Origin of the sequence: Dyadobacter sp. 676 (assembly GCF_040448675.1) — a bacterium.
In the GTDB taxonomy this organism is placed as follows: domain Bacteria; phylum Bacteroidota; class Bacteroidia; order Cytophagales; family Spirosomataceae; genus Dyadobacter.
In genome coordinates this window covers 2,648,252-2,878,937 of sequence record NZ_CP159289.1, presented here as the reverse complement: position 1 = coordinate 2,878,937, position 230,686 = coordinate 2,648,252, and the positions used below count along the sequence as shown (strand labels likewise).

At 50.0% G+C, this 230,686-nt stretch carries 206 protein-coding genes, 3 tRNA genes, 8 pseudogenes and 1 riboswitch (1 of these 218 only partly in view); of the genes and pseudogenes, 108 read left to right on the top strand and 109 right to left on the bottom strand.

Features of this window, described 5'->3' with window-relative positions; all coding sequences use genetic code 11:
• The 5 genes from ABV298_RS12900 to ABV298_RS12880 all read left to right on the top strand — a co-directional run.
• Positions 1 to 550 carry the final stretch of a gliding motility-associated C-terminal domain-containing protein gene (locus ABV298_RS12900; RefSeq protein ID WP_353722500.1) on the top strand. 1,424 nt of this gene lie to the left of the window's left edge, so 550 of the gene's 1,974 nt are visible here — the last part of the coding sequence; the start codon falls outside the window, past its left edge; its stop codon occupies positions 548 to 550.
• A gap of 189 nt (positions 551 to 739) precedes the next feature.
• Positions 740 to 2,029, top strand: coding sequence for a hypothetical protein (locus tag ABV298_RS12895; protein ID WP_353722499.1), 1,290 nt, complete (start codon positions 740 to 742; stop codon positions 2,027 to 2,029).
• Positions 2,030 to 2,078: 49 nt separating this feature from the next.
• A complete protein-coding gene (locus tag ABV298_RS12890; protein ID WP_353722498.1) occupies positions 2,079 to 2,660 on the top strand; it encodes a gliding motility-associated C-terminal domain-containing protein in 582 nt (193 codons plus the stop codon).
• Between the two features lie 55 nt (positions 2,661 to 2,715).
• Entirely contained in the window at positions 2,716 to 3,063 is a 348-nt protein-coding gene (locus ABV298_RS12885) for a YbaB/EbfC family nucleoid-associated protein (RefSeq protein WP_353722497.1), read from the top strand.
• Positions 3,064 to 3,075: 12 nt separating this feature from the next.
• Positions 3,076 to 4,104 (top strand): glycosyltransferase family 2 protein, encoded by a 1,029-nt coding sequence (locus tag ABV298_RS12880; RefSeq protein ID WP_353722496.1) that lies wholly within the window; start codon positions 3,076 to 3,078, stop codon positions 4,102 to 4,104.
• On the opposite strand, the gene ABV298_RS12875 is transcribed toward ABV298_RS12880, so the two are convergent.
• Positions 4,085 to 4,306 (bottom strand): PspC domain-containing protein, encoded by a 222-nt coding sequence (locus tag ABV298_RS12875; protein ID WP_015813454.1) that lies wholly within the window; start codon positions 4,304 to 4,306, stop codon positions 4,085 to 4,087. The genes ABV298_RS12880 and ABV298_RS12875 overlap by 20 nt on opposite strands.
• A gap of 351 nt (positions 4,307 to 4,657) precedes the next feature.
• Here ABV298_RS12875 and ABV298_RS12870 point away from each other — a divergent pair, with 351 nt between their 5' ends.
• The gene (locus ABV298_RS12870; RefSeq protein WP_015813455.1) at positions 4,658 to 4,852 is read left to right on the top strand and encodes a cold shock domain-containing protein; all 195 of its coding nucleotides are present in this window, start codon (positions 4,658 to 4,660) and stop codon (positions 4,850 to 4,852) included.
• Positions 4,853 to 4,916: 64 nt separating this feature from the next.
• Here ABV298_RS12870 and lysS read toward each other — a convergent pair whose 3' ends face one another.
• Entirely contained in the window at positions 4,917 to 6,632 is a 1,716-nt protein-coding gene (lysS, locus tag ABV298_RS12865) for a lysine--tRNA ligase (RefSeq protein ID WP_353722495.1), read from the bottom strand.
• Between the two features lie 212 nt (positions 6,633 to 6,844).
• On the opposite strand from lysS, the gene ABV298_RS12860 reads away from it, so the two are divergent.
• Entirely contained in the window at positions 6,845 to 9,337 is a 2,493-nt protein-coding gene (locus ABV298_RS12860) for an AsmA-like C-terminal region-containing protein (protein ID WP_353722494.1), read from the top strand.
• 3 nt (positions 9,338 to 9,340) lie between these two features.
• On the opposite strand, the gene ABV298_RS12855 is transcribed toward ABV298_RS12860, so the two are convergent.
• Entirely contained in the window at positions 9,341 to 10,051 is a 711-nt protein-coding gene (locus tag ABV298_RS12855; RefSeq protein ID WP_353722493.1) for a response regulator transcription factor, read from the bottom strand.
• Positions 10,052 to 10,138: 87 nt separating this feature from the next.
• On the bottom strand, positions 10,139 to 10,951 hold the full coding sequence (locus ABV298_RS12850; protein WP_353722492.1) for a hypothetical protein: 813 nt from the start codon (positions 10,949 to 10,951) through the stop codon (positions 10,139 to 10,141).
• Between ABV298_RS12850 and ABV298_RS12845 the strand changes: the two genes are divergently transcribed.
• Positions 10,950 to 12,158: an AI-2E family transporter gene (locus tag ABV298_RS12845; protein WP_353722491.1), complete on the top strand. Its 1,209-nt coding sequence runs from the start codon at positions 10,950 to 10,952 to the stop codon at positions 12,156 to 12,158. The genes ABV298_RS12850 and ABV298_RS12845 overlap by 2 nt on opposite strands.
• A 9-nt stretch (positions 12,159 to 12,167) precedes the next feature.
• On the opposite strand, the gene ABV298_RS12840 is transcribed toward ABV298_RS12845, so the two are convergent.
• The 4 genes and pseudogenes from ABV298_RS12840 to ABV298_RS12825 all read right to left on the bottom strand — a co-directional run bounded on the left by ABV298_RS12840 (position 12,168) and on the right by ABV298_RS12825 (position 15,441).
• Entirely contained in the window at positions 12,168 to 12,650 is a 483-nt protein-coding gene (locus tag ABV298_RS12840; protein WP_353722490.1) for a gliding motility lipoprotein GldH, read from the bottom strand.
• A gap of 47 nt (positions 12,651 to 12,697) precedes the next feature.
• Complete coding sequence (locus tag ABV298_RS12835) at positions 12,698 to 13,198, bottom strand: hypothetical protein (protein WP_353722489.1); 501 nt, start codon at positions 13,196 to 13,198, stop codon at positions 12,698 to 12,700.
• 88 nt (positions 13,199 to 13,286) lie between these two features.
• A pseudogene (locus ABV298_RS12830) lies at positions 13,287 to 14,085 on the bottom strand ((Fe-S)-binding protein).
• 12 nt (positions 14,086 to 14,097) lie between these two features.
• Positions 14,098 to 15,441: a (Fe-S)-binding protein gene (locus tag ABV298_RS12825; RefSeq protein WP_353722488.1), complete on the bottom strand. Its 1,344-nt coding sequence runs from the start codon at positions 15,439 to 15,441 to the stop codon at positions 14,098 to 14,100.
• Between the two features lie 225 nt (positions 15,442 to 15,666).
• Here ABV298_RS12825 and ABV298_RS12820 point away from each other — a divergent pair.
• Positions 15,667 to 15,739: transfer RNA gene (locus ABV298_RS12820), tRNA-Phe, on the top strand.
• Positions 15,740 to 16,414: 675 nt separating this feature from the next.
• Here ABV298_RS12820 and ABV298_RS12815 read toward each other — a convergent pair.
• From ABV298_RS12815 to ABV298_RS12805, 3 genes are read right to left on the bottom strand one after another with little or no spacing between them, the layout of a single operon-like run.
• A complete protein-coding gene (locus ABV298_RS12815) occupies positions 16,415 to 18,796 on the bottom strand; it encodes a TonB-dependent receptor (protein WP_353722487.1) in 2,382 nt (793 codons plus the stop codon).
• Positions 18,797 to 18,821: 25 nt separating this feature from the next.
• Positions 18,822 to 19,727 (bottom strand): DUF4249 domain-containing protein, encoded by a 906-nt coding sequence (locus tag ABV298_RS12810; protein ID WP_353722486.1) that lies wholly within the window; start codon positions 19,725 to 19,727, stop codon positions 18,822 to 18,824.
• Positions 19,728 to 19,739: 12 nt separating this feature from the next.
• On the bottom strand, positions 19,740 to 20,039 hold the full coding sequence (locus ABV298_RS12805) for a thioredoxin domain-containing protein (RefSeq protein ID WP_353723179.1): 300 nt from the start codon (positions 20,037 to 20,039) through the stop codon (positions 19,740 to 19,742).
• A 1,369-nt stretch (positions 20,040 to 21,408) separates the two neighbouring features.
• On the opposite strand from ABV298_RS12805, the gene ABV298_RS12800 reads away from it, so the two are divergent.
• Genes ABV298_RS12800 through ABV298_RS12790 form a run of 3 tightly spaced genes read left to right on the top strand, consistent with a single transcriptional unit; the run spans position 21,409 to position 23,511 of the window.
• Positions 21,409 to 22,059 carry a hypothetical protein gene (locus ABV298_RS12800; protein ID WP_353722485.1) on the top strand — a complete coding sequence of 217 codons (651 nt, stop codon included), beginning with the start codon at positions 21,409 to 21,411 and terminating at the stop codon, positions 22,057 to 22,059.
• On the top strand, positions 22,038 to 22,823 hold the full coding sequence (locus tag ABV298_RS12795) for a sensor histidine kinase (RefSeq protein ID WP_353722484.1): 786 nt from the start codon (positions 22,038 to 22,040) through the stop codon (positions 22,821 to 22,823). Before ABV298_RS12800 ends, ABV298_RS12795 begins: the two co-directional genes overlap by 22 nt.
• Positions 22,824 to 22,842: 19 nt before the next feature.
• Positions 22,843 to 23,511, top strand: a complete 669-nt coding sequence (locus ABV298_RS12790) for a response regulator transcription factor (protein ID WP_353722483.1) — start codon at positions 22,843 to 22,845, stop codon at positions 23,509 to 23,511.
• 15 nt (positions 23,512 to 23,526) lie between these two features.
• On the opposite strand, the gene ABV298_RS12785 is transcribed toward ABV298_RS12790, so the two are convergent.
• Both ABV298_RS12785 and ABV298_RS12780 read right to left on the bottom strand, forming a co-directional pair.
• Entirely contained in the window at positions 23,527 to 24,111 is a 585-nt protein-coding gene (locus tag ABV298_RS12785; protein WP_353722482.1) for a hypothetical protein, read from the bottom strand.
• Positions 24,112 to 24,134: 23 nt separating this feature from the next.
• Entirely contained in the window at positions 24,135 to 24,917 is a 783-nt protein-coding gene (locus ABV298_RS12780; protein ID WP_353722481.1) for a hypothetical protein, read from the bottom strand.
• A 154-nt stretch (positions 24,918 to 25,071) separates the two neighbouring features.
• Here ABV298_RS12780 and ubiE point away from each other — a divergent pair, with 154 nt between their 5' ends.
• The 6 genes from ubiE to ABV298_RS12750 all read left to right on the top strand — a co-directional run bounded on the left by ubiE (position 25,072) and on the right by ABV298_RS12750 (position 29,196).
• The gene (gene ubiE / locus ABV298_RS12775; protein ID WP_353722480.1) at positions 25,072 to 25,794 is read left to right on the top strand and encodes a bifunctional demethylmenaquinone methyltransferase/2-methoxy-6-polyprenyl-1,4-benzoquinol methylase UbiE; all 723 of its coding nucleotides are present in this window, start codon (positions 25,072 to 25,074) and stop codon (positions 25,792 to 25,794) included.
• Between the two features lie 23 nt (positions 25,795 to 25,817).
• On the top strand, positions 25,818 to 26,045 hold the full coding sequence (locus ABV298_RS12770; protein WP_353722479.1) for a hypothetical protein: 228 nt from the start codon (positions 25,818 to 25,820) through the stop codon (positions 26,043 to 26,045).
• Entirely contained in the window at positions 26,014 to 26,478 is a 465-nt protein-coding gene (locus ABV298_RS12765) for an outer membrane beta-barrel protein (RefSeq protein WP_353722478.1), read from the top strand. The genes ABV298_RS12770 and ABV298_RS12765 overlap by 32 nt, the downstream gene beginning before the upstream one ends.
• A gap of 123 nt (positions 26,479 to 26,601) precedes the next feature.
• Positions 26,602 to 26,677: transfer RNA gene (locus tag ABV298_RS12760), tRNA-Val, on the top strand.
• A 628-nt stretch (positions 26,678 to 27,305) separates the two neighbouring features.
• Positions 27,306 to 28,130, top strand: a complete 825-nt coding sequence (locus ABV298_RS12755) for a transposase (RefSeq protein ID WP_353722477.1) — start codon at positions 27,306 to 27,308, stop codon at positions 28,128 to 28,130.
• Between the two features lie 313 nt (positions 28,131 to 28,443).
• On the top strand, positions 28,444 to 29,196 hold the full coding sequence (locus ABV298_RS12750; RefSeq protein WP_353722476.1) for a TylF/MycF/NovP-related O-methyltransferase: 753 nt from the start codon (positions 28,444 to 28,446) through the stop codon (positions 29,194 to 29,196).
• 110 nt (positions 29,197 to 29,306) lie between these two features.
• On the opposite strand, the gene ABV298_RS12745 is transcribed toward ABV298_RS12750, so the two are convergent.
• Positions 29,307 to 30,464, bottom strand: a complete 1,158-nt coding sequence (locus ABV298_RS12745) for a Gfo/Idh/MocA family oxidoreductase (protein WP_353722475.1) — start codon at positions 30,462 to 30,464, stop codon at positions 29,307 to 29,309.
• A 124-nt stretch (positions 30,465 to 30,588) separates the two neighbouring features.
• Between ABV298_RS12745 and ABV298_RS12740 the strand changes: the two genes are divergently transcribed.
• The 10 genes and pseudogenes from ABV298_RS12740 (at position 30,589) to ABV298_RS12695 (ending at position 39,553) form a co-directional block, all read left to right on the top strand.
• On the top strand, positions 30,589 to 32,685 hold the full coding sequence (locus ABV298_RS12740) for a bi-domain-containing oxidoreductase (RefSeq protein WP_353722474.1): 2,097 nt from the start codon (positions 30,589 to 30,591) through the stop codon (positions 32,683 to 32,685).
• Positions 32,682 to 34,577 carry an alginate lyase family protein gene (locus ABV298_RS12735; protein ID WP_353722473.1) on the top strand — a complete coding sequence of 632 codons (1,896 nt, stop codon included), beginning with the start codon at positions 32,682 to 32,684 and terminating at the stop codon, positions 34,575 to 34,577. Before ABV298_RS12740 ends, ABV298_RS12735 begins: the two co-directional genes overlap by 4 nt.
• 49 nt (positions 34,578 to 34,626) lie before the next feature.
• Positions 34,627 to 34,827, top strand: a complete 201-nt coding sequence (locus ABV298_RS12730; protein ID WP_353722472.1) for a hypothetical protein — start codon at positions 34,627 to 34,629, stop codon at positions 34,825 to 34,827.
• 36 nt (positions 34,828 to 34,863) lie between these two features.
• On the top strand, positions 34,864 to 36,153 hold the full coding sequence (locus tag ABV298_RS12725) for a glycosyltransferase family 4 protein (RefSeq protein ID WP_353722471.1): 1,290 nt from the start codon (positions 34,864 to 34,866) through the stop codon (positions 36,151 to 36,153).
• A 38-nt stretch (positions 36,154 to 36,191) separates the two neighbouring features.
• Positions 36,192 to 36,812 carry a thioredoxin family protein gene (locus ABV298_RS12720; protein WP_353722470.1) on the top strand — a complete coding sequence of 207 codons (621 nt, stop codon included), beginning with the start codon at positions 36,192 to 36,194 and terminating at the stop codon, positions 36,810 to 36,812.
• Between the two features lie 61 nt (positions 36,813 to 36,873).
• Positions 36,874 to 37,608: a 4Fe-4S binding protein gene (locus ABV298_RS12715; protein WP_353722469.1), complete on the top strand. Its 735-nt coding sequence runs from the start codon at positions 36,874 to 36,876 to the stop codon at positions 37,606 to 37,608.
• 7 nt (positions 37,609 to 37,615) lie between these two features.
• A complete protein-coding gene (locus ABV298_RS12710; RefSeq protein ID WP_353722468.1) occupies positions 37,616 to 38,218 on the top strand; it encodes a hypothetical protein in 603 nt (200 codons plus the stop codon).
• 6 nt (positions 38,219 to 38,224) lie between these two features.
• Entirely contained in the window at positions 38,225 to 38,746 is a 522-nt protein-coding gene (locus tag ABV298_RS12705; protein WP_353722467.1) for an NADH-quinone oxidoreductase subunit J, read from the top strand.
• Positions 38,743 to 39,055: pseudogene (nuoK, locus tag ABV298_RS12700) on the top strand (NADH-quinone oxidoreductase subunit NuoK). The gene ABV298_RS12705 and the pseudogene nuoK overlap by 4 nt, the downstream one beginning before the upstream one ends.
• Positions 39,056 to 39,106: 51 nt before the next feature.
• Positions 39,107 to 39,553, top strand: coding sequence for a DMT family transporter (locus ABV298_RS12695; protein WP_353722466.1), 447 nt, complete (start codon positions 39,107 to 39,109; stop codon positions 39,551 to 39,553).
• 50 nt (positions 39,554 to 39,603) lie between these two features.
• On the opposite strand, the gene ABV298_RS12690 is transcribed toward ABV298_RS12695, so the two are convergent.
• The 3 genes from ABV298_RS12690 to ABV298_RS12680 form a co-directional block, all read right to left on the bottom strand.
• The gene (locus ABV298_RS12690) at positions 39,604 to 40,110 is read right to left on the bottom strand and encodes a DUF6265 family protein (protein ID WP_353722465.1); all 507 of its coding nucleotides are present in this window, start codon (positions 40,108 to 40,110) and stop codon (positions 39,604 to 39,606) included.
• 45 nt (positions 40,111 to 40,155) lie between these two features.
• Positions 40,156 to 41,286 carry an AAA family ATPase gene (locus tag ABV298_RS12685; protein ID WP_353722464.1) on the bottom strand — a complete coding sequence of 377 codons (1,131 nt, stop codon included), beginning with the start codon at positions 41,284 to 41,286 and terminating at the stop codon, positions 40,156 to 40,158.
• 128 nt (positions 41,287 to 41,414) lie between these two features.
• Positions 41,415 to 43,307: an amidophosphoribosyltransferase gene (locus tag ABV298_RS12680; RefSeq protein ID WP_353722463.1), complete on the bottom strand. Its 1,893-nt coding sequence runs from the start codon at positions 43,305 to 43,307 to the stop codon at positions 41,415 to 41,417.
• Positions 43,308 to 43,631: 324 nt separating this feature from the next.
• Between ABV298_RS12680 and recO the strand changes: the two genes are divergently transcribed.
• Together recO and ABV298_RS12670 are read left to right on the top strand one after the other, a co-directional pair.
• Positions 43,632 to 44,327, top strand: coding sequence for a DNA repair protein RecO (gene recO / locus ABV298_RS12675; RefSeq protein WP_353722462.1), 696 nt, complete (start codon positions 43,632 to 43,634; stop codon positions 44,325 to 44,327).
• Positions 44,328 to 44,396: 69 nt separating this feature from the next.
• Complete coding sequence (locus tag ABV298_RS12670; protein WP_353722461.1) at positions 44,397 to 45,113, top strand: hypothetical protein; 717 nt, start codon at positions 44,397 to 44,399, stop codon at positions 45,111 to 45,113.
• 3 nt (positions 45,114 to 45,116) lie between these two features.
• Here the strand turns inward: ABV298_RS12670 and ABV298_RS12665 are convergent, their stop codons facing one another.
• Both ABV298_RS12665 and ABV298_RS12660 read right to left on the bottom strand, forming a co-directional pair.
• The gene (locus ABV298_RS12665) at positions 45,117 to 45,545 is read right to left on the bottom strand and encodes a DUF3299 domain-containing protein (RefSeq protein WP_353722460.1); all 429 of its coding nucleotides are present in this window, start codon (positions 45,543 to 45,545) and stop codon (positions 45,117 to 45,119) included.
• The gene (locus tag ABV298_RS12660) at positions 45,542 to 45,952 is read right to left on the bottom strand and encodes a hypothetical protein (protein WP_353722459.1); all 411 of its coding nucleotides are present in this window, start codon (positions 45,950 to 45,952) and stop codon (positions 45,542 to 45,544) included. Before ABV298_RS12660 ends, ABV298_RS12665 begins: the two co-directional genes overlap by 4 nt.
• Positions 45,953 to 46,040: 88 nt before the next feature.
• On the opposite strand from ABV298_RS12660, the gene ABV298_RS12655 reads away from it, so the two are divergent.
• A complete protein-coding gene (locus ABV298_RS12655) occupies positions 46,041 to 46,580 on the top strand; it encodes a copper chaperone (RefSeq protein ID WP_353722458.1) in 540 nt (179 codons plus the stop codon).
• 364 nt (positions 46,581 to 46,944) lie between these two features.
• On the opposite strand, the gene lptB is transcribed toward ABV298_RS12655, so the two are convergent.
• A complete protein-coding gene (gene lptB, locus ABV298_RS12650; RefSeq protein ID WP_353722457.1) occupies positions 46,945 to 47,676 on the bottom strand; it encodes an LPS export ABC transporter ATP-binding protein in 732 nt (243 codons plus the stop codon).
• A gap of 19 nt (positions 47,677 to 47,695) precedes the next feature.
• Positions 47,696 to 49,408 (bottom strand): single-stranded-DNA-specific exonuclease RecJ, encoded by a 1,713-nt coding sequence (gene recJ / locus ABV298_RS12645; protein ID WP_353722456.1) that lies wholly within the window; start codon positions 49,406 to 49,408, stop codon positions 47,696 to 47,698.
• A 118-nt stretch (positions 49,409 to 49,526) separates the two neighbouring features.
• Here recJ and ruvX point away from each other — a divergent pair, with 118 nt between their 5' ends.
• Genes ruvX through ABV298_RS12630 form a run of 3 tightly spaced genes read left to right on the top strand, consistent with a single transcriptional unit; the run spans position 49,527 to position 51,390 of the window.
• A complete protein-coding gene (gene ruvX, locus ABV298_RS12640; RefSeq protein ID WP_353722455.1) occupies positions 49,527 to 49,940 on the top strand; it encodes a Holliday junction resolvase RuvX in 414 nt (137 codons plus the stop codon).
• Positions 49,941 to 49,988: 48 nt separating this feature from the next.
• Positions 49,989 to 50,573: a peptide deformylase gene (gene def / locus ABV298_RS12635; protein ID WP_353722454.1), complete on the top strand. Its 585-nt coding sequence runs from the start codon at positions 49,989 to 49,991 to the stop codon at positions 50,571 to 50,573.
• 25 nt (positions 50,574 to 50,598) lie between these two features.
• A complete protein-coding gene (locus ABV298_RS12630) occupies positions 50,599 to 51,390 on the top strand; it encodes an amidohydrolase (protein ID WP_353722453.1) in 792 nt (263 codons plus the stop codon).
• Positions 51,391 to 51,414: 24 nt separating this feature from the next.
• Here the strand turns inward: ABV298_RS12630 and gatC are convergent, their stop codons facing one another.
• The gene (gene gatC / locus ABV298_RS12625) at positions 51,415 to 51,702 is read right to left on the bottom strand and encodes an Asp-tRNA(Asn)/Glu-tRNA(Gln) amidotransferase subunit GatC (RefSeq protein ID WP_353722452.1); all 288 of its coding nucleotides are present in this window, start codon (positions 51,700 to 51,702) and stop codon (positions 51,415 to 51,417) included.
• A gap of 633 nt (positions 51,703 to 52,335) precedes the next feature.
• Between gatC and ABV298_RS12620 the strand changes: the two are divergent.
• The 6 genes and pseudogenes from ABV298_RS12620 to ABV298_RS12595 all read left to right on the top strand — a co-directional run bounded on the left by ABV298_RS12620 (position 52,336) and on the right by ABV298_RS12595 (position 58,316).
• Positions 52,336 to 53,176, top strand: a pseudogene (locus ABV298_RS12620) (MotA/TolQ/ExbB proton channel family protein).
• Positions 53,177 to 53,237: 61 nt separating this feature from the next.
• A complete protein-coding gene (locus ABV298_RS12615) occupies positions 53,238 to 53,852 on the top strand; it encodes a biopolymer transporter ExbD (RefSeq protein WP_353722451.1) in 615 nt (204 codons plus the stop codon).
• A 25-nt stretch (positions 53,853 to 53,877) separates the two neighbouring features.
• Entirely contained in the window at positions 53,878 to 54,459 is a 582-nt protein-coding gene (locus ABV298_RS12610; protein ID WP_353722450.1) for a biopolymer transporter ExbD, read from the top strand.
• Positions 54,460 to 54,486: 27 nt separating this feature from the next.
• On the top strand, positions 54,487 to 55,311 hold the full coding sequence (locus tag ABV298_RS12605; protein ID WP_353722449.1) for a TonB family protein: 825 nt from the start codon (positions 54,487 to 54,489) through the stop codon (positions 55,309 to 55,311).
• A gap of 218 nt (positions 55,312 to 55,529) precedes the next feature.
• Positions 55,530 to 56,477, top strand: a complete 948-nt coding sequence (locus ABV298_RS12600) for a substrate-binding domain-containing protein (protein WP_353722448.1) — start codon at positions 55,530 to 55,532, stop codon at positions 56,475 to 56,477.
• Between the two features lie 90 nt (positions 56,478 to 56,567).
• Positions 56,568 to 58,316: a tetratricopeptide repeat protein gene (locus ABV298_RS12595; RefSeq protein WP_353722447.1), complete on the top strand. Its 1,749-nt coding sequence runs from the start codon at positions 56,568 to 56,570 to the stop codon at positions 58,314 to 58,316.
• Between the two features lie 92 nt (positions 58,317 to 58,408).
• On the opposite strand, the gene ABV298_RS12590 is transcribed toward ABV298_RS12595, so the two are convergent.
• The gene (locus ABV298_RS12590; RefSeq protein ID WP_353722446.1) at positions 58,409 to 58,615 is read right to left on the bottom strand and encodes a hypothetical protein; all 207 of its coding nucleotides are present in this window, start codon (positions 58,613 to 58,615) and stop codon (positions 58,409 to 58,411) included.
• A gap of 154 nt (positions 58,616 to 58,769) precedes the next feature.
• Here ABV298_RS12590 and ABV298_RS12585 point away from each other — a divergent pair, with 154 nt between their 5' ends.
• Both ABV298_RS12585 and aroC read left to right on the top strand, forming a co-directional pair.
• Entirely contained in the window at positions 58,770 to 60,119 is a 1,350-nt protein-coding gene (locus ABV298_RS12585; RefSeq protein WP_353722445.1) for a BatD family protein, read from the top strand.
• Between the two features lie 6 nt (positions 60,120 to 60,125).
• Positions 60,126 to 61,205: a chorismate synthase gene (gene aroC, locus ABV298_RS12580; protein WP_353722444.1), complete on the top strand. Its 1,080-nt coding sequence runs from the start codon at positions 60,126 to 60,128 to the stop codon at positions 61,203 to 61,205.
• Here aroC and ABV298_RS12575 read toward each other — a convergent pair whose 3' ends face one another.
• The 3 genes from ABV298_RS12575 to ABV298_RS12565 all read right to left on the bottom strand — a co-directional run bounded on the left by ABV298_RS12575 (position 61,206) and on the right by ABV298_RS12565 (position 63,908).
• A complete protein-coding gene (locus ABV298_RS12575; protein WP_353722443.1) occupies positions 61,206 to 61,400 on the bottom strand; it encodes a hypothetical protein in 195 nt (64 codons plus the stop codon).
• Positions 61,401 to 61,529: 129 nt separating this feature from the next.
• Complete coding sequence (locus ABV298_RS12570) at positions 61,530 to 62,873, bottom strand: Gfo/Idh/MocA family oxidoreductase (RefSeq protein ID WP_353722442.1); 1,344 nt, start codon at positions 62,871 to 62,873, stop codon at positions 61,530 to 61,532.
• Between the two features lie 24 nt (positions 62,874 to 62,897).
• Entirely contained in the window at positions 62,898 to 63,908 is a 1,011-nt protein-coding gene (locus tag ABV298_RS12565; protein WP_353722441.1) for a formylglycine-generating enzyme family protein, read from the bottom strand.
• A 112-nt stretch (positions 63,909 to 64,020) separates the two neighbouring features.
• On the opposite strand from ABV298_RS12565, the gene abc-f reads away from it, so the two are divergent.
• Both abc-f and ABV298_RS12555 read left to right on the top strand, forming a co-directional pair.
• Positions 64,021 to 65,913, top strand: coding sequence for a ribosomal protection-like ABC-F family protein (abc-f, locus tag ABV298_RS12560; RefSeq protein ID WP_353722440.1), 1,893 nt, complete (start codon positions 64,021 to 64,023; stop codon positions 65,911 to 65,913).
• Between the two features lie 71 nt (positions 65,914 to 65,984).
• A pseudogene (locus ABV298_RS12555) lies at positions 65,985 to 66,618 on the top strand (VTT domain-containing protein).
• 242 nt (positions 66,619 to 66,860) lie between these two features.
• Here ABV298_RS12555 and ABV298_RS12550 read toward each other — a convergent pair.
• Entirely contained in the window at positions 66,861 to 67,400 is a 540-nt protein-coding gene (locus tag ABV298_RS12550) for a gamma carbonic anhydrase family protein (RefSeq protein ID WP_353722439.1), read from the bottom strand.
• 90 nt (positions 67,401 to 67,490) lie between these two features.
• On the opposite strand from ABV298_RS12550, the gene ABV298_RS12545 reads away from it, so the two are divergent.
• Entirely contained in the window at positions 67,491 to 68,051 is a 561-nt protein-coding gene (locus tag ABV298_RS12545) for a YqgE/AlgH family protein (protein ID WP_353722438.1), read from the top strand.
• 3 nt (positions 68,052 to 68,054) lie between these two features.
• On the opposite strand, the gene ABV298_RS12540 is transcribed toward ABV298_RS12545, so the two are convergent.
• Entirely contained in the window at positions 68,055 to 68,276 is a 222-nt protein-coding gene (locus ABV298_RS12540) for a hypothetical protein (RefSeq protein WP_353722437.1), read from the bottom strand.
• A gap of 171 nt (positions 68,277 to 68,447) precedes the next feature.
• Here ABV298_RS12540 and ABV298_RS12535 point away from each other — a divergent pair, with 171 nt between their 5' ends.
• The 3 genes from ABV298_RS12535 (at position 68,448) to gcvP (ending at position 73,048) form a co-directional block, all read left to right on the top strand.
• Positions 68,448 to 69,704, top strand: coding sequence for a metallophosphoesterase (locus tag ABV298_RS12535; RefSeq protein WP_353722436.1), 1,257 nt, complete (start codon positions 68,448 to 68,450; stop codon positions 69,702 to 69,704).
• Between the two features lie 96 nt (positions 69,705 to 69,800).
• A complete protein-coding gene (locus ABV298_RS12530; protein ID WP_353722435.1) occupies positions 69,801 to 70,022 on the top strand; it encodes a hypothetical protein in 222 nt (73 codons plus the stop codon).
• A gap of 131 nt (positions 70,023 to 70,153) precedes the next feature.
• Positions 70,154 to 73,048: an aminomethyl-transferring glycine dehydrogenase gene (gcvP, locus tag ABV298_RS12525; protein ID WP_353722434.1), complete on the top strand. Its 2,895-nt coding sequence runs from the start codon at positions 70,154 to 70,156 to the stop codon at positions 73,046 to 73,048.
• Between the two features lie 133 nt (positions 73,049 to 73,181).
• On the opposite strand, the gene ABV298_RS12520 is transcribed toward gcvP, so the two are convergent.
• From ABV298_RS12520 to ABV298_RS12440, 17 genes are all read right to left on the bottom strand, one after another.
• Positions 73,182 to 73,700, bottom strand: coding sequence for an NADH-quinone oxidoreductase subunit J (locus ABV298_RS12520; RefSeq protein ID WP_353722433.1), 519 nt, complete (start codon positions 73,698 to 73,700; stop codon positions 73,182 to 73,184).
• A 36-nt stretch (positions 73,701 to 73,736) separates the two neighbouring features.
• Complete coding sequence (locus tag ABV298_RS12515; RefSeq protein WP_353722432.1) at positions 73,737 to 74,330, bottom strand: NADH-quinone oxidoreductase subunit I; 594 nt, start codon at positions 74,328 to 74,330, stop codon at positions 73,737 to 73,739.
• An 18-nt stretch (positions 74,331 to 74,348) separates the two neighbouring features.
• Positions 74,349 to 75,428: an NADH-quinone oxidoreductase subunit NuoH gene (gene nuoH / locus ABV298_RS12510; RefSeq protein ID WP_353722431.1), complete on the bottom strand. Its 1,080-nt coding sequence runs from the start codon at positions 75,426 to 75,428 to the stop codon at positions 74,349 to 74,351.
• 38 nt (positions 75,429 to 75,466) lie between these two features.
• Positions 75,467 to 76,582, bottom strand: coding sequence for a 2Fe-2S iron-sulfur cluster-binding protein (locus ABV298_RS12505; protein ID WP_353722430.1), 1,116 nt, complete (start codon positions 76,580 to 76,582; stop codon positions 75,467 to 75,469).
• 30 nt (positions 76,583 to 76,612) lie between these two features.
• A complete protein-coding gene (gene nuoF / locus ABV298_RS12500; protein WP_353722429.1) occupies positions 76,613 to 77,953 on the bottom strand; it encodes an NADH-quinone oxidoreductase subunit NuoF in 1,341 nt (446 codons plus the stop codon).
• A 28-nt stretch (positions 77,954 to 77,981) separates the two neighbouring features.
• Positions 77,982 to 78,479, bottom strand: a complete 498-nt coding sequence (gene nuoE / locus ABV298_RS12495; protein WP_353722428.1) for an NADH-quinone oxidoreductase subunit NuoE — start codon at positions 78,477 to 78,479, stop codon at positions 77,982 to 77,984.
• Positions 78,480 to 78,502: 23 nt separating this feature from the next.
• Entirely contained in the window at positions 78,503 to 79,729 is a 1,227-nt protein-coding gene (gene nuoD / locus ABV298_RS12490) for an NADH dehydrogenase (quinone) subunit D (RefSeq protein WP_353722427.1), read from the bottom strand.
• A gap of 17 nt (positions 79,730 to 79,746) precedes the next feature.
• Positions 79,747 to 80,247, bottom strand: a complete 501-nt coding sequence (locus tag ABV298_RS12485; RefSeq protein ID WP_353722426.1) for an NADH-quinone oxidoreductase subunit C — start codon at positions 80,245 to 80,247, stop codon at positions 79,747 to 79,749.
• Between the two features lie 6 nt (positions 80,248 to 80,253).
• Positions 80,254 to 80,796, bottom strand: coding sequence for an NADH-quinone oxidoreductase subunit B (locus ABV298_RS12480; RefSeq protein WP_353722425.1), 543 nt, complete (start codon positions 80,794 to 80,796; stop codon positions 80,254 to 80,256).
• 27 nt (positions 80,797 to 80,823) lie between these two features.
• Positions 80,824 to 81,198, bottom strand: coding sequence for an NADH-quinone oxidoreductase subunit A (locus tag ABV298_RS12475; protein WP_353722424.1), 375 nt, complete (start codon positions 81,196 to 81,198; stop codon positions 80,824 to 80,826).
• Between the two features lie 185 nt (positions 81,199 to 81,383).
• Positions 81,384 to 82,787: a T9SS type A sorting domain-containing protein gene (locus ABV298_RS12470; protein WP_353722423.1), complete on the bottom strand. Its 1,404-nt coding sequence runs from the start codon at positions 82,785 to 82,787 to the stop codon at positions 81,384 to 81,386.
• A gap of 13 nt (positions 82,788 to 82,800) precedes the next feature.
• Positions 82,801 to 83,538: a hypothetical protein gene (locus ABV298_RS12465; protein ID WP_353722422.1), complete on the bottom strand. Its 738-nt coding sequence runs from the start codon at positions 83,536 to 83,538 to the stop codon at positions 82,801 to 82,803.
• 305 nt (positions 83,539 to 83,843) lie between these two features.
• Complete coding sequence (locus ABV298_RS12460; RefSeq protein WP_353722421.1) at positions 83,844 to 86,126, bottom strand: T9SS type A sorting domain-containing protein; 2,283 nt, start codon at positions 86,124 to 86,126, stop codon at positions 83,844 to 83,846.
• 97 nt (positions 86,127 to 86,223) lie between these two features.
• Entirely contained in the window at positions 86,224 to 87,081 is an 858-nt protein-coding gene (locus ABV298_RS12455; RefSeq protein WP_353722420.1) for a hypothetical protein, read from the bottom strand.
• A 75-nt stretch (positions 87,082 to 87,156) separates the two neighbouring features.
• Positions 87,157 to 88,164, bottom strand: a complete 1,008-nt coding sequence (gene obgE, locus ABV298_RS12450; RefSeq protein ID WP_353722419.1) for a GTPase ObgE — start codon at positions 88,162 to 88,164, stop codon at positions 87,157 to 87,159.
• A 23-nt stretch (positions 88,165 to 88,187) separates the two neighbouring features.
• Entirely contained in the window at positions 88,188 to 88,760 is a 573-nt protein-coding gene (locus ABV298_RS12445) for an adenylate kinase (protein ID WP_353722418.1), read from the bottom strand.
• A gap of 158 nt (positions 88,761 to 88,918) precedes the next feature.
• Positions 88,919 to 89,749, bottom strand: coding sequence for a T9SS type A sorting domain-containing protein (locus ABV298_RS12440; RefSeq protein ID WP_353722417.1), 831 nt, complete (start codon positions 89,747 to 89,749; stop codon positions 88,919 to 88,921).
• 169 nt (positions 89,750 to 89,918) lie between these two features.
• Between ABV298_RS12440 and ABV298_RS12435 the strand changes: the two genes are divergently transcribed.
• The 5 genes and pseudogenes from ABV298_RS12435 to ABV298_RS12415 all read left to right on the top strand — a co-directional run bounded on the left by ABV298_RS12435 (position 89,919) and on the right by ABV298_RS12415 (position 97,921).
• Positions 89,919 to 91,748 carry a HAMP domain-containing sensor histidine kinase gene (locus tag ABV298_RS12435; protein WP_353722416.1) on the top strand — a complete coding sequence of 610 codons (1,830 nt, stop codon included), beginning with the start codon at positions 89,919 to 89,921 and terminating at the stop codon, positions 91,746 to 91,748.
• Between the two features lie 80 nt (positions 91,749 to 91,828).
• On the top strand, positions 91,829 to 94,471 hold the full coding sequence (locus ABV298_RS12430) for a valine--tRNA ligase (RefSeq protein ID WP_353722415.1): 2,643 nt from the start codon (positions 91,829 to 91,831) through the stop codon (positions 94,469 to 94,471).
• A 266-nt stretch (positions 94,472 to 94,737) separates the two neighbouring features.
• A pseudogene (fbp, locus tag ABV298_RS12425) lies at positions 94,738 to 95,734 on the top strand (class 1 fructose-bisphosphatase).
• A gap of 37 nt (positions 95,735 to 95,771) precedes the next feature.
• The gene (locus ABV298_RS12420; protein ID WP_353722414.1) at positions 95,772 to 97,112 is read left to right on the top strand and encodes a DEAD/DEAH box helicase; all 1,341 of its coding nucleotides are present in this window, start codon (positions 95,772 to 95,774) and stop codon (positions 97,110 to 97,112) included.
• A 68-nt stretch (positions 97,113 to 97,180) separates the two neighbouring features.
• Positions 97,181 to 97,921 carry a tetratricopeptide repeat protein gene (locus ABV298_RS12415; RefSeq protein WP_353722413.1) on the top strand — a complete coding sequence of 247 codons (741 nt, stop codon included), beginning with the start codon at positions 97,181 to 97,183 and terminating at the stop codon, positions 97,919 to 97,921.
• 142 nt (positions 97,922 to 98,063) lie between these two features.
• Here the strand turns inward: ABV298_RS12415 and ABV298_RS12410 are convergent, their stop codons facing one another.
• Both ABV298_RS12410 and ABV298_RS12405 read right to left on the bottom strand, forming a co-directional pair.
• Positions 98,064 to 99,143 (bottom strand): DUF5074 domain-containing protein, encoded by a 1,080-nt coding sequence (locus tag ABV298_RS12410; RefSeq protein WP_353722412.1) that lies wholly within the window; start codon positions 99,141 to 99,143, stop codon positions 98,064 to 98,066.
• A 10-nt stretch (positions 99,144 to 99,153) separates the two neighbouring features.
• Positions 99,154 to 101,028, bottom strand: a complete 1,875-nt coding sequence (locus tag ABV298_RS12405; RefSeq protein WP_353722411.1) for a TonB-dependent receptor — start codon at positions 101,026 to 101,028, stop codon at positions 99,154 to 99,156.
• Between the two features lie 96 nt (positions 101,029 to 101,124).
• Positions 101,125 to 101,326, bottom strand: a riboswitch (cobalamin riboswitch).
• Between the two features lie 58 nt (positions 101,327 to 101,384).
• Here ABV298_RS12405 and ABV298_RS12400 point away from each other — a divergent pair.
• The gene (locus tag ABV298_RS12400; protein ID WP_353722410.1) at positions 101,385 to 102,311 is read left to right on the top strand and encodes a DMT family transporter; all 927 of its coding nucleotides are present in this window, start codon (positions 101,385 to 101,387) and stop codon (positions 102,309 to 102,311) included.
• Here the strand turns inward: ABV298_RS12400 and ABV298_RS12395 are convergent.
• The gene (locus tag ABV298_RS12395) at positions 102,308 to 102,670 is read right to left on the bottom strand and encodes a glyoxalase superfamily protein (RefSeq protein WP_353722409.1); all 363 of its coding nucleotides are present in this window, start codon (positions 102,668 to 102,670) and stop codon (positions 102,308 to 102,310) included. The genes ABV298_RS12400 and ABV298_RS12395 overlap by 4 nt on opposite strands.
• 82 nt (positions 102,671 to 102,752) lie before the next feature.
• Here ABV298_RS12395 and ABV298_RS12390 point away from each other — a divergent pair, with 82 nt between their 5' ends.
• Positions 102,753 to 103,313, top strand: coding sequence for a DUF255 domain-containing protein (locus ABV298_RS12390; RefSeq protein ID WP_353722408.1), 561 nt, complete (start codon positions 102,753 to 102,755; stop codon positions 103,311 to 103,313).
• A gap of 38 nt (positions 103,314 to 103,351) precedes the next feature.
• Here ABV298_RS12390 and prfA read toward each other — a convergent pair whose 3' ends face one another.
• Positions 103,352 to 104,425 carry a peptide chain release factor 1 gene (prfA, locus tag ABV298_RS12385; protein WP_353722407.1) on the bottom strand — a complete coding sequence of 358 codons (1,074 nt, stop codon included), beginning with the start codon at positions 104,423 to 104,425 and terminating at the stop codon, positions 103,352 to 103,354.
• Positions 104,426 to 104,556: 131 nt separating this feature from the next.
• Between prfA and ABV298_RS12380 the strand changes: the two genes are divergently transcribed.
• Positions 104,557 to 104,754 (top strand): hypothetical protein, encoded by a 198-nt coding sequence (locus ABV298_RS12380; RefSeq protein ID WP_353722406.1) that lies wholly within the window; start codon positions 104,557 to 104,559, stop codon positions 104,752 to 104,754.
• A gap of 9 nt (positions 104,755 to 104,763) precedes the next feature.
• The gene (locus ABV298_RS12375; protein ID WP_353722405.1) at positions 104,764 to 105,141 is read left to right on the top strand and encodes a hypothetical protein; all 378 of its coding nucleotides are present in this window, start codon (positions 104,764 to 104,766) and stop codon (positions 105,139 to 105,141) included.
• A gap of 163 nt (positions 105,142 to 105,304) precedes the next feature.
• On the opposite strand, the gene ABV298_RS12370 is transcribed toward ABV298_RS12375, so the two are convergent.
• Both ABV298_RS12370 and ABV298_RS12365 read right to left on the bottom strand, forming a co-directional pair.
• Positions 105,305 to 106,180: an aldo/keto reductase gene (locus tag ABV298_RS12370; RefSeq protein WP_353722404.1), complete on the bottom strand. Its 876-nt coding sequence runs from the start codon at positions 106,178 to 106,180 to the stop codon at positions 105,305 to 105,307.
• 30 nt (positions 106,181 to 106,210) lie between these two features.
• Positions 106,211 to 106,567 (bottom strand): hypothetical protein, encoded by a 357-nt coding sequence (locus ABV298_RS12365; RefSeq protein WP_353722403.1) that lies wholly within the window; start codon positions 106,565 to 106,567, stop codon positions 106,211 to 106,213.
• Between the two features lie 245 nt (positions 106,568 to 106,812).
• On the opposite strand from ABV298_RS12365, the gene ssb reads away from it, so the two are divergent.
• Positions 106,813 to 107,148 (top strand): single-stranded DNA-binding protein, encoded by a 336-nt coding sequence (ssb, locus tag ABV298_RS12360; protein ID WP_353722402.1) that lies wholly within the window; start codon positions 106,813 to 106,815, stop codon positions 107,146 to 107,148.
• Positions 107,149 to 107,198: 50 nt separating this feature from the next.
• On the opposite strand, the pseudogene ABV298_RS12355 reads toward ssb, so the two are convergent.
• Positions 107,199 to 108,687 (bottom strand): annotated as a pseudogene (locus ABV298_RS12355) (FGGY family carbohydrate kinase).
• Between the two features lie 308 nt (positions 108,688 to 108,995).
• Here ABV298_RS12355 and ABV298_RS12350 point away from each other — a divergent pair.
• From ABV298_RS12350 to ABV298_RS12325, 6 genes are all read left to right on the top strand, one after another.
• Complete coding sequence (locus ABV298_RS12350) at positions 108,996 to 110,459, top strand: M20/M25/M40 family metallo-hydrolase (protein WP_353722401.1); 1,464 nt, start codon at positions 108,996 to 108,998, stop codon at positions 110,457 to 110,459.
• A gap of 26 nt (positions 110,460 to 110,485) precedes the next feature.
• Positions 110,486 to 111,295 carry a 4-(cytidine 5'-diphospho)-2-C-methyl-D-erythritol kinase gene (ispE, locus tag ABV298_RS12345; protein WP_353722400.1) on the top strand — a complete coding sequence of 270 codons (810 nt, stop codon included), beginning with the start codon at positions 110,486 to 110,488 and terminating at the stop codon, positions 111,293 to 111,295.
• A gap of 88 nt (positions 111,296 to 111,383) precedes the next feature.
• A complete protein-coding gene (locus ABV298_RS12340) occupies positions 111,384 to 111,995 on the top strand; it encodes a heme-copper oxidase subunit III (protein WP_353722399.1) in 612 nt (203 codons plus the stop codon).
• 230 nt (positions 111,996 to 112,225) lie between these two features.
• Positions 112,226 to 113,248, top strand: a complete 1,023-nt coding sequence (locus ABV298_RS12335; protein WP_353722398.1) for a helix-turn-helix domain-containing protein — start codon at positions 112,226 to 112,228, stop codon at positions 113,246 to 113,248.
• An 88-nt stretch (positions 113,249 to 113,336) separates the two neighbouring features.
• The gene (locus tag ABV298_RS12330) at positions 113,337 to 113,747 is read left to right on the top strand and encodes an acyltransferase family protein (protein WP_353722397.1); all 411 of its coding nucleotides are present in this window, start codon (positions 113,337 to 113,339) and stop codon (positions 113,745 to 113,747) included.
• Positions 113,740 to 114,537, top strand: coding sequence for an acyltransferase family protein (locus ABV298_RS12325; RefSeq protein WP_353722396.1), 798 nt, complete (start codon positions 113,740 to 113,742; stop codon positions 114,535 to 114,537). Before ABV298_RS12330 ends, ABV298_RS12325 begins: the two co-directional genes overlap by 8 nt.
• Here ABV298_RS12325 and ABV298_RS12320 read toward each other — a convergent pair.
• From ABV298_RS12320 to ettA, 5 genes and pseudogenes are all read right to left on the bottom strand, one after another.
• Positions 114,518 to 116,101, bottom strand: coding sequence for an OmpA family protein (locus ABV298_RS12320; RefSeq protein ID WP_353722395.1), 1,584 nt, complete (start codon positions 116,099 to 116,101; stop codon positions 114,518 to 114,520). The genes ABV298_RS12325 and ABV298_RS12320 overlap by 20 nt on opposite strands.
• Positions 116,102 to 116,118: 17 nt before the next feature.
• A complete protein-coding gene (locus ABV298_RS12315; protein WP_353722394.1) occupies positions 116,119 to 116,715 on the bottom strand; it encodes a TIGR00730 family Rossman fold protein in 597 nt (198 codons plus the stop codon).
• A gap of 37 nt (positions 116,716 to 116,752) precedes the next feature.
• On the bottom strand, positions 116,753 to 118,135 hold the full coding sequence (locus ABV298_RS12310) for a Mur ligase family protein (RefSeq protein ID WP_353722393.1): 1,383 nt from the start codon (positions 118,133 to 118,135) through the stop codon (positions 116,753 to 116,755).
• Positions 118,136 to 118,206: 71 nt separating this feature from the next.
• The gene (locus ABV298_RS12305) at positions 118,207 to 120,474 is read right to left on the bottom strand and encodes a T9SS type A sorting domain-containing protein (RefSeq protein ID WP_353722392.1); all 2,268 of its coding nucleotides are present in this window, start codon (positions 120,472 to 120,474) and stop codon (positions 118,207 to 118,209) included.
• Positions 120,475 to 120,835: 361 nt separating this feature from the next.
• A pseudogene (ettA, locus tag ABV298_RS12300) lies at positions 120,836 to 122,504 on the bottom strand (energy-dependent translational throttle protein EttA).
• Between the two features lie 72 nt (positions 122,505 to 122,576).
• On the opposite strand from ettA, the gene ABV298_RS12295 reads away from it, so the two are divergent.
• A complete protein-coding gene (locus ABV298_RS12295; RefSeq protein ID WP_353722391.1) occupies positions 122,577 to 123,857 on the top strand; it encodes a DUF349 domain-containing protein in 1,281 nt (426 codons plus the stop codon).
• A gap of 3 nt (positions 123,858 to 123,860) precedes the next feature.
• Here ABV298_RS12295 and ABV298_RS12290 read toward each other — a convergent pair whose 3' ends face one another.
• Positions 123,861 to 124,880, bottom strand: a complete 1,020-nt coding sequence (locus ABV298_RS12290) for a LacI family DNA-binding transcriptional regulator (protein ID WP_353722390.1) — start codon at positions 124,878 to 124,880, stop codon at positions 123,861 to 123,863.
• Between the two features lie 279 nt (positions 124,881 to 125,159).
• On the opposite strand from ABV298_RS12290, the gene ABV298_RS12285 reads away from it, so the two are divergent.
• From ABV298_RS12285 to ABV298_RS12265, 5 genes are all read left to right on the top strand, one after another.
• Complete coding sequence (locus tag ABV298_RS12285) at positions 125,160 to 125,771, top strand: RNA polymerase sigma-70 factor (RefSeq protein WP_353722389.1); 612 nt, start codon at positions 125,160 to 125,162, stop codon at positions 125,769 to 125,771.
• 125 nt (positions 125,772 to 125,896) lie between these two features.
• Positions 125,897 to 127,084 (top strand): mannonate dehydratase, encoded by a 1,188-nt coding sequence (gene uxuA, locus ABV298_RS12280; protein WP_353722388.1) that lies wholly within the window; start codon positions 125,897 to 125,899, stop codon positions 127,082 to 127,084.
• A gap of 18 nt (positions 127,085 to 127,102) precedes the next feature.
• Complete coding sequence (gene uxaC / locus ABV298_RS12275) at positions 127,103 to 128,530, top strand: glucuronate isomerase (protein WP_353722387.1); 1,428 nt, start codon at positions 127,103 to 127,105, stop codon at positions 128,528 to 128,530.
• Positions 128,531 to 128,678: 148 nt separating this feature from the next.
• On the top strand, positions 128,679 to 129,674 hold the full coding sequence (locus ABV298_RS12270; RefSeq protein WP_353722386.1) for a sugar kinase: 996 nt from the start codon (positions 128,679 to 128,681) through the stop codon (positions 129,672 to 129,674).
• A 12-nt stretch (positions 129,675 to 129,686) separates the two neighbouring features.
• Positions 129,687 to 130,352 (top strand): bifunctional 4-hydroxy-2-oxoglutarate aldolase/2-dehydro-3-deoxy-phosphogluconate aldolase, encoded by a 666-nt coding sequence (locus ABV298_RS12265; RefSeq protein WP_353722385.1) that lies wholly within the window; start codon positions 129,687 to 129,689, stop codon positions 130,350 to 130,352.
• Here the strand turns inward: ABV298_RS12265 and ABV298_RS12260 are convergent, their stop codons facing one another.
• Both ABV298_RS12260 and ABV298_RS12255 read right to left on the bottom strand, forming a co-directional pair.
• Positions 130,353 to 130,679, bottom strand: a complete 327-nt coding sequence (locus tag ABV298_RS12260) for a Uma2 family endonuclease (protein WP_353722384.1) — start codon at positions 130,677 to 130,679, stop codon at positions 130,353 to 130,355.
• A 10-nt stretch (positions 130,680 to 130,689) separates the two neighbouring features.
• The gene (locus ABV298_RS12255) at positions 130,690 to 130,998 is read right to left on the bottom strand and encodes a Uma2 family endonuclease (protein WP_353722383.1); all 309 of its coding nucleotides are present in this window, start codon (positions 130,996 to 130,998) and stop codon (positions 130,690 to 130,692) included.
• Positions 130,999 to 131,036: 38 nt separating this feature from the next.
• Here ABV298_RS12255 and ABV298_RS12250 point away from each other — a divergent pair, with 38 nt between their 5' ends.
• Positions 131,037 to 131,669, top strand: a complete 633-nt coding sequence (locus ABV298_RS12250) for a DUF3784 domain-containing protein (RefSeq protein WP_353722382.1) — start codon at positions 131,037 to 131,039, stop codon at positions 131,667 to 131,669.
• Positions 131,670 to 131,734: 65 nt separating this feature from the next.
• On the opposite strand, the gene ABV298_RS12245 is transcribed toward ABV298_RS12250, so the two are convergent.
• The 7 genes from ABV298_RS12245 to ABV298_RS12215 all read right to left on the bottom strand — a co-directional run bounded on the left by ABV298_RS12245 (position 131,735) and on the right by ABV298_RS12215 (position 142,870).
• Entirely contained in the window at positions 131,735 to 133,237 is a 1,503-nt protein-coding gene (locus ABV298_RS12245) for a tagaturonate reductase (protein ID WP_353722381.1), read from the bottom strand.
• A gap of 96 nt (positions 133,238 to 133,333) precedes the next feature.
• The gene (lon, locus tag ABV298_RS12240; protein WP_353722380.1) at positions 133,334 to 135,850 is read right to left on the bottom strand and encodes an endopeptidase La; all 2,517 of its coding nucleotides are present in this window, start codon (positions 135,848 to 135,850) and stop codon (positions 133,334 to 133,336) included.
• Positions 135,851 to 135,985: 135 nt separating this feature from the next.
• The gene (locus ABV298_RS12235) at positions 135,986 to 136,561 is read right to left on the bottom strand and encodes a DUF6702 family protein (RefSeq protein WP_353722379.1); all 576 of its coding nucleotides are present in this window, start codon (positions 136,559 to 136,561) and stop codon (positions 135,986 to 135,988) included.
• Entirely contained in the window at positions 136,543 to 137,859 is a 1,317-nt protein-coding gene (gene rseP, locus ABV298_RS12230; protein WP_353723178.1) for an RIP metalloprotease RseP, read from the bottom strand. Before rseP ends, ABV298_RS12235 begins: the two co-directional genes overlap by 19 nt.
• Before the next feature lie 150 nt (positions 137,860 to 138,009).
• Positions 138,010 to 139,833, bottom strand: a complete 1,824-nt coding sequence (locus ABV298_RS12225; RefSeq protein ID WP_353722378.1) for a DNA mismatch repair protein MutS — start codon at positions 139,831 to 139,833, stop codon at positions 138,010 to 138,012.
• A complete protein-coding gene (locus ABV298_RS12220; RefSeq protein ID WP_353723177.1) occupies positions 139,830 to 141,659 on the bottom strand; it encodes an ABC transporter transmembrane domain-containing protein in 1,830 nt (609 codons plus the stop codon). The genes ABV298_RS12225 and ABV298_RS12220 overlap by 4 nt, the downstream gene beginning before the upstream one ends.
• Before the next feature lie 152 nt (positions 141,660 to 141,811).
• Positions 141,812 to 142,870: an acyltransferase gene (locus tag ABV298_RS12215; RefSeq protein WP_353722377.1), complete on the bottom strand. Its 1,059-nt coding sequence runs from the start codon at positions 142,868 to 142,870 to the stop codon at positions 141,812 to 141,814.
• 246 nt (positions 142,871 to 143,116) lie between these two features.
• On the opposite strand from ABV298_RS12215, the gene ABV298_RS12210 reads away from it, so the two are divergent.
• The 5 genes from ABV298_RS12210 to ABV298_RS12190 are packed head-to-tail and all read left to right on the top strand — an operon-like array spanning position 143,117 to position 147,207.
• Positions 143,117 to 143,686, top strand: coding sequence for an RNA polymerase sigma factor (locus ABV298_RS12210; protein ID WP_353722376.1), 570 nt, complete (start codon positions 143,117 to 143,119; stop codon positions 143,684 to 143,686).
• The gene (locus ABV298_RS12205) at positions 143,667 to 145,172 is read left to right on the top strand and encodes a hypothetical protein (protein WP_353722375.1); all 1,506 of its coding nucleotides are present in this window, start codon (positions 143,667 to 143,669) and stop codon (positions 145,170 to 145,172) included. The genes ABV298_RS12210 and ABV298_RS12205 overlap by 20 nt, the downstream gene beginning before the upstream one ends.
• A 53-nt stretch (positions 145,173 to 145,225) precedes the next feature.
• A complete protein-coding gene (locus ABV298_RS12200; RefSeq protein WP_353722374.1) occupies positions 145,226 to 145,735 on the top strand; it encodes a Rieske (2Fe-2S) protein in 510 nt (169 codons plus the stop codon).
• Between the two features lie 12 nt (positions 145,736 to 145,747).
• A complete protein-coding gene (locus ABV298_RS12195; RefSeq protein ID WP_353722373.1) occupies positions 145,748 to 146,635 on the top strand; it encodes a DUF5777 family beta-barrel protein in 888 nt (295 codons plus the stop codon).
• An 8-nt stretch (positions 146,636 to 146,643) separates the two neighbouring features.
• A complete protein-coding gene (locus tag ABV298_RS12190; protein ID WP_353722372.1) occupies positions 146,644 to 147,207 on the top strand; it encodes a YceI family protein in 564 nt (187 codons plus the stop codon).
• A gap of 425 nt (positions 147,208 to 147,632) precedes the next feature.
• Here the strand turns inward: ABV298_RS12190 and ABV298_RS12185 are convergent, their stop codons facing one another.
• Entirely contained in the window at positions 147,633 to 150,647 is a 3,015-nt protein-coding gene (locus tag ABV298_RS12185; RefSeq protein ID WP_353722371.1) for a glycoside hydrolase family 2 TIM barrel-domain containing protein, read from the bottom strand.
• A gap of 230 nt (positions 150,648 to 150,877) precedes the next feature.
• Between ABV298_RS12185 and ABV298_RS12180 the strand changes: the two genes are divergently transcribed.
• Positions 150,878 to 151,645: a type III pantothenate kinase gene (locus ABV298_RS12180; RefSeq protein WP_353722370.1), complete on the top strand. Its 768-nt coding sequence runs from the start codon at positions 150,878 to 150,880 to the stop codon at positions 151,643 to 151,645.
• On the opposite strand, the gene ABV298_RS12175 is transcribed toward ABV298_RS12180, so the two are convergent.
• Positions 151,635 to 152,033 carry a gamma-glutamylcyclotransferase family protein gene (locus ABV298_RS12175; protein WP_353722369.1) on the bottom strand — a complete coding sequence of 133 codons (399 nt, stop codon included), beginning with the start codon at positions 152,031 to 152,033 and terminating at the stop codon, positions 151,635 to 151,637. The two genes, ABV298_RS12180 and ABV298_RS12175, sit on opposite strands and share 11 nt — an antisense overlap.
• 93 nt (positions 152,034 to 152,126) lie before the next feature.
• Here ABV298_RS12175 and ABV298_RS12170 point away from each other — a divergent pair, with 93 nt between their 5' ends.
• From ABV298_RS12170 to ABV298_RS12145, 6 genes are all read left to right on the top strand, one after another.
• Positions 152,127 to 153,587, top strand: a complete 1,461-nt coding sequence (locus tag ABV298_RS12170; RefSeq protein WP_353722368.1) for a TonB-dependent receptor — start codon at positions 152,127 to 152,129, stop codon at positions 153,585 to 153,587.
• Between the two features lie 135 nt (positions 153,588 to 153,722).
• On the top strand, positions 153,723 to 155,045 hold the full coding sequence (locus ABV298_RS12165) for an Nramp family divalent metal transporter (RefSeq protein WP_353722367.1): 1,323 nt from the start codon (positions 153,723 to 153,725) through the stop codon (positions 155,043 to 155,045).
• A 134-nt stretch (positions 155,046 to 155,179) separates the two neighbouring features.
• The gene (locus ABV298_RS12160; protein WP_353722366.1) at positions 155,180 to 156,487 is read left to right on the top strand and encodes a Gfo/Idh/MocA family oxidoreductase; all 1,308 of its coding nucleotides are present in this window, start codon (positions 155,180 to 155,182) and stop codon (positions 156,485 to 156,487) included.
• A gap of 79 nt (positions 156,488 to 156,566) precedes the next feature.
• A complete protein-coding gene (locus ABV298_RS12155; RefSeq protein ID WP_353722365.1) occupies positions 156,567 to 156,779 on the top strand; it encodes a type II toxin-antitoxin system HigB family toxin in 213 nt (70 codons plus the stop codon).
• Positions 156,780 to 156,899: 120 nt separating this feature from the next.
• Positions 156,900 to 157,340 carry a helix-turn-helix domain-containing protein gene (locus ABV298_RS12150; RefSeq protein WP_353722364.1) on the top strand — a complete coding sequence of 147 codons (441 nt, stop codon included), beginning with the start codon at positions 156,900 to 156,902 and terminating at the stop codon, positions 157,338 to 157,340.
• A gap of 36 nt (positions 157,341 to 157,376) precedes the next feature.
• Complete coding sequence (locus ABV298_RS12145) at positions 157,377 to 157,748, top strand: DUF5618 family protein (RefSeq protein WP_353722363.1); 372 nt, start codon at positions 157,377 to 157,379, stop codon at positions 157,746 to 157,748.
• Positions 157,749 to 157,838: 90 nt separating this feature from the next.
• On the opposite strand, the gene accC is transcribed toward ABV298_RS12145, so the two are convergent.
• The 10 genes and pseudogenes from accC to ABV298_RS12095 form a co-directional block, all read right to left on the bottom strand.
• Positions 157,839 to 159,182, bottom strand: a complete 1,344-nt coding sequence (gene accC / locus ABV298_RS12140; RefSeq protein ID WP_353722362.1) for an acetyl-CoA carboxylase biotin carboxylase subunit — start codon at positions 159,180 to 159,182, stop codon at positions 157,839 to 157,841.
• Between the two features lie 30 nt (positions 159,183 to 159,212).
• Entirely contained in the window at positions 159,213 to 159,695 is a 483-nt protein-coding gene (gene accB / locus ABV298_RS12135) for an acetyl-CoA carboxylase biotin carboxyl carrier protein (RefSeq protein ID WP_353722361.1), read from the bottom strand.
• A 4-nt stretch (positions 159,696 to 159,699) separates the two neighbouring features.
• Positions 159,700 to 160,266 (bottom strand): elongation factor P, encoded by a 567-nt coding sequence (gene efp, locus ABV298_RS12130; RefSeq protein ID WP_353722360.1) that lies wholly within the window; start codon positions 160,264 to 160,266, stop codon positions 159,700 to 159,702.
• A gap of 48 nt (positions 160,267 to 160,314) precedes the next feature.
• Positions 160,315 to 161,310 carry a beta-ketoacyl-ACP synthase III gene (locus ABV298_RS12125; protein ID WP_353722359.1) on the bottom strand — a complete coding sequence of 332 codons (996 nt, stop codon included), beginning with the start codon at positions 161,308 to 161,310 and terminating at the stop codon, positions 160,315 to 160,317.
• Between the two features lie 89 nt (positions 161,311 to 161,399).
• Positions 161,400 to 162,339 (bottom strand): annotated as a pseudogene (gene plsX / locus ABV298_RS12120) (phosphate acyltransferase PlsX).
• Between the two features lie 131 nt (positions 162,340 to 162,470).
• Positions 162,471 to 162,665, bottom strand: a complete 195-nt coding sequence (gene rpmF / locus ABV298_RS12115) for a 50S ribosomal protein L32 (RefSeq protein ID WP_015813599.1) — start codon at positions 162,663 to 162,665, stop codon at positions 162,471 to 162,473.
• 261 nt (positions 162,666 to 162,926) lie between these two features.
• Positions 162,927 to 163,538: a DUF177 domain-containing protein gene (locus tag ABV298_RS12110; protein ID WP_353722358.1), complete on the bottom strand. Its 612-nt coding sequence runs from the start codon at positions 163,536 to 163,538 to the stop codon at positions 162,927 to 162,929.
• Between the two features lie 45 nt (positions 163,539 to 163,583).
• Entirely contained in the window at positions 163,584 to 164,216 is a 633-nt protein-coding gene (locus tag ABV298_RS12105) for an acetyltransferase (protein ID WP_353722357.1), read from the bottom strand.
• An 83-nt stretch (positions 164,217 to 164,299) separates the two neighbouring features.
• On the bottom strand, positions 164,300 to 164,716 hold the full coding sequence (locus ABV298_RS12100) for a hypothetical protein (RefSeq protein WP_353722356.1): 417 nt from the start codon (positions 164,714 to 164,716) through the stop codon (positions 164,300 to 164,302).
• 40 nt (positions 164,717 to 164,756) lie between these two features.
• On the bottom strand, positions 164,757 to 164,966 hold the full coding sequence (locus tag ABV298_RS12095) for a hypothetical protein (RefSeq protein WP_353722355.1): 210 nt from the start codon (positions 164,964 to 164,966) through the stop codon (positions 164,757 to 164,759).
• 107 nt (positions 164,967 to 165,073) lie between these two features.
• Between ABV298_RS12095 and ABV298_RS12090 the strand changes: the two genes are divergently transcribed.
• On the top strand, positions 165,074 to 166,570 hold the full coding sequence (locus ABV298_RS12090; protein WP_353722354.1) for a M61 family peptidase: 1,497 nt from the start codon (positions 165,074 to 165,076) through the stop codon (positions 166,568 to 166,570).
• Between the two features lie 109 nt (positions 166,571 to 166,679).
• Here the strand turns inward: ABV298_RS12090 and ABV298_RS12085 are convergent, their stop codons facing one another.
• The gene (locus tag ABV298_RS12085; RefSeq protein ID WP_353722353.1) at positions 166,680 to 167,591 is read right to left on the bottom strand and encodes a TIGR01777 family oxidoreductase; all 912 of its coding nucleotides are present in this window, start codon (positions 167,589 to 167,591) and stop codon (positions 166,680 to 166,682) included.
• 30 nt (positions 167,592 to 167,621) lie between these two features.
• Complete coding sequence (locus ABV298_RS12080) at positions 167,622 to 168,437, bottom strand: lysophospholipid acyltransferase family protein (RefSeq protein ID WP_353722352.1); 816 nt, start codon at positions 168,435 to 168,437, stop codon at positions 167,622 to 167,624.
• 263 nt (positions 168,438 to 168,700) lie between these two features.
• On the opposite strand from ABV298_RS12080, the gene ABV298_RS12075 reads away from it, so the two are divergent.
• From ABV298_RS12075 to ABV298_RS12055, 5 genes are all read left to right on the top strand, one after another.
• Complete coding sequence (locus ABV298_RS12075; RefSeq protein WP_353722351.1) at positions 168,701 to 170,170, top strand: M48 family metalloprotease; 1,470 nt, start codon at positions 168,701 to 168,703, stop codon at positions 170,168 to 170,170.
• Positions 170,171 to 170,328: 158 nt separating this feature from the next.
• Positions 170,329 to 170,796, top strand: coding sequence for a MarR family transcriptional regulator (locus ABV298_RS12070; protein WP_353722350.1), 468 nt, complete (start codon positions 170,329 to 170,331; stop codon positions 170,794 to 170,796).
• Positions 170,797 to 170,877: 81 nt separating this feature from the next.
• Positions 170,878 to 172,209 (top strand): TolC family protein, encoded by a 1,332-nt coding sequence (locus ABV298_RS12065; protein WP_353722349.1) that lies wholly within the window; start codon positions 170,878 to 170,880, stop codon positions 172,207 to 172,209.
• A gap of 67 nt (positions 172,210 to 172,276) precedes the next feature.
• Entirely contained in the window at positions 172,277 to 173,329 is a 1,053-nt protein-coding gene (locus tag ABV298_RS12060) for an efflux RND transporter periplasmic adaptor subunit (protein ID WP_353722348.1), read from the top strand.
• A 25-nt stretch (positions 173,330 to 173,354) separates the two neighbouring features.
• Positions 173,355 to 176,477 (top strand): efflux RND transporter permease subunit, encoded by a 3,123-nt coding sequence (locus ABV298_RS12055; protein WP_353722347.1) that lies wholly within the window; start codon positions 173,355 to 173,357, stop codon positions 176,475 to 176,477.
• 178 nt (positions 176,478 to 176,655) lie between these two features.
• Here the strand turns inward: ABV298_RS12055 and ABV298_RS12050 are convergent, their stop codons facing one another.
• Positions 176,656 to 176,895 (bottom strand): hypothetical protein, encoded by a 240-nt coding sequence (locus tag ABV298_RS12050; RefSeq protein WP_353722346.1) that lies wholly within the window; start codon positions 176,893 to 176,895, stop codon positions 176,656 to 176,658.
• 302 nt (positions 176,896 to 177,197) lie between these two features.
• Between ABV298_RS12050 and ABV298_RS12045 the strand changes: the two genes are divergently transcribed.
• Both ABV298_RS12045 and ABV298_RS12040 read left to right on the top strand, forming a co-directional pair.
• Complete coding sequence (locus ABV298_RS12045; protein ID WP_353722345.1) at positions 177,198 to 177,584, top strand: hypothetical protein; 387 nt, start codon at positions 177,198 to 177,200, stop codon at positions 177,582 to 177,584.
• Positions 177,585 to 177,595: 11 nt separating this feature from the next.
• Complete coding sequence (locus ABV298_RS12040) at positions 177,596 to 178,030, top strand: hypothetical protein (RefSeq protein WP_353722344.1); 435 nt, start codon at positions 177,596 to 177,598, stop codon at positions 178,028 to 178,030.
• 58 nt (positions 178,031 to 178,088) lie between these two features.
• On the opposite strand, the gene ABV298_RS12035 is transcribed toward ABV298_RS12040, so the two are convergent.
• From ABV298_RS12035 to ABV298_RS12000, 8 genes are all read right to left on the bottom strand, one after another.
• Entirely contained in the window at positions 178,089 to 178,454 is a 366-nt protein-coding gene (locus ABV298_RS12035; RefSeq protein WP_353722343.1) for a hypothetical protein, read from the bottom strand.
• Between the two features lie 40 nt (positions 178,455 to 178,494).
• Positions 178,495 to 179,673, bottom strand: a complete 1,179-nt coding sequence (locus ABV298_RS12030; RefSeq protein WP_353722342.1) for an ATP-binding protein — start codon at positions 179,671 to 179,673, stop codon at positions 178,495 to 178,497.
• 41 nt (positions 179,674 to 179,714) lie between these two features.
• Complete coding sequence (locus tag ABV298_RS12025) at positions 179,715 to 180,068, bottom strand: helix-turn-helix transcriptional regulator (RefSeq protein ID WP_353722341.1); 354 nt, start codon at positions 180,066 to 180,068, stop codon at positions 179,715 to 179,717.
• A 1-nt stretch (position 180,069) separates the two neighbouring features.
• Positions 180,070 to 180,273 (bottom strand): hypothetical protein, encoded by a 204-nt coding sequence (locus ABV298_RS12020; RefSeq protein WP_353722340.1) that lies wholly within the window; start codon positions 180,271 to 180,273, stop codon positions 180,070 to 180,072.
• Between the two features lie 406 nt (positions 180,274 to 180,679).
• On the bottom strand, positions 180,680 to 183,163 hold the full coding sequence (locus tag ABV298_RS12015; protein ID WP_353722339.1) for a DUF4965 domain-containing protein: 2,484 nt from the start codon (positions 183,161 to 183,163) through the stop codon (positions 180,680 to 180,682).
• A 103-nt stretch (positions 183,164 to 183,266) separates the two neighbouring features.
• Positions 183,267 to 183,611: a DUF86 domain-containing protein gene (locus ABV298_RS12010; protein ID WP_353722338.1), complete on the bottom strand. Its 345-nt coding sequence runs from the start codon at positions 183,609 to 183,611 to the stop codon at positions 183,267 to 183,269.
• Complete coding sequence (locus ABV298_RS12005; protein WP_353723176.1) at positions 183,598 to 183,933, bottom strand: nucleotidyltransferase family protein; 336 nt, start codon at positions 183,931 to 183,933, stop codon at positions 183,598 to 183,600. Before ABV298_RS12005 ends, ABV298_RS12010 begins: the two co-directional genes overlap by 14 nt.
• Before the next feature lie 34 nt (positions 183,934 to 183,967).
• The gene (locus ABV298_RS12000; protein WP_353722337.1) at positions 183,968 to 186,076 is read right to left on the bottom strand and encodes a cytochrome c biogenesis protein CcdA; all 2,109 of its coding nucleotides are present in this window, start codon (positions 186,074 to 186,076) and stop codon (positions 183,968 to 183,970) included.
• Between the two features lie 201 nt (positions 186,077 to 186,277).
• On the opposite strand from ABV298_RS12000, the gene argB reads away from it, so the two are divergent.
• The 7 genes from argB to ABV298_RS11965 all read left to right on the top strand — a co-directional run bounded on the left by argB (position 186,278) and on the right by ABV298_RS11965 (position 198,511).
• A complete protein-coding gene (argB, locus tag ABV298_RS11995; protein ID WP_353722336.1) occupies positions 186,278 to 187,066 on the top strand; it encodes an acetylglutamate kinase in 789 nt (262 codons plus the stop codon).
• Between the two features lie 160 nt (positions 187,067 to 187,226).
• Positions 187,227 to 188,558 (top strand): cytochrome c, encoded by a 1,332-nt coding sequence (locus tag ABV298_RS11990; protein WP_353722335.1) that lies wholly within the window; start codon positions 187,227 to 187,229, stop codon positions 188,556 to 188,558.
• A gap of 27 nt (positions 188,559 to 188,585) precedes the next feature.
• A complete protein-coding gene (locus ABV298_RS11985; protein WP_353722334.1) occupies positions 188,586 to 191,918 on the top strand; it encodes a VCBS repeat-containing protein in 3,333 nt (1,110 codons plus the stop codon).
• Positions 191,906 to 192,838: a hypothetical protein gene (locus ABV298_RS11980; protein WP_353722333.1), complete on the top strand. Its 933-nt coding sequence runs from the start codon at positions 191,906 to 191,908 to the stop codon at positions 192,836 to 192,838. The genes ABV298_RS11985 and ABV298_RS11980 overlap by 13 nt, the downstream gene beginning before the upstream one ends.
• Positions 192,813 to 193,238 (top strand): vanadium-dependent haloperoxidase, encoded by a 426-nt coding sequence (locus tag ABV298_RS11975; protein WP_353722332.1) that lies wholly within the window; start codon positions 192,813 to 192,815, stop codon positions 193,236 to 193,238. Before ABV298_RS11980 ends, ABV298_RS11975 begins: the two co-directional genes overlap by 26 nt.
• Positions 193,239 to 193,435: 197 nt before the next feature.
• Positions 193,436 to 196,774, top strand: a complete 3,339-nt coding sequence (locus ABV298_RS11970) for a SusC/RagA family TonB-linked outer membrane protein (protein WP_353722331.1) — start codon at positions 193,436 to 193,438, stop codon at positions 196,772 to 196,774.
• Between the two features lie 114 nt (positions 196,775 to 196,888).
• Complete coding sequence (locus ABV298_RS11965) at positions 196,889 to 198,511, top strand: SusD/RagB family nutrient-binding outer membrane lipoprotein (RefSeq protein ID WP_353722330.1); 1,623 nt, start codon at positions 196,889 to 196,891, stop codon at positions 198,509 to 198,511.
• Positions 198,512 to 198,590: 79 nt separating this feature from the next.
• Here ABV298_RS11965 and ABV298_RS11960 read toward each other — a convergent pair whose 3' ends face one another.
• Complete coding sequence (locus ABV298_RS11960; RefSeq protein WP_353723175.1) at positions 198,591 to 199,115, bottom strand: redoxin domain-containing protein; 525 nt, start codon at positions 199,113 to 199,115, stop codon at positions 198,591 to 198,593.
• Between the two features lie 5 nt (positions 199,116 to 199,120).
• A complete protein-coding gene (argH, locus tag ABV298_RS11955; RefSeq protein WP_353722329.1) occupies positions 199,121 to 200,455 on the bottom strand; it encodes an argininosuccinate lyase in 1,335 nt (444 codons plus the stop codon).
• A 206-nt stretch (positions 200,456 to 200,661) separates the two neighbouring features.
• On the opposite strand from argH, the gene tnpA reads away from it, so the two are divergent.
• Complete coding sequence (gene tnpA / locus ABV298_RS11950) at positions 200,662 to 201,099, top strand: IS200/IS605 family transposase (protein ID WP_353722328.1); 438 nt, start codon at positions 200,662 to 200,664, stop codon at positions 201,097 to 201,099.
• 181 nt (positions 201,100 to 201,280) lie between these two features.
• Here the strand turns inward: tnpA and ABV298_RS11945 are convergent, their stop codons facing one another.
• Positions 201,281 to 201,787, bottom strand: a complete 507-nt coding sequence (locus ABV298_RS11945; protein ID WP_353722327.1) for a C40 family peptidase — start codon at positions 201,785 to 201,787, stop codon at positions 201,281 to 201,283.
• A 257-nt stretch (positions 201,788 to 202,044) separates the two neighbouring features.
• Here ABV298_RS11945 and ABV298_RS11940 point away from each other — a divergent pair, with 257 nt between their 5' ends.
• The 3 genes from ABV298_RS11940 (at position 202,045) to ABV298_RS11930 (ending at position 207,634) form a co-directional block, all read left to right on the top strand.
• Complete coding sequence (locus ABV298_RS11940; protein ID WP_353722326.1) at positions 202,045 to 203,211, top strand: AIR synthase-related protein; 1,167 nt, start codon at positions 202,045 to 202,047, stop codon at positions 203,209 to 203,211.
• Positions 203,212 to 203,367: 156 nt separating this feature from the next.
• Positions 203,368 to 205,080, top strand: coding sequence for a PQQ-dependent sugar dehydrogenase (locus ABV298_RS11935; protein WP_353722325.1), 1,713 nt, complete (start codon positions 203,368 to 203,370; stop codon positions 205,078 to 205,080).
• Between the two features lie 166 nt (positions 205,081 to 205,246).
• Positions 205,247 to 207,634 (top strand): ABC transporter permease, encoded by a 2,388-nt coding sequence (locus tag ABV298_RS11930; protein WP_353722324.1) that lies wholly within the window; start codon positions 205,247 to 205,249, stop codon positions 207,632 to 207,634.
• 18 nt (positions 207,635 to 207,652) lie between these two features.
• Here the strand turns inward: ABV298_RS11930 and ABV298_RS11925 are convergent, their stop codons facing one another.
• Positions 207,653 to 207,853, bottom strand: a complete 201-nt coding sequence (locus ABV298_RS11925; RefSeq protein WP_353722323.1) for a hypothetical protein — start codon at positions 207,851 to 207,853, stop codon at positions 207,653 to 207,655.
• 466 nt (positions 207,854 to 208,319) lie between these two features.
• Between ABV298_RS11925 and ABV298_RS11920 the strand changes: the two genes are divergently transcribed.
• Entirely contained in the window at positions 208,320 to 209,288 is a 969-nt protein-coding gene (locus tag ABV298_RS11920; RefSeq protein ID WP_353722322.1) for an SGNH/GDSL hydrolase family protein, read from the top strand.
• 11 nt (positions 209,289 to 209,299) lie between these two features.
• Here ABV298_RS11920 and ABV298_RS11915 read toward each other — a convergent pair whose 3' ends face one another.
• From ABV298_RS11915 to ABV298_RS11905, 3 genes are read right to left on the bottom strand one after another with little or no spacing between them, the layout of a single operon-like run.
• Entirely contained in the window at positions 209,300 to 211,705 is a 2,406-nt protein-coding gene (locus ABV298_RS11915) for an ABC transporter permease (protein WP_353722321.1), read from the bottom strand.
• The gene (locus tag ABV298_RS11910) at positions 211,638 to 211,958 is read right to left on the bottom strand and encodes a permease prefix domain 2-containing transporter (protein ID WP_353722320.1); all 321 of its coding nucleotides are present in this window, start codon (positions 211,956 to 211,958) and stop codon (positions 211,638 to 211,640) included. The genes ABV298_RS11915 and ABV298_RS11910 overlap by 68 nt, the downstream gene beginning before the upstream one ends.
• The gene (locus ABV298_RS11905; protein WP_353722319.1) at positions 211,955 to 212,293 is read right to left on the bottom strand and encodes a helix-turn-helix transcriptional regulator; all 339 of its coding nucleotides are present in this window, start codon (positions 212,291 to 212,293) and stop codon (positions 211,955 to 211,957) included. Before ABV298_RS11905 ends, ABV298_RS11910 begins: the two co-directional genes overlap by 4 nt.
• Before the next feature lie 187 nt (positions 212,294 to 212,480).
• Here ABV298_RS11905 and ABV298_RS11900 point away from each other — a divergent pair, with 187 nt between their 5' ends.
• Both ABV298_RS11900 and ABV298_RS11895 read left to right on the top strand, forming a co-directional pair.
• A complete protein-coding gene (locus ABV298_RS11900; protein ID WP_353722318.1) occupies positions 212,481 to 213,872 on the top strand; it encodes a hypothetical protein in 1,392 nt (463 codons plus the stop codon).
• Entirely contained in the window at positions 213,835 to 214,227 is a 393-nt protein-coding gene (locus ABV298_RS11895; RefSeq protein WP_353722317.1) for a hypothetical protein, read from the top strand. Before ABV298_RS11900 ends, ABV298_RS11895 begins: the two co-directional genes overlap by 38 nt.
• A 60-nt stretch (positions 214,228 to 214,287) precedes the next feature.
• On the opposite strand, the gene ABV298_RS11890 is transcribed toward ABV298_RS11895, so the two are convergent.
• The 5 genes from ABV298_RS11890 to ABV298_RS11870 all read right to left on the bottom strand — a co-directional run bounded on the left by ABV298_RS11890 (position 214,288) and on the right by ABV298_RS11870 (position 217,485).
• Positions 214,288 to 214,974 carry a porin family protein gene (locus ABV298_RS11890; protein ID WP_353722316.1) on the bottom strand — a complete coding sequence of 229 codons (687 nt, stop codon included), beginning with the start codon at positions 214,972 to 214,974 and terminating at the stop codon, positions 214,288 to 214,290.
• Positions 214,975 to 215,140: 166 nt separating this feature from the next.
• On the bottom strand, positions 215,141 to 215,977 hold the full coding sequence (locus ABV298_RS11885; protein ID WP_353723174.1) for an IS3 family transposase: 837 nt from the start codon (positions 215,975 to 215,977) through the stop codon (positions 215,141 to 215,143).
• 5 nt (positions 215,978 to 215,982) lie between these two features.
• A complete protein-coding gene (locus ABV298_RS11880; protein WP_353718731.1) occupies positions 215,983 to 216,270 on the bottom strand; it encodes a transposase in 288 nt (95 codons plus the stop codon).
• A gap of 22 nt (positions 216,271 to 216,292) precedes the next feature.
• A complete protein-coding gene (locus tag ABV298_RS11875; RefSeq protein ID WP_353722315.1) occupies positions 216,293 to 216,889 on the bottom strand; it encodes a class I SAM-dependent methyltransferase in 597 nt (198 codons plus the stop codon).
• 59 nt (positions 216,890 to 216,948) lie between these two features.
• On the bottom strand, positions 216,949 to 217,485 hold the full coding sequence (locus ABV298_RS11870) for an antibiotic biosynthesis monooxygenase (protein WP_353722314.1): 537 nt from the start codon (positions 217,483 to 217,485) through the stop codon (positions 216,949 to 216,951).
• A gap of 403 nt (positions 217,486 to 217,888) precedes the next feature.
• On the opposite strand from ABV298_RS11870, the gene ABV298_RS11865 reads away from it, so the two are divergent.
• Complete coding sequence (locus ABV298_RS11865) at positions 217,889 to 218,176, top strand: DEAD/DEAH box helicase family protein (RefSeq protein WP_353722312.1); 288 nt, start codon at positions 217,889 to 217,891, stop codon at positions 218,174 to 218,176.
• 841 nt (positions 218,177 to 219,017) lie between these two features.
• Here ABV298_RS11865 and ABV298_RS11860 read toward each other — a convergent pair.
• Positions 219,018 to 219,305 carry a hypothetical protein gene (locus ABV298_RS11860; RefSeq protein ID WP_353722311.1) on the bottom strand — a complete coding sequence of 96 codons (288 nt, stop codon included), beginning with the start codon at positions 219,303 to 219,305 and terminating at the stop codon, positions 219,018 to 219,020.
• Positions 219,306 to 219,511: 206 nt separating this feature from the next.
• Here ABV298_RS11860 and ABV298_RS11855 point away from each other — a divergent pair, with 206 nt between their 5' ends.
• Positions 219,512 to 219,778, top strand: coding sequence for a transposase (locus ABV298_RS11855; RefSeq protein WP_353718688.1), 267 nt, complete (start codon positions 219,512 to 219,514; stop codon positions 219,776 to 219,778).
• Positions 219,706 to 220,599: an IS3 family transposase gene (locus ABV298_RS11850; RefSeq protein WP_353723163.1), complete on the top strand. Its 894-nt coding sequence runs from the start codon at positions 219,706 to 219,708 to the stop codon at positions 220,597 to 220,599. The genes ABV298_RS11855 and ABV298_RS11850 overlap by 73 nt, the downstream gene beginning before the upstream one ends.
• A 397-nt stretch (positions 220,600 to 220,996) precedes the next feature.
• Here the strand turns inward: ABV298_RS11850 and ABV298_RS11845 are convergent.
• The 6 genes from ABV298_RS11845 to ABV298_RS11820 form a co-directional block, all read right to left on the bottom strand.
• Positions 220,997 to 221,072, bottom strand: a tRNA-His gene (locus ABV298_RS11845).
• 97 nt (positions 221,073 to 221,169) lie between these two features.
• Positions 221,170 to 221,778, bottom strand: coding sequence for a superoxide dismutase (locus ABV298_RS11840; protein ID WP_353722310.1), 609 nt, complete (start codon positions 221,776 to 221,778; stop codon positions 221,170 to 221,172).
• Positions 221,779 to 221,842: 64 nt separating this feature from the next.
• Entirely contained in the window at positions 221,843 to 222,295 is a 453-nt protein-coding gene (locus tag ABV298_RS11835) for a nucleoside deaminase (protein ID WP_353722309.1), read from the bottom strand.
• A gap of 70 nt (positions 222,296 to 222,365) precedes the next feature.
• Complete coding sequence (locus tag ABV298_RS11830) at positions 222,366 to 226,502, bottom strand: T9SS type A sorting domain-containing protein (protein WP_353722308.1); 4,137 nt, start codon at positions 226,500 to 226,502, stop codon at positions 222,366 to 222,368.
• 77 nt (positions 226,503 to 226,579) lie between these two features.
• Positions 226,580 to 229,639 carry a glycoside hydrolase family 3 N-terminal domain-containing protein gene (locus ABV298_RS11825; RefSeq protein WP_353722307.1) on the bottom strand — a complete coding sequence of 1,020 codons (3,060 nt, stop codon included), beginning with the start codon at positions 229,637 to 229,639 and terminating at the stop codon, positions 226,580 to 226,582.
• Between the two features lie 183 nt (positions 229,640 to 229,822).
• Positions 229,823 to 230,536 carry an ATP-binding cassette domain-containing protein gene (locus ABV298_RS11820; RefSeq protein WP_353722306.1) on the bottom strand — a complete coding sequence of 238 codons (714 nt, stop codon included), beginning with the start codon at positions 230,534 to 230,536 and terminating at the stop codon, positions 229,823 to 229,825.
• Positions 230,537 to 230,686 lie beyond the last annotated feature (150 nt).

Genomic DNA, 230,686 nt, shown 5'->3' with positions numbered 1-230,686 from the left:
GCCCAATTTCAGTACGCCTGTGTGCTCTATATTGCTCACAACAAATTCGCCCGATATCGTCTGGAATCCCGACGCGCCGTTTATCAGCACGATCGAATCCTACAATTTGCAGCAGGTCGACGCAAGCGGAAACGTAATCGACGTCATATTGAAAGGCCTTTCCACCAGCCATACGCTCGACCTGGCGTCGCAATCGGATTTCTCCTACCGGGTTGAAGCGAAATCTTCCGACGGCAACTTTACAAGTTTATCCAATTTATTGAATTTTAGGAGTGAAGCCATCATTCTGGTCCCCGACGCATTTACGCCCAACGGTGACGCATACAATGAACGCTTCGAGGTGAAAGCTTACTTTATCAAAACTTTCAGCATGTCGATTTTCAGTCGCTGGGGCGAGGTTATCTTCCATTCCGACAATATCGCCGAAGGATGGGATGGAAACGTAAAAACGGGAAAAGCGTCGGGTGGGTATTACCTGTACAAGATCGAAGCTACCGATGCTTCCGGACAAGCGGTTGTCAGGAATGGGAGCTTTTTGTTGATAAGATAGGATATTTCCAATACCGCTTCTTGCAGGATAATACTTTTTTAATAATCCCGTTTAATAGGTACGCATTATTGCCACCCCTAAATAGCTTATTTTTGCTATCGCATTTTTTGAATTCGTTATGATTCCCCAAACTTGTTGTTTTATCTATCGTCTTTGAAAAAGGATCAGGGTTAAAATATTGCCACACTTATGAGAATAACGCTACTTTCCTTCTCTTTTTTCTTCATTTTATTTTCTGCGGTTACCGGTTACGGTCAGGGAAAATGTAGTATCGGGGGTGGGGGCTTCACTATCAACACCACCGAAGGCTGTGCTCCTTTGTATGTCGAATGGAAAAGCACAGTCCCGAATGTTACTTACGTAGGCTACGATTTGAACTACCTGGGCGGCGAGCCCGGACTATTGTCGAGAACCAGCTATACTTACCCGGTTGCAGCGACGGGGATACTTTTACAATATGGTGTAAAGAGGAACGGAGAGGAATTTTCGCATTGCGAGCGGATCAGAATCTACGAATCGAGACCTGTTACTGCACAATATTCCTCCTGTGGCGGCGGTAAAGTTATCATGATCCTCACCGACGACGCCATATTAAAAGCTTACGACGAGATCGAGATAAAATGGGGCGATGGAGAAGTCATAAAGTGGCAAAAGGGCAATCCCCTTAGGTTCGAACATAACTATGCAAGCGTGGCGACCAGTCCTACCGTTTCAATCACTGGCCTGTATGCCGGAGGTAAGGCCTGTGCCAAAGGGATTACCAATAACCTGGCCATCAAATTCGAACGCCCGCAGCTCAATGAAATCCAGATGAGCGCGGTCGAAATGCGGAGCGACGGCACGATCCGGCTGACTTACAAGGGTATAGCCGGGATTCCAACCAACATTCAGTACAGTACGGACGGTAACACATATGTAACTTCCGGAAAGCGTTCCACCGGCGGCACCCAGCCGTACGATATCAAAGGAATGAACACGGGGCAGATCTATAAGCTGCGGCTTTCTTCCGAAGACCTGTGTGCGGGCAGTACCGAAACGCAGCCTATCAGCACAATGACGTTGTCCGCCAGCACTGCCAACGGTACGAACACGCTGAAATGGAACCAGTATGCCGATGCTTCCCAGTTTGATGGATATGATTTGCTTCGTGACGGGACCGTTATCAAAAGCTTCACAGGGATAGGCGAGACAACTTATACGGATCAGGACGTAGAGTGCGGTACTTTTGCCGAATATCAGGTAGTAGCCAGGTTGAAAACGGCAACTTCCACCTCCGCCGCCGTCGGGATCAAGGTTGAAACAGGTTCGGCCAGGCCGCTGAATGGCGGTTCTGTTTCCGTATTGGATGCGAGTAGCGTCGTAATCAAGGCCGATGTTCCCGGAGCGGGGGCCCAATACATCCTACGAGCTGTCAGTCGAACGCGCGGAAGCAGGCAGTACATTATTCAAAAAAATCATCACGCTTTACAACCAAAGTGAATACATTGACAATGACGCCAAAACCAGCGAGGTTTCGTATTGCTACCGAATGAGTTACGAAAACTCATGCGGGCAGAAAGTGCCTGTATCGGAGCCGATTTGTACGATACTTTTAAATAAAAATCTGACAACCCTTAACTGGACGGGCGAAGCGCCTATTCTAGGGGGATTCGACGGCTACACGGTACTGCAAACCGGATCGAGCGGAAGTTCGGAGGAAATTCCGGTACAAAAGAACACGAGCTACACGGTGAAACTCAATTCGCAGAGCGATTTGGAATACAACTTCCAAATCAAGGCTGCTTCTCAAAACGGAGATTTCGAGAGCTTGTCCAATATTATCAATTACCGGAGAAACGCGGGCGTGTTCGTGCCGGATGCATTTACGCCGAATGGCGACGGATATAATGATATACTTGAGGCGAAATCCACTCAGCTGCAATCGTTTAGTTTCTCCGTCATGAACCGTTGGGGCGTAGTGGTGTTCCATTCGGATGACATTGCCAAAGGCTGGGACGGCACGGTGGACGGGACGAATGCGCCGGTGGGCTACTATTACTACAAGATGACTTTCGTCGACGACATCGATCAAACTGTTGAAAAAAGCGGTACTTTTATGCTTTTACGGTGAGGAACTATTTCCGTAAAATAAGTTTTTTCAAGTTTTAAACTTAATAAGTACAGCTATGTTTGGAAATATGGCGGACATGATGGGCCTCATGGGTAAAATGAAGGACCTTCAGTCGCGTATGAAAGAGGCACAGGAGCAGCTCGTTAATATCACCGAAACCGCCGAATCGGGTGGGGGAATGGTGAAGGCGACAGTTAATGGACAGAAGACGTTGATCAGCCTGGACGTGGACCGCGATCTGGTGAATCCCGACGACAAGGAAATGTTGCAAGACCTGATCGTGGCGGCTGTCAATAAGGCGTTTGACAATATCGAACCCAAAATCAAACAACATCTGCAAAAGGCAACGGATGGAGTGCTTCCCAACATTCCAGGGCTGGATTTGGGCGGCTTCATGAAATAACCGAATACCTGAATGACTCCCTCTGTTGCGATTGTAATCCTGAATTATAACGGTCAGCATTATCTCGAAAAATTTCTTCCCAAAGTCATCGAACACTCCGAAGGCCATGCCATCTGGATTGCCGATAATGCCTCCACCGACCATTCGCTCGAATGGCTCGATACGCATTATCCGCAGCTGAATACCCTCATTATCAGCGAAAACAAGGGGTATGCCGGAGGTTATAATGACGCTTTGCGCCGCATTCAGGCCGATTATTACATTCTGCTCAACTCCGACATCGAGGTTACCGAGAACTGGATCGCCCCGGTGATCGCATTTATGGAGTCGGACCCGCTTATCGCTGCCTGCCAGCCGAAAATACGTGCGTACGACCTGCCTACCCACTTCGAGTACGCAGGTGCGGCAGGTGGCTACATGGATTACCTCGGCTACCCGTTCTGCCGGGGGCGCATTTTCGACACGCGTGAGGAGGACCTGGGCCAATACGACGATGAAAAAGACGTCTTTTGGGCAACAGGCGCTTGTCTGTTCGTTCGTTCGTCCGCGTTCCATGCCGCGTCGGGGTTCGATGAATCATTTTTCGCCCACATGGAAGAGATCGACCTTTGCTGGCGCTTGCTTAATATGCGCTACCGGATCACGTATTGTGGCAAATCGACGGTTTTTCATGTTGGCGGGGGCACATTGCATAAATCGAATCCGAGGAAAACTTTCCTGAATTACCGCAACAACCTGATCATGCTCTATAAAAACCTGCCGAAAGGGCGCAGGTGGAAAACGGTGCTGATCCGGCTGGTACTCGATGGTCTTTCGAGCGTCCGCTTTATGGCTACCGGCGCATGGCCCGACGTTTTAGCCATTGTCAGGGCACATTTCGCCTTTTACCGGATGATCCCGGAATTGACGCGTAAAACGCAGCGAACGCGTTACAGGGCGCCGCTTTATTACAGAAGTGTAGTTTGGGAATATTTTGTGTTAGGAAAACACAAATTCGGCAAGCTGACCGGCATCGAACCCGTTAAAGTTCCCAGATCGTAGGACTGTTGTGCCGGCGCCAGTGCTGGTGCAATTCCATCCAGAACGCCAGAACCAAGTACAGGATGATGGGCGAGCCAAAGGTCATGAATGTAGCATAGATAAAGTATTTGCGGATGCTGCTGGCCGGGAAGTTCAGCTTTTCTCCCAATTCTGCACAAACCCCAAATATTTGGTTCTCAACGAAATACCTAAACTTGTTCATACCTGTTTTGTGATAATTGCCTCATAATTAGCGATTTTCGCCGTGATATGCAATTCTGCGGTGTGAATTTTGCTTTAAATATGCCAAAATGCCAAAATACCGCTTGCTCGTAAATTTTCAAATTCTTTAATCAAATAAATTGTTTTACAAACAATTTTTGTTTCTTTGTGATTGAAGATTTTGTAAGTTGTTCATTATAATCAAGATGTCTTCGGGAGAATTTCCAAAATTTCTTTTGCTAATGCGTTGAGCCTCCCTCAATTATTTGGTAGAGCCATTTCGACTTTTAACTGAAACGCGGACAGATCTTCTGTATTTTCACCTTATTTCAATTTTTTTATTTCAACTATTATGCCAACAGGTACTGTAAAATTTTTCAATGAAGCTAAGGGATACGGCTTCATCGTGGAAGACGACACAAAAAAGGACATTTTTGTCCATGTTACAGGATTGGGAGGACTTACTATCCGTGAAAACGACCAAGTAGAATACGAGGTCGTTGAAGGTAAAAAAGGACTTAACGCTGTGCAGGTAAAAAAGATATAATTGTATTTTTTTTGCAAAAGGAATTAAAAATGCCGCTGGTCCAGCGGCATTTTTAATTGATAATCTATTCTACCCAAGACTTCACGTCGTCCAGCAGGGGCATTTTTTCCTCAATTTTCAGTTTTTTACGCATTCCTCCGAGATCATTGAAAATCTTGTTCGGATTTGCACTTTTCAATTGCTCGATCGTCAGGATGTTCATTTTTTGCAACGCCGGAATCCAGACCGCGGGTACTCCTGCATTCACATAATCGGATTCCTTCGCGATCTCCGCTTTTTTCTCCGGACGCATCTGCGGGAAGAAAATGACCTCCTGGATGCTCGCGTTGTTCGTCAGCAGCATTGTAAGGCGGTCGATGCCGATCCCGATACCGGCGGTTGGCGGCATGCCGTATTCCAGCGAGCGGATGAAGTCGTCGTCCATTTCCATCGCTTCGTCGTCTCCGCGTTCTTTCAGTCGGAGCTGATCCTCGAAGCGCTCTTTCTGATCGATCGGATCGTTTAGCTCCGAGTAGGCATTGGCGATTTCTTTTCCGTTCACGAACAGCTCGAAACGCTCTACCATGCCTTTCTTCGTGCGGTGTTTCTTGGTCAGCGGCGACATCTCGACAGGGTGGTCGATAATGAATGTAGGCTGGATGATATTCGATTCCACTTTCTCGCCGAAAATCTCGTCGATCAGCTTGCCTTTGCCCATGCTGTCGTTCACTTCCATTCCCCAGGCGCGGCATTGCTCGCGGATCGCGGCCTCGTCGAGCGTTTCTACGTCCAGGCCGGTATATTGTCTAATCGCATCGGTGATACTCAGTCTTGGATAAGGGCCCGCAAAATCGAGTTCGACATCCCCGAATTTTACTTTCGTTGTCCCATTCACAGCCAGGGCAACTTTTTCGAACACCTCCTCGGTCATTTTCATCATCCAGAGGTAGTCCTTATAGGCCACATAGAGCTCCACGGTGGTAAACTCCGGGTTATGGGTGCGGTCCATGCCCTCGTTGCGGAACAGCTTCCCGAATTCGTATACCCCTTCGAAGCCACCCACTATAAGCCGTTTCAAATGTAACTCCGTCGCGATACGCAGGTACAAATCCATATCGAGCGCATTGTGGTGCGTGGTAAAAGGGCGTGCGGCGGCTCCGCCATGAATAGACTGTAACACCGGTGTTTCCACTTCCAGCCAGCCATTGGCATCGAAGAAAGAGCGCATGGTAGTGATAATCCGCGCACGTTTGACGAAGATGTCGCGTACTTCGGGATTCACGATCAGGTCCACATAACGCTGGCGATAACGCAGTTCGGGGTCCGTAAACCCGTCGTGTACATTGCCGTCTTCGTCGCGTTTCACGACCGGCAACGGGCGCAGCGACTTGTTCAATATCCTGAATTCCTGCACATGGACCGAAATTTCACCGGTTTGAGTTGTAAAAACAAACCCTGTCACACCGATAATGTCGCCGATATCGAGCAGTTTTTTGAAAACCGTGTTGTACAATGTCTTGTCCTCGCCGGGGCAGAGGTCGTCACGGCGGAAGTACAGCTGAATACGCCCGGTGCTGTCCTGGAATTCGGCGAATGCGGCGCTTCCCATGATACGGAAGCCCATCAGCCGGCCGGCCATCGTGACGTGTTTATAGTCGATCTTGTTGTTCTCGTAGTTTTTAAGGATGTCGGCCGCGTAGGCATTCACGACAAATTCTTCCGCGGGATAGGGCTCGATACCCATTCGCATGAGTTCTTCGCGCTTCTGACGGCGCAGTATTTCCTGTTCGCTAAGTAGCATTTTACAGTAATGGATAGGTAAATGGAACTAGGTATTCCAAAACGGTGCGCAAAACTACTACATTTTGTGCTCAATAGCGAGTAAAACCGCCGGTAAGATACGGTGGTTGCCGGTAGGACATTATTTCTGGCACGCTATTAATGTCTTGCTTATATTGTAATCGGAGCGACCTGTTCCCCACTGACATCAACAGCGCTAAACCTCTTCGTTTCATGTTTTCGAAAGTTTTTAAAATCCTTGGAATCGTCGCACTGATTGGCTTTATACTTTTCGGAGCGGTAGAGCTCTGGGTTTACCGCAACAGGGAGAAGCTTTTCAGGCGTGCGCAGGAGGCGATCAACGAAAATCTGAACGGGAACCTAGCCATAGGCGACTTCAAATTCAGGCCTTTTTATGGCGGACTGGGGCTGAACTTTACATTATATGACGTAAAACTGACAGACACGCTCTACAACGTTCACCATAAACCGTTTCTGGAAGCGGAGAAAATTCACATCGCACTGGATTTCAAACGGATATTTTCAGGAGATGTCCGCGTTAAGAACCTGGTACTGGAAGACGGCGGCCTGAAATTGTTCGTGCAACGGGACGGATACTCCAATCTGTCTATTTTCAAATCCAAACCTGAAAAGGACTCCAAAAAGGGTGATAACGACGGGGTCGTAAAAAAGCTGGGTAATGTACGGTTCGTGAACTTTGCTGTCAGTTATTCCGATTCGGTGAAACGAAAATACTTCGGCGCTCTTTTTCATGACGCCACCAACATCATCGAACGTACCGATTCCAGTACCAATGCGAGTTTTACCGGAGCAGTATTTTTCAATAGTCTCACGTTCAATGCCGACAAAGGTGGTTTCTTGACAAAGCAGGAGACGACGCTGGCGCTCGCGCTGGGCTATGACGAGGATGAGAAGAAGTTGAAAATCTATCCGTCGATCGTCGAGAGCGCCACACATAACAAGATCGGGGTCAACGGTGTTTTCGATTTTTCGGATACCATTAAAATATTCAACCTTAATTTCGAGGCAAAAGGGATCGCTGTGAAAGACGCATTGCCGCTGCTGAATCAGCGATTGCAAAAGCAGATCGATTCCATCGGCATCCGGGCCAATGTGGATACGCAGGTGAAAGTGGCGGGGATACTGGGGCGGCCGGGCCTGAAACCGCAGGTAGATGTGCATTTTCAAACGGACACTTTCAGATATAACCTTCCGGTAGGCGTGCTGCGTAAAGTGAGGGCTTCGGGGACATTCACCAATCGTGCGGATACAACCAGACTGGCCGACGTCTACAACTCCCGCCTGATCGCACCGAAGATTACGGGCTTTTTCGAGACTATTCCGTTCGCTTTCAAGCTCGTTGTCAATAATTTCCGTAATCCGCGCGCCGAAATCGATGGCCGCATTGAGGCGGACTCCACAAATATGGGCGCATTGCTCGATCCCGCCCGTTACCGTTTCAGGCACGGTTCCGCGAGGATCGATTTCCATTTCAGCGGGAATTTGAAGCGGTTTTACAATGCCGAGAAAGATAGTTTCGACGGGAAGGTCGCTGGGAAAGTTGCGCTCAAAAACATCGCGATGGATTACCTGCCGCAGAAGGTAAGGATCAGCAAGGTCAACGGGGACCTTACATTTAACGAGAAGGTTATGGTGCTGCCCAACCTCCGGTTTTACGATGGCCAGAATATGCTTTATGTGCGCGGGACGCTGCTCGACCTCATTCCTTATCTTTTCGGCTCTCCCAAGCCGTTGCGTGCAAATGTCGATATCAACATTCCCGAATGGCAACTCAACTGGCTCGAAACATTACTGGCCGCCCCAGGTACCAGCAAGCCGAGATCCGGAAAATCGCTGCGACTGTCGAACCTGCTCGATAATGCGATCGATAAAATGGAGATCGTCGCGAAGCTCGATGCGAGAAAGGTACGATACCGGCATTTTACAGGCCGGGACGTGAAAGGAAAGCTCACGATCAGCAACAACGCGGTGAGCATCGAATATTTTCAGTTAAGGGCTTTCGGGGAGGGCAAAGTGCGGCTATCGGGCGAAATGGACAACTCTGGTGCGGGAAAGTTGCCGCATATGGCCGTCAGGGCCAGGATCGAGAATGCGGACGTTCATTCTGTTTTTTACTCTTTCGACAATTTCGGACAGAAAACCCTTACCCACCAAAACCTGAAAGGTATTCTGAATACGGAATTCAGCTTCGAATCGAATTTGAACAACAACGTGAAACTGGTGCCGTCGAGCATGAAAGGGTTGTTGAGGATCGATCTGACGAACGCTTATATTATTAATTTCGAGCCGTTTATGAAAATGAAAAAGCTGATTTTCAAAAGGCGGAATTTCGAACGCGTCAGGTTCGCGCCGATCCGTAACGATTTCAGGCTGCACGGGCAGGAGATCGAAATAGCACCCATGGAAATCGAATCCAATGTGTTCACACTTTTTATCGACGGGACTTACAGTTTCGGGAACAAAACGGATATCAACATCCAGATTCCACTCAGCAATCTCAAAAAACGCGACTCGACTTACGTGCTGGACCCCAATAACCCGGAAAAACGCGAGGGCTCGAAGATATTTCTCCGCGCCGTGGACGAAAACGGCGAAGTTAATTTCAAATTGGCCTTCCGGCGAAAGAAGAAGGACAAATCCAAAGACGAGGCGGATGTCAGAAAATTCGACGACATCGAGCGGTGATGGCTATTCCCGCTCGCTGCTGAACATGTAACCCACGCCCTTCAAAGTCTTGATATAATTGTCGCCCAGCTTCTCACGGAGTTTCCGGATATGCACGTCGACGGTACGTTCGAGAACATAAATATCGGCCCCCCAGATCTTTTGAAGCAGTTCGTCGCGACTGAAAACTTTGTTTGGTGTCTGCGCGAGGAAAAACAGGAGCTCAAATTCCTTTTTGGGCAAAACCGTCGATTTTTCTCCGCCTTGTGTCACGGTGTAGTTCTTGCGGTTGATCGACAAATCCAGGATTTCGATCGTGTCGCCCGACTCGGCCTTTTGCGCTTCGCGACGGAACAATGCGTTAATACGGCTCATCAATGCTCGTGGCTTGATGGGCTTGGTAATGTAATCGTCGGCCCCGACTTCAAAAGCCGCCACTTCCGAGTATTCCTCGGAGCGGGCCGTCAGGAACAGAATATAGGTGTTTTTGATATCCGGGTTCTGGCGGAGGATCCGACCGGTTTCGATACCGTCGAGTTGCGGCATCATAATATCGAGGAGGATGAGGTCGGGTACGAATGCTTTGGCGATGTCGATGGCTTTTTTGCCGTTGGACGCCGTTAATACCGAATAGCCCTCCTTGGTTAAATTATATTCGAGAAGTTCAACTATGTCGGAATCGTCGTCAACTACCAGTACTTTCGGAGCCGAGTTTGCAGATTTAGCAGTGCTCATTGTTTTGTAGATTAAAACACGATTCGAAATTAGCAGATGTGATGTTCTGATTATATCGGGAAATCTATTGTTAACATAAACATAACATCAGCGAAAAGTAGTTCGATAGATACCGCCCTGCTCGTTGGTGACCAGCATATCGGTATTGTTCAAAAATTCGATGGCTTCGGTTTGCTTTCTCGAAAGACGAAAACAGCCTTTCGGCCTGCTAAAATCCACTTTGTCGCCATTTGTTTCAAACAGCAGCACTTTCCCGTAAGTCAGCAATGCGAAGGTTTTACCGTCCGGCGCGATGGCCGCGGACGTTACCTGGGCATCTATACGGATGCTATCGGTTGCCGCCAGCGTATAATCGCCTTTGACAGCGGGCAGGTTGTACATTTTCACCCACTTGTTTTTGCCCCAGTTCTTCGAAAAAAGATACAAATTTCCCCGATGGTAAAAAAAGGCTTCGCAGTCGGAAGGCTGGCCCGGCCCGTAGCGGAACGTAATAAGTTCGGTACGGTTGCCTGCCGGATCGAACCGGTAGACTTCCAGCGTATTGCGGTGCAAGCCGTTATTACCGAAGTCGCCAATGTAGAAATTGCCGAGGGAATCACGAGTCAGGTCTTCCCAATCCGTATTTTTAGCGCCGGGAACGGCTTTTGTATCCAGTAACTGGCCACCCGGACCGAACAGATAAAGCTCCGGTTTACTGCCGCTGTCGTTATGCGTCCAGAACGTACCGGGCTGCGTTCCCCTGGCAAGTCCCGAACTTTCGGAAACTACTGCGGGAAGCTTTCCTATTTTGCTAATTTTGTAATGCGCTTTAACTTTCTTAAAATCATTGGTTCTGTGATCGGGCTGACAGGTACAGAACACCGTTTTGACAGCTAACCACAGATATATAAACTTATTCATGAATTCAACTTTGCGTCCTCTTCCAAACAAAGATAGAGAAACCCCCGTGTACCTGAAACTGGCCAGTACGCTGGTAGCGATCATTGCAACGGTATACATTCTCTATACGCTTCGTGAGACATTGATCCCGCTCGCATTCTCGATATTGCTGGCCATTTTGCTGCACCCTGTCTGTGCTTGGCTCGAACTGCGGAAAATACCGAGGATAGGGGCCATTTTACTGAGCATTCTTACGCTGTTTACGGCGATCGTCATACTCGTTTATGTGGTTTCGGTGCAAATAGGCAGCTTCGCCGAAGAGCTGCCCCGCATTACCGAAAAGGCGGAGGCGATCCTCGACCAGACGCTGACCATGGGCGAACGTTACCTGAACATCAGCCGGACGCAACAGGTCAACGAGGCGCAAAAGTATCTGATCAATGCATTGAGCGAAGGAAGGGCCTTTTTGCTGAATACATTGGTAACCACTACCGGGGCAATTTCCACTTTTGTACTGATCCCTCTTTACATTTTCTTTTTCCTGCTCTACCGCGATTTTTTCAGGATGTTTGTCCATAAGGCCATCCACAGCGTGCCGAATGAACAGCTTAATGCTTTGTTGAAAAAAATATATGAAGTCATTCAAAGTTACCTATCCGGGCTGTTTCTGGTTATCCTGATTGTGGGCGTCCTGAACAGCATCGGGTTGCTCCTGCTGGGCATTCCGCATGCCATATTTTTCGGTTTTTTGGCCGGTTTCCTGATCCTCATTCCCTATATCGGTATTCTGATCGGCTCGTTGCTTCCGGCGCTGCTGGCTATCGTAACGATGGATTCGCCCTGGTATGCGGTGGGTGTGATCGGCGTAATGAGCTTTGTGCAGTTTCTGGAAGGAAACCTCATTACCCCTAATATAGTAGGTTCGAAAGTGAGCGTCAACCCATTGGCAGCTATTGTGGCGTTGTTCCTCGGAGGGCAGCTGTGGGGCCTTTCCGGTTTGATCCTCGCATTGCCTGTTACGGCCATTCTGAAAGTGATCCTCGACGCGATCCCCAGTCTTGAACCGTATGGGTTCCTGCTGGGAGAGCCTGTGCATGAGGTGGCAGAAGAAAAGGCCGAGCTGGTGAAAGAACAGGAGGCCAGGGAGTTTAAGAAAAAACCGCACCGGCGCTACCGCAAGCCCAAAAAACGCCCGGAAGGCGACGCTCCGGCTGCGCCAACCGCCTGACGGTCGTCCCTATTCTTTTGCGGGAACTTTCTCCACGCTGATACCGACGCTGATGATGAAGGGCAGCGGGTTCTGGCGCATGGATTGCGAAATAGTAAATGTGTAAGTGCCGGAGCGTGGAAAGCGGTAGTTTTTAAGGAAAGGGATTTTGTGGTCAAACAAATCGCCCAAACCATGGCCGTAAGGCTTGCCGGTCACCTCATTGGAAATAAATACTTCTTCCAGCGTATTGGAAATAACCCTTCCGTCGGGCCCAACGAAATTGCGGGTAATGTAGAGGTTGTAATAAGGATATTGCAGCGCGTTCCGGAGCACGTAATACAGGTTGTACGCCTGCGTAGTGTCCGTTATCTCCACCTTGAAAGAGGGTTTGTTTTTTATATACCAGAGCCCGTCATCGATATCCTCGTGTGCTTTGTAGACGACATTTTTATCACAGCCTGATAAAAGGAATATAAAAAATACGACAACAGCCGGCCGGATGAATTTCATGAAGGACTCTGATAAGTTGAGTTGCAAATCTACCCTTTTGTCGCTTTTTACAAACTGGTTTGCTCTGTAAAATAACGGTTCAGCCACGAATTCGATGCCGGCACTCTCCAACGCGTCATCCATTGCGCCTTTGTGCTTACCTGGTTGTCGAAGATCATCGTACCGGGGAGGATCTTTTCGTTCAGGATCGCCTGTTTGATTTTCGGGACAGGGATTGTCTGGATCTGATCGTTCTCGTCGATGTACGCCAGAGAGCGGTCAAAAAAATCGATATTCATTCTCTGGCCGATTTCCTGCAACCAATGCACCGATTTGTCGATCGAGCAGCCGCTGGGCAGCTCGTCGCGTTCGTCGACGGCGATCACTACGAAGCGATGTTCAAATACTTTACCGGAAGCCGTCAATGGCTTTCCGTGTGCTTCCCACGTGTCCAGCGAGGCTTTCAGAGTTTCGGTGATAATCCCCGTTTCTTCGGGAGTCAGCTCCCTGTTGGCCTGATAAACCCACACGCGGGATTGAAAATCGATATCACTAAAAGGAATGTACATGATTAAAGGGGTTAAATGCCGGTTTAAACGGTTAGCTATATGGGTACTTTAAAACAACCATGCTAGCGGCATAGTTCTTACTGTCTGTTCACAGGCCCTTGGCCTGCGCTATAAGCTCCGCCAGGTCGTACACTTTTACGGATTGCTCTTTTTCTTTGTTTTTGATACCGTCGGTCATCATGACCATACAAAACGGGCAAGCTACGGCGATTGTTTCGGCACCTGTCTGTAATGCTTCTTCGATACGCTCGATATTCACATCTTTTTTGCCCGGTTCTGGTTCCTTGAACATCTGGCCGCCACCCGCGCCGCAACATAAGCCTTTGGAACGGCACCGCTTCATTTCCACCAGGTCGGCGTCCAGCGCTTCCAGCACATGGCGGGGTGCTTCATATATGTTATTTGCCCGGCCAAGGTAGCAGGAATCGTGGAAAGTGATTTTTTTGCCCTGGAACGCCCCGCCTCCCTGCAAGCGAACACGGCCGTCGTCTATCAATTGTTGAAGGTATTCCGAATGGTGCAAAACCTCGTAATTGCCACCCAGGGCCGGATATTCATTTTTAAGGGTATTGAAACAATGCGGGCAAGCGGTCACGATTTTCTTCACGTTGTACATATCCAGCACCTGGATGTTGGACATCGCCAGCATCTGGAAAGTAAATTCATTCCCGGCCCGACGCGCGGGGTCTCCTGTACAGCTTTCCTCGGTTCCCAGCACCGCAAACTTCACGCCCGCGCTGTTGAGGATTTTCACAAATGCGATAGTCACTTTTTTATAGCGGTCATCGAATGACCCGGCGCAGCCGACCCAAAACAATACCTCGGGGGGTTTCGTTGTTTGCAGCCATTTCGGCCATCGTAGGTACCCGGTATGCGAGTTCGCTCATATTTTCCGACGCTTATGATTCTGTTGATTTGCCTTCCAGCCCTGCCGCCCAATTGAAGCGGTCGCCGGGCGAAAATTTCCACGGGGCCTGGTTGGTGTCCAGGTTCTGGAACATCATATTCCATGAACCCGGCACGTGTGCTTCGTCCATTACCTTATGCCTGCGCAGTTGCAGGATGATGTCCAGCGGGTTGATTAGCACCGGGCACTCCTGCACGCACGCGTTGCATGTGGTACAGGCGAGGATTTCTTCTTCCAGAATGTAATCGCCCAGCAGGCTTTTATTATCGTTTATGAATTCCCCTTTGTTGGCCAGCATATTGCGACCTACTTCTTCGAGGCGGTCGCGCGTGTCCATCATGATCTTGCGTGGCGACAGCTTTTTGCCTGTAATATTGGCTGGGCAGGCAGCTGTACACCGCCCGCATTCTGTGCAGGAATAGGCATCCATCAGACTTTTCCAGCTCAAATCCGTCACATCTTTAGCGCCAAACCGCTCCGGTACCGCCGCATCTCCCGCCTGCGCCTCCAGGCCCAGCATGATCTTCACTTCCTGCGTAATTTCGGGCATATTTTTCATCTGGCCTTTGGGTTCGAGACGCGAGAAATAGGTATTCGGGAATGCCAGCGCGATGTGCAAATGCTTGGAATAGGTGAGATATACCGCGAAACCAAAAATGCCGAGAATGTGGACCCACCATGCCGCGCGCTCGTAAGCGATCAAAGCGTCCTCGTCCCAGCCTGCAAAAAGTGGTTTAAGCCATTGGCTGATCAAAAAATCGCCCGTTTGGGGATAATGCTCACTCCCGAGATCCTGTAAAGCACTATCGGCCGCATTCATCGTCAGAATGGCGATCATCAGTACGATCTCGAAAACCAGGATTAGTTTGCCATCCGTTTGCGGCCAGCCGCTCATTTCGCGGTGCCTCGACGGCTGGAACCGTTCCACTTTCAGAATGCTACGCCGGATCAGGAAAATTGTACAGGCGACGAGTACACCCAACGCGAGCAGCTCGAAAAAGCCGATCAGGAAACTATAAAACCCGCCCAGCGCGGCCGCGAAAAGGCGGTGCGTGCCTAATATCCCGTCGAGGATTATTTCCAGAATTTCGATATTGATCAGAACAAACCCGGCGTAGACTGCGAAGTGCAGGAAGCCGATCAACGGGCGGTCGAACATCTTTTGCTGCCCAAATGCGACACGCATCATCACCGATAGCCGTTTGCGGGGTTGGTCGGCACGGTCCTCCGCCTTCCCGAGCCGGATCGTCCTGCTGATAATACCGACACGCCGGTAAATGAGCCAGACAACGGCTGCGAGCGCGGCAATAAAGATGATTTGCTGAATGATCGCCATGGCGGAACAGGGTGGTGTTTAGTATGCTTGCATACTAACAAAGTAGGATAAAAATGTATTTCGGCGCAAATAGTTTGGAAGAAAATAATGTAGGGTTGAGCTAAGTGTTGGATAATCAGCCATATGTATAATTGTAAAAAACTATTTAAGAAATATTTGTCTAAAATGTTTGCAAAGCAAAAACAGACATCTATTTTTGCAGTCCCAAAAGGTACCAATTGACATGGTGATGTAGCTCAGTTGGTAGAGCAAAGGACTGAAAATCCTTGTGTCGGCGGTTCGATTCCGTCCATCACCACTTTAAAATGACACAACGCCTTGATAATCAATGATTTATCAAGGCGTTTTTGTTTGTGGTTTACAAAATGGTTTACAAAGCAAATTACGGATCAATCCGAAAAGTTGGGGGCAGTAAAAAAAGTTAGTTGTTTTGCAATGAATCAATACTAAATACATTGCACTATGGCAGCCGACCGCGCGCCCTATTTAGCCCTAGTTCGCTTCCTGTTACCGGAGGGTATCACAATGAAAACAGACAATGCCGATAACTTCCTGGCTTTCCCCAAAACTCGACAGGTCTTATATGCGCAAAACCTATTCCTCATCGCTTAACCAAGTCGAGATTTTCTTTATATGCTCACCAAAGACGTGCTTAAAGGTGGAGTATGGAAATCCGTCGAATAATTATTTTCGCAGTTGGTCGAATACATTTAAACGTATAATTAAACAAGAGCCAAGCCATTCGCTTAGACTTATAGCGACAACGCCCTGTCAATTAGTTAAGCTACTTAATAGTCGTCACACCAGTGCGATTTATTACGCTCGTGCTGGTCAGCGAAGAACCAACCGTCATACCATGCATTACCAAGTGCGTTAATGATATCGCACAGCATATGCATCCGACCATTGAAAAATGTCAATTATTATCGGCCGGCATTCTATTTTTGCGAAAGCGATGCTTACAGGCACCGATTCAAAACGAAAAACTGTAGGATATCGATGGTACGATTCCGTATAGCGATACAGCAGAAATGTTAGACTTTTGAAACCAGTTATAGTCGGCGGGCACGACATCTACTGAAAACAAGTTATGTCGATTATAAGCGTTGTATAGCCCTACAATCCACTTCCTTTCGCCCCATCTTTTCTTCTTTGAAAAGCTTGCCTGCACGTCCATTCTGTGGAACGCCGGAAGTCGGAAGCCGTTCCTATCGGGGTAATAGTTAAAGGTTGAGCCCTGGAATTGGTAAACGGCCGTTGGGAGAGAGGCTGCGCCTCCGGAGTTGTATTGAAAATCCAAGGATAATATAATGTGCTTTTTCAGTTGATAGGCGGATACAAGGGAAAAGCTATGCCGACGGTCAAACCGGGTTGAGTAGCGCCGGTTATGGTTAATGCCTTCAATGGTCCGATCGGTCTTCGCTAAGGTGTAGGTGATCCAGCCCGTAAGCTTGCCGTTCTTTTTGGTAACGGAGGTTTCGGCGCCCATCGCCCTACCTTTGCCTGCACGCACTTGTGATTCGACATATTGGTTAACAAACAGATTCGCATTATCAACGAAGTCAATCACACGATTGAAGGCTTTGTAATAGACTTCAATTTCAAATGAAAGGCTAGAGAGATTTTGGGAATAACCCATTGAAGCGATCCGGGCTGCCTGGGGCTTTACATTGGGACTCGACGGCAACCAGACATCGGTGGGAAGGCCGACTGAAGTATTGCCTAAAAGATGCACATATTGAACAGTCCTGGAAAAGGCAATTGAAATGCTTTTAGTGCTGTCGATTTGGTACTTGGCTGACAGTCTTGGTTCGAAGGCTGCGAAACTTTTGACCACTTTATTACTTGCATACCGTGTCGAGTCAACCGGCTTGGACCGGTCAGGACCATATGTATAAAATAGACCGGGACCAAGCAGCCCAAAAGTGGATATTCGTCCACCCAAATATACCGAGACTTTTCGCCCAACCTGCGAGGTGGCGCCCAGGAAGACGGATGCCTGAACTGTTTTCTTAGAAGCCAGCGCGAACGGTATTGTAAGGGACGTTTCGGATTTGGGCAAGATAGATCCGGGTTCGTAAGTTGTATAGGTTAGGTTGATCCCTCCCTTGACAAAAGACCGGTCTGTAACAAAATAATCGAGCTCATTTTTAAATCCAACCTCAGTGAGTCCAGCGTTCCAATCAAAATCGCGCCGATCATTTAAGAGGTTATAATTGTAATGGTACCGACTGTAATAGAGTGTGGTTTGAGAAAAGAGCTTATCAGAAAAAATGTGGTTCCATCTTAGCGACCCGGTCGCATTTCGCCACTTTGTAAATGTTCCCTTTTGAAACAGATAGTATTCAAACCAATCGCCGCCTAGGTAGCCAGAAAGAAAGAACTGGTCCTTACTGTTCGCCGATTTCCAATTTAGTTTTGCATTGACGTCATAAAATCTGATGTCATTTCCTCCTTGAAATCCACCCAAACCACCTAAGTGTAATGATTTGCCCAGGTTGCCAGCCGTGTTGGCAACCGCTCCTGCATAGCTGTAACGACTGGAAACGATAAAAGATGAACGGTCCTTCTGAATGGGGCCTTCCGCAACGATCCTGCTCGCAATCAGCCCAACGGCACCGGAGACTGTAAACTTTTGGTTATTCCCTTCCCGCATTTTAAGGTCTAACACCGACGACAACCTCCCCCCAAATTGCGCTGGCATAAGACCTCTGTAAATATCAATCGACTTGATAGCGTCCGGATTGAAGGCGGAATAGAAGCCGAGCGCATGAGACGGATTATAAACCGGAGCTTCGTCAAGCAAAACCAATGTTTGATCAAACGACCCTCCTCGCACCGACAGGCCGGTAGTGCCTTCAACCGCCGTTCTGACGCCAGGCAAATATTGGAGCGCCTGCATAATATCCGCTTCGCCGCCCAAGGTAGGCATATTTTTTACCTGGCCGACAGATAAACTCGCCTTGCCCGTTAACGCATCGTAACTGATTGACTCGCTTTTGGATGATACATTGACCGCATCTAAATCCGTCGCCCATGGCGTGAGACGAAAATCGACCGCTGTGTTTCCAACAACTTTCACTGTGGACTTTAACGTTTTATATCCGAGGTAGGAAATCTCAAAGCTATTGGTTCCTTTCGGAACGGTGATTGAATAATAACCATAGGCATTTGTTTGGGTAACAACTCCCCGTGCTTGTAAGCGTATTTGTGCGAACGGCAGAACTTCCCCGGATGTTGAATCCGCAACCGTACCCGACACTTGAAACTTCTGCGCAAAAGAATGAATTGAAATAATATTTAGTAGGAATACTAAAAAGCGGAATAGCCGATTAGAAGCTAACTTAATCACCATATTTGAAAAATAGTCCGTTACGATACTACGGTTTCACAACAAATTGATAAGACGAAACGCTTGACGCATTAAAGAATCCCGCAACCGGTGCGGTACCTCGCAAATTAGAAGGGGCGTTTGCCGGCGTCGGAGCATAAACGCCTCCGTCGCTATTCAGAGACTTGATCAACGCTTCGTAATACTTGTAAGCGTCGGCGGTAAAGGAGTACAGATATGCAGTGTAGTTATCGGCAGAAAGCCACTGATGAAAGTTGGGGGAAGGCGTCGCACCAACATTAATGTTAAGCCCATTCACATACTCGGGCAAATGCTCATCGTCCAATATCGCCACATTCCAGATCCTGTCGCTGAATTGGCAAGGATATCTTCTTGTAATCAGCCCGCCAGTCGATGTAAAGTCGGAACAAAATTGGGTCATATAATAATTACGCTCCGGTTTGGGGTCTCGGAAGTAAAGTAACGGCAGATAGCTATGACCATTAACCGGATAGCCTTCTACGTATTGCAAGCCTACCGAATCAATAGGCGAAACCGCCGGCAAATAAGCATCCGCCTGGTAAGTCTCACCGTTCTTCTTTACGGTAAGGTGGTAAGTATCCCCTACCTTGCATCGAAGTCTCGTAGCGTAATAATATCCTTCAAATAAAGGATCGTCATACTGGGTTTCGATCTCGCGCTCGTTGACAAGGGTATCAACTAGCCCTTTCTGGTTAGAAATAATGACCAGCGCACTGTCCACAGTCTGGATCAACTCATCGTTTGTATTTCGTGCCCATGTTAGTCGCACATAATTATTATGATTCAGATCTGTCAACTGGCCATCAACCACAAGAATTTTGCCCATGTTTTGATTTAGATCCAGATCGACACTTTTTGTACATGCAAACAGAAGGAAAAGGCTGCTCGCTACAAGTTGAATTCGTCTAGTCACTTAAATAATAGTTTATTGCTTCGCAATTTGGTCAATATGTTGGCTAAGTGCATCTAACGTTAGCTCGCCAAAATATATTCGGTTGTTGATTAAAATAGTTGGAGTGCCATTTAGTTTCAGGTCATTTAAGCGCCTGAAATTTTCCAACATTTTTGAATCGTCAAATGAACTGATGCAGCGATTACATTTCTCTATGTCTAACCCCACGTTCTTGGCGATAGCTCCCACATCTGCTGTTTCGCTACCGTTACTTTTGAAAAGTTCCCGATACGTCTCCCAAAATTTCCCCTGCTCACCGGTACATTCGGCGATTTTTATTGATTTGTTGACCTTGTCGGCTATTAGCGAACCCTCATATCGTTATATCGGCTATCAGTTGTGCCATTCCCCAGCATAACGCCTTACCAAGGATGCTGCTAAAGTCAACCCCGCTCCTTCTGACGTAATTGGCATTGTCATTATTCTCGTCATCGATATGCATGTATCCGTTTGCGATTACCGGGTAGTTAGTTTCAGTCCCAAATACACCTAATTGAAACCAAGATTAGGGAATTCATACATGTAAGTGGAAATATCATTAATGTTATTGTTGCCGTAGAAAATCCAGAAATTTAATGTGATTCCATTCACGTCTCTCGCAATATACGTATTGCTACCGGACTGCCCAGACATGCTGATATTTTTGTTGTTGTGATCCTCGCTATCATGGTGCAATATAAGGATCAGTGTAGTATGTCAAAGTTGGTTTCAGGTTACCAAGCCGGATAACCGCATAATAATTTGTTCGATTGTATGGGCCTCCATTCGCACTACTCGGCGTTAAAGTAACATTTTAAATAATTGGCTGTCCACACGGCAAACGGTATGCCATGTGTTTGTCTCATCCATCGTCCAGGCACCTGTCCAGCCAGACGCAGTCGATCCGCCTCCGTCCTTATTATCCATAAAATACCGTATACGTTCTTCGGTTCCACAGTTGTCTATTGCCGGGGCTACTCCAACCGAATAGCCGCCATAGTCAGCAGCTAAGCGGTAACGCGGATCAAAGTTTTGATAATATTTGTCGATTTTTTTCTTGCAAATTCCTCATGAAATCTGGTGAGGCTTTAGTTACAGTATAGGCGGCGGCTATATCTCATCCGCTTCGTGTTCCCATTTCTTCAGATTGTTTATTAACTTCCAGAGCGTTTTGGGTGTTTCGCTTAGGCCGCTGTGTCTTTGCATCCCTCCTTGGGATCGACATAGCAGTTGGTGGACTACAACTTGCTGCGTGCTACGATAGCGTAGGTAGAGTGAAATGATCGATACGCCAGATGCATTGGGGGATTTCAGATAGTATTTGACCTTCATTTTGTGTCTGGTTGTGCACTTATGACAATTTACCAAAAACTGGTCGCACTGGTTTAAAAAATGGTTTACAATTTTGACTTTATTCGCCTTGATCTGATCTATCTAAAGTCATATAGGTTTATCTTTTAAATAGTTGTATTTCAGGTAGATGACTTGCTAAGCCTGATCTATACCTAAGTAAAATTTCATTCCGTCCATCACCATCGGAAGTCATCGTGATTTATCACGATGGCTTTTTTCTTCTTTGCCGATCTTGTAATTTGGCGCTGGCTCAAAAACCTCCTCGTTTGGCCCTGTCCGCATTTGAACTCTTCTGTAAATCAGAAAACCAATGCAGTATTCCCGGGAACAACTCATTGTACTCTTTACCTACTTGCCGGTGCTCGTGGCAGCGTTGATGGCTTCGCTGCATTACCGTAGCGCCGAAAGCGCTGTGAAGCTGCTGTGCGGACTGATTTTCTTTGCCCTTTTTATCGAGAGTATTTCCCGCATTTTCTGGTTTTTCAGGGTTTCGAATTTATTTCTCTGGCCGATTTATATCACGGTCGAATTCGGATTGCTGACCTGGATGTACAGCCTGGTGCTCGGTCAAAAATGGTTGAATGCCGCAAGAGGCTGGATGATCGGCGGTTTTACGGCAATAGTTCTGGTGCGCGAGTTGGGGCAGCACGGCCAGTCGGTTTGGATCGATAATGCGGGACGGTCCATTGAAAGTGTGATTGTCATTTTCCTGGCGCTTGCGTATTTCTATAAAGTTTTTCAGGAATTGAAAGTGCAAAACCTGCTGCTTGAGCCTTTCTTTTGGGTGTCGGCGGGCCTGCTGCTTTTCTTTTCGGGCAATTTTCTGATTTTCATATTCATGAATTTCATTTTGCTGTATTCTAAAAACCTGAATGATCAGATCTGGGTGATCCACGCGCTGATGAACTATATGCTGTACATCACTTACGCTATCGCATTATGGGTAGGCCGGGGGAAATAGAATTTGCACAGTTGTTATTCGGGGGGATCGGCATTATGCTGATGATGGCGCTGGCAATCGTCATTTTTGTGCTGCTCTATCAACGGAAGCTGCATTTTCAGCAAAGCCGCCTGCATCAGATGGAGATGGTCCACCAGAAAAAGATCCTCGAATCGATCGTGGCATCGCAGGAGAACGAGCGCGAGCGTATCGCGCGCGACCTGCACGACGAGATAGGCGCGTCGTTGTCGGCAGTCCGTTTGTTCATCGGACAAATACAGTACGAAAAATCGCCGGACGAGATGAAAAGCCTGGCTGCACGTTCGGGACAGATTATCGGCGACGTGGTGAAGGATGTAAGGCAGATTGCCCATAATTTATCGCCGGTTATTATCGAGAACTTCGGTTTTGCCGGTGCCGTGAAAATTTTGCTGAACCGCCTGGAAGACACAGGAATGAGTATCCGGTGTACCATCGATGACCCGGCGGAGGTACTTTCGTCATACCAGCAGTTGGTCCTGTACCGCATTATCCAGGAGGTGATCGGCAATGTGGTCAAGCATGCCGGGGCCAGCGAGATAACTTTCGATCTTCGCCATAACGGTTCATGGCTGAGCTTGCTCATGAGCGACAATGGCAGGGGGTTCGATATGCATTCGGGTCAGAAGGCAGTCGGAATGGGAATGAGCACGATCCGCACCCGGACCGACTTGTTAGGGGCCAGGCTCGAACTGAGTTCGGTCCCTGGTGAAGGCACCCGTTTTAAAATTGAAATGCCCGTTTAACATTTTCTCAACGATCAAATTGAAACCGGTAAAAATAGCGATAGCGGACGATCACAAGCTGTTCCGCCAGGGATTGGGCCAGATTCTGGCCCGTAATGAAAATTATCAGGTAGTGCAGGAAGCCGCTTCCGGCGAGGAGCTGTTGGAGAAAATAGCGGATACCGCGCCCGACGTGGTCCTGCTGGACCTTTTTATGAAGGGAATGGACGGAAAAGAGGTTGCGGGATTGCTGTTGAAACAGTATCCCGATGTGAAAATCATTATCCTGTCGATGGATTATTCCCCGGAACACATATTGCAGCTCATGCGTGTAGGTGTGCACGGCTACCTGCCCAAGGATATCGATCAGGGCATTCTGGGTGAGGCTATCGAGCAAGTTGTCACGAAGGGATATTACATCAACGACGACATTGCGCAGGTAATGCGGCAGGGATTGCAGGCGGGAAATATCAAGCCGGCCCGCAGCAAGGTTGCCATTCCTTCATTGAATATCGGCCTTACCGACCGTGAAATGGAAGTGCTTGCGCTCATTTGCAAGGGCTACAATACGGCCAGAATCGCGGAGGAACTGTTTATCAGCTACCGCACCGTGGAAGGCCATCGTAAAAATCTATTGGAAAAAACCGGGGCGGGCAATTCGGTGAGCTTGGCGATATTTGCCGTGAAGCATCAATTACTGGACTTCTAAGGGGCTTAACACCTGTCAAATCCGTGCGAATACCCGTAAATCCGTAATGCGGTCGCGATAGGTTTCGAGAAATGCGCAGAAGCGGGCAATCTGTTGCTCTTGGTAAGTCAGGTCGGCCATCTGATCATATTCTTCAAGATATACGTCCTTGAAATCGGTGATCACATAACGCAGGCTTCTAATCCCTTTTGTGCGCAGCGCGGGGAGATAAAAATTCTGATGGCTTTTCATAAAACAGCCCGGCCGGTAATTGCCGGTGGTTTTGATATCCACGGCCAGCATCTTGCCGATTACGTCAACATATCCGTAAATGAGGCTGTCGTTCAGTTGGTATTCACAATATACCTGCGTTTTCAGCATCGGGCGTGGCAGGAACGACCGCACTTTCGACAGGATCGCCGGATCAAATGCTTCTTCGCCAATGCCCTTGATCACCGCATCCTCGAATGATACGCCACGGAATTGTGCTTCCGTTTGAGGTACCGGCACACGGTTAATGCGGTCGAGGAGCTCCTGTTCGTCCATGTAGCCGCGCTCGAACCGGTCGAAACAGCTTAACAGGGATGGGTAAAGTTTGTATTTAACAGTGGTAGAAATCATTATTTAACAATGTTAGCAGGCATTTACTTTTTCTTTTTGCCAAAATGATATTGTAATGATACTGCAATGAAACTGAATGTATCGTTCGGCGTATCGCTGTACGAGTCGCTTTCTTCCGGATTGATCAGCCTTCGGCCCGAGGTTGCGTCCAGCTTGTCGGTCCGCACGAAACAGAAGCGGTATTCAAATGCGATTTTCAGTTTTTCTAACAAAGCATAATCCACAGAAGTGCCGAGCGGTAAAATTCCTTCCCTCGTTTTTCTGATGCCCTTCGGCCCCCGGGGAGGTCCCCAGCGCAGGAAAAGCGGGTTCCGTGCGCTGTGCTCGCTGTTCGTAAAGCGTAGCAGTCGGTTATCGTCGAGATCGAAGGCGTTGGCGCTGAACCATATTTGTCCGAATCCCACATATACGTTGAAGTGTGCCGGTCCGGGCTCCCGATTGCAAAATTGCTCCGAGAGGTCCCATTTCACGAGGCATTCCACGCTGTTGTATTCGTTTACAAACCAGGAATTGAAGAAAGCCCTTTTCTCGCCGCCGATATTTCCCGCATTGTAATCGAGCTGAATGGCGAATTGTTTGTTGAGATACTTTCCAATTCCGGTGCCGGCCATTCCGTGCATGGCCTGGGCATTCAGTTCGCCATAAAATTGGGTAAGGCCGCCGCGGAGGCTCAGAAACCAGGGTTGTGAGGCGTGGCGATCGTAGTTTTTCTTATTGCTGATGCCGTTCGGCGAGCGGTAACGGACAGGCTGAGCGCAGGTTATGCCAACCAAAGCGCAGGTGGCAATGAGCATAGTGTAACGCATGGCTGGTAATGATCGGGACGAAATGTTTGTTCAGCCATTGATACGTTCGCTTTTCATTTTGGTCACTTTTGTAGAAGCCAATAAGATGCCGGCCCGCCGTGTGATAACCGTAAATATCTGTTAGTTTTGCTTGTAGTTGAAAATCCGATAAAAAATGAGTGTAGTACCCTATAAAGATAAGGAAGGGACCAAACGGGAGCAGGTAGCCGAAATGTTCGATAATATTTCGCCCAAATACGACCTGCTTAACCACGTCCTGAGCGGAGGCGTAGATATATATTGGCGTAAAAGGGCCATCAAATTGCTCAAAAAGCAGCAACCAAAGGTTATTCTCGACATTGCGACGGGTACCGGCGACTTCGCGATTGAGGCGCTGGCACTGAAACCCGAAAAAATCATCGGTGTCGATATTTCGGAAGGAATGCTGGCGGTTGGCCGTGAGAAAATCGCCAAACTGGGCAAACAGGATGTGATTACACTTCAAAGCGGTGACTCGGAAAGTTTGGCTTTTGCAGACAATTATTTTGACGCGATTATCGTTTCGTTTGGAGTACGCAATTTTCAGAATCTGCTGGCCGGACTGACCGAGATGAACCGCGTGATGAAGCCGGGCGGAACTTGTGTGGTGGTCGAGTTTTCGAAACCGAGAAGCTTTCCGTTCAAGCAGATTTACAATTTTTATTTCAAATACATATTACCAGTAATAGGGAAAACGGTCTCCAAAGACAGCTCGGCATATACCTATTTGCCAGAGTCGGTGCAGGCCTTTCCGGATGGGGAAGCTTTTCTTGATATTTATAAAAAAGCAGGTTTCATAAATACCAAATGCATATCACTTACCTTCGGGATCTGTTCAATTTACGTCGGGCACAAGTAATTATCGGCCTCCTGGTGTTGCTCATGGCAGCACAGGAAGCCCGGTCTCAGGGCATCGGGTACCGCCGCAAGCACCTCGAATATTACGACGACAAGCCGATCCATTACGGGATCCTGTTCGCGGTGCCTTTTACGCGTTTCAATATTAAGCACAGCAACGACTTCATTTCTAAAAGATTCGGCGTTTGTTATCCAGTCGCCCACAAATGCGGCATTCCGGATGGGTTTCACGATCAATGCGTTTCTAAATGAGCATTTTGATCTGCGGACGACACCGTCCGTTTCGCTGTATGAGCGGCATGTCAAATTCAGTTACCCCAATGGCACCGACCGGACTGAAAAGCGCGAATCGACTTGGATCGAAGTACCGCTCTTGCTAAAATACAAATCTCTTCGGAGGGTCAACTCACGGATGTACATGGTAGCAGGCGTAACATTAGGCATCGAAACGAACGTAAAGCGGGCCCGTAGCGGCGGCGCGGGGACTTTGGACACCAAGTCGAGCGATTTCTCGATCGACTACGGCATTGGCTTCGAGCAATTTTTCGAGTTCTTCAAATTCGCGCCCGAGCTGCGTTTTTCGCATGGAATGACCAATATGCTCGTGCCCGGAAAAAATTCGATAGGAAACGGCATCAGTCGAATGCGAACGCACACAGTGACGCTCTATCTGAACTTCGAATAGCGTATACTGGTTATCAGAAGGTTAAAAAATATTTTGAAATTTTTTTCTAGAATATTTGCAGAGTTCAATTTAGTCGCACATATTTGCACTCCCAAACGACGGGGAAAACAAAAGAAAAAGAAAGGGAGTTTAGCTCAGTTGGTTCAGAGCATCTGCCTTACAAGCAGAGGGTCGGGGGGTTCGAATCCCTCAACTCCCACAAAAAGCATCGAGCAATCGATGCTTTTTCCGTTTTTCAGCCAACTGGTTCAGAGCATCTGCCGGATCAGTCCGAAAACGGATCAGTCCGAAAACTTGGGGAGCGGTGAAAAAAGTAGTTGTTTTGCAATGAATCAACATTGAATACATTGCAAGAGTCCTATTTAGCCCTAGTCCGCTTCCTGTTACCAGAGGGTATCCTCGATTATTTCGAGCTTTCCAAAATCGTCGAAGGCCTCACTGGTCTGCATATTTACTTGGAAGAGAAAAATCTTCCTCCTTCCAATACAAGGATCAAAAATTAGAATCCAAAGGTTATTTACCTGAGATTTACATTCAGGACTTTCCTATTCGTAATCAAAAAGTTACGCTCTGTATCAAGCGTCGACGCTGGGAAGTCAAGGACACTGGCGAAATTATCAGCAGGGATTGGAATGTGGTGCAAGAGGGAACTCGGATGACTAAAGAGTTCGCTGATTTTTTAAAAACAATGTATTGATAATAATCCTGTTAGCTGCTCACAATTAGGGAAATACTTTCATCTGGACGGCAAACAGCTTCAACAACAGTATAAAGACCATATAAGCGACTACAAAGATTGGGATCAACGCGAGCATGCTGCTGACTGGTTGTTGTACCCTGAGAACACCGGCCCGTATTTAAGCATTGACGAAACCTCTCTTTCCAACGGTGAGCTCTATACAATTGTGACTAACAAAGCAGCCAGAGGCAGAAAAGGCACGCAAGCTAGCTTGGTCATCGAGGTTTTGAGAAAGATTCCGAAAGGTATTCGAGGTAAAGTACGGGAAGTAACGCTGGATATGGCCGCTAACATGGGGTTGATTGTCAGTCGATGTTTTCCAAAAGCTCTGAAGGTCATCGACCGCTTTCATGTGCAAAAACTTGCCTTTGATGCAGTTCAGGAAATCAGGATACAACATCGTTGGCAAGCCCTGGATCAAGAAAATCAGGCTATTGAAGCTGGCAGGCAATCTGGTTTGGTTTACCAGCCGGAAATTCTTGCCAACGGAGATACCTTAAAACAGCTGCTTGTCAGGAGTAGATATTTGCTTTTCAAGCACCATGACAAGTGGACACCTTCACAGGTTCATCGTTCCAGGCTGCTTTTCGAGCGTTACCCACTAATCGCCCAGGCTTACACGCTCGCAACAGGCTTAGGAACCGTTTTTCGGGTTTGCAAGTCCAAAGAGCAGGCGTTTAAAAGACTGGCATTGTGGTACAATGCAGTTGAAAATTGCGGCTTAGATTCCTTTAAAACCGTTGCCCGATCTATTCAAACGCATTATCTGGACATCCTTAATTTCTTCAATAACAGGAGTACCAACGCTTCGGCAGAGTCATTCAATGCGAAGATCAAGGCTTTTAGATCCTCATCCAGAGGTGTGAGGGATATTCCATTCTTCCTATTCAGGCTTACCAAACTTTATGCTTAATCTCCCCCCCAGATTTTCTGCTTGATCCCAGAGGGACGGGGACGGTCCGCCGCGCGGTTCGAATCCCTCAACTCCCACAAAAAGCATCGATTGTTCGATGCTTTTTGTGTTTTGCATTCATGTAAAATTCCCCGGTCGCCCGCGACTTCTGCGCTTACATATCTTCTCTTCCCGGTAAATCGGACAGCGTCGGTCCGCATCTTAGCTGGTTTCGCCGGAGAATAACTCATCCCAACCGCATGGATATCAGATATCCGTGACCGCCAGTCACGAGGTCTATCTTGGAGGATTGTTGAACCATAACATTGCGGATATGCTGATAAATGCTGTGCTCAAGTATTTTGACCTTCGGGCGTCACGGATCGTGAAGGATGTGAAATTTATCGATGACGACCTCTTTCTCGGGATTTATGAAACATGCAAACCTTTCACAATGACGTCGGTCGAAAGGATGTATGCATTATATAATGCCGTAAAGTATGTGGTGCAAAATAAGATTCACGGAAGCTTTGTTGAATGTGGCGTCTGGCGGGGAGGAAGCTCGATGCTCACAGCCCTGACATTGTTACATCTGGGCGAAAGCCAGCGGAAGCTTTTCCTTTATGATACTTACGAAGGCATGCCCGCACCAACCCGGAACGACGTAACGTTCAGGGGAGAAAAAGCTGACCAGCTTTTAGAGAAAAGCAGGGATAATAAAGAGACATCAGTCTGGTGCCTGGCCGATATCGCGGATGTTCGGCGGAATATGGGACTCACCGAATATCCTTCCGAGAATATTTATTGTATTAAAGGAAAAGTTGAAGATACCATTCCGGCGAATTTACCGACGGATGGTATCGCATTGCTTCGGTTGGATACGGACTGGTATGAATCGACACATCACGAATTGATACATCTTTATCCGATCTTGGCAGACTCGGGTGTGTTGATAATAGACGATTACGGGCATTGGGCCGGATGTAAAAAGGCGGTTGACGAGTACTTTGTCAACAAGCCCATCCTGCTTAATCGCATAGACTACACAGGCAGGATTGGGATAAAGCACAGCGGAACGGCATGGTAAACAATATGCCCGGGTTTGGTGGTCCGAACGGTCGCGACGGATTTTAATTGACTCCATCCATTCAAAGATCCGGCCTGATTGCATGAAAATCAGGCCGGATTCGTCGTAGTTTACAGCTGTACTTCGGCTTTACTTGCCGCCGATTGCAGCCCCGCTTCCAATACCTGAATGATCTTCAAACCATCCGCAAAGTCCGGTTTGATTTCGGTATTGTTTTCAATCGCATTCAAAAAGTCAACCACCGCGTGTACGAAAGCGTGTTCGTAACCGATAATATGTCCGGCGGGCCACCAGTGGCCGGCGTATGGATGAACGGCCTCAGTAGCAAGAATGGTACGGAAGCCGTGTTCTCCTTTTGCGTCTTCGTTGGAATAGTATTGCAGCTCGTTCATACGTTCGAGGTCGAAAACGAGGCTGCCTTTGCTGCCATAAATCTCGAACGTAAGGCGGTTTTTGCGGCCGGTTGCGAACCTGGTCGCTTCAAATGAGCCCACGGCGCCATTCCGGAACCTGACCATCATCAATGCGGCGTCTTCTACCGTTACTTCTCCCATTTCATCGCCTTTGGATGCACCCGTGAGGCTTCCGGTGGCGGTTTCGTCTGCGATAGGCCGTTCCTTAATGAAGTTCGTTGTCAGCGAGGAAACGGAAACAATGTCACCCACGAGGAAATGCGCCAGGTCCACGGCGTGAGAGTTGAGGTCCCATTGCGGACCTGCCTTGGCCGTTTCCTTTTTAAGCTGCCAGGTAAGCGGGAACGACGGGTCGACGATCCAGTCCTGCTGGTAGGCGCAGCGCCAGTGGAAAATACGCCCAATCTTGCCTTCTTCAATCATCCTTTTGGCAAGTGCCACAGCGGGTGTTCGGCGGTAATTATGATTGAGATAATGCTTTACGCCATTTTCCTGGCAAACTTTCAGCATTTCGACCGCCTGCGCGCTGTCCATCGAAAGCGGTTTTTCGCAGAAAATATGCTTGCCTGCCTTTGCAGCAGCCAGCGCGACTTCGTAATGGAGATACTGGGGCAATGCAATGTCGACAATATCGATATCCGGCCGGGTTATGAGCTTCCGCCAGTCGGTTTCGGTTTGTTCCCATCCCCAGTTTTTAGCGAATTCGGACAGTGATTCCTGGTGGCGGCCGCATGCGGCTTTCAGGACGGGCGTCGATGGCGTATCGAAAAACAACGGGGCTTTGATCCACGCATTGCTATGCGCACGGCCCATAAACTTGTAACCTACTATGCCGATATTGATTTGCTTTTTCATTGAAGGATTTGTGTGATTAAGGATTGTATGTTGAACAGGTTTCACCAAAAGTATTAAATCTTGACGATTGGATTTAATTCGTAAATTTCAACTCTTCATATTTACCTGAACAACACACTATATCATGAAACAGCTTGTCCAGAACCTCCGGACCGGGGAGACAATATTGTTGGAAGTGCCCGTTCCGCTCGCCCGAAAGGGTTGTGTGCTCGTCAAAAGCCGCAAAAGCCTTGTTTCCGCCGGCACCGAACGAATGCTGATCGAGTTCAGCAAAGCCAATTTTCTTTTCAAAGCACGGCAGCAGCCTGATAAACTCCGCCTCGTTTTCGACAAAATCCGAACAGATGGTTTCTGGAAAACCACCCGCTCGGTTCTCCGCAGGCTGGATCAGTTCTTGCCGTTGGGGTATTGCAATGTGGGGGAAATTGTAGCGATTGGAGAAGGTGTAGAAGGTTTCACGATCGGCGATCGCGTGGTAAGCAATGGGCCGCATGCCGAAATGATTTGCGTGCCGGTGAATCTGCTTGCGAAAATACCCGGCAATGTACCGGACGAAGAGGCGGTTTTTGCGGTTTTAGGCGCGGTAGGCCTGCACGGTGTGCGATTGCTGGCCCCGGCGTTGGGCGAGCGCGTAGCAGTGGCAGGGTTAGGGCTGATCGGCCTGATGGTCGTCGACATCCTGCGCACGAACGGATGCGAGGTTGTTGGTATCGAACCGGACGAACACCGGCGACGAATCGCGGAAGAAAAGGGTATCAAAACGGTTGATCCGGCGAATCCCGCCAGACCAATTTCGGAGCAATTCGGTGAAATGGATGGCGTGATTATAACAGCTTCGTCCAGGTCCGGTCATGTTATTTCGATGGCCTCTGCGATTTGCAGGAAAAGAGGGAAAATAGTATTGATCGGAGATATTCCCCTGCATTTAAGCCGCTCCGATTTTTATCAGAAAGAACTGACATTCCAGGTTTGCTGCGCATACGGGCCGGGGCGCTATGACCATGCGTATGAGGAAAAAGGTACGGATTATCCCCTGCCGTATGTGCGCTGGACTGTAAACCGCAATTTTCAAGAGGTTTTGAAGCTGTTGAGTAATGGCTCATTAAATGTAAAGCCATTGATTTCCAGTGTAATTCGGTTGGAGAGCTATTCGGCTATTTACCAGAAAGGTAACCGATCACTGGGAACGCTGATCAGTTACGGCGGCGGGTGCAATGCCGGCGAAACGGTCGTTCGGAACCCGGGCAAATCGTTTTCGGTACAAAAGGTAGTTGCGGCGGTCATAGGCGCCGGGAATTTTGTGTCCATGACCTTGTTGCCTCGCCTTCGTGGGAAATGCATTAAGTACATAGCCAGTTCGAGCGGGTTAAGGGCGGCGGAACTGGCTGCGAAGTATGGCATCCCATTCGTTATCACCGACTACCGGGAGGCTTTGTCCGACGAGCAGGTAAACCTGGTCATAATCGCTACCCGGCACGACCAGCATGTTGCCATTGCGGCGGAAGCGATTCGCGCGGGTAAGCATGTTTTCGTGGAAAAGCCGCTTAGTATCGATGCCAGAGGTGTTGAAAAGATAAAAACATCACTTAAAAATGTACAGCTTCCCGTTTCCCTCACGGTCGGTTTCAATCGAAGGTATGCCCCGCATATTACCAGGTTGCGGGAGTTGCTGAAAGGAGGTCCGATGAATGTCGTGATCACCGTGAATGCCGGGTATATTCCGGGGAATACCTGGATTCACGACAGTGCGCGTGGAGGCGGGAGACTGGTTGGAGAGGCCTGCCATTTTATAGATCTGGTCGCCTGGATCGCGCGGAGCCGCATTACCGAAGTATGCACCAACGCATTGACGGTCCGGGGCTGCGTGAGTTCCGACAATGCGACCGTGCTGTTACGATTGGCGAATGGCTCCACCGGCACGGTGTATTATTTCTCAAATGGTCATGGCAGTTATCCAAAGGAGCGGATCGAAGTACATTCGCTTGGGCGGACAATGGTTCTGGACGACTACAAAAACCTGCGCGGATACGGATTCGAAGGATTCCGGGAGATGAAAACGGACGCGGGAAAAGGCCATCGGGAGCAGTTCAATCGGTTATTCGAATGCATTTCGATGGGAGAAGAACCGCTAATGCCCCCGGACGACGTCTGGAATTCGAGCTTTGCGACACTGGCGGCGCGGGATAGTATGTGGACAGGCAGCTGGATGAAAGTGCCATGAAAGCGCTGCGATATTTGATGTTGCTCGGGCATATCAGCCGCCAGATGGGCTGGCGCTATGTGGCGTTCAGGGCAGGATATTGGTTGCAGGGAAAAACCGGCATGCTTAAACTGCGTTTTCCGAGGAACGCTATCAGCCGTTGTTTCATTAACATTGAGGAGTGGCGCGATCGGAAACCCGCTTTTCTTTTCGAACGTGAACTGCTGAAAATCGAAAAGAATGCCGGTAATGACGATTTGAAATGGCGTGTGGCTCAAATCAAGGCCGGGAAGTTCCGTTATTTCAGCCATCAATGGTATGAAGTGCACGACTGGCATACCAACGCACTAACCGGCTTTGTTTATCCGAAATCTCGGCATTGGTCGGATGTTGACGACCTTTCTCCAAAGACGGGCGATATTAAATATGTATGGGAGAAATCACGGTTCGCCTTTTTGTACGACCTTATTCGCTATGACTACCATTTTTCGGAAGATCAGTCGGAGACCGTTTTTAAACTGATTTCGGACTGGATTGACAGCAACCCGGTTAACTGCGGTCCGAACTGGAAATGCGGCCAGGAAATTGCGCTAAGGGTGCTGAACTGGACATTTGCATTGCATTACTACCGGTTTTCGACGACATTGAACCAGGTACTTTTGAATAAAATCGTAGGCAGCATTTACGACCAGACGCGTCATGTGGCCGATAACATTCGGTTCTCGAAAATCGCTGTGCGAAATAATCACGTTCTAACGGAGGCACTGGGGCTTTTTACGGTGGGGTCGATGTTCCCGTTTTTTTCGAAAAGCCTGAAATGGAAGCGGGGAGGGAAAAATTTGTTTGAAAAAGAAATCATTTCACAGATCGCGCCGGACGGAAGTTATCTGCAATATTCTATGAATTACCATAGGGTTGTTGTGCAGTTACTGACGTGGGGAATCCGGTTATCCGAATTACATGGGGATTATATGTGTGAAATGGTTTACGCGCGGGCGAAAGCTTCATTGAATTTTTTGCGGGCATGCCAAAGCAATGCGAATGGGCAACTTCCCAACTATGGGCACAACGACGGCGCTTTATTCTTCCTCCTGACGGAATGTAAGTTCAGGGATTTCCGCCCGCAGATGGCTGCGCTCGCCAATGTGCTGGGAATCGATTTGGGTTATCAAACGGGCAAATGGTCGGAGGAGGGCCAATGGCTGGCCGGATGTTGCCGGCAATTTTTGATCAAAATAAGTCCCCGGCGTATCTCCACTTTCTCCGGAGACGGTTATTATGTAATCCGCAACGCCGGTACGCTTACATTTTTACGTTGCGGCGGTTATCGTAGCCGCCCTTTCCAGGCCGACCATAATCACCTCGATATTTGGGTAAATGGCCGCAATATTCTCCATGATGCAGGGACCTGGCTTTACAATGCGGATAGCGAATCCGTGAGCTATTTCTCCGGCACACGCTCACATAACACCATTATGATCGAAAATTTCGATCAAATGCAAAAACATTACCGTTTTATCTGGACGCATTGGATTATAAACGCAAAAGGAACGGCTGGATTTGCCGGTAATGCGTATTGGATCGAAGCCGGATTTGAAGGGTTCCTGCATGTGGGCAAAGGCATTGTCCATCGGAGACGGGTTGTTAAAAAGGCCGGTCAGTTGCATTGGCTGGTGGAGGATCGCGTTTCGAACGTACCGGCGGGAATGCGTATTCGCCAGCTTTGGCATCCGGACGAAACATTTAAGGATGATTTTCGTATCCGCGCGACCGACGACAAGGGCTGCGAAATCCCTAGGATCGTTGGAAGCGGCTGGTATTCGGAGGTTTACGGCCAAAAGATCGAATGTGCCGTTGTGATGTTCGAAAGCGAAGGGAGTTTTATCAGGACTGTTATTGAATGCTGTAAGTAACTGTCAAGGTTGACCCTGGCATGGACATTAAATCATATTAAACGGAAACATGCATAAAATCTGGCTCGATATCAACGTCCTTCTTGATTATCTCCTGCGAAGAGCGGGGTTCGAAACGCCAGCCATAGCGCTTTTTAAAGAAATTGAACGGAAAGAGGTAAAGGCTTTCACCTCGACAATCAATCTGATACCCACACATTATCAGCTTCGCAAGTTGGCTACCAAGCCAGCGGCAAGGACTATTTTTTGAAAACTTCACAAAGCTTGTCCGCTTACAGGGCATCTCATGAAATCCTTTATGTATATCCTCCTCATTCACCAACACTTTCTCGAAGACAACGCTGCCGGGGGCTCGCGTTGGAATGAGATGGCGCGGATTTGGGTGGAGAACGGACATTCGGTAACGGTGATTGCGGGGGATGTACATTATATGAACGGGCGTGAAGGCAGTAAAGCACGAAAAGATTTTGAGATAAAAGTGAATGAGGATAACGTGCAGGTAATCCGTTGCAAATTATCCCGGCGTTATCATCGAGGCTTTTCCGGCAGGCTCCTGGCCTATTTTTCCTTCGCATTCAAGGCGGTATATGCGGGATTGCGTTTTGCGCATTCCAGATATGACTGGATCATTGTGACCTCGCCGCCGCTGTTCGTAGGGCTTCCGGGCGTGCTGCTTTCCAAATGGAGGCACGTTCCGCTGGTGCTGGAAATACGGGACCTTTGGCCCGAATCGGCGATTGAAACGGGCGTTTTAAAAAACAAGTGGCTGATAGGCTTGTCTTACAGATTCGAAAAATACCTTTATCGTCAGGCCCGGTGGATCAGTGTGCTGACGCCGGCGTTCCGGGAACGGCTCATTGGCCGGAACGGCGTCGATCCGTGCAAGATTGCCATCATTCCCAACGCGGCGGATTTCCGTTGGAGCAAAGCTGCGTTGCGTCGCGCATCTGAGAGCGGGTTGCGGGAAGAACTGGGCCTGAAAGGCAAATTTGTGGTTATCTACGTCGGTGCGCATGGTTTGGCGAATGATCTGATGCAACTCGTGGAAGCCGCCGCATTGCTTCGCGCTACCAATGCCCATTTCCTCCTGATCGGTGACGGGATGCAGAAGCGGATGTTAATTCAGGAAGCCGCTTCCAGGCAGTTGACTAATATTTCATTCCTCGATCCAGTGCCCAAGGAGCGCATATTCGACTACATTGTAATGGCCGATGCCGGTGTGGCGGTTTTGAAAAGAGCGGACATTTTCAAGACCATCTACAGCAATAAAACTTTTGACTACTTCTCCTGCAAAAAGCCGGTTTTAATGGTTATCGACGGTGTTTCGCGAGATTTGGTTGAACAGGCCCGGGCCGGCATGTTCGCGGAACCGGAAAATCCCGCCGACCTGGCACGAAAGGTCCTGATTTACATGAGCGACGAGGCACTTTTGCGCAGGCATGGAGAAAATGGCTACCGTTTCGTCCACGCTCGTTTTGATCGTGACAAGTTGGCGAGAGAATTTTTGAAATGTATTGAGAGTCAACTGGAAGTGACTGATAAAAGTGCAATTTTCGAAAGCAAAAAAGTGAACTGAAAGCGTCGCCGGCGGGTTTTCTAATAAATAGGAATCCAATGAGAAACGTAGCACATTTATTCCCTGAGTCGGTCAGGAACAGGGCTTATACATATTCTGAATACATGCATTTAATGGAAACGGTAGTCCTTGAAAACAGAACGACCGGTCCCAAACAATCCGAATCGCTGAGCCATTACACGAAGCTGAACCTCGCCCGGATGCAGCGCCTGAACAAGAAGGCGGAGATCCACGATTCGCTGAGGGAGGCCGCCGACCAGATCGATATCCCCCAGACCTGGTACATTCTCACGGAAGCGTGGTGTGGGGATGCTGCCCAGAATATTCCTACCATCGTTGCGGCATCGCTTTCGAACCCTTTGATTACCGCCAGACTACTGCTTCGCGACGAGAACCCGGAGCTAATGGATGCCTACCTGACCAATGGAGGCAGGTCTATACCGAAGCTGGTAGCTGTGGATAACGATTTTAACGAACTTTTTACCTGGGGACCGCGCCCGGCCGGTGCACAGGCCCTTTTGAAAGAGTACAAGGCTAACCCGGTGAAGTCTTACAGCGAGTTTTCGGAAGATATCCAACGCTGGTACATCGCCGATAAGACCGAGTCGATCCAGCGGGAATTGCAGGCGCTTTTAGAAGCAGTACCTATGGAGAAGTGAGTTTTTAAACCGTTTACTCTATATTTGTCATAGGGTAAACGTCATACCAACGAACAGGATTTTGTCAGAATACTTTAAAAATATATCCGACGGCATCAGCACCACTCTAACGGGTATGAAGCTGACGCTCCGACACCTCTGGAATGCGCGTAAAAGCCGTAAACCTGCCGATATCCGTTCGTCCGATTTCTACGATCGGCAGGATGGCATCGTAACGATCCAGTATCCGCTGGAAACCATCCCTATTCCGGATAATGGCAGGTATCGTCTGCACAACGAGATGGACGACTGCATCGTTTGCGACAAATGCGCGAAGGTGTGCCCGGTCGATTGCATCGATATCGAGCCGATCAAGGCGGTTGAGGACATTGGACGAGCTTCCGACGGCTCGCCGATCCGCTTGTATGCGGCGAAATTCGATATCGACATGGCCAAATGCTGTTATTGCGGCCTTTGCACGACGGTTTGCCCGACGGAATGTCTGACGATGACGAAGACATTCGATTACAGCGAACTGGATGTGCGGGATATGGTTTACAATTATTCCAACCTCACAGCCGAACAAGCCGACGAAAAACGTGCTTTGCTCGAACAATTCCAGAAAGAGAAGGAAGCGTTGAAAGCTGCCAAAGCCGCGGCACCAACGGCTGCCGCACCGGCAGGGGGCGCACCCGATACAGCCGCTCCGGCACGTCCGGTATTTAAGCCGACTATTAAACCAAAGCCGGCTGAAGAACCTGTTGTGGAAAATACGAATACGGAGTCGGGGGGAACCAGTTCGCAAACCGGTATTTAAACCGGTTATGAGGCCTAAGACGGCCGACGAAAAAGAAACGACGCCGGATACTGCGGAAAAACCGGCTGCCACGAAGCCGGCATTCAGGCCGACGTTAAAGCCGAAGGCTGCTACGGAGAATAATGTCGAAAAGCCTGCGGCGGACGTTCCCGCGGAGTCCGTTGATAAATCGGCCGCGAAACCAGCCTTCCACCCGACGATGAAACCGAAAGCCGTACCGGCGGGTAGCGCGGAGAAACCAGTTTCAGAAGTGCCCACCGAGGCGGGTGGAGGAGTTACTGAACCCGCGGAGAAGCCAGCGGCCGCCAAACCTACGTTCCGTCCGACGATGAAACCGAAAGCCGTTCCGGCGGAAAGCGCTGAGAAACCGGTTCCGGAAGTGCCCACCGAGGCGGGTGGAGGAGTTACTGAACCCGCGGAGAAGCCAGCGGCCGCCAAACCTGCATTCCGTCCGACGATGAAACCGAAATCCGTTCCGGCGGAAAACACGGAGAAACCGGTTTCGGAAGCGCCAACGGATTCAGCAGAAAAGATCGATGAGCCGGCGGAGAAGCCGACTGCCGTCAAACCTGCATTCCGGCCGACAATGAAACCTAAACCCAGGGAATAGGCGATTATGGAAGCAATTATATTTTACATATTTTCCGCATTGACGCTCGCAGCCGGCCTTTTTATCCTTTTTTCCAGAAACCTGATCTACGGGGCATTTGCATTGTTCGTTGCTTTCCTGGGCGTGGCTGCATTATATGTACTCGCGGGCGCAGATTTCCTGGCCGTTTCGCAGATCATGATTTACGTCGGCGGTATTCTCGTACTGCTGATATTCGGGATCATGCTGACTCAAAAGAAGGAAAAAAATGATGACCCGACCCGTCACAATCGTGTGGAAGTGCCGATAACGAGGCAGATTTGGGGCTTTTTGGTCGGTGCCGGCTTTTTTGGCTTGCTGGCTAACGTGATTCTTTCCTCCAATTTCAAAATGTCGGGCGAGCAGATGAGCACTAAATCGACCATCAGGACGATAGGGGTAGAATTGATGACCTCCCATTTGTTGCCTTTTGAAATAGCCGCTATTCTGTTGCTGGTTGCATTAGTCGGCGCTGCATACCTCGCATTAAACCGGAACCCGACGCCATGACAACTATTCCCATACAATATTACCTACTGGTTGCAGCCGCATTGTTTTGTATCGGCCTGGCGATTTCGGTCACCAAGCGGCATTTTATCGGTATGCTGCTTGGTATAGAGTTAATGCTCAATGCGGTTAATGTCAACCTGGTAGCATTCGGCCGGCATGATCCGGAACGCCTGAGCGGTCAGCTTTTTTGCGCTTTTTGTGATAGTCGTAGCGGCGGCGGAAGTAACTGTGGCGCTGGCGATTATCCTCAGGGTTTATGGCCGTTTCAAAACCGTCGATCCCGATAAGGTTAGCGAGTTGAAACAGTAGCACAACCGGAAGGAATCGTATAAATTCGCTTAAAAATCACCATCCTTCCGCATGAACTGGATTTTCCTGCTCTTTGCTTTTCTTATTGGCATCAGTAACGCCGTGCAATCCGGTGTGAATACGCAGCTGCGCGAGTCGATCAACAACCCCATTCTGGCGGCGATGACGTCGTTTTTTGTAGGGTTGGTGGTACTGAGTATTGCGTTCGCCTGTTTCAATCAGAACCCGGTCCCTTCCCTGGCGGACCTCAAACAGGTTTCGTGGACACGCTTTATGGGCGGTGTTTTAGGTGCATTTTACGTTATCACCGTCATCTTCATCGTTCGTAATATTGGCCCGGCCAATATGATGTGCCTGGTGATCGCGGGCCAGATGGTAACCGTGATGACGATAGATCATTTTGGTTTACAGGGTTTTGCAATACATCATATGAACCTTCCGCGCATTTTGGGAACGATCCTGCTGATCGGCGGTGTATACCTTATTCTCAAAAATTAGAATATAAAAAAAACAGCAACCCGTAAGTTGCTGTCCGGTCTGCGGCAGGGTCAGGGAATTTTGTTGAAAATAAACAGATCTACAAAGCTCCATTTATCATTTTCTTTCTTTCCGCGCTGAATGACAAGTTGGGTAGGGGAGCGCCTTTCGTAAATGATCCGCACCGACGCGTCGTCCTTTTCGAACAAAGCCTGATTCTTTTTGGCCTCTATGAACTTGTAGCGGTCGGCCACTTCTTTTTCTTCAAGCGAGATCATTCCAGGTTTGAAATGCTTCACCATCGCCACAGGGCCTTTTTCGGTCTGTTCGAATGCAAATAGTTCATACAGAGCGGGCTTGTCGTCCTTGATCATGCGGATAAAACCGACGATATTATTGCCTTTGGGGGCTGTCCAGGAGGCTTCGATAGGGCCGCCATTGTAGGTTCCGAGCCAGCGACCATCGAGGAACGCGATGTCGTCGAGTGTGCCCTGCGCCTGCGCAAAAGTAGCCGTCAGTACCAGCGCAAATGCCAGACAAGCCTTTTTAACTAACCGGAATGTGTTGAATTGGGTCATTGAGATTTAGGTTTGTGAATTTGAGGTGGCAAATTAATATAAATGCTATGAAATAAAATCAAGGTAATTGTCCTGGTTGATCAATTGAAAGCGGGCATCAGGGTAAGCGTTGGCAAATGCTACCGGTACTTTGACACGTTCGTCCTTCCATTTGAACTCAAACCCCGACAGGCTTCCATTCTCCATTTCGACCCAATCTATCTCTTGCTGGTCGTAAGTGCGCCAGAAGTAAAAATCTGCATGACGTTTGGCATAAGTGAGCATTTTGATCCTTTCGCTGACCAGGTAATTTTCCCAGAGTTCGCCGATGTCCGTCCGTAACGCGAGTGGACGGAGGTCGTTAATAATGGTGTTCCGGATGCCGTTATCGTGAAAATACCACCGGCTACTTTTTGTAATTTCTTTTCGAAGATTTTTACTGAAACCTCCGATTCTCCTCAAAATGAACACCTTTGAAAGCAGGTCAAGGTATTTTTCAACTGTATTTTTACTAATGTTCAATGCGGTGCCTAGTTCCTGCAATGATACTTCCTTTCCTACCTGGTAAGCTATAAGTCGGAGCAGGTCTTTTACTTTTTCGGCGTTGCGAACACCTTCGAATGAGAGAATATCCTTTAAAAGATAAGCATTGACAAGATCTTTGAGGTAAGCCTCTTTTTCTTTTAATGTACTGAGCTGGAATAGCTCGGGGTAACTTCCATAAATAATCCGCTCTTCCAGCCGTTGGCGGGTTTCCAGTGAATTTTCGAGTGGGGACAGTTCTTGTTGGGCGATCGGATACAGGTGATGAAAATAGGCCCTGCCCGTGAGAGGTTCTCCTGCCTGCTGTGCCAGATCGAACGTTGATGACCCGGTTGCAATAATCCTGAGCCCTTTGACATGATCGACGATCAGTTTCAGCTTTTTCCCGATATCCGGAATAGCTTGTGCTTCGTCGATGACAAGAAGCTCGTAATCAGAAAAAAGGCGTTGGTAGTTTGCGATGCTGGTTTGAGACAGCAAATTCCGGGCATCGATATCCTCTCCTTCTAATGTGAAAACCTTATAGGAGGTAGTTGCGATTATTTTTTGAACAAGAAACGTTTTTCCGACGCGCCTGGTGCCGGTTACGATGTTGACCTTGTTTGGCTTTAAATGATCAACAATTTGCTTATTTAAGGAACGCTCTATCTCCATTTAGCTAAATTTCGTCAATGTACTGACGCAATTTAGCTAAATTCAGTCAATATACTGACGCAATTTGTATATAGCTAAACAAAAAAGCCGGCTTGTTTTCAAACCGGCTTTCACTTTAATTTCTAAGATCAGTAAGCCCTTTCCAACTTACCTTCGTAAGAGTTGGTAAAGGCTTTGTTTACAACTTTATTGCCGCCCTGCGTAGGATAGTTACCGGTGAAATACCAGTCTCCCAGGTGGCCGGGGCATGCTTTATGCAGGTTTTCAACGGTCTGGAAAACTACCGCGAGCTCCGCATTCAACCCTTTCGGACGAATGATTTCGGCGATTTTTTGTGAAATTTCTTCGTCGCTGAAAGGCTCGTACAATGCTTTTACATAGTTGGTATGATACGGGTTCTTCGTCGCGAGCGCTGTAACGCTTTGCGTGTAAACGTCTTCCAGCATGTACTCCATATCGCGTTCTTCCAGCAATTTCAACACCGCACGATAAGCGACAAAATCCTTCATTCGGGACATATCGATACCATAGCAATCAGGGAAACGTATTTGCGGGGCTGAGGAAGCTACGACAATTTTCTTCGGTTTCAGACGATCGAGCATAGTAAGAATGCTCTTTTCAAGGGTGGTTCCGCGCACAATCGAGTCGTCGATAATCACAACGGTATCCACATTTTTGCGGACAACCTCGAAGGTAGTGTCGTACACGCTGGAAACCATGTCGTCGCGCAGGGCGTCGGCGGTGATGAAAGTGCGCGATTTCACATCTTTGGTAACCAACTTCTCGATCCGCGGACGGAATGAGAGTACTTTTTCAAGGTCGGCTTCAAAAAGAATGCCTTCCATAATGGCCTGCTTGCGCTTTTTGGCCAGATATTCTTCCAGACCTTCGATCATCCCGAGGAATGCCGTTTCGGCGGTATTCGGGATGTACGAGAAAATCGTATTTTCGAGATCGTAATTTACTTCTTTGAGGATTTGCGGAATCAGCAGTTTGCCGAGTTGCTTTCGCTCGTTATAAATGTCCGGATCAGTGCCGCGTGAGAAATAAATGCGTTCGAAACTGCATGAGCGTTTTTCGAGGCGCGGAAGGATCGGAAACTCGTTGTATTCGCCGTTCTTGTCGACAATAAGCGCTGAACCGGGCGTGATTTCGATGATTTGATCGTAATCCACATTGAACGCAGCCTTGATCGCCTGCTTTTCAGATGCGACCACAACCACCTCGTCGTCAGCATAGTAAAATGCCGGCCGGATACCAGCCGGGTCGCGGATTACGAACGACGCACCGTAGCCGGTGAGGCCGCACATCGCATAGCCGCCGTCGAAATCCCGGCATGAGCGGTACAATAAACGGGGCAGATCGATATTGTCTTCGATAACATCGGACAACGTTGGATTTTCGTAAATTCCCTTGAATCGTTCGAATACCCGCTGGTTTTCTTCATCCAGGAAATGTCCAATTTTTTCCATCACGGTTACGGTGTCGACTTTCTCTTTCGGATGCTGGCCCAGCGAAACCAGTTTGCCGAAGAGCTCATCCACATTGGTCATATTGAAGTTTCCGGCCATTACCAGGTTACGGCTCCGCCAGTTGCTTTGACGCAGCATCGGGTGGCAGTTTTCGACTTCATTGGAACCATGCGTGCCGTAGCGGAGATGTCCCAGCCATACCTCGCCCGTAAATGCCAGATTTTCCTGCAACCATTTTGCGTCGTTGGCGTGGTCTCTGTTGTTTTTAAGACCCTTCCGGAATTTTTTGTGGATTTTGGAGAAAATATCCGTAAGTGGCTGAGGTTCTACGGATCTGTATCGGCTGATATATCGTTTCCCGGGCGGGACGTCGATCTTGATATTGGCTACCCCGGCTCCGTCCTGGCCCCGGTTGACCTGTTTTTCCATCATGACCGAAAGCTTGTGGACAGCATACAGCGGCGTTTCGTACTTGTCGATGTAGTATTGATAAGGCTTTCGAAGACGGATAAGTGCTATACCGCACTCGTGCTTAATGGCGTCGCTCATAAGAAGAGTAATGCTTTTAGAGATATTGGTGTTTGCTGCAATGCAAAGCGTATTCCCTGGATATTAGCCTAACGAATTTCTATTCCCGTTTAGTTCGTTATTTCTTACAAAGGTACAAATCCTCCGGCTTAAAAAACTTCAAAAATGTTCAAATTTTAGTGTGCTTTCTGCCGGTTTAAACCGGCGGTATCGGATTGGCCGTTGTTACCGGCATAGGCATACCGCCTATCACCTTGCCGGCTGTCTAACAGCCGGATCAACAGTTAGAGATTCACTATAAAAGGAAGATAACTATTTTTGATCAAATCGATATTAAAATTTTTCATGCTTTATAAAACCCGCGGCATTGCGCTGAGCTACATCCGGTACAAGGAGTCTTCGATCATCGCGAAGATTTACACGGAAGCCTTTGGTATACAGACCTATATCGTTAACGGCGTCCGAAGCAGCAAGTCGAAAACCAACCGGATCGCGTTTTTCCAGCCACTTACATTGCTGGATATGGTGGTATACCATAAAAGCAAGGAGGATACGATCCACCGCATTTCCGAGATCAAGTGCTATGCCCCGTTCTTCTCGATTCCCTATGATGTAATAAAATCGGGCCTGGCGCTTTTTATGACCGAAATGCTCGGTAAAACTTTGCGAGAGGAAGAGAACAACGAGCCGCTGTTCCATTTTATAGAGCAATCGGTGCTGTATCTCGATGAGGCGGAGACCGGTTTCGAAAACTTCCATATCCAGTTTCTGATGCAGTTGGCGCATTTCCTGGGCTTTGGCGTAGAAACGGTCGAAGACCTTGAAGGTGAGCTGAAAGATAACCACTATCCGCATCAGCCCGACGCGCAGGAGCACACGGCCACAGCCAAAATGCTGGAAAACGGCTACGGATTGTCCATTCCGCTGGACAGGACGCGGCGGATAAGCATTTTGGAAAAGATGATTTTCTTTTACAAAATCCACATGGACGCCCTGGGGGAGATCAGGTCGCTCGACGTTTTGCGGGAAGTTTTGCGCTGAAAATTGATTTGCGTCGAAATTGGCATAATTTTGATAACGTATATGGTAGTCCCATTTAAACAGAATGCAATGAAACATATACTGACAACCGCCTTTTTACTCATTTCTTTTCTGACATTCGCCCAGGAGCGCCTGCCGCAGGTACCCAAAGGTGCATGGAAATCGCAGGAGCCCACCGGCAGCACTTCTACGCTTATTGTGGCTGATAATTACCTGGTGATCGCCTCTTATAGTGTCGGTAACAAGTATTTCGAACGAACCGAAGGCGGCCCATTCATGATGAACGGCGACAAGATGACTTACACGCCCGAATTCAATTCGGCCGACACGGCGAAAATCGGCATTCCCATTGAATTTACGGTGACAGTGAAAGACGATGTCCTCACATTGCGTTACGACGAAGCGATGGTCTGGATGCGTATCGACGACGCGATGAATGAGCCTATGGCCGGCGCATGGCACATTACCGAGCGCGACAACGGGCAGGGTGAATTAGTGAAAATACACCAGACAGGCACCCGCAAAACGCTTAAACTGCTTTCAAAAACCCGGTTTCAGTGGTTCGCGATCGATCCGGCCGTGAAGGGATTCTACGCGACCGGGGGCGGGACCTACACGGCCAAAGACGGCAAATACACGGAAAATATTCAGTTTTTTTCCAAAGACAATAACCGTGTCGGTGCCTCTCTAACGTTCAATTTCAAGCTCGACAACGGTCGCTGGGATCATAGCGGCAAGAGTAGCGACGGCAAGCCTATCCATGAGATCTGGGAAAAAATTCCGTGATAATCAGTCGGTCACCTCGGCGTCTTTCAGAATGTAGTTAAGGTGATCGACGTCGCTCGCATTGAGCAACAGTTTTCCCCGGACTGTTCTTACCTCGTCCGTGCGGAAGTGTTGTTTCCTCTTCCGGAATTGCAACTCGATAATCGATTCGGGGCCCGCACCGCCGCAAAAGAAGCAGGCGGCCATCGGTTTTGCGGAAATCACATAAATATTGTCGTTTTCATCTACCGGAATCATATAGCCGCGGATGCTGATCTCTTTCCCCTGCAACGCATTCACCGACGGCCCGAAAGTGGGGTAGAGAAAATACATGCTCAATTCTTTGTTCAGTTTCCGCGTGAATTGCACGTCGGCTAACCGCTTCCAGTTGACTTGTATAGGCGCGGTCGTGAATGCACAGAGGGAAACCAGCAGGATTACAAACGCCCTCATTTTTGATCCCGGTCCAGTTTGGTAATTACGTCCCTCAATTCGATAATGGCTTCCTTCGACTGCCGTTGATAATCCAGCATCGATTCGTCGGTCATGGACGGGGCCGCTTTGTGCGTATGCGCGCCGTGTGTGTGATCGTGCGCATGCGCGAAGCCCGGCACTTCGATCAGATTTTCTTCCCAAACTTCGATCAGATTTTTCAAACTGTCGATTCGTGTTTTTTGCGCGGCGCTTTTTGCTTGTGAGGACAAGTTTTCCAGCTTTTGTTCGAGCTGGACAGAAATTTTCATGGCTTCAAGATGCAGACGGTTGGCCTCGATCAGCTCGGGACTTTTTTCATTTCCTTTTGAGCACGACAGAACTGCCGCGGCGAGGATTAGTATCGAAAATAGGTAGGCTGGACTCATATTGATGGAACTTCATTAAATGCAACAATGTTGCAAAAATGAACCTAATATTTTTAACAAGCAATAGTGCTGTCTATTTCTTCGGGTTATGCGAAGTTTTTACTCCCTCTCTTTGAGCATGGTGATCACCTTTCTGCACGTCGCCTGCTGCCTTGTGCCATTGCTTTCCCTGGCGTCCCTGCCGGTGTTTGACACGTTTCTGACAGGGCATCAGCGAATATTTACCATTCTGCAATGGACCATATTTTTTGGTTTAACCGGCAGGTTGTTCGCTTTTTACTATTGGAATAAAAGCTTTCACGGCAGGATGGAAGCATTGTCTTATCTGGCAGGCTGGATGATTACCTTGTCGGGGCTGGTTATCAACCGGTGGGAGCCATTTAAGACGGAACGCCAGGTTTTAGCGGAGCAGCAGTTCGAGAGACTCAGGTCCCAGCGTCAACTTCGCATTGATCTGACCGGCGGGTATAACGAGGAAACGTTGATAGCCGATCTGCATCGGATCGACGGCGTTCGCAAAGAAAGCATCAGCCTGGAAGCAAACGAATTAACGCTCTCGTATCATAAGGATAAGGTGTCCGCAGGTGAAATTCTCGAGTTATTGAAGCGGAAAGGATATGTGAAGTGACCGTTTAAGTATATGGGAGCTATTTAGATTTATTCAAAATAATTTTCACAAACATTTGAATCATTCTAAATAGGTAATATATTTGCCTCAGTTTTAACGGCAATGTGAATGAGCGCTTTTACTGTTAGTGATTACAATGTGGGGCCGGAACAAGGGTGTTTTTGGCTGAAAAGCTTCGAGGACAGCACGGAATGTGTATTCAAGAAGTGCTGCGAGAAATACAAGAAGAAGGGCAAGCATTGTAAAAAGTGTCCCAAGAAGTAACATTGCTGCTACTCAACTTGACTAGTAATACAGTTCATGGTGAATAATTGTAAGAGAGGGAGTGCCACCTGAGCGTTCCCTTTTCTATGCTGGAGACATTTCAGATCTTCCTTTTCAGTTCGAAGTTTTGTCCCAGATAAACGCGCCGCACCACTTCATCTTCCGCCAGTTCCTCTGCCGTTCCCTGTTTCAGTATTTTTCCTTCGAACAGCAGATAGGCGCGGTCGGTGATGGAGAGCGTTTCGTTTACGTTGTGGTCGGTAATAAGGATGCCGATATTCTTGTGTTTGAGCTTCGCGACAATGCTCTGGATATCCTCCACGGCGATGGGGTCTACCCCCGCGAAAGGCTCGTCGAGCAAAATAAACTTCGGATCGACGGCCAGTGACCTCGCTATTTCGGTCCGGCGGCGCTCGCCGCCCGAGAGTACCATTCCTTTGCTTTTACGGACGTGTCCAAGGTGAAATTCCTCGATCAGCTCTTCCACCTTTCGTTTCTGGTCGGCGTGGGAGAGATCGGTCATTTCGAGGACAGCCTTGATGTTCTCTTCCACCGTTAATGTCCTGAAAACCGAAGCTTCCTGCGCAAGATAGCCCAGCCCGAGACGCGCACGCTTGTACATGGGCAAGTTGGTAATGTCCTTGTCGTCGAGGTATACTTTGCCGCTATTCGGTTTTACCAGGCCTACCGCCATATAAAATGAAGTCGTCTTTCCCGCGCCGTTCGGCCCGAGCAGCCCTACGATCTCACCCTGCTCGACCTGGTAGCTCACATTATTATTAACAAGACGAACCCCGTATTTCTTAACAAGGTTTTCAGTTCTTAGTATCATTGTTCGTTTAAGTTCTTCCTCAATGCAGTTTGATGTCTTTCAACGACAGCTGCAAGGTTTTCTTGTCACGGAAGTTGTTCTCTTCAAGGCAATAGCAGATCGAAAACGGCCTTCCATTGACAATGTCGGGATAAAAATGCCCCATTCCGAAGCCAACAGCCGTGAAGATCGCCGAATTGTTTTGCCTTACTTCAAATTTGATATGCTTTTCCTTCATCAGGGTAGGGCGGCCTACCAGTGTTATATTTCTCGACTCGAATACCGGCATCATGTTTCCCGGCCCGAACGGGCCCATCTGACGAAGGATATTGTAAAATTTCGGTGTAATTGTTTCCAGGTCGAGCAGCATATCGACGTTGATCATCGGTACGAGCTGGTCAGGCTGGATTCGGCTGCTCACAATTTCGTTGAACCGGTTCCGGAACGCTTCTACATTATCCAGGGGCAGTGTCAGCCCTGCTGCGAAGGTATGCCCGCCATATTGTTCCAGGAGGTCGGCGCATTCTTCGATGGCTTCGTACACGTCGAAACCCGGCACCGATCGCGCCGACCCGGCAGCTTTTCCGTGCGATTGCGTCAGAATGATCGTCGGACGGTGGTATTTTTCGATACAACGGCTCGCCACGATGCCGATTACGCCTTTATGCCAGTCTTCCTTATATAATACGGTACTTTTTGCATTGGAAAACCATTCGTCGTTTTCAATCATGAAAAGCGCCTGTTCGGTGATGCTCGAATCGAAATTGCGACGTTCGCTATTGTGCCTGTTGATCTCTTCGGCAAATTCCATTGCCTCTTCCTCGATTTCCGAAAGTAGCAGTCTTACGGCTTCCTTTGCATGTTTGACGCGTCCGGCCGCATTGATTCTGGGCCCGAGCCCGAAAACAACATTGGTAATATCCAGTGCACCGTTAATGCCTGAGATTTGTATCAATGCTTTAATGCCGGTCCTTGGTTGGGTATTGAGCCTTTGCAAGCCGTAGAATGCTAAAACACGGTTTTCGCCCGTAATGGGGACGATGTCGGAAGCAATGCTGACAACCAGCAAATCCAGGTAATCGTAAAGCGTTCCGGGATCGAGCCCTCGCCGGACACAAAATGCCTGCAAAAGCTTGAAGCCCACGCCGCAGCCGGTGAGCTCCTTGTAAGGGTATAAGCAGTCGTCCCGCTTGGGGTCGAGTACCGCTACTGCCGGCGGAAGCTCGTCGCCGGGGCGGTGGTGGTCGCAGATAATGAAGTCGATCCCTTTTTCGGCGGCGGCGGTAACCTTGTCCACCGATTTTACGCCACAGTCGAGGGTTACTATTAATGTAAAGCCATTGGCCGCCGCCCATTCGATACCTTGCCAGGAAACACCGTAGCCCTCTTCATAGCGATCGGGAATGTAATAGTCCAGATTTGGGTAAATCCTCTTCAGAAAACCATAGAACAATGCCACGGAAGTGGTACCGTCTACGTCATAATCCCCGTAAACCAGTATTTTCTCATTGGAATCGATAGCCTCGATCAAGCGCTCAACGGCTTTCTCCATATCCGCCATTAGGAACGGGTCATGTAAATGCCTGATCTCCGGGCGGAAAAAATCGCGTGACTGATCAAAATCGAGAATGCCGCGCTGCACCAAAAGCGTGGCCAGGGAGGGGCTTACTTTCAGGGCCTCGGCAAGTCTCTGTGCAACCTGTTCTTGTTCAGAGGTGAAGGGAGGGTGGTGTATCCAGCGCTTTTCAATCATAAAGCAAAGATAATCGGATTCGGGAATGCTTGCAGCCAAAATGTGCAATCGGGTGATCGATCGGGAAAAGCTAACCGAAAGGTCTTATCTTTGCAAACTATTAACATCTTTTAAGCCCATGCCACGTCTTCTGGCGATCGATTACGGTGCCAAACGCAGCGGAATAGCCGTTACGGACCCGTTGAAAATTATTGCGACCGCGCTCGATACGGTCCCCACTCATCAACTGACCGATTTTCTCAAAAAGTATATGTCGGGCGAGCAGGTGGAAGCATTCGTGGTTGGAATGCCAAAAAAACTGGACAATACCGACAGCGAGAATGCCGCAAGGGTTTCTGCATTCGTAAAAACGCTGCAAAAGACATTCCCCGAAATCCCGGTGCATTTGCACGATGAGCGCTTTACATCGTCCATGGCGCTGCAATCGATGATCGCTGCCGGGTCAAAAAAAAGCGACCGGCGTGATAAAGGCAACATCGATAAGGTAAGCGCCACAATCATTCTGCAGTCCTTTATGGAAAGCGGAAGGTAGAACTTGTAAGTAGTACATATTATATAGGAAGTAAAAGTTGTAATAAGCATGATTTATCCAATAGTTGCATACGGTGACCCGATCCTGAGAAAGCCCACCCGTTTTATCGAAAAAGATGAACTGGACCTGAAGAAACTTTCGGAGGATATGTTCGAAACCATGCACGGTGCTAACGGCGTGGGCCTCGCCGCTCCGCAGATCGGTCTGAACATCCGTATTTTCGTAGTGGACGCTACGCCGTTCGCCGAAAAGGATGAAGACGATGACGACGAGCCGGATTTGTCATTGGCGGATTTCAAAAAGACATTCATTAACCCCGAAATACTGGAAGAAACCGGCGAGGAATGGGCGTTCGAAGAAGGTTGCCTGAGTATTCCGGGCATCCGGGGCGACGTGTACCGCCCCGAGACGCTGCGTATCCGTTACCGCGACCTCGACTGGAACGAGCATGAAGAAACCTATTCAGGTATGGCCGCCCGCATCATCCAGCACGAATACGACCATTTGCTGGGAAAGCTCTTCGTGGATTATTTGCCGACGCTCAAAAAACAGTTCATTAAGAAGAAACTGACTGATATTTCCAGGGGAAATGTGGATGCCGATTACCGCATGCGTTTTCCGAACCGCCGATAGGCTTTAAACAACATAGTATTTGGTCATGCAGGAAAATAAGGAAATCCTTTCCATTGCATTGGTCCAGGCCGACCTCCATTGGGAAAATGTAACGGCTAACCTCGCGTCGTTCGAGGAAAAGCTTGCCGCATTGTCCGAGCCCGTGGACGTGATCGTGCTCCCGGAAATGTTCAACACCGGTTTCACGATGAATACCGCGTTGGCCGAGCCGGTGAACCTGACCACCACCCGCTGGATGAAGCAAATCGCAAAGCAGACGAACGCATTGGTGGTGGGAAGTTTCGCAGTAAATGACAAGGGCAGTTTTTTCAACCGCCTTTTTTGCGTACGCCCCGATGGCACCTATGCGCAAAGCGACAAGCGGCATCTCTTCCGGATGGGGGAGGAGAACAAATATTACACCGCGGGGAACAGCCGGTTGACGATCGAATGGAAGGGCTGGAAAATTTGCCCGCTGGTGTGCTATGATCTGCGGTTTCCGGTATGGAGCCGCAACATCCAAAATGATGCTTACGACATCCTGTTATATGTAGCGAACTGGCCCGCACGCCGCGCGCACGCGTGGAGCACGCTCTTGCAGGCGAGGGCAATCGAAAACCAGTGCTACGTGGTGGGAGTTAACCGCGTCGGGACCGACGGGAACGGTTTGCAATACCGCGGTGACTCCGTAGCGCTCGATTACCTGGGTGAGCCGCTTGTAATGCTCACGAACCAGGAGACCGAAAAGATTGTCCATATTTCAAGGACGGAGCTTGCCGCTTACCGGCAGGGCTTCCCCGCATTGTCGGACGCCGACGATTTTGAAATCCGTTGTTGAGGTATAGGACACATTGTCCTATACTTACTCAATCACTTTGGGTACCATTATATAGGTACTGTTTTTCGACGGTGCATTGAACAGGGCCTGCTCGCGGGAGAGCGTATTGGCGCCCTTATCTTCCCGCCAGTTATTTTCTTCGTCGAGCACGTGCGTCAAAGGTTCCACTCCCTGCGTATTGATTTCATTGAGCTGGTCCATCCAAGTAAGAACCGAGTCCATACTCTGCAAGAGCGCCGTTTCTTCCCCCGGCCTGATTTCAAGGCGTGCGAGGTGTGCAATCTTGTTAAGCGACTCCTGATCGATCTTCATGTATTTTAAGAATTTGTTAAGTTAACAGTCGCGCTATCTGCGGAAAGCCAAAATTACCGGAATTTTGTCATTCCGCTAGTGGTAGGCTCCCGGAAAATGAAGGACGGATCGCCTGACGGGCGGAAAAAATTTCGGGCGAAGGGAGGATTGATATAGTCAAATTTTAAGGGAGGGCGGAAACTCGCGGCCTCTGAAATTTAAAATTGTTGTCAAGACACATAGTAGGAGAAAAATAATATTTGCTTTTGTAGGGTAATCTTGAAATATTTTGAAACGCAAAGCTCCTCACTAAAAAACATGTTGTTACATATGAAAGCAAAGAGTGCAATTATATAGAGGTCCGGGGGGGGGGGGGGCGGTATATCCTTATAGATCAGTATTAAAACCAGAATTTTTACTAAAAATAGAAGGGAGGGGATTCTTTAAAATATGCAATTCAGAGGCGTTTGGAAGAAAAATCTGAGAAAAAATCTGCCGAAACGCTTGCTTTTTTTTAAAAGGAAAACTCATACTTTTGTAGATGTCGTTTATCTGAAAAGCATTCAAAATTTTATTTTACGAAAACCAGTTTAAACCAAAAGTTTTATTTAATTCACAACCAAAATCTCAATTTAACCTTTAAAAGTAAGTCTGATGGAAAAGAAAGCTACAAGTCCGGCACCAGCTCCAAAGCCTGCTGCGGCAGCATCTAAAGGCAAAGGCGGTTTGAACCCGGCATTGGTAATCCCTCTACTTTTTGCGATTGCACTTTGTGTTTACATTTTCGTGTTGGGGGCTCCTGAACACTTTAAAGATGGCGATCACGAAAAAGGACCTATCGATGGTGATTACTACGGAATCGTTTACAAGGGAGGTCCTATCGTACCTATCCTGATGACGTGTTTCCTTGTTGTATTAACCTTTACAATCGAGCGTCTGATCACTTTGAGCAAAGCCAGCGGAACGGGAAGCATCGATTCATTCGTTCGTAAAGTGAGAAGCCTGCTCGACAAAAACCAAATCGAAGAGGCTATCAAAGAGTGCGACAAACAAAAAGGATCTGTTGGTAATGTAATCAAAGCAGGTCTGCTGAAATACAAGCAGTTAACTACTGAAACTGCGCTCGATAAAGAGCAAAAACTGGCAGCTCTTCAGAAAGAGATCGAAGAAGCTACTACACTTGAACTTCCGATGCTTCCAGAAAAACCTTACCATTATCGCTACACTGGCGGGTGCGTCTACGCTCCTGGCACTTCTTGGAACGGTAATCGGTATGATCAAGGCGTTCGCGGCTTTGGGTACATCAGGTTCACCTGACTCCGCTGCTCTTGCGACCGGTATCTCCGAAGCGCTTATCAATACCGCTCTTGGTATCGGTACTTCCGCTATCGCGACAATCTCTTACGCTTACCTGAACAGCCGTGTTGACGATCTTACTTACAGCATCGACGAAATTGGCATGAGCCTCCAGTCGAACTTTGCTGCACATTATTAATAGTTCCCGGAACTATTTTATAATGAAGTTTCGTTAATATAAAAAAAACTTATATATTTGTATGGGAAAGGTAAGGCCTAAGAAACATGCGCCGCATACTGATATGACGGCCATGACGGATGTTGCCTTCTTGCTCTTGACGTTCTTCATTATGACGGCGACTTTTAAGTCGAACGATGCGGAGATTACAACACCTACATCGATTTCGCAGATCAAAGTCCCTGATGATGATATCATGGTCATCAGCATCGACAAAACCGGCAAAGTATTCTTCGGGGTTGATGCTCAACCCACAAGGGTAGCGATGCTGGACAACATCGGACAGGCAAAAGGTATCACGTTTACGGATACTGAAAAAGCCAAGTTCGCCCTTCAATCGAGTTTCGGGTTCCCATTGAACCAATTGAAGCCATGGTTGAACATGCCGAAGGAGCAAATGAGTCAGGTTAAACAGCCTGGTATTCCGGTTGACTCCACAGGCGCAAGCGAACTTGCTGACTGGGTGTATGCAGCTCGTAAGGCTAACAACGGCTTGCGGATCGCATTGAAAGGAGACAACCTCGCGAAGTTTCCTGCGTTCAAAGACGTATTGGCTAACCTTCAGTCGCAGAACATCAACAAGTTCAACCTGATTACGGGTAGTGAACAAGCACCGGCCGGTTATACAAACGAATAATGTTATCATTTAATAATTAGAAGAAATGGCAGCAATTGAAGAATCCGGTGGTGGTGGGCACGGTAAAGGTGATGGTAAGGTAAGGGCCAAGAAAATGTCCACCCGTGTGGATATGACCCCAATGGTGGACCTAGGATTTTTGCTTATTACTTTTTTCATGCTGGCGACAACCATGTCCAAGCCGACATCCATGTCGCTCGCTGTGCCTGATAAAACCGAAGATCAGGAAAAACCGACGGAACCTTTGAAAGCATCGAAAGTGCTTACCCTTTTTATGGGGGCTAACGACGATGTGTATTATCTGGATGGTATCGCTGCGGATGATGACAAAGCAGCCACTGAGTTGAAAACGACCCGTTACGGTCATGATCTCAGAAGCGTGATTTTCGCATCCCAGAAGCGTATCAACGCAGCTAATCCAAAGGATAAAGACGGTAATGAAGCGTTTGTGGTAGTAATCAAACCAACGGCGGTATCAACCTATAAGAATATGGTGGACGTACTGGACGAAATGGCGATTACAAAAACCAAACGTTATGCACTCGTGGACAATCTAACCGATTCGGAAAAGAAACTCCTGGGCGACAAGGTAATACCCAAAAACTAGTTTTAAATCAAAATTAATCACAGCGCCATGGCAGAGATAAGCCCGAATGCAACACTGGATGATATAGTGTTTGCGGATCGTAATAAGGCGTACGGAGCTTTTGAACTTCGTCAGGGATATCGCAGAGATGTGACGAAGGCCACGATAATCGGAGCTGCTCTTTTTGTTCTTGCTATGTTTACACCGTCGATCATCAACAGCTTGACGGCAGGCAAGGAGGAAGAGGCACCAATGGTTGAAGTGGATTTGATGAAGATCCCGCCGCCGCCAATTGACCCGGCAGAGCCGCCGCCACCACCGCCACCACCAGTGGAGGCACCCAAGGTGAATACAGTGAAGTTCTTGCCTCCTGAGGTTAAGAAAGATGAAGAGGTTCCCGAAGAGGTTCCACCACCAACAGTAGAAGAAATCAAAGAAGCTGTTGTTGCTGACAAAACCGTGGAGGGTGACCCTAATGCGAATGAAATCATCGTTGCGCCCGAAGCTGTTGCTGCGCCTAGCAAAGGAACAGTAGTAGAAGCAGCCCCTGAACCTGAAAAGGTATTTACAGTGGTTGAGCAACAACCGGAATTTCCAGGAGGTACCGCAGAAATGTACAAGTACCTTGGAAAAAATATCAAATACCCAAGTGCGGCATCCCGTGCTAACGTTTCAGGAAGGGTGTTCTTGTCCTTCGTGGTTAACACAGATGGAAGTATCCAGGATGTGCAGGTTTTGAAAGGATTGGGTTTTGGTTGCGATGAAGAGGCGATCCGCGTAGTGAAAGCTATGCCGAAATGGAAGCCTGGAAAGCAGTCAGGACGTGCAGTTCGTGTAAAATATAACTTGCCGATCAACTTCCAATTGGAGTAAAGCATGAGGCAGAAACCATTGCATGAAAAGCTCGGTGATCTGACCTCTTCGGTAATGGCTCTGGCATACGTAGGAGGAGGGGTCTTTTTGATCCTCTCCTCCTTCTCATTTAGATTGTTGCCGATCGGCAGCGTCTGGCGGTATGCTTTCGCTGGCACGCTTATTGTGTACGGCCTATACCGGGGATACAGAGTGTTGAGAAGAAATCAGGACGAGTCATGAACAAGAGACTGGCGGGATCACTGCTGCTGCTATCCCTCGGAGTAGCGGGACTATTAAGATGTACCTCATCCACCAGCGATTTGGACAATCCAAGGCAAGGAACGATTACAATTGCCGCGGATGAATCTTTTAAACCACTGGTGAACTCGCTGACGAGTGCCTATGAGGGAATTTACCCCAATGCACATTTCAATGTCGACTACAAGCCGGAACAGGAGGCGATCCGACAGTTACTGAATGATAGCGCGAGGATCGTTTTTGCAACGCGCCAGTTGAATGAAAAGGAGCTGGAAATCATCAAGAAGCAAAAAGGAAGCCATAAGTTCCAACATATTGCGACGGACGGACTTGCCCTGGTGATTGGAAAGAGCAACACGGATAGTCTCATCACAATTCCGGAGTTGAAAGCAATTATGGAAGGTAAAATCACCGATTGGGCGCAGATCAAGGGGCCACAGGAGGGATTGATCACATTGGTTTTCGACAATGCCAACGCAAGTAATCTGAACTTTGTGTTGAACAAGTTTGGCATCAAGGATATCCAAAAGCTGAGGATTATTTCAGCAGGGTCTAATGAGAATGTTATCAAGGATGTCAGGGAAAACCCGACACATCTCGGTTTCATCGGGGTGAACTGGATCAGTGACGGACATTCGCTAGCTTCGGAAGAGCTTTCGAAGGGGATCAGGGTGATGGGGGTTGCCAAAGACGCCCAACCCGATTCACTTTCGGACTATATTCAGCCGTTCCAGGCGGGATTGGAGTTCAAACGGTACCCGTTGTACAGAGATTTGTACATAATCAGCCGGGAAGGTTACCCCGGACTCGGCGGCGGGCTGATGACCTACATCGCCCGCGACGTGGGCGGGCTGATTATCCAGAAAATGGGTTTATTGCCGACGGTGGTTTATCCCAGGGAACTGGAAGTCAAGAAAGAGTTATAGTGAAAGTAAACAATTAGTAGATTTGGGGCTTGTTATTGAAAAACCAAGTTTTTTATCATTATTTTAACCGGGTAAAAAATGAACAGAAACATGAGATTGAAATTAGTAGCATTGGTATTTGGTTTATTGGCGTTTGTAAACTTGCACGCACAAACGGTACAGGATGGCTTGGCATTAATTCACGGAGAACGTTATAACGAAGCAGGTGATTTGTTCAAAAAGCTTGCCGAAGGAAGCCCTTCTGCTGATAACCAATATTACCTTGGTTATTACTATATTAAAACCAACCAATTGGACGAGGCGCAGAAAGCATTCGATAAGGGCCTTACGCTGGACGATAAATCTTACCTGAACAAAGTAGGGCAAGGAACCGTTGCGCTGGCAAAGGGTGATCGTGCGAAAGCGAAGGAATTGTTTGACGAAGCTGAAAAGAAGAAAAAGAAAGACGCAGAAGTTCTTTTCAGAATTGGCGAAGCTTATACATTGTTCGAGAAAAATAATGACCCCGCTGAGGCGATCCGCCTGCTTGACCTCGCCATAGCACGTGACAAGAATCTGGCAGATGCGTACCTTGCAAAGGGAGATGCCCTGATGTTGCGCAACGAGGGCGGTAACGCGGTAACTGCTTACGAATATGCATTAACCGCAAAACCAAACTACGCAGTGGCACACAATGCGATCGGTTCTGTTTACCTCCGTGGTAAAAACTACAACCTCGCGTTGGAAAACTACAAAAAGGCGATTGAGGCGGATCCAAACTTCGCTCCTGCATATAAAGACCTGGCCGAGCTTTACTTCCTCGCTCAGAAATACAAGCAAGCAGCTGAGAACTTCGATCTTTACCTGCAGAAAAGCGGTAGCACCGATCCTGAAATGAAACTTCGTGGCGCGCAGTTCGCATTTACTGCCGACGATTACGCGAAATCGCTCCAGTTCCTGGAAGAAGCAAAGGGCAAGATTAACAACCCGATCACAAAGCGTATGTACGGATGGGCTTATTTTAAAACCAATAAGCCTGATTCGGCAATCCAGAACCTGGAAGAATTCATCAAAATCGCCCCTGACAAAGTAATCGGTGACGACTATAAATACCTCGGACGTGCGCTCAATGCGAAGTCAACGGATGGCAAAGGCTACGACTCGTTGGGTATGGAATATATTAAGAAAGGTGCCGAAATGGATACCAGCAAAACGGAGGCTGCCGCTGCATACAAGGAAGTCGCAAGCTTGTACTATGCTGCGAAAGATTTTCCGAAGGCCGCCGCTGCTTACGAAAAAGGTAACAGCCTGGATACCGCCAAGGCCTCTGCCAATGACTATTATTACGAGGGGCTTGCCAACTTCCAGACCGCTCAGGGAATTGTCGTGCCGAAATCAGGTGACCCCAACTTCGCTGACAGTTTGAAAATCGCGACCGACAAACGTAATCTTTACTTGAAAGCAGATTCTATCTTCGCCACCGTAACCCGTAAATTGCCGGATTGGCCATACGGATACTACTGGCGTGCAAGTGCGCTTTACAACGCGTATGACAGACAGGAGAACATCGACAAAGGTATCTCACAGCCTTACTACCTGAAACTGGCGGAACTGGCCGAGAAGGATCCTGATCCGAGTAAGTTCAAGTCTTATCTGAGATTGGCTTATGGTTATCTTGCATTCCACGCTCAGTCGACCTTGAAGGACGAAGCGAAAGCGAAGGAGTATTGGGAGAAATTGCTCAAAGTAGATCCCGATAATGCTGCTGCGAAGGAAGCGTTAGGACTTGCGGTTGCCCAACCGGCACAGCAGCCCGCCGCTGCCGGTACCGCAGCGAAACCTGCTCCGAAGAAGAAATAATTCTGAAAGGCTCTTAATAAGAAAGCCGCCCGATTCGGGCGGCTTTCTTGCTTTATGAGCTCTCGATTTTTTCTGACAAATAGGTTTTAGTGCTAATTCAAAGAGGAAAGTCTCGCAAAACACGTGTTCAGCACAGGTAAGTGAACAGTTGCATAATGGTCGTAACACCATTGCCTAAGCCTTTTGATCTCAGCGGGCATTAACATGCGGATCGCTTTTCTGAGTTCTTTTTCAAATAATTTCCGGTCGAAGCTGACTTTTTGAAGAATAATTTTAATGTATTCAAGCATCGAGGCCATAGTATTATGTAGTTTTGTGGTTTAGGGACAACGATAAAACAAAAGAAACCCTTTAAAACGCTTCGTTTTCAGCAATTCCTAATAAAGATAACGAAAAACTGAAATGAAATTATATGCGTTATTAAATATTTTTTTGTGTTTTTCTGGTATCACGTTGGCGCAGAGCACTGAAAACCTCGCGACGATCGAATATGGTTCGAAAAACCTGACATTGGATCAACCATTTTTGATATCGGTCGTTTTGAGGGATGTCGAAACCAGGCCGTCGGTTATCTTCCCTGAAATCAAGGACTTGGAGAAGAGAAGCAAGTCGGCTACAAGTTCCGTGAGCACGGTGGACGGGCGAAAGGTGGTTATACAGACGATTACACAGGAGTATTACGCGAAAAAGGCGGGCAATTATTTGATCCCCGAGTTTACATTAGCTGTGAACAGCCTCAGATTACGCTCCGAAGAAACCATGGTTGTTTTCGCGAAGGCGGGGGATAACAGCGGGAATGCCCCGGCCGAAGAAAATGTGGATGTAACGGAGGTCGAGGATAACGGGCAGCTAGTCTTTTTGTCCGTGCAAACCGATAAAAAGCAGGTTTATATCCGCCAGGGTTTTGCGGTGAGAATATCACTCTACATCGCCGAAAATGCGCCGGTGGAAATGGAGTTTTACCGGTTTAACGAACAGTTGCAGGCGATACTGAAGGCTATCAGGCCTGTGAACTGCTGGGAAGAAAATATCGGGGTCGAGGAAATCATAAAACGAAAGGTAACGATTCGCGGGCGGAAGTACGCCGAGTACAATATGTATCAGGCCAGGCTCTTTCCGATCACAACGGAAGACATCGTGCTGCCATCGGTGAAGCTGGATATGCTCGTGACCGAAACAGGACGCGCCGTAAACGTAGAAAACAAACTGGTGAAGGCCTTCCGGTCAAGGCCGGTGAGGGTCGAGGTGCGCCAGTTGCCCGACCATCCGCTACGCGATCAGGTTGCCGTGGGCCAGTATAGCTTAAAAGAGCGTTTGTCAAGCGATCTCGTGTATCCGGGCGAGAGCGTCAGATACATGTTTAAAATCGAAGGAGTAGGGAACATTGCCGCCATTCCGGCGCCTATGATACAGGCCAATTCGTCCTTTGACATTTATCCGCCGGAAGTCAGCCAGGTCGTCAAACGGAGCTACCAAAGCGTAATAGGAGAAAAGACATTCGACTATTTCGTAGTTCCCCGGAAAGACGGTGAATTTCCGCTAAGCCGGTATTTCCATTGGATTTACTTCGATGTGGAGAAACAGAAATACGATACATTGACCTCGGCATCCTCATTGGAAGTCAGGGGAGACGATTATAAACTCGCTAATCTGTCGCTCAGCGGCTCCTCGGGTTTGTACGATAACCTGGAAAACCTTGACAGCAGCAGAGAGACGATCGATTATAAAAAGATATTGAAAGATTTAACCAACACCGTCATCGTATTGTTGTTGGTAACAATGATTTGGGTATTTAGAAAGTAAGTTTTAATGGGCAGTACATACGGAAAAATATTTAAGATAGCGACTTTCGGCGAGTCGCACGGAGCAGGAATCGGTGTCGTGATCGAAGGATGCCCCGCCGGCGTCACATTTGACTCCGATTTTATACAAAGCGAACTTACCCGCAGAAAGCCGGGACAGTCCCGGATTACCACGCAGCGAAAGGAAGCCGACGAGTTTGAAGTTTTGTCCGGCGTATTTGAAGGAAAAACGACCGGTACGCCCATTGCAATGGTGATCCGGAACGAGGACCAGCGGAGCAAGGATTACTCGCATATAGCGGCGCAATTCAGGCCTTCGCACGCTGATTATACTTATCAGGTTAAATACGGGATACGGGATTATCGCGGCGGCGGGCGCAGTTCCGCGCGCGAGACAGCCGCCCGCGTGGCCGCAGGTGCGCTTGCGAAGCTGATGCTGGCCGGGTTGGGCATAAATATTCAGGCGTACGTTTCCCAGGTTGGTACTATGAAGCTCACGAAGGGCTATCAGGAACTGGACCTTTCGGAAACCGAGAATAACGCTGTACGCTGCCCGGACCCTGAAATGGCGCAGCAAATGTTCGATTACATCGATAGCATTCGTAAGCAGGGCGATTCTATCGGCGGCGTGGTGAATTGTGTTGTGAAGGGCACTCCCGCGGGTTGGGGAGAACCTGTTTTTGATAAACTTCATGCAGAGCTCGGCAAAGCGATGCTTAGCATTAATGCGGTGAAAGGTTTCGAATACGGCAGCGGATTCGACGGCGTGCTGCTTACGGGCTCACAGCACAACGACGCATTCTACACCGATGAAAATGGCGACGTGCATACGCGAACCAATCATTCGGGCGGTATTCAAGGTGGTATTTCTAACGGCGAGGATATTTATTTCCGTGTTGCATTCAAGCCTGTGGCTACGATTATGCAGGATCAGGAAAGCGTGGATCAGTTTGGTAGTGTAGCCATTGTGCAGGGAAAGGGCCGGCACGACCCGTGCGTGGTGCCACGCGCAGTACCTATCGTGGAAGCTATGGCTGCCCTGGTTCTGGCGGATTTTTACCTGAGGAACAGATCCGCGAAACTGTAATCAGGCCCTGTGACGCCTGCGACGCTGGTTGAGGCATAGCACCAGCCAGATGGTCCCGATGAATTCGATCGCAAGCCCGCTCAGAATGACCGGGTCGCTGAATTGGGTTTTGGCCGAGTTTAAAAACGAACCGGTCGCCAATACGATCATACCGGCAAGCAGAATAAGTACAGCGTTTCTCAGGTTAAGTTTCACTGACTACATATTTCGTTCCACAATAAGTATCGTCGATATTCCCTTACCGAATATAGGCATTCGCTTTGAGAAATGCTATTAAAACACAAAATGGCCCTCAGTGGGCCATTTTGTGTTATTTTTTTGTAGTTATATTACCTGCGTTTTACCGGGGATTGCGACAGGGTAAAGCCCGTCCGGACCTGGCAGGACCTTCGGAGACGCGTCCCATGCAAGTTTATCAGGGAACAGGTTGATATCCGAGTTCAACGCTTCTTCCCATTTGATCATTTTGCCGGAATAAGTCGCCATACGGCCCATGATTGCGGTCATTGTGCTTTTCGCGCCGTTTTCAGCGTCGGCGAATTTATATTCACCTTTTGCGATAGCAGCAAAAAGCTCATCGTGTTCTACCTGATACGGGTTTTTATCACCCTTGTCGTCGTGCTGGTAAATCACACCACCTTTGTAATCTTTCAGGATGGTTTTCTTGCCATCGAAGCTATCGATACGGCCTTTGGTACCAACGAATGCCTCGTCAACGCGGTTCCAGGTTCCTTCGAACTGGCGGCATTGGCTGGAAATCACGGTTCCGTCGGCGTAGATTAGGTCGAGGGTATGGTGGTCAAAAATCTCGCCATAGGCTTTGCCGGTGCGCACCTGGCGGCCGCCGGTTCCCTGGATCGACACCGGATAGCCTTTCTTCACCCAGTTGGCCACGTCGATATTATGCACGTGCTGCTCCGAAATGTGGTCGCCGCAAAGCCAGTTGAAGTAATACCAGTTTCTCATCTGGTATTCCATTTCAGTCTGGTTAGGCTGGCGCTCCTTCATCCAGGGGCTGCTTCCCACCCAGTACACCTGACCGCCCACGATATCCCCCAGCGCGCCGTCGTGAATGCGTTTGATCGCCTCGCGGTAATTGGCCTGGTAATGACGTTGCAAACCTACTACCACATTCAGTTTTTTCTTTTTGGCCTCTTCCGCAACTTCAAGCACTTTGCGGATACCCGGTGCGTCGGTAGCAACCGGTTTTTCCATGAAAATGTGCTTGTTGTTTTTCACAGCCTCTTCGAAATGCGAAGGACGGAAGCCGGGAGGCGTTGCGAGGATAACCACATCCACATCTTTCAATGCGATGGCCTTTTTGAATGCATCGAATCCCACAAACTTCCGGTCTTCGGGAACATCTACTTTCGTTTTGATGTCAACCGGCTGTCCGGCAGCATTTTTGTATTTTTTAGCTGTCAGGTTTTTGTAAGAATCTTCAAGACGGTCCTTGAAAGCATCGGCCATGGCCACAATCTGCACATTTTGCGAAGTACTCAATGCCTGTGCGGCCGCACCGGTTCCACGCCCGCCGCAGCCGATAAGCGCTACCTTGATCGTCTCGTCCACCGAGCTGTTGAAGCCATAGCCCGTAAACGGGTTCAGGATGGCACCGCCGGCGATCAGACCCGATGCTTTCAAAAAATTACGTCTGTTCTGTTCCATTTCGAATTAAGAGTTTAAATATGATCAGTAGTCTTCAATCAACTTGGGGCTGTAATAAGCTTTGATTTCCTCCGGTGAAGGCGTTTTAAGCGGTCGTACGATGCGGAAACCTACAAACGACGCGCTGGTCATCCACCACTCCGATTTCGGCAACTGCGGGTCGAGGATTTTCCATTCGGGTTTCGACGCCACGCGTGCCGCGCTGCGAAGATCGGCCGCTTCGTCGTCCCACGAACCGCCGCGAACGGAGGTAGGGTAAAGTTCTGTCACCGGCGCGTAAGCCTCTCCAGCAGGCTTTTTGGCATAATAATCAGGAATGTACTGGTCGAGGGTCCATTCCATCACGTTTCCATGCATGTCGTACAGGCCCCATGCATTGGGCTTTTTTTGTCCTACCTTTTTGTAAGCGGCGTCGCTGTTCTTGCGGTACCAGGCATATTCATCGATTTTGGACTCGTCGCCGAACGAATAAGGAGTTTTAGAACCCGCACGGCAGGCATATTCCCATTCGGCTTCGGTAGGCAGACGGTAAAAAACGCCGGTTTTTTCATATAGCCACTTGCAGAAGTAGATCGCCGCATATTGTGTCATATTGATCGCAGGATAGCCCGAACGGCCCATTCCGAAAGACATATCTACGTAAGGAGGGGAGGGGCGGGTGCTGGCGTCGGTTTTCTGAACGCTCTTGTCCGGATCGGGATGGCGTGCCGCCATTTCCTTTTCCATATTTTTGAAAGCGTACAAATCGTAAATGTCCCAGATCACCTCGTATTTGCCCATCCAGAAAGGCTCGATTTTGACCTTGTGCTGTGGGCCTTCGTCAGTCCTGCGGCCTTTTTCATTGGCCGGGCTTCCCATCAGGAACTCACCGCCGGGAATCGCGACCATGTCGTAACTCAGGGGGCTTCCTCCGATTTTTTGGGTATAATTTTTAAAATTACTGTCCTGCGCTACTGCTTTAAAACAAAGAAAAACGGTTAAGATTAGGTAAAATGATTGTTTGGACATGATAATGAATGTGTTCAATGGAACCATCTAACTGAATATAAGTGGCAATATTAGCCTATTTACCCTATGAAAGCGAATTTTTTCTTTGTTGTTTGATATCTGTCCTAACTTTGCATACACAGAATTTCACAGTCTAATCATGAATTATCTTTCGGCGGAAAATATCGCAAAGTCGTTCGGCGACCGGTGGCTTTTCAGGAATATCAGTTTCGGAATCAGTAAAGGAGATAAAGTGGCGTTGATCGGGACCAACGGAACGGGAAAGACGACGTTTCTGAATATTCTGACAGGTAAAATCCCTGCCGACGAAGGTGAAGTAAGCGTCCGTAAAGACATTCGCGTAGGTTACCTCGACCAAAGCCCCGCTTTCGACGAAGCCCTGCCGGTGCTCGAAGTGATATTCTCCTCGAATAACCCGGTAGCGCAAGTTGTGAAACGCTACGAGCACGCCATCGAAAGCGACAATCATGAAGAGCTTGCCCAGGTAATGGAGGATATGGACAAGCTCAATGCGTGGGATTTTGAATACAGGACTAAGGAAATTCTCGGAAGACTGGGGATTCATCATACCGACAATGCTTACGGAACGCTCTCCGGAGGTCAGCGGAAGCGTGTCGCACTGGCCAAGGTCCTGCTGGAAGATCCCGATTTGCTGATTCTCGACGAACCTACCAACCACCTCGACCTCGATACGGTCGAATGGCTTGAAGAATACCTCAATACTTCGAATACGACCTTGCTGGTGGTCACGCACGACCGTTACTTTCTCGATACGGTTTGCAACCAGATGCTCGAACTCGACCATGGCTCGGCATATACTTATAAAGGGAACTACTCCTATTTCCTCGAAAAAAAGGCGGAGCGCGAAGAACTCGAAGCCGCGACGATCGACAAGGCGCGTAACCTCATGCGCAAGGAGCTGGAATGGATCAGAAGACAGCCGAAGGCACGGGGTACGAAAGCCAAATACCGCATCGACGCATTCGAGGATTTGAAGGAAAAAGCCAGCCAGAAGAAGTTCGATGTACAAATGGAGCTGAATGTACGAACGTCGCGATTAGGCAGCAAAATCATCGAGCTCGAAAATGTCAGTAAAGGTTTCGGCGGGCGCGAGTTGATCAAAAACTTCGAGTACACATTCCGCCGCGGCGACCGCATTGGCGTGGTCGGGAAAAACGGAATGGGGAAATCGACGTTGCTGAACATGATTACCGGCGAATTGCAACCCGATGCCGGCAGGATCACAACCGGCGAGACGGTCCGTTTCGGCTATTACAAACAAACGGACCTGGTTTTCAACGAGAACCAGCGCGTGATCGACATCGTGAAGGATGTAGCCGAAGTAGTTCAGCTCGGTACCGGCGAAACCGTGACCGTCAGCCACCTATTGCAGGCGTTCCTGTTTTCGCCTTCGAAACAATATGATTTTATTTCCAAACTCAGCGGAGGAGAAAGGCGTCGTTTGCAGCTTCTGTTAATCCTGATCAAACAGCCGAACTTCCTGATCCTCGATGAGCCTACGAACGACCTGGATATCGATAGCCTGAATGTGCTCGAAGAATTTTTGCTCAACTTTCCGGGTTGCCTGATGATCGTTTCCCACGACCGCTACTTCCTGGACAGGCTGGTTCAGCACATTTTTGTGTTTGAAGGAGATGGCAGGATCAGTGATTTTCCGGGCAATTACACTGAGCTGCGTGATTACCAGGATGAGCGGGAGGCCGAAAAGAAACTGGCGGCCGGCAATACGCCTCCCCGTCCCGCGGCTCCCGTCCCTGCGGCTCCGAAAGAGTCGGCTGCCGCGCCTGCGACCGCCTCGAAGCGGAAGCTGAGTTACAAGGAACAAAAGGAAATGGAACAGCTCGAAGCCGATATTGCTCAAATGGAGGTGACCAAAGCACAACTTGTCGAAAACCTGAACAGAGGCGGTTCGCACGAGGATTTAGCCAAATGGTCGCGGCAGATCGAGGAAATCAATGAAAGTCAGGCGGATAAGGAAATGCGCTGGCTGGAACTTTCCGAAAATGCTTAATTTTAAACAGTCAACAAACCGGCAATAGCGCGCCACTGTCAGCACGCGGGCCCTCTTATAGATTACGAGATATGAATTCAATCGTCGAGTTTTTTCAGTATATTCTTAATTCGGAGGAGATTATCCGCACGGGCGGGCTCCTGGTGATTACTTTTATCGTATTTGCTGAAAACGGCCTGTTCTTCGCATTTTTCCTGCCGGGGGGATTATCTCGTGTTCCTGGCCGGCGTTTTTTGTGGAACCGGCATCCTCGACGTTCCGATTCTCATCCTGCTGATCAGCATGCTGACGGCGGCTATATTAGGTTCGCTGGTAGGCTATATTTTCGGGAAGTATTTCGGGGATATGTTTGAAAACAGGCCGGATTCCTTCTTTTTCAAGAAAAAGCACATCGAAACTACCCGGAATTATTTTGAAAAATATGGAAGCCGGACTCTGATTATCAGTCGGTTCCTTCCTATCGTGCGTACATTCGCCCCCATTCTCGCTGGACTTGTGAAAATGTCGTTTCCCGCGTTCCTGATCAATAATGTAGTCGGAGGAGCGATCTGGATTTTTACATTGACGGGCGGAGGTTATCTTTTCGGGGAGAAGTTTCCTTGGATCGTCGACTATGTTCAGTACATAATCCTCTTTTTCCTGGCCATCACCACATTTACGGTTATCAAAGGGTATTTGAATGCCCGGAAAGGAATGGCCGAATAAGCTAAACCGGTGCTGGCAAAGCCTTCTCTTTTTTGGACATGCTGTGTTTCGGCAATGCCGACTTACCTTTGAACAGCACCGTGACTACAAGCGAGATGTCGAGCTGCAAGGTTATTGCCAGCTTTTGGAGTATCTGTATATCCAGTTTTCGGTAATGTACCGTTCCGTAAAACGCAAAAGAAAGTGCCTCTTCGGAACCGGGTACCTGAGGCAGTTATTGTAATTCCACCAGGTGTCGGTAATCAGGAAGACCATTCTTTTAAACCGTCCTCTTCCTTGAACCACCCCGAATAGATCAGATAGTTATTCGCCGTCCGGTCAATAACAGCATTCAATTCAGGCGAAACGTCTTTCAGATATTTGGCGGGATTGCCCGCGTAAATCGTGCCGGGAGGGACTTTGGTGCCCTGGGTAACGATAGCGCCAGCGGCGATGATTGAGCCTTCTCCCACAACCGCGCCGTCCATGACGATGGCCCCCATCCCGATCAGCACATGGTCTTCGATGGTACAGCCGTGTACAATAGCGTTATGTGCGATAGAAACATAATTCCCGATCGTCGTTGCGAAACGCTGATAGGTACAATGTATCACAGCACCGTCCTGAACGTTGGAATGGTGCCCGATACGGATGCTGTTTACATCGCCGCGGACCACCGCATTGAACCACACAGTACAATTTTTACCCATCACCACATCGCCTACAATCGTAGCGTTTTCTGCAAACCAGCAACTCTCGTCGAACGTTGGGTGATGCCCGCGGACGGATTTTATCAGTGCCATGATCTTATTTTTATTATATTTTGGGCAATATCCGTTTTTCAGTGCGAAAAATAAATATATTTCGTTGTTGAATTAACAATTTGCCAGGTTATGCCGTCAGCCGCCAAAGTTTCAAAAGGAAGCTTGCTTATCGCCAAGCCATTTCTGGGCGATCCCAACTTTGAAAGGGGAGTGATCCTCATGTGCGAGCATAATGAGCAGGGAAGTTTCGGGTTCGTGTTGAACCAGACCACCGATCTTTTCCTCGGGGACGTGTTGGAAGAAACCATCTACCAGGATGTTATCCTTCACCTTGGAGGTCCTGTTGAAAAAAATACACTGCATTTTATTCACCGCCGCCCCGACCTTGTAACAGGAGGAACGGAGATCATGAAAGACGTCTATTGGGGAGGCGATTTTAACAATGTAAAAACGCTTCTGAACCTGAACACTTTGAAACCGGAAGACGTGATGTTCTTTATCGGCTACTCGGGATGGAGTGGCGGGCAGCTCGACGAGGAGATCAAACAGGACTCGTGGATTATTTCCAGCACTACGTCCGACTTTCTGTTTTCAACACCTCCGGGCAATTTCTGGCGTGAAATTCTCCGGAATATGGGCGGCGAGTATCGCTCCATCGCCCATTACCCGATCGATCCACGCCTGAACTAGTCGTCAGTTTGGCTGATCCAGCCCTCTAACGGATTCGTAATCCGATTTAATGCGGGCTACTTCCCGGGTCAGGAAATGCTGTAATTCTTCGTTGAAAGCCTTTTTCTCGTCTGCCGGAAGCGAAGCGTACAAATCTTTCAATTCCTGATTAATTTCCGCTCTTTCCTGGTTCGTTGCCGCATTCATCGAACGAATGTGGAACCGTTTGAAATCATATTTCGACATAACCGATGTGGGATAAGGGTACAAAACTACGGAAAACCGTTTAGCAACTGAAATTAACCTTCGGCCCGGGTTTGAAGCCACTGCTGTACATTCACCAGAAATGCCAGAAGGATATTGAACGTGAAAGACGCCGCTTACGTTTATCGTTGATATGACAACGATTATCTAAAAATGAATAGAACCTTCTTTTTTATCATACTTACATTCGTTCTTTTTGCCATCGACTGGTACGTCTGGCAAGGTTTGAAACTGGCTATTCGTGGCCTGGCGCCTTTAACACAACGCTGGATCAGCGGAGCTTATTGGGCGCTTACCCTTGCAACCCTCGGAGCTTACATCGGGATGCAATTGCTTCCGCCGGATTATTTCAAAAGCACCACGCGCACGTTCGTGGTCGCGTTTATCGCGATTCCTTATCTCTCGAAATTGCTGGCGGTTGCGATTCTCCTCCTGGACGATGTACGCCGCTTTTTTCAATGGATTGTCAGCCTTTTTGTCCCATCGGCTGCAACGCCCTCTCCGGAAACCGGCGAACCGGTGATTCCACGTTCCCAGTTTCTGGCGACAACTGCGGTGGTTGCGGGAGCCGGATTAATGGGTACGTTTGCTTACGGGATTCTGTCCGGTGCGCATGATTACCGCATCCGCCGGGTGAAAGTGCCCCTGAAAAATCTTCCCCGACAGTTTCACGGCATAAAAATCGCGCAGCTTTCGGACATTCACTCAGGCAGTTTTTTCAATAAAACGGCGGTAAAGGGCGGTGTTGAAATGTTGATGAAAGAAAAACCCGACATCGCATTCTTTACGGGCGATCTTGTGAACGACCGGGCCGTAGAAGTGAAGGATTACATCAATATTTTCGATAAGGTGAAAGCGCCTTTGGGTGTACATTCCGTGCTGGGCAATCATGACTATGGCGATTATTTTCAATGGCCCGACATGCAGGCCAAAGCCAACAACCTGGCCAATCTGAAGAAAGCCCATGAACTGTTAGGCTGGAAACTGATGCTGGATGAAAACAGGGCCATTACGGTCGACGGAGAGTCGATCGGTTTGATTGGAATACAAAACTGGGGTGCGGGAAATTTTGCCAAATACGGAAACCTGGAAAAGGCGTACGGGCACGCCGAGGAATATCCTGTCAAGATATTGCTTTCACATGATCCCAGCCATTGGGAAGCGCAGGTGTTGCCCAAATACAAGGATATCGATCTTGCGCTCGCCGGGCACACGCACGGGATGCAGTTTGGCGTAGAGATCGGCAAACTGAAATGGAGCCCCGTTCAATACCGTTACAAGCAGTGGGCGGGGCTGTACGAGCAGAATAATCAGTATTTGTACGTCAATCGCGGATTTGGTTATCTGGGTTATCCCGGCCGTGTGGGCATCCTGCCCGAAATCACGATCCTGGAATTGGTAAAGGCATAAAATTTTTGGAAAATTGTGAACGGCTTTGCGCAATGCATACCGAAACAGGCATGCATTGCGTTGCATTAGTAACCTTTGACGATCCATCGCATGAAAATGATGAAGAAAATTACTCCCTGGTTTCTGGTACTGGCATTGATTTGCAGTATTTCAGGTGTACAAACAGTTTCGGCGGCAACCGTTTCAGCTGCTCCGGATGCGGCCAAAGTGGAGCTGTTTGGTAAAAAGAAAAAATACAAGGGTTATAAGAAGCCCAGATCCAAGAAATTCCTTGGAATATTCAAACGAAAAACAGATTGCGGCTGCCCTAACCACTAGGAACTTCCGTTTAATACATTTTGTACATAATCAAGAGTAAGCATAGCCATCGATCTCTGAAAGATTTGGTTGGATTTGCTTACTTTTGTATTTTAAAATCACCTAATAGCGGCGTTCTCAGCCTAACTTGAATGAAAGTTAATCTTCGAAACCAGGACAAGTTTGAAAACCGTCACCACGGTAAAGATGAACAGGAATTGCAGGAAATGTTGAAGACTATCGGAGCGGGATCAGTGGACGAGCTGATCGACCAGACTCTGCCTTCTGCGATCCGTCTACAAAAACCACTGAATTTGCCGAGGCCCAAATCGGAGCAGGAATTTTTACAATACATTAAAAGAATTGCTTCCAAAAACGCGGTGCTGAAATCGTACATCGGCACGGGTTACTACGATACCATCACACCGAACGTCATTCTGAGGAATATCCTCGAAAACCCGGCCTGGTATACTGCTTACACTCCGTATCAGGCGGAGATCGCCCAGGGACGGCTCGAAATGCTCCTGAATTTCCAGACGGTGGTAACCGACCTGACGGGAATGGAAATCGCGAATGCCTCACTGCTCGACGAAGCGACCGCCGCCGCTGAGGCGATGACCATGCTGAATGCTGTAAAGGCTGGTGCAAGAAAGAAAGCCAACACATTCTTCGTGTCGGAACTGTGCCACCCGCAAACGATCGACCTGATATATACCCGCGCAAAGCCAATCGGCATTGAAGTGGTGGTAGGCAACCACGCGACCGTGGATCTTACCAACGAAGATATTTACGCCGCGCTCGTTCAGTACCCGGCTACCGACGGCGAGGTGATCGATTATACGGATTTTATCGCTTCGGCGCATGAGTTGGGGATTACCGTGGCTGTTGCAGCAGACCTGCTCGCATTGACGCTCCTGAAATCACCGGGCGAAATGGGCGCCGACGTGGTAATCGGTTCGTCTCAGCGTTTTGGCGTGCCAATGGGTTACGGCGGTCCGCACGCTGCGTATTTCGCGACCAAAGATGCTTATAAACGCCAGATTCCGGGCCGTATTATCGGTGTTTCGGTAGACGGCGAAGGTAATCGCGCATTGCGTATGGCGTTGCAGACGCGTGAGCAGCATATCCGTCGGGAAAAAGCCACGTCCAACATTTGCACCGCGCAGGTATTGCTGGCCGTTATTGCCGGTGCTTATTCGGTTTACCACGGGCCCGAGGGTATCAAAAATATTGCAGGCCGCGTTCACGGCCTTACCCGCCTGTTTGTGGATACGGTAAGGAAATTTAATTACGAGGTTGTTACTGAAAATTATTTCGATACCGTAACGCTCAGGACGCCACTGACCCGCAAATTGCGTGAGCAGGCATTGAAATGGGGCATTAACCTGAGATATCACGGTGACGAAAGCCTCTCGGTATCATTTGACGAGGCGAAGACATTCGACGACGTGATCGCATTGCTGAATGTATTTGCGGAAGTTTCCGGTTTCCAGGGCGAAATGGTGATCGACGAGGAACTGGAATTCTCGCTGCCCGAAAACCTGGTGAGAACTTCGGAATACCTCACACATCCGGTTTTCAATACGCACCATACCGAGCACGAAATGCTCCGTTATCTGAAATCTCTGGAAAACAAGGACCTTTCGCTGGTACATTCCATGATTTCGCTCGGTAGCTGTACGATGAAACTGAACGCTACTGCCGAAATGATCCCGCTTACGTGGCCGGAGTTTGGAGGGTTGCACCCGTTTGCACCTACCAATCAGGTTGGTGGGTATGCGCAGCTGGTGAGCGAGCTGAATACCTGGCTTTGCGAGATCACCGGTTTCGCGGCGATGTCGTTCCAGCCAAACTCGGGCGCGCAAGGCGAATATGCCGGTTTGATGGCCATTCGCGCATACCATGAAAGCCGCGGCGAGGCACATCGCAATGTGGCACTGATCCCTTCGTCGGCGCACGGAACCAATCCGGCTTCCGCTGTGATGGCAGGAATGAAGGTGGTAGTTACCAAATGCGACGAGCGTGGTAATATAGATGTGGAAGATTTGCGCGAGAAAGCGGAGCAACATGCCGCCGATCTGTCGTGCCTGATGGTAACCTATCCCTCGACGCACGGTGTTTATGAAGAAAGCATTATTGAAATCTGTTCGATGATCCACTCGTTCGGCGGACAGGTTTATATGGACGGTGCAAATATGAACGCGCAGGTGGGTCTTACAAGCCCCGCCAGCATTGGTGCCGATGTTTGCCACCTTAATCTGCACAAGACATTCTGCATCCCGCATGGCGGCGGCGGTCCTGGCGTAGGGCCGATCGGCGTGGCCGAGCACCTGATGCCGTTCCTGCCGGGACACGTGAATTTCAGCACGCAACCGGAACATTTGCCTGCCGGACAAGCAGGGGCGGTTTCTGCCGCACCTTATGGCAGCGCAAGCATTCTGACGATCTCTTATGCATACATCGCCATGATGGGCGGAGAAGGGCTTACTAATGCAACCAAATACGCTATCCTGAACGCAAACTACATTAAGGAACGCCTGAGTGGCCATTATGAGGTGCTTTATACGGGTGCAAACGGCCGTTGCGCACATGAAATGATCGTTGATTGCCGCAGCTTCAAAGCGGTCGGCGTGGAAGCCGAGGATCTGGCGAAACGTTTGATGGACTACGGTTTCCATGCACCAACCCTTTCATTCCCGGTTGCCGGCACATTGATGATCGAGCCTACCGAATCCGAATCGAAAGCGGAGCTGGACCGTTTCTGCGACGCAATGATCGCGATCCGTAATGAGATCCGGGAAGTGGAAGAAGGAATTGCCGACCGGACAGACAATGTATTGAAGAATGCACCGCATACTTCGCGCGTATTACTGAACGAAAGCTGGAATCGTTCGTACAGCCGCGAAAAAGCCGCATTCCCGCTGCCATACCTGCGCTTTAACAAGTTCTGGCCAAGCGTAAGCCGTGTAGACAGCGCTTACGGCGACCGGAACCTGATCTGCTCTTGCATCCCGGTTGAGGCTTATTCAGAGGTAGAAGAGGCGTAACCGGCAAGCCGGCAAAACAAAAATGGAGATGTTCTTACAAACATCTCCATTTTTGTTTTAGGGTAATAATTGGATCCAGATTGATTAACCAGACTTTAAACTCTTAGACTCTAAACTCGCAAACTTCTAACTCCTAAAAATGCCGTTCGCCGATTTCGCGTTTGCCGAGTAGCACGGCGCCGACCATCGCTACGAGCAAAAGAATCGAGGCCAGTTCGAATGGCAGCAGGTAATCGCGGAAAAGCATATGTCCGAGGCTTTCGATCATACCGACCTGCGAATCGTAGGTTTGCGGGTCGAATGGTGCGATCGCGGTTTTACGGTAAGCGCCGAAGAGGATTACAAATACGGTCCCGCCGACGATGGTCGCGGCTATTTTTGTCAGATTGGTTTTAGCCTCCTCCTGATCCTGCTTCATATTGAGGAACATGATTACGAAGAGGAAAAGCACCATAATCGCGCCCGCATACACGATAATGTTAACAGCAGCCAAAAACTGTGCATTCAGCAGGATATAATGCCCTGAGAGCGTAAAAAACGTCAGGATCAGGTAAAGAACGCTGTGAATGGGGTTGCGCGACACGACGACCATCACCGCGCTCAGGATGGTCAGAAAGGATAGAAAATAAAAAAACGATACTGCTGAATTCATGATGTTTGTAACTGCTGACAGTTCTTGGTTTACCGATCAAGGAATAGCTCTTGGAACAACATTGGTAGCTTCACCACGGGCTCTTTTGGCATCCAGGGCACGTGCTTCTTCCTTGGTCCAGGCTTCCCGGGTATAGCGGTTGTTCATATCTTCCACGAGGAGGTCTTTGCCCCAGATCACCTGGTCGCGTTCCGTAAACACGGGTACGAACTCGTCGTGGCGCAGGTAAACGGCCTGTTTCGGACACGCCTCTTCGCACAGGCCGCAGAAAATGCAGCGCAGCATATTAACCTCGTAAACGGCCGCGTATTTTTCTTCACGGTAGAGATGCTCTTCTCCCTTCACACGCTCGGCGGCAACCATCGAAATCGCTTCCGCAGGGCAGGCTACCGCACACAACCCGCAGGCTGTACAGCGTTCGCGACCTTCGGCATCTCTTTTCAGAATATGTCGCCCGCGGAAAACCGGGCCAAGGTACCGTTTCACTTCGGGGTATTGGATCGTAACTTTCTTTGAGAAGAAGTGCTTGATCGTAATCGCCAGACCTGTTGCAATAGCAGGCAGATAGGCGCGTTCGGCCAGCGTCATTTGTTTATTGCTTACTTGCTTTGAGCGATTTGTCAATTGCATGGCAATACGATTTTGAAATTAATTCAACCACGAAGTGATTACAGGCTTAAGAAAAAGCACCGCAGCACCAGTGATGAGGATGTTAAAAATGGCAAGCGGGATCAGCTTTTTCCAACCGAGGTTCATCAGCTGATCGTAGCGGAAACGGGGGATCGTCCAACGTACCCACATGTAGAAGAACACGAAGAACAATGCCTTTCCAAAGAAAACTGCCGTTCCGATCAACGTTGCTATGTTGTGCCCTGTTTCAGTTCCGAAAGCCTTAACCAGCTGCCCGTAGACAAAATCCATTCCCGGATAGTTATAACCACCAAAATACAACACGGAAATGATGGCCGAGGAAATGAACATGTTGATATACTCCGCAAACAGATAGAAGCCCAGTTTCATACTACCATACTCGGTATGATAACCACCCACAAGCTCAGTTTCGCATTCGGGGAGGTCGAATGGGACACGGTTACATTCAGCGAACGAGCAGGTAATGAAAATAATGAAGCCCAACGGCTGGTAGAAGATATTCCAGTTCATACCATGCTGCTGCGCAACGATCTCGCCCAATGACAGCGAACTGCTCATCATCAGGATCGCGATCAGTGACAGGCCCATGGCTACTTCGTAACTGATGTTTTGCGAGGCGGCGCGGATCGCTCCGAGAAGAGAGAATTTGTTGTTCGAAGCCCAGCCTCCGACCATGATCCCGTATACACCCAATGCCACAACGCCGAAAACGTACAGAATACCGATATTGGATTCGACACCCTGCAATGCCACTTCATGGCCGGCAATACGGAATGTGCTGCCGAATGGGATAACCGCGCTCGCGAGCAAGGCAGTTAACATCGCCAGGCTGGGACCCGCGATGAAAAGCCATTTATTGGCCAGTGCGGGGATAAAATCCTCTTTGAAGAACATTTTACCGGCATCCGCGAGCGGCTGCAAAAGTCCGCCCCAACCCGCACGGTTCGGGCCGCTGCGATCCTGGATGAAACCTGCTACCTTCCGTTCAGCCCATGTGGAATACATGGCAATCAGAAGGGTGAGTCCGAAGACGACGACGATGGTTACGGTTTTAACAAGAAATTCTACTAAATCCATTTGAAAGCAATTTTATCCGGCTGCTTTGACTGATTTCCTTAATTATTCCTGGCTGCCAGCGAACGATGGTTAGCCTTTTCATTATTCTCGATGCTCAGGTGACGAATCGTTTCCGGATCGGTTATATAGGGCCTCGAGTCGTCGATTTTTTTGAACTGCGATGCAGCCAGTTTCAATGCGAAATTGGGTTTCGCGATCAGATCCTTCCGGTATTTGTTCGCCGATATTACCGAACTGCGTTTTACTTTGGTAGGTCCTTCCAATACCCAGTCGCTGGTTTGTTTTTTCTCAAAGCGGCAGGTATTACAAATGAAATCGTTTACCTCGCCCCAGGTATTCTTACGGGCCGTAACGCGGATCACTTCCTCCCCGCGATACCATAATGTCACTTTGCCGCAGCATTTGTCACATTCGCGGTGAGCATCCTCGGGTTTGGAGAACCATACGCGGTTCTTGAAACGGAATGTCTTGTCGGTCAGCGCGCCTACCGGACAAACGTCGATCACGTTTCCGGAGAAATCGTTATCGATCGCTTTTTCGATGTAGGTGCTGATTTCCGAAGCGTCCCCACGGTTCATCACCCCATGAACGCGCTTGTCGGTAATCTGGTCGGCGGTATACACGCAGCGGTAGCAAAGAATGCATCGCGTCATGTGGAGCTGCACGTAAGGACCGATATCGATTTTGTCGAAAGTCCTTCTTTCCTCCTCGTAGCGTGTTTTTACCGAACCATGCTCAAATGCGAAATCCTGCAAATGGCATTCACCGGCCTGATCGCAAATAGGGCAGTCGAGCGGGTGATTGATCAGCAGAAATTCTACGATGCCCCTGCGGGTATCGAGCACCGCCTGGTTGGTCGTATTTTCAACCACCATTCCATCCTGAACCTGCGTAATGCAGGACGGCACCAGCTTCGGCATCGGACGGGGATCCTTGGCGGAACCCGCAGTCACTTTCACCAGGCAGGCCCGGCATTTACCTCCTGAAACAGGCAGCGGTTTATAGTAGCACATCGCCGGCGGAACAAGGTGGCCCTGGCTTTCATCCGCTTCGGCGATCTTGCGAGCCGCCTGCATGATGGTAGTCCCGGGTTCCACTTCGACCTCGATGCCGTCGAATGTAATTTTCAACAATTGGGGTTTAACTTCTTCCATGTCCAATCCTGTACAATGTTCTGAGATTTGTTACACCAGGGCCATTTCACCCATATAAACCGCGCCCGGTTGTGTCGCTTCCTGCGGATGGGTAATATGCCACACAAATTCGTCTCGGAAATGGCGAATTGCGCTGGCTACGGGCCAGGCGGCCGCATCGCCGAGCGGACAAATGGTGTTACCTTCTATTTTCTTTGAAATATCTACGAGCAAATCGATGTCGTGCATGCTGCCATGGCCGTGCTCGATGCGGTGGAGGACCTTTTCCATCCAGCCCGTTCCCTCGCGGCATGGGCTGCACTGTCCGCACGATTCGTGATGATAAAAGCGCGAGAAATTCCAGGTATTGCGAACGATGCAGGCTGTTTCGTCAAAAACAATAAAACCGCCCGAACCGAGCATCGTACCTGTTGCAAAACCGCCGTCTGAAAGCGATTCATACGTCATCAGGCGATCTTCGCCGTTCGCGGTTTTCATAATCAGGTTAGCCGGAAGAATGGGTACTGAGGAGCCGCCGGCTACCAATGCTTTCAGATGGTGGCCTTTACGGATACCCCCGCAATATTCGTCCGAATTGATAAACTCTTCAACGCTTACACCCAGCTCGATTTCATAAACGCCGGGTTTTTGAATGTGCCCTGATGCAGAAATCAACTTGGTACCGGTACTCCTGCCAATCCCGATTGCCGCATAGGCATCGCCGCCATTGTTGATGATCCACGGCATATTGGAAATCGACTCCACGTTGTTCACTACGGTAGGGCTCTGGTAAAGACCTTTTACCGCAGGGAATGGCGGTTTGTTTCTCGGATTGCCTCTTTTCCCTTCGAGGGATTCGAGCAATGCGGTTTCTTCACCGCAAATGTAAGCGCCACCTCCCGGCTGCACGACCAGCTCAAGGTCGTAGCCGGAGCCCAGAATGTTTTTACCTAAAAAACCCTGCGCTTTTGCCTCCGCAATGGCTTTTTCGAGAATGCGGATCACGTACATGAGCTCGCCGCGCACGTAGATGAACGACTTGTTAGCCCCCAGCGCGTAACTCGAAATAATCATCCCCTCGATCAGCAGGTGAGGGATGGATTTCATTAAATGATGGTCCTTGAATGTGCCCGGTTCCGATTCGTCGGCGTTACAAACCAGGTAACGGGGAACGCCCTCGGGCTTGGCCAGGAAGCCCCATTTCATGCCCATCGGGAAACCCGCACCACCACGGCCGCGTACACCTGATTTTTTCGCTTCTTCCACCACCTCTTCCGGGGTCATGGTTTTGATAGCCTTTTCAACGGCGGTATAACCTCCCTGTCTGCGATAAACATCGAAGGTCTCGATACCGGGGACATTGATATGCTCCGTTAAAATTTTTCTAGCCATTTGAGGAATATTTTCAGCTTCTGAAAGCTTATTTGCTTAACTCTTCTATGATTTGGTCGACCTTCTCATTGGTCAGGTTCATGTAGAACTGCTCGCGGATCTGGAAAACCGGCCCCCAGCCGCATGCTGCGAGGCATTCAACTTCTTTCAATGTAAACAGGCCGTCGGGAGTGGTTTCACCCGCCTCAATGCCCAGTTTTTTCTTCAAATGACCATACACGTCTTCACCGCCCATCAGGCAGCACGGCCCTGTACGGCAGTATTCGATCACATGCTTGCCAACCGGGTCGAGGTGGTACATCGTGTAGAATGTGGCTACCTCGTACACTTCAACGGGCAGTATATTCAAAAGACCGGCAACGTAATCCATTACCTCGCTGCTCACCCAGCCCCATTGTTCCTGGGCGAGGTGCAAAACGGGCAAAAGAGCCGACTTCTGGCGGCCCTCGGGATAACGAGCGATAATTTCTTTTACTTTTTCGAGTCGTTCGGGAGTGAACGCAACCAGATTAGGTGATTCGGTCATTTCTAAAAGGGTCTTTTCAAACTTTAAGCATCCAGTTCACCTGCAATGACATTGAGGCTGCTCATCGTCAGGATCGCGTCCGAGAGCGTTGCGCCTTTGCACATTTCAGGATATGCCTGATAATAGATGAAGCACGGTCTGCGGAAATGCAAGCGATAAGGCGCCCGTCCCCCGTCGCTGATCAGGTAGAAGCCCAATTCCCCGTTGCCACCTTCTACGGCGTGGTAAACTTCGCCAGCAGGTGCGTCGATCTCGCCCATTACAATCTTGAAATGGTAGATCAGCGCTTCCATGTTTTTGTAAACTTCCTCTTTGGGGGGAAGGTAAAACTCCGGCGCATCGGCATAATATGGGCCTTCGGGCAAGTTGTTGATGGCCTGCTCCACAATCCGCAGGCTTTGCCACATTTCTTCGTTACGGACCATGTAGCGGTCGTAAGTATCGCCGTTCTGACCGATAGGCACGTCGAATTCAAAGTCCTGATACGAAGAATACGGGTTCATCACACGGACGTCGTAATCCAGGCCTGCGGCACGGAGATTAGGGCCTGTAAATCCATACGACAACGCACGTTCCAGGGAAATGCCACCTACATTGATGGTACGGTCCATAAATATCCGGTTGCGGTTGAGCAGTTTTTCAAGCTCGCGCAACACGGGTGGGAACGATTTGATGAATTCTTTGATCTTACGGATGGCGGTGCTGGAAAGATCTCGCTCCATTCCGCCGACACGGCCCATATTGGTTGTCAACCGGGCACCGCAGACTTCCTCGTAAATCTCGTAAACCTCCTCGCGCTTCTGCATTACATACAAAAAGCCGGTGAATGCACCCGTGTCCACACCAAGGATACTGTTGCAGATGATGTGGTCGGTAAGGCGCGCGAGCTCCATCATAATTACGCGGATGTATTGCGCGCGTTTCGGAACTTCGATGCCCAGCAGCTTCTCGACCGTCATGTGCCAGCCGAAGTTATTGATCGGCGACGAGCAATAATTCATCCGGTCGGTGAGGGTCGTGATCTGGTAAAACGGCCGTCTTTCGGCGATTTTCTCGAATGCGCGGTGGATATAACCGACGGTCTGCTCACCCGAAACGATTTTTTCACCATCCATTTTCAGGACGTTCTGGAAAATACCGTGCGTTGCGGGGTGGGTAGGACCGAGGTTAAGGGTGGTCAGTTCTTCAACCAGCTCGGGGAGCTCGCTTTGAGAAGGGACGTTATGCGGTAATAATTCAATATCTGCCATGTCTTGCTCAAAAAAGGTCAGCGACCGAATAGGGCATCGATTTTGTCTTCGCGGGTGGCGTCTTCGAGCGGGTATTCCTTGCGCATCGGGAAGTAATCCATTTCCTCGATATTGAGGATACGGCGCAAGTTCGGATGCCCGTCAAACAAGATCCCAAAAAAATCATAAGTCTCCCGTTCCATCCAGTTGGCCGATGCGAACAGGCCGGTGGCGGTCGGGATATGCAAATCAGCCTCCGAGAGGGCTACTTTAATGCGGATACGAAAATTATGCACGAAGCTGTGCATGTGGTACACGACCACGAACTCTTGTCCTTTATTGTCAGGATATTGCACACCAGTAATATCGGTGAGGAAAATAACCTGCCAGGTTTTGTGATCTCTCAGGAACTCCATCAGCGGAATGATCTCTTCGCGCGTGGTGGAAAGAGTGAGGAGCCCGTAAGGTTCTTCGAAATTAAAAACCTGATCACCGAATTTTTCCAAAAGCCCTTCGGCTACCTCCTGGTTAGTAAGCATAGGGGTTTATTGAATATTATAAGATGCCAATAATTCCTGGTATTCGTCGGTATTCCGGCGACGAAGGCTTTCGTTCTGGGCGAGATACTGGATCTGCATGAGGCCATCAATGATCTGCTCCGGGCGTGGCGGACAGCCTGGTACGTACACGTCCACGGGAATAATGCGGTCGATCCCCTGCAAAACGCTGTAAGTATCAAAAATACCGCCGCTGGAAGCACAGGCGCCCACGGCCATTACCCAGCGCGGTTCGGCCATCTGAAGATATACCTGCTTTACCACCGGGGCCATTTTTTTGGCAATAGTGCCCATTACCATCAGCAGGTCGGCCTGGCGCGGCGAGAAGCTCGGGCGCTCCGAACCGAAACGTGAGATATCGTAGTGCGCTCCCATGGTAGCCATAAATTCGATACCGCAGCAGGAAGTCGCAAACGGCAGCGGCCACAGGGAATAGCTCCGAGCGAGGCCTATCGCCTTGTCGAGCGACGTCGCGAAAAAACCGGCTCCGCTATGCCCGTCTGGGGCCTCAACTATCTTAACTTCTTTCATAATTCTCAGTATTTTGAATGTTCCGGCCTATTCTTCCCAGTTCAATACGCCTTTGCGGATCACGTAGTAGAAACCGGACAATAGAAGGGCCATGAACAATAACATTTCCACAAAACCGAACATTCCCAGACCTTTGAAATTTACAGCCCAGGGATACATGAAGATCACCTCTACGTCAAACAGCACGAAAAGGATCGCCACCAGAAAGTACTTTACAGAAATAGGCGTCCGGGCGTCGCCAACCGACTCGATACCACATTCAAACGGATCGTCTTTCTTTTTGCTTCTCCGGCTTGGGCCGATCAGGTGAGTAACAATCATCGTACCTCCGATGAAGGCAACGGCAAGCAGAAATTGCACAATGATGGGCAAATAATCGGAAGGGAGATATGTGTTTTTCATCTCAATGGGTCGGTTATAACCGGTCAGGAAAGCCGCAAAACTGTTGTCCGCAGGTTACATTCCTTCCCGTTTCTCAAAATTAGCCTTTGCAAATTTATCAATCAAATTCTTTCGTCTAATTAGTATCATACTAAATAAGCCCCGTTGTTGCGGGGCTTATTTAGTACTTAATCGAGAAGAAATAGTTATCTTATTACAATTTGTTTCGTGAGGGTCTCTCCCTGGCCTGTTACACGGAGAATGTACTTGCCCGTTGGCAGAAGGCCGACGTCGATCTGCATCCGGCTATCGAGCAGTTTTGGCGGGGTGGTCTTGATGACATTGCCGCGAATGTCGAACAGTGTAACCGCCGCATCCTTGATGTTATCCCTGGACTCGATGTAAATGTAAGCTCCCTGGCTGGGGTTCGGGTAAATCACCACTTCGTTCCGTTCATTGGTTTTGAACTCCCTCGAAGCGGTGTCGGAATAACAAACCAGGTTGTTGCTGCCAATTGAATACGTAACCTTTGCTTTGACAGAATAATTTCCTGATTTAAGAATCTTAATCAGTGTCGCCGTTGTGTCACTTTCCGACTCGGGCCGGCGCCACATGAAGACTTCGTTTACTTCATCGGCTTCCGGGATACTGGCCGATACACTGAACGGTCCCGATGGCTCAATGGTCGGTTTAGAAATTTTAGCACGGATAGTTAGTTTGGAGGACGCTGAATTTTCGGAAACGCATCCGAAAATATTCTGTGCCTTTACATAGTAGTTGCCACTTTCGGCAATGCTGGCAAGTGCGCCCGAGGCAACCGGGGTAGTTGTGTTTTCCTTAAACCAGTTATAAATGTAGCCGTCATCATTCACCGAGAAGCGGAATGAGGAATCAGCGCAGGCTTGTTGCTCTCCGGATTGCAGAATGCTTGGCTGGGCAGGTTTTGCATCGTGGTCGAGAACAACCACGGGAGTCAATATGGAATTTCCAGCTGCGTCACGGACTGTAGCACTGTACGTAGCTGCCTGGTTAACTGTGATGGTACTGCCTATGCCAATAGCCGCGTTGCTTTTACTGCTTCGCCACTCGTAAGATGCATATTCTGCGGGCAGGGAAAGCGTAACGGCGTTGTTTTGTGTCGTGCAAACAGCTGTAATCGTAGGGATCGTCGCAGGCGCCGCAGGTGTAACGGTAGCGAAGAAGTTGGCGTCGAGACTTTCGTTCCACGCATTTGCCAGAATCCGGAGCTGTTCTTCGCCTTCAAAGTGGAGGCCATCGACGCGGTTAGGTACAAGCGGATCAGTTTCCGGGCCCGGATATGTAGGGTTGAATGGGGTGTTTATTACCGCATTTTGCGCTGCAATAATAGCCGGATAAGTTTTTGAATTACTTGGGTTGGTGCCTGCTCTGCTGGTACGGGCGATTACCCAAGTAATTCGTTTTTGCGTATCCGCTTGCAGTTTGTCGATAACCGTCTGTAAGTTTTTCTGATACTCGGCACTCGTAATGCCAAAAAAACCGTCCGTTTCGCCTTGCATCCAAAGCACGGCACGAACGCCATACTGGTTGCCATAGTTACGCGCAGCAATTCTCAGGTTGGCATATGGCATTTGAGGGGCATATTCATGACCGTAGTAGCTGACAGTCTTTTTTACCTGTGGCGCTTTCCGCCCAGTTTTGGGTTGCGGTGCCTTCCCAGGCGGCGTTAATGAAAAGCACCGGCACGTTGAGTTTCGCAACGAGCAAATCACCCAATGCGCCCCAGCACCAGGCCGTCTGGCCACGTGGCGACATGGTTTGAAGATTACTTGTAATTTTTGAGAACGTCGGTGGAACGGGATCGTTGAGCCTGTCCTTATAATCACCGAATTCGTCGTTGTTATAATTGTCGACATACAGTACCCGGTCGTCGCTGGCGCCCGGCGGTGTCGGTTTCCCTTTCAATCCTTGTGCATTCGACTGGCCTGCGATAAGAAACACTTCGCCGATACCAACACGTGATAAAACGTCACGTCCGACTACTTTACCGTCGGCGATCCCGCGGACCTCCAACGTATACCAGCCTCCGTAGAGCGTTATCTTCCCTGTAAAGACACCACCTTTTGGTGCAACTTGCAAGTCCTGCCAAGGTGCGGGAACGCCTTGACCCTGCACCACCGGAACAGCCCTTATCTCAATTTTGTCCATTAAAGCTGTGAATGTGCCAGATACAGTAAGCTCTCTCTGTCCGAAAATATCGCGCTGATAGACGGCCTGAAAAGTAGGGGAGGTGATTTTAATCTGAGAAAAGACTGTCGATGAAACGAGACAAATCAACAGCAATGCCTTTGCTACAACCGGAAGGATAATTCTATAACGCATTGGTAAATTCTGATACAGGTAAAGTCTTGTAAGCAATAACGATAGACGGTTTTGGTTTTGTTAATGTGTTCAATTGCAAAACGGTCACAAATGTAAAGGATTATTTTGGCTATAATATCACTATTCCGGGTTTTTTGATTTACGGTAGATTATGGTAAAAAAAGTACTGGTGGTCAGATAAGGCTATCAAGTACCAGAGACCATAAAACGAACAAGAGAGCGCCATTTTTGAGGCGCTCTCTTGTTCGTGATCGGCAGCTAAATTGTCTCAGCCCTGTATTCTTAAATAATATACGGGGCGTTTTCTAACGTACAATTACCAGCTTTTGCGACGCATTGAGCGACGCGGAAGTGATACGGATAATGTATATCCCGCTGGAAAGGCCTGTCAGATTGAAGTATTGCCGGCTGTCGAATTTCGCGACTCTGAACGTCCTGTGTACAACTCCGCGGCTGTCGATGATTTGCACGTCGGCGTTCACGACATCGGCTAATGTCTCGACCGCGACCCGTTCAGTTGTATTGGGGTTGGGGTACGCTACGAAACCGGGATTTTCTGTATCCGGGTAAAAGGTGAACGGCTCCGAAAATTCAGACGCACAGGTGAGTGTAGGACTGTAAACGATGGTATTATTGACAACATAATTACCTGCCCGGACAGCTTTCAATATCGCACTGTTTTCGGTTAGTTCAACATCGTTATATTTCCAGACGTGATCACCTGAATTCAGGTTATTTTCGGCCAAAAGAGTGTAAACGCCCACTTTCCTGATTATTGGGGCCGTAGGAGAAGGTTTAACATCAATGGAAACGGCCGCTGAATATGGTGAGTAACACCCCTGATCGTCCATAATCCGGGCCGCATAATTACCGGTTTTGAATACTCCGATGCTGTCACCTTCCAGCCCGTTGTTCCAAAAGAATTCGTTGCCGTTGGATGCTTTCAGGTAAATCGTATCACCGTCGCAGAAAGTCGTCGCAGCACGGGCCGTAACGGTTGGCGAAGGCGGTAATGCGAGCGTCTGTGTGGATATCTGATTGCTGGGGTCGGAATAACATTGAAATTCATTGATCGTTTGCACGGAATAGGTGCCGGCAACGGTCACTTTCAATGTTTGTGTCGATGCACCGTTGCTCCACAAAAAGCCGGCCGCATTGGTTGAAGTGAGGTTTACGCTTAGGTCTGCACAGAAAGTAGTTGGACCGTCGGCGGTGATAACCGGAGTAGGAGGAAGCGGGTTCGACACAACCTGTACGACAGGCGAAACCGGAGAAACGCAGCCATTTGCGTCTTTGGCGGAAATAGTAAAATTGCCGGAAGTCCTTATCTCAATCTCGCGCTCGGTCGAACCATTGCTCCACTGATACGAATAGGCTTCGCTACTGCGCAAACGGGTATAGTCGCGGTCGCAGAACGTGGTTGGTCGCAATGCAGTGATTGTGGGAGTAGCAGGTAGCGGGTTTACCTTGACAGCCACTTCATCGGATTTCGACTCGCAGCCATTGGCGTCGCGCTGCGTAAGCGAAAACGTTCCCGTTGTAGTGACCGAAATCGTTTTGGTGGTCGCGGACGTGCTCCAGATGTTGCCGCTATCATAACTGGAAGTCATGGTGACATTCCCGCCTTCACAGAATATCGTTTCGCCGCTCAGCGAAATTTGTGGTTTCGCAGGAAGCGGATTGACTTTGACTGTTACCGCTTCCGACTCAGGGGAATAGCAGCCCTCGTCGTCGAGAGCGCGTACCCTGAAATCGCCGGAAGAGACCGCAGTAATGCTTGCATTTGTCACGCCGTTCGACCAAACGCTTTTAACTTTCGAATCGGAGGTGAGCGTTACTTCGCCACCCTGGCAGAAAGTAAGTGCGCCGGAAGCAGTAATTTTCGGTGTAGCTGGCAGCGGCGATGTTACCACCTTCATGGTCACCTTTTCGGATGTGGCTTCGCAGCCGTAAATGTTTTTCACCTTTACAAAATAATCTCCTCCTGCCGTGACGGGCAGGCGGTCTCCGGTCGCACCGGTGTTCCAGGTTGCATTTTCGCCGGAGCTTGAAACCAATGTAGCGGTGTTCCCTAAGCAGACAGGGTTACTTCCGTCGATTCTAATAGTCGGTTGGTCCGGCTGGATCTGCTGCGACACGCGAATTTCAGGCGACCAGATCAGGTTGTTGCGGTCGTCACGGGCTGTAACCCGATAAATGCCATTGCCTACTTGTACGTTATTGGAGTTGCCCCCGCTGCTCCAGTTGAAATCATGTAATCCTTGATTCTCGACTGTCAATGTCACATTGCCGTTGCCTGCACAGGAAGCGACGACGCTTAACGGCGTCATTCCCGGGTATGGGTTCGAGCGGTTGAAAAAGTCGTCGTTGAGGCGGTCATACCATGCATCCGCAAGCTGGGTGAGGCCGTCCTGCGCGAAATGAACTCCCAGGATAGGATTAGAGGGATTGTCTATACGTGGAATTTGTATCAAATCCGTGAGAGGCCCTTGAAATACATTGGGTACATTGTTGATAACCATGCCTTGCCCTTCAATAACTTCGGTGTCTGTTCCATTTTTGTTATTGTAGGATGTTTGGGATACCATCCAAGAAATGTCTTTGCCGGATTCGTTTCTTGACGCTTCGATTACGGCTTTCAGATCATTGAAATAGTTATTCCGATTCGTCGGGGGCACTATATCATTATCCGCCTCCCCCCTGGATCCAGAGGATTCCTCTCAATCCGGTGAGTGAAGTATAGCGCCGGATTACATCCCGCATATTTCCATAGGGCATTCCGGCAGGTTCGAAATAAGTGTTCTCGGCATAGATTGACTTTGGCCTTCCGCCGTTGATACTTTCCCGCCAGGCTCCCACGTAACTTCCATACCATGCGACATTGTAAAATAACACCGGCACCCCCAGTCTTTGAGCGAGCCGGTCGCCTAATCTTCCCCAACACCAGGCGGACCTTCCTCGGGGTGCGATATCGGTTTGAGAATCGACGTGTCTGAAAGTGGGATAAGGGTAATCGGATCCGATGCCAGGAAGTCCGGGGACAGTTTGTACATTCGAATAGTCCACGGCGCTGACGCGGTCGTCTCCCGCACCCTGTACACCCCAATCGAAGTATCTGTCCGCTTCATCATTACGGAATCCCTGACCATTCGACTGCCCGGCTATCATAAACACCTCACCTACGCCCACATGATCGATGCGGTTGGTTTCAACTACCTGACCACCTTTTAAGCTCCTGATTTCGAGTTGATACCAGCCGCCCTGCACATCGGTAAGTGTGCCGGAGAAGAAGCCGCCCTGGGGGTTGTCCTTAATGCCGGTCCAGTCCCTGTCGGCGCCCGAATCGGTACGCCTGGTCAGTTTTACTTCGATCTTGTCGACTACTTTGGTGTAGCTTCCCGCGATGTAGATATTGGCTTTATTATTTTTATCACGCTGAAAAACGGCGCGATCGGAGGGGAAGTCGATACTGATCTGTCCGTGTGCGGTAAAAGAAATAATACTAAATACTACCCAATACAAATACGGTAGATTGTGTCTCATGGTGACTGTAAATTCAGGGAAATAACTAGTTGGACACACAATTTGCACCGAAAGGTTGCCTCATTCAAGAATTTATTATTGTACGGGAAACGGCGAATTGATCAGTTCCCATATTTTATCTTTTAATTGTTCAATGCCTTCTTGGGTAACTGCAGAAATCAGGAGTGTCGGGATGCCGTTTGGTAGATTTTGCCGAAGTGTAACCCGCTCTTCATCAGTGAGCAGGTCCATTTTGGAAATGGCCAGAATACGTTTTTTGTCCAGTAGTGAAGGGTTGTACAGGCGAAGCTCCTGGACGAGCGTCTGGTATTCTGCCTCGATGTTTTCGCTGCTCGCAGGTACCAGAAAAAGAAGGATAGAATTGCGTTCGATATGGCGCAAGAAGCGTAATCCAAGTCCTTTGCCCTGTGAAGCGCCCTCGATAATCCCCGGAATGTCCGCCATGACAAAGGATTTGTAATCGCGGTAGGGTACCACGCCCAGGTTAGGCACCAGCGTCGTGAAGGGATAGTCGGCAATTTCCGGTCTGGCGGCCGAAACTGCGGAAAGTAATGTGGATTTACCGGCGTTAGGGAAGCCGACCAGGCCCACATCGGCCAATACTTTCAGTTCCAGGATGAACCATTCTTCCTTACCGGGTTCGCCAGGCTGGGCATATTGCGGGGTTTGATTGGTCGCCGACTTGAAGTGGTCGTTTCCAAGTCCCCCCCGGCCGCCGCGAAGCAGGATCATTTCCTGCCCGTCTTCGGTGATTTCGAAAAGCTGCTCGCCGGTTTCGGCATTTTTCGCCGTCGTGCCCAGCGGGACTTCCAGGATAATATCCTTTCCGATCGCGCCGGTTCGCCGGCCGCCTTCGCCGCCTTTGCCGTCGAATGCTTTTACGTGTTTGGTATATTTTAAATGAAGCAATGTCCAGAGCTGAGCATTGCCTTTGAGGATCACGTGCCCGCCACGCCCGCCGTCGCCGCCATCCGGTCCGCCTTTTTCCACGTGCTTTTCACGCCTGAAATGCATGGAGCCGGCACCGCCGTTGCCGGAGCGCGCATTGATTTTTACGTAATCGATGAAGTTGGAGGAGGCCATAGTGGGTATAGTGAAAATAAAATTCAGGCAGCTTCGATCGCCTTCGAGATTTCCCCGAAGATAAAATCGATTTCACCTATTCCGTTGATGGCAACAAACTTGCCCTGGCCCTGATAGTAGTCAGCCACTGGCTTGGTTTTGCTGTTGTATTCCTGAATGCGCTTGGCGATCAGCTCTTCGTTCTGGTCGTCGGGGCGGCCGGAAGTCTTGCCACGGTTCAGGAGCCGGGCCAGCAGTTCGTCGTCGTTGACAGACAGTGCAACCATTACCGAAATGCTTTCATTGTAGCTCGCCAGCAATTGATCGAGCGCTTCGGCTTGCTTTACGGTTCTCGGAAAACCGTCGAAAATAAAGCCGGCCGCGTCGCGGTGCTCTCTCAACTTGTTGTCGATCATGCCGATCACCACCTCGTCGGGCACAAGGATTCCCTGGTCCATCAATGTTTTGGCTTTCAGCCCGAGTTCGGTACCGGCCTGAATTTCCGAGCGCAGCAGATCTCCTGTCGAAAGGTGGATCAAATTGTATTTTGCAATTATTTTTTCACTTTGGGTACCTTTCCCGGCTCCCGGAGGGCCAAACAGTATAAGATTCAGCATAGTTGCTTCAAAAATTGATGTCGAGGTAGAAATGGTGAATTTGCGGCAAATTTACAACTCTTACTATATGTCGGCGAAATTGTTGCATAATTTTTACAACAAAAATCCCCTTTATCGTTTCCGGTAAAGGGGATTCGCTATCGTAAAAGTGGCCCCAATCAGGGAATAACCACCCTTTTCACCGCTCCATCTTCATTCTGAACCACCGTTACGAACAGCGTTCCTTTTGTATTTTTCTTAAGTTCGATCTGGCCTACATACTCGCCTTCGAACTCGTGTATTTCTTTTTTACCCACTTCCCGGCCTTTTGTGTCGGTAACCGTGACGGTTACATTGCCTTTTTGTGGCACGCTGAAGCGCAGGTTAAGCACGTCGTCCGCCGGATTGTTCGCATAGGCATTCAATGAGCGGATACTAGCCGCCTTGCCGTTTTCGGGGTTATCCCAGGCGTACTCGAAGTTTTTACCGAAATTCCTGCCGAAATCTTCCATGTCGCGCATCATGATCTTTGCCTTCGGGCGGAAGTTCCTGTCGAAGTTCTTCTCGATCTTTTTCATGTTCTCGCTGAATTTTTCCGAATCCCAGTCGAGGTCATACTTGAAATTCCCGTCCCAGTGGAAGGCCATCGGTTCGCGCGGATCGCGGTGATCGACGATTACCTTTTTGCGCTTTCTCGCAGCTATCACACCATCGCCGCCGTCGTCGACGGTGATCGAAATGGTTTGTTTCCGTTTCTTGTCCACATTCAACGAATCGAGCACTTTGTCGATGAATTTTTGTCTTTCATCGTCGGTCATCGCGCCTACCTCGTAATTTTTTTCAATGTCCCGGACTTTGCCGTTATCGTCCTCGCTGACCCGGATCCGGATACTCGTCTTCTTGTCGGCGTCGGGCTTTTTGTCGGATTGCGCCTGTACAACGGATAGCAATGCGGGAGCCGCCACAAGCAGCAGCGACCATGTCAGTTTTTGAATTGAAACAGTTTTCATAAGCTTTTTTTGTTTTGAGTCTGAATGAATTGCAAAACCATGGCTATGTTGCTTGGGGCGCTGTTAAATAATGTTAAAAACACCTTTGGCCGGGGGCGAAACATTAAATTTGTTTTTGGCAAATGTCGGGCGGAGGGTTGCCCGCGTTGCACACAGGAGGTGGAAATATATGACCAAGCGGAAAATACAAATTATCGTAGGGCTGATGTGCCTGGCTTTGATCGGGCTGATCGGCTTTCAATGGTACTGGATCAGGGAGGCGATCGCGATACGGAATGACCAGTTCAACCAGAAGGTTTCTGAATCGGTCCAGCAGGTGGTGCACCGGTTGGAAAAGCAGGAAATGATGTACCTGCTGCAACGCCGCATCGAGGCCGAGCAACAGAAAAGCAAGCTCGACCGCATTGCCCAGCTGCGCGACATGCCTGTGAAACGGACGGCCCCTCCCGCGCCCAAGGCGCCTGTCCACGAGGCGGCTCCCCGCATTCAGCCCCGGATGGAAATCGCTATTGGCCCGAACGGGGAGGAGATCCACTACCAGATTATTACCGAGGCGGTACCCACGGATGTGCTGAGTCCCAATTTCAGGGTGATGGTCGATCATCAGCAGCGGATCATCGAAGAATTTTTCCAGGCCCAGCAATATGGTATGGCCGGCATCGACGAATTTATGCGCCGAAGGCTGGATGACGAACGCCGCCTGGGTAATGCAATGCGCGGAATGGGCGATCCGGCAATTCGCAGGAAGGGCGGCGACTGGGTGAAAAAAGACTCTGTTTCGGGCAATACAGCGAACAGGAAGGTAGCATTGCCGGACCACGTAAAAGGAGCCAGGCAGAAATCCAGGGCGGTGATAGCCACGGCGGAGCCCGACCGCGCCGAACTGCTGAAAGAGGTCATGAAGGATTTTATTTATACCAAAAGACCGATCGAACAGCGCGTGAACCGCTTTTTACTGGACACGTTGTTGAAAAAACAGCTCGTTCAGAACGGTGTGACTCTACCTTATGAATTTGCGGTGCGCGGCCAGTCGGCGGACAGCCTTATTTTTTCGACCGTGAGCATGCGGCCGCGCGAGTGGGAAGAAAAATCCTACAAGGCGTCGCTTTTCCCCAATGAGACGCTGGGCGCCCAGAATGCATTATACGTGTTCTTCCCCGACCAGCAGCGATATATTCTGAGCAATATGAGCGTAATGTTCGGAGGCTCCGGGGTACTGATCGTTGTGATCATGGCCTGTTTTTATATGGCCGTGACGACTATCCTTCGACAGAAAAAACTTTCGGATATCAAAAACGACTTCATTAACAACATGACCCACGAATTTAAAACGCCCATTTCAACCATTGCATTGGCAGCGGAAATGGCGCAGGAAAATTCGGCGTCACTGGTAGGCAGTCCGAAGGGCGCGCGCCTGGATCGCTATCTGGGAATTATCCGGGAGGAGAACAAACGGCTCGGAACACATGTAGAGAAGGTATTGCAAATGGCGCTGCTCGACAAGGGCCATGTGAAACTGAAAATCACCGATGCCAATATTCATGACCTGATCGGCAAGGCGCTCAATGGACAGAGCGTGCAGATAGAGCAGAAAGAAGGGGAAGTCGACCTGAATTTCGATGCGGAAGAAGACGTAGTGGCGGCCGATGAAGTGCATATCTCCAATATTTTGAATAACCTGATCGACAATGCGATCAAATACTCGCCTGAAAAGCTTCATTTAACTATCACAACCCGGAACGAGAACGGGGGCATTGCGATCGCCATTGCCGACAAGGGCATTGGCATGAGCCGTGAGCAGCAGCAGCGGGTATTCGACACATTCTATCGTGTGCCTACGGGTAATTTGCATGACGTGAAAGGCTTCGGGCTTGGATTGAGTTATGTCAAAAAAATGGTGGAAGCGCATGACGGCACGGTTCGCCTGCAAAGTAAACCAGGTGAAGGAAGCACATTTACGATCTGGCTGCCGGTCCGCAAAGAGGAGCAAATAGTTTAGAAATATCGCCCGTAACCGCTAACTTGCCGTCTTTTTAAGATGACTAACCGACAGTTACGGTAAATTTCTGAACACGCAAAATGATTTCCAAAACTTATGCCCCTCAGGAGATAGAGGATAAATGGTACTCCTACTGGATTGAGAACAAGTTCTTTCAGTCGAAACCCAATCCCGACAAGGAACCCTACACCATCGTGATCCCGCCGCCGAACGTGACCGGCGTGCTGCACATGGGGCATATGCTCAATAATACCATTCAGGACATTCTGGTGCGCAAGGCCCGGATGGAAGGCAGGGAAGCGTGCTGGGTACCCGGTACCGACCACGCGTCCATCGCTACCGAAGCGAAAGTGGTAGCAATGCTCAAAGAGCGCGGAATCAGCAAGCGGGACCTTACCCGCGGGGAATTTCTCGAATATTGCTGGGAGTGGACCCACAAATACGGGGGCATTATCCTGAAACAGCTGCGTAAGCTCGGTGCTTCCTGCGACTGGGACCGTACGCGCTTCACCATGGAACCGGATTTGTACGATTCGGTGATCGACGTTTTTATTGACCTTTATAATAAGGGAGAAATATACCGCGGCCACCGGATGGTGAACTGGGACCCGCAGGCGCGTACGACCGTGTCCGACGAGGAGGTGATCATGAAGGAGGTGAACCAGAAGCTGGTTTATCTGCGGTATCCTCTGGAAGAAGAGAACGGAGGAGGGAATATGGAGGAAGGGGTTACGATTGCTACTACGCGGCCGGAGACCATTATGGCGGACGTGGCGATTTGCGTGAACCCGGCGGACGAACGTTACCAGCATCTGATCGGGAAAAAGGTGCTGATTCCCTTGATCAACCGCGCCATTCCGATCATTGCCGACGATTATGTGGAAATGGAGTTCGGAACGGGCTGTTTGAAAGTGACGCCCGCGCATGATACCAACGACTATGAGCTTGGAAAGCGCCATAACCTGCCCGTTATCGATTTGTTGAATGAGGACGGGACCCTGAATGAGAAGGCGCAGATCCTGGTAGGCGAAGAGCGTTTTGTGGCACGGAAGAAGATTATCAGGATGCTCGAAGAATCGGGCAACCTGGTGAAAGTGGAAGAATATCGTTCGAATGTAGGCCATTCGGAGCGGACGGACTCGGTGATCGAGCCGCGGCTTTCGGAACAGTGGTTTTTGAAAATGGAGAAAATCAGCAAGCCCGCATTCGAAAATGTGATGAATGATACGGTGCAACTGATTCCCGCGAAATTCAAGAATACCTACCGCCACTGGATGGAGAACGTGCGCGACTGGAACATCAGCCGCCAGCTTTGGTGGGGCCACCGCATTCCGGCCTATTACCTCAACGATGGCACGATGATCGTGGCGAAGTCGAAGCGGGAAGCACTGCGCAAGGCACAGCACGAATACCAGCTTTTTGCATTAACGGAGGAAGACCTCACACAGGATCCCGACGTGCTGGATACCTGGTTTTCGTCATGGCTGTGGCCGATCTCGGTTTTCAATGGAATCAAGGAGCCCGATAACGAGGAAGTCAACTATTATTATCCTACCAATGACCTCGTGACCGCTCCGGAAATCCTTTTCTTCTGGGTGGCACGGATGATCATCGCGGGGTACGAGTACCGCGGGCAGTATCCGTTCAAGAACGTGTACCTGACGGGCATCGTTCGCGACAAGCTGGGGCGCAAAATGTCGAAGTCGCTGGGCAATTCGCCCGACCCGATTGAACTCATCGATAAATATGGCGCGGACAGCATTCGTACAGGTATGCTTTTCAGTTCCCAGGCAGGCAACGATCTTCCGTTCGACGAGAAGCTGATCGAGCAGGGCCGGAATTTCGGAAACAAAATATGGAATGCGTTCCGGTTGGTAAAAGGCTGGAACGTGACGACCGAAATCGAAGCCCCGGCAGGTTCCCGACTGGCGGTACAATGGTTTGAAAGCAAACTGAACCAGACCCTGGCCGAAGTGCAGGACCATTTCTCGAAATTCCGTATTTCGGACGCGTTAAGCTCGATCTATAAGCTGATTTGGGACGATTTCTGTGCACAATACCTCGAAATGATCAAGCCGGGCTTTGAGCAGCCGATCGATTTGCTTACCTACGATTCCACGCTCGATTTCTTCGATCGTCAGATGCGTCTATTGCATCCGTTTATGCCTTTCATCACGGAGGAAATCTGGCAGAATATCATTGAAAGGAGTGAGAACGATTCGATCTGTATCGCCCATTTTCCGCAGGCACGCAATTTTGACCAGGCTTTGCTGAACGACTTTGATATATTGTTTGAACTGGTTTCCTCGATCCGCAATCTGCGGAATGCGAAAGGTATCAGTCCTAAAACTGCATTACCCCTCGCGATCCGTTCCGAGGCGAACGGGCGCTACAATACACTGACGCCGCTGATCGAAAAGCTGGCGAATGTGGAGGGCATCCGTTATGTGACCGGCGAAGCGGAAGGAACTTCGTTCCGGGTGAAGTCGGATGAGTTTTTCGTGAACCTTGCCGACGAGCTGGATGTCGAGGCCGAACGTGAAAATCTGCTTCGCGAACTGGAATATACGAGAGGGTTCCTCGACTCTGTCATGAAGAAACTCTCGAACGAACGTTTCGTGGCGAATGCGAAAGGCGACATCGTCGAAAAAGAGCGCCAGAAACAGGCCGACGCCGAAGCGAAGATCGCGACTTTGACAGAGGCGCTGGCGAGGCTTAAATAAACGTCGAAAACACAACTTTTTTTATAAAGCACAGGGCGTTAGCGCTTTGTGCTTTTTTATATTTAAGAAATACGGATTAATGTCGATTGGACATTTAAAAAGTGCAACACGACGACCGCGTAATTAGCTCACCCTTAGGACTAATCAGTGAATTAATAGAGAGAAAGTTATATTCATTTTTAAAAAAATTTATTAGTTCGAACTGTTTGGAAATAGGAAAAAACCGGACGTAAATTTCCCGCCAGTCTCATGAAACTCAACATGCTATGGCGACGAAAACAGTACAGGAATTAGCGGTCCCGGTGGGCGTTACGCTCGACCGGTTTATTATGCACAGCCAGAGTGCATTTCCGTACGCGACGGGCGAGTTATCTCAACTGCTGCGCGACATCGCGCTCGCGGGAAAAATCATCAACCGGGAAATTAACCGTGCCGGGCTGATCGATATTGCGGGCGGGAACGGGACGGAGAATGTGCAGGGCGAAAACCAGCAAAAGCTCGATATCGTCGCCAATATCCGCTTTATCCGCGCATTGAAGAATGGAGGTGAGGTTTGTGCGATCCTTTCCGAGGAAGAAGAGGACATTATACACACCGGTAACAATCACGGGAAGTACGTGGTAGCCATGGACCCGCTCGATGGCTCTTCCAATATCGACGTCAATGTATCGATCGGCTCTATTTTCTCCATTTACAGGCGGGTAACGCCGATTAACGGCCCTGCCTCGCGGGAAGATTTCCTGCAAGGCGGCCGAAAGCAGGTAGCTGCGGGGTATATTCTTTACGGCTCGTCGACGATGCTCGTTTACTCCACCGGCGACGGTGTAAATGGCTTTACCTATGACCATTCGCTGGGCGAGTTTATTTTATCGCATAAAAACATGGGAACCCCGGCCGACGGAATGATCTATTCCGTGAATGAGGGGCATTATCACAGTTATCCGGCATTTGTGCAGCAATACATCGCGCAGTGCAAGTCCAGAAATTTCAGTGCACGCTACATCGGCTCGCTCGTGGGCGATTTTCACAGAAATATGCTCAAGGGAGGGATTTACCTCTATCCATCTACTAAAAAAAGATCCGAAAGGAAAGCTGAGACTGTTATACGAATGCTATCCGCTGGCATTTATCGCCGAAAAATCAGGCGGGAAAGCGAGCGACGGTTTTGGCAGCATCCTCGACATCGTGCCGCAATCGTTCCACCAGCGGTCGCCCTTGTATATCGGCTCAGCCGGGCTTGTGGACGACGTTGTGAAAGGCTGATGGCGGGCTACCGTTTTAGTTTTCGTACCTTTGCGCCATGCAAGAGACGCAAAACTCATTCGGGCAGTTCAAGCTCAACCGCCAATTGCTCGATGCAATCGAAGAAGCGGGTTATACCGAACCAACCCCCATCCAGGAACAGGCGATCCCCGTGGCGCTGGCAGGACAGGACATCTTAGGGATCGCCCAGACCGGCACCGGCAAGACCGCCGCATATACATTGCCTTTGTTAATGCGCATCAAATATGCCCAGGGGCAGCATCCCAGGGCGTTGATTCTGGCGCCTACCCGCGAGCTGGCGATGCAAATATCGGAGGCCATTATTCAGCTCGGCAAGTATACCGATATCCGTACCGTGGTACTTTACGGTGGCGTAGGCCCGAAAACGCAGATCGAAGCATTGCGTAAGGGTGTCGACATCGTCGTAGCGACACCCGGACGGTTTATGGACCTGTATTTCCAGGAAGAGATCGTTGTGAAGCATTTGAATGTGATGGTGCTCGACGAGGCCGATAAAATGATGGATATGGGTTTTATGCCCCAAATCCGCAAGCTGCTTGAAGTGATCCCGCGCAAAAGGCAGAATATGCTTTTCTCGGCGACATTTTCGGGGAAGGTGGAGAATCTTTCCTACGAATTTCTCGAATTCCCGACGCGCATCGAGATTACCCCTCAGGCTACCGCCGCCGAAATGGTGACGCAGACCATTTACGAGGTACCGAATTTCCGAACGAAAATCAATTTGCTATCCTATTTGCTGGAAGATAAAGAGACCTTCACACGCGTGCTCGTATTCACACGCAGCCGCGAGGTAGCCGGGCTTGTCCATCAGAATCTGTTGAACAGGGCGGTCCCGGAGGCGCAACTACGGGTGATCCACGCCAATAAGGGCCAGAATACCCGTATCAATGCGATGGAGGCATTCAGAGAAGGGCAAATAAGGGTGATGGTCGCTACGGACGTAGTGGCGCGGGGGATCGATATTACCGAGGTGAGCCACGTGATCAATTTCGATGTACCGCTTATCTATGAAGACTATGTGCACCGGATCGGGCGGACCGGCCGGGCCAACAATGTGGGCAGCGCAATCACATTTATGACGATTGCCGACGAATACCATATCCGGAAGATCGAAGCAATGATCCGTATGGAAATCCCGAGAGCCAGGTTTCCGGATGAAGTAACTATTACGGAAACACCATTCCAGGAGCGGCAGGATATGTTGCGCGAGATCGACAACCAGCGCCGCAAGGAAGATCCGACATTCAAGGGTGCATTTCATGAGAAAAAGTGGCAGGCACCGCCGCCTGCGAAGCGGTCGCCGGGGAATACCGGTAAGGGGCGCAGGCCAACGGGCGGAAGAAGTAAACGCAGGTAATGCAATACAATTCCAATAAAACCGTTTAACTTGGACAATAGAAACCTGTTCTTCTATTAAAGTCAATTATGAAAGAATCTGTTGTAATTTGGCTTGCCCTCCTGATACCTGTAATGAGCCTTGCTCAAAACACGCATCTGGCAAGCGCGGGTACAAGCACAGATACAAACGTAGCCCCTAAAAAGCCTCTCAATTTGAATGAAAGGCGGATTACCCCGCTCTTCGGGGAAGTGAGTAAGACATCGGAGCAGATTGATGAAGAGATTAAATTCCTGAGTGATTGTGACAAATCGTTCTCGACGCGGGCGGAAGCAAGCAGCTTCTTCGCCACCCGCGCGTGGGAATATTTGCAGGAAGGTTCTCTGGACACCGCCTGCTACCGTTTTAACCTTGCCCAACTCCTGAATGACAAAAACGTGGAGGCCTACTGGGGGCTTGGTGTTGTGTCTTACCAACGCGAAAACTGGGTGGACGCCAAAAGAATGCTGAGCAAAGGAGTCAGCTTGCAGGGCGACAATGTGCCGCTGCTGGTGGATTTGTCGACCGTACAGCTCAAATTGTACGCGATCACAAGCCGTAAGGAGGAACTGGAAGAGGCAAGCGAGGTGCTCAAACGCGCTGTCGCGCTTGATTCGACTTATGCATTGGGCCAATACAACCTGGCGCTGCTGCATTACAACCTCGATGAGCTTGATAAATCCTGGGAGCACCTGCACAAAGGCCGGGTCCTTGATTTCAGCCAGCTGAATCTCGACTTTGTGGAGCTTCTGAAAGCCAAAATGCCCGATCCCCAGGGATTTTTCAAGTAAACGTATTCTTCCGGGATTGCAAAGTCTTCCGTTTGGGAGACTTTTTTTGTTTGAGCAATATCAGCGTAGCCAGGACCCGTGGCATGTCGCCATCAGGCTTCGGCTACGCTGATATCCCACCTTTGACGTGGCGTATTAACCCTTATTGAAAGAAAAATCCTGTTGGGGCGATACCGACTTTCACCGAATCGACCAGGTTTCCATCGACGCGATAACGTATCGCATAGCCCGACTGCGCCTGGGACGGCGTCACGGCTGCGTAAAGCAGGCCTTGAGACGGATCGATTGTCAAGCCTGTAAAATAACGGCCGATAAAGGGCTTGCTGAGGTCCACCTGAGAATCGGTAATACCGAATTTGTAGGTTTTACCCGACGGGTTGAAATTGGCGTCGTATTGTGTCAATACAAAGAAGACTGTTTTGAGGTCGGAACTCATTGTGAAGGAACCCGGCACTTTGGTGGCGTCGGTCCCGATCGCCAAAGTGGCTTCGGACGTAAGCGACTCAGGATTCAGCCGTACGGCTTTGATCCCCGCATTGATCCATAATTTGCCGTTTGCGTCGATGCCTATCGGCGTAACTACCCCTTCCATAGGGATCGACTGGGCGATTTCATCGGTGTTCGTGTTGATAACCGTAAGAATGTTGCCGTTGGTAAAGGTAGTGGTACCTACAAACAGTTTTCCATTGCTCAGAACCAGGTTTTCTGGTCCTTTCGCGATGTCGATTTTCTTGGTCACCTTTTTTGTATTTATATCGATCACCGCAATATAACCGGTGCTGTATTTGTAGTCGGCGTTGGTGCCCCAGCACGACACATATGCTTTTCTGCCGGCGATTACAACTTCCCGGGGATTCTCGATGTCGGGCGCTCCGATGACTCCTTCGTCTTTGAAAGTATACCGGTTAACGAACTGTACTTTGTCCTGGCCCGCCGAGGAATTGTCGACCAGGATGATGCCTTGTTCTCCCGACGCCGTATAGTCCTGCACCCCGCCATTCAGCGCTTTTCCATTGACTGCGGCGAAAATGTCGGCGTTGGCGGTGTTGTTTTCACGGGGAAAAAAGGAGATAGCGCCGTTATTTTGCAGGAAATTACCTTCATTCATTACAAAAACACCACTCACGAAATCCCCTTTCGGAGCCGGGTCACTCTGGTCGCACGACCATGCTCCCAGGGCTGTAAAAACTACTGCTAATGAACTGGCTAACTGTTTTTTCATTTTCATTGATTTATTGAGAATCGTAACTAAAAGTTAAACTTAATGCAAAACTTCTTCCCGGCATCGCATTATTTCTGACATTTAAATAAAACGTGTTGGTCAGATTGCGGATCTGTCCCTGTATGCGGCCCCTTACCTTACCAAGGGAGATGGTTGTTTCGGCCAGGAGATTTACCAAACCATAGCCATCGAGAAACTGTGAATTATCGAATGTTGTGTAACGTCGGCTGGCTGCCTGGAACTGTCCGGTAATGCGGGTGGATTTATGCTGAAAAAATGCATTGACATAGGCCGTATGCTCCGGCACAAAAACAAGCTGCTTGCCAACGATTTCTTCGGAGTAATTATCGTAAGCCTTTTCCTGGCTGCTCCGGTTAAATGCATAACCGGCATCCACCCCGGCTTGCCGGAGCTCCGTTGTATGCAGGTAATTCGTTTGCAGTTCGACCCCGCGGGCCAGGATCTGTTGCAGGTTTTCGACACGGTAACTTCTGGACGGATTCCAGTAGGTCCAGTCCTTAACGCGGTTATGGTAAAGAGTCACCGAAGCCCGCCATGTGCTTCCCGACGTGGATTTCAATGTTTGTTCTATTCCAATTTCTTTATTCCATCCCGTTTCCGGGCGGATATCCGGGTTACCGAGGCCTTTCCAGTGGCGTTCGTTCAGAGTAGGGACGCGGTAGCTGCGCCCGTATGAACCTTTCAGGGAGAGATTATAAAGTTTTTTCCGGATCAAACGATGCTCCACACCGGCGGACGGCGTGAATGGCGGGTTAAATCCGGTAACAAATCCTTGCCGGAGATTGACGGAAACCGTGATTCGGGAGGCAGGCTGCCAGCGGGTAAGCAAAAAAACGTCTGTCCGGTTTTCAGCCACGGGCGAGTACACATAGCCGGGCACGCGCGAGCGATAGTGCGTCCATTCGCTCCCGGTTTTGATGGACAACGGATTGGGCTTAGCTCCCGGGCGCAACGAAAAGTCATTCTCGATCCGCGTGGCGATTTTATCCGTTACGGAATGATCGGGTTGTGAAAGGTCGCCCTTGGCATAGTCGATTATGTCGCGTACCCATGCTGTTCGTAATGTGAGCGAGCGCACCCGATAGCGAAGCATGGTGCGATAGGCTGTCGTGCGCGTCATTTCCCGGCCCTGTTCGTCGTCGGGCGTTAAGGTTAGTTTGTTATCCGTGAGCCACACGTGCGCAGAAATTTCCCGGTCGTTTTTAGCTTGCAGGAATAAATCCTGTACAATGCCTTTCTGGAAAGTCTCGGTAGGCAAAAGCAGGTAACCCTTTCGCACGGGATTCCGGTAATTGTTGTTCATCCGGCCGTCGTAAACCGCCGTTTTTCCCGAAAACGACCATTGCCTGTTTAAAACCGTTACGTAGCGAATATCCGCCCGGGTCTGGCGATTGTCAAAACTCTCTTCCTGCCTTCCGATGGATATGTGAAAAGGGCTTTTGGGTACATCACTGCCCAGCAGGATGCTTCCTCCGACCGCATCGGACCCTACAATGCTCGCGGCCGACCCGAATTGAACGGAAAGCCTGTCGAAACCCGCCACAGGGATAGTGGAAAAATCGGTTTGGCCAAGTGTGGGAGCATTAATATTCAGCCCATTCCAGAGAACTGCCGTATGATTCGCGGACGTGCCTCTGAATGAAGCAGTACCCAGTTGCCCCGGACCGTAATTTTTAAAAGCGATAGGCGTAAATGTCGAAAGTACGTCGCTGATGTTCTGGAAACGCGCCTGCGCGAGCATCGCCGAATCGATCGCCTGGATTTTGAGGCCACTCATGAAACGTTCCGGTACAAAGCCCCTGACGGTCACTGTTTCGAGTGCGATGGAGTCGGTTTGCGCATGAGCGGGCGATGCGAAAGCCACGCTTGCCCATAATACTGGTTTAATCAGAAATCTCCGGTTGGTTAGCACCCTGTTTCACTGCGATTGGCGGCGATCTTCTGTCTTTCCTCCGAAAACGGTCCGATCAAATGCTCTGGCAGGTCTCCTGGCTCGTCGTTCGTGTCCGGCGCCTTCCCGTTTTTGAAACAGTGGCATGGAGTGCGGGCACGTTTGGGCAGACTAACAGTTGCGGGGACAGCTTCCGGTTCGCGCGGAATTCCCTTTTAAGCCTAATTGCTGAACAGAAGCAGCATATGGCACCAAGCGGGCGCAAAGTTAGACATTTCCTCCGACTTTCGGTTCTTTGCGATAACCGCTATCTTTGCGCCAAATTCTGAATGCTTTTGGCCACTCCTGCTGAAAATTCCCCGAACCCGTCGCCCCTGAAAGGCATTTACCTCATGCTGGGCGCGGCATTTTTCTTTTCGCTCACCTCGGCGATCTCAAAATGGCTCGGCAGGGAATTCCACATTGTGGAACTGGTGTTTTTCAGGAACATCGTCGGGGTGGTTTTCATCATCAGCAGTATATGGCAACGGCCGCTGAAGCAGGAGGGAGGCAAGCTCGGGCTGCTCGTTTTCAGAGGCATAGTTGGTACTTTATCGCTTTATATGCTTTTTTACGCGATCCAGACGCTGGGTCTCGGACGCGCATCGACCTATCAATACACCTATCCCATATTTCTCGCGCTTTTTTCCTGGCTGCTCATTGGTGAAACGCTGAATTCCAAGGAATGGATGGCGATCTTTGTGGGGTTCACGGGCATTTTGTTTGTATTCCGGCCGGATCTTTCTTCGTCGTTGCGGGACAACGCACTCGGTTTGGGCAATGCATTGCTGACGGCGGTTTCCTATCTCTCGATCCGGCAACTGGGCGTGGTGTACGATACGCGCGCCATTATTCTGTCATTCATGCTTAGTGGTATTGTAATGCCTGTTTTGTCGATGGTAGCCGGGACCTATTATCCAATGGAACATCTGGACTTTCTGATCGGGACATTCAAATGGCCGGAGAATACCTGGCAGTGGCTGGGTTTCCTGGCTTTGGGATTGACTGCATTGCTGGGCCAGAAAATGCTGACGCAGTCTTTTACCTACGACAAAGCCGGGCGCGTGGCCGCTGTGGGCTATTCCAATATTCTTTTTTCTGTGCTGATAGGCTTTCTGATGGGTGAAGCGATCCCGTCGCTGTCGATGCTGACGGGCATGTTGCTGATCATCGCGGGCGGGATCCTGGTATCGTTTGCCAAAACCAAAAGCGCTTAAAGCCGTTCGTTGAATGCCAGCCGGTTCATAAAAGGGTCGATTACCGTTACCGAAAGAGCGCCCCAGGGTTCGTGTTCGAGGCCGGGACGGTTGTATTTGTATTGCTTGTTGTTCAGCTCTTTATGAAAAGCCCGTACACCGGTGCATTCGACAAATATTTTCGCACCGGGAGTGCTGTCTCCGTGATGCTCCGAGAGATGGAGCGTCAGGCCGCCGCGCGAAACCTGCATGTAAAGTGGCGCATCGTCGGAGTACCGGTGCTCCCAGTCTATCTGGAAGCCCAGCCAGTCGATGTAAAACTCGCGTGCTTTGGTTTCGTCAAAAATGCGTAAAATTGGGATGATTTTGCTGGCTTCCATGGGGATGCTGTTTGGAGGTGAAAGGGGCTGGCAACAATTTGTATATCAGATTTGTTTACAAAATGAAATCTAGAAAAATGCCATGAAACGACTCCTGTCATCGCTGTTAATATTTCCGGTAATGCTGGTGTTTCTGGCCGGTTTCAAGGCCGATACCGGTAAAAAGCCGGCCGAAGGCATTCAATGGCTAACCATCGAGGAGGCGTTCGCGAAGATCCAGAAAGAACCGCGCAAGGTGCTCATCGACGTCTATACGGATTGGTGCGGCTGGTGCAAGGTAATGGATCGTGAAACGTTCAGGGACAAGGCTGTAACCGATTATATCAACCGAAAGTATTACGCCGTGAAGCTCGATGCCGAGCAGAAGGAGACGATCAAACTGGGAGACAAGCAGTTCAAATATCTTGCACAGGGTGGCCGCGGTATCAACGAGATCGCATTGGCATTAACCAATAACCAGCCGAGCTACCCCACGACCGTTTTTCTGGACGATCATTTCAATATGATCCAGCCGCTTCCGGGTTATCTGAAGGCAAAGGAGTTTCACCAGATTATCACCTTTTTTGGAGAAGACTACCACAAAAAGCAGGATTTCGAAAGCTATAAGGTGAAGACTTACGGAACCTTGTATCCTTCGAAATAGATAGCGGAACGCTTGTATCGGCTATGCGGGGGCAAAGCTTAAACGACTTCCCCTTCCTGCATCCTCTCCGCGTTTTCGGCAATGCGCAGTTTCTCGATCAATTCGGCAATATCGCCTTCCATTACAGCCGGAAGGTTATAGACGGTGTAACCAATGCGGTGATCGGTAATGCGGCTTTGCGGGTAATTGTAAGTCCGGATTTTGTCGGACCGGTCGCCGCTGCCCACCATCGACTTACGTTGCGACGAAATTGCGTCGTTGTGTTTTTTCAATTCGATTTCGTACAAGCGCGAGCGAAGAACACTCAATGCGCGTTCCTTGTTTTTGAGCTGTGAACGTTCATCCTGGCAGCTTACCACAAGCCCGGAAGGAATATGGGTCAAGCGAACCGCCGAATAAGTGGTGTTAACCGATTGCCCACCCGCGCCGGACGATTGAAAAGTATCGATACGAATATCGTTCATGTTGATCTGTACATCCACCTCCTCGGCCTCCGGCAGTACGGCCACAGAAGCAGCCGATGTATGGATGCGGCCCTGCGATTCGGTAGCAGGTACGCGCTGCACACGATGCACGCCCGATTCGAACTTCATTTTGCCATACACATCCTCTCCCTCGACTTTACAAATGATCTCCTTGTAACCGCCGTTGGTACCTTCGGTATAGTCCATTACCGATGACCGCCAGCCCATTTTTTCAAAGAAACGCTGGTACATGCGGAAAAGGTCGCCGGCGAATATCGCGGCCTCGTCGCCGCCCGTACCGCCCCGGATTTCGAGGATAATATTGCGGCTGTCGTTCGGATCTTTGGGGATAAGCAATTCCTTGATGGTCTGTTCCAGTTCTTCCAGCTTCGGAACGAGCTCGTCGAGCTCCTCTTTGGCCATTTCACGAAGATCTTCGTCTTTTTCAGTCGCTATAAGTTCTTTGGTGCCGGCGATGTCCTTTTGCAATTTCTGATAGAGCGCGTAGTGCTCCACGATCTTGCCCAGGTCTTTATATTCCTTGCTGATCTTGGAATAACGCGCGGAATCAGAGACAACTTCCGGCTGTATGATTTGCTGGGAAACCTCTTCAAACCGTTCTTTTATAGCTTCTAATTTATCGATCATCTTTATTGAATATCTTTGGCACGACGCATTCGGGGCACAAAGATACGCATTTTAGCTAAATGAATGGTTTCAAGAGGCCGGGGCGGTCCATATCGGATGCCGTTTGATTAATCAGATTAATAATTTGAAAAATGAAACAGATAATATTTGTCGCAGCATTAGCCGGTACACTGTGTGGTTGCGATTTAAAAAACAATCGTATCGAGAACACGAAAGAACTGAACCGCGAGATTAAAGCCTCGCAAATCAAACGGGTTACCAATGTTCAGCTGGTCTCGTCGGCTGACGAATGGGGAAAAAAATTGCGCAAATTGCCGAAAAAGCACTGAAAAGCGAACTTGAAAAGAACCCCGGTACGGGCCTGGAAGCATTGCCAGGATCCCGGCGGTATTCCGGTCGTCGCGGCGTTGCAGAAGGAATACGGTGTCCGGGTTCAATTGCTTGGTACCAATGATCTGAAAAGTGCCAGGTTGTACCCGAAAGAGCGGGAAATTCTGGATGCTTATGCTTACAGCGCCAGAAGTAATACGCAGGCAGGTGACAATTTACAGCAGCTCAATGATACGCTGCTGGTCTACAATGCGCCTGTTTCGGCGGAGAGTATTATTTGCAAGAAATGCATGGCAGGACAGGATACCACCTTTGCCGTGTGGCGGCTGCTTTTTAACAAAAAGGAAATTATCAGAAAGCTGGACGCCAAGCAGCTGAAAGATTGACTCCCGCACAGGGGCGCGCTAAAACTCGGGTAAACCTGACATCCGGACAAATGTCATAATACGCGCGGATGCACCCCGGGGGGGGAATGATTGAAGTAGGCGATAGTATTGAACAGAGTGAATTATTTCTGGTAAAGGGCATCGTCCGGCAATGCCCATTACTTTATTTTCCAACGACCTGGTAAATTTCGTACCAGTCTTCCCGGCTCAGTTTGATTTCCGAAGCGCTGGCGCCATTTCGGATCCGGGTTTCCGAAAGCGACCCGATGATGGGTAATGTACCCAGTTTCATGAGCCACGCAACCGCCGTTTGCTCGATATTGGCATCGTATTTCTTACCGACTTCGTCCAGTTTGGCCCTGAGGCGAACGGCCTTTTCGTCGGTGCCGTGCAGGATTTTTCCGCCTGCCAGGGGTGCCCAGGCGAGCGGCTTGCTAAAACTCTGCTTGATGAAGTCGATGCGGCCGTCCTCGATGGCCGTCGTGTTCATCAGGTTAAGCTCGATATGGTTGGTTACGATCGGTATCCGCAGATACGACGCGAGCAGCTGATGCTGAAATACGGTGAAGTTGGCGACGCCTATGTGTTTGGCCTTTCCCGAAGTGACGATTTCCGCCAATGCCATGGCGGTTTCCTCGGGGTCTGCCAGCAAGTCGCTTTGGTGAAGCAGGAAAATATCCAGATAATCGGTTTTGAGCCTTTTCAGCGAGCCATTGATGCTGTTGATAATGTGCTCGCGCGAGTTATCGTAATATGTCAAATATTTATCATCCGACGTTCTGATGCCACATTTGCTGAACAGGACGATGTCTTCCCGCTTGAACGACTTGTTGCTGATGATTTTGCCGAAATGCTCTTCGATGGTATGGTCGCCATAAACGTCAGCATGGTCGAATGTATTGATGCCGAGATCGAGGCACAGGTTAACTGTCTTTTCGATTTGCGAGGTGGTAGCGGCGCCCTCGTCGGTCCATCGCCAGAAACCATAAATTGCTTCCGAAACTTTCGGACCGGAATCGCTGAGGCTTACTTTTTTCATCGGTGGTAGTTTGAATTCCTGCAAAAATATCTATTTCTCCAATCGTTTATCCCGTACGATCAGATAAAAATCGTTGTCCAGTTCGAGGTAACCGTAATCGTAAACAAAGTGGTAAATGCTGCCTTTAAGCGTCGGCCGGACGTTGGTAATGAGGTTGAAATCAAAGCCTTTCGACAACAAAATGTGCTTGGTTGTTTTTGATTTATCGTCCGGACATAATTCCTGCAGAATCCGCCTGTTCTTGCGAAGCTGGTTGTTGATATTCCTCACAAGGTTATGAGCGTCCGAATTGAGCCGGTTATTGAAGCTGTTCCGGCACATATCGGAACAAAACTTCTTGTCAATCCGGCCCATCAAGGGCTTACCGCATTCCTGGCAGTTCCTCATGTCTTTTTTCGTTTGCGGGGCGTAGAGCCCCGTTGGTGTGCATAGATTTACTTTGAATGCAATATAATAAAATTCAGACGCAGCGTTGAAAGGCCTTTTTTTCGTTTGCAAATGGCTGCAAATGCTTTTATATGATTATAAGTGGTTATCAACCGAATCTTTTCCCACCGCCGGTTCACCTTTGCATGGCCGGTTAGCAAAGCCAGAGCCGGTATAGTCATTCATCATCTAAAACATTAACAGTTATGAATTCTGTAAAATTAATCGGAAACGTGGGCCGCGAAATCAGTATGAAAGAGTTCGACGGCGGTAAAATGCTTAGCTTCTCGTTGGCGACCGACGAAGGCTATACAAACAAGAATAAAGAGGAAGTGAAGAACACGGTCTGGCACCAGATCGTCGTCTGGCGTGAGCTGGCCCAACGTTGTGAAACGTTTGTGACGACGGGGAAAATGATTTCCATAGAAGGGCGGTTGACTTACCGGCAATATATCGATAAAGACGGCCGCAACGTGAAACGCACCGAAGTGACGGCACATAAAGTGGAAGAGGTTCAGAAGAAACAGGAAGCAAGTGCGTAGCGGCCGAAAATAAAGGCCTCATGCCGGAGTTGACATGAGGCCTGCTTGTACTAGCGAAGGCTTTTTTCAAGGGCCGATTTCCAGTTGGCATATGCCTCGCGCGTAGCGTCCGCCAGTGTGGCATTGGGCTCGATGGTGCGCAGAGCGGTGAGGCCCGTGAATGCTTCTTCGCGGCTTTTATAATAGCCTAGCCCAAAGCCGGCCGCGCGTGCGGCGCCTTGCGCCCCGTCGGTGTTGTATAACTCCACCGTAGCGCCCGAGACATTGGCGAAAGTCTCTCTGAATACCGGGCTGAGGAACATGTTGGCTTCGCCGGCGCGGATATTTTTCAGGGAAACACCGACGGTCTCCATGATTTCCATACCGTAATATAAGGCAAATACGATGCCTTCCTGCGAGGCGCGCGTAAAGTGGCTCAGATCGTGCCGGCTGAACTGAAGGCCTTTGAAGGTGCTTCCGGGATCCTGGTTCTCGAGCATACGCTCCGCACCGTTTCCAAACGGTAGGCAGAATAAGCCGTCGGAGCCGACCGGTGCCTGTGCAGCCAGGTCATTCATCTCGGGATAGGAAATATTCCCGCGGAACAATGCATTACGCAGCCAGCCGTTGAGGCTTCCCGTGCCATTTACGCACAGAAGCACGCCATAACGCGAAGCCGCGGTGATAGGATTGACGTGGAGAAATGTGTTTACCCTGGATTGCGGATCGAATTTGATCTGATCGCTTACGCCATACACGACGCCCGAAGTACCGGCTGTGGCGGCTACCTCGCCCGGTTCGAGCACATTGAGCGAAAAAGCATTATTGGGCTGGTCGCCGGCGCGGTAAGTTACCGGAATCCCGGTATGCAAACCCAGCTCGGCAGCGGCAGCGGCGGTTACTTTTCCTTGCTCCGCAAATGTCGGAAGTATCGTCGGTAGAATATGTTGGCTGAACCCGAAATGATCGAACAGAAAGTCGGCCGGACGCTGGTTTACAAAATCCCAGAAGATACCTTCCGATAGTCCGGAAGGTGTAGTAACCACTTCGCCGGTCATACGCGCCGCGAGGTAATCTCCCGGAAGCATAAATTTGTGGACTTTCGCGTACACGTCGGGCTCGTTCTGCTTCACCCAACCCAGCTTGGAGGCGGTAAAATTACCCGGTGAATTAAGCAAATGGGGCAGAACGTATTCTTCCCCCAAAGCCTCCATCGCCTGGTTGCCCACTTCTACCGCGCGGCTGTCGCACCAGATAATGGACGGACGAAGAACGTTCAGGTTTTCGTCGACAACGACAAGCCCGTGCATCTGATATGATATACCGATCGCCCCCACCTCTTCGGGGGGAGACATTTGCTTTTTTGATGACCGCCCGGGACGCCAGACATGCATTTTCCCACCACATCTGGGGTTGTTGTTCGGCGAAGCCCGGCTTGGGGGCCGCAATGGTCATTTCCCTCTCAGGATAGAAAGCGGAGGCGGCAACCGCCCCGGTATCTGCGTGAATCAAACAAGCTTTGACGGACGAACTGCCTAAATCGAATCCTAGGAAATACATTGCGAAATATGATTATTTTGATTTAAGATGCTTTGTTGTTTAAATATAAGTGCTAAAAAATACAAAAATGTTCAAATAAGTTTAAGAAAAGAAGCACAATAAGTGTAAAGTACACACTTAAATTTAATCGGCGTGCCCGGATACGGGAAAACGTAGTGAAATCGGTCTGAAAATTCAGTATATTAAGGACACGATGAAACTAAAGGGCTGATTTTGGAGTCTCCTTTTGTGTTTATCTTGCAAGAGGTCAAATATCTGTGCGATATTTGAGTAAAATTTCAAGTTGCGGACATCCTTTATCGGGAATTATGAAGAAAGTTGTACAAGTCGTTTTTGTCGGTGGATTGTTTTTACTGTTCTCGGAATTTCGCCCCACGGACAAAAAGTGGGAGAAACCATTTTCACGCCTGGATCGTGAAATCAGGGCAAACAGCAAGGCTTATACAACACTCGGCGACGCGACTAAAACCATAGGGCACCGGCTGACCGGCAGCGCCAATGGAGAAAAAGCGGAGGAATACGCCTTTAAGTTGCTGAAAAGCTATGGCTTTACGGATGTGGCGTTCCAACCTTTCGAGGTGGAGGCCTGGATGAGGGATACGGTTACACTCTCGATAGCGCCCGGTAGCAGTGATAACTTTCGTGACGTCCCGGTTGTGTCACTGGCGCATTCGCCTGTGGAGGCCAATTTGCAGGGTGAAATTGTGGATGTCGGTAACGGACTCGAAGAAGATTTCCTGGCTTTGAAAGACAAGGTGAAGGGAAAAATCGCCATGGCTAATATTAATCTGGTAGGAGCCAGCGGGAAGAAAAACTTGCACCGGTCTGAAAAAACGGCATTGGCGATCAAGTACGGTGCAAAAGGGATGATTATGGTAAACGGGGCGCCGGGGAAGATTTTGCTGACGGGCACCGCGTCGGTTACAGGCGCCATTATTTCGATTCCGGCAGTTTGTATATCCAACGAAAGTGGTCATGAAATCCGGAAATGGATAAAGGATGAAGGACCTCTTGAGGCCCACATCGACATGCATAATATTTCGAAGCCGATCAGGGCACGCAATGTGATCGCGACGTTAAAAGGAAAATCGGACGATAAGGTGATTATCGGCGGCCATCTCGATTCGTGGGATCTCGCTACCGGGGCAATCGATAACGGCATCGGTTCATTTGCAGTCATCGACATCGCGAGGGCATTCAAGGCATTGAAGGTAAAACCGGAGCGAACGATTCAGTTCGTACTGTTCATGGGTGAAGAACAAGGGCTGTTAGGGTCGAAGCATTTTGTGAACGAACTAAAAAAGACAGGTGCGATCGATAAGGTGTCCTATATGATGAACCTCGACATGACCAACGATCCAAAAGGAGCGAACACTTTCGGCCGCGACGAAATGATGGAATTTTTTGCGACAGTTGGTCAGGCCATTCACGCCGTGGACAATGAATATAAGAATGAGACCGCAAACCGCGCGGGCCTGCATAGCGACCATCAACCTTTCATGCTGGAAGGTGTGCCGATAGCCGGACTGTCAGGGCATCTCGATCCGAATGTGCTGCAATGCTACCACGCTGATTGCGATGATTTCAGCCTTGTAAACAAAGAACAACTTGAAAATACGGTTCGGATCGCTTCGATGTATTTGTATGCATTATCTAATGCGGAGAATATCGCCGTCAGGAAATTGTCCGACCAGCAAACCCGCGATTATCTGATATCGCAGGGGCTGAAAGAAGAATTGATTATCGGCCAGGAATGGCGCTGGGAACAGTAAGCCGCTGTGCAGCAATTGATAGTAAAATGGTAGTATTCCCGAATGCCAAGATTAATATTGGTCTGAATATTGTAGAAAAACGCCCCGACGGATTTCACAACATCGAATCTTGTTTCTATCCGGTCGGCTGGTCGGATGCTTTGGAGATTACTTTGGCGGAAGCATTTTCATTCCAGTCGGACGGCATCGTCATTCCCGGAAGCGCGGCGGATAATCTTTGTACGAAGGCGTACCAAATGCTTGCCGGCGATTATAACCTGCCACCGGTCAAAATACATTTGCTGAAAACCGTTCCCATCGGCGCGGGACTGGGAGGAGGGTCGGCGGACGCGGCATTTACGATCAAAGCGCTTAACCAGTTGTTCAGCCTGGATATTTCTATTGAAGAACAGGAAAACTACGCACGCCGGATCGGCAGTGATTGCGCGTTTTTTATCCGTAACAGACCAGTGTACTGCTTTGAAAAGGGCGACAAGTTCGATGTGATCGATATCGATATCAGCGGAAAATGGATTGCCCTGATAAACCCGGGAATACATATTTCTACCGTCGAAGCATATTCCGGCGTCGTCGCGAAACGAAGTACCGAGGATTTACGTAATATACTTAGGAAACCGATCCAGGAATGGAAGGACCGTGTTACGAATGATTTTGAAGCAACGCTTTTTAAAAAATATCCTCTATTGAAAGAAATAAAAGAAAAGTTGTATGACCTCGGGGCGGAATATGCCGCTATGAGCGGTTCCGGATCTACTTTATTCGGCATTTTCAGAAAGGAGCAAAACGTGAAGCTGCATTTCCCCGAATTCCGTCTGTGGCAGGGTTTTCTTAGATAAATTTAACCTTCCGGATATGTAGTAAGGTGTAAATAAGTCGTTATATTCACTTTGAATTGCGCTTTTTGCAAAAATCAATGATTGGGAGATGAGTCCGAAGCACACAACCAGGCAAACTGAAAATCCTTTCACCAAACGCCGTGAGCCGCTTGGCTTCATGCTTTGGTTGGGTGTTGCGGGAAGCTCTGTGCTCTTCACGTCGATCTTCGTGATTTTTCTTCTGCGCGCGCACAGGGAAACGGCCCATCTGGTTGCATTGCCCGACATGTTCTGGTTGAGCACGCTGGTCATCCTATTCAGTAGCATAACCCTCCACGAGGCCAATCTTGCATTTACCAACGAACGCTTCCTGCATTACCGGGTATTTCTTGGGGCGACGTTGCTGCTCGGTTTCACATTTATCGTTCTGCAAGCGGGAGGATGGATGGAAATGGTTAATTCAGGCGTTTTTAGCGGAGTCAACACTTCCGAAGGGTTCATCTATCTGCTCACAGGCCTCCATCTCCTGCACATGATCGGCGGAGTGCTTTACCTGAGTTATCTGTTCAGAAAGGCCATCAGGAACAGAAGCTATGTCGACTCGTTTGTATACAGTGTGAATCCGCCGAACCGGCTTCGCATTAAACTTTTCACTCGCTACTGGCATTTTACCGGAGCGCTCTGGCTGGTGGTATTTATCTTCCTGATCGTGCTTTACTAATAAGCAGCCTGGGTTACGAGGTATTTTCCCTAAATAACATAGCCGATTTCGTATATTTGAAATCAGAGATGTATGCTATGATCCCTGCTCCGCCTCCAATCCGAACAGACCTTTTCTCGCTATTCATTCTACTGGGCTGTGTACAGGGACTGATATTGGCGTATGTATTTTTTTCGCACACAAAAGGTACCAATCGTCCAAACCTTTTTCTCGGCATCCTCCTTTTGGGCATGTCGGTAATCATTGCCGATGTGTGGCTAGGGTATACCAACTACATGTTCCAGGTGCTCTGGCTCGTCGATTTTAGCGAGCCCTTGAACCTGCTCATGGCACCGGCAGCGTTCCTGTATGTGAAAACGGGCGTGAAGCAGCGGATGGACAAGCGCGCGTGGATGCATTTCATTCCTTCGATGATCTACTTTGTGTATATGTGCCTCCTGATTTATCCGCAGGAGTTTGCTTTCAAATACAATGCGAACCTTGGTTCTTTTCATCCGGAAATGGAACGAATCCCCGCAATGCGCTACGGCAGCGATTGGATGTTCTATCCCAAACGGCATATCAACGACCTCACCTTTATCAGCATGGTTGCCTATAACATCGCAGGTCTTGTGCTTTTGAGGAAGGTTTTCCGGGAACAGCGTATTTCTTTTTTTACGGGTGAAAAGAGCTCACTGTCGTGGTTCCGCGATATAATCCTGCAATTGGTGTTCCTGGTACTGGTTTTCTTTGTTGTGAGGGTTTCGTTTCGTCACGACCTGGGCGATCATATTATCGCCGCATTCATTTCCCTGGTGATTTACATTGTTAGTTTTACGGTGTTAAGGAAATCGCTGTTCTTCCAGGAACCGAACGAACGACCGGCCAGGAAGTATGAAAAATCGTCGTTGACCCCCGAAATCCAATCGACAACGCTGGGCAAACTGGAAGCGATTATGCTTGTGGAAAAACCGTTTCTCGATCCCGGTTTTTCACTACCGACGCTTTCAAAGCGATTGGGTATTTCCACGCACCATTTGTCGCAAATTCTGAATGAAGAGTTAAAGCAAAGCTTCTTCGATTTTCTGGGTGCTTATCGTATTCGAGAGGCGCAGCGGCTGCTTGCAGGTGAAGAGCACGGGCACCTAAAAATTGAGGAAATCGGGCAAATGGTCGGTTATAATTCGAAATCCGCCTTCAATACGGCTTTTCGTAAAATCACCGGGGCAACGCCGTCGGAATACCGCAAAAAACATGTCAGTCAGAAGTTCTGACTTATCGGGAAGAACTTCGAAAATATCGGAACAGTCGTCCTGGCCTATTCCCACGCGGTAAATTTCGGCGTCACTAAAACTATTTGCCATGGAATCAAAATCCGGTCAATTCCCAATTAACCCCACCCATGTCCGCCGCTATGACCTCGACTGGCTGCGTGTCATCGCCTTTGGCATCCTCATTTTCTACCATGTCGGAATGTTTTTCAATTATTGGGAATGGCATGTCAAAAACAATGTACTCACGCACGCGGTCGAATGGCCGATGCGGTTCAGCAGCCAATGGAGGATGTCGCTGCTGTTCATGATCTCCGGCGCCGGCGTCTATTTTGCACTGGGCAACCGGGGTGCCGCGGCTTTTCTGGGAGAGCGGTTCGTGAGAATTTTCGTGCCGCTTGCTTTCGGAATGTTCGTCATTGTTCCGCCGCAAATCTTTTTCGAACGGTTGACGCAGGGGCAGACCTATGATTACGGGGGGTTTTTACAAAACGGTGTTTGATTTTGTACCCTATCCGGACGGGAGTTTCAGCTGGCACCATTTGTGGTACCTGGCTTATATCTTCTGTTACTCGGTGCTGGGGCTTCCGCTGCTGCTCTGGCTTCGCCGGCGAACCGGGTTGACCGGGCGGTTGGCCGCTTTGTTTGCCAATCCGTGGGCGCTGGTCGCTGTGCCCGTTCTCTGGCACGTGAGCGGGAGCGTTTTGCTGGCCGAAGATTTCCCTACCACCCACAACCTTGTGAAAGACTGGAACGAACACTTCCACGATTTTACGCTTTTTGTGACCGGTTTTGTGCTATGTACGCAAACGCGTTTCTGGGAAACACTTCGGAAATACCGCCGGCTGGCGCTCGGTATCTGGGTCACATTGACGATCGCACTCTATGCATTTTACTGGACGGTCGATCGCGACATGAATGCGATGCAGTGGCTGATTTATGACGTGATCAAAACCACCAATGCATGGTGTATCCTGCTGTCTATTTTCGGATATGCCTACACGTATCTTCAATTCACCAACCCGTTCCTGAAATATGCCAATGAGGCTGTATATCCGTTTTATATACTGCACCAGACGGTAATCGTATGTCTGGCTTTCCCGCTGATCAATGCATCGGTGCATTGGTTTGTCAAATTCATCTATCTCAGCATCGCGACTTTCGGGATATGCCTCGGCCTGTATCACCTGCTCATCAGGCGCAGCAATATGTTACGGGTGCTGTTTGGAATGAAGGCACTGGAACGCCGTAAGGTCGGCGGCCAGGCGGTGTCTACTTCTTCAGTATCTTGAATTCCACACGACGGTTCTGTTGCTGGCCCTCGGGTGTATCGTTTTTGGCTACCGGCCTCGTTTCGCCGTAGCCTTTGCTGGCAATGCGATCGGGTTCGATGCCTTTGCCGATGAGGTATTCGCGGACGGTATCCGCCCGGGCCTGCGACAGGGTCATGTTGAATTCCGCACTACCGGTATTATCGGTGTGCCCGCCGAGTTCGATGGAAAGCGTTTTGTTCTCTTCCATCGAAATGGCAATGCGGTTCAGTTCGGGGAAGGATTCATCGCGAAGCGTCGCTTTTCCGGTCGCGAAGAAAATGTTGTTGAGACGGACAATCTGCCCTTCCTCGATCGGGATTAGTTTAAGCGATTTATTGGCGATTTCCTTAAAGCTCTTCTCTTTACCGGAACCTGTAGAGTCTGTGAGGTCGATATTCTCCCCTTCGGCGATGAAATTCGGTGCTACGGCGCGCATGCTGTATTTCTGTCCGTACGGGAGCACGAGTTTGTATTCTCCAGTGGTGGGATTGGTCGTGGCCGTTCCTACCTCTTCGCCGGTAGCCAGATCTTCGTAAACAATGGTCGCTTCAACAGGCTTTCCGGTTTTGGAGTCGATTACCTTTCCACTGATCATTACCACCGGGTCGGAAGGCGGCACCACGGCTACCGGAGCCTCTGTCGAAGAATCGGCCGGTGAAGATTTAGGTTGCAGATTGTAACGGACAATATCGCCTTTGCCTTCGGTGTCTTTGAAAGAAACCATGTACGCGAAATCACCTAATGCGGAAATGGTGTAGTAAGCGTCGTAACCGTCGGTATTGATCGCCGGGCCCAGGTTCACAGGCCGGCTCCATCTTTTCCACGACTTATCGATCCGCTTGCTGTAATAAATGTCGTTGCTGCCCTGTCCGCCTTTACGGTCGCTCGAAAAATAGAGGGTCACGCCGTCCGGAGCCAGGAAAGGGGTTGTTTCGGTAAAATCTTCGGTATTGATTTCCGGCCCGAGGTTTAACGGTTTAGTCCAGGTGCCGTCTTTTTGTTTGAAACTGACGTACAGGTCGTCGATTTTGCTGTTCTTCTTTTCGCTGAAAGACATTACCAGTACCTTGCCGTCATTGGAAAGGTAACCGCAGTCGAATTGCCCTTTGCTGAGTTTGGTATAGCCCGGAATATCCAGTTTGTTTGGTGCGGACCAGCCTCTGGCGGTTTTTTTGCTGGTAGAAAAACCGCGGGTTTCGTAAACGCCGTTTTTGTACGCACCTTTGATCAGCAGGGTGTTGCCGTCCGGCGTTATGCTGTAAAGGCTATTGTAATCCTCTTTGTTCAATGGAGCGGGCAACCTTCTTGCGGGGGTCCATTTGTCGTTTTTCAGCTCCGAAAACCAGATATCCTGGCTGCCTTTGGCCCCGTGCGTATTTTGCGGATGGCTTACTCTTGAGAAATAGATCGTTTTACCGTCGGGAGAAATGATCGGGCTGATTTCGTTGTATTCAGAATTGATCGATTTCCCGAGGTTTTCGAGTTGTGCATAGGTACAAACGGTCGTAGCGACGGTAACGGCTAACAGGCAAAGTGCGCGCATTGTTCTGGTAGGGATGGCTAGTTTTTATCTACATACAACGACCTGTCCAACGGCTTATTTTCCCCGTTTTCCGAACGGAAGGCTTCCATTTTCCCAAGGAGCGTCGCAGGATCCTCTGCAACCACCAGCAATTCGCGGTTTTCAGGCCTCAGAAAGCCTTCCTCGACCATTTTGTCGAGTTGTTTAAGCAGCAGATCATAAAACCCGTTGACATTCAAAAGTCCCACCGGGCCGTGGAATATTCGGAGCTGCGACCACGTCAGGATTTCGAAAAGCTCGTCGAATGTGCCGTATCCACCAGGGAGCGCGATCACGCCGTCGGACATCGAAACCATTTTAGCCTTTCGTTCGTGCATTGTCTCGACGAAATGCAGTTCCGACAGTGTCTTGTGTGCCACTTCCAGCTTGGCGAGGAAGTTGGGGATAATACCGGTCACGAATCCGGCATTATCCATCGCACCGTCGGCCACGCGGCCCATCAGCCCCATATTTCCTCCGCCGTAAATTAGTTTGATGTTACGTTTCGCCAATGCGGCCCCCAGTTCGTAGGCGGCTTCGGCATATAACGGCTTCTTTCCCGGATTTGAACCGCAGTATACAACAATGGATTGCATCGGATATTTATTTTAAGGCAGGATAATACGGGTATTATTACGTCAATACATCCCCGGCCAGTTTTTTCAGGTCCAGATCGCCGAAGGTACCGGAGCTCATCATCAGCAAATTGGCGTCTTTCCAGGTCAGCGATTTCAGGAATGCCGCCAGCTCTGCCGAGTCGGTGAAAATTTTCAGGTCGTCGCGTTTGAATGCGGTCCTGATATCCTCTTCGGAAAGGCTTTCGAGTCTTTTCTGTTCCAGCGTATGCGGATTGTAATACACGATTGCCACATCCGCGGCATTCAATTTGCGTCGGTATTGCGATAGAAAGCCTTTGTTAAGGCTGCTGAATGTATGTAATTCCGCGCACGCCACCAGGGTTCTTTCCGGGTACTGTTCCTTTAAGGCACTCGTGGTTGCCTCCACTTTGGAAGGTGCATGGGCAAAATCGCGGTATACATTCACGGAGTCGTTGCTTCCCAATAATTCCAGCCGTTTGGAAGCACCTTTGAATGTCCGGATTGCCTCGTAGAACTGCTCATCCGTAATTCCCAGCCGTTCGCAGACTTCCCTGGCACCGCTGATGTTCTTCATATTGTGGCTTCCGAAGACCATTACCGGCACCTCGCCCTGCTCGGCGGTGATCAGTATCGTTTTGTTGTCTTCAATGCGGTGGGGATGAACATTGTACGGTATGCTGGCAACGTCGGGACGCCCTTTCTGGCCGATGACGTCGAGCATATCGTCCGTTTCGTCAAAAATGATGGCGCCCGCCTTGGGAAGCGAATCGGCCAGCAGTTCAAATTGCTTCACGTACGATTCCCAGGTCGGGAAGACGTTGAAATGATCCCAGGCAATGCCGCTGATCAGCGCGATGTGCGGCTGGTAATGGATAAACTTGGGGGTCGGGTCGATGGGTGAGGTGAAATACTCGTCGCCTTCGATCACGATCACCGGTGCATTTTCCGAAAGCTTCACCATATTGTCGAAACCCTCAATCTGCGCCCCGACAAGGTAATTGAAGTTCCTTTTATTGTATTTCAAAACATGGAGTACCATGGAGGTAATCGTCGTTTTTCCATGGCTTCCCGCTATTACCACGCGCTGCTTGTTCTGGCTTTGCTCAAAAATGTATTCCGGGTACGAATATACCTTGATACCCAGCTCTTTCGCTCTCGCAAGTTCCGGATTGTCCTGCCGGGCATGCATTCCAAGTATCACAGCGTCCAGATCGGCCGAGATCTTTTCGGGAAACCACCCCGTGACGGGAGGAAGCAGGTCGTATTGTGCGAGGCGGCTCGATGAAGGCTCGTAAATCTCGTCGTCCGATCCCGTAACAATGAATCCTTTTAAATGTAATTCGATGGCCAGATTGTGCATAACGCTGCCACCAATCGAAATGAAATGTATTTTATGCAAAGATGAAGGTTGACTCATTGACAATTCTAAAAAACTGATTCCGTTCGAAAGTTAGCAAGAATTGGCCTTTGGGCAAGTCGGGGCGTACCCTATTTACCCGCTTCTTTCACGAATTTCAAATTTTCGTGCGTGCCGTTGCCGCGCACGATCCCGATGACATATGAGCCGGCCGCAAGCTGCCGGATATCGATTTCCTGCCGGGGTTTTTCCGAATTGTAAACGACCTGGCCGGCCTGATTGACAATCCGCACGGTTTTTACATTTTCCCAGTCGTGCGTCGAAATGCTGATTTGGTCGGTTGCCGGATTAGGGTAAGTGCTTGCAAATGTGTCGGGTTTAAAGCTAACATTCACAATGCGGCTGTACGCGAATGTGCCGTCCCGGTCGATCATTTTGAGCCGGTAAAGATTCTCGCCCTCCTCCGGGCTGTCGTCGTTGAAGGTATATTTTGTGACAGTATCCAAAACATCGCCTACCGCATCGACCGTCCCGATTTTCCCCCACTTGCGGCCGTCCGTGCTACGTTCGACCTCGAACCGCTCGCTATTCACTTCTTCGGAGGTCGACCACGACAAGCGTGCCTGTCGACCTTCTTTTGCCGCCGTGAAACTGATCAGTTTGACAGGCAATGCGCGTGTTACAGGTAAAATCCGCGACGACGTTTTGGCACTGCATCCGCTGCGTGCCGATTTGACGGTGTAATTATAATCGCCGGGGATACCCGGGGCGCTGAAGGTGACGGAGCTGCCTGTTCTGCTGTTGACGCCTTCGCCGGACCATATGTAATCGGCTGTGTTACATTCGGGGCCCGAGCAGTTGACGCTCAGTGTTACCGAAGCGCCCGTGACCGGCTTCGCCTGCGATGTGCTGACGTTGAGAGAGAATGTGCATGGCAAATAACTGGCGTTGTCCCAGATGTTCTCCCAGTAACCATTGTCGGTCATCCGGATGGATTTCGGCCGGAGATCGGTTTGCCCGAAATTTTGGCCGCCGATCTGGTTCCACATGTCAAAAAGAAAATTGCCGGTGAAAACATTCGGAAAAATATTGACGGTAACCGGTTCCTCACGGGCCGGGGGCTGGTATGAAGGCGTTATATACTGTTCGCGGCATAATGCGAGCGTAGGCGCGAGCTGCTGGATTTCGATGTCGTTGTAATGCATCGCGATATGAACATACTCGGCACCATGCTTGTAGGCGCGCGGGAACCATTCGTAGGAAATGCCGCCATTGATCCCCGAGCCGCCGTCGGGCTGCGCAAGGTCTATCGGATCGAACTCCACACCGGCTATTTTATTGGGATAAGTACCCTTGATCACATCGATTCCCATGATTTTTTTCCAGAGATCCCATTGATTGGTACCGTCGGTGTGGTAAATGCCGTCCGCCAGTTCGAGCGCAAGCAGCAGCGTGCTGCTGTGCAAATGCCAGTTATTGCCTTGCACCGACCCGAAATCGGAGATGAAATGGAGTACCTTGATCGAGGAATTACGGTTTTTGACGGTTTCATAAAAACCTTTGAAAAGTTTCAGCAAACCCCATCCGGCGAAGCGGTGCAGGTCGCGGCCCATTTCGGAATTGTAATTTCCGTCGGTTGGCTGCGGGGCGGCGGCGATCGGGTAGGAATTGCGGCCCCAGGTTGCGTTGGTCTGGCCCGGAAACCGCGCCGGCAGGAATTTGGTGCGCCAGGCCTGCAATGCCTTAGGCTCGAACATTCCGGCGTAGTTGACCGAATTGACGGTTTTATTTGGCATATAAAACTCCTCCGACCCGTTGTTGCCCATTGCCACATACAAAATCCGTGGGGCATAATCCTGTATCTGCGCCAGCGCATCATCCACGAACGCCAGGAAGCGCCCTGTGGCATACTCGGAGTAAACCGAGGGATAGGTATGGGCAATCGCATCGCGCATGAGCGAGCCTGTCGAGATTTGGGCGACGTCCACGGAGGAGAGGAAACTGTCGTTCCAGTAGCCGGGCCGCAGATAGGAGAAATGCAGCGCTATTTTCATGTTTGGATTGAGGTCTAGAATCGCTTTGACTGCCTGCACAATCTTTCCCCGCTGGTAGTTTCCCAATGCAGGTTCATAATGTTCCCACTGTATGTGCAACCTGATAGCCGTTGGGCTGGCGTCCTTTCCGTCGTATTTGAGATTGGCAAATTTCTGAATGTATTGCCATTGTTCGGTATTGATGCCGTTCGGCGCCGTCCTGTCGAATCCGTAGCCGGTAGTGTTGAGGATCAGCTCGCGCTGCGCAAAAAGGGGTTCGGGGCGGCACAGGAGCAATGAAAGGAAAAATGCGATGGTGAATAAACGTGAGTAATGGAATGATGACGACAGACGTTTTAGGTACATAAGTATTTGATCAATGGGCGGTTACAGGTTTCGCATTCTGTATGATAGCAGCATGTGCTTCTATAATGCATATAGAATTTCATGGAGTGTCGGGTAGCTGCCGGGGGCTATGCAGCTTTCCGCGGGGTTCCCGACGAGCATCAGGATGTAAGTAGAAGAGGAAGTTAATTCTAAGCCAGATAGGCCATAGTTTAATGGATTTTGTAATGTCAGCTTGATAAAGGATGGTATTAAATGGATAGAAAGGTAGAATATTAAAACTACATTTCAAGGGAAACACGAAATAAATTCTACAAGTGGTCACAAAAAAAGCGCCCATCCATGTAGATGAGCGCTGCATTATTCCAGGTTTTGCGGGATGCTAAGCCAGCTTCTTGTATTTGATCCGCGTGGGAGTTGCGTCTGTGCCGAGCCTTTTCCGGCGGTTTTCCTCGTATTCTGAAAAGTTGCCTTCGAACCAGTATACCTGAGAGTCGCCTTCGAATGCCAGAATGTGCGTAGCGACGCGGTCGAGGAACCAGCGGTCGTGGGAAATGATTACGGCGCAACCAGCGAAATTCTCCAGACCTTCTTCCAATGCACGGAGGGTGTTTACGTCCAGATCGTTGGTCGGCTCATCGAGCAGGAGGAGGTTGCCACCCTCTTTCAGCGTCATGGCGAGATGTACGCGGTTGCGCTCTCCACCCGACAGCGTTCCTACTTTCTTCTCCTGATCGCCGCCGCCGAAGTTGAACCTTCCCACATATGCGCGTGCATTCACCTGCTTGCCCCCGAGCATAATCCAGTCGCTGCCGTCGGAAATGCTCTGGTACACGGTTTTGTTCGGGTCGAGGTTATCGTGCTCCTGGTCGACGTAAGCCAGCTGAACGGTGTCGCCCACTTCGAAATGGCCGGTCAGCGGTTTCAGCTGGCCCGTTATCAGCTTGAACAAAGTGGTCTTACCCGCACCGTTCGGTCCGATAATGCCGACGATCCCGTTCGGAGGCAGTGCAAAGCTGAGGTTTTCATAAAGCAGCCGGTCGCCGAATCCCATCGACACATTATGCGCTTCGATAACCTTGTTGCCAAGCCGCGGTCCCGACGGGATAAAAATTTCCAGTTTTTCCTCCTTCTCGCGTGCTTCCTCGCTGAGCAGTTTTTCATAAGCCCCCAACCTCGCTTTGGATTTCGCCTGGCGCGCTTTCGGCGCGAGGCGCACCCATTCCAGCTCGCGCTGCAATGTTTTCTGGCGTTTCGATTCGGTTTTTTCTTCTTTCTTCAGGCGTTCCTGCTTTTGTTCCAGCCACGACGAATAGTTGCCCTTCCACGGGATACCCTCGCCGCGGTCGAGTTCGAGGATCCAGCCGGCCACGTTGTCGAGGAAGTAACGATCGTGGGTTACCGCGATCACCGTTCCTTTATATTGTCTCAAATGTTCTTCGAGCCACAGGACCGACTCGGCGTCGAGATGGTTGGTCGGCTCGTCGAGCAGGAGTACGTCGGGCTGGCGTAGCAGCAGGCGGCACAAAGCCACGCGGCGCTTTTCGCCACCCGAGAGCGTCGAGATCAATGCGTCCGACGGCGGGCAACGGAGGGCGTCCATCGCAATTTCGAGCCGGTTGTCCAGATTCCACGCATCCGATGCGTCGAGTTTTTCCTGCACTTCGCCTTGTCTTTCAAGCAATTTGTCGAAATCCGCGTCCTCCGCACCGAATGCCTCATTGATTTCGTCGAATTCTTTCAATAGGTTTACGATTTCTTGTACACCTTCTTCTACAACCTCGCGGACTGTTTTGGTCGGGTCCAGTTTCGGTTCCTGTTCCAGCATTCCTACGGAATAGCCCGGCGAGAAAACCACCTCACCCTGAATGTCCTTGTCGATGCCGGCGATGACACGAAGGAGGGTCGATTTCCCCGAGCCGTTCAGACCGAGAACGCCGATTTTGGCACCGTAGAAAAAGGACAGATAAATGTTTTTAATAATATGTCTGTTAGGGGGGAATGATTTTGTTAACCCCCGCCATTGAGAAAATAATGGTTTCGTTACTCATTTTTTGTTTAATTTGTGCGTAACAAATATCGTTATATATCCCTACACTTAGCAGATAAAAAAAATTGAAAGAATGGAAAATGCCACATTGAATGATGAATACGGCTACGTTAAGGACAGCAAAGTATTTTTAAAGGGGTATCTGGATTTCCCCGACCGGCAAATTGGAGAAGTAAAAAGGACTGAGCAGGAAGCGATTGACTATTTTAAAAATCGCTTTAACATTGTCCTGAACAAAGTAGAACAGCTGGAACGCGAAATTGATGAAGCGCTTAATAAGGGCTCTTATCTTACCAAACTGATTCAGCTGCAACGCAAGTTGAAAGGTTTTGATGCATTGGGCGATTTTGTGCCCTTACTGAAAAGGCTGGAAGAAAAAGAAGAATATCTCAAAGGCCTTATCGAGGTTAACCAGCTGAAAAACCTTGAAATCAAACGGGCGTTGATCGAGGATGTGAAAGTTGCCGCCGCTGTTACCGATTACACCACAGCTACGGACCAGATACAGGAAATTAAAGCCAAATGGATACGCACCGGGCCGGTCGACAAAGAATATCAGGAAGAAATTGAAACCACTTTTCAGAAAATTCTGGACGATTTCTTCCAGCGCCGTCGCGATTATTTCGACGAACAGAACAAGCTTAATCAGAAACGAATCGAGGAATATGAGCGTCTGATCAAAATCACCAAAACGCTCAGCTACGCCAAAGATCTCGACGAAGCTTATCAAAAAGCGAGGGAAATCCGCAATGCGTGGAATAATGTGGGAGAGGTGCCGCCGAAACGCTTTTTCAAAGTCAACAAAGCATATCGTCACTTCCTGAAACTATTTTACGACAAATATAATGCTGCCAAAGGCATCGAGCCGAAGGTGCGCGTAGACCCTCGCGTGCTGGAACAGCAAAAGCTGCTCGCGCAGGCCGAAGCACTTTTGAAACAGCAGGATATTATCGAAGCGTCGCAGGAAGCGAAAGTGCTGCTCAGCAAATGGAAGGAGATCAAAATTCCTTTCAAACTGGCCGACAAGGAGCTTGCGGAGCGTTTCCGGATGGTGTGCGACAAGATCTTCGAATTGAGCTATCTGGCGCGTGTGATCAGCCGCAAATACCCGGCTTTCGACTTGAAGAGCCCCGAAGAACAGCTTCGCACCAAATACCGCGAACTCGAATGGCTTACCAAACGCGAGAAGAGCGACCTGGAATTCGCACAGCTGGAATTTGACCGTACAGCCACCGGCGATCCCGAACTGGACAAACAGGCCGCGGGCCGTATCAATATCCAGAAACGCAAGGTCCAGATGAAAGAGCGCATCCTCTCCGAATTTGAAAGGAAACTGAAAGCTATTACAGGCTAACGGCTACCGCATAGACGACTTGTTGATCACCAGATTGGATTGCAATACCCTGGTCTCGAATTCGGCCGGGGTATTTTTGCTTTCAATGAGATCGAGTAAAAGCGAAGTCGCCTGCTGGCCCATTTCGAAAGACGGCTGTGTGACCGAGCTCACCGGCGGGTCGAGCAGTGACGACATGGCGATGTCGCAAAAACCCACCACCGCTACGTCGTCAGGCATTTTGTACCCGAGTTGCCGTAGCGCCCAGTGAATACCCATGGTAATGCGGTCGCTGGCGCCGAAAATCGCATCCGGGCGTTCGCGCAGGGCCATGAGCTGGTAGGTGCGTTCGGTGCCGCCCGCCTGGGTGATCTCGCTGTGGAGCACCCATTCCTCCTGAAAATCGATGCCGTATTTCCTGAGCGCATCTTTATAACCCTCCAAACGGAAACGCGTGATGGATACGGGTTTCGGGCCGGCGATATGCGCAATGCGCCGGCAGCCCCGCTTGATGAGATGCTCCGTAGCGTCGAAAGCGCCTTTGTAATCATCCACCCGCACTTTATGCGAGTTCATGGCATCGCTCACACGGTCGAAAAACACCACGGGAATGCCTTGTTCCTGCAAGGACGCAAAATGATCGATATTCTCCGATTGGCTTGAAATGGCCACCACAAGGCCGTCGACCCGTCGCGACGCAATGTGCCTGGTCGCCGAGCGCTCGCGTTCGAGCAACTCGTGGCTCTGGTAAATCATCGTGTGATAGCCGCGGCTGTAAGCAATGTCTTCCACGCCGCCGATGGCCGACGAGTAAAAACGGTTGGCGATGTCCGGTACGATCACCCCGATGGTCTGCGTGCGGTTTTTCAGCAGGCTTATCGCAATGGGATTGGGATAATAGTTAAGCTGCTCGGCAAGGTCTATCACCTTTTGTTTGGTTTCCTCGCTGATTTCACTGCTGTCGCGCAGCGCCCGGGACACCGTGGATTTGGAAATGCCGAGTTGCCGTGCAATCTCTTTGATGGTGATAGAAACCTTTTTCATGGGTCGTATTGAAATAGTACAATCTTGCTAAAAAATCCCGGAATACACCAGCGTTCGGTTGTTGCGCAAACTGCCGAATAACGCACAAAGTTCCGGGAAAAATTGCGGGAACGGGAACGGTTCCGGGAACGGTTGCGTAAATTTATTGCTTTTTTTCAAGATTTATTTTTGTGTATCAACGAGCCAGTATGTAAACTAGGTAAATCATCGACGAAGACAAAGGGCTAAATACCACTACAATTCCAGGAAATTTTCTATAATTAACCTAGCTCAGTTTACATGGAGACAAACTCATTTACCAGTACATTACCATCGGCCTGTTCCCAGAAAAGTATACTGGAAACCCTGTTTGGCAGAGTGGTGACTAACGGTGATTATAATGCATTCCGCGAGTTATTTACCCGTCATTACCGGTCGCTGTGTAATTATGCCATGCGCGTGGTGGTAACGCGGGAGATTGCGGAGGAAGTGGTATCCGATGTATTTGTGAAACTTTGGAAAAATCGCGAGCAGATCGAAGTGCATACTTCGTTTCAGGCTTACATTTACAGGGCTGTGCGCAACCAGGCGCTGGATTACCTGAAACTGCGCATCCATCGTCAGAACGAGCGCGATTCGCTGGAATCGGTACAGTGGAATATGAACCATGCCGACCATTTTTCGCCGGCAGAGGAGTTGTCGTACAACGAATTTTACGAGCATATCGAGGATTGCATCCAGGCATTGCCGCGCCAGTGCCAGCTCATTTTCCGCCTCAGCCGCGAGGAAGGCCTGCGCTACCGCGACATCGCCGAGCGTCTCGATATTTCGGTCAAAACCGTAGAAACCCAAATGAGCCGCGCATTGAAAGTACTACGCGAAAGAGTGCCGGAGCATCGGTTAGTTGCCTAGCAAGCTGTAAGCTATATAAGCAGTAGGCTATACGCTTTAATACGTTGTTTTGAATAATTGAGAATCAAATTAATATAATACAAGCCCAGGGCCTACAGCTTACAGCCTAAGGCTTAACACAACAAATGGCATTAGAACAAACCTGGCGTTGGTTCGGGCCTGGTGATCCTGTTTCATTGCAGGATATCCGTCAGGCCGGGGCAACCGGAATCGTAACCGCATTACATCATATTCCCAATGGCGAAGTTTGGGAGGTGTCGGAAATTCAGGCACGTAAAAAGCTGATCGAAGACGCCGGGCTTACCTGGTCGGTAGTAGAAAGCGTGCCTGTGCACGAGTCGATCAAAACCCGTTCGGGCGACTTTGAAAAACATATATTGAATTACCAGCAATCGCTGCGCAACCTCGGGCAATGCGGTATTGATACCGTTTGCTACAACTTTATGCCGGTCCTCGACTGGACGCGCACCGACCTCGACGCGCCAATGAGGGATGGTTCCACCGGTTTGCGTTTCGATGCAACACAGTTCGCCGCATTTGATCTTTATCTGCTGGAAAGGCCGGAGGCAGCGGAGCTATATACCGACGAGCAAAAGCGCGCCGCGAAAACTTGGCTAGAAACGGCTTCGGAGCAGGAGAAACAAAAACTCGTCCGCAACATCATAGCCGGCTTGCCAGGTTCGGAGGAGAGTTTTACCATTGAAGAGTTTAGAAAGGTTTTAAAAACTTACGAACATATCGGTGATCTGGAGCTGCGCACCCATTTGTACCAGTTCATCCAGGCCATCGGGCCGGTAGCCGAAGAAGCGGGGATCAGGCTCGCCATTCACCCCGACGATCCCCCGTATCCGATTCTTGGTTTGCCGCGCGTGGTAAGTACGGAAAACGATGCGGAAATGCTGCTGAAAGCTTACGACAAGCAAGCCAATGGCCTCTGTTTTTGCACCGGATCGTATGGCGTCAGGCCGGATAACGACCTCGCAGGGATGGTCGGCAGGCTTGGCGGCAGGATCCATTTCATCCATTTGCGCGCCACAAAACGTGAACACGACGGCAGCTTTTACGAAGCGGACCACCTGGATGGCGATGTGGATATGTACGGCGTGATGAAAGCATTGGTATTGGAACAGAAAAGGCGGGAAAGTGAAGGTAGAACCGATTTGAGAATGCCTTTCCGTCCTGACCATGGCCACCGTATGCTGGACGATTTGTCGGCGACGAAGCGAACCAACCCCGGTTACACGGCCATCGGGCGCCTGCGTGGGCTTGCGGAACTGCGCGGGCTCGAATACGGGATTGAAAGAAGTTTGTGATTGTAACACGAAAAGAAAATGGAAACGATTAGCCCCGCTGTACAAAAAACCTTCATTTCCGAAGATTTCCTCCTCCGTTCGGAAACCGCGCGTATCCTTTATCATGATTATGCGAAGGAAATGCCGATCATCGACTACCATTGCCATCTCCCGCCCGATCAGATCGCCGAAGACAAGCAGTTCGAGAACCTGACGCAAATCTGGCTCTATGGTGATCATTACAAATGGCGGGCCATGCGCGCGAATGGTATCAACGAGCGGTATTGCACCGGCGACGCCAGCGACTGGGAGAAATTCGAGCAATGGGCCGCGACGGTACCGTACACGATGCGTAACCCGCTCTACCACTGGACGCACCTCGAATTGCTCCGGTATTTCGACATCGATATTCTTTTAAATAAAGATACGGCAAGAGAGATTTACGAAGAATGCTCGGCCAGGCTGCGCCAGCCCGATTACTCGGTGAAAAGCCTGCTGAACCGAATGAATGTAAAGGTGATCTGCACGACGGACGATCCGACGGACGCTCTGAATTACCACAGCGCGATCAGCGAAAGTGGTTTCGATATCCGCGTGCTGCCGACATTCCGGCCGGATAAAGCCATGTTGCTGATCGATTCGCCGGACGAGTTCAGGCAATATTTGTCCAAACTGGCACAATCAGCCGGCACGGGCGAGATTACTTCTTACGACGCATTGCTGGCCGCATTGCAGAACCGCCACGATTTCTTCGCGTCGATGGGCGGGCGTCTGTCGGATCATGGTTTGGAGCATATTTACGCCGAATTCGATGAAGTTGCGGCGCGTGAAGCGTTTGCCGTCGCATTGAGAGGCGAAAAGCCTTCGGCAAGCCAGGCGTTGGCGTTCAAATCGGTGCTGTTGTATGAGATGGCTAAAATGGACCATGCCAAAGGCTGGACACAACAGTTCCACCTGGGCGCGTTGCGTAACAACAACGAGCGTATGCTCCGCGAGCTCGGCCCCGATACCGGCTGGGATTCTATCGGCGATTACAGCCAGGCACAGGCGCTTTCGAAGTTTTTGAACAAGCTGGATTCGACCAATCAACTGGCGAAAACGATTTTGTATAACCTCAATCCGGCCGATAACGAAGTGCTGGCAACCATGACGGGCAACTACAACGACGGTACCGTCGCCGGTAAAATGCAGTTCGGCTCCGGCTGGTGGTTCCTCGATCAGAAGGATGGCATGGAACGGCAGATGAATGCATTGTCGAATATGGGCTTGCTAAGCCGTTTCGTGGGAATGCTCACCGATTCGCGCAGCTTCCTTTCGTATCCGCGTCACGAATATTTCCGCCGCATTTTGTGTAACCTGATCGGTCAGGACGTCGAGAACGGTGAGTTGCCGAACGATATCCAGTGGCTGGGTAAGATGGTGGAAGATATTTGTTACAATAATGCCAATAAATATTTCGGCTTTTGAGTAAAACCCGAATTTAAAATACGCTGATAATTGGATAGCCCAGACATTTTTGTTGTGGGCTATTTTAATGTTAATACTTAATTTTGGCCCGTAATCATTTTTCCAATGGCCCAGCTCATTCTTTGGCAAACGGGCATTAGTTTAAAATATGGCTCAGATTGTATCCTTCGGGGAAGTCCTTATGCGGCTTTCCACCCCTGGTTTTTCCCGTTTTGAACAAGCCCGTCAAATGAATGTTACTTATGCCGGTGGTGAGGCGAATGTTTCGACCGCTTTGGCGTATTGGGGACACAGCACGGCGCACGTTACCCGCTTCCCCGATTCGCCTATCGGACGTGCGGCGGCTCAATACCTGCATTTTCATGGTGTGGATACCTCGCATATCATTTATGGCGGCCCAAGAATGGCCGTTTATTTCCTCGAAACCGGCGCCGCCATGCGTGGCAGTCAGATCGTTTACGACCGAGCCAATTCGTCCCTCGCGACGATCGATCCGAAGGAACTGGATTGGGACAATATCCTGAAAGGCGCGAAGTGGTTTCACTGGGCGGGCATTACCCCGGCACTCTCGCAGGAAGCGGCCGACGCCTTGCTGGACGGCATTAAAGCCGCGCGTAAATACGGCCTGACTGTTTCAGGCGATATTTTCTACCGCGCCAATTTGTGGAAATATGGTAAAAAACCGTCTGATATCCTTCCCGAACTGACCGCCGGAACGGATGTTGTGATCGCTAACAGCATTAATATCAAGGAAATTTTCGGCATCGACGGAAACGATTTTGTTGAGTCCTGCGTCAACTTACAGAAGGCCTTTCCGCAGGTGAAAACGGTGGTGGATACCAAAAGAACGTCCATCAGCGCTTCGCATAACCTGCTGCGGGCATTTTTGTGGAATGGAAGGGAGCTGTTGGAAACCGAAGACATCGAAATCAATCCGATCATTGACCGTGTGGGCGGCGGCGATGCATTCATTGCCGGCCTTATCCACGGCCTGATTACCTTCAACGACGAGCAAAAGGCGCTGGAATTTGGTGTGGCGGCTTCCGCATTGAAACACACCATCGAAGGCGACGCATTGATTTCGACGATCGATGAAGTGGAGGCCATCCGCCAGGGCGAAACCTCGGGAAGAATTAAACGCTAAGCAGCCATTATCATGGATAAAGAAACAACACTCATACTTTTGAACGAGGTCGGCGTACTGCCGCTGTTCTATCATGCGGATATCGAAGTAGCCAAAGAGGTGATCAATGCCGCTTACCGGGGAGGTGCCCGCGCATTCGAATTCACCAATCGTGGTGATAATGCATATAATGTATTTACCGAGCTGCTGGTGCATGTAAAGGAAAGCCTGCCGGGCCTGTCGCTGGGGATAGGCACTATTTACGATGCCGGAACCGCACAAAAGTACATCGATGCCGGTACGGATTTCATCGTAACGCCTTGCCTGAATCCGGCAGTAGGAGAAGCCTGCGTAAAAGCGGGTATTCCCTGGATTCCGGGCGTCTCTACATTGACTGAAATCTACAATGCGCAGCAGGCCGGTGCGGAGGTGGTGAAACTGTTCCCCGGCGAAGTGGTTGGTTCCGCATTCGTACGCGCCATTCGTGGGCCTATGCCGACGGTGAAAATCATGGTAACCGGCGGCGTACAACCGACAAAGGAAAGCATCAACGAATGGTTCGGAGCAGGCGCTTATGCAGTCGGTTTGGGCTCAAACCTGTTCCCGAAAGATGTCGTAGCAGAAGGGAATTATCCGTGGATCGAGCAGAAAGTCGCGGAAAGCATCGCGCTCGTGAAGGAGTTCCGCGCGAATAGCTGATCAATATTCCAGAATATCGCTCAGGCGGGTGGAGAAACCGATCAGTACTTCGCCGCCTGACAGCGTTTCGTCAAAATGCTTCGCAAGCTGAGGCTTGCCCGGTTCGTAAATGTAGGTCGTCTGGCTGTCCGGACACACGAGCCAGGCAAGCCTCACGCCGTTTTTAATCCATTTGGTCATTTTTCGTTGCAAGTAGGCAAGGTTATCGGTCTTCGATTTTAATTCAATCACAAAGTCCGGTGCCATGTGCGGAAATGATTCCTTTTCATCATGGCTCAGCGCATTCCAACGTTCAATGTGGATCCAGGCTACATCCGGTACCCGCATTGATTTGTCATTAAGAAAGAAACCCCCCATTTGATTCAATTACCCTTCCTCCTTTTTTCTTGCGGTTCCAAATAATTAGTTCGCCGATTAATTCGCTGTTGTTAGAACTGCCAACGAGAAAGGCGGATGTCATAGTGATGTGTAGTTGACCATTTTCATCACGCTCCATATTCAAGTCGGGATTGGCTATGCAGAATGCGACCAACTCCTCGTCGGTAAAATATGGATGAGCAGGTATGTTCAATGGAAGAATCATGATGTGCTTTTTTTCAAATATAAACAGTTGGCTCCGTGAAAGCCAATTGACTTTCTGCCACATAATTTTATAACTTATAAGGCAATTAGCCGTGACAAGTTATGCTTACAGCCGCAATCGTTCTTTCGGTCACATTCGTTCTATTGGGTTTCCTGGTGACGCCCGGCAACGCGAAATATTTGCTTTCGGGGTATAATATGATGTCGGAATCGGACCGGGCTAAGATCGACATCGCGTCATATCTGCGGTTTTTCACCCGCTTCCACATCTTTCTGGGTATTTCGCTATTTATTGGTTTCTGGATTATTAACCGCTTCAATAGCAATTGGGCTACGGCATTTATGGTCCTGTATCCGCTGCTGGCTTATGTGTATATGGTCGCGAGGGGAAGCAAGTTCTACCGCGGCACCAGCGGGCAACGTTCGGCGACTTATGTAGTGATGGCAATACTGGTGGTGGCAGGCGTGGCTATCGGTTCCATGTTTTTTGCAAGTATGAAAAACAGCCAGATTTTCCTGGCTCCCAACGAGCTTGAAATCAAGGGGATTTATGGTATGAAAATAGCGCGGGACGATGTGACCTATTTTGCCGTAACCGACAGCCTGCCCGATATTTCAAGCAGGGCAAGCGGATTTGCAGGGGGCGAATTTTCCAAGGGGGCGTTCAAGACCGACGACGGTCGCATTGTCAAATTATATATCAATAAAAAAATCCCATCCTTACCTGTTTATTAAAACAGTCGAGGATGAGATCTATTTCAGCTCCGACGAAATTTCGGCCAACGAGCTTTATAATCAGCTTAAAGCGTGGAAGTCCCGGTAACGACGTCCTCGGTCATATAACCTTTCACGGCTTCGGCGAAGCCCGGTAGTAAGGTGAGGTCGGTATCCCAAAGCGAAACATCACTTAAAACTTGTTGCGCGAGGTCGAGGGGCGAGGCCGCATTTTGCCATTTTTCATCGAAATATGCCGCCGAGTCGCAGCGGATTGAATAGGGTTGGCCGTCGCGTTCGCCATAATAGCCACCGTCTTTGTGCACAACCGGCTTCATGAATTTCAGGAATGCGGCAAATCCTTTGGCAAACAAAAGGGGCACTTCCTCCGATTTCCGATAATGGTTCAGGAGCGTCGGAATGTTCCGCATTTTCATTTTCGCCGTGTACTGAACGGTAATATCGATCAACTGGTGACGTATGAAAGGGTTGCGGAAGCGGTCGAGTACCTGGCGACCGAACGTTTCCGCCTGTGTCGGATCGACTTCGTAGGGAATAGCCGGTGCCAGTTCGTTCAGCATCAGGTCGGCGATGAACCGGGCTGTTTCCGGATGCTCCATTGCCTCGCGAACCGTGTCCAGGCCGCGCAGAAACGCGAGCCCCGATGAGAGGGTATGCGTACCGTTCAGGAGCCTCAGTTTCAGTTCGCGGAAAAGATCGATATTCGGCTCGATCACCACTCCTTTATCGGCCTGTGCAAAGCTTAGTACGTCGCGCACGTGCTGTCCGCCTTCTATGGCCCAGAGGCGATAAACCTCGGAGACGATGAGCAGGCCGTCGCGGAAGCCCTGTTTTTCGGAAAGGGCTTCGATGGTTTCCGTATCGGGCTTTCCGGGAACGATGCGGTCTACCAGCGAACTGCAGAAATGGTTATGCCTTTCAAGCCAGCCGATAAACGCGTCGCCAAGATTGTGCCTGCGGGCTTGTTCAATCACGATCGCCTTCAATTTGGGACCATTGCCGACAATCAATTCCGTAGGTACGATCACCATCCCCGATTCCGGTGCGCCGTTGAACGCCTTGTAACGTTCGAGCAGGTAGGCCGTCAGTTTACCGGGGAAGGAGACGGGCGGGCTGGCAAATAGGTCGTCGTCGGTAAGTTGTATACCGACCTCTGTCGTGTTGGAAACAACAATATTCAACTCCGAATTGTGGGCGCATTCCAGAATATCGGCCCAGTCGCTGGCTGCGGCCAATGTGCGGCTGATGCTGGTATTGATCACCGCCTCGTCGATCTGCCTGCCGTTCTCGATGCCGCGGATGCTATGGGAGAAAATGTTGCTTTGTTCTGAAAACGCGTCGGTTCCCCCGGTACTGGTCGATTTTACAACCACGATCCGACCATTGAAAATGCCCTGCATATTGGCCTTGTTTACAAAATAATCCGGCAGGCCGCGTAGAAGCACGCCCGTGCCAAACTGGATGATTTTTTCAGGCAATGCGAGGAGCCGGCGGTGATCGGGAAGAAGTTCGGGTTGCTGATCGAGCAATTGAGGGGAAAGCTGCGGTAACGACATTTTCTTTTTCATAAAGGTTCGATACTAATGACGCCGTTTGGAATACATAACCCTTAAACAAAAAGAGGCGCCCGGGAGCACCTCTTTTGTATATTTTTTCGGTTTGATCTAAACGGTCATCGTAACAAATCCGCTTTCCTCTTTTTCCTTTTTTTCTTCGGGAAAAACAAAAGTCATCGGATTTTTTACCTTTTCTGGAAGCAATGCTATGCCAAGTACTTCGTCGATCTGGTCCACATAGTGGAAGGTCAGGTCTTTGATATAATTGGCCGGTACCTCTTCCACATCCTTGCGGTTTTTCACGCAAAGAATGATCTCTTTTACGCCCGCACGCCGTGCCGCGAGGATTTTCTCTTTTACGCCGCCCACCGGAAGCACTTTTCCGCGCAGGGTGATTTCACCCGTCATGGCGATGAATGGCTTCACGCGGCGTTGCGTAAAGATGGACGCCATCGAAGTTACCATTGTCACGCCCGCGCTGGGCCCGTCTTTGGGCACGGCGCCGGCAGGCACGTGCACGTGCAGGTCGTAGTGGTTGAAAATCCGGTAATCGATGCCCAGCCTTTCGGCATTGGCTTTGAGATACGACAATGCGGCTACGGCCGATTCCTTCATTACGTCGCCGAGCTGGCCCGACAACGTAAGCCCGCCTTTACCACGGCTCAGGCTTGTTTCGATAAACAGGATTTCACCGCCTACCGACGTCCAGGCCAGGCCCGTCACCACGCCGGCGAAGTCGTTGTCCTGATAAAGGTCCTTATCGAAAATTTCCGCTCCGAGGTATTTTTCGATCTGATCGGCTTTGATGGTTTTGGGATATTCCTGCTCCATGGCTACCGATTTCGCAATCTTGCGGATAACCGTGCCCACTTTCTGTTCGAGATTACGGACGCCCGATTCGCGGGTGTAGCCTTCGATGAGTTTCAGCAATGCAGCGTCGTCCACTTTTACGTCGGTCGCTTTCAGGCCGTGGTCCTTGCGCTGTTTCGGCACGAGGTATCGCTTGGCGATCTGCAATTTTTCCTCGATCGTGTAGCCGGTCATTTCGATGATCTCCATCCGGTCGCGCAATGCGGGGTGAATCGTATCGAGCGAATTGGCGGTGGCTACGAAAAGTACTTTCGACAGATCGTACTCCACTTCGAGGTAGTTGTCGGTGAACGACGAGTTCTGCTCAGGGTCGAGTACTTCCAGCAATGCCGAAGAGGGATCGCCCCGGTAATCGGAACTTACCTTATCGATCTCATCGAGGATGAACACCGGATTCGCAGAACCTGCCTTTTTAATATTCTGGATGATCTTACCCGGCATCGCACCGATGTAAGTTTTGCGGTGCCCGCGGATTTCGGCTTCGTCATGAACGCCGCCCAGCGCCATCCGGATGTATTCCCGGTTTAAGGCCTTGGCAATTGACTTCCCAAGCGAGGTTTTACCTACGCCCGGAGGGCCGTAAAGGCAGAGGATCGGAGCTTTGAGATTACCTTTCAGTTTAAGCACCGCCAGGTATTCGATAATGCGTTCCTTTACTTTTTCCAGGCCGAAATGGTCGGTATCCAGTATCTTTTGAGCCCTCGTCAGGTCGAAATTGTCCTTGGTATATTGTCCCCAGGGTAAATCCACCAGCGTTTCCAGGTAATTCATCGTCACCGGGTATTCGGGGGCCATCGGGTTGATCCGCTGCAATTTGCTCAGCTCTTTTTCGAAATGCGCCTTGACAGGCTCCGACCATTTTTTCTGGCTGGCTTTCAGGCGGATTTCGTCGAGGTCGCGCTCGGGGCTGTCCATACCGAGCTCGTCATGCAGAACTTTGATCTGCTGGCGCAGAAAATAGTCGCGCTGCTGCTGGTCGATATCCGAGCTGGCTTTGGTCTGGATTTCCCGTTTCAATTCCAGCATTTCGATCTCCCGCATCATATATTGCAGCAAAAGCGTGGCCTGCTTATGGCCGTTGCGCTCTTCGAGCAATTTTTGCTTGTCGGCTATCTCCACATTGATATTCGACGAAAGGAAGTGGATTAGAAAGATCGGACTTTCGATATTATCGAGCGCGATGCGGGCTTCCTGCGGGATTTCCGGGTTGAGCCGCATGATTTTGTGCGCGCCATCGCGTAGCGATTGCAGCAGTGCTTTCGCTTCTTTTTTGGTCGGACCAACGAACGAATCCTCGATCGGCCGGACTTCGGCCGTCAGGTATGGCTCTTCGTTAACGATAGCTTTGATTTCGAAACGCTGGCGCCCCTGTACGATGATCGTGACATTGCCATCCGGCAAGGTGATCATTTTAAGGATTTGCGCAACGGTACCAATGTTGTAAAGATCCTCCGCCGTAGGGTCCTCCTTATTTGGAATGGCCTGTGTTACGGCGCCGAGGATACGCTGATTGATATCGGAATTACGGTATATCTTTTTAACAAGCCGGATGGCTTTCTGGCGCACGACCGTCACAGGAATGACCATCCCCGGAAAGAGCACCGTTTGCCTGATCGGAAGTATCGCTAATTCATTGGGAAGTTCAAAAGGCTCGTCAGAGCCATCGGGGCCGCCAAGAGGAACGATTTCGAGGCTATCCATGTCCGAATCGGACATCAGCAGCCGGCTATATAGATCAGAAGGTTCAAATTTCATAGGCATTCTGTCAAATTGACAGATAATCTTTTCCCAATATATAAATAATGACTTTCAAAAGAAAGGCATTATAAAAACAAAATAGCCGTGCCACCGCACATTATGTCATACATTTTTTAAGCGGTCACAAACTAATTATAGCTGGTGAGAGGTCTGTCCCTTTTTAAATAAAAACGTCTTTTTCTCCGACTGGAATTTAATGTTGGTCATATTGACCTGATCGTCAAAAACTTCCATAAGCGTAACATTCGAAAGCCTGGAACCGTTCAGGGGACGCTGGAAAGGGATTTCGAAATAAACCCAGGTTGCGTCCGCTTCCTGTTCCTTGCCGATATATTTGATAGCGGCAATGTTTTTCTGACTATCTGTCAACACAAAGGATTTACGAATGTATTCCTCGACGAAGCGGTCGTTTTGATCATTGTCTTTGATCACGAAACGTTGATTGGAATGGCTTTGGGACAATGCTTTTTCCAGGTCGTCGGTAAAAATCCGGACGCTTACCTCAAACGACCGCGACGCTGGATTGTACTGCATTTGCGTAACCGAAACGTGGTAGTCGTGGTTCGGTATGAATGAGGTGAGGAGCAGGGAGGAAAGGAGGAAAGGAAGGAGGGCGGAAGGGGAGAATTTCCTTTCTTTTCTCTTTTCTCCCTTTCCGCCTTCCTCCCTTTCTTCCCTGATCCCTTTATTTAAAAAACAGCTTTCCATACGTCGTTGAAGATCGCGAAAGCCATGAGGCCCAAAAGCAGCACCATGCCCACTTTCTGCGCGTTTTCAAGGAATCTATCGGAAGGCTTGCGGCCGGAGACGATTTCATAGGAAAGGATTACCGCGTGCCCGCCATCGAGCGCCGGAATAGGCAATGCATTCATGAATGCGAGCACCATGGAAAGCAGACCGGTAAGTTGCCAGAACCGGCCCCAATCCCAAACCCCGCCGAACATCCGCGCAATTCCGATCGGGCCGCTCAACGCCTTCGACGCCGAAACTTCGCCACGGAATATCTTGCCGAAACCTTTGATATTGTTGTACACCACAGCAAAGGCGTTCTCCGTGCCGATGGTCACCGCTTCGCCGAACGTGTATCGAACGGATGTAAAATGAAGCAGCGACTCGGGATAGAAGCCGAGGGTGCCCTCCTCCGTAACCGTGACGTTCAATGTTTTTTGCTCCGTGCCGCGCTGTACCACCAGTGTGGTGGTTTTACCGGCCAGTTTTTCCAGTTCGGCCTGTAACTCGTGGAAAAAGCGGATCGGTTTGCCGTTGATCGAAACCACTTTGTCGTTTACCTGCAATCCCGCTTTTTCAGCCGGCATTCCGGGGATCAGCTCCCCGATTTTGAACGGTTCCAGGGGCAGTATAAAGTTGCGTTTTTCATCCGGATCCGAAAGTTTCTCGATAAAGTTGTTGGGAATATCTATTTCGACTTCCTGGCCATTGCGGTTCACCGTATAGGAACTGTTGCTGCCCAGAAATACGTCGGAACTTACCACGTCGTTGAAATCGGAGAATGGTTTGCCATTGACGCGGACTATTTTGTCGCCTGTTTTAAGGCCAAGCTCCTGGGCCAGTTCGCCGGCTACGATACCGTATTTGTTGACCTCTTCTGCCGAAAGGAATTTCCTGCCGTCGTGATAGGCAATCGCAATAAATATGATGATACCCACGATCACATTCACGATGATCCCACCCAACATGACGATCAGGCGCTGCCAGGCTGGCTTGGAACGGAATTCCCAGGGCTGCGGTTCCTGGTTCATCGTATCCATATCCATCGATTCGTCGATCATCCCGGAAATTTTCACAAATCCGCCGAGCGGTATCGCTCCGATGCCGTATTCTGTTTCGCCTTTCTGAAAACTGAAAATTTTAGGAGGAAAGCCAATAAAGTATTTTTCAACCCTCATTCCAAACAATTTTGCGGCAGCCATGTGCCCCCACTCATGCAACCCCACCAGGATCGACAGGCCCAAAATAAGTTGCCCTGCCATGATCAATATTTCCAATGCTTTCTGTAATTCCATTCAGGTTTTGTAATCGTTACGGGTTAATTGTTAATCAAAAAGTTCGATCTCCGCTACCGGACCAGTGTTTTAAACGTAAATGTAAACAGTAAAGTTACGCAAATCCTCCAACAACCGTACAAATGCCCGGTATCAGTGTGCAAGCGGGGTTTCGTCGGGCCCGATAGCAATGCCCATCATCCGCATCAGTTCCGATGCGTTGAAACTCCGGCATATTCCTTCATGCAAACGGTAGTCGAAATGCAGCTGGCCATTCTCCACATCCGACCGGAAATGGAAGTTATGGATGTAGTTTTCAGTGGCGCCCCATTCGCCCAGTTCGAGGTCGTGGGTCGATACCATACCCGACGCCTCCTTCGTATGCAGCTGGCGGATCAGCGCTTCTGCGCCGCGATGGCGGTCGGCGGAGTTGGTCCCTTTCAAAATTTCGTCGAGCAGATAGAAAACAGGCGCACCGGCTTGTTCGTCGGTCAGTTCGAGCAGTTTGCGTAGCCGTTTTAATTCGGCATAAAACGAAGAGGTACTTTCTTCCAGCGAATCCTGCGTGCGCATACTGCTGAATACCCGTACTGGCGAGCACGCGAATGAGCCAGCGCTCACGACCGCGCCCATCTGCACGAGTACGAGGTTCAGGCCCACCGTGCGCAGGAACGTACTTTTTCCCGACATATTCGAGCCGGTTACCAATATCGTTTTGCCGGTGCCCCGCATCCCGAAATCGTTGCTGATCCGTTTAGCGGCAGGGATTAAAGGGTGGCCTAATGTCGTAGCCGCGATCATCACTTCGGTACTGTCGCCTATCCGGGGCACAATGTAGTGCGGATTAGCGAATGCATGGCCCGCAAGGCTGTTCATGGCTTCGGTGTCGGCCAGCACGTCGAGCCAGTCGGCGAGGTGGTTGTGATGTTCGGCTTTCCAGCTTTCAAGGCCGGTAAGGCAATGCATGTCCCAAAGCGTGGTAATGCCTATGAAAATGGCAAAATACGGATTGTTGCGGTAATCCAGCTTTTCGAACAGGTTACCGACCTTGGCAAGCGCGACCGACGAACCGGTAATCCGTATTTTTCTGGATTGCCACCAGGCCGATTGGTATGGCGATTCTTCCGCCTCTTTCAACAATGCGGCGTAGGCGGTGAGCGTCTGTCCCATCGAAGTCGTGCGGTTGGCAAGCACTTTCACATAACCGGCATAGCGGCCTAATATGAAAAGGTGGATCGCAAGGCTGGCAAGCACTGCAATACCGGGGACTATGCCTGAAAAATACAATGCCGTGATGACGAGCGTAATCAATGGAAACCAGCGCCATTTTAATGTATTTTGAAGTGGAGCGGGAAGCTTTCCGGCTACCCATTCCTGAAACTCACCCACATGCTTTGCCGCGTGCTCGTGCAGCAATGCCGTTGCCTCCCACTGCTGGATCAGCTCCGGATATCGGGCGAAATCGGTAGCCGCAGCCTGTCTGAGACCTATTTCGGTTGCTGCCGCCGGGTTTTTAAGCCAGTTGGCCAGCCGGCGGCTTCCTTCGGCGGTGCGTGTACGGTTCAGTAGTTTAAAAAGGGAATATTCCCCGAAAATATCGAGATCGTCGGCATAGTTATGGTCTTTCTCACGGAATTCGGCCCCGGTTTCCGGTCTCGTGAAGCGCAGCCCGAGGCGGGCGAGTTCGTCGTCGTTGATCGAGGCCAGGTTTCGCTGAAAATCGCGTTCGGTGCGAGCCTCGTGTTGCCTACGCATTAAAACCAGGAAAATCGCCAGCAGTCCCGGTACGCCGATTCCCCAATAGGCGATGCCGGTTTTATTCCAGACGACCACCAATAGCACCATTCCTGCGAAAGTAGCAAGCCGGAAAAGGGCAATGCGCTTGAACCTGTCATGCGCCTTTTGTTCCGCGGCACTTGCTTTTTCTTTTTGTGTTCGGAAAAATAATGCAGCCTGGTTTGGCTCAGCGTTTTTCATGGAAGGTTTTCAGCGGTTTCGAATTGAAGTTTGATGAGATTGGCATATACGCCGCCGGGGACCGTGCTTAATGCCTGGTGCGTACCCGACTCGGCGATCCGGCCTTCGCGCAGGACGTAAATCATATCCACCTTCCGGATCGTAGCCAACCGGTGGGCAATTACGATGGTGGTACGGTTTTTCATTAATTCGTTCAATGCGATCTGTACCAGTTTTTCGGATTCCGCATCGAGCGAGCTCGTCGCTTCGTCCAGGATAAGGATTCTGGGATCTTTTAAAATGGCCCTTGCAATGGCGATGCGCTGCCGCTGGCCACCCGAGAGCTTGATGCCCCTTTCACCTACGATTGTTTCAAAGCCTTCGGGAAACGATTCGATGAATTCCAGGGCATGAGCGCGGCGTGCGGCGTCTACAATGGCTTCGCGGGATGCCGAGGGCCTTCCGTAGGCGATATTTTCATAAATAGTCCCGCCAAAAAGCATCACTTCCTGCGGCACAATAGCGATATTCTTCCTTAATGCGGAGATACCGTATTCCCGGACAGGCCGGCCGTCGACGAGGATCTCGCCGGACTGGTAGTTATAAAAACGCATCAGCAGCTGCACGATCGTCGATTTGCCCGCACCGCTGTAACCTACCAATGCTATTTTCTCACCCGCGCGGACATCCAGCGACACGCCTTTCAATACCGGGAGATCGGCGCGTGACGGATACGCAAAATGCACGTCCCGGTAAGTAACCCGTCCTTCGATATGGGAAGCCACCGCATTTTGCGCATCTTCAACCGATACTTCCGGCGTTTCTCCCAGAATTTCAAAAATACGTTCGGAAGCACCGACCGTCCGGTTGATTTGTGCATACAAATCGCCCATTCCACTGATGGACGCCCCTATAAAAGTGGTGTAGAGAATAAATGTAAAAAGATCGGAAAGCCCGAATTCGCCCGCTTGCACAAGCGCCGCACCGTACCATATCACCCCGACGATCCCGCCGAACATGGCGAAAATAATGAAAGAGGCGAACCCGCCCCGGAAACGCGCCGCGTACAGTGTCAGATCAACCACACGGCCCAGAATGGTGCGATAGCGGTTAATTTCCAACGGTTCGTTGGTAAACGCCTTTACCACATTCACCGATTGCAGCGTTTCCTCGACCACCACATTGGCTGCTGCGAGCTGGTCCTGCGCCTTGCGCGAGAGCCTGCGCGTGTGTCGTCCGAAGAACACCGAGGCTACCCCCAGCACGGGTACCGTCGCAAGCATGAAAAGCGTCAGCTTCCAGGAGGTGTAAAACAGGATCGACATACCGACGATCAGCGTGGCCGCCTGCCGGAAAAGTTCGGCAAGGGTGAATGAGAGGAGACCCTGTAATTGCGAGACATCGGAAGTGATGCGGCTTGTTAGCTCACCCACGCGGCGTTCTTCCAGGTAAGGAACAGGCAATGTGATGATCTTGCTGAAAACATCCAGCCGGATATTGTTTACCGCTTGCTCGCTCACTTTGGAAAAGAGATAAATACGAAAAAACGAAAACACCGCTTGCCCCAGCAGGACCACGAACAGCAGCAGGGTGATCTGGTTAATAGTAAACCGGGATTTTCCCTCAATTACCTCGATAATGCTTCCTACCAGTTTCGGAAATGCGAGCGAGGTGCCTGTGGACAACGCAAGAAACAGCAGCCCGGCTGCAAACATCACGCGGTAGGGGCGCAGGTAGCGTAGCAGGTGAAGCGTAATTTTCAGACCTTCCCATTTGATCTTTTTTATCGCAAATGGAGAAGGCGTCTCTTGCCCGGTCAACCCCTTGCTATTTTCATCCTTGGCCATTATTTTTAATATAGGTACACCCGCGATCAGGCCGATCCGGTGTGGATAAACATTCGACAGCTTGCCTGCAAAAGTAAGCAATTATTCAAAAGGCATTTTGCAGTGCATGCCGGCACCAAGTTTACCAGCCACGGTGGATAAAAAGCAGCTTTTTAAATGAACGGCCGTTTTGCCTTTTCGCCGGCGGCCAAAACATTGCGCGAAGCGGAATACCAGTTGCGAATGCCAGCGTTGGCCGGGATTTCGATAAAAAAAGTGACCAGGGAGGCCAGTCCGATAATAATCACGATCGTGACGACCAGCGCGGCATGAATGTTCATTCCCATTCCCTTCGTAAAGCTGGTGATCAGATGCGTGCCCACGTATTGATGGATGAGATAGAGGCAATAGGAAATTTTACCCAAATAGAGCAACGGTTTGGCAGCCAGGAACCGGAGCTTCCCTGTAATGAGCAGCGCGAAAAGGATGTGGAAAAGCGTAATGAGCGTACAATGCTCGGCGAAATTTACTACGTACATAGCCCTGCCGCCCTTGTCATGCAAGTAAAAAGACGAAATCAGGGTAAACAGTAAAAGGGCAAGTATGCGGAAGCGGTTTCCGCCGTTCTTTAACTGAAAAAACAGAATACCCGAGAAAAACAGCGGGAAATGGTTGATCAACTGTAATTTATGACCGGCGAAATCATAGAGGGCCGGGTACTGCGGCGCAAACATATGAAACAGCAGTACGGCCACCAGCGTGAAGCACGCTATCCGGGTGATTTCGGAAAGTTTTCCGGCGATCAGCATGAGTAGTATCCATCCGTAGAACAGCAACTCGACCAGCAACGTCCAATAGGAGCCGTCGATGTCCTCCTGATTGAAAAACGCTGGGGCCATGGTCAGGTTCGCGGCGATTTGTTTAAGATCGACGTGGGAAGGTTCATACCAGGCCATGAAAATCGATGTAATGAACAGGCAACACCAGAACGCGGGATATAGCCGGGCGAAACGGAAAACGATGAAATCCATCCAGTGCCGGATGTGGCCGGCTGTCATATAAATAACGAACCCGCTGATCATGAAAAAGAGATCGACGCCGGTTACACCGAAACGGAATTGCCATCCGAAGTGCTCTCTGTTTTCATTCATGGTAAAATGGAACAGCACCACGGCGATCGCGGCAATGCCTCGCAGTGCATCGAGTTCGAGAAGTCTGTGCTTTCGATCCATTCCGAATACTGAGACTGATTTGGACAGGTGACGATGTCGTTTCCGCAGACAAAGATAACATTATCGATGTACGAATGGCTTATCTCAGTTATCAAATGGTAAATTGAAATCGAATTTTGGTAGTTACGCCCGGGAGCAGGCGCATAAAGAATGCGGGCAGCGTGGTGCGCATTTTTTTAAAAAACTTGCAAATGCCAGGCAACCCTGCTTTTTATTTCTACGTATAGGTTCAAAAAAGCAAATAGCATGCCCGAGTATAACTCCGCCGTTCTTCAAGAACTACTCGACGGCTGTTTACAAAAAAACCGCCGAAGTCAGGAGCTGTTGTATAAACAGTTCTACGGCTATGCTATGAGCATCTGTTTGCGCTATACGCGCAGCAGGGAAGAAGCGAAAGAAATACTCAACGATGGATTTTTGAAGGTTTTCACGAAGCTGGAAAGTTTCGATGCAAACCGACCATTTAAAACCTGGTTGAGCAGAATCATGATTAATACGGCCCTCGATCATTACAGGCAGGAAGTTCGCAGAGATGTTTTTGACGACGTGGAGGTGGCGGAACAGGTGTCCGTCGACGAAACGGTTATCAGCAAGCTTTCCCACGAAGAGCTGGTCGGGTTGATCCAGCGTCTGACGCCCGCGTACCGGCTGGTATTCAGCCTGTCGGTCATCGACGGTTACACACACGAGGAAATTGCAGAACAGCTGAATATTTCGGTTGGGGCGTCAAAGTCGAATTTGTCGCGTGCAAGGGAAAAGTTGAGAGAAATGTTATCCAGGATTAAAATCGACGATTATGATAGAGTTGCCAGATGACGAACTGGACAAGCTCTTCAGAAAGTCGTCAGAAGAGCTTGAACCTAAATACGAACCCGATGACTGGAATGACCTGCGGAAACGACTCGACCAGCAGGACGGGAAAGCTCCGGCCGGATGGTGGCGGAAATGGTGGCCGCTGGGCGTGCTGGCGCTGCTGATACCGGCGGGGATTTTTCTTTTTGAAGGGAAAAATGGAGGAAAGGAGAAAGGAGGAAGGGGTGTTGTTTTGAAACGGGAGAATGGAGGAACGGAAGAAGAAGGACGGGGCGCGGAGGATGGAGATGGGAAAGCTGCTGGCAGGGAATCGGGTGTTGATGAAGGGTCAGGTGTGGGCAGGAAGTCAGGTGTGGTTGAGGCGCCGGAAGAGGTTGCGGGTGTGAAAAAAGAAAATGTGGTTGGCGATAAAGGAAACCCGACTGTGGCTAACGCAAATAAGCAACTCATTGATCAGGGAAATAAAGTTGTTGGAAACGGCAAAAAACATATTGATAGCGAACTAAAAGCCAATGAAAAAGAGGCTGGTAAATCTTCCTCGAAATCAGAATTGAATGCTGCCGCTGGTAACAACGGCAGAAAACTATTGCCCCGGAGCCGATCTAAGGCAGGCGGAGTGTACTTAGAGCCTAACCGCTCAAAAGTGGAAGGAGGCGACGGGGCTATTTCTTTTACACAAGCGCAAGCGATGCCGGATGCGCAGCCGACATCGCCGGGTGAATCGGCAGCGCAAGCAGAACAGCAGACGCGTACCCTGATTTCTGCGTCCGCATTAATTGGTAAGGTACCGAAATGGAATGTGTTGCAGTTGCCCGGGGTTTCCGCTCCAGTGCAGGAAGTGGCTTCTGAGCCTGCGCCGAAACAATCGTCCATGTCGGCGGACGACCGGCCGCTGTTGGCCATCCGGTTCGGCTACTCGCCGGATTTGAGTACGGTAGGGCTGAAAGATTTTTCAAAGCCGGGAACCGCCGTTTCGTTGCTGGTGGAATATTCGGTTTTACCAAGGTTGTACTTGCAAAGCGGCGCGGTCTGGAGCAGGAAAGATTATTACGCTCCGGCGGAGGCTTATCAGTTACCCAGGCACGGCTATTATCCTCCACCAGCCTTGTCTGGCATCGACGGCGTGTGCAAAGTACTTGAAGTACCGCTGAATGTGCGATTTGATATCGGATCGGGCGAGCGCTCGCGATGGTTTGCGACAGGCGGCTTTTCCTCCTATCATATGAATAGCGAAAAATATAAATATTATTACATCGACCCGAAAGACCCGTATGCGCAAAAGTACCCGGGCTGGAATGGCAAAACCGGATGGTACTGGTTCAGCCACGTGAACGTTTCAGCCGGTTACGAATACAGAATATCGCGCAAGCTTTCCCTGCTTGCCGAGCCGTCGATCCGCATGCCGCTCAAACGTGTCGGGTACGGCAAAGTGAACCTCATTACCACCGGCCTCTGGCTATCGGTGCGCTATACCCCTGTTTTCAAGTGAGCACTATGCCCACATTGCCATTGAATTATATCTACTAATTAATTTATTCACTTATGAACTCAATTGACCAAGGAAACATGAAGAGAGGCGAGTTTCTGAGAAGCCTCGGGCTTAGCACCTCAACGTTAATGGCATTCTGGTGCCTGGGCACGACTATGACTGCCTGTGGTTCCAGCGACGATGATCCGGACCCCAACCCGGACCCGGGAACAGGCTCAGGTACCGGAATATCCGGCACGACAACCGGTACGGCTATCAATTTTACGGTTGACATGACCAAGTCTCCTTACAATGAGCTGAAAACCGCTGGTACTGGCAAGGTAATCGGGGACGTGCTGGTAGCCAAAACGACCGGCGGCAGCTATGTGGCTTTGAGTAAAATTTGCACGCATGAAGGGAATCCTGTGGCATACAGGTCGTCGTCCAACGACGTTTTTTGCCAAAGCCATGGTTCTACGTTCAGCATTGCAGGTGCGGTGACGAATGGCCCGGCGGCAACTCCGCTCAAAACGTATATCGTGACCGTTTCCGCCGACGGGAATACTTTGACAGTGAAAGCTTAATCAGAACCGACCATGAAAGTACTCCGCCTACTCGTGATGTTGATGTGTTCATCAACAGTATTATATGCACAGGACGATCTGCTGAACGAGCTGTCGAAGCAGGACAGCGCCCAAACCGTTCAGGTAACCGCTACCTTCAAGTCGACTCGCGTCGTGAACGGCCATTCGGTGGAAACGATGAAAAAAAATCATCTCGATTTACGGATCTCGCACCGCTTCGGCAAACTGAATTCAGGTGCTTACCAGTTCTTCGGGCTCGATCAGGCGACGATGCGGCTGGGGCTTGAATACGGGCTTACCGACGATTTGATGATAGGGGTCGGCCGCAGTACGTCGCAGAAAGTGTATGACTTTTTCGGCAAATACAAATTGCTCAAACAGAGCGCCGGTGCGCGGAATATGCCGGTTTCGGTGACGTTATTCGGCGGAACGGGCGTGGCTACGGTGGATAAGGAACGGGAGTTTCAGGATAAGCTGTATTACACCGCCCAGGTACTCGTAGCGCGGAAATTCGGGGAACGATTGTCGCTGCAATTATCGCCAACTTATTTGTACCGTACCATGCCGGCTGTGCAAGGCGACGATAAAGTATTGCTGGCGGTAGGTATCGGCGGTCGTTTCAAGCTCTCGAAACGCGTTTCGCTGAATGGCGAATACTTTTATACGGCCCGCGAAAAGAATACACTTACGGCCCCTTACCACGATTCGATGTCGTTCGGCGTGGATATAGAAACCGGCGGGCATGTTTTCCAGCTGCATTTCACCAATTCCCTCGGCATGATCGAGAAACAGTTTATCGGCGAAACCACCGGAAGCTGGGGCAAAGGGGATATTCACTACGGGTTCAATATTTCCCGTACATTCAGTTTCGACAAGAAGAACAAGAAGCAGCCAAACTGATCCAGACTATGAAACTGCATTTTTTTCGTGTGGCCTGCCTGGCCATGTTCGGTACCGCTTTGCTTTCTGCGACCGCTTTTGCACAAATGTTCGCCACTTCGGGCGGTAATACGAAATTCTCGGCGTCGACACCGCTGGAAAATATCGAAGCGGAGAATAAAAAGTCGCAGGTGATCCTGAATACGGCCAACAACGAGATCGCGATCCGGATGAACATGCGCGAGTTTTCTTTCCCGAATAAACTGATGCAGGAGCATTTCAACGAAAATTATATCGAATCGGAGAAATATCCGACCGCTACCTTTTCGGGAAAGGTCGATAAGGCGCCGGATTATACCAAAAACGGTGACTACGATGTGTCGGCGACGGGGAAATTCACGGTGCATGGGGTTACCAAAGAGCGGACGATCAAAGGGAAGATGAAAATCGAGGGTGGCAAGATCACGATCAGCTCCGATTTCGAGGTGGCGCTGGTGGACCATAATATTGAAGTGCCGAAGGTGGTTTTTGTGAAAATCGCGCAGATTATTAAGGTAAAGGCCGTGTACGCGTTAACTCCGTACAAAAAATGACAAAGACCTGGCAACGGAGTACGGCTGCCAGGTCTTTATTTATTAACTGTGGGGTATTGCAGACTTGGTAAGCCTTTCTTGAACTTGCCAAGTCTTTTCCGTTATCTTCTGCGGCGTCGGCGAGCCGGTTTCTTTTTCCGGACCACTTTTTTCTTACCGGCGCCTTCCTGACGGTCGTTTTACGCACCGGTGCGGCGACGACTTCTTCTTCCGCCTCCTCTTCTCCGACCGCCTCGTCGGGTGTTGCGGCTGTTTCGGTTACCGATACCGTCTCGTTTGTTTCTTTCGAATCGACATAAGGCAGGCGCACTGCGGCGATTTGCTCGATGTTCGAAGTGTTTTCAACCGGTCTTAACCGGTACGAGTACGAATAAGGCTTCGCGGGCAGCAGGTACGCCTCATGTACGCGCGGGGACCAGCTATCGTCACCCCCCCAGGCCCATTTGTGCGAGGTCGATGTTGACGACGGTCGCGGTGCCGCGATTCAACACTGCGGCGCGGCGTTTGGCGGCGAGCAGGTTCTTGTCCGTATAATCATGGACGTTGAAATTGAATGCGCTATCGCTCAGCACGAGCAGCCCGGTGCCTTCCGCATTGGTAATTGTTGCCCAGCGGACGCCTGTTTTGTTCCCGTTTTCCTGTGGGGTAATGTATGGGAAATGCTGCTCGGCAACGGTTCCGGCGTAAATGCCTACTTTCCCGCTCGTTTTACGATCCGCATAAGTTTCATGCGGGCCATTGCCGTACCATTGGGTTTTGGTAAAAGTGGCAGGCATTCTGAGTTGCATCCCCACTTTTGCCAGCGGAGGCCATTCGCCGCGTGGCGTAAATGTGTTTTGTACATGGATATCCCCCGAGGCATACACCGTATACGCCGACTGCACCTCCATTTCGCCCTTTGCCTGTTTCAGGGTTTGCGCGAGGGTTACTTTATAAATCTGTGCAGTCAGGCGCTGGGTTTTCATTTCCGAAGAAACACGTTCCAGGGTATCGAGGCCGAAGTTGCGCCATTGGGTTGCGTAGCTTTTCGCACCGCCGCCTTCGTCATTATCGGTCGGTACACGCCAGAAGTTGGGGTATGGGCCGTTTTCGAGCATTTCTTCCCTTTTGTTTTTGAAAGAAATCATACCGCCTTCGTTTTTGTCGAAAACGACTGTAAAATCCTGACCGGAAATTTGTACGCGTGCGGCGGTGATCTGTGCAATGCGGAGCGGCCGTTCGCTGTACAGGCTCAGGTTAGGCCTCGGGGCGGCCGGTTTCACTACCGGAACCTGGTGCCAGGCTACTTCATGACCTTTGGGTGCCCAGCTAGTCGCCTCTTTCAGTCTCAGGCTAAGGTTCAGGAAATATTCCGCATTGGGTTTTGCCGGGGCGGGGAGTTCGTAAGGAATGGTAACCTGCTGCTTTTGATGTGCCAATGCGTTCAGGTTGGTAATGGTGCCGCCTTTGCCTGCCGCCTTGCCGTTTTCCATTACGGACCACACGAGCTCAAATGCATGCAGGGACTGGAAATCGTAGCTATTGTGCAGTGTAATGGTCTTCTCACCCGCTTTAAGCGTATCCGGGATCTCGAATTTTACATATTGATACACCTTCTTCACCTCGTTCAGTTCAGGCTGGGGCGTGCGGTCGGGGTTCACGAGGCCGTCGCCCGCATTGGCGCCATCGATGTAGTTGAAATAATCCCAGTATTCGGTACCGTCGGGACGTTTCAGTTTGAGGCCCTGGTCCACCCAGTCCCAGATGAAGCCGCCTTGCATGGTCGGGTATTTTTCGATAACATTCCAGTACTCTTTCAGGTTACCGATGCTGTTGCCCATTCCATGCGCATATTCGCATACGATAAGCGGGCGGGTTTTATCTTTTTTCACCAGCTCGATCATGTCCTGCGTGGAAGGATACATGACCGAAATGATGTCGAAGCTGCTCACCGACGTTGGTTTGTAATCCTTCCTTCCTTCGTAATGAATCGGCCGGGTGGGATCGGCGAGCTTGATGAAATCGCCCATGTCTACGAAGTTCTGGCCCATTCCCGATTCGTTACCGAGCGACCAGATGATCACCGACGGATGGTTTTTATCGCGTTCCACCATTGCATTGCCGCGTGCCAGAAAGGCGGAGCGCCATTGCGGGTTATCGGCCAGGACAATGTTCTTACTCCAAAGTTCGTGGCTTTCAATATTAGCTTCGTCCATTACGTAAAGGCCGTACTGATCACACAGGTCATACCATTCGGAAGCATTGGGATAATGCGAGGTTCTCACTGCATTGATATTGTGCTGCTTCATTAAGGTAATGTCCCTGATCATCGATTCGCGGCTGATTACCCGGCCTGTTTCAGGGTCGAATTCGTGACGGTTTACGCCTTTGATCGTTACCGCTTTGCCATTCACGAGCAGTTGGCCGCCTTTTATTTTCACGTCCCTGAAACCTACCCGCTGGGTCGTCGCTTCGAGGACCTTGCCGTCGGAGTTCATCAATTGTACGGTGAGTGTGTACAGATTCGGTGTTTCCGCGCTCCATTTAGCAGGATTAACGACCGGCATTTCGGCACGTACTGCCCCTTCTTTGCCCATTTCCAGCGTGCCGACCATCTGGCTCACCGGCGTGGTGACGACGTTTTTGGAAGCATCATATAATGTAAAAAGTACCTGGTGCGCGTGAATGGGCTGCTGTCCGTAGTTCTTGACATACGCACTCAGTTTCAGCGTCGCGTTTTCATGGTTGGCGTCCAGGATCGTCCTTACCGAATAGTCTGTGAGAACGACTTTGGGTAAGAGCAACAAGTTTACATCCCGGAAAATGCCCGAAAGCCGCCAGAAATCCTGGTCTTCGAGGTAGCTGCCGTCCGACCAGTTGATCACTTCCACGGCCAGGTTGTTCACACCCTGCTTCACATCTTCCGTCACATCGAATTCGAATGGCGTCATACCATCCTCGTGGTAGCCGATCGCGACGCCGTTCAGCCACACATAGCAAGCCGATTGGACGCCGCCGAAATGCAGGAATATCTGTTTATCCTTCACATCGGCGACCGTGAAAGTGGTTCTGTACATGCCCACGGCATTGGTGTCGGCGGTAATGCGTGGCGGCGTGGCCTTGAAAGGGTGTTTGATATTGCTGAAAATCGGCCGGTCATATCTGCGGCCTTCGCGTGCGCCCACGATCTGCCAGTTGGATGGAACGGGGATATTGTCCCAGTTGGCATCGGAGACCTTCGGATCGAAGAAATTCAGTTGCGCCTTCGAAGGGTGCTGTGCCCATTTGAACTTCCAGGTACCGTTCAGCGATTGCACGAAAGGGCTTTTTTTATCCATCGCCAATGCGGCTTTTTCCGTGGGATAGGGGAAAAAATCGGCGCGGGGCTTTTCGGTATTGATGCTGATTACCTGCGGGTCCTGCCATTCGGGAATGGCCTGGGCCTGAACCGTATGATTCAAAATTTGTAGTAAAAAAAGCAGTATCGGAAATCCGCAGCGGGTAGAAAATTGCATATCACTTCCTGTGGTAACATTCGGCCGGTGCTTTGTTTTCGACGAGGGAAAGCACGCGTTTTTATTTCAGGGTTAAAATTAGGGATAATCAAAAAGAAACGGACGGAAAACGGGGGTACCATGAAGTTTTATTTGAAGAATGCCTTTAATTTGCCCCTACATGTAAATTCTCTGCTATGCTGTTAGCCGTCGACCTTGGCAATACCGACACTGTTTTCGGGCTTTACGATTCCGGTAACTGGGAGCACGTCTGGCGGATGCGTTCGCTGGTTCAGGAGAACGAGGCGCACTATGAGTCGAAGCTGCGGTTGCATTTCCTGGAAGCGGGCCTGTGGTTCGGGGATGTGGAAACGGTCGTGTTGAGCAGCGTGGTACCGGCGTTGACGCCCGTCATCCTGCGAATGCTCCGTTCGCTGTTCGGTGAAGATGTGATCGTGGTGGGGCCGGATATTTACCCCGCATTGTCCATCGCGATCGATCACCCGCACGAAATCGGCGCCGACCTGATCGCCAATGCCGTTGCGGTTTCAACCCGGTACAAAGAGAATTGCGTGGTTGTCGATTTCGGTACCGCATTGACATTCACCACTGTTTCCAAAGACAACAAAATACTGGGTGTGGCCATATTGCCGGGTTTGGTAACGGCGGTAAAGGCGTTGTTCGCCAATACCGCGCAGCTGCCCGAGGTGCCGCTGCAACTGCCGCCGTCAGCCATTGGCAAGAACACCGTCGAGGCCATTCAGGCGGGCATTTTACTGGGTTATGAAGGACTTGTAAAATCGCTGCTAAGCCGCATCCGCACAGAGCTGGGCGGCGAATGCATGGCCGTCGCGACGGGCGGGTTGTCGTCTATTATCGAGACCCTGCGCGATGAATTTACCGAAATCGACCGGAAGCTGACATTGGACGGCCTGCGCATTATCGGCGAAAGCCTCAGGGCCTAATTTTAAAGTAACCGTCATCAATTAAAGGCAAATCCGAAACCGGCTGATTGTACAAATACACCCAGCAATCCCTGACTACCCCCTGACCGTCCCTGACGGGCACTACCTTCCTGACATACAAGCCCGCCGCTTCATCTTCCAGAACATCCTCATACTCATCGAGTTCTTTCAGTATTTCTAGCGAATGCAGCTGGTAAATTTCCCCGTGTACATGCGCAGGTGCGTCGGGCTCGTAAAGCGCGCCCGGGTACCATTCCACACGAAACAATTTTCCATTAAAATACCCTTTTCCTATATAGCTTGAAGACAACCGGAGCTTCCGGGCGTACGGATTGTCATAACCCTGCATCAAAGTGCCGTAAGTGAATAAATTATATAACTTTTCCATTCTGCTGTGAGAAGATCGGAAATTCCGCTTAATGCAGAACTGTATTTTTCTTATATTTACATGTAAGCTTCTTCATTATACTAATATACCGTTATGTACGAAAAGAACCTTGGTACAAAACAAAAAGCATTAAGGATCAACCTCGACCGCCGGATCTACGGATCGTTCGCGGAAATCGGGGCGGGTCAGGAAACGGCGGCTTACTTTTTCAAAGCCGGCGGCGCATCGGGAACCATCGCTAAAACGATGTCGGCCTACGACATGACGTTCAGCGACGCGATATACGGGACAGAGGAAGGCGGGCGATATGTGGTGGAATCGCGCCTGATGAAAATGCTCAACCGGGAATATAACCTCGTGGAAAAGCGGCTTTCGGAAAAACGCGGTGTCGATAGCACATTCTTTGCTTTTGCCAACACGGTAGTGGCCCTCAATTTCCAGAAAACAAACGAGTCGCACGGCTGGATCGGTCTGCAATTCCAGCTCACGCCCATGGGGCCGACGAACTACGTCGTGATCCACGTGCGGATGCGCGACGACGAGAATATCCTGCAACAACAGGCTTTGGGGATTATCGGCGTGAACCTGATTTACGGTTGCTATTACTACTATAAATCGCCCGAAATCCTGCTGATGTCACTTATGGACGATCTGACGACCGACCGAATCGAGATCGATATGGTCCGTTTCAGCGGGCCGGATTTCGCGAAAGTTGATAACCGTTTGATGAGCCTGCGGCTGGTGAAGAATGGCTTCACCGATGCTGCGCTATTTGGTAGCGACGGCGGTGTTCTGCAACCTTCGGAAGCATTGTATAAAAAACACATCCTGATGATGCGCGGCCGCTTGCGCCCGATCACGAATGTGCATATCGACCTGATCAGCAACGGCCAGCGCCAGTTTCTGGCGGAGGAAGATGTGGATGAATCCAAAGTGGTACTCATTTCGGAGCTGACATTACATAACCTCAAAGCAGGCGATCGCGATATCGACGAAAAGGATTTCCTCGACAGGGTGGATATTCTCTGTTCGCTCGGGCATATGGTGATGATTTCCAACCACCACGAATACTATCGTCTGGTGGCCTATTTGTCGCGATTGACGAAGCTGAAATCCGGCCTGCTGCTCGGTAGTCCCAATTTGCAGGACATTTTCGAAGAAAAGCATTACCAGTTCTTGCCCGGCGGGATCCTCGAATCTTTCGCGACGCTGTTCAGCCGGAAGGTGAAGCTTTACATTTACCCGACGTTGCAGCCGGACGGCTCCGTTTACAGCTGCGAAAACTTCCGTGTGCCGGATCATTTGCGGCCGTTGTTCCAATATCTGATTGTGAACGACAAGATCGAGGATATCAAGAACTACAACATCGAGCACATGCACATTACCACCGACTCGGTGCTGGAAATGATCAAGCGCGGCGAGCCGGGCTGGGAGAAGCTCGTACCGGAGAATGTGGCTCAGATTATTAAGGAGAAAGCGCTGTTCGGGTTGCCCACCGAGAGTAATTATGTCGATACGGTGAAGCAGATTCACCAGGCTGTGGGGAATTTGTAATAGCATTTAAAAAGCTACGAAGGCACGAAGGAGCGCGGATAACCTTCGTGTAACATTCGTGCCTTCGCAGTCCGCCGCCGCTGCGGTGGCATTAAATAGTACCGCCTCTTATCTTTTGGATATAAAATTCCCTTTATGTCCAAAATCCTAACCCCGCCTACCTCCTTCCTGGGCAGGCTCAAATACCTCGGTCCCGGTTTTATACTCTCTGCAGCCATCGTAGGTTCCGGAGAACTCATCGCCACTACCGCATTAGGCGCTAAAGCCGGATTCGTGATGTTCTGGCTGATCATTCTTAGTTGCCTTGTCAAGGTCGCGTTACAGTTGGAATTCGGCAAGAATGCGATCTATACCGGCACATTCATCATGCATAACTTCAACAACCTGCCCGGGCCCAGGTTTGGGAAGGCACACTGGAGTATCTGGCTCTGGCTTTCGTTGCAGGGGTTAAAATTGCTGCAAGTGGGCGGCATTGTGGGAGGTGTTGCCATTGTGCTGCATATGGCGTTCCCGCTCGTTTCCGTCAATTTCTGGGCGATCATTTCTGTGTTGATCACATCTTTTTGGGTGTATAAGGGCAACTACGGTCCGGTCGAGAAAGGCTCGCTGGTGATGATCGTACTTTTCACGGCCGTCATTTTAATATCGGTTATATCCCTCCAGTGGACGCCGTACGCCATCCGGTGGGCACAGTTTGAAAGCGGCCTGCAATTTTCGCTGCCCACCGCATTGGTCGCAACGGCCTTCGGGGCATTCGGTATAACGGGTGTCGGAGGCGACGAGATCATGTACTACAATTACTGGTGCATCGAAAAAGGTTACGCCGCCTACACCGGTCCGAACGACGGCTCGAAAGAATGGTCCGAGCGGGCGAAAGGCTGGTTCCGGGTGATGTACCTCGATGCGGTGCTGTCTATGATCGTGTATACTATTGTGACGGCGGCATTTTACCTTCTGGGAGCTGCCGTGTTGCATACCGGTGGTGCCGTACCGGAAGGCTATCAGATGATCGACGTTCTTTCCCGCATTTTCACGGAAACGCTGGGCCCTTGGGCAAAAAATATATTTCTGATCGGCGCATTCTTTGTGCTTTATTCTACATTATTCACAGCTACCGCCAGTTGGGCGAGGGTTTGGGGCGATGCATTCGGGCAGCTTGGCTGGATGAAGTTCGGCTCCGAACAGGAACAAAAGCGGAGCATCGGCATTATGTCGTGGGTTCTTCCCATCGTCTGGTGCCTTCTGTTTCTTTTTTTCCAGGCGCCGGTGATGATGGTCATACTGGGCGGCATTGCCACGTCGGTGCTGTTGTTGCTGGTGGTGTACGTGTCGCTGGTATTCCGTTACCGCAACTTACCGGCTGCTTTGAAACCTTCGACCCTATATGACGTATTTTTCTGGATAAGCGTGCTGTCGATCCTGTTTGTGAGCGGGTATGGGATTGTTCAAATTATTTAGGAAAGAATAGTACTTAATTTTAAATGAGTAGTACTTTTTGATAGCGAACGAATAGGGGAGTTACTTCCGATCCTCGTCTAACTGATTGCCGGTCAGGCAAAATGCATTCATTCCGAAATCCTAAATTCTTTCATATGGACAAACCAGCCGAAGTATCGAGAAGAAGCTTTATTAAAAACACGACGGGAGTTGCGGTAGCGCTCTCCATTCCTGCGATCATCCCCGCGAGCGCATTCGGCGCGAACGACCGTGTGCGCGTAGCCGTGCTGGGCGTGAACGGGCGCGGGCAGAGCCATATTTCGGGCTTCAATGCCCTGAGCAATGTGGAAGTAGCCACGCTGTGCGACCCCGATAACAACATTCTGCAGAAACGTGCGCAGGAATTCGAGCAGAAGACGGGCAAGAAGGTCAAAACCGAGAATGATCTCCGTAAGGTTTATGAAGACAAAACCATCGACGCCGTAAGCATCGCGACGCCCAATCACTGGCACGCGCTGGCGGCAATCTGGGCCTGTCAGGCAGGCAAGGACGTGTATGTCGAAAAGCCCGGGTCGCATAACCTCCACGAAGGCCGGAAGCTCGTGGAGGCCGCTCACAAATACAAAAGAGTAGTGCAGCACGGCGTGCAGCTCCGCAGCTCGGAGGCATTGAAAGAGGCGGTGAAGCACCTTCGCGACGGACTGATCGGAAACGTTTACATGGCCCGAGGCCTGGTCTACAAATGGCGCCCCGACATCGGCGATAAGGGCACCGAACCCGTTCCTGCGGGTTTGAATTACGATCTCTGGACAGGCCCGGCCGAAATGAAGCCATTCTCGCGTAATTACGTGCATTACGACTGGCATTGGCACTGGAACTATGGCAACGGCGACATCGGCAACCAGGGTATCCACGAAACGGATATGTGTATGTGGGGCCTCGGCCTCGAAAGCTTCCCCGACAAGATCACGTCCTCGGGCGGAAAATTCCTATGGAACGACGCCAAGGAAACCCCGGAAGTGCTGAGCTCTTCATTTGTGTATACTAAAGAAAAGAAGCTGATCGAGTTCGAAGTACGGCCCTGGATGACGAACGACGAAGGCGGCGTAGGCATTGGAAATATCTTCTATGGCTCGGAAGGCTATATGGTCGTGAAAGGGTACGACTACTATGAGACTTTCCTCGGCAAAGAGAAGAAACCCGGCCCCTCCCGAAAAGCGGGCGGTGACCATTATAAGAACTTCATCGACGCCGTGGTTGCCAAAGATCCAAAGCTGCTCAACGGTCCGGTGGAAACGGCGCATTTATCGTCCGGTCTGGCACATTTGGGCAATATCGCCTACCGCGTCGGCCGTGCGCTTACTTTTGATAACAAGACAGAAAAATTTGTGGGGGATGATGAGGCTAACAAGCTGCTGACGAGGAAATATCGCTCGCCTTATGCGCTGCCGCAGGTTGTTTAAATGCAGCGTCCGGTGTTTAAAATTATTGTTCATTGAAAAGTTCTCGTAAAGAGAACTTTTCTTATATTCACACACTTTAATGAAAGTACATCTGATTAGAAAAGAGAGCATTGACGGATTTGTTCGGGACCATGCGAGAAGTGCGTCTTCGTTTGACGAATGGCAGAGAAAGTTAAAAGGTGCCAACTGGCGATCGCCCGGGGATATCCGGGAAAATTTTCCGACAGTCGATTTCCTTGGTAACGGATGCCCTCGGGTAGTATTTGATATGGTGGGAACAACTATCGTATGATTTGTAAATATGTATTTGGAAAAAGCTTTGTGCGCTTATATGTGAGTTGGATAGGCATGCATGCTGAATACACACATTTATGTAAGCGCGGACTGCAGTATTCCGTTAATCAATTCTAGTATGGGAGAGCTGAAATATAAGGTGATTAAGACCAAAGAACAGTATTTTGAATATTGTCGTGAACTTGAAAGACTGGATGATTCCGGAGAATCCGAAGGAAAATATCAGGACGAAGCAGAACTCCTGATGGTCCTGATCGAGCATTACGATGCGGAGCATAGCATTTTCCAGGACGAGTTTGATCCCGTTGAGTTACTCAAATCACTCATGAAGGATCATAAGATGAAAGCCAAGGACATTGCCGAACTGCTGAATGTCAGTAAAGGATATGTGTCTGAAATTCTTAACTACAAAAAAGGAATGTCCAAAGATGTTATCCGCAAGCTGGCTGCGCGTTTTGCGATGAGGCAGGAGGCATTCAACCGCCCCTACCGCTTGGAGGGTGAAAGAATGATGGAGGAAGAGGAGGATGCGGTAGCGCAGGAAACCGTGCTTTCATAACTAGGGAATTGTAGTCACATTAACCACACTTTACATATGAACCACTATCAGGAAATCACACGCTATCTCGATAATGCGCGGGAGATTTTGAGTACGAAGGCTCACAAAGAGGGGCAGGAGTACAAGGACATTAAATATGTTCAAATGGCGTCTGGGACGGCTTATAACGCTGCGTTAATGATTGCGGATGAATATTTGAGAAAGAAGGAAGGAGCGAAATTCACGAAGCCGCAAAGCATTGACGAATACCGGATTCGCATTCGCAAGTACAATAAGACGCTGCTTGCCTACTTGAACGAAGCGTATGACACTTTAAATCTGGCAGGCTATTACCACGGCACCCCGTCGGTTAAGACCATCAAAGTCGGGATGGATGCCACACAAAAAATGCTCGCATTGGTCGCTTAGCGACAACAACTACTACTAGGCAATCAAAACGGCCGACAGTAAATCTGTCGGCCGTTTTGATATCTATTACCGTTCTCTTCAGAGAACGGGTTACAAAACACTAAAATCAAACGATTCCAGATATTTCGTAGTGAAATTACCCGATTTAAACCCGGGATCATCCATCAGCTTAATATGGAACGGGATCGTAGTTTTAATCCCTTCAATCACAAACTCCTGCAATGCACGCTTCATGCGCGTGAGTACTTCCTCGCGTGACTGGCCGCTGACGATCACCTTCGCAATCATCGAGTCGTAGTTTGGCGGGATGGTGTAGCCGCTGTAAACGTGGCTGTCGATGCGTACGCCATGACCGCCCGGGAAATGCAGGTTGGTGATTTTGCCGGGAGCCGGACGGAAACCGTTTGCGGGGTCTTCCGCGTTAATGCGGCATTCCATAGCATAGAGCTTCGGCGTGTAGTTTTTTCCGGAGATTGGTTCGCCAGCCGCTACTTTGATTTGCTCCTTAATGAGGTCAAAATCAGTAACTTCTTCGGTGATCGGGTGTTCTACCTGGATACGCGTGTTCATTTCCATAAAGTAGAATTCACCGTGCTTGTCCACAAGGAATTCGATGGTACCCGCACCCTCGTAGCCGATCGCCTGCGCGCCTTTGATAGCCGCAGCACCCATTTTCTCACGCAATTCAGGTGTAATGATCGGGGATGGTGTTTCTTCTACCAGTTTCTGGTGACGGCGCTGGATCGAGCAGTCGCGCTCCGAAAGGTGGCACACTTTACCAAATTGGTCGCCGATGATCTGGATTTCGATGTGGCGTGGCTCTTCCACGAATTTTTCGAGGTACAAACCGTCGTTACCGAATGCCGCGGCAGATTCTGTGCGGGCGTCTGTCCAGGCTTTTTCGAATTCTTCGGGCTTGTTGATAATCCGCATTCCACGGCCGCCGCCGCCGGCGGTCGCCTTGATAATAACCGGATAACCGATTCCCTCGGCCAGCTCCTTGCCTTGCTCCACAGATTCGAGAAGGCCTTCCGAACCGGGAACGACCGGTACGCCTGCGGCAATCATCGTCGCTTTGGCGGTGGCCTTGTCGCCCATCGCATTGATTTGCGCGGCTGTGGCCCCGATAAATTTGATGCCGTAATCGGCGCAGATTTGTGAGAATTCGGCGTTTTCGGACAAGAAACCATAGCCCGGGTGGATCGCGTCCGCGCCGGTTACTTCCGCTGCCGAAATGATATTCTGGATGCTCAAGTACGATTGCCTGCTGGGCGGAGGGCCAATACAAACGGCCTCGTCGGCAAACCGTACGTGAAGACTGTCGCGATCGGCTGTCGAGTATACCGCGACAGTTTTGATGCCCATTTCACGACAGGTCCTGATTACACGCAGGGCGATTTCGCCCCGGTTAGCAATGAGTATCTTTTTAAACATGAAATTTTCAGTGAGTTTTCGTTCGCTGCGTTACGCTGGTTCAACCAGGAACAATGGCTGGTCGAATTCGACCGGAGTTGCGTTTTCAACCAGGATCTTAACGATTTTACCTGATACTTCGGATTCGATTTCGTTGAATAGTTTCATCGCCTCGATCACGCACACAACTTTTCCGGGTTTGATTTCATCACCGATGTTAACGAAAGCAGGCGTTTCCGGGCTCGATGCGCGGTAGAACGTACCGATCATCGGGGACTTAATGGTAATGAGGTTCGAAGACGCCGGTTCTTTGGAAACCGCTGGCTCTGCGGGGGCGGCCGGCGCAGCTGCTGCCGGAGCCGCAGGAGCGATCGCGGGCGCAGGTGCCGCGACGGGTGCCGGAGTGTATGATACCACCGGTGCAGTTCCGTAGCGTTTTACCTTGATTTTCAGATCTGCCGTTTCAATATTCACTTCATCGAGTCCCGACTGGGCAATGAAGTCAATCAGTTTTTGGATTTCTTTGGTTTCCATTTAATTAAGATTTAACCCTTTCTACGTATTCGTATGTGCGTGTGTCAACTTTGATTTTTTCGCCTTCGCCGATGAAAAGCGGCACCATAATGCGCGCACCGGTTTCCACCTCGATCGCTTTTTTCGGAGAGTTGGCGGTATCGCCTTTCAATCCGGGCTCCGAGTAGGTTACCGTTAGTTCCACGAAAGGAGGAAGTTCGCAGGTCAATGGCGCCTCGTTCTCCGTATTGATCAGGATCTCAACCTCCTGGCCTTCCTTCATCAGGTCGGCATTGGTTACCAGTTTCTCGTCGATCAATACCTGGTCGAATGTTTCGGAGTTCATGAAGTTGTAGCCAACCTCGTCTTTATATAGGAACTGGAATTTGTGTCTTTCCACACGTACGGGCGTGATGCCTGCGCCGGACGAAAAGGTATTGTCCAGCACTTTACCGGTAGTAAGGCTTTTCAGTTTGGTACGTACGAACGCGTTTCCCTTCCCGGGCTTCACGTGTTGGAATTCAATCACCTGAAAAAGATCGTGGTTGAAATCGATTACCAGACCGTTACGCAAATCTGCAGTAGTTGCCATTTTTATGCTAATAAATTGTATGATAATGCTTTAATGAAAATCACATGCCTACACGCCGATACCCCATTTGAGGTACATCGCGCCCCAGGTAAAGCCTCCGCCGAAAGCGGCCAGTATCAGGTTGTCGCCTTTTTTAAGTTGTGATTCATAATCCCACAGACAAAGCGGTATGGTCGCCGCCGTGGTATTTCCGTATTTGTGTATGTTCATCATCACCTTGTCCATTCCGACGCCCATGCGGTTGGCGGTGGCTTCGATGATGCGGCGGTTGGCCTGATGAGGTACCAGCCATGCGACATTATCGCTGTTAAGGCCATTGCGCTCCATGATATCCGCGGCAATGTCGGCCATATTGGTTACAGCGAATTTGAAGACCTGCGCACCATCCTGATAAACATAATGCAGCCTGTTTTCAACAGTTTCGTGGGTAGGTGGATAGCGGCTTCCCCCGGCCTTCTGGTTGAGGTAAGGATAACCCGCCCCGTCCGATTTGATGATCGAATCCAGAATGCCGTTTCCTTCCGTATCCGGTTCGAGCAGGACGGCACCTGCGCCGTCGCCAAAGAGGATACAGGTTTTACGGTCGGTATAGTCGACGATCGCCGACATTTTATCCGAACCTACGACAATGATTTTTTTATATTTTCCGGTCTCGATAAACTGCGAGCCGAGTGTCAATGCGTAAATAAAACCCGAGCAGGCCGCCTGGATATCGAAGCTTCCGACATTGCGGATGCCGACCATATCGCAAATGAGGTTAGCCGTACAAGGGAAAACAAAATCGGGTGTGGTGGTAGCGCAGATTAGCAGGTCGATTTCTTCGGGACGTGTATCGGTTTTGGCGAGCAATCCTTTTACAGCCTCCGCACCCATATGTGAACTTCCTAAACCTTCGCCTTTGAGAATACGCCTTTCTTTGATGCCTGTGCGGCTAACGATCCATTCGTCGTTCGTCGCAACCATTGTTTCCAACTCTGCATTAGTCAAAACATAATCAGGCACATAACCTTGTATTCCTGTTATAGAGGCTTTAATATGGGTCATGATAAATCAACTATTCAAAATCCGAATAGATTTGGTAAAAAGGGACAGTTTCAGTTTTTTCATAGTCATGTGGTTGTCAGCATCCGTTGTTAGTTCAATGCCTGGGCGATGTGCAGGTAAGCTTTTGATTTCACCTGTTTGTAAGCCCAGTCAACCATATTTTTGATGGCCAGAGGCGTTGACACCCCGTGCGCGATCATCACATTTCCATTCACCCCGATAATGGGACTGCCTCCGATGGACTCGTAGTTCGTTTGGTCGATAAAATCGTCCTGGAAACCTCTTTTCTTGGAAATCTCATAAAGAGACTCTCCGAGTTTGAACAAAATATTGCCCGTAAAGCCGTCGGTTACGATCACGTCGGCCTTGTTGGTGAAAAGGTCTTTGCCTTCGATATTTCCGATAAAATTGATGCGTTTGTTTTGTTTCAGAAGGGGATAAGTAGCCTGCGAGGTCAGGGAACCTTTTTGCTCTTCTTCCCCGATGTTCATCAGTGCAACCCGCGGTCTATCGATCTGAAAAGTGTGTTGGGCGAAAATCGAGCCGATTTCACCGAATTGCGAAAGGACTTCCGGTTTACAATCGGCATTGGCACCGATGTCGAGCATAACGGCATAACCGCCTCCTACCTGTGGAACAAGACCTGCGATGGCAGGACGAAGAATGCCTTCGATGGCTTTAATGCTGAAAAGGGCGCCCACGTGCATGGCACCGGTATTTCCCGCACTGCAGAATATATCTACCTCTTTTTCTTTCAGAAGCTTGAACCCCACTCCAATGCTGGAATTGGGTTTTTGAGAAAGGGCTTTGGTAGGATGTTCCCCCATCTCGATTACATCTTCTGCGTGAACGACGTCAACATTAGTAGGAGTGAAGTTGTGCTGGTTGAAAATGTCCCAGATCACGTTTTCACGGCCAATTAATACGATTCTCGCCTCGGATGGTAGCTCAGAAGAGGCTTGGATCACCCCTTCGACAATTGCTTGCGGAGCTAAATCTCCCCCCCATAGCATCTACCGCAATTTTCATTTACACGCTGTTATTTTGACAAATAAGTTAGAAACCGAAGGTGTAAATTTAGCAGATGTGCCGCAGTAAAAAAGAATTTCGCAACAACTTTTATAGGGCTGCTGCGAAATTGAATTGCTCATCGACTGAAACTAAACCGTTTTAGTATAGTTCTCAACTACAACTTTACCTCTGTAAACCAGGTTGCCTTCGTGTACGTGTGCACGGTGCAATTGGTGGATTTCTCCGGTTGTAGCATCAGTTCCCAACTGCTTTCCGGTAAGGAAATCGTGCGCTCTGCGTGAATCGCGACGGGTGCTGGAATGTCTCCGCTTAGGATGTGCCATGATATTTTTGGTCTATTGTTATTTACTATTTGTTATCTGAGCTGTTGTGCTCTATCTTTTTATCCGTCAGCTGAAGCAGACGGCAAATTGATTCTTTTTTGTTGCGTTCTTTGCAGTTGGTTTTGACCAACTGATTCTAAGCATAAGCAAGATGCTTCTTTTTGTTCTGTATCAATCCTTTGCAGTTGATTCTAATTGATTCTTTTTCTGCCCCCTTCAATCCTCTATCGTCGGTTTTAACCGACGAATCAAAAAAGAAAGTTACTTTTTCAAATTCTTCAAGGCTTCCCAGCGAGGGTCGATCTTCTCTTCATCCTCACCTTCTTCCCCTTCCTCCGATTCTCCGCCGGAAGTATACACCAATGTGCCTTCTTCCTCATCCCCCTCCAAATCGAACTCGTCTTCCTCTGTCCGCAGGCTCGGGTGGAGCTTTTTGACCGGGAGCGACAGCGCGATAAAGTCGAAAATGTAGCGCGCTACGTTGATCCTGTTGGTGTTACGGCTGATGATCTCGATCTCTTCCGTCAGCTCCTCATTGTGATCGCCGAACTTCAATATGATGCGTTCGTCGGAATCAATCGGTTCTTCGAACGGTTCCAGTGTGCGGTCGCAAGTCAGGGTTACGCTTCCTTTTGTTTGAAAACGCAGCTGGATCATCGTTGCCGATTTGTTCAGGACCACGTGCGTTTTAAATTGCCCGTGCTCGATCAGATCCTGCTCCATTTCTTCGAAAAAAGCGTCGCCAGACTCCATATCATAGTCATACTGTTTGTCTTCCAAACCGTAAATGTCTATGTTGTATTTACTTAGCTCTTTCACTTTTTCTGTCAAAAGGAGTGCAAAGGTAATGTGTTTCAGTTTAATAAAAAACATTGGGCCGGAAAATTGTTGGCCTTCCGGTACTAATGCGCTGCATTATCAGATTTTCCGGGCCGGATTGCCAAAATAGGTGGCGCCGGCAGGAACATTCTCTACGACGACCGATCCTGCACCGATCCGTGCATTCTTGCCAATTTCAATACCGGCCACAATCACCGCGCCGGAACCGATGAACACGCCATCGGCCAGCCTCACGCGGTCGTTTACAATTGCGCCCGCGCCGATAGTCACGAAATCGCCCACAATGACGGAGGTGTCGATAATCGCGCCCGTTTGTACCAGGCAGTGATGTCCGATCACCGTACGGGCTCCGATAGTGGCGCGTGCCGCGACGAGGTTACCGTGCCCGATCGACGCCATGCCCGAAATCACCGCGCTGTCGTGGATCGCGTTCACGGGCATATTCTTATGCTCCTCGTTCAGTGTTACTACGAGTCGCTCGCGTACCGAGCGCTCGCCGATCGCGATGAATGCCTCGCATTTGGAACCTATAATATTAAGGTAGCTCGGATCGTCGGTATTACCAAGCACGCTCACTTCGCCGAACTCCCTGCCATGCAGCTCCGCGTGGTCGTCGAGGAAGCCATACACGAGCACATTATTTCTTCTGAAAATATCGAGGGCCTGCATCCCGAGGTCGCCGGCGCCAAAAATTAGTACGGGGTTTTCCATAAATATGTTGATATTGAATAAAAAGTCTTCATTTGACAGGTTAGTTCAAATGAAGACTTAAAAATCAGGCCTGAATATAATGCTTACAGGAATGTCACCCTGAAAACAAACGGGCTGCCGTAGGGCGACAGGTTCTGGCCGCTGTATTTGTCGATCTGGCTGTCGTAACTGAGATTGTACAGGGCCGTCAGATGTACCGCCTTGATAAATTTGCCTCCGATCGGCTGCGAATACGAGGCCCCGAGCATCGGGGAGCCCAGCCATTGCCGTTTCTGGTACGATCCCTCCACGTTCAATGCCTCGAATTCGCCGATAATGTTGACCACCGGGATCACATTATACATTAGGAACGCGCGACCGCCATAGTAGGCGGTGTTGATATCGTAATATTTGTAGCGGAAATACATGATCGTCGCGCCCACGCCGCCGACCAGCTTTTCGGTAATCTCGTAACCTGCCATCGGCGACAGGTTGATATTGGTAACAGTTCCCAGGCTCAATCCGAAACTGCCTCCAAGGCGCAGCCGTTCGATAAACTTTTTATCCTTGAAATCTTCCAGCTTCTTCTTCTCTGCCAGGACGGGCTTCTGATCTTGCGGTTTCCTTTCGACGGGGGGGGACTTCCTTCCTTTCCGGCTGCTCTTTACGCAACGAATCGGGACGGTAGTACTCGTCGTTTTGCGCCATGAGAGAGGGGCTGATCAAAACCGCCAGCAGGAATATCACTGGCAGGAGGATTTTACTTTTCATCTGAAAATCGTTTATTTTATAATATTGTAACTGGTAACGTAGGAACTTCTGTTTTTGGTCTGCTCCAAACTGCGCTTCCGGCCCTCTTAACACCACGCGTTTAGTCTATGCATTATTACGTTTCCGTACCTGACCCGCAATCCCGTTTTCTCGACATCACCTACACCATTCCTGAAATCAACGGCGATCACATCGAAATCCAATTGCCGGCATGGCGCCCCGGGCGGTACGAATTGCAAAACTTCGCCAAAAATATTCAATTTATCGAAGCGATCTCACCCGCCGGTCACAAACTGCCCCTGCATAAGGTAACCAAAGACCGGTGGCGGGTTGGAACTGCGGGCCAAAACGAGGTACGGATACATTATACTTATTACGCCTCCATTCAAAATGCGGGCAGCAGCTACGTGGACGAGGAATTGTGGTACCTCAATTTTGTCAACTTCTGCATGTATACCGAAGGCCGGATCACCGAACCTTACTACGTCGAGCTGGATTTGCCCGAAGGTTACGAGATTGCCTGTGGATTGCCGAAGGCAGGAAAGAATGCGCTTGCGGCAAGGGACTTTTATCAACTGGTCGACAGCCCGATGCTGGCGTCGGCAAGTTTGCAAAAATGTGAATACGAAGTCCGCGGTGTGCATTTCAATATCTGGATGCACGGGAACCTGAAACCCAACTGGCGACGTATCGAGCGTGATTTCCGGCGCTTTTCGCGGGAGCAGATCGCCATGATGCAGGAGTTTCCGGAAAAGGATTACCACTTCCTGAACCTGATATTGCCAACTGCATTCTATCACGGCGTGGAGCACCAGAATTCCACGATGATCGTACTCGGCCCGGACGACGAGGGTGAAGGTCTCTACTCCGACCTCCTGGGCGTAAGCTCGCATGAGCTATTTCACGCTTGGAACATCATCCGCATTCGCCCGGCGGAGCTTTTGCCTTATGATTTCACCAAGGAAAATTATTTCGAGACCTGCTTCGTGGCCGAAGGTTGTACGACTTACTACGGCGATCTGTTCCTGAGGCGGGCCGGCGTTTTCAACGACGAGGCATATGTGAAGGAACTGCAGGTGTACATGAAGCGCCATTTCGAAAGCAGCGCCCACGCGGCACAGTCGCTCGCGGAATCGTCGTTCGATCTCTGGCTCGACGGTTATGAGAAAGGCATTCCGAACCGGAAAGTGTCGGTCTATCATAAAGGTGCGCTGGTAGCGCTTATTTTGGATCTGTATTTAAGGAGGAAAACCAACCACGCGCAGTCGCTGGATGATGTGATGCGGTTGTTGTGGGTGCGCTTCGGCAAGCCGTTTATCGGTTATACGCTCGAAGACTACATCGCGATTGCGGAAGAAGTGGCCGGCGAATCGCTGGAATGGTATTGGGAAGAATGCATTTTCAGCGCTACGCCATTGGAAGATCGCTTGAATGAGGCGCTCGCGTTTGTGGGGCTGCAAATGTCGGTTTTCAGCAATGGCAATGTGCAGCTGAATGTGCTGGATGATTTCAAGGCGCAGGTGCAGCGGGAAAAGTGGCTTGAAACCGCACAGGTGCTGACGATCGAAGAGGAAGAGTTGGAGGACGAGGAGGAGGAAGAATGACTTCGGCTGTCGGCAATCGGCTGTCGGCTTTTTTGCGGAACGCGAATGGTCGTCTGCGGCTCTATTGAAAGTCGCGGACAGCCCCCTTTCGATTATTGATATCCAAAGTTCAACCCAACTCCGCTTTCAAAGCGGCTTCGAGGTCACCGTATTGGTATCGAAAAGCGGTTTCCCGCTCTATTCTTTCATTTATCACATAATTCCCGCCCAGTACGGCCCCGGCCATTTCTCCGAAAGCCAGTTTTAATGCGAACGCAGGCACATTAGGCAGCCACCGGGGGCGGCGGAGCACTTTGCAAATTGCCTTTATAAGCTCGTCGTTCGTTACGGGCGGCTTTGCAACCGCATTGTAAGTCCCATGCCAGCTTTCGTTTTCCAGCGCTTCGATGTACATGGCGCACATATCGTCGAGGTGGATCCATGAAACCCATTGCTTGCCCGAACCCAGCGGAGCGCCAAGCCCGAAACGTGCGGGGAATGCCATTTTCGGGATTGCGCCGCCTTCTTTAGCGATAACAATGCCGGTCCGGAGTTTTACCGTGCGAATACCCAGCATGGTAATTTCATCCGCGGCTTTTTCCCATTCGACGCTGACTTGCGACAAAAAATCGTTGCCTGCGGGGGTAGCCTCCGTGTTCCTGCGATCACCGGTGTCCTGCCCATAGTAGCTGATGCCGGATGCGGAAGCGAATGCGACGGGTTTTACAGGTTGTTCAGCCAGTTTTCGTGCGATGAGCCGGATGGATTCGGTGCGGCTTTCAAAGATAGATTTCTTGCGTGCGTCAGTCCAGCGCCCTTCGGCGATGTTGGTACCGGCGAAATGCACGAGGAAATGCAGGTTATCGAGCGCACCCTCTTCGATATATCCTCTTTGAATATCCCATTCAAAAACGCGAACGGAAGGGATATTCGTCCTTTTCCGGCTTAGGAACGCGACTTCATAGCCTTTATCGAGCAGCATCTGGGTCAGTCGCATGCCGACAAGCCCGGTGCCGCCGGTAATCAATACTTTCTTTCCCATAGGCGTTGGTTTGTACAAAAGTATATCGTGCTAGATATCAGACTGCTGCGGGGCGTCGTGTGGCGGCTCCTGCTCGATCGCCTGCGTAACACGTGCAACCATTTCCTCCACCGATTCACCGGGCTGGAAATGCATGGGAGGTTTGAAATGCACGGTCAGCCGGGTATTCCGTTTTTTGAAACGCAATCCTTTTTTATCAAAAGCCCTTCTGAAACCATTAATGACGACCGGGATCACGATCGGCCGATGGTCATTAATTAAGTGCGCGGTGCCCTTGCGTACAGGGGCATACGGTTTGGTAGTCCCCTGCGGAAAACTCACCACCCATCCATGCTGCAGGCCCATTCCGATGCGGTCCTGCGCAGAAGTGTCGAGCTGGCGCTTGACGTCCTCGCCATTGGCCCGCCAGGAGCGTTCGATGGTGATAGCCCCGCCCATGCTGAACACTTTGGGTAAAAATCCGCCTTTCATGGTTTCGGCAGCAGCCACGTAGTACATCCTTGCCCGGGGCGAAAGCAGGTAGAATGGCGGGGATATGGTATCCTTGTAGCCCCATTTGACGGCGCAAAAAATATGGAAGAACGCGATAACATCGGCGAAATAAGTCTGGTGGTTGGAAAGAAAAAGCACACCCTGATCGGGCAGGTCCATGAGGTTTTCGGTGCCGGTAATGCGGATCTTGTTGACGGCCGTGTAGCGGTAATAGGTAAACCAGCCCAGTATAAATATGAGTAACCTTTTAATAACCAGAAAGTTGCCGAATGGATCTTTCTCGAACAGGCCCAGAAAATCCAGCCGGGCGAGCCACGGGGGCAGCGCGCTGTATGTGATCTTTTTAAAACTCATAGTGCAGTAGAAAATGCATCATTCAATGAAGGTCAGGGTTCTTGTTTTAAAAGTCTTGTATCACCCGGGTGGAGCTCCGGATTACCGACGAAGATGTAATTTAGATAATATGCAGAGGCAAAGGAAAATATTTTTCATGCACTCATTGCCGAAAGCCGACAGCCTGCAATTCGAAGTCACGATTTGGCATGATTCTTTGCGTATAATTCGCGAGAACCTTTAATTTTGACCAACTCCTTCATTCAAGTCATTTTTCAAATTTTATGAAAATGAAATACTCATTTCACATTCTGCCGGCGATTGTGGCGGCTGGAATGCTGGCAGGTTGTTCTAAAAACCCCGTGACAGGTAAAAAAGAGCTTGTCTTTATGTCTCAGGAAAAAGAGATCGCGCTCGGGGCCGAATCGCATCCGTCTATCGTGGCTACAATGGGCATTTACGACGATAAAAACCTGCAATCCTTCATCAATGAAAAGGGAATGGCGATGGCCAAGATATCGCACCGGCCCGATTTGCCCTACAAGTTCTTCATCGTAGACTCTCCGGTAGTCAATGCATTTGCGGTACCCGGCGGTTACGTATATTTTACAAGGGGGATTATGGCGCATTTTAATAACGAGGCCGAATTCGCCGGCGTGCTGGGGCATGAAATAGGGCACATTACCGCGCGGCATTCGGCGCGGCAGCAGACTTCGCAGATATTGGGACAGGTTGGCCTCGCGGCGGGCATGGTACTTTCCCCGCAGGTACGCGCGATGGGCGAGCAGGCGCAGCAGGCATTGGGCTTGCTCTTTTTGAGTTACAGCCGCGACCATGAGACCGAATCCGATAAAATAGGCGTCGATTATTCGAGCAAAATCGGCTATGACGCCAGAGAGATGGCTGATTTCTTCGGTACGCTGAAAAAAATCAGCGAAAAGGCCGGGCAGTCTATTCCTACGTTCCAGTCGACGCACCCCGATCCGGGCGACCGTATGAACAAAGTGGGCAAGCTCGCGGCCGAATACCAGACCGCTCACCCAGGCAAGTATAATGTGAACCGCGACGTGTATTTGCGCAAGATCGACGGCATTATCTATGGCAACGACCCGCAGCAGGGCTTTGTGGAGAACAACAATTTTTACCATCCATCGCTGAAATTCCAGTTCCCGGTTCCGAGCGGCTGGCAATATGAAAATTCGCCTGTACAATTCCAGATGGCAGCGAAAGACGGAAAGTCGATGATGCTTTTCACGCTGGCGGACGGCAAGTCGCTCGACGAGGCGGCGCAGGCAGTGGTGAAAAACTACGGTTTGAAAGTGCTTGAAAACAACAAAACGACTATTAACGGCAATCCGGCGCTCGTCATGGTGTCGCAGCAGGTAGAGCAGGGGCAGAATGGCCAGGCAGCGGCCGCCACTGCCAATACCATTCAGGTCGGGACCTGGCTGATCCAGTATGGGGGGAACATCTACGCCATTCACGGTGTAGCTGCGGCGGGCAACTATGCCGCCAATGCAGGCCAGTTCCGCTCGGTGGCACAGGGTTTCAAATCGGTTTCGGACCCCAATATCCTGAACCGCCAGCCCGAACGCATCCGCATTAAAACCGCGCAGCGCGACGGTACATTGAGGGATTTGCTTAAAGAGAACAATCAGCCCGACAACAAGCTCGACGACCTGGCCATTCTGAACGGCATGGCGCTTACCGATAAGGTGACGAAGGGGACGCTTTTCAAGACGCTCGGAAAATAAGCCTTACTTCGAAAAAGAGTAGAGCGGCGGCACGAACGGATGTCGCCGCTCTTTTTGTTAGCCGTTCGTCCATACCATTCTACCATTGGTCATGGGATCCAAAACTTTTTCGTCTGAAATTTGGTTGACATATCAACACAATTTACCTTTGTATCATCATGAGCGCAAACATCGATAGCTGGCAGAACCTTCGGGAGGAGTTGAAGAACTCCCTGCAGTTCAAACTCGGGGCTGTCACCAAAACTGTTTTCAAGAAAATGAATGCGGAGCTGGTCAATGAGGGAATACCCGTTTTGGCCGAGCAGCTTCCGATCCTTATGGTTGTATATTTCCAGGAACAGGCACGCACGCAACAGGACATTGCGAATATTTTACAGAAAGATAAAGCGGGTATCCAGCGTTCGGTGCAGACTTTGCATAAGGATGGCTTCCTGAAAATCGAGGGCGACTTAGAGGATAAAAGAAAGAACCTGATATCGCTTACACCAAGCGGAAAGTTTGTCTGTGAGCGTATTCAATCGCTGGCAATCGCATTCAATAGCCAGATTATGGAGCATTTTACAGAGCAGGAATGGGCTACTTTCCTGGGGTATCTGGACCGCGTCGTCAAAATAGTAGACAAATAAAATTTTTTAAATAAATAGTTGACATATCACCAGTAGAGGTATCAACTATCTGGTATTAGCCACAAATGAACAACAGGTCAAATGAAAAGTAAATGGATCGCAGCAATCATAATCGCAACCGTTTCGGTGGCGCCGGGCTGGGCGCAGACGCGCCTGACCCTGAAAGATTGCATCGCATACGGGATCAAGAATAACGGAAATGTCAAAATAGCGCAGTACAAGGAAAGTACGGCAGTTCAGCAGGGACGTGAGGCGCTGGCGGGTTATTTGCCCCAGGTAGCGGGTAACGCGTCGCTCGACGACAACCTGAAACTGCAATCGACCGTACTGCCGGGAGCGCTCTTCGGGGGCGAGGACCGGCGGGTGGCATTGGGTACCAAATACCAGAGCAATGCTTCGGCGCAAGTCGACCAGGTGGTTTTCGACCAGTCGCTGCTCATAGGCATCAAGGCCAACAAGCCCAATCAGGAGAATGCCGCATTGAACTCGCGCAAAACGAAGGAAAACATTATTTATAATGTAGCCAACGCCTATTACCAGGTGTTTGTGACTTCGCAGCAGATCGCGCTTTTGAAGGATAACCTGGATAAAACGAGCCAGATACTGGGCACTTTGAAGCTGCAACTCGACAACGGCGTGATCAAGAAAGTGGATTATGACCGCACGCAGGTGAATTTGAACAATATCAAATCCCAACTAACATTGGCCGAAAGCAACCTTACCCTTGCCGAAAACCAGTTGAAGTTCCAGATGGGCATGCCGCTGAGCGAACAACTTGTTTTGGCAGATAATCCGCTGGACCAACCGTTCAAACTCGTTGAACCCGGCCAATTCGACGCGGCTAACCTCACCGATTTTAAAATTCAGAACCTGAATATGGAATTGCAGGAATTGGAGAAAGCGCGGATTAAGGCGGGATATCTGCCCAAACTATCGGTTTACGGGCGCTATGGCGTACAGGCGCTGGGCAATGATCTCGGAGCTTCGTGGGGTAACTGGTTCAGTTACGGCGCCATCGGTCTGAAAGTGAGCATCCCGATTTTCGACAGCTTCCGCCGCGACGCGCAATACAAGCAGGCTGATCTGAACCTGATGACGCAGAAAGAGCAGCTGAAACTGAACGTTCAGAACTACGAACTGCAAAACAGCAACGCGTTGACCCAGCTTCAAAAAGCAAAATCCAACCTGGCCAGCGACGAAAACAACGTAGCCCTCGCAAAAGAGGTGTACGACGTGACCACGCTTCAATACCGCGAAGGCACAGTTCCGCTCACCGACTTGCTCAATGCCGAAACCTCCTACAAGGAAGCGCAAAGCAACTACATCAACTCGATGCTGAGTTACTATCAGGCGAAACTCGGATTGGAACAGTCGCAAGGCAGCCTCAACGATTTTTACACAGCATTACCATAACACTTCATCAACAAAAGTTCACTCATTTGACATTCGGTCATTCAATCATTCAGTCATTCAAAATTCCATGAAAAGAAAACTCATCATCATCGGTTCCATCGCCCTCATCGGCGTCCTGATCGGTTTGCGGCTTGTTGCCAACAAGGCCAAGATCGACGAGAAGAAGAAAATGCCCGACAATAAAAACGTGACTATTCCGGTAACAGCCATCGCTGTGAAGGAAGGCAGCGCAGACCAGCAGCTCATCCGCACGGGTAGCCTTATTCCTTATAAAGAAGCGGAAATCATGGCTACCGCGGCAGGTAAAGTACTTTCGGTGAAATACGATCTCGGCTCGCACGTAACGCAGGGCGCGACGATCGTGAAAGTGGATAGCCGCCTGAAAGAGCTGTCGCTCCAAGCCACTGAATTGAATATCAATAAACTGAAAAAAGACACCGACCGCTATACCAAATTGCTGGCGGGCAATGCGGCTACGGAGATCCAGGTGAACGATACCAAATACAACTACGAAAATGCATTAAACCAGGCCGAGCAGATCAAACAGCAGATCAGCGACGCGTCTATCCAGGCGCCGATCAGCGGCCGCGTTGTGAAGAAAAACATCGAGCCGGGCGAGTTTGTGAACGTAGGCACCTCGCTGGGAACGATCCTCGACGTGTCGCGCCTGAAAGTGCAGGTGATGATCAACGAAAACGATGTGTACAAGCTGAAAGAAGGCCAGCACGTGCAGGTTAGCACCAGCATTTTCCCCGGCAGGAAGATCGACGGCGTGATTTCCTACATCGCCCCGCAAGGCGACGAGTCGCACAACTATCCGGTGGAGATTGTGATCAAAAATTCGACCGGACTAAAAGCCGGTACATTCGTAACCGTGGAATTCCAGCAAAAAAGCAGCCAGCAGGCATTGCTGATCCCGCGCAGCGCGCTTGTGGAAAGCGTGCGTAACCCGTATGTGTACATGGTGGAAGGCGGCTTGGCGAAGCAGCGTAAGATCGAAGTAGGCCGTGAAATAGGCGATAACGTAGAGGTGTTGTCCGGCCTGAAAGCGGGCGAGACGGTGGTTACGACCGGGCAGATCAACCTGAGCGAAGGCGCGGCGGTTACCGTTACCCAATAAGTTTCATCAGCAAACTGAAAGAATTATGTCAATTACCGAAGTAGCCGTAAAGAGACCGCTCTTCATAACCGTAGTATTCGTAGTACTGGTACTATTCGGTTTGATCAGCTACAACCAATTGTCTTACAATCTTTTGCCTAAATTCGAGGCGAACGTTGTGAGCGTGATGACGACCTACCGCGGTGCATCCGCGGACGAGGTCGAAACGAACGTGACGAAGCATATCGAGGATGCTGTATCGGCCATCGAAGGTTTGGATCAGATCAACTCGACTTCGCAGGAAGGTGTTTCGTCGGTGATTATCCAGTTGAAACAAGGTGTGAGCGTGGACCTGGCACAACAGGAAGCGCAACGCAAAGTGGAGCAGATCATTTCGCTCCTGCCCGATGACGCCGATCGCCCGGTGATCAATAAGTTCTCGACCGATGAAATCCCGGTTTTGAGAATGGGTGTTACTGCGAACCTTTCCCCGTCCGAACTCTATGATCTGATCGACGACAAGCTGAAACCTCAGCTTTCGAACGTGACCGGCGTGGGCCAGGTGACGATTATCGGCGGTACGGAACGCCAGATCCAGGTGAATATCAGTCAGGATAAATTGAAGGCGTACCATTTGTCGATCAGCCAGGTTTCGGCGGCGATCAACAATGCGAATACTTCCTATCCGGCCGGTCAGGTAAAAACCAAGGACGACCAGTTGTCCATCCGATTCGATGCAAAGCTGACTACCGTTGAGAATCTTCGAAATGTAATCGTAGGTAAATCTTCGAATGGCGGGCAAATCTTTCTGCGCGACATTGCGGAGGTGTACGACGGCGTGGCCGACGCTACGGCTGTGAACCACATTAATGGTCGTCCGTCGGTGGCATTACAAATCCAAAAACAATCCGACGCGAATGCCGTGGACGTGAGCAAGCTCACCCGCGAGCGCCTGGCCAGCCTGGAAAAGCAATACGAAGCGCAGGGATTGAAGTTTAATATCGCTTCCGACCAATCGATCTATACATTGGCATCGGCCGACGCGGTGGTATTCGACCTCGGGCTGGCCGTGCTGATCGTGTCCGTGGTGATGCTTTTGTTCCTGCACAGTTTCCGCAGCTCTATGTTCATTCTGGTGGCATTGCCATCCTCGATGATCCCGACATTCATATTAATGAGCCTGATGGGCTTCTCACTGAACCTGATGACACTCATGGCGCTCTCGCTCGTGGTAGGTATCCTCGTCGACGACTCCATTGTGGTTTTGGAAAACATCAACCGCCATATGGAAATGGGGAAAAGCCGCTGGCAAGCCGCATTGGATGGCCGGGCCGAGATCGGGTTTACCGCATTGGCCATTACCCTTGTTGACGTGGTGGTATTCGTGCCGCTTGCATTGACGCAAGGGCTGATTGGTAACATTCTCCGGGAGTTCTCGCTCGTGGTCGTATTCTCGACGCTGATGAGCTTGTTAGTATCATTCACATTAACCCCGTTGCTCGCGTCCCGTTTCGGTAAGCTCGAGGTTTTGGATAAAAACAGCCTTTGGGGCCGTTTGAACCTGGGTTTTGAAAGGTTTCTGGATAATGTAAAAGAAGAATATGGCCGTATCCTGACCTGGGTACTCGGTCATAAACGCTACATTTTCCTGCTTTCGTTTGCATTGATCGTCGGATCCATCGCATTGGTGCCGGGCGGATTCGTAGGAGCGGCATTCATGCAGCAAAGCGACCGCGGCGAGTTGAACGTTTCGCTCGAACTGGCACCGACCGCATCTGTTTACCAGACTAACCAGATAGCGCAAAGGGTTGAGAAGATTCTTTTGGCTAAACCGGAAGTGACCAAGGTATTTACCAACGTCGGGTACAGCAGCACTGGTTTGGGAACTACTTCGAACAGCAATATCGCCGACCTGACCGTTCAGTTGGTGGATAAAAAGGAGCGTAGCATTTCGTCCGAAGAATTTGGCCAGAATATTCAAAAGGAAATCCTGCAAATCCCGGGTGTAAAAGTGACCGTCGCGCCGACTTCGATCACGGGTAATGCCAACCAGGCGCCGATCCAGGTGGCCGTGAAAGGAACCGATATGGCCGTGATCCGTAAAACCGCCGCGCAAGTGAAGGATATCGTGGCGTCCGTACCAGGTACGTCCAACGTCGATTACTCCGTCGACGACCCGAAACCGGAAGTAGGCGTAACCCTCGACCGCGAGAAAATGGCGCAACTCGGCATCAACGCCGCCGAAGTGGGCGCTACCTTGCAAACCGCATTCCGCGGCGACGACCGTTCGAAATTCAAACAGAATGGCAAGGAGTACGACATTATGGTCAACCTCGACCAGTTCGACCGCTCGAAGGCCGACGATATCCGCCAGCTAACTTTCGTGAACAACCAGGGCCAGACCTTCGAGTTATCGCAATTCGCAACTGTGAAGGAAGGAATGGGCGAAAGTGTGTTGCAGCGTATCGACCGCCTGTCGTCGATTACCATCAACTCGCAGGTAGTCGGTCGTCCGTCGGGCTCCATCGGTGCCGACATTCAGGCCAAAATGGCGAAAGTGAAGCTCCCGGAGGGCATCAGCATCGAATACCGCGGTGATCTGAAAAACCAGGCCGACGCATTCGGTAGCCTCGGTGCCGCGTTGCTACTTGGTATCGTGCTCATCTACCTGATCATGGTGGCGCTCTACGAAAGTACCGTTTATCCGTTCGTCGTGCTCTTCTCGATCCCGGTGGCCCTGGTCGGTGCATTAACCGCTCTCGCGCTCACCATGGAAAGTTTGACCATATTCTCCATTGTGGGTATGATCATGCTCCTGGGTCTGGTAGCCAAAAACGCCATCCTGATCGTCGACTTCGCCAACCAGCTAAAATCGGAAGGCTATGCATTAAAAGAAGCCCTCATCGAAGCCGGTAAGGAACGTCTCCGCCCGATCCTGATGACGACCATCGCGATGATCGCGGGTATGCTCCCCATCGCCCTTGCTTCCGGCGACGGCGCCGAGGTGAAGAATGGTATGGCCTGGGTGATCATCGGTGGTTTGACGAGCTCACTTCTTCTGACGCTGTTCCTGGTGCCTAGCGCATATTATGTGGTGGATAAAATCAAGGAGCGGTTGGCGAAGCGGAAGAAGCGGAAAGTGAAGGAGGAGATGGTTTTGGAGGCATAGCATATTCAAACCATGGCGTACCGCGACCGAAATGTTACGGTGCGCTGCACCTGCTACAAGTATTACGGCGCTCTGCGCCTGGACCATAAAGCCAGGCGCAGAGCGCCGTAATACTTGTAGATGAAATTAAAAAAATCGGAAGGTGCCGTGCACCGTAAGACAATCGTGGGATGGTTCGTTACACCCTCACGCTTTCAATGCGTTGGATAAAGAACACCAGCTCCCGGAAAGTCATGAAAATGTCACTAACGCGCGGGTTGTAGCCGGCTTCCTGTTGAAATGCCATGGCATCGCTGTAAATGCACCAGAGATGGTCGAGCATTTCGGTAGGGCTGCCTACGTTTAAAAGTTCTTTTACTTGCCTGCCGTAAGCGAGGCATACCGAATCCTCGGATTCGGTTGTGTGTGATTTTGTCATGTTACTGTTTGTTTAGGATATAAAAAAAGCCCTGTTTTAGGTGTCCTAATGCACAGTAAAGGCATCCGGGGGGCTTTCGCCGCTCCCGCACCATAACAGGGCAGATCGTCTATGATTTTTCATGTGTTTTACTGTTTTGTAGGAAGGCGTAAGTTGGTGAAGACGAAGGAGAATTGCAAATTGTGGGGAGCGTGAAGGACTGACTTGCTGATAAATGTCATCTTAGGTAAATTGTGACATATAAATACTTATAGCGTTTATTTCTTTTGTATTTCAATGAGCTTTTTATCAATTTTTTTGCTATGAATGAATCAGAAAATATGGGTCAAGACTATATCGGGAGAATTGACGAGCGGATGCTCCGAATTATCGTCAATATAACAACACCGGACGGATCAACGGGGACTGGCTTTATAGTAAATACTGATAAGGGAATTTTTTTAATCACTAATAAGCATATGATTGGTAAGTGGTCATTAGTTGATCCACTTGTATTATTTGATTGGGTAACTGTATCCTTTTATCCGGCAAGCCCGTATAAGAGCATTAAGCAACAAATTTATTTGAAGAACAAAGCTGGTGAGGTTCTAACTGGTATAAAAACACATCCACAACATGAGATTGATATTGCAGTGATTAATATCACGAGTATTTATGAGGAGAATTTAGAATTGCAAGAAATTATGTAGGGGCAGGCTTCTTGGTACCTATCGGAGAGATACGTGGAAATGCATTTCTTGGTTTTGGTTCACAGATTTTCACAATCGGCTATCCTGCTGGGCTACGGCTTGAGACTTCTAACTATCCAATAGCGAAAGCAGGCTTTATCGCCTCTTCGTTATCGGGTAATATTGAGATCGCTACTAGTATAAAAAATAGACTCGGAGTAAACATTGTGAAAAAATTATCGACGAAATTCTTTTTGGTCGATGGGTTAATAATTGGCGGCAATAGCGGTGGCCCAATTATTTGCCCGAAAGACTTTTATCAAAGCGTAGATAAAAATGAGCAATTGGTAATTAATTATCGAGTAGCTAACTTGATAATCGGTATTGTTTCATTTGGATGGCCCAATACGGGCCTGACCGTAATTTATCCTTGTGACTTTATTCTGGAGCTTATAAATGACAACTAGTGACTATGAAGGTAATGCATGAATTCTAGGAATAATAGAGAGTTGTCCAAAGAAGATTTCAAAGCTCAATCCACTCTATCACGTCACATTCTCCAACCTTCTTTCCACCTTCATGAAAATATCCCATCGTCCCAATCTTCAAATATTCTTTATGATAAGGAATAAACTTCTTACTTACAATCCATATTCGCGCAGTTCCGGACATTGGAACATATTCCGCTTCATCTGAAATGTTGCCGTTCTCGTCTTCGAACTCCGGCCAGGTCATGTAGAGCGAATGCTTGAACTTGCCGTCATTCTTGTAGTGAAAATCGCACCTGTAGTGCTGAAATGCAGGCCTATACCGGCCGCCTTCTTCATAGGAATAAAGCCGGTATCTGACCCGAAAATTGGGTTTGCGGTTGAAGCTTATTTCGTAAGGCAAAATTCAGGCATAAACGGAGGTTATACAATTACTGGCATATTTAGGAACCGGCCAAACTTTTAATTTTCTCCATCATCTCCACCAACGGCACCACATTTACATCTTTCGAAATGACATAACTACTCTGCCCCGGATACACAAAATACTTATGCGAAGCCTTGATGTCCTCGCAGCCGACGGTAAATCCTTTGCTGACGGCAGGCGTCAATGATCGTTTGATTTCAATGGCAATCCTGGTCTGATGATTAATTTCAAGCACCAGATCGATTTCTGCACCAGCGGCCGTTCGGTAATAGTACGGCGTGACCCAAGAAGGAAGCATTGCAATCAGGTTTTCGATGATAAATCCTTCCCAACTTCCCCCCAGGACAGGGTGACCGAACAGGTCGTCCAGATTTCTGATTTTCAGTAAACTGTGCGTAATGCCGCTGTCGCGAATGTAAATCTTAGGTGTGCGCACGAGGCGTTTCCCGATGTTGGAGAACCAGGGTTGGAGCTTTCTGACCAGAAATAGGTCTTCCAGCAAATCGAGATAGCGTGTGGCTGTGGGAACGCTGATGCCCAGCCCGGCCGCAATACGGCTGAGGTTTGCGATGCCGCCCTGCGAATTGGCGAGCATAGTCCAAAAGTTGCGCAGTACCATCGCCGGAATTTTGAAGCCGAATTGCGGAACGTCGCGTTCGAGATAGGTAGTGATCAGATTTTGGCGCCATTCGAAGCTGGATGAATCATTTGCTGCCAGAAAACTTTCCGGAAAACCACCCCGTATCCAAAGTTTGTCCAGATCGGCTGTATCGATTTCGGTTGCCTTGATACCAGGCAGTCGCGTATAGGCTATTCGTCCTGCAAGACTTTCGGAAGATTGTTGCAAAAGATCGAGAGAAGCCGAGCCCAGAATCAAAAATTGCCCGGTGCGCTTTCCGGCACGGCGACGCTTATCGATCACGCCGCGAAGTACTGCGAAGATTTCGGGCGTGCGCTGGATTTCGTCAAGAATGATCGTTCTGTCGGCATATTTTTCGAAATACAGCTCGGGCTCACTTAACTGGGCGACGTCCGAAGGGGATTCGAGATCGAGATAAATAGGTTCGGGTGAAATCGTCTTCGCAATCTGAAATGCGAGTGTTGTCTTGCCGATTTGCCTGGGACCAAGAATGCCTACTGCTGGAAACTCTTCCAGTAATTTCAGTATCTCTATTTGGGTGTCTCTTGTGATCATCCTTGTAAATTTAACATCGGGCGTTAAATTTACAAGGATGATCACGCATTTTTAACTGCCGAGGGCACCAAATCCGCTGTCTTCTTTCTCTTGAATTTGACTTCTGCCTTCTTTTGCAGTTGCTCTGCCCTCAAAATATCCTCAATTGTCTCAAACTGAATGATCGGTGCCTTTCCAACCAGCAATGCGAGTTCGACCAACTTTGAAATGGTAAAATTGAAATTCCCATTCAAAACCTGAGAAACATAGGAAGGAGAAACATTTAACTTCTCGGCGACCTGTTTCTGAGTCAGATTGTTTTCTTCCATATAAGTGTTGAGCAGATTGAAAACTTCAATCTGCATGTCGGTCAGCCAGTAGGTGGGGCTTCTTAGAAGATCCTCGCGAGTTTTCATATTAGTATATATTTACACCTTCTGAGTGAATGTCACGTACAAGTTTTACGAGATATTTCAGATCGGCTTTCTGGTTGCCCTTGCGTCCGCCAAGGAGGATAACTTTACCAATCTTTTCGAGTTTGATCAGATAAAACCGCAAATTTTTGCTCTTAGCCTCATAAAGTTGGAAAGGTAATTCACCTGCGTGAATGATGCGAAACATTGTTTTAGGCAGCATTTTCAGTTCACATACCTTTCTCAGGTCTCAGGATGTTATAGATCTTATCTACTTCATTGGCTAAGCCGGGATCACGCGAAATCTCGTCCTCAAAGTCATCAATCTGGCAGCTTTTGTTGATTAAGAGGTTGTACAATCCGATTCTAGTACGGCCAACTTTATTTGACAACCGAATGCTGAACTTCGACATAAAGTTAAGTTATAACTTAATATTTACCAAGCCTGTTTTAAAGCTTGTTTCAGCATAAGCGGCTTTCAAGAAGCGATTTAACCGTTTTTAGGCACATCAATGTGTCATCGGAGCGGTCGACTGAACCAACGGAAAAAGGGTCAGAAGCCGCCAAACCTGGCAAATCCTGACCCTTGACTTAATGATTACGCAGGAATCAACCTACTTCCACTTCTCCCCCAGCACCTTCATCCAATACCCCCCAACCACGGACCGGGCACGGAACCCGACCGATTTCCCGTTGGTAGTCTCATGCCAGTCGGATAATGGAATGCGGTCTGTGGTACCATTGGCATACTTATAAACAGGTTGAATCAACGCCTGGAAGTCCTCCGGTTTTTCGGCCAGTGTTGCTGTCCATATGATCCAGTCGGATTTGGAGTAGGTCTTACGGCTGTCGAGCGGCAGGCCGAAAGGCTGTTGTTTGGTGAGGTAATAGGCGATTTCTTTTTGGGCAACGGTTTTCGGAAACACATTCAACCCAAGAAGCTTGTCCCAAATGAGGTTGTATTTCTGGCTCCACGTGCCTTTTTTGTCAAAGGTCAATGCGTAGTGATCGCCGTCGGCGGCCATTTGCATCCATTTCCGGGCGAAGTCTTCGGTCAATGCATTCACTTCCGTCGCTTCTTTCGAATCGCCGAGTTGTTCGGCCATTTTCGCATAGCAGGCAAGGCCCATGATGGCTTTGATGGACAAGTTGGTATTTCGCGCCAAATGGCCGGCGAAGTCGTCGGTGCAGAGCTGATTGGCAGGGTCGAAACCTTCTTTTTTGAGATAATTGGCCCAGGTACCGAGAGTTTTCCAGTGCTTTTTGGCGAAATCGGTGTTGCCTTCGGCTTTGCAGATCGCGTAGGTAAGGATGAGCATGTTGCCGGATTCTTCCACGGGCATGTCCTCGCCGTACGTCTGGCCGTTTGCGAGAGGATAGGTGCCCACGTCGTGCGCGGCGAAAGGTTTGGTCCATTTGCCGCTTTCCGAATAATGGAAAATCGGTTCGAGCATGCCTTTGAGCAATGTCGGGTTGTAGAGCAGGAACAATGGGGCCGAAGGATAAGTCACGTCGACCGTTCCGATGGAGCCGTTGCTGAAATTCTCTTTGGAGAAAAAGAGCGGTGTGCCACCCGGATCGGCCACGAGCTTGTGGGCGGCAATGGCCTGCCGGTAGGCGAGTACACAAAGTTCGGCATATTGCTTGCCGCCGGCATTCGATGCGTCGTCGTAAATTGCCTTGTCGGTGTCGTCGCAAGTTTGCAGGATTTTGGTGAAATCGGCCTCGGCGCTTTTCAGTTCGCCGGCCATGGTTCTATTGCCATCCTTGTTCCACCACGGACGCAGGTTTTGTCCAAAATATTGAACCGAATAGCCGTCGTCGTAACCAACCAATGCATGCAACTGCTTGCTTTCCGCGCCCACTTTTCCCGCATTCAGTATCAAACCCATCGATTTGGAGTCGGCGGGTGCAGCACCGGCCTGATCGACGCTCAATGTGCCTTTGGAGGCAAATTCTTTGATGATCTCGGTCGGAATACCGATGGCAGAGCCCTTCACAGTCCCTTGTGGGGCGGCGAGGTAAGCCTGTCCCCAGTCGATGCGGACGTCGTCGCCTTTTCTTGCCAATGGGTTTTGCACCGCATTGCCGAGTGATAACGTGATCAAACCATCCTGGCTGGCTTCCTTGCCGGTTACCGACTGACTCGCATCATTTGTAGCCCAAAGCCCGGATACGGAATTGAGAATGCTCACGTCGTGCTGTTTGCCGTCGGCGGATTTAACTTCGTACAATATATAATTCACAGGCCGTGACAGCAATACCAAATCTCTCATGATCAAAGGTGCGATGAAGCGGACCGTCAGCTCTACCGGTCCGGCTTCGAAACGGTAAATCGATTGCGTCGCCCTTATTTCGAATCCAGTCTGTTTCGCCGGGTTTACCGCATCTGCACCCTTGGGGGCGATCTCGTCGGCCAGACCAATATCGATGTAACCAGGCCCCGCACCATTTTTGACATAAGCAGCCAACGTATTTTTGCCCTTTTTCAAAGCCTTTGCGGCAGCCGGGCTGATCGGTTTGTACTCATAGTCGCTTGTAAAGCAAGGCGCACAGTCGAATGCGGGCACGCCGTTGATGAATACCTGCACATCGTCGTCGTGGAAGATATTCAAGACGGGTTTTTCAAAATCCACATTCGCGAGGTTGAAATCGCGACGGTACCAGAGCTCCTGCCGGAACTCGGTGCCGCCTTTAAGCATGGCATCGTTACGCTCGTGCGTACCGAAGGGCGCGGGGCCCTGTTTCCAGGTACTGATATTGTAGCCATCTTTGAACCACCATTTCGGATCGGGTCTGGTGGTGGTGAATTTGGCGGTATAGGCTTCCTGTTTGGCAGTAGGCAGGATCGTCTTCATTTCGGCCGTGGCCGCGCCCATGAAGCGGTAGGCTTTGCCGTCGACGCGGATGAGGCCGTCCATTGGATGCGGCTTGCCGGTCCAATGTCTGGTAGCGGAGCCTGCAAGCTGGTCGCCGAACGACCATACGCTGGTGTAAGGATCGACGGTCACCAGCGGTGTGGCCGGTGGCCGGATGGATTGGGCAAAAATCGTTGAAGTTGTGAGTAGCGTCAGCGCGGTGAGCCAGCGTTTGAGCATAGTTTCGGTCGGTTTATGGAATGGTGTTAGAAAATCCCCGTAATGATAGGGGATAAGTTCAATACAGCGCAATTTGAAGGTAGAAATCGTTGCATCAAAAGGTTTATTGCCTGTCAAGGAGCGTAGAAATGGTTTCGTGCAGCGGCGGAATCTTGTTGATCACGATGTCCCAGACGAGTTCGAGGTCGATGCCGAAATACTCATGCGCTACGAAGTGCCGGAATGCAACGATCTTGCGCCATTCGATTTCCGGGTGGGTAGATTTGAGATCCTGGGATAGATGATTGGCCGCTTCGCCAATGATTTCCAGCTGCCGTTCAATGGCAAACCGGAGCATAGGATCATCGTAAATGTCGTTCTTTATCTTTCCGGTGATGAAAGAGTTGATGTATTGAATTGCTTCAAGAATATGTAACAATCTTGCGCGGTCACCATCAGGCTTTTTCATAAATCAATTGCTTCTCCTGATCGATTTGGGGTCTGATGTATGGAGACAGGCCGTTACAGCTGACGAGGTCGACACGCGTCCCGAGTATAGCGGTTAATGCTTCTTGCATGTCAAAAAAGGTGTCGAAGTCGGCGCCGTTTTCGTAATCCAGATCAACAAGAATGTCAACGTCACTGTTACTGTTTTGTTCGCCACGCGCGGCAGAACCAAAAAGGTAAGCACGTTTAACCGGTTTGTCCTGGAAAAATAGGGCGGCTTTCTGGATTAAGTGTTCCATCTTGCTTTCATTTGACTCAACAAGATAGTAATTATAGGTACATATTACCTATATCTGCTTGGCGATATTTGAACGGTTCTTATTTCCTCACAAACGCTGCCTTCCCGCTATCGAGGAACGCCGCAAACTTCGCCGGGTCCAGGTCGTAGTTTTTGGGCGGAACGAGCAGGTTGCCCTCATGGTCCACCAGGCAGTAATGCGGCTGCGCATTGTTGTTGTATTTCACAATTTGCAGGTCGGCATTTTGCGCGCCGATGGTTTTCTTGACCTTGTTGTCGTATTTGGAAGTATACCACTGGGCTTCGGGCAGTTCGGTTTTGTCGTCGACGTACAATGCCACGATCACATAATCATTGCGCAGGCGTTGCAACACGGCCGGGTCGACCCATACCCGGGCCTCCATTTCACGGCAGTTGACGCACCCGTGACCGGTGAAGTCGATGAAAACGGGTTTGTTGACTTTTTTGGCATAGGCCAATGCTTCCCGGTAATCGAAGAAGCCTTCGAGTTCGTGAGGCAGATGAAAAAGGTCGGCATATTTGCGGGCTTCCGTGGAAACGCCGGTGGATGCAGGTGCAGCGGTCCTTTTGCTAAGGTCGAAATCCAGGGTCGATTGCGGAGGCAGGTAACCGGCCAATGCTTTGAGCGGCGCGCCCCACATGCCCGGGATCATGTACACGACAAACGTAAAGGTAACGATAGCCAGCAGCAGGCGTGGTACGCTTACTTTTTCAACGGGCGAATCATGCGGCGTACGGATTTTGCCGAGCAAGTAGAAACCCAGCAACCCGAAAATGACGATCCAGAAAGCAAGGTAAACCTCACGATCCAGCAAATGCCAGTGATAAACCTGATCAGCAATGCTGAAAAATTTCAATGCGAGGGCCAGTTCCAGGAAGCCCAATACCACTTTCACGGTATTCAGCCAGCCACCGGACTTGGGCAAGGATTTCAACCATTGCGGAAACAATGCGAATGAAGTAAACGGAATAGCAAATGCGGCGGAGAATGCGGCCATCCCTACAATAGGTTTCACTACTTCCCCGCCCGCCGAGGCCACCAGCAAGCTGCCGACAATCGGGCCGGTGCAGGAAAATGAAACCAGTACCAAGGTAAATGCCATGAAGAAAACGCCCGCATATCCGCCCTGGTCGGCTTTTTGGTCCATCTTATTGACGAACCCGCTCGGCAACACGATTTCGAAAAGACCGAGGAACGACAAACCGAAGGTGATGAAAATGGCGAAGAACAGCAGGTTGGGCAGCCAATGCGTGCTGAGAAAGTTGGCGAATGCAGGACCGTTCAGCCGCGACACGACGGTACCTATTAATGTATAGATCAGTATTATCGAAATACCATATAAAAATGCCTTGAATTTGCCCTTTTCCTGGTTGGTGAAAAAGCTGACGGTCATCGGGATGATCGGGAAAACGCAGGGCGTCAGCAATGCGAGAAGGCCGGAGAGGAACGCGGCCAATGCGAAACCTAGTAACGAACCGCTGGCGGCGGGTGCTTCGGAGGAGGCTTTTTGTACTGTTTCGGCAGCGGATGCAGCGGCGGCCGGGCTGGTTGCCGGAATGTCCGAGGCCGAAACTGCAACGGCCGTGTCGTTTGAAGCGGGAGCGGCAGGCGCGGTGGCAGGCGCTACGCCGGGTTTGTCGGCCGGTGTAGTGGCGCCCAAGGAAGGTTGCTCATTTGCCGGAGCGGCGGCGGTAACTTTCAGGCCTTTAAATTCAAAATCTTCCCCGCCCGGAATGCACAACCCGCTTACATGGCTGCAAGTCTGGTATTCGGAGGTCCCTTTGATGACCGGATTATCGGCCAGGATTTTAACTGTTTGTTTAAAAACACCTTTTCCTTCGAAATAACGCACATTGCCTCCCCAAACCTCCTCGAATTTAGTCTTCGGGTTCTGGGGTTTCAGTTTGCCGACAGTCTCGAAAGTGTTGTTCTTTTCAAAGGTAAAAGTCGTCAGCATCGGGCCCAGGTCCGGGTCGAAGTCGGAGGAATACATGTACCAGTCCTTGTCGATGGTTGCGGTAAAGATCAGGTCGACGGTCTCGCCTTTTTTGACTTCCGGTTTGGAAAAGGAATAGGTCCAGTGTGCCTTGGCTTTTTGTACCTGCGCCTGAACGAAGCCCGTTACGAAAAGACAAATGCTGAGAATGAGTATGATACCGCGTTTCATGTCGATGTTTGGGTAATGGCTTTGGCCGGGCTAATGCGAAGGGACCATCGTGCACCCGGCGATCAATCTATAATTTTGATAGAGCTTTCTTAACCAACGTAATTTTCACAAAAAAATTCATGATTTGAAATTCGCTTTTCACCGATTGGCGTTTCTGCTACCTTTGTCGCCTCAAATCCAGATCAGTTAACAGTTATTAACATGTCCCAGGCCCTATACGTAGTCAAGATCGGTGGTAATGTGATCGACAATCCCGAAGCATCTTCCCGTTTTCTCAAAGCATTCGCACGGCTCGACGCCCCAAAAGTTCTTGTGCACGGGGGCGGAAAGGTTGCGACGCAGATCGCCGCGAAGTTACAGATCGAAACGCAGATGGTCGATGGCCGCCGCATTACCGACCAGCCGATGCTGGACGTGGTGACCATGGTTTACGGAGGTCTGGTCAATAAAAACCTCGTTGCACAATTGCAGGCGGCCGGTTGCAACGCCATCGGCCTCACCGGTGCCGACGGCGGTATCATACGTTCGGTGAAGCGCCCGGTCAAAACGATCGATTATGGGTTTGTTGGCGACATCGAAGCTGTAAACGGCAGACAAATCAATGCAATCCTGTCCAGCGGCCTGACACCCGTTATCGCGCCCTTGACTTACAGTGCCGAGGGGCTGCTTCTCAACACCAACGCCGATACGATGGCCTCCGCGACAGCCGTGGCAATGTCGGAAGTCTTCGAAGTAAACCTTATTTACTGCTTTGAGAAAAAGGGCGTCCTTTCCGATCCCGATAACGACGACGCAGTGATCGCTAAACTCGTTCCTGCCACCTATGAAGAGCACAAATCGACCGGCGCTATTAATAAAGGAATGATTCCCAAGCTCGACAATGCATTTGCCGCATTGCATTCCGGGGTGAAGCAGGTGACCATTTGCCATGCGGATGAACTTGCGAATGCGGCCGCGGGAGGAGCAGGGACGGCGATCGTGCTCGATTAATGCTTCGAGATCGGTAATCGGGTCGCCGGTTTTTACGGAACGGGCAGTGGCGGAAGTGGCCGTAATATTGTTTTCCGGCAATTTTATGATCCAATTATTAAATTTTCTTAAAATTTAATTTAAAGTTCTTAAATTGCATGAGTTAAACCCACTCATTACCATGCTGTTTCGAAAAGGCCTTTTCCTGGTTTTTTTGTTGATGTTATGCGATTGGTGTGCAGGCCAGGCCCCGGAGTTCTATAAGGATGTGCAACCGATTATTCATGCTAGTTGCGTGCCTTGTCATCGCGCGGGCGAAGCGGCCCCGTTTCCGCTGGTAACGTTCGAGGATGTTTCCAAACGCTCCAAATTCATTAAACAGGTCGTCAGCTCGCGGTATATGCCACCGTGGAAGGCGGATAACCACTACAATTCTTTCGCAAACGACCGCTCATTGAGCGAAAAGGATATTAAAACGATCGTCGGGTGGATCGACGCCGGTACGCCGAAAGGCAAGGTCAATATAAAAGCCGAACAGGAGTTACAGGCCCGCCTCGATGCCGGAACAGCTTATAAACGCAAACCCGACCTCAGGCTGAGCATGAAAGAGGCGTTTACGCTGAAAGGCGACGCCACGGAACGGTTCGTTATGTTCAAAATCCCGTTTGAAATGGAACAGGAAGCGAACGTGGAGGCGATCGAATTTACTTCAAACAACAAGAAACTCATCCACCACGCGAATTTTGCTATACATCCGGTGCCGGACGCGTCGGTGGACTTGCATAACACGGTCGATTTTGTGGATTTGAGCGGTCCCGATGGCGATAAGTACTACGAATGGCTCAAATACAAAAAGGAAATGACCTATTACGGGGGCTGGATTCCGGGTACCACGGTGGAGGCGTATCCCGAAGACATGGGTTGGATCATGCCGAAACGGGGCGTGGTGTTGCTGACAGTGCATTTCGGCCCCAGTTCGGTGGATGCCCAAAGTGTCGACGGAGTCAATATTTTCTTTAAAAAAACGCCTATTAAAAGGAAGGTAAAGGTGATCAGCCTGGGCTCGGGAGGGATCGGCGAGAAGGAGATCAGTCCTCCTCTGATGATCTTCGCAAATGAGGTGAACAGTTTCAAACTGCGTATAGCGAACAACCAACCGGATATTTCCCTCCTGTATGCCTGGCCGCATATGCATTATCTGGGCAAGGAGTTCAAGGCTTACGCGACGCTGGCCTCGGGCGATACCGTGAAGCTCGTACATGTGCCGGCGTGGGATTTCCGGTGGCAGGAGATTTACAAATACAAAAAGCCCGTGCTGCTTCCAAAAGGGGCCGTGGTAACGGTGGAGGCAACCTATGACAATACGGCAAGTAACCCTGCGAATCCCCATAACCCGCCGCAACTGGTGATGTCGACGGGCAATATGCGGAGCGATCAGGAGATGATGACGCTTATCCTGATGTACGTCGACAGGCTTCCTGGCGACGAGGAGCTTGTTTTCAAGTGGAATTGATTCTTTTTGGTCCATAAACGGTATTGCATGGGTAAACTCTACTATCTATTGTTTTTGCTGCCATTTCCCGTTTTTTCCCAACCTGGTTTCAGGAAGCTGCCCGTCAGGGAAACCGGCCTGAACTTCACAAACCGGATCGAGGAAAACGATTCGCTGCACATTTTCCGGTATGAATACCTCTATAACGGAAACGGGATCGGCGTGGGCGATTTTAACGGGGACGGCAAACCGGATCTTTTCATTTCGGGAAACACCGTCCCTAACAAGCTGTTTCTCAACCGTTCGCAGGAAGGCCGCATTGCTTTCCAGGACGTTAGCAGGAAAGCGAAAGTGGAAGGTAACGGCAAATGGGCGACAGGCGTGAGCGTGGCCGACGTGAACGGTGACGGCCTGCCTGACATTTACGTATGCCACTCGGGGTTCTACCGGAAACTGTCGGACAAAAACAACGAACTGTTTATCAACCAGGGCGTCAGGAACGGAATCCCGGCTTTCAGGGAAGTGGCTGTGGAAGCGGGCCTGAATGCGATCGGCTCGCAGTCGACGCAGGCGGCTTTTTTTGACTATGACAAAGACGGCGACCTGGACATGTTCCTGCTGAACCATTCTAATCACACAGTCAATCCGTTCCTGAATACCAAAGAAATGCGCGCTACGCCGAACCCGTATTTCGGCAACCGGCTTTTCGAGAATGTGAGTGAGAATGGTAATCTGAAATTCAGGGACGTGACGCAAAAATCGGGCATTATCAATAACGCTTTGAATTTCGGGCTAAGCGTGGTCGTCGCGGATATCAACCAGGATGGCTGGCCGGATCTTTACACAACAAGCGACTATACCGAAGTGGATTGTTATTATGTCAATAACCGCGACGGGACATTTACCGAATCCCTGAAAAAGTCGTTTACGCATGTTTCCAGGTTTTCCATGGGTGCCGACGTGGCGGATTTCAATAACGACGGGCTGCCTGACGTGCTCACGCTCGACATGCTTCCGGAGGACAATCACCGCCAGAAGTTGCTGAAAGGCCCCGACATGTACGATCAATACCATTTGCTTCTGGATAGCGGCTATTACCATCAGAATATGCGTAATATGCTGCATTTGAACCGCGGTAGCGACCCGGCGGGCCATGTACGTTTCAGTGAAATAGGTCAACTGGCGGGTATCAGCAACACGGATTGGAGCTGGGCCGGGCTGATGGCCGACCTCGACAACGACGGCTGGAAGGACCTGATGATAACAAACGGCTATCTCAGGGATTTCACCAATATGGATTTCCTCAAATACACCGTCGCCGATGAACAAATGAAGGAGGCTGCAAAGGGAAACCTGAATTTCAGGACATATGACCTCGTACAGAAAATGCCGTCCAACAAATTGAGAAACTACATTTTCAAAAACAACGGTATGCCGGGAAGCTATGGTTTTCAGGATGTTTCCGAGGAATGGGGAATGAACGAGCTGACCGTTTCCAATGCCGCGGCATACGCCGACTTTGACGGCGATGGCGACCTGGACCTGGTTATTTCGCACATCAATGAGCCTGTTTCGGTTTACCAAAACCAAACTCGGGCAAAGAGCCTCACGCTCCGTCTGCAAGGCATGCGTGCCAACTCGCAGGCACTTGGCGCAAAGGCGCGTGTGTATGCGGGAGGAACAGTCCAATATGCCGAGCTCTATCCCGTGAGGGGGTATCAATCGACCGTTACTACCGATCTGCATTTCGGGCTGGGAAGCATTTCCAGGGCCGATTCCGTGAAAATCGAATGGCCTTCGGGGAAAGTTACCTTGCTGACTGGGCAAGCCGCCGGAATGGTGGTTTTGCGGGAAACGGAAGGCGTCGATTCAGAACGGGAATTAGCTGCGACCATCCATCCCCGATTCAGCAAAGTGCCCATGGAGGCCGTAGGGATAGATTTTGTCCATCATGAAAATGAATTTGTCGATTTCAAGGTAGAAGTGCTGTTGCCCTACCAGCTTTCCCGGCTGGGGCCGGCCCTTGCGAAAGGCGATGTGAATGGCGATGGTCTCGACGACGTTTTTCTGGGCGGTGCTTCCCGGCAGTTCGGCGTGCTTTATATCCAGCGGAAAGATGGTACTTTCGAGGGAGCTACTACGCAGCCCTGGCGGCAAAACGTGGGTTGTGAGGAAGTAAATGCATTGTTTTTCGATGCGGACGGCGACCGCGACCCGGATCTCTACGTTGTCAGCGGTGGAAACGAATTCGAGGAAAATGCACCTGAGTACCGCGATCATTTATACCTCAATGACGGCAGGGGCGCTTTTCACGAAGAAGTGCTAGCCCTGCCTTCCATGAAAAATCCGAAACAATGCATTGCGGCAGCCGATATCGACGGCGACGGCGACCTGGATCTTTTTGTAGGGGGACGCGCGGTGCCTGGCTCGTTCCCCGTGGCGGCGAGAAGTTATCTGCTGAGAAACGATTCTCGGGGCGTCAATGTAAAATTTACGGATATTACACCGGCAGCGCCCGCTTTGCTGAACCCGGGAATGGTTACCGCGGCTGTCTTTACCGATCTGAATGCCGACAAAATGCCCGATCTCATGCTCGCGGGCGACTGGATGTCCGTTATGGTATTCAAAAATGCAGGCAATACATTTGAGTACCAGTCGGTTGCCGACTTGAAGGATCTCGACGGCATGTGGGCGGCCCTCGAAGCGGCCGATCTCGACGGAGATGGCGACCTGGATTTTATATTGGGTAATGCAGGCGGGAATAATCAGTATAAAGCCAGCCCGGAAAAGCCGCTGGCGGTCTATTACGATGATTTTGACAAGAATGGTGTCATCGATCCGGTTTGTACGTATTACATCGGGGAAAAGAGCTATCCCATGTTCTCCCGCGATGAAATGCTCGATCAGGTAACCGTCCTTAGAAGAAAATACACCAGCTATGCCGCCTATGCCGACGCTACCATAGAGGACGTATTTGGAAAAGAGGCGGTGGAAAGGAGCAGGAAGGTGTATTGCAAAGAGTTGAAAAGCATCGTACTCGAGAACCTGGGCGGATTTGGGTTCAAAAGACATCCCCTGCCCGAAACCGTGCAATTTTCAAGAACCAGCGGTGTCATCGCGAAAGATTTCACCGGTGATCAAAAGGCAGACCTCGTTCTTGCAGGCAACTTTTTGCCTTACCGCGTTCAGCTTGGGCCCTGCGATGCTTCGGTGGGCACGATGTTGAAACAAACCACCGCTTTCCGCTTCGAGGAGGTGCCGGCCGCAGAGGCGGGCCTGTGGGCAGACGGGGATGTACGTCATGCCGTGCTTTTAAATGATGCTCGTATATTACTGTCCGTTAATAACGATCAGCCTGTTTTACTGGAATGGAAAAAGTGATTTGGCATCGGCTTCGCCAATGGCTGGGGATGGGATTAACCATGCTTCCGAGCGCCGGCATCGTACACGCGCAGCCTTCTACGGCTTTGCTACATCGGGCCGAGGAAAACCTCACGAGGGTTATTGTCCACGACATATTTTCGCCGCCGGTTGCAAGCAGGATTTACCTCTATGCCAATGCGGCTGCTTATGAAACGTTGGTTTTGGGAGATAGCCGGTACAAGAGCTTGTACGGGCAGGCTAATTTGTTTCCAAAAATCGATAAACCGGCGAATGGCAGTAGGATAAACTACGAATTAGCTGCTTTATTTGCATTCCTGAGAACAGGCGGAAGGCTGGTTTTCTCGGAACAGATGCTGAAAGACAGCACAGAGCGCATTCTTACAAGTGTGGGGGAGAAGGATCAGGCGGTGTTTCAAAATTCATTGCGGGTAGGGGAAACGGTGAGTGACAGTATTTTGGCGTGGTCGTCGAGAGACAATTATACCACGACTCGTAAAAAGCGAAGGTACACGTATAGCAAGGAGAAGGGAAAATGGACCCCGACTCCGCCCGGCTATATCGATGCCATAGAGCCCTATTGGAGCCAGATTCGCCCGGTGACGCTCGATTCGGCCGGGCAATTCAAGCCGGTTCCGCCGCCGGTGTTTAACAGCGGGCATGGGAGCGCATTTATGCAGGAGACAATGGAGGTATACCGGAAGGGTAAAGAGCTGAGCAGGGAGGAAATCCTGATCGCGAGCTTTTGGGATTGCAACCCGTTTTACCTGAACACACAAGGGCACCTGAACTTCGCGACGAAAAAACTTTCGCCCGGGGGGGCACTGGATTTCTATTGCCGGACAAGCAACGCAAAGCGCAGGCAAGAACTGGATCGAAACGTCGTCCGTCTATTTGTTGACCTCGATCGCATTGTTTGACGGCTTTATCAGCTGTTGGGACGAAAAATACCGCAGCCAGGTGATCCGGCCCGAAACGGTGATCAATGCCTATGTGGATGAAAAATGGAGGCCGTTGCTGCAGACACCGCCATTTCCGGAGTATACCAGCGGGCATAGTGTTATTTCAACGGCCGCCGCCATAGTGCTGGAAAGTGAACTGGGAAAAGACTTTGCGTTCGACGACCGCACGGAAATGCCTTATGGCTTGCCAATGCGGCGTTTCGCATCATTTTCGGCTGCGGCGGACGAGGCGGCGGTCAGCCGGTTGTATGGAGGCATCCATTACAGGTCGGCAATCGTTAATGGCCAGCAGCAAGGCAGGGGCGTTGGAAATCAGGTAATTCAAAAAATAAGGCTAAAAGCGCCTATCAACAAATAGTCTATCACAATTGTATGTTAATTATTAATATTTTTTAATAAATGTTATATTTTTGTTAATAAAAATATTTATTTTTGACATTACAATGCTTTTGATTGTGCAAAAATGGGGCCAGCGTCGGCTGGCTGCCGGTCTTCGGATCAGAGTATGTAATCCAGTTTACTTAAACCACCTAAATTCAATTTACCAAGTTTACCATGAGACAAAAGTGTACTGCTTTAGCACGTCTGGTAACATTGCTCCTCCTCCTCACCGGAAGTACCTGGAGTATTGCCCAAGACAAAAGGACCGTCAACGGGACGGTGCTCGACAAGGACCAGAATCCTTTGCCCGGCGTTTCCTTCCTTATCAAGGGAAGTAACACAGGTGGCGCCACCGATGCCAACGGAAAGTTCAGCATCGCTGTGCCTTCCAGCTCGGCTGTGCTGGTTTTTTCATCCATCGGATTTGTAACCAAAGAGGTGCCGGTGGGTAACGCTACCCAGCTGACCGTAAATCTCGACGAAGACAACAAAACGCTTAACGAAGTAGTTATCACCGGCTTCGGTATGTCCACCGAGGTGCGTAAAGTTCCTTATTCCATTCAGGAAGTAAAAGGAGCCGACATTTCCCGGACCAACAATGCGAACATGGTGAACGCGCTACAAGGTAAAGTGGCGGGTGTGATGATCAACCAGGGAACAGGTGGCCCGATGTCGTCGTCACGTATCCGTATCCGTGGTAATGCCTCTCTGAGTCCCAATACCCAACCCCTGTTCGTGGTGGATGGTGTGTTGATCCGTCCTGGTACATCCGGTGCCGACTCCTGGGGCGCTGCGCAGGACTTCGGTAACATCATGAAGAACATCAACCCCGACAACATCGAGTCGATGACTGTACTGAAAGGTTCGGCAGCGAGCTCTTTGTATGGTTCGGAGGCTTTGAACGGCGTGGTGGTGATTCAAACCAAAAAAGGACGTGTGGATAAAGGTTTGGGTGTTACCTACAACCATACTTCGAGCTTTGAAACCGCCTACAAATTCCTCGACCTGCAAAATGAATACGGCGCAGGTCTGAACCCTACATTTGCAACGGGTGCCGACGGCGTTCCCGAAGTAGATCGCCCTAACTATAATTTCTCGTATGGTCCCAAATTCGAGGGGCAAATGGTACGCGACCTGGACGGCCGTATGGTCGAATGGAAAGCTAATGATCCGATTAAGTTCTTTCAGACCGGTAAGTATATTAACCATAACATCGCGGTGGAAGGCGGTAACGAGCGCAGTTCTTTCCGTGCGTCTTTCTCTTCGCTGAAAAACACCAGCATCATGGCTGCGGGAACCGAGCTGAAACGTAATAACTTTAACATTCGCGGAACCCAGAAAATAGGCAAGGTCCTGAATCTCGACGTAAGCGCGGATTATACCGACAACGACATGGTTAACCCGATCCGTCAGGGCGGTAACTATAACCCCGTATTCCGTTTTGTTTATGGTCGCCCTCGTAATATGGATATCGATTATTGGTCCAAAAACTACATCGATCCGGTTGCCGGCGGCCGGCGTCGCGGAACTGCCGATCCGTACAACATCACCGAGTTTATGTTTCAGACGTTCGAGTACAAGCAACTCAGAAATGAAAAGGTATTCCGTGGAAACATCGACCTGACAGGCAACATTACCGACTGGCTGAGCTTCCTCGTGCGCGGTAACGTGCAGAATGAGTTATACACCGGTAACAACCGCAACAGGGGCGACAACGTCAACTTCTCGGGTGGCGAATACCGTGAATATTCGGAGAACCAGACTCAGACGCGTTTCCAGGCCCTCCTGACCGCCAACAAGCAATTGAGCACCGATTTCAACCTGAGCCTGTCCGCAGGTGGAGAAACAAACCGTTTGAATGGCGGTCGCAGATTTGATGTGAGAACCGACGGTGGCCTTCGCGTACCAGATGTCTTTTCTCTTGCGAACAGCATTAACGTGTTGAAATTTGAGAAAAACGAGCTTATTCCATCGAAACGCATCGACGCTTTGTACGCTTATGGCGATTTGACTTATAAGGACGCGATTACTTTGAGTGCGAGCTACCGTACCGACTGGTCTTCGACATTGACCTACGCTAACGGAAGCGGCGACTATATTTATTCCTATCCGTCGGTAGGTCTGTCATGGATCGCTACCGAGTCGCTGAAAGGCCTTCCGTCATGGTTGTCGTTCGGTAAGTTACGTGCCAGCCTGGGTTACACCGGTGGTGATACCGACCCGTGGTCGACCAACCAAACCGGTTCGTACAAACCCGATGGAACCTACTTGCAGCCGGACGGCAGCGTAGTGAACTGGTCCGGATTCCGCGATAACACATTGCCCAACTACGCGTTGAAAAACCGTTTGGCGCGTGAGGTGGAATTCGGCGCGGATATCCGTTTCTTCAACAACCGTTTGGGAATCGATGCGACCGTTTACAACAAGATTACTAAAAACGAAATCCTGAGCCTGAACACGACGCCGGAGTCGGGTGTGAGCAAGAGAATTGTCAACGCCGGTAGAATCCAGAACAAGGGGGTTGAGATCCTTTTGACGGCGACGCCCATCAAGAGAAACGATTTCGAGTGGAATACCAGCATCAACTTCTCTCGCAACCGCAACAAGGTGCTTGAACTGGTCGAAGGAACGGATACTTATGAGCTTTCGCTCGGTTTTGGTGCCGATATTAAATCCGTGGCGCGCGTAGGTAAAGACTATGGAACGCTTATCACGCCCTATGGTTTCGCGATCTATAAATCCGACAATCCCAATGATCCTGCCAACGGCAAGCGTGTAATCGGGTCTATTTCCGGTGAAGGTGGTATCGGTTACGTTCGTAACGGTTCCTATGGAGACAAGGCTGACAAGGAGCTGGGAACAGTGATGGAGAAATTCCTTGCAAGCAACGTGAACACGTTCCGTTACAAGAATTTCACGGCGACTGTTCAGGCTGATGCCAAAATCGGTGGTTTGATGTCATCGGCAACACACCAGTACGGATCTTCTTTTGGTGCATTCAAGTTTACATTGCCGGGTCGTAATACGGAGCTGGGAGGGGTAACTTACACCGACGGGGAAGGAGTTGTGAAAAACGACGGTATCATTCCGGACGGTGTACTTGCACAAGGTTTCCAGGTGGTAGTGGACGGGAAGCCCAAGGACCTCGGTGGCATGAGCTATGCGGACGCGGTTGCGGCAGGTTATGTGAAACCGATCCCCGCATATGCCTATTATCTGAACCTTACGCAATGGTCGTCGGGTATCCGCGAATATTCTACTTTCGAGAACTCGTGGGTTGCGTTGCGCGAGGTTTCAATCGGCTATAATGTGCCTGCTTCATGGCTGGGTAAAGCTAAAATCCAGAGCCTGCGGGTGAGCCTGGTGGGCCGTAACCTGGGGTACCTCTATAAAACTGCGAAGGACGGTATCAATCCCGAAGGTTTGTATAGCAACAAAGCGGGTGAATTCATGGAATATGGTGGTTTGCCATTCTCGCGTAACCTTGGTGTATCAGTCAGCGTAGGATTGTAATCAGTTTCGTTACAGCCTAAATTTTAATAACAGCATCGTTTATGAAATCTTTGAAGAGTAAACTCATATTAATGGCGGCCGTAGGATTTCTGAGCTCCTGCGAGAAGCAAGCCTTTGTTGACGTTAACAAAAACCCGGACGCCCTTACGGAGATCCCCCCCTCAGAACCAGTTCCTGCAAGCGACAAGCCAGATCCACAGCCAGGATTTCGAAGCATTTTACGACTTTTACCGCCGTATTATGCCATGGATGCAGTATAACACGCCCCAGGCCGGCAATCAGGGCTCGTTTACGCTGAACTACGACAATTTTTCGAATCGTTACGGACGCCTGTACAACGGTGTAGGCGACCGCCTTTACGACCTGGAACAACTGGTTGGTAAAATGAGCGCCGATGAGCAGCCTCGTTACACAAACATGATCCAGATTGCGCGGATTTTGAAAGCGTACTATGCTTTTTACGTGTCCGATATCTATGGAAGCATTCCGTATACAGAGGCATTCCAGGGACGTTATGGCGGTACTTTGCAGCCTAAATATGACACGCAGCAGGAACTGTTCGCTAAACTGGACGCCGAAATTAAAGCGGCGGTTGCTGTTCTGAAACAATCACCTGCGGTTCCTCAATATTCGCTCGACGTATACGATCAGTATTTCAAGGGCGATGCTACGAAGTGGATTAAAGCTGCCAATGCGCTGAGGCTCCGGATGGCGATGCGCGTGCAGAAAGCGGACCCAACCGCCGGTAACGCGATTATCAACGAAGTACTCGCTATGCCCGCCGGCGACCTGATGAGCAGCAATGCCGACAGTTGGGTGTTCATCGGGAATGCCACCTTCACCGGTGATGCCGCCGGCGGAAACTGGGCAACCGACGAGCTGCGTGCTCCAAAGCCGATGGTGGATTTCATGTGGCAGAAAAAAGACCCGCGCATCGACGTCTTCTTCACGCCTAACCAATACAGTCAGGCAAACATCGATCTGCTGATCGCGGATAAGAAACTGCCGGCTGGCACCAGGGAAGGAAGACGGTATGTGGGCAGCTTCACAAGTCCCGACGAATCACGTCAGACGGCCAACATCCAGCGTTATTACACGCCGAAGCTGATCTCGTCAAATAACACTACGGTGGACACATTGTCGTTCATTCAGCCGCGCCTCTTCAATGCAGGCCGTGCGGATGCGGCGGGTAATGCAGGTACCGGTCGTTCTTACATCCCTGTGATCACCTATGCCGAGTTCTGTTTCATGCGTGCCGAACTGGCTACCAAATCCATCGGTACCGGAACGGCAAAAAGCTGGTATGAAGCAGGTGTAAGAAGCTCGCTGGCGTTCTACGACGAAATAGGTCAAGGTGCCAAGCTGACCAACTATACACCGATGACAGAGGCTGAAATCACCGCTTACCTGGCGCAGCCCGGCGTTGCGTTCGATGCAGCAAAGGCCATGGACCAGATTGCGAGCCAAAGCTATCTGAACTTCATGAGACAGCCTCAGGAAGGATGGGCGTTGTGGAAACGTACCGGGTATCCGAACGAGAACTCGGTGGTACCGATGCCCAAAATGACGTATCTGAACGTGCCGCTGGTGATCCCACGCCGTTCACCGATCACACTTCCGTCATCGTCGGATCCTAACTACGCCAACAAGAAAGCGGCTTACGACGCGATGGCGGCACAGCCCGGCTTCGGAGATCTGGCCAACGCACAAGGTCGCGTCTGGTGGGATAAGCAGTAATTTTTATTATAGATTTAGTTAAAACGCAAAAGGCAGGCCGGTTGGCTTGCCTTTTTGTTTTGCTTAAAATGGATGGCAGCTATTGATTGATCAGGCATCCGATCGCTTCTGTCCTGCTTTTGATAATCACTTCTCCGTTCAATGCGGCCTCAATGGCATTTCTTAGATAAAATTCAGTGGCTTTCGCCCTGTTCTTTCCCAATGCATAATACCAGTTATCGATAGCGCCTCTATAAAGAATTTCGCCACTTGCATCGACAAGTATGGCCTCGGGCATCGTGGTAGCCTGGTAACGCTTCACTTTCTGCAATCCCGGGTCACGATAACCGGGAATATTCGCTTTGTATTTATGCAAAAATGCACGAATGTCATCGCGTTTCACCGTCGTAACCGGAAAAACCGCTTCGAATGCCACGCCCTTTTTTGCATAATCCGAACATATACTTTTAATCTCGTTCATATACGCATTTGAGACGGGACATTCGGCGTCGAGAAAGAAGATGACCTTGAGACCCTTCGCTCCGTCATGATATGCGGGCGTTGCCGCGGACAGGTAAAAACCAACGCAGCACAATATCCAAACAATGGCGTGCCGGACTCTCATCATGTTTATTTTAACAATGCGTCTAATGCAGCCGTGACTTTTTCATACCCAAATGCGCTGATTTCCCGCTGCATTCTCGCACGAATTTCGCCCGTTTGCAAATTCCCGATACTTCCCTCGTGGCTGTGTTTCAATTCACGGGGCGCGGTGTAGGTCCCGTCGGCTATTTCGGCCCCGACTTGTTTGTAGGCGTCGCGGAAAGGTACTCCGGTGATTACAAGCTCGTTTACGCGCTCGACGCTGAAAAGCAGGTCGTATTTCGGGTCGTCGAGCAGATTTTGCTTCACTTTCATGTGTTCGAGCATGAAAGCCGCGATGTCGAGACAGTCGAGGATTTCGTCGAAGGCGGGCATCAGGATTTCCTTCAGCAGCTGCATGTCGCGGTGGTAACCCGACGGCAAATTGCTCAAAACCATAGTTACCTCCATGGGTAATGCTTTCATTCGGTTGGTTTTGGCGCGAAGGAGTTCGGCTACGTCCGGATTCTTTTTATGCGGCATAATGCTGCTGCCGGTGGTGAGGTCGTCGGGCAGGACGATGAAGCCGAAATTCTGGCTGTTGTAAAGGCAAACGTCCATTGCCAACCGCGAAACCGTGGCCGCCAACGATGCAATGGCGCTCAAAGCGGCCTGTTCTGTACGTCCGCGGCTCATTTGTGCGTACACGACATTGTGGTGCATGCCTTCGAAGCCCAACAGCTCCGTAGTAAGCTGGCGGTTCAGCGGAAACGAGGAACCATAGCCCGCTCCCGACCCCAGCGGGTTGCGGTTGGCAAGGCGGTAGGCGGCGTTGAGCTGGATAATATCGTCGATCAGGCCCTCGGCATAGGCGCCGAACCATAGCCCGAACGACGACGGCATGGCGATCTGCAAATGCGTGTAACCGGGAAGCAAGTCATTTTTATGTTCCTCCGATTTCCGCGAAAGGACATCGAAGAGCTTTTCGGTCGCCTGAACGACTTCGAACAGCCTTGCGCGCGTATAGAGCTTCATATCCACCAGCACCTGATCGTTACGGGAACGGCCGCTGTGAATTTTCTTGCCTGTATCCCCCAGCTTTCGGGTAAGCATTAACTCCACCTGTGAATGCACGTCTTCAATGCCTTCTTCAACGACGAATTCTCCACTTTGAATTTGCTTGTAAATGGCTTTGAGCTCGGTTTTCAATGCAGCGAGGTCGTCGGCCGTTAGCAAGCCGATGGTTTCGAGCATGGTGGCGTGAGCAATATTGCCCAGCACATCGAATTCGGCCAGATGCAAATCCATCTCACGGTCGCGGCCGACTGTGAAACGTTCTATTTTTTCAGAAGTAACGGTATTTTCCTTTTGCCAGAGTTTCAAAATGCGGGAATGATAAAAGACTGAATCAATATCGATCCCGCAAATTTAACATCATTAGCTCATTCTTTGCCTTTTTTCCGGTATCAGAAGATCACGGCCAGCGGGACTTTGTCGAGGAATGCTTTTTAGTTTGTTACCAAATGTGAGATTCAGCGTATCAATGAGACCGCCGGTTGTCTATTGTTGTATGCGTTTAATCCCGATTTATGAGTTGGACCCGTGTTTGGATTCATGTTGTTTTTTCGACCAAATATCGTGCGCCTGTTTTGCGGGACGATATTCGGATGAAGGTGTTTATGCATATCAAGGAATATGCGACGAAAAAGGGGATCGAGCTGGATGTGGTGAATGGCTATCTTGACCATGCGCACTGCCTCGTATGCCTGAGCCGCGAGCAGACGCTTGGGGATGTTATGAAAATTATAAAGGGAGAATCTTCCTATTGGATCAATAAGAATAAATTGACGCCGGAGCATTTTGTATGGCAGGATGATTATTGGGCTGTTAGTGTCAGCGAGAAACATGTATCGCATGTTCGCAACTATATACTCAGGCAGGAAGAGCACCACAGAGGCAAAACCTTTGAAACAGAAATCAACAGATTTATGAAAAAATATGGCTGGACCAATACAAGCAAAAACTAAGCTATTCCTATCTCGTCATTCCGTCGACTTTAGTCAACGGAATGGGGGATTGTTTGGAATTGGCGAATTCAAGTTGATTCCAGACAGGCACTTGTCGGCCAAGCCGACCAGAAAGCAATCTCCTTGCCGTCGACTTTAGTCGACGGAATAAGAGAGAAAAGGAATAATTATTAATAAAAAATCATTCAATCATTCTTTTGATCGCCACAAACCGCTTGCTGTAATAAGCTGCATGGAGCAGGTCATACCGGATTCCGCCTTTCCAGGCCGAATGGATGAATTTGACATAACCGGGCGCTACTTCGGTGATGATGCCTACGTGCCCGATGCGCTTGCTTTTGGTACTCTGGCCTTTGAAGAAAATCAGGTCGCCGGGCTTGGCGTTGTCGAGCTCAACGGCTTGCCCGTGTTCTGCCTGTGCGGCGCTGGAATGCGGGAGCGTGATGTTCCATTGGTTGAAACAATACCGGACAAACCCCGAGCAATCAAAGCCTTTTCGGGACGAGCCGCCCGGGCGATAGGGGATATTCAAATGTTCGGTGGCGAAAGATACCAGCGACCGGATCGGATTTAAAGTGTCCGCAGAAGCCTCCCGGGGCCGGGGCGTCTGGGCAAAAGCACGGTTACTGAATGTAGTGGCGGCAAACGATAAAGCTAATAGTACGACCGAACGAATCAAAAAATGCATGAAATCAAAAAGCAGGTTCAGGACTTTAATTGGCCAGACAAGAGATTCTACTGTTTTCGGTTGTGAAAACCTCAGGTTTGTAAAGCTAACGACTTTTTCGCATTTGTCTTATTTTAATAAATCGTTAAAATTTGCAATTTTTTGTAAATCGTTGATTTACCAGTTTAAGGGTTACTTTCATTAAAGTAAAGGTTTAAGCCCCCTTTTTGCCTACTTTTGTGGCGGAATCAGGATAGCTTACTAATTAAAACGCTCAGATGAAAACTACCGACCGTTATCTCCAGCGCGGTGTATCGGCTTCAAAGGAAGATGTGCATAAGGCCATCGAAAAGATCGACAAAGGGCTTTATCCGAAGGCTTTTTGTAAAATAGTCCCGGACGCGCTCGCGGGCGATCCCGATTACTGCACGATCATGCACGCCGACGGGGCCGGTACCAAAACTTCCCTGGCGTATTTGTATTGGAAAGAAACAGGCGATATCTCCGTTTGGAAAGGCATTGCCCAGGATGCGATCGTGATGAATACCGACGACCTCCTGTGTGTGGGCGCAACCGGCCCGATGCTCTATTCCTCGACCATCGACCGCAACAAGAACCGCATTCCCGGCGAAGTGATCGCGGAGGTGATCAACGGGGCCGAGGAAGTGCTGGAAATGCTCCGCAGCTACGGCGTCGAGATTTACAGTACGGGCGGCGAAACGGCCGATGTCGGCGACCTGGTGCGGACGGTGACGGTGAACAGCACCGTCATAGCCCGGATGAAGCGCTCCGAGGTGGTGGATAACGCCCATATTCAGGCGGGAGACGTGATCGTCGGGCTGGCTTCTTACGGACAGGCTACTTACGAAAACGAATACAACGGAGGAATGGGTAGCAATGGCCTTACGTCCGCGAGACACGATATTTTAGGCAAATACCTTTCGAAATACACCGAAAGTTTTGACCCCGAAGTGAGCGACGATCTCATTTACAGCGGCAGCAAAAAACTGACCGATACAGTGGACGGTGCGCCGCTGAATGTGGGTAAACTGATCCTTTCGCCCACCCGTACATACGCGCCCGTGGCCAAAGCATTACTCGACGAACTGCGCCCGCAGATCCATGGCATGGTACATTGCAGCGGCGGGGCTCAGACAAAAATTCTACATTTTGTTGATAACCTTCACATTATCAAAGATAACCTGTTGCCTGTGCCGCCGCTTTTCAAGCTGATCCAGGCGGAAAGCGGAACGAGCTGGCAGGAAATGTATAAGGTGTTCAATATGGGACACAGGCTCGAAATTTACCTCCCCGAGGCACATGCCGCCCGGGTGATCGACATATCTGAATCGTTCGGGATCGATGCGCAGGTAATAGGCCGTGTAGAATCCTCGCAAGAAAAGAAACTCACTATCAGCAGCGGGTACGGCACATTTTATTACTGATCGGGTGTCAGGATTCAAATTGTTGAGCCTTCGGAAGTTACGCTTTCCGAAGGCTTTTTTTGTGGCCTGGATTTACAAAGCATGTGTCGGCATAACAATTGTAGTATGATTTCGCAAAAAAGGTAGAATTATCGTCACTTAATCAACTTGCGAAACATGAAACATATCAACCACTATAAAATACCACGGGCGTTTGTTCTGGTGTTTTGCTTCGTTCTGACGGCCACCTGCGCCTCCGCGCAAATTCCTGACGTAAAGATCAATCCCACGGCCGTAATCAGCGGATTGACCTCGGCCATGCAACTCGTACATGCGGGCGATGGCTCCAATCGTATCTTTATCGTCGAACGGGCCGGGACAGTCACGGTGTACAACCCTGGTGCGTTGACTACCCCCATCGAGTATTTGAACATGAACAGCGAAGGCCAGGTGGTTGGAACCACCGGCGAAGGAGGCTTGTTGAGTATCGCGTTTCATCCGGATTTTTTAACCAACGGCTTTTTGTATGCTTACTATACCGATACTGCCGGCGACCTGGTGCTGGCCCGGTACACTTCGGCTAATCCGTTGGGAAACATTGTGCCGGCCAACACGCGGGTTGAAATATTGAAAATCCCGCATCCGGTGAATAGTAACCACAACGGGGGTGAATTGCACTTCGGGTATGAGGACGATTACCTTTATTTGTCGACAGGTGACGGCGGTGCGGGTTATGACCCCGATATGAACGGCCAGAATACGAACAGTTTGTTAGGGAAAATATTACGTATCGATGTTAATCCACCCATCGGGTCAGGTTTGAACTACGTAATACCGCCCAGCAATCCATTTGGTAACGAAGTATTCGCCCTGGGTTTACGAAACCCTTTCCGGTGGAGTTTCGACCGTGAGAATTATGACATGTGGATAGGGGATGTAGGGCAGGACGAGCGGGAAGAGATCAATCACCGGACCGCCGGAACCGCTTCGGGTGCCAACTATGGCTGGCGATGTTTTGAAGGCGATATCCGCACTCCCGGCATCCCGCTTACCGAATGTCCGGACACGGCAGGTTATGTGAAGCCTATTTATACCTACGAAACGGGAAGCGCGAGGGGAAGGTCGGTTATCGGTGGCGTAGTGTACCGGGGAAGCGACTTTCCTGTTATGCAAGGGTACTACATTGGAATGGATTATTCGTCGGGCGATATTCATAAAATCAATTCGGATGGCTCCGTGAAGGAGTATGAAACGTCGACGTTCACGGGCGTCAGGGATATTGGTGAGGACGAGTCGGGTGAAATTTATGCCGTTACCGCCACAGCGGTTTATCGTATCGAGGCCGAAGATCCGCTGCCCGTAACGCTGGTAAGCTTTTCGGGGCTGCCGGCCACCGAAGGCGTGAAGCTTTCCTGGCAAACTTCCATGGAAAAGGACTTCAAAACCTTCGATGTCGAGTTTAGCCTCGACGCCCGCCGGTTCGAAAACGTCGGCTCGGTGGCCGGTGCCAATGCGTCGGGCGGGCGTAGTTATTCGTTCACCCACAGCACCACTGAGACGGGTGTCCTGTATTATCGTTTGAAAATGGTCGATACCGACGAAAGTTTCAGATACTCCAGAACGATTACGGTGAATACCGGCGATGTGCCCGTCGACGCTTTTGTCCGGCCGTCGCTCATTCACACCAATGAAATGAATGTGCTCATCGAAGAACCGTTTCAGACGCTGGAAATGGTGAATCCGGGTGGACAGGTGGTGCTAACGGAGAAGATAGACGGGCGAAGCGGGCCTGTGAGCATACCGTTGGGCAATACGGCCTCCGGCATTTACATCGTCCGCATGGCGGGAGCCGACCGGATATTGCAGCAACGGGTCCTGGTGTTAAGATAATGATGTTCAAAGCTGAACGGAATTGTTCGCAAGCGGACACCCGCCGGTTCTGATAGACACTGATTTCAGCAAAAAAAGGCCGTTTTCGACGGCCTTTTTTTGCTGGCAGGTTATTTATGAAATTAATACGGGACCGTTCGTTTTTAACATTCAACCTGCCCGGAACATGATCGGAAATTACTTCAAAACCGCCTATCGAAGCCTGCAAAAAAACAGATTGTACACGTGCATCAATCTGACCGGCCTTACGCTTGGCCTTGGCGTTGCCATTACGCTTTTCTGGATCGTCCGGTTCGAATACAGTTTCGATCGTTACCACGCCAAGGCCGACCGCATTTACCGCATCAAGTCGGTCGACAAGTTTGGCGAACCGCAGTCGCACGTGCATCAGACAATCATCAGAATGCTGAAAACGCAATTTCCGGGCGTCGAATCGGCGGCTAATTTTTACGGAATGAATCCCGCGGCGGTACAGGTCGGAACGGAGATTTTTCATCAGAACAACATCTTTTTCACGCAGCCGGAAATGCTTGAAATGCTCGATATCCGCTGGATAGCTGGCAACCCGAAACTGTCGCTGAGCGCGCCGGGACAGGTGGTGATTGACGAACAAACCGCTCAGAAGCTCTTCAAAGGTGATGCAATGGGCCGGACATTGCGCTACGATAACCAAAAAGTGCTGACCGTGACAGGCGTTATCGGTAACATGCCGGCAAATACCGAGTTTCCGATGGAAATGATCATTTCCTGGGAAACAATGAAACAAATCCAGCCTGACCTCGGGCAGGAGGACAAGTTGAGTGGTGGCGATTCCATGCACCAGGGTTTCGCATTGCTGAAACCGGGCGCGTCCACCGGGCCGATCAATACCGGATTGACACGCTTCACGAAAAGCCGGCAGGACGAAACCACGATCATCTCCTACGAGCTGCAACCGCTCGCCGACATGCATTTCGACACCAGCAAGGACCCTTTCAGGTACTCCATGCCGAAATGGATGCTTTATACCCTCACGAGCATCGGCATATTTCTCATTTTTATTGCCTGTATCAATTTCGTAAATCTGGCGACGGTCCAGGCGATCCAGCGCGGCCGCGAGGTGGCGGTGCGCAAGGTTTTGGGCAGCGGCAGACGGCAGCTCATTTTCCAGTTTTTTGGTGAAACCGGTATGCTTGTCCTGCTGGCCACATTGCTGGGCGCATTGCTGGCGGCACAGCTCGTTTCCTATTCATCGGAACTCCTGAATACGAGTATCGACAGTTCCAGGGTGTGGGGGCCGGAAACGTTCCTGTTCCTGGCGGGACTGGTGGTGATAGTTACTTTGTGTGCCGGATTTTACCCCGCGCTCGTATTGTCCGGTTTCCAGCCGGTGAGGGCATTGCAAAACCGTGTTGCACTGCCTGATGGCGGTATTTCGCTGCGATCGTCGTTGGTGGTAATGCAATTTGTGATTGCGCAGGTACTGGTTATTTGCACATTGCTGGCGATGAAACAAATCCGGTATTTTTATGAAAAAGACCTGGGTTTTGAGAAGAGTGGCATTGTTACCGTCAATATGCCCGACCGCAGTGGCGCCCTGCGTGAACGCTTCCGCCATCAGCTGAAACAATATCCGGAAATCCGGGAAGTTGCATTTGGCCTGACTACCCCCGCAAGCAAGAGAAACCACTGGTGGAGTACCGTAGAGCACGCCGGATTGCCCAATGGAGAGGCGACGTTCCGTGTGCAGCACGTGGATACCAACTATTTCAATTTTTTTCACATTCCGATGGTCGCGGGCCGTACGATTACCGTGGGGGACACGACCCGGAAGGTCAATGGCGAGTACACGGTGGATATTGTGGTGAATGAAAAGGCGACGCGTGACATGGGTTTCAAAAATCCGGAAAAAGCGCTCGGGCAACGTCTCAAATTCTGGGGTATGGAATCGACGATCATCGGTGTCGTAAAGGATTATCATTCCGAAGATTTGAAAAGCAAGCTGGTAGGGCATGTGTATTTTTACGCGACATGGAATTTCCAGCTCGCCAGTATCCGCATCGACAATTCGAAAAAGACCGAAGCATTGGCTCATATCGGTAAGCATTGGAAGGCCATATTCCCCAACCATTATTTCGACCCTAAATTTCTGGAAGACGACATCCGGAGCTTTTACGACAGTGAACGCAAGCTTTCCAATTTCCTCCAACTGTTTGCTGTACTGGGGATATTGATAGGCTCGCTGGGATTGTTCGGACTGGTGTCGTTTGTGGTAACCCAGCGTACCAAGGAAATAGGCGTAAGAAAAGTCCTGGGCGCGACGGTTTACAACATCGTGCAACTTCTTTCGCGTGATTTTCTAAGGCTGATGCTCATCTCGTTTATCATTGCCGCACCGATCGCCTGGCTTGCCATGCAGCGGTTTTTGAAAGAATACACCTATAAAATAGATATCAGCATATGGGTGTTCGTGCTGGCTGCTGCGCTCTCGGTGGGGGTTGCGTTGCTTACGGTGAGTTTCCAGAGTATCAAAGCTGCCCTGACCAACCCCGTGAAGAGCCTCAGGTCGGAGTGAGCGTGGATTCGGTCGCCTTCACACGCGTAGCTTTTTACGAAGCCATTGCCCTTTCCACAGCCACAGGCCCGAAAGGGCGATAACCGGCAGGAATACCAGTCGCACCGCCTGCGCGCCATAAGGCGAATCGGCCACGGGACCATATATGTAACCCACGACGGGAATGCTGAACACGATGTGTATCCAGCGGATGAGGACTCTTTCTGTGGAAGCTTTCATGACTTTTGACGGTTGGTTTTGCAGCAAAGGTAGCCGGCTTCCGTATCCGTAATTGCGAAAGTAGACCAAACCCCGATTTGTCGCGACGAGGCGGACATTTTGAGCTACTCCCTTAAAGCAAAACATTCCGGAAACAATGCTCCCGGAATGTCATCATTATATACAACCCTAAAACCCAATTTATAAAAGTCGGATACTGACAGAGCAAATATAATGGAAATAATCCATTAATTTGGATAAATTCCATTATATTTCATCGTTGGTCTTGTAGAATTTCCGTGACGCCGGTTTGGAACGATTATTGCGATTGTGTTGGCGTGCTGCATATGCAGTGCGTTCAAAAGCATCCATGATTAGCAACGTTCCATCTATCTAAATGAAAGCATTTCAACACACCGAGCCTGGTGGAGAATCAGGCCTGCCAGTCGATCGAAGACGTTTTTTTCACCAATCTGGGGCGGTTGTTTTGTCCACAGTACTCCTGACATCCTGCGATAACCTGCTCGATAAGATCATCCCGTCCAGAAAAGACGACCGGGATAAAACGCTCGCTTTTTTTGGCGACAGCCTTACCATCGGCATCGGAGCCAGTGAGCCGTACGGTAAATGGGTCGGCGACGCATTGCCCGGTCGACCGGTAGTTACCGACGGTATAAACGGGCAAATCGCGCTGTCGATCGCGATACGGCAGGGCGGTGTGCCTTTGACTATCTCCGTAGCCGGCGGCAAGTTCGACGGATCGCAACCATTGAGGGTGGCCAAACTGAACAATGAATTTCTTTCGACGCCCCTGAATGACAGGGTTTATACGCGCACGGGCACGCTCGTAGGCGTGAAATGCAGGATTACACGTACATTCACACCCGGCACCGGCGAGCAGTACACCGTGGAGCCGCTCGTGACGGACGAAGGGGATACGACTTCCCAAACACCCGCCGAGCCACCCCTCGATAAAGAGATTCCCGACGACTCGGTGTTCGAACTGGACGATGCCGTCAAACTGCGGACAGCGACACAAATCCTGTGGTATGGGCGGAACGACATCGGCGAATCGAAACCCGAAGAGGGAATTCTGGCGGCGATCAAAAGTTCGGTCGACTATATCGCGGAGCCGCGGCGGTACCTGGTGCTCGGCATACTGCCCGCTGTCGTTGAAATGAAAGGCACCGATGGCTACAATAAGGTTATGGCCTTCAACGATCGGCTGGCCTCATTGTATGGAAAAAACTACGTTCCGATGACACCCCCTACGGACGCTGAAATGAAAGCCATCGGATACACGCCGACAGAAAAAGACCTGACGAATATCGAACGCGGCAATTTCCCTTCGGGAATGCGGCCAGCCAATCCGACGGACGAAATTCACCTTAATAATTATGGTTATCAGATCATAGCCAACCGGATCGTCAGGAAAATCAAGGATTTGAAATATTAAATGTGCCCGGCTTATTCGCTTCCCAGGCTCTTGACAGGGTTCGCCAATGCGGCCCGTATCGATTGAAAGCTGACTGTCACCAGAGCTACGGCGATGGCGAGCAAGCCGGCCTGGACGAAGACCGTTGCGCTGATGCCGATCCGGTAAGGGTAATTTTGCAGCCATTTGTCGATGGCGTAGTAGGCAAGCGGGAATGCGAAAACGAATGAAATGCAGACCAGTTTCAGAAAGTCGGAGGTAAGCAGCTGCACAATACTGTTGACCGACGCTCCCAAAACTTTCCGTATGCCGATCTCCTTGTTGCGGCGCTCAGCAGCAAGTGTGGCCAGACCGAATAGCCCGATGCACGAAATGAAGATCGTGAGAACGGTGCCGAACTGCATGATCTGTTTCCACTTCGCCTCCGACTCGTAACGTTTCATATTCTCATCGTCCATAAACTGGTAAGAATACGGGCTGAGGGGAAACAGCCGGGCGAAAGTTTCGGCAATATGCCGGAGGCTGGCGGTTTCGGTGCCGGGCTTGATCTTGACGAAAAACCTCCCGTAAGGATTGCCGGGCCGCATTGTGAAGAGTTGCGGACCGATTTTCTCGCTCAAATCGGAATAGTGATAATCTTTCACGACTCCTATGACCGAACATTTGAAACCTTCATAGGGAAAGTCCACGATTTGCCCGATCGGGTTTTTCCAGCCCGCCTGCCTGACGAAGGCCTCGTTTACGAGCACTGCGTCCACCGTATCGGAGGGGAAAGCGGGTGAGAAATTGCGGCCTTTCACAACAGGCACCTGAATAGCAGGCAGGTATTCCGCGTCCACAGTTTCATAGGTAAAAGCCACCTCGGTACCGCCGTTCACTTTTGCGGAGGTGTTCCAGCGGCCCATATTTTTGGGCGCCACGGCGATCACGTTGGGATCTTTTCCCAGCTCCTGTTTGAGCAGTCGAACTTCGTCCCGCGTGAGATTGGACTTCTCGATACTGATCAGGTGCTCGTCGTTGTAGCCTAAATCTTTATTCATCAAATAATTGAACTGGGAGCTGATTGTAAGCGTGCCGATAATCAGGAAAGAAGCAATGGTAAATTGGATGACCACCAGTGAAGTTTGCAGGTAGTTTTTGCCTGAAAGTTGCAGGCGGTGATAAAGCGTTTTGACAGGATTATAACCAGACAATACCATTGCCGGGTAAAAGCCGGCCAGCAAGCCCGTAGCCAGAAACAGCCCAAGATAGCCAAGTACCAGGTAAATATCGAAAAGATAGGAAAGCGCCAGGGCCTTATTGGCAAGGTGGTTAAATGTGGGCAATGTGGCCTGTACAAGCACGAGCGCAAAAACGAATGCAATCGTACAGAGCAGGAAAGATTCGCCAAGGAACTGGACGATCAGTTGTGCACGGCCGCCTCCGACGACCTTACGGACACCGATTTCCTTCGCCCGCTTCAACGACCGGGCTACCGTCAGGTTTACGAAATTGATACAGGCGATGGCGAGTATAAACAGCGCTATGCCGGTGAGTATATACGATAGGTGCGGGTTGTTATGCCCCGCCAGACCGTTGTCGGAGGGCAATTCCCTGCTTAGGTGCATATCTGTAAAGGGTTGAAGGGTATATTGTTTTTTGTCCTTCATTCCGTATTTTTTAGCTACTTCCTTAATGGCTTCTTTGGCGTCCGCATTGTAAACCAGGTTCATTTTCCGCTCTACCTGGGCCACATCCGCGCCGGGAGCGAGCAGGACGAAGGTGTTCATGAAAGTGTTGAACCAGTTTGTGGCGCGGTGTATTTCGCTGGGGCCAATGACCATCGGGATAAGGACATCGAACTTAATGGATGAGTTTTGAGGCGATTTTCGTGCCACACCCGTGACGGTATACAGCTCAAAACGTGCGTCTTTGTCAAAGCTGTCCTTCATCAGGATTGTCTTCCCGAGGGCGTCCGTGCTGCCAAAATGTTTTTCAGCCATTTCTTCCGAAATCACTACCGATCTGGGCTCTTTCAATGCGGTTTTGGGGTCGCCGCTCGACAACGGAAAAGAGAAGACGGAAAAGAAGGAGGAATCGGTACGAAAGACCTCTGTGCTCTTGATTTCATTGCCTTTTTTAATATCGTTACGATGCCAGTGATAGCGCACGAACGCCCGGATTTCCGGCACACCGGCGGCAAATTTCGGTCCCGGCAGATAGCCCGTATTTCCCATTACGCCTACCTGCTTTCCCGCCGGGGATATGAATTTATTAGTGATCCGGTAAATATTCGGATTGTTGGCATGGAACTGATCAAAGCTTACCTCGTCTTTGGTATACAGCAATATCAGCATAGCGGCCGCCAGGCCAATGCTGAGGCCGACGACATTAACGAACGAATAGATCTTGTTGGAAGCCAGCGTGCGCCAGGCAATGGTGAAGTAGTTGCGGATCATATCGAAGCTGAATAGAAAAGTGGCTGGATAGGGGGGGGCTTTTTCTGCGGATATACCTGGGCTTGATGAAGCCTAATGCCTCACGCCAGTAATGCAGCCGGGCTTTTCGGGGTCCTATGCTGCGCGCCTGATAATGAAATTCTTCGTGCAGGTCGCCGAGAATGCTTTCGCGTAAATGCGGGGCGCATATCCGGCTAAGAAGCTTGTCGGCAAGCGCAGGTGGCGCAGGTGTTTCGGGAGTGTTCGGCTTCATAGGTCAACCGCGAGTTTAAATGGTTTTGCCAGTCTCGACCAGAGATTTTCCCGTACTTCCCGGACTTGCTGCAAGGTGCTCTCTCCATAGGCGGTCACCGAAAACAGCCGCTTCCGCCGCCCGCCGCGCTCCGCTGTCGGTTCGCTCATGTCCGATCGCACCATTCCTTTTTCTTCCAGTCGCTGCAGAGCGGAATGAACCTGGTTGAGCCGCACCGGCCGGCCGGTCTGTTCCGTAATTTCATGCGCAAGCACGACGCCATACGCCCGCCCGTCGAGTGCCGCTACGGTCAGTAATACGATTTCTTCAAATTCTCCGAGGTAAGCCCTGTTCATGGGTCAGTCATTAGTTCCATATTTGCTGATCAAATAGCTTGCCAGTGGCTCTGATTTTTTATAATATATTGATATTTAACAATTTAGATAATATGCTGGCCAGGCGAAGCTGTCCGTTTACGAACACCGGTTGTCCGGCTTATCATTTGAAACCGATCGCAGGGGAAGGAGAAAACGCCGTAATATCATGCTTTTCCGCATCGGAGAGGAGAGTAGCGGCCGGGGATTCCTGCTTTTAAATGAAAGAGAATCAAACCTGACCCCTGCCATGAAGTACACGTTCCCGCTATTTCTCTGTTTGATTTATGCGTTTGCCGCCGAGGCACAGGATAAAAAAGCGCCCGACAATGTGGTGATTCTATCGGGGAATGGAAAAACCCGGGTGTACACCAGTGAAAAAGGTGAATTGACGGTAAATGTTTCTTCACAAAACCTCAAAAAGTATAAAGCGGCCGGATCGGTACATTACAGCGATTTTGGTGCAAAAGGCGATGGTAAGACGGATGATATAGATGCTATCGCCGCGACCCATGCATTTGCCAATTCACACGGCCTGGCGGTGGAAGCCGACGACGGGGCTACGTATTACATCAGCGGAAAGGAGCGCACAGCCGTAATCCGCACCGACACGGATTTTGGCAAGGCAGCTTTCATCATCGACGACAGCGACGTTCAGAACCGCAACGCTTCCGTTTTTACGGTTAGCTCCAGTCTTGAACCTTTCAAACCGGAGGGGATAATTTCGCTCAAAAGAAACCAGGCGAAAATCAATGTGTCGTTGCCGGGGTCCTGCCTGATCACGGTGACGAATTCGAATGTAAAACAATACATCCGGTTCGGGCTCAATCAAAACAACGGTTCTTCACAGACGGACATTTTCGTCGTCGACAAAAACGGCAATGTGGACATGAATGCGCCGATCATCTGGGATTTTGACCGGATCACCGATATTACCGCGATGCCTATCGATGAAAAGCCGTTAAAAATCAGCGGCGGGCGTTTTACCACCATCGCCAACAAGGCCGAATCAAAGTACACCTATTATAACCGAAATATCGCCATCAGACGATCCAATGTGCTTTTGGAAGGATTGGAACACCGTATTACGGGCGAAGGGGACCAAGGCGCACCCTATTCGGGGTTCATCCATATCGGCGACTGTGCCTATGTAACGGTAAAGAATGCTATTCTTACCGGCCACCGTACGTACAGCACCATCGGCGCCGCAGGCAAGCCGGTAACGATGGGCACTTACGATCTTTCAGCCAACCGTGCGCTCAATGTATCGTTTATCCATTGTACACAGACCAACGACATTAACGACAACAGGTATTGGGGCATTTTCGGCTCGAACTTCTGCAAAAACCTTCTCTACGACCATTGTATCCTCTCGCGGTTCGACGCGCATCAGGGAGTTGCCAATGCAACGATCCGTAACTCGACGCTCGGGCATATGGGCATCAATGCCATTGGCAGCGGGCTGTTATTGGTGGAGAACTCGACTATCCGAGGCAGAAGCGTTGTTAACCTGCGTCCCGATTATGGCAGTACGTGGCAGGGAGAGCTTGGTGATCCGTAACTGCGTTTTCGTGCCGGCGAACGGCAAGCCCGTCAGTGCCTCGCTCATCAGCGGCGCTTATTCGGGGCAGCACGACTTTGGCTACACGTGCTACATGCCCGAACGGATCACCATCGAAAACCTCCGTATCGACGACTCCCGGCATCCCGAAAACTACCAGGGCCCTGCAATTTTCGCCGACTTCAACCCGGACATGACCGACAGTTCCTATCACGAAAAATTCCCTTATGTCAGAACCAGGGAAGTTATTCTCAGGAATATTACAACCGCTAGCGGCAAGGCGGTGAGGGTTAGCAGTAATGCTTTTATGTTTAAGGATGTGAAGGTCAACGTCAGCCAGTCCTCCACGAAATAGCAGGTTACTGATGCTCGGATAAGAGCACTACTGCTTGATAAATGCCCTGTTATTAGTTTCCTACTTCCCCATCGGAACCAGCACGCCGAGGTGGGCGGATGGGCCGCGGTTGTACATTTTCAGATCCCCGATCAATCGCCGGAGTCCGAGGTGGTAACGTGCTTCGGCGAAGATCTTGAGTGATTTTACCGGATAAGCAATGCCCAAGCCGCCCGCAACGCCATAATCAAATGCTCTTTGTCCAAAACCGTCATTCATATTGACGACACCGGACTCGTCCTTTGACACGACACCGTCGTATGTAATTTTAGACGTGTACTTAAATCTCACATTACCAACCCGATAGCGAAGTTCGGGTCCCAGCGAAACAATGCCTGTAAATTTCCCGATGCTTGATTTCCATTGCAGCAAGACCGGAAGCTCGATCAGGTTTAACAGAAACTTACCTGTTTCCTCACTTTTGAGTATCAACCCGTTCAAAGGGCCTTCTCCGGAAGTCTCATATTGCGCCCCGCGTTGTGAAAAGCCTGGTTCAAACTGAATGCTCAGGCGTGCGTTTAAGTTTTTATTGAAGAGTACTGCGACGTTTGTTCCGACCCTGGTATCATAATCAAAAATTTCACCAGGTTTGAAATTGGCGAAATTGACACCTGCACGAATGCCGACGTGATATTGAGCCTGGGACTCCGCGGTCGAAACGAAGATGAGCGCTGAAATCAGCCAATAAAAGAACGTAGAATTTTTCATAGAAGACACGTTACAGGATGATTAACCACTTATATAACGTGCGGTGACATCTTCTTTATATTCTTCATCTGAGATCCTTCAAATGGGCCTTCTTTCATTAGCCTGACCGCATGATAATGAAATACTCCCGGTTTGCTGGACAGCCGACGGATGAAATTAAGTTTAATTAGGATGCTTTTGCATTGATCTGGAAAAACAATTCATCGGGAATGTACCCGGTTCCTGTGTGTTTGCGTCGACGGTTGTAAAATTCCACATATGCTTTTACTCCCCGATACAAATCCATCCCGCCATTTGGAGGATTTAAGTATATGTACTCTTGTTTGAGCGACCTCCAAAATCTTTCGATGAAAACATTGTCTAGGGCCCGTCCTTTTCCGTCCATAGAAATTTGTATCCCTTTCTCTAAGAGCGGCTTAATAAAACCCTGACTTGTGAATTGGCTACCCTGGTCGGTATTGAATATTTCGGGCTTTCCCTGTGTACGGATCGTATCCAAAAGCGTTTCCCGGCACCATTCCATACTCATTGTATTGGAGATACTCCATCCCACAATTCGACGGCTGTAAACGTCAATAATGGCGAACATGTACATAAATCCTCTGAACATTGGAATATAAGATATATCGGCTTGCCAGACCTGATTGGGGCGCTCAATCTTCAACCCCTTCAGCAAATATGGATATTTGTAATCTGTTGGTTTGGATTTGCTTAGATTGCGCTTGGGATAAATTGTGCGCAAATTCATAAGTCTATAAAGTCTTCTCACCCGCTTCACACCAACAGGATATCCCAGTCCGATCAGGTAATCACGCATGCGTTCTACGCCATAAAACGGGCACTCTAGAAACTGGCGATCAATGGCCTTCATCAATCGCTGGTTTAACAGAGACTGACCTCTCGGCCTAAAGTAATAGCTACTACGCTGTAAACCAATCAATTTGCACTGTGCCGAGACGCTTAGCTCAGGGTACTCAGGGGAAACAAGTCCGCGTTTCTCCATAACACTCATTTCCCCAAGACCTTTTTTAAAAAATCGACTTGGACTTGAAGTTCACCGATTTTAGAATACAATTCCTTCTCTTTTGTGTTTTCGGATTCATTACCAGTGGTGGGTGCCTCTTTACTGAAAACTAATTCAGCCTTTTCCAGAAACTCTCGCTTCCAGGCAGCTATCTGTGTTGGATGAATCTCGTACTTGGAGGCCAATTCCTGCACGGTCTGAACCTCTTTAATCGCTTCAATAGCCACTTTGGCTTTGAAGCTCGCACTGAATTTTCTACGTTCCTTTTTCATAGTCAGCTACTAAGTTAGAAATTTAAGCAGCTGTCCAGATTTCTGGGAGTATTATATAATAATGGTTATCCCCCTCGTCTTCGAATTCCTCGATGAGCGAAAGTCCCGATGCGGTCAGCAATTTTACGTAGCTCTCCGTTCCAAGCGATATCGATTCTGTTTCCGTAATGGCATCCTCCCATTTCATTTTTTGAGAAGGGGCGGTAAATAGCAGCTTTCCGCCAGGGTAAAGCGCATTGGCCATTTTTTGAATCACAATACGCTGTGTCTCCTCCGGCAAAAGGAAAATTACCCCCCAGGCAATTATAGCATCGAATTGCCGGTTGAAAAATGAAGAATCCTCAGCAGCTTCACATGCAACCGGAATGTCGGGAAAATTATGCCGGAATGCCCTAACCATCGAGGGCGACGCATCGACCCCGTAAACGGTCAGGCCTTCATCAACCAATGTCTTCGTAATCGGGTCACCGGCACCACAACCGACATCCAGCACTGTGGCATGGAGCGGCAGCGACCTTGCCCAAAGCCGAACGGATGCCGCACCGACTCCATCGACGCCCTTCGAGCGGCAGCGAATGAATGTCGCCGTGTTGTTCTCGTATCCGTTTGATTTGTCCATTCGTAAGGCCACTTTTCTTTTACATCTTTCATTGTGCTGAGAGCCTGATTCACCTGGTCCTACTTGCCACTTTGCCGGCTACTAGCTAGCCACGGTTTCAGCACCTTCGTAATCTGCGGCATCACCACCCACGTCAGCAGCCCCACCATACACCCGGCCACAATCAAGGTCCTGAATGCAGGATGCAATCCCTGAATATATGGGCCAAGAACATAAGTCAGGAACAGGCTGGTAGGATACACCCCGCAAAGCGTTGCCACCGCCATTTTCCATCTCGGCGGAGGAACCGGAGAGCGAAACCACGCTTCCAGACCCGTCAGCTCTCGATAAACAGGTTCCTCTGTCAGCGTCGATGCGTAGGCTTCCCAATCTTTGAACAACTTCGAATTGTAAAAAGCATCCCGCTCAGCCTGATCGGCAAAAGTTCTTAATATCCCGATTTCGCGGCTCTCGCTGCCTGGCAGAGCGGTCATCATGGCTGCACCGTGGACACCGCCATGGAGGAACGAGTCGCCCAGAAAACGTCGCAGGGCGTCTTTGAATTCTTGTTCTTTTCCGGGGAGGACTTTGCGGGTGATGGCTACGTGGATGGGCATGGGGATGTGGGTTGAAAGTAGTAATGCAAATTTATCGAATTCTATATTTTTGGCTTGCCTTACAGTCCTGTAATATCGAGAAAGCAATTTTTACGAATGCTTCAAATGACTTACCAACTTGAAAAGGCTAAATTTGACCAAATCGCGAACAGAACCTGAATGAGCAAGGAAAGTCAAATAGAAGACGATCTTAAAGGGCCTTGACATTTCACCGCGAAAAGCTATGCAGCAGATCGTGGATTACAAAAGCGACCGGGCAATAGTTACGGTAATTCCCTGCTTTGCTTCATGCAATTGTTTATTGTCAGCAACAGGACAAACACATACTATTTCGCGAATAACAGGAGCCAGCATTTTGCATTCAATGCAGATGAGCAGTTTTTGTCCATTTACCAGCTAGCGGATGAAAACAACAAGAAAATCACACACCTCGAACCTTTCACCGATAAGTTCCCTGACCAAGTGCACGCTGGGTGAAATGATCAGCAAGTATATGGTGCTGGTTGAGAGCGAACAGAAATTGCTCGTGATGCGGCCATACCAAATTTATGCGGTGAAAGCCATCATGGATTGCATTCACCAAAACCGGGGTAACGGGTATATCTGGCACACGACAGGAAGTGGGAAAACCTTGACGTCAGGTGGCGTCATCCCATTGATCCGAGGGTTTTTGGTCCGAACAGTTGGATAATAATGATATCGTCGCCCCACAGCAGCACTTGTCAAAAGTACCTGTTATAGACCAGAGTATTCCTCTTTATTTGCCCCGCAAACTTTTTAGAAACACTTTATGAATTTTTTCAAATAAGAATCGCCCAGAGTTAGGGGGTGCCAGTCTGTACAATGTATTTGCCAGTCCGAAAAAAGTTTGCAGCGATGGTCGAGTCCCTCAGATCGAACTTCTCGTTGTGTATCGAGTAACCAGCAGTTGCCAGAATTGCGCGGTCGTACTCGCGACGAAGTTGACTCGTGTTTAATTTTCTTCTCACCGCTGATGCGCACAGCGAATCAACCGTAATTTCAATGTTCGTTGCCATTCTTTCCGCAGTGGCCTGACTAACCGCGCGGCTCCCCCTTGTGTAAGTCTTAATGATCGATTTCCGCATTTTCAATATCCGCTGATGTTCCTTAGCACACTGTTCATCCGTCACCCTAATTTGCCCGACCGACTTTTGCGGCCAAAACGAAACGACGAAAAAAGTAAATGCAAAAGTGATAAAGAGTCGCATAGAGAAGGATCTATTTTCAAAGCACTAGTATACACAAATTTTTTACTTGTTGCCTACTAGACAGATACAAGTACAAAAAAAGTTATGCATATTCTTTTGGCGAAATTGACTGATAGGAGTTTGGTTCTCGCTGATTTGGGGATGAGTTTTCAGGTGGTTTAAGTGTTCAAAGTTTAGAAAATGTCTGTGGTTTTTGGCGGTGATAACTGCGATGGTGCTAAATTTAATGTCCATTAGTAGTGTTAAAGCGTTTTTTAGCACTACAAAATATGGCTATCGGTGACTATCCAAGTAACCAAGATTTTAATACAGTATATACTTCCACATATACCCACTGACCCCACCGATTATACCACTTTTTTGGGAAAAATCCATGTCTAGAGAAAAGACAAAGTCACCTAAGTTTCTAATTTTTTTCCAGGTAACTCCTCCGTCTCTGGTTTCAACGATCACTTCGTCACCGAAGACATTTTCTCTGGTGGAGCCAATGCCATATTTAGTATCAAAAAAATGAACATTTAACAAATCCATATCACTTACCTTTGTCCAGGAACTTCCAAAATCGTTGGATAGATGCAGTCGTCTGTCCAAAATAGCGAAAGTTGACGTTCCAATCGTTTTTTGAACTTTCCATATCTGCTGGTCATAATATTTGTAAGTGAATATGTCATTCTTCCCGGTAATCATTACATATTGGTCGCCTGAAAGCCCACTGTAGGCTTTCCCGAATTTGTAGGCTTTCCCGAATTTAGGACAGTGTAGGATTAGACTCGAAATGAGCTAATTTTAACTGTCACATGAAAAAGAAAAACTACTCAGAGACCCAGATCGTGGCGATCCTCAAACAGTATGAGGGTGGCCGAGAAGCCATGGATGTTTGCCGCGAATACGGCATTTCCAAGGCAACGTTGTTCAATTGGCGCAAAAGATACAGTGGTATGGAAGCTGCGCAATTGAAAGAACTGAAGGCTTTGCAGGATGAAAATCGACGATTGAAGCAGATGTATGCGGAACTAAGCCTGGATTACAAACTTGCAAAGGACATCATCGAAAAAAAGCTGTAGAGCCTTGTCGACAAAAGGAACTTGTGGGGTGGGCTGTTGAAGAAAAAGTATCCGTTGGCAGGGCTTGCCGGGTAGTTGGGTTACATCGATCTAAGTGGTACTACCGTAGCAGAAAAGATGATCAGCCAGTGATTGAAAAATTACGAGCATATGCGGAAGCCTACCCGACAAGAGGCTTTGACGACTACTATGGGAAACTTCGCAATGAGGGTTTAGTGTGGAACCGCAAAAGGGTTCTAAGAGTTTACCGACTGCTAAATTTGAAGCATCGCCGTCGTCACAAACGGCGTTTACCAGCTCGAATCAAGCAGCCCTTACAGGTACCCAGTGAGCCAAACAAGAGTTGGAGCATGGACTTTGTCTCTGATGCGCTGGTGAATAAACGTAAGATCCGAGTGCTGACAATTCTGGATGATTGCAGCAGAGAAGTACTTGCAGCACATGCAGATTTTTCACTTCCTGCTCAGAAAGTAATCGATGTTTTGGAACTAATAGCATTAGTCAGACCATACCCCGAACAAATTCGGGTTGACAATGGGCCTGAATTTCTAGCAGATAAATTCAGGCAATGGTGTGAAGATAAAGGCATCGCAATCCACTATATTCAGCCAGGAAAACCGATGCAAAATGGGTATGTGGAAAGATTGAACCGCACTTATCGCGAGGATGTCTTAGATGCCTATTTATTTGAATCCCTTGAACAGGTTCGTATTTTGTCTGACGAATGGATGGAAGATTACAATCGATTTCATCCGCATCAAGCACTGGCTGGCTTAGCACCGGCAACGTTTGTCAAGAAACTAGAAATGGATAAAGTCTAAACGTGCACTGTCCTCATTAGGGTAAGGCTTCAACAGCAAAAGAAACACGCAGAAAAGTACACGATGCTTCATGAAGATTTTTGGAAGTGAGGCGTTATCGGAAGCTGAAATTAAACTATGATCAATGCAAATGAAAGTTACAATTCAAAATATGACGGTTGCAAGCCTTCACTCGTCTTTCGGCTATTTACCTAACCGAATGTTGTTAGGCAGTGAACAGGCTGCGAATCGGGATTTTACGGGAATTTTTCAGCGTCTTATTTCGCAAAGCGTCGAACTACACGAATGACGCTGGAAAACATGGGAATTTTTGCATTTTTTGATACAATGTGAAAAACAAAAATGCCCGTAAATCATTGATTTACAGGCATTTTGTTTGACTTTGAACTATTTTCAAGGGAGGGAGACGGGTCTCGAACCCGCGACCCCCAGAACCACAATCTGGTGCTCTAACCAACTGAGCTACAACCTCCGTTTTGAGGACACAAAATTAGGAAAAGGTTTACAGCTTGCAAGAGATTTTCACAAATTTTTTACAAACCGCAAACCCTTTCAGTAGCCGAAGCCCGATTATTTAGCCGCAGTGTACAGTGCGTCAGCAGCTTTCCAGTCTACAACGTTCCAGTACGCGTCGATGTAGTCGGGGCGCTTGTTTTGATATTTGAGGTAATATGCGTGCTCCCATACGTCCAGGCCGATTACCGGAGTTCCTTTTACTTCGGCAATGTCCATCAATGGGTTGTCCTGGTTAGGAGTAGAAGTGATAGCCAGCTCGCCGCCGTCTTTCACTACCAGCCACGCCCAGCCTGATCCGAAACGGCCGGTGGCGGCTTTTTTGAATTCGTCTTTAAATGCAGTGAATGAACCGAATTTCGCGGTGATGGCTTTGCCCAGTTCTCCGGTAGGTTCGCCGCCGCCGTTTGCCGAGAGCGATTTCCAGAAGAATGTATGGTTCCAGTGCCCGCCGCCGTTGTTGCGTACAGCCGCAGGGGCCTTGCTGATATTGGCCAAAAGTTCGTCTATGGTTTTGCCTTCCAGCTCAGTGCCAGTTACTGCTGCATTCAGATTGGTAACGTAAGCCTGGTGGTGACGGTCGTGATGTATCTCCATGGTCAATGCGTCGAAGTGTGGCTCCAGAGCATTGTTTGCGTAAGGTAAAGGATCAAGTGTAAATGCCATTTTTAGTGTAGTTTAATGATTGAAAAATTTGTTTTAACAGTAAGGCTAACAGCAGAAAGCCGCTTTATGTTCTTAATTGCCTGAAAAATTTGAGGAGCAACTCTTGCGATTCCGCGGCCATAATGCCCGTTACGAGCTTCGTTTTCGGATGCAAAAGTGGTTGACCAATCCTCGAAAATCCGCGTTTTTCGTCCATCGCCCCCACGACCACCCGCCTGATCTGCGTCCAGTAAAGCGCACCGGCACACATGACGCACGGTTCGAGCGTTACGTACAGCGTGCAGTCCGTAAGATACTTGGAGCCGAGATGGTCGGCGGCTGAGGTGATTGCGATCATCTCGGCGTGAGCGGTGACGTCGTTCAGGCGCTCGGTCTGGTTGTACCCGCGCCCGATGATCCGGTCCCTGGCGACGACAAGCGCGCCGACGGGGATTTCGCCGTCCTCGTAGGCCTTGCGCGCGAGGCCCAGGGCTTCTTCCATAAAATAATGGTCCGTAATGTCTGCCTGTATATCCATATGCCGGTAAAGAAAACGGGACATTCATTGCATCGCAACAAATGTCCCGTCGTGTTGTTTGAATTAGTTATCAGGGTTTTATCACGCGCTGCACGGTGCTCAGATTACCATTTTGAATGCGCAGCAGGTAAAGTCCCGAAGGATAATTGGCGAAATCGACTTCCGTCTTTTGCTGTTTGATCGCCTGGCTCGCGCGCGGACGGCCGTTGAGGTCCACGACTTCGATTTTCGCCTGTTTCGGAGAAATAGTGCCCGTCACTTCGACGGTACATTTGCCGTTGATCACCGTGGGGTAAACCTTCGCCCAGTTTGCCGGCGCGGGTGGCTCCACGCCCAGAATCGGATCAACCTGCACCCTTACGGTGCCTACGCCCCTGCCGATACCACAGCCGTTGGTTACTTTGGTAATGGCGTAGGTGGTGGTTACTTTGGGAGCCAGTTTGAAAACAAACGGGGTCGCGTTCGCGTTGATGAGCGTGTCTTTGGTCCCATTGTTCAGCGTAATCACCCAGGGCGATTTTCCGGTAATTTCCGCTTTGAGCTCCGCCGTTTCTCCAACCACGATCGTTTGAGTGCCTGTCAGCGTGGCCACAGGCAGCGGACTTGCGTTGATCGTGATCGGACTTACGCTTCCTTTTACGGTAAAGTCGGGATTCGTGCCCGAGCTGATCACCCGCACGAAGTAAGCGCCTCCCCTGGTTGTATCGGGGAATGTGGCCGACACGGTGTTTGCGGTGGCAGTCGACGGGATCGTATAGAATTTGGCATCCGCATTCTCGGTCGCCACCTGCAACTTGAAGGTATTGCCGGCAGGGAAATCGCCCGACTGCTGGAATGGCACTGTGAACGGCTTCCCGGCACAAATTTCCGAAACGGAGGGGCTTCCCGAGTTGATGGTCGGAACTTTCACCGTAACAACGGCCAGACCGTTAATGGTACCTTTGCCGCAAGCGTTGGAAACTTCGGTGAGGAGGTAGCTGGTTGTAGTATTCGGTTTAACTTCCACCTGGTGGTTAGCCTGGTCGGTCGTTGCGGTATCGCCGTTGGACAGAATATATTTCCACGGCCCGTCGCCGGTAAACTTGATGTTAATGGTCGCCGACTGCCCGAGATCGATGGTGGAGTTACCGGAAATCGTCGCGGAGGGCAATGCCTTGATATGAATTTTGATCTCCTCCTTGGGGCTTTCGCAGCCGTTTGTTCCTGTTTGCGTTACATAGAACGAATAATCCTGAACCTTTTCGGTAAACGGAATGAAAGGAACGCCTTGAAATTCGGTGTCGTTTGCACCGCGGTACCATTTCAAAACAGTTCCGGTGGCGTCGAGTGCCGGGGCTTTGTCGTTCTGGCAATATTCGAGGTATGTCTTGGTCGATGGTTTCGGTGTGGTATTGATTTTCACATCGATTTTCGCACGGTCGCCAGCACATCCGGCCAGCGTTTGTCCGACATAGTAGGACGTAGTTCCACCTTCCGCCGTTGACGGGGTCGGTGGATTGGGGCTTGCCGTGCCGCCTGTCGCGTTAGTTCCATACCAATCCAGCGTCGCATTCGTAACAGCCGTCGCTTCCAATGGCTTTGCAGCTACGAACTGGCAATATTCGATCAGCGGTTGTGGAATGCCGGGGAGGCCGGGAAGAGGTTTTACGAGAATTTTCTGTGCAATGCGCGTGGTGCTTTCGCAGCCTTTGCCCGTGACCTGCGTTACATAGTAAGTCGTTTCTTTTGCGTCTTTCAGGTTAATGGAGGGTGCCGTTTTGCTGGCTGTTCCGCCGGTTGCGGCCGCATACCAGTTCAAAGTATTGCCCGCCGACGCCTGTGTAGGAAAAGTGTAATTTTTATCCGCACGTTCCTGACAGAATGCTTCCGACAATGCCGTCACATTCGCAGGCGTAGCATTGATAGTCACATCCAGCTTCGAGCGTGTACTCTCGCACGTGAGGTTTCCATAAGTCGTGGATTGGGTAACATAATAGGACGTCGTACCGACAGTCGTCGCAGTTGGCGTTGGAGCTGTGGTCGATCCTGAACCGCCGGTCGGTACGGTGTACCATTTGTAAACCGGTCCGGAAGGGGTCAATGCGATGGGTTTTTCGCCAACGCAATAATCAACAGGTTTAACAGTTGGTGCCGCGGGGGTATCTTTAATTATCACATCGATTTTTGCTCTCGGACCTTCACACAGTCCTGCGGTTGTTTGGCTGACGTAGTAGCTGGTAGTGCCCACAGTTGTTGTTACTGGTACCGGCGCGCCAGCTAATGCGGTGCCTCCGCTTGCGGTAGTGTACCATTTAAGGGCGGTTCCGGTGGCAGTCAAGGCAGTTGCCGTTGAGTTTTGGCAAAGGTTCACCGTTGCAGTAACAGCCGGGGCAGTAGATGGGTTCTTTACAACCACAGCTACTTCCTTTCTGGCCTGGCTTTCACACCCATTCACTGTTTGGGAAACATAATAGCGCGTCGTTCCAGCAGCGGTTGTAACGGGTGTGGGGGTTCCCGACAAGGCGGTTCCGCCGGTTGACGACATATACCATTTCAGGTTCTCGCCGTCGGCAGTTAACGGTGAAGCTTTTTCGTTCAGGCAATATTCGACAGGTGATGTGGCATTGGGAGCAGGAGTTTCGCGGATTGTTACCTTAATTTCGGCCCTCGCGCTTTCGCAAGCACCTACGGTTTGAGACACGTAGTAGCTCGTAACGCCCGCTGTTGCGCTCGAAGGTTTAGGTGCGGTTGACGAGCCAGTACCGCCTGATGACTGGGTGTACCATTTCAGATTGGAACCGGTAGCGGTAAGCGCGGTGGTTGCGGCTCCTATACAATATGAAACATTGCTTACACCCGGCGCTGCTGGCGGCGTACAAGCACTTACGGTTACCACAATTTGAGCTCTTGCACTTTCACAGCCACCGACCGTTTGAGAAACGTAATAGTTGGTTGTCCCGGGAGCGGCGGTCGACGGAGTAGGTGCGGTTGCAGAACCGGTTCCACCTGTGGCGGCCGAATACCATTTCAAATTTGTACCTATTGCGGTTAATGGAGTCGCCGCATCGCCCACTGTGTATGATTTATTAGCGACCGTTGGCGCCGCCGGCGGTGTACAGGCATTTACCGTTACAACGATTTCAGCGCGGGCGCTTTCACATCCTCCTACGGTTTGGGATACAAAATAGCTGGTTGTACCTGCTGCCGCCGTTGAAGGTGTAGGCGCGGTTGTAGAACCGGTTCCACCTGTGGCGGCCGAATACCATTTCAAATTTGATCCAGTTGCGGTTAATGGAGCCGCCGCATCGCCCACTGTGTATGATTTGTTAGCGACGGTCGGTGCTGCGGGCGGTGTGCATGCACTTACCGTTACAACGATTTCAGCGCGGGCGCTTTCACATCCTCCTACGGTTTGGGATACAAAATAGCTGGTCGTTCCAGCTGTGGCTGTCGATGGTGTAGGCGCTGTTGCGGAACCGGTTCCACCTGTGGCAGCCGAATACCATTTAAAAGTTGCACCTGCCGCGCCGGTAGCAGTCAATGGGGTTGAAGCGTCTCCAACTGTGTAAGATTTGTTGGTAACTGCCGGGGCGGCCGGAGGTGTACATGGAGCTACGACCACATCAATTTTGGCTCGCTCACTTTCGCATCCTGTTATCTTTTGAGATACCCAGTAACTTGTAGTTCCGGCGATAGCTGTTGATGGTGTAGGCGCTGTTGCGGAGCCACTGCCGCCAGATGCGGAGGAGTACCACAAAAGCCCCGTTGCAGGTGTGGCCGTAAGTGCAGTGGGCGTGTCTCCTTGCGTATAGTTGACAGGCGTGGTTACGGTAGGAGTTGCAGGAACCGCATTGATTGTGATGGCGACACTTTCAGAACCTGTAATCTTAATTACTGCTGCAAGCTTGGAAACTACGCGAATTTTATAGCCGGCTCCGGCGGTCGTTGAGGTTGGAATAGTTGCTGCAATTGGCGACGCCGCGGAAGTTCCGATTTCTGTTGGAGTCGCGCTAAAGACACCTGCGGCATCGGATAACTGTGCAACGAAAACCACGGCTGGCGCCACTGTACCTGTGGTTGTGAATGGTACCGAAAGATCGCCTCCCACGCAAGCCGGCGACGGGGTGATTGTCCCGGTGGTAATCGTAGTCTGTCCAAAAGAAAATGCCAGGCAGAATACCGTGGCGAAAATGGTAAGTAAACTCTCTTTAATAAATGTTTTTTTCATGTATCTGTCTAAATATCTTTCCGCTAACCTTTTGACTGGTAAAGTTAGAGATATTTTTCAAATACGCCGATGGTGATTTAAGGAAGCTGGTTTTTCCGTTGAATCAATGAACTGTACACAACGTCCTGGATTTTTCTTCGTGTACGCTGGGTGGTGATAGCCGTGTTTTCCGGATCGGGGTTTACGCGGTTTGAAAGGAATACAAATATCAGATCTTCCTCGGGGTCGACCCACACCATCGTACCCGTGAAACCGGTGTGGCCGAACGAGTTGATGGACGCCTGGGGCGACACGTAGGAACTATTGCCGTCCGCCGGCGCCTTGTCCCAGCCGAGTCCGCGATGGTGCGATTCGTCGTACATGCGCGAGAAGAACGGAACGGTGGCTTGTTCGTAATAGCGCTTTCCGGCATAATTGCCTTTCCAGAGGTTCATTTGCAATAAAACGGCAAGGTCGCGGGCGGTACCGAACAGCCCAGCGTGACCTGAAACGCCGCCTACAATGGCTGCCATCTGGTCGTGCACCGTGCCTTGCAGCAGCTGCCCGCGGAAACGGTAATCCTGTTCCGTAGGTGCAATCTGTTTTTCGGAAAAACGGCGCAGCGGGTTGAAGCCCAGGTAAGGCAGCCCGAGCGGTTCGTAAATGTTGGCGGCCAGGAAAATGTCGAGCGGCTGGCCGACTACTCTTTCCACGATCTTTTGCAAGGTCAAGAAGCCGAGGTCGCTGTACAGATAACCGTAATTGCCTGCACGGTCGCGGCGGTTGTTCATGGGCGATTCCACGACCCATTTCCAAACCGAGTCGCGTAACGCACCCTTAGCAAAAAGCTTCGGCGCCACTTGCAGATAGTAGGTGGTATCCTGTTTGGAGCTATAATATTCGGGCAGCAAGCCTCCCGCGCTGGTTTTGGTCCTGTCCCAAAGCGATGGATAGAATGAAATGAGCCCCGAACGGTGGAGTAACAGGTCGCGGATAGTGAAGTTCTGTTTGTTGGTACCGGCGAGTTCGGGCAGGTATTTCGATGCCTTGTCGTCCAGATTGATTTGTTTCCGGTCGTAAAGCAGCATCACAGCCTGCAATGTGGCCGACACTTTGGTAAGGGATGCCAGGTCATAAATCGTTTCCGGCGTTACCCGCTCGTTGGTTCGATAGCTCAGTCCGCCGAACTGTTTCTCGTAAACGATTTTGCCCTGCCGCGCCACTAGCACTTCGCAGCCGGGGAAAACATGATCGTTTACCGCCGACATCGCGATTTCATCGATTTTTTTCAATGTTATGCCATCCATTCCCACACTTTCCGGCGTGCCGAATGCAATGCGGTTAATGGAAGCCGTATTCACGCCGCTACCCGCCTTGTAGGGCTGCACCGACACCGGCAGGCGCCCCTTCGAGCCGAGGGCACCGAAAATGATCTGCGGAACGATTTCCTGCTGGTCCTTTCCGTCCTGATTCGCACAGATTATCACATCTGTTTCGGGGAAAAACTGAATGCTGTATGGCGAACCGAACAGGCAAAGAATTACCTTTTTGTTCTGTTGTTTGAGCTGGTTCACGAAGTCGGCCATGGCGGGTGTAATCCCGTTGTTGCGGCCCGGTTTGGAACTGATACCATGCACGGCCACGATGACCGTGTTGTAAGGTTGCAAATACCCCAGCATTTCGGTGATCTGCTCCTGCGACGACGGCGCATCGTAAAAGGAGTAGCTGCGCATCGGCTTGTAGGTCGAGAGCATTTTCTGGAATGCTACGCTGCTACCCTCGCCAATGCTTACCGACGCCAGGTTATTATCCAGCACCGAACCGATCGGCAGCAGGTTGTTGTCATTTTTCACGACGGTAACGGAAGCCTCGCAAAGTTCGCAGTAGAGCTCTTTGCTTGTCTCGCTGTTGAGGTCGTTGTAAAGATTGTGGATGTCGATGGGCTTGTACCGGCTCAGTCCGGCCCAGTACTTGGCCTGCAAAATTCGTTTTACCTTGTCATCGATGATCTTTTCGCTGATCAGTTTCTGGTTGATGGCGTCTTTGATGCGGGCCACGGTCTCGGCAATGCTTTCGGGGTAGAGGAGTACATCGTTGCCGGCTACCAGCGCTTTGAAGTTCACATCGGCGGCCTTGCCATTTTTGAGCACGCCGCGCATATTCATGGCATCGGTAAATACCAGTCCGCGGAAGCCGAGGTCCTTACGCAACAGGCCATTCACTACCTTGTCGGAAAGCGAGCTGGCCTGATTCGGCGTATTGTCTAATACAGGAATGTACAAATGTGCATTCAGAACGCCCATGAGGCTGTCTGCTATCATTTCCCGGTAAGGATACAGATCGGTGTCGTTGAGCTGTTCCAAAGAATGCGTCAGAACGGGCAATGTGAAATGCGAATCGGCATCCGTGTCGCCATGCCCGGGAAAATGCTTGGCGGTGGCGATAATGCGGTTATGCTGCAGGCCTTTCATGTAGGCGATCGATTTCCGCGCCACATTTTCGCGGTCTTCGCCGAACGAACGTATACCGATTACCGGATTCGCCGGATTGCTGTTTACATCGGATACAGGCGCGAAATTGATATGGATTCCGAGGCGCTTGCATTGGCGTGCAATGTCGTCGCCCATGCGATAAATCAGCCGATCGTCCTGTATCGCGCCGAGTACCATCTGCTTCGGGAAAGAAATGGTGCTGTCGAGCCGCATGCCGAGGCCCCATTCGCCGTCGATACCGATAAACAGCGGGATATTGGAGTGCGACTGATAGCGGTTCGTAAGCTGCGCCTGGCCCACCGGGCCGCCCTGGAAGAATATCAGGCCACCGATCTGGTAATCGTTGATCAGCTTGTCGATGTATCTGTAATGGGATTCGTCGCGGTTGGAAAACGTCGCGACCATAAAAAGCTGGCCGATCTTCTGTTCGATTGTCAGCGATTTGAGCGTACTGTCGACCCATTGATTTTCGGGCAGCACAACCACCGGATCATGGCGTTTTCGGGGCGCCTTATGTTTTGGTTCGGTAATTGCCGCAGCCCTGGTTTTGACAGCTTCCGGTTTTACCGCCATCATTTTCCACGCCACGGATGCCATGGAAGTAAGCACTACCAGCGCCATTACAATCACTACAAAACGAAACCGGCCGAACCACCAATTTTTCATACCTGGAAACACTGACTTAACGAGGGAATGTTAGGTTAAAAAACTTGAACAACTGATATTGGAGTTTATCAAAAGTTACAATAATAACAATTTTTACGCACTTTAAATCCTGCAAAATATCGTTTTAATGCAATTCTAATATTTGCCTTGCCGAATGTCGTCCTGTTAATTAATGTCGTTACATCAGGCCTGCTGTGTGAGCTTCCTGAAAATGTCTTCCAGCGAATCGCCGGTTCCGCGGAGTGCCGACAGGGAACTGTCGCTGACCACCTTACCTTTATTAATGATAATAACCCGGTCGCACAATGCTTCTACTTCCTGCATAATGTGGGTCGAAAAAAGCACAGTTTTATCCTTCCCGGCCGTGCGGATCACCTCGCGGATTTCCTGGATCTGGTTGGGATCGAGGCCCGTCGTAGGTTCGTCGAGGATCAGCACATCGGGATTGTGTAAAAAAGATTGCGCTAGTCCAACCCGCTGGCGGTAACCTTTCGAGAGCTGGCCGATCTTCTTGCACCGCTCCGGTCCGAGGCCGCACATCGCGATCACCTCGTCGACCCGCGCTTTCAATGCGGCGCCACCCATTCCATATAGTTTGCCCGAAAAAAGCAGGAACTCCGTCACGTACATATCCAGGTACAGCGGATTATGCTCAGGCAGGTAGCCGATCGCCCGGCGTGCGGGCATGGGCTGCTGTATCACATCGAAGTCCGAAACCTTTGCGGTCCCTTCGGTAGGTTTGAGGTAACCCGTCAGGATTTTCATCGTGGTCGATTTCCCCGCACCGTTCGGGCCGAGAAAACCCACGATCTCGCCTTTTTTAAGGGTAAATGAAATCCCGTCGACCGCGCGCTGCGTTCCGTAAACCTTCGTGAGATGGGTGACCTGGATGGACATGGTTTAATTTTGAATGAGTGATTGTGTGAATTTTGAATGATTGAATGCTGAACTATTCCTGACGCAATGACTATTCTCAACTATACCTGACTATACCTGACTATACCTGACTATCATGACTATTCTCAACTATACCTGACTATTCATGAC

What these genes read in the sequence shown, in the direction of transcription:
- ABV298_RS12895 (WP_353722499.1), top strand. Translation starts at nt 740, where the DNA reads ATGAGAATAACGCTACTTTCCTTCTCTTTTTTCTTCATTTTATTTTCT.
- ABV298_RS12890 (WP_353722498.1), top strand. Translation starts at nt 2,079, where the DNA reads ATGAGTTACGAAAACTCATGCGGGCAGAAAGTGCCTGTATCGGAGCCG.
- ABV298_RS12885 (WP_353722497.1), top strand. Translation starts at nt 2,716, where the DNA reads ATGTTTGGAAATATGGCGGACATGATGGGCCTCATGGGTAAAATGAAG.
- ABV298_RS12880 (WP_353722496.1), top strand. Translation starts at nt 3,076, where the DNA reads ATGACTCCCTCTGTTGCGATTGTAATCCTGAATTATAACGGTCAGCAT.
- ABV298_RS12875 (WP_015813454.1), bottom strand. Translation starts at nt 4,306, where the DNA reads ATGAACAAGTTTAGGTATTTCGTTGAGAACCAAATATTTGGGGTTTGT.
- ABV298_RS12870 (WP_015813455.1), top strand. Translation starts at nt 4,658, where the DNA reads ATGCCAACAGGTACTGTAAAATTTTTCAATGAAGCTAAGGGATACGGC.
- lysS (WP_353722495.1), bottom strand. Translation starts at nt 6,632, where the DNA reads ATGCTACTTAGCGAACAGGAAATACTGCGCCGTCAGAAGCGCGAAGAA.
- ABV298_RS12860 (WP_353722494.1), top strand. Translation starts at nt 6,845, where the DNA reads ATGTTTTCGAAAGTTTTTAAAATCCTTGGAATCGTCGCACTGATTGGC.
- ABV298_RS12855 (WP_353722493.1), bottom strand. Translation starts at nt 10,051, where the DNA reads ATGAGCACTGCTAAATCTGCAAACTCGGCTCCGAAAGTACTGGTAGTT.
- ABV298_RS12845 (WP_353722491.1), top strand. Translation starts at nt 10,950, where the DNA reads ATGAATTCAACTTTGCGTCCTCTTCCAAACAAAGATAGAGAAACCCCC.
- ABV298_RS12850 (WP_353722492.1), bottom strand. Translation starts at nt 10,951, where the DNA reads ATGAATAAGTTTATATATCTGTGGTTAGCTGTCAAAACGGTGTTCTGT.
- ABV298_RS12840 (WP_353722490.1), bottom strand. Translation starts at nt 12,650, where the DNA reads ATGAAATTCATCCGGCCGGCTGTTGTCGTATTTTTTATATTCCTTTTA.
- ABV298_RS12835 (WP_353722489.1), bottom strand. Translation starts at nt 13,198, where the DNA reads ATGTACATTCCTTTTAGTGATATCGATTTTCAATCCCGCGTGTGGGTT.
- ABV298_RS12825 (WP_353722488.1), bottom strand. Translation starts at nt 15,441, where the DNA reads ATGGCGATCATTCAGCAAATCATCTTTATTGCCGCGCTCGCAGCCGTT.
- ABV298_RS12815 (WP_353722487.1), bottom strand. Translation starts at nt 18,796, where the DNA reads ATGGTGATTAAGTTAGCTTCTAATCGGCTATTCCGCTTTTTAGTATTC.
- ABV298_RS12800 (WP_353722485.1), top strand. Translation starts at nt 21,409, where the DNA reads ATGCAGTATTCCCGGGAACAACTCATTGTACTCTTTACCTACTTGCCG.
- ABV298_RS12795 (WP_353722484.1), top strand. Translation starts at nt 22,038, where the DNA reads ATGGGTAGGCCGGGGGAAATAGAATTTGCACAGTTGTTATTCGGGGGG.
- ABV298_RS12785 (WP_353722482.1), bottom strand. Translation starts at nt 24,111, where the DNA reads ATGATTTCTACCACTGTTAAATACAAACTTTACCCATCCCTGTTAAGC.
- ABV298_RS12780 (WP_353722481.1), bottom strand. Translation starts at nt 24,917, where the DNA reads ATGCGTTACACTATGCTCATTGCCACCTGCGCTTTGGTTGGCATAACC.
- ubiE (WP_353722480.1), top strand. Translation starts at nt 25,072, where the DNA reads ATGAGTGTAGTACCCTATAAAGATAAGGAAGGGACCAAACGGGAGCAG.
- ABV298_RS12770 (WP_353722479.1), top strand. Translation starts at nt 25,818, where the DNA reads ATGGCAGCACAGGAAGCCCGGTCTCAGGGCATCGGGTACCGCCGCAAG.
- ABV298_RS12765 (WP_353722478.1), top strand. Translation starts at nt 26,014, where the DNA reads ATGGGTTTCACGATCAATGCGTTTCTAAATGAGCATTTTGATCTGCGG.
- ABV298_RS12750 (WP_353722476.1), top strand. Translation starts at nt 28,444, where the DNA reads ATGCTGATAAATGCTGTGCTCAAGTATTTTGACCTTCGGGCGTCACGG.
- ABV298_RS12745 (WP_353722475.1), bottom strand. Translation starts at nt 30,464, where the DNA reads ATGAAAAAGCAAATCAATATCGGCATAGTAGGTTACAAGTTTATGGGC.
- ABV298_RS12740 (WP_353722474.1), top strand. Translation starts at nt 30,589, where the DNA reads ATGAAACAGCTTGTCCAGAACCTCCGGACCGGGGAGACAATATTGTTG.
- ABV298_RS12735 (WP_353722473.1), top strand. Translation starts at nt 32,682, where the DNA reads ATGAAAGCGCTGCGATATTTGATGTTGCTCGGGCATATCAGCCGCCAG.
- ABV298_RS12730 (WP_353722472.1), top strand. Translation starts at nt 34,627, where the DNA reads ATGCATAAAATCTGGCTCGATATCAACGTCCTTCTTGATTATCTCCTG.
- ABV298_RS12725 (WP_353722471.1), top strand. Translation starts at nt 34,864, where the DNA reads ATGAAATCCTTTATGTATATCCTCCTCATTCACCAACACTTTCTCGAA.
- ABV298_RS12720 (WP_353722470.1), top strand. Translation starts at nt 36,192, where the DNA reads ATGAGAAACGTAGCACATTTATTCCCTGAGTCGGTCAGGAACAGGGCT.
- ABV298_RS12710 (WP_353722468.1), top strand. Translation starts at nt 37,616, where the DNA reads ATGAGGCCTAAGACGGCCGACGAAAAAGAAACGACGCCGGATACTGCG.
- ABV298_RS12705 (WP_353722467.1), top strand. Translation starts at nt 38,225, where the DNA reads ATGGAAGCAATTATATTTTACATATTTTCCGCATTGACGCTCGCAGCC.
- ABV298_RS12695 (WP_353722466.1), top strand. Translation starts at nt 39,107, where the DNA reads ATGAACTGGATTTTCCTGCTCTTTGCTTTTCTTATTGGCATCAGTAAC.
- ABV298_RS12690 (WP_353722465.1), bottom strand. Translation starts at nt 40,110, where the DNA reads ATGACCCAATTCAACACATTCCGGTTAGTTAAAAAGGCTTGTCTGGCA.
- ABV298_RS12685 (WP_353722464.1), bottom strand. Translation starts at nt 41,286, where the DNA reads ATGGAGATAGAGCGTTCCTTAAATAAGCAAATTGTTGATCATTTAAAG.
- ABV298_RS12680 (WP_353722463.1), bottom strand. Translation starts at nt 43,307, where the DNA reads ATGAGCGACGCCATTAAGCACGAGTGCGGTATAGCACTTATCCGTCTT.
- recO (WP_353722462.1), top strand. Translation starts at nt 43,632, where the DNA reads ATGCTTTATAAAACCCGCGGCATTGCGCTGAGCTACATCCGGTACAAG.
- ABV298_RS12670 (WP_353722461.1), top strand. Translation starts at nt 44,397, where the DNA reads ATGAAACATATACTGACAACCGCCTTTTTACTCATTTCTTTTCTGACA.
- ABV298_RS12665 (WP_353722460.1), bottom strand. Translation starts at nt 45,545, where the DNA reads ATGAGGGCGTTTGTAATCCTGCTGGTTTCCCTCTGTGCATTCACGACC.
- ABV298_RS12660 (WP_353722459.1), bottom strand. Translation starts at nt 45,952, where the DNA reads ATGAGTCCAGCCTACCTATTTTCGATACTAATCCTCGCCGCGGCAGTT.
- ABV298_RS12655 (WP_353722458.1), top strand. Translation starts at nt 46,041, where the DNA reads ATGCGAAGTTTTTACTCCCTCTCTTTGAGCATGGTGATCACCTTTCTG.
- lptB (WP_353722457.1), bottom strand. Translation starts at nt 47,676, where the DNA reads ATGATACTAAGAACTGAAAACCTTGTTAAGAAATACGGGGTTCGTCTT.
- recJ (WP_353722456.1), bottom strand. Translation starts at nt 49,408, where the DNA reads ATGATTGAAAAGCGCTGGATACACCACCCTCCCTTCACCTCTGAACAA.
- ruvX (WP_353722455.1), top strand. Translation starts at nt 49,527, where the DNA reads ATGCCACGTCTTCTGGCGATCGATTACGGTGCCAAACGCAGCGGAATA.
- def (WP_353722454.1), top strand. Translation starts at nt 49,989, where the DNA reads ATGATTTATCCAATAGTTGCATACGGTGACCCGATCCTGAGAAAGCCC.
- ABV298_RS12630 (WP_353722453.1), top strand. Translation starts at nt 50,599, where the DNA reads ATGCAGGAAAATAAGGAAATCCTTTCCATTGCATTGGTCCAGGCCGAC.
- gatC (WP_353722452.1), bottom strand. Translation starts at nt 51,702, where the DNA reads ATGAAGATCGATCAGGAGTCGCTTAACAAGATTGCACACCTCGCACGC.
- ABV298_RS12615 (WP_353722451.1), top strand. Translation starts at nt 53,238, where the DNA reads ATGGGAAAGGTAAGGCCTAAGAAACATGCGCCGCATACTGATATGACG.
- ABV298_RS12610 (WP_353722450.1), top strand. Translation starts at nt 53,878, where the DNA reads ATGGCAGCAATTGAAGAATCCGGTGGTGGTGGGCACGGTAAAGGTGAT.
- ABV298_RS12605 (WP_353722449.1), top strand. Translation starts at nt 54,487, where the DNA reads ATGGCAGAGATAAGCCCGAATGCAACACTGGATGATATAGTGTTTGCG.
- ABV298_RS12600 (WP_353722448.1), top strand. Translation starts at nt 55,530, where the DNA reads ATGAACAAGAGACTGGCGGGATCACTGCTGCTGCTATCCCTCGGAGTA.
- ABV298_RS12595 (WP_353722447.1), top strand. Translation starts at nt 56,568, where the DNA reads ATGAGATTGAAATTAGTAGCATTGGTATTTGGTTTATTGGCGTTTGTA.
- ABV298_RS12590 (WP_353722446.1), bottom strand. Translation starts at nt 58,615, where the DNA reads ATGGCCTCGATGCTTGAATACATTAAAATTATTCTTCAAAAAGTCAGC.
- aroC (WP_353722444.1), top strand. Translation starts at nt 60,126, where the DNA reads ATGGGCAGTACATACGGAAAAATATTTAAGATAGCGACTTTCGGCGAG.
- ABV298_RS12570 (WP_353722442.1), bottom strand. Translation starts at nt 62,873, where the DNA reads ATGGAACAGAACAGACGTAATTTTTTGAAAGCATCGGGTCTGATCGCC.
- ABV298_RS12565 (WP_353722441.1), bottom strand. Translation starts at nt 63,908, where the DNA reads ATGGTTCCATTGAACACATTCATTATCATGTCCAAACAATCATTTTAC.
- abc-f (WP_353722440.1), top strand. Translation starts at nt 64,021, where the DNA reads ATGAATTATCTTTCGGCGGAAAATATCGCAAAGTCGTTCGGCGACCGG.
- ABV298_RS12550 (WP_353722439.1), bottom strand. Translation starts at nt 67,400, where the DNA reads ATGGCACTGATAAAATCCGTCCGCGGGCATCACCCAACGTTCGACGAG.
- ABV298_RS12545 (WP_353722438.1), top strand. Translation starts at nt 67,491, where the DNA reads ATGCCGTCAGCCGCCAAAGTTTCAAAAGGAAGCTTGCTTATCGCCAAG.
- ABV298_RS12540 (WP_353722437.1), bottom strand. Translation starts at nt 68,276, where the DNA reads ATGTCGAAATATGATTTCAAACGGTTCCACATTCGTTCGATGAATGCG.
- ABV298_RS12535 (WP_353722436.1), top strand. Translation starts at nt 68,448, where the DNA reads ATGAATAGAACCTTCTTTTTTATCATACTTACATTCGTTCTTTTTGCC.
- ABV298_RS12530 (WP_353722435.1), top strand. Translation starts at nt 69,801, where the DNA reads ATGATGAAGAAAATTACTCCCTGGTTTCTGGTACTGGCATTGATTTGC.
- gcvP (WP_353722434.1), top strand. Translation starts at nt 70,154, where the DNA reads ATGAAAGTTAATCTTCGAAACCAGGACAAGTTTGAAAACCGTCACCAC.
- ABV298_RS12520 (WP_353722433.1), bottom strand. Translation starts at nt 73,700, where the DNA reads ATGAATTCAGCAGTATCGTTTTTTTATTTTCTATCCTTTCTGACCATC.
- ABV298_RS12515 (WP_353722432.1), bottom strand. Translation starts at nt 74,330, where the DNA reads ATGCAATTGACAAATCGCTCAAAGCAAGTAAGCAATAAACAAATGACG.
- nuoH (WP_353722431.1), bottom strand. Translation starts at nt 75,428, where the DNA reads ATGGATTTAGTAGAATTTCTTGTTAAAACCGTAACCATCGTCGTCGTC.
- ABV298_RS12505 (WP_353722430.1), bottom strand. Translation starts at nt 76,582, where the DNA reads ATGGAAGAAGTTAAACCCCAATTGTTGAAAATTACATTCGACGGCATC.
- nuoF (WP_353722429.1), bottom strand. Translation starts at nt 77,953, where the DNA reads ATGGCTAGAAAAATTTTAACGGAGCATATCAATGTCCCCGGTATCGAG.
- nuoE (WP_353722428.1), bottom strand. Translation starts at nt 78,479, where the DNA reads ATGACCGAATCACCTAATCTGGTTGCGTTCACTCCCGAACGACTCGAA.
- nuoD (WP_353722427.1), bottom strand. Translation starts at nt 79,729, where the DNA reads ATGGCAGATATTGAATTATTACCGCATAACGTCCCTTCTCAAAGCGAG.
- ABV298_RS12485 (WP_353722426.1), bottom strand. Translation starts at nt 80,247, where the DNA reads ATGCTTACTAACCAGGAGGTAGCCGAAGGGCTTTTGGAAAAATTCGGT.
- ABV298_RS12480 (WP_353722425.1), bottom strand. Translation starts at nt 80,796, where the DNA reads ATGAAAGAAGTTAAGATAGTTGAGGCCCCAGACGGGCATAGCGGAGCC.
- ABV298_RS12475 (WP_353722424.1), bottom strand. Translation starts at nt 81,198, where the DNA reads ATGAAAAACACATATCTCCCTTCCGATTATTTGCCCATCATTGTGCAA.
- ABV298_RS12470 (WP_353722423.1), bottom strand. Translation starts at nt 82,787, where the DNA reads ATGCCATATGCCAACCTGAGAATTGCTGCGCGTAACTATGGCAACCAG.
- ABV298_RS12465 (WP_353722422.1), bottom strand. Translation starts at nt 83,538, where the DNA reads ATGCGTTATAGAATTATCCTTCCGGTTGTAGCAAAGGCATTGCTGTTG.
- ABV298_RS12460 (WP_353722421.1), bottom strand. Translation starts at nt 86,126, where the DNA reads ATGGTATCCCAAACATCCTACAATAACAAAAATGGAACAGACACCGAA.
- ABV298_RS12455 (WP_353722420.1), bottom strand. Translation starts at nt 87,081, where the DNA reads ATGAGACACAATCTACCGTATTTGTATTGGGTAGTATTTAGTATTATT.
- obgE (WP_353722419.1), bottom strand. Translation starts at nt 88,164, where the DNA reads ATGGCCTCCTCCAACTTCATCGATTACGTAAAAATCAATGCGCGCTCC.
- ABV298_RS12445 (WP_353722418.1), bottom strand. Translation starts at nt 88,760, where the DNA reads ATGCTGAATCTTATACTGTTTGGCCCTCCGGGAGCCGGGAAAGGTACC.
- ABV298_RS12440 (WP_353722417.1), bottom strand. Translation starts at nt 89,749, where the DNA reads ATGAAAACTGTTTCAATTCAAAAACTGACATGGTCGCTGCTGCTTGTG.
- ABV298_RS12435 (WP_353722416.1), top strand. Translation starts at nt 89,919, where the DNA reads ATGACCAAGCGGAAAATACAAATTATCGTAGGGCTGATGTGCCTGGCT.
- ABV298_RS12430 (WP_353722415.1), top strand. Translation starts at nt 91,829, where the DNA reads ATGATTTCCAAAACTTATGCCCCTCAGGAGATAGAGGATAAATGGTAC.
- ABV298_RS12420 (WP_353722414.1), top strand. Translation starts at nt 95,772, where the DNA reads ATGCAAGAGACGCAAAACTCATTCGGGCAGTTCAAGCTCAACCGCCAA.
- ABV298_RS12415 (WP_353722413.1), top strand. Translation starts at nt 97,181, where the DNA reads ATGAAAGAATCTGTTGTAATTTGGCTTGCCCTCCTGATACCTGTAATG.
- ABV298_RS12410 (WP_353722412.1), bottom strand. Translation starts at nt 99,143, where the DNA reads ATGAAAAAACAGTTAGCCAGTTCATTAGCAGTAGTTTTTACAGCCCTG.
- ABV298_RS12400 (WP_353722410.1), top strand. Translation starts at nt 101,385, where the DNA reads ATGCTTTTGGCCACTCCTGCTGAAAATTCCCCGAACCCGTCGCCCCTG.
- ABV298_RS12395 (WP_353722409.1), bottom strand. Translation starts at nt 102,670, where the DNA reads ATGGAAGCCAGCAAAATCATCCCAATTTTACGCATTTTTGACGAAACC.
- ABV298_RS12390 (WP_353722408.1), top strand. Translation starts at nt 102,753, where the DNA reads ATGAAACGACTCCTGTCATCGCTGTTAATATTTCCGGTAATGCTGGTG.
- prfA (WP_353722407.1), bottom strand. Translation starts at nt 104,425, where the DNA reads ATGATCGATAAATTAGAAGCTATAAAAGAACGGTTTGAAGAGGTTTCC.
- ABV298_RS12380 (WP_353722406.1), top strand. Translation starts at nt 104,557, where the DNA reads ATGAAACAGATAATATTTGTCGCAGCATTAGCCGGTACACTGTGTGGT.
- ABV298_RS12370 (WP_353722404.1), bottom strand. Translation starts at nt 106,180, where the DNA reads ATGAAAAAAGTAAGCCTCAGCGATTCCGGTCCGAAAGTTTCGGAAGCA.
- ABV298_RS12365 (WP_353722403.1), bottom strand. Translation starts at nt 106,567, where the DNA reads ATGAGGAACTGCCAGGAATGCGGTAAGCCCTTGATGGGCCGGATTGAC.
- ssb (WP_353722402.1), top strand. Translation starts at nt 106,813, where the DNA reads ATGAATTCTGTAAAATTAATCGGAAACGTGGGCCGCGAAATCAGTATG.
- ABV298_RS12350 (WP_353722401.1), top strand. Translation starts at nt 108,996, where the DNA reads ATGAAGAAAGTTGTACAAGTCGTTTTTGTCGGTGGATTGTTTTTACTG.
- ispE (WP_353722400.1), top strand. Translation starts at nt 110,486, where the DNA reads ATGGTAGTATTCCCGAATGCCAAGATTAATATTGGTCTGAATATTGTA.
- ABV298_RS12340 (WP_353722399.1), top strand. Translation starts at nt 111,384, where the DNA reads ATGAGTCCGAAGCACACAACCAGGCAAACTGAAAATCCTTTCACCAAA.
- ABV298_RS12335 (WP_353722398.1), top strand. Translation starts at nt 112,226, where the DNA reads ATGTCGGTAATCATTGCCGATGTGTGGCTAGGGTATACCAACTACATG.
- ABV298_RS12330 (WP_353722397.1), top strand. Translation starts at nt 113,337, where the DNA reads ATGGAATCAAAATCCGGTCAATTCCCAATTAACCCCACCCATGTCCGC.
- ABV298_RS12320 (WP_353722395.1), bottom strand. Translation starts at nt 116,101, where the DNA reads ATGCGCGCACTTTGCCTGTTAGCCGTTACCGTCGCTACGACCGTTTGT.
- ABV298_RS12315 (WP_353722394.1), bottom strand. Translation starts at nt 116,715, where the DNA reads ATGCAATCCATTGTTGTATACTGCGGTTCAAATCCGGGAAAGAAGCCG.
- ABV298_RS12310 (WP_353722393.1), bottom strand. Translation starts at nt 118,135, where the DNA reads ATGAGTCAACCTTCATCTTTGCATAAAATACATTTCATTTCGATTGGT.
- ABV298_RS12305 (WP_353722392.1), bottom strand. Translation starts at nt 120,474, where the DNA reads ATGTACCTAAAACGTCTGTCGTCATCATTCCATTACTCACGTTTATTC.
- ABV298_RS12295 (WP_353722391.1), top strand. Translation starts at nt 122,577, where the DNA reads ATGGAAAATGCCACATTGAATGATGAATACGGCTACGTTAAGGACAGC.
- ABV298_RS12290 (WP_353722390.1), bottom strand. Translation starts at nt 124,880, where the DNA reads ATGAAAAAGGTTTCTATCACCATCAAAGAGATTGCACGGCAACTCGGC.
- ABV298_RS12285 (WP_353722389.1), top strand. Translation starts at nt 125,160, where the DNA reads ATGGAGACAAACTCATTTACCAGTACATTACCATCGGCCTGTTCCCAG.
- uxuA (WP_353722388.1), top strand. Translation starts at nt 125,897, where the DNA reads ATGGCATTAGAACAAACCTGGCGTTGGTTCGGGCCTGGTGATCCTGTT.
- uxaC (WP_353722387.1), top strand. Translation starts at nt 127,103, where the DNA reads ATGGAAACGATTAGCCCCGCTGTACAAAAAACCTTCATTTCCGAAGAT.
- ABV298_RS12270 (WP_353722386.1), top strand. Translation starts at nt 128,679, where the DNA reads ATGGCTCAGATTGTATCCTTCGGGGAAGTCCTTATGCGGCTTTCCACC.
- ABV298_RS12265 (WP_353722385.1), top strand. Translation starts at nt 129,687, where the DNA reads ATGGATAAAGAAACAACACTCATACTTTTGAACGAGGTCGGCGTACTG.
- ABV298_RS12260 (WP_353722384.1), bottom strand. Translation starts at nt 130,679, where the DNA reads ATGCGGGTACCGGATGTAGCCTGGATCCACATTGAACGTTGGAATGCG.
- ABV298_RS12255 (WP_353722383.1), bottom strand. Translation starts at nt 130,998, where the DNA reads ATGTGGCAGAAAGTCAATTGGCTTTCACGGAGCCAACTGTTTATATTT.
- ABV298_RS12250 (WP_353722382.1), top strand. Translation starts at nt 131,037, where the DNA reads ATGCTTACAGCCGCAATCGTTCTTTCGGTCACATTCGTTCTATTGGGT.
- ABV298_RS12245 (WP_353722381.1), bottom strand. Translation starts at nt 133,237, where the DNA reads ATGAAAAAGAAAATGTCGTTACCGCAGCTTTCCCCTCAATTGCTCGAT.
- lon (WP_353722380.1), bottom strand. Translation starts at nt 135,850, where the DNA reads ATGAAATTTGAACCTTCTGATCTATATAGCCGGCTGCTGATGTCCGAT.
- ABV298_RS12235 (WP_353722379.1), bottom strand. Translation starts at nt 136,561, where the DNA reads ATGGAAAGCTGTTTTTTAAATAAAGGGATCAGGGAAGAAAGGGAGGAA.
- ABV298_RS12225 (WP_353722378.1), bottom strand. Translation starts at nt 139,833, where the DNA reads ATGAAAAACGCTGAGCCAAACCAGGCTGCATTATTTTTCCGAACACAA.
- ABV298_RS12220 (WP_353723177.1), bottom strand. Translation starts at nt 141,659, where the DNA reads ATGGCCAAGGATGAAAATAGCAAGGGGTTGACCGGGCAAGAGACGCCT.
- ABV298_RS12215 (WP_353722377.1), bottom strand. Translation starts at nt 142,870, where the DNA reads ATGGATCGAAAGCACAGACTTCTCGAACTCGATGCACTGCGAGGCATT.
- ABV298_RS12210 (WP_353722376.1), top strand. Translation starts at nt 143,117, where the DNA reads ATGCCCGAGTATAACTCCGCCGTTCTTCAAGAACTACTCGACGGCTGT.
- ABV298_RS12205 (WP_353722375.1), top strand. Translation starts at nt 143,667, where the DNA reads ATGATAGAGTTGCCAGATGACGAACTGGACAAGCTCTTCAGAAAGTCG.
- ABV298_RS12200 (WP_353722374.1), top strand. Translation starts at nt 145,226, where the DNA reads ATGAACTCAATTGACCAAGGAAACATGAAGAGAGGCGAGTTTCTGAGA.
- ABV298_RS12195 (WP_353722373.1), top strand. Translation starts at nt 145,748, where the DNA reads ATGAAAGTACTCCGCCTACTCGTGATGTTGATGTGTTCATCAACAGTA.
- ABV298_RS12190 (WP_353722372.1), top strand. Translation starts at nt 146,644, where the DNA reads ATGAAACTGCATTTTTTTCGTGTGGCCTGCCTGGCCATGTTCGGTACC.
- ABV298_RS12180 (WP_353722370.1), top strand. Translation starts at nt 150,878, where the DNA reads ATGCTGTTAGCCGTCGACCTTGGCAATACCGACACTGTTTTCGGGCTT.
- ABV298_RS12175 (WP_353722369.1), bottom strand. Translation starts at nt 152,033, where the DNA reads ATGGAAAAGTTATATAATTTATTCACTTACGGCACTTTGATGCAGGGT.
- ABV298_RS12170 (WP_353722368.1), top strand. Translation starts at nt 152,127, where the DNA reads ATGTACGAAAAGAACCTTGGTACAAAACAAAAAGCATTAAGGATCAAC.
- ABV298_RS12165 (WP_353722367.1), top strand. Translation starts at nt 153,723, where the DNA reads ATGTCCAAAATCCTAACCCCGCCTACCTCCTTCCTGGGCAGGCTCAAA.
- ABV298_RS12160 (WP_353722366.1), top strand. Translation starts at nt 155,180, where the DNA reads ATGGACAAACCAGCCGAAGTATCGAGAAGAAGCTTTATTAAAAACACG.
- ABV298_RS12155 (WP_353722365.1), top strand. Translation starts at nt 156,567, where the DNA reads ATGAAAGTACATCTGATTAGAAAAGAGAGCATTGACGGATTTGTTCGG.
- ABV298_RS12150 (WP_353722364.1), top strand. Translation starts at nt 156,900, where the DNA reads ATGGGAGAGCTGAAATATAAGGTGATTAAGACCAAAGAACAGTATTTT.
- ABV298_RS12145 (WP_353722363.1), top strand. Translation starts at nt 157,377, where the DNA reads ATGAACCACTATCAGGAAATCACACGCTATCTCGATAATGCGCGGGAG.
- accC (WP_353722362.1), bottom strand. Translation starts at nt 159,182, where the DNA reads ATGTTTAAAAAGATACTCATTGCTAACCGGGGCGAAATCGCCCTGCGT.
- accB (WP_353722361.1), bottom strand. Translation starts at nt 159,695, where the DNA reads ATGGAAACCAAAGAAATCCAAAAACTGATTGACTTCATTGCCCAGTCG.
- efp (WP_353722360.1), bottom strand. Translation starts at nt 160,266, where the DNA reads ATGGCAACTACTGCAGATTTGCGTAACGGTCTGGTAATCGATTTCAAC.
- ABV298_RS12125 (WP_353722359.1), bottom strand. Translation starts at nt 161,310, where the DNA reads ATGACCCATATTAAAGCCTCTATAACAGGAATACAAGGTTATGTGCCT.
- rpmF (WP_015813599.1), bottom strand. Translation starts at nt 162,665, where the DNA reads ATGGCACATCCTAAGCGGAGACATTCCAGCACCCGTCGCGATTCACGC.
- ABV298_RS12110 (WP_353722358.1), bottom strand. Translation starts at nt 163,538, where the DNA reads ATGTTTTTTATTAAACTGAAACACATTACCTTTGCACTCCTTTTGACA.
- ABV298_RS12105 (WP_353722357.1), bottom strand. Translation starts at nt 164,216, where the DNA reads ATGGAAAACCCCGTACTAATTTTTGGCGCCGGCGACCTCGGGATGCAG.
- ABV298_RS12095 (WP_353722355.1), bottom strand. Translation starts at nt 164,966, where the DNA reads ATGAAAAGTAAAATCCTCCTGCCAGTGATATTCCTGCTGGCGGTTTTG.
- ABV298_RS12090 (WP_353722354.1), top strand. Translation starts at nt 165,074, where the DNA reads ATGCATTATTACGTTTCCGTACCTGACCCGCAATCCCGTTTTCTCGAC.
- ABV298_RS12085 (WP_353722353.1), bottom strand. Translation starts at nt 167,591, where the DNA reads ATGGGAAAGAAAGTATTGATTACCGGCGGCACCGGGCTTGTCGGCATG.
- ABV298_RS12080 (WP_353722352.1), bottom strand. Translation starts at nt 168,437, where the DNA reads ATGAGTTTTAAAAAGATCACATACAGCGCGCTGCCCCCGTGGCTCGCC.
- ABV298_RS12075 (WP_353722351.1), top strand. Translation starts at nt 168,701, where the DNA reads ATGAAAATGAAATACTCATTTCACATTCTGCCGGCGATTGTGGCGGCT.
- ABV298_RS12070 (WP_353722350.1), top strand. Translation starts at nt 170,329, where the DNA reads ATGAGCGCAAACATCGATAGCTGGCAGAACCTTCGGGAGGAGTTGAAG.
- ABV298_RS12065 (WP_353722349.1), top strand. Translation starts at nt 170,878, where the DNA reads ATGAAAAGTAAATGGATCGCAGCAATCATAATCGCAACCGTTTCGGTG.
- ABV298_RS12060 (WP_353722348.1), top strand. Translation starts at nt 172,277, where the DNA reads ATGAAAAGAAAACTCATCATCATCGGTTCCATCGCCCTCATCGGCGTC.
- ABV298_RS12055 (WP_353722347.1), top strand. Translation starts at nt 173,355, where the DNA reads ATGTCAATTACCGAAGTAGCCGTAAAGAGACCGCTCTTCATAACCGTA.
- ABV298_RS12050 (WP_353722346.1), bottom strand. Translation starts at nt 176,895, where the DNA reads ATGACAAAATCACACACAACCGAATCCGAGGATTCGGTATGCCTCGCT.
- ABV298_RS12045 (WP_353722345.1), top strand. Translation starts at nt 177,198, where the DNA reads ATGAATGAATCAGAAAATATGGGTCAAGACTATATCGGGAGAATTGAC.
- ABV298_RS12030 (WP_353722342.1), bottom strand. Translation starts at nt 179,673, where the DNA reads ATGATCACAAGAGACACCCAAATAGAGATACTGAAATTACTGGAAGAG.
- ABV298_RS12025 (WP_353722341.1), bottom strand. Translation starts at nt 180,068, where the DNA reads ATGAAAACTCGCGAGGATCTTCTAAGAAGCCCCACCTACTGGCTGACC.
- ABV298_RS12020 (WP_353722340.1), bottom strand. Translation starts at nt 180,273, where the DNA reads ATGTTTCGCATCATTCACGCAGGTGAATTACCTTTCCAACTTTATGAG.
- ABV298_RS12015 (WP_353722339.1), bottom strand. Translation starts at nt 183,163, where the DNA reads ATGCTCAAACGCTGGCTCACCGCGCTGACGCTACTCACAACTTCAACG.
- ABV298_RS12010 (WP_353722338.1), bottom strand. Translation starts at nt 183,611, where the DNA reads ATGAAAAAGCCTGATGGTGACCGCGCAAGATTGTTACATATTCTTGAA.
- ABV298_RS12000 (WP_353722337.1), bottom strand. Translation starts at nt 186,076, where the DNA reads ATGAAACGCGGTATCATACTCATTCTCAGCATTTGTCTTTTCGTAACG.
- argB (WP_353722336.1), top strand. Translation starts at nt 186,278, where the DNA reads ATGTCCCAGGCCCTATACGTAGTCAAGATCGGTGGTAATGTGATCGAC.
- ABV298_RS11990 (WP_353722335.1), top strand. Translation starts at nt 187,227, where the DNA reads ATGCTGTTTCGAAAAGGCCTTTTCCTGGTTTTTTTGTTGATGTTATGC.
- ABV298_RS11985 (WP_353722334.1), top strand. Translation starts at nt 188,586, where the DNA reads ATGGGTAAACTCTACTATCTATTGTTTTTGCTGCCATTTCCCGTTTTT.
- ABV298_RS11980 (WP_353722333.1), top strand. Translation starts at nt 191,906, where the DNA reads ATGGAAAAAGTGATTTGGCATCGGCTTCGCCAATGGCTGGGGATGGGA.
- ABV298_RS11970 (WP_353722331.1), top strand. Translation starts at nt 193,436, where the DNA reads ATGAGACAAAAGTGTACTGCTTTAGCACGTCTGGTAACATTGCTCCTC.
- ABV298_RS11960 (WP_353723175.1), bottom strand. Translation starts at nt 199,115, where the DNA reads ATGAGAGTCCGGCACGCCATTGTTTGGATATTGTGCTGCGTTGGTTTT.
- tnpA (WP_353722328.1), top strand. Translation starts at nt 200,662, where the DNA reads ATGAGTTGGACCCGTGTTTGGATTCATGTTGTTTTTTCGACCAAATAT.
- ABV298_RS11945 (WP_353722327.1), bottom strand. Translation starts at nt 201,787, where the DNA reads ATGCATTTTTTGATTCGTTCGGTCGTACTATTAGCTTTATCGTTTGCC.
- ABV298_RS11940 (WP_353722326.1), top strand. Translation starts at nt 202,045, where the DNA reads ATGAAAACTACCGACCGTTATCTCCAGCGCGGTGTATCGGCTTCAAAG.
- ABV298_RS11935 (WP_353722325.1), top strand. Translation starts at nt 203,368, where the DNA reads ATGAAACATATCAACCACTATAAAATACCACGGGCGTTTGTTCTGGTG.
- ABV298_RS11930 (WP_353722324.1), top strand. Translation starts at nt 205,247, where the DNA reads ATGATCGGAAATTACTTCAAAACCGCCTATCGAAGCCTGCAAAAAAAC.
- ABV298_RS11925 (WP_353722323.1), bottom strand. Translation starts at nt 207,853, where the DNA reads ATGAAAGCTTCCACAGAAAGAGTCCTCATCCGCTGGATACACATCGTG.
- ABV298_RS11915 (WP_353722321.1), bottom strand. Translation starts at nt 211,705, where the DNA reads ATGATCCGCAACTACTTCACCATTGCCTGGCGCACGCTGGCTTCCAAC.
- ABV298_RS11910 (WP_353722320.1), bottom strand. Translation starts at nt 211,958, where the DNA reads ATGAAGCCGAACACTCCCGAAACACCTGCGCCACCTGCGCTTGCCGAC.
- ABV298_RS11905 (WP_353722319.1), bottom strand. Translation starts at nt 212,293, where the DNA reads ATGAACAGGGCTTACCTCGGAGAATTTGAAGAAATCGTATTACTGACC.
- ABV298_RS11900 (WP_353722318.1), top strand. Translation starts at nt 212,481, where the DNA reads ATGCTTTTCCGCATCGGAGAGGAGAGTAGCGGCCGGGGATTCCTGCTT.
- ABV298_RS11895 (WP_353722317.1), top strand. Translation starts at nt 213,835, where the DNA reads ATGGCAGTACGTGGCAGGGAGAGCTTGGTGATCCGTAACTGCGTTTTC.
- ABV298_RS11890 (WP_353722316.1), bottom strand. Translation starts at nt 214,974, where the DNA reads ATGAAAAATTCTACGTTCTTTTATTGGCTGATTTCAGCGCTCATCTTC.
- ABV298_RS11885 (WP_353723174.1), bottom strand. Translation starts at nt 215,977, where the DNA reads ATGGAGAAACGCGGACTTGTTTCCCCTGAGTACCCTGAGCTAAGCGTC.
- ABV298_RS11880 (WP_353718731.1), bottom strand. Translation starts at nt 216,270, where the DNA reads ATGAAAAAGGAACGTAGAAAATTCAGTGCGAGCTTCAAAGCCAAAGTG.
- ABV298_RS11875 (WP_353722315.1), bottom strand. Translation starts at nt 216,889, where the DNA reads ATGGACAAATCAAACGGATACGAGAACAACACGGCGACATTCATTCGC.
- ABV298_RS11870 (WP_353722314.1), bottom strand. Translation starts at nt 217,485, where the DNA reads ATGCCCATCCACGTAGCCATCACCCGCAAAGTCCTCCCCGGAAAAGAA.
- ABV298_RS11865 (WP_353722312.1), top strand. Translation starts at nt 217,889, where the DNA reads ATGAAAACAACAAGAAAATCACACACCTCGAACCTTTCACCGATAAGT.
- ABV298_RS11855 (WP_353718688.1), top strand. Translation starts at nt 219,512, where the DNA reads ATGAAAAAGAAAAACTACTCAGAGACCCAGATCGTGGCGATCCTCAAA.
- ABV298_RS11840 (WP_353722310.1), bottom strand. Translation starts at nt 221,778, where the DNA reads ATGGCATTTACACTTGATCCTTTACCTTACGCAAACAATGCTCTGGAG.
- ABV298_RS11835 (WP_353722309.1), bottom strand. Translation starts at nt 222,295, where the DNA reads ATGGATATACAGGCAGACATTACGGACCATTATTTTATGGAAGAAGCC.
- ABV298_RS11830 (WP_353722308.1), bottom strand. Translation starts at nt 226,502, where the DNA reads ATGAAAAAAACATTTATTAAAGAGAGTTTACTTACCATTTTCGCCACG.
- ABV298_RS11825 (WP_353722307.1), bottom strand. Translation starts at nt 229,639, where the DNA reads ATGAAAAATTGGTGGTTCGGCCGGTTTCGTTTTGTAGTGATTGTAATG.
- ABV298_RS11820 (WP_353722306.1), bottom strand. Translation starts at nt 230,536, where the DNA reads ATGTCCATCCAGGTCACCCATCTCACGAAGGTTTACGGAACGCAGCGC.